Below are 196,127 nucleotides of genomic sequence, written 5' to 3'. Positions count from 1 at the left end.
ATCAATGAAAGTTCACTTTCTTCTGATGAGAGAGTGGCCGCTGTCTCATTCATTTGAGCGAGAACGTCAGGAGTGACTAAATGGATAACTCCTTCACCATTTTGTAAAAGGTTTGCGGCGGTATCTTTTAATTCGCCGTTTCTGCGGTTCACTGAGATCGAAACCAACGGGCGTTTGCTGGCTAGAACAGTAAAATAGCTGAAAGGAGCGGCATTGATCACATCGGTCTCACTATTTTTTGTAGTGATCCAGGCGATCGGACGAGGCGCGACAGTCCCAGTCAAAAATTTATAATTTTGTTTTTGAGTTAGTTGGTCAGCTTGATAATGAAACATTGTTTTCTCCTTTTAGTTTCTTATGATGATAAGAAAAGACTGGGTACAAGTCAAGTATCCTTGATGTCCCAGTCTTAAATTGTGATTATTGACGTTTTTTATTGGCGTCTGATGTGTCAAATGGGCGAACATAGTCTTCGATTTCTTGACGTTTTGGTTCTAAGAATGGAGGTAATGATAAGATTTCTCCAGCTGTTTCGTAAGTTTCATCTTCCAAGAATCCAGGACCGTCTGTTGCTAATTCGAATAATACATGCGGTGCTGCCATGAAGTATTCCGATGCGAAGTAGAAACGTTCTGTGAAACCGGAATTTGGAAATTGTAATTCATTGATGCGGTTGATCCACCATTCCAATGCTTCTTTGTCCGCAACTCGTAAAGCCAAGTGATGGACGTTACCAAAGCCTTCAACAGCTAATGGCAGGTCTTCACGATGTTCGATGATCAGGCTGGCTCCGTTTCCGCCTTCACCGATTTCAAATAGTGAGAAGTTGCCTTCTGTAGCGGTCAATTTGAAGCCTAAAACATTTACTAGGACTAATTGCATGTGTTCAAAGTTTTGAACAGTAACAAAGGTTGGTCCCAAGCCTAAGATAGAAAATTCTGTTGGTACATTTGAGTTTTTCCAAGGTGTTCCGCCGGCAACTCCGTGATTTTTTTCATCGGAGATCAATTGGTAGCGTTGGTTGTCAAAGTCTTCGAACTCTAAATATTTTTTGCCGAAACGTTCTTGAATTTCGCCGTGTTCAATGTTGTGTTCATTGAAACGAGTTACCCAGTATTCCAAAGCTGCGTCGTCTTTTACGCGGAATGAAGTACGTGAGATAGAGTTGGTTCCTTTTGTTCCTTTAGGGATCCCTGGGAAATCAAAGAAAGTCATATCAGTCCCAGCTGAACCTAAGTCATCTGTGAAATATAAATGATAAGTTTCGATATCATCTTGATTGACAGTTTTTTTGATTAAACGCAGTCCTAAAATATCAGTAAAGAAACGATAGATTTTTTCTGCACTAGATGTCATTGCTGTAACGTGGTGTAAACCTCTGATTTGTGTATCCATAGTTTTGGCCTCCAATAATTTTCACTGTTGTATTTACTAACTAAAAGTAAGTATAAAAGGGAATGATTTTTTTTGCAACGAATTTGTCTCGCACTTTTAGTGTATAGTAAAGAGAGGAAAGGAGACGTGTAAATGAAAGAGATTGTATTTTTTGATTTAGATGGAACATTGATCGATTCAAGTCGAGGAATCTATATGTCCATCAACTATGCGTTGGAGAAAATGGATTGGCCGACATTGACAGAAGAACAGTTGCGCACCTTTATCGGACCGCCGCTTCTGGATTCCTTTAAAAAGATCGGGATGACAAATGAGACAGCTGAATTGGGTGTGAAATACTACCGGGAATTATATGCACAAAAGGGGATGCATGAAGTCCATGTTTATGATGGGATCAGCGACACGCTGGCTGCTTTACACCAAACAAAGACCCTTTATTTAGCAACTTCCAAACCAGAAAAATTCGCGAAGGAAATCATTGAAAATCTTGGTTTTTCAAATTATTTTTCAGGGATCTACGGTGCTGATCTTGAAGGAAAACGGTCTGCAAAGTCCGATGTGCTGGCTTATGCGTTAACTGAAACGAATGCTGTCAAAGAAGAGGCAGTGATGATCGGTGACCGCCAGCATGACATGTTAGGCGCCAAAAACAATGGATTGACCAGTATTGGTGTGCTGTACGGTTTTGGCGACCGGGAAGAGTTGGAAATTGCCGGTGCGGATGCTATCATCCAACATCCGCGAGAACTATTGCCACTGCTGGATAAGGAATTTTAAGATCACAGCAATAAAAGACTGAAAAAGACTAGAAGAACAGTCGATCGAAACAAAAACTATCTGAATCGGCAAATAAAACCGTTTTGCCGCTGATTTGCTTCAGGGTGCTGCGGCACCGAGAAAGAAATCTTTGTATGTTCAGATAATCAGTAGTTTGACAGACATATCTTCTAGTCTTTTGATCAATTTGGTTCAACTTCAGAAAGCTGTTTACTAAAATGCCAAGTTTCGCCATTGTCAGAGGATTGGAACAGACAGGCGAACATTTTGCCGCGGTCGATATCACCGGTTTTCAATAAATAGAATTTCGCTTCTAAAAGAGTCTCGCTGACTTGAGTCACTTCATTTGGCGATTGAAAAAGATCAAGTCCGTTTGTTTCATAGTCTTCAGGAATCGAAACGACGGCTTCTTTAAAGGAACGTCCGCCATTGTCAGTGTAGAACAGTTGATCACGAGTCGCCGCGAATCCTAGCAGTTGAGTAACGAAGCTGACATTTTGGACGGGTTTTGAGATCGTGGTATAACCACTCTTGCTCCAAGTTTGGCCAAAGTCATTGGTAATATAGATCTCAAGATTTTCCGGGGACATGACGGTTTCTGCGGTGTAAACCAGCACGCCGCTGCCATCGGCAAAAAAGTTGGCTTTCCGATAACGGATTCGTTCCGCATTATCAGATACTAAAGACTTGCTCCATGTTTTTCCGTTGTCTTTTGAAATCAGCAGATATAAATGTTTTTCATCCTGAGAATAGATGAACCATGAAAAATCTTTGGAAAGATCGTAGCTCTTATCCATCCAATAACCTACTGGAATGGCGCCGCTGGTGAGAGTGTAATCTCCTGAACGCAGCCAGTCAGGTTTGAGGGGGACAAATGACCAGTTTTTTCCGCTATCTGTCGTCATATACAACTCATCAGAAGAGTCGAGATATAATTTAGTCGTTTGGGAAACAGTCATATCAGGTGTTTTTCCTTGTTGTTCCACTAAACCAGCAGAGGTTTGGTTTGAATCATGGTGGCTTGGCTTTTGCATCATGGAGGCGCCGTGCATGTGGCTGGTGGAAGGAGCGGTGAATTCTCCAGCAGTCGGTTCATGAAAAGCATAATGATAGACGCCAGTCATTCCCAAAAGCAAGATGATCGCAGATCCACCATACCAAATAAGCTGTTTGTTGAAAAAGTACTGCCGATTTGCCGGCAATTTTTCCGGTTCTTTTTGCAATAGGAAAATCTGACTGGTGGAGAAACCGGCAAAGCCCAGATGCTGTCCCAACATGATCGGATAGCCGTCAAGGGTTTCCAGCAGTTGGACAGTATCGGTTTTTTTCAATCGTAGTTTTGGTTTTTGTCCAGCCTTTTGTGCGAGATAATAATAAGTTTGATCTTGATAAATGGATGTATAAGCTAAAATAGCTGGGGCATTTTTTTCCAGCCAGTTCTCAAAACGATGGCGCAGATACCAGCTTCTTGCTATGGAAGAGATCAAACTGATCGTTATGAAAAGAAGACTTACACCGCCGATCAGTAATGCCAAATAGTAGAGGTGGGTCAAACGCTGCGAATAAAACAGGGACTGGATCTGGGGTTTCAAAAACCGATAAACTATCGTCGAGATCCCCAAAAACACGATACCGCACGTGAACAAAGCGGTTAGGTAGATTTTTATTTTTTTACGGGTATTTTGTTTATCCTGTGCAATGATCTGGTTCTTAGCAGACAACATTTCAATGATAAAAAGTTCTTGATTCATCGTTTTCCTTCTTGTAATAACAGATTTTTATTATCTATATTATGCAATAAACAATTCATTTTGAATAGCTGTCAAATGATTCTTACAATTCCTTTAATGATTCAAAGCAGCCGCAAAAGGAATACTTAGTTGGTAAGTTCATAAAAAAAGACTACCAAAACCGTTTATTAGAACAGTTTTGATAGCCTAGTGAAGCCACCTGCCGGGCTTGAACCGGCGACCCCCACCTTACCATGGTGGTGCTCTACCAGCTGAGCTAAGGCGGCGCGTTATTTAACACAAGATATAGAATACTGGATACAGCAGCGTTTGTCAATAAAAAATCAGCAGAATTTTGTTTGTTGCAAGATCGATGATAAAAAAATCGGAAGAGACACGTGAAGGAAAAGTTTTCAAAAATAATTTTTGAAAGGAATAAATAAAACGGTTGCGAAAAAATCATGAAGTTGCTATTATATAGGTACGATATTCCGGCATAGCTCAGTTGGTAGTAGCGCATGACTGTTAATCATGATGTCGTAGGTTCGAGTCCTACTGCCGGAGTCACAAAAAAGGATCACCTGATCAGGTGATCCTTTTTTTATGCTTAGAACTATTTCTATAAATAGGTGTCATTTTAATTCTTCATAGGCTTTTTTTGTCAGCTCAGGATTTTTATTGGTGTAATAATAATCCTGATTTTTTGTTTGGATATGAAGGATCGGCTTGGAATCATTGCTGACATAAAAATTAGCCCGTTTGCCATCAACTTGAAAATGCCCGACGGAATAATTTTCAGATTCATAGCCGTTTGTTCGTGCGACACTGCCTTCTATTTTATCGATCAGTTGGACCTTTTCGATTGCATCTTTTGGAATGACGGAAGTGGTCGCAAGGGGAGCCTTTAATTCGACTTGATCTTCTTTTACAGTAAATTGAAAAGGATCGGCAGTAAAATCATAAAGATAAGAAATCAGCAGTGTAACGATCACCACTCCTAAGAGCAGCACACCGATCGCACCGGTAATCACTTGTCCGACTCTTCGGCCTAAATTGACAGTCAGGTTCATCCCGATTCGATCCGGCAGAAAAATTCTAGTATCGTCAGGGTTGATGTAGACCCCATAACGCCAATAGTGATCTTCTCCCATATAGCGGTAATCAGAGGCCTGATTGATCAGACGATCTTGTTTTTTGCGTAGTTGCAGTAAGAACCAAATACTTCCAAAGGCGATCGCCAGCAATAAAAAGAGTAGACCGGTGATCCACAGTTTTCCTGCAGTTCCGCTGATGTCTAAGCTAAACAATGGCAAAAAAATCATTGGGATAATGATATAAGAACCGGCTGCTGAGAGCAGCGACCAGTAATATTTCGTCAAATCATTGTATTGCTGGTTGATCTGACGGTCACTTGTAACAGGACGCACTGGCAGACGGAAAATAAAATACCAAGAAATCACAAACAAAAGCCATACGATCCCGGCAGTCAAAAGCAAAGGCCAACTGTAAAGTTCACCGTTTCTGATCGCTAGGATACTTCCAAATAGAATCAGCAAAAATGAAGGAATGAACCAGTACCAAGAAACCATTTTTTTATTTTTGATTTGAATAAGTTGTGTATCAACAAGTACGGGTTCTACTGGGAGCAGCCATTGTTTTTCAATGATCAATCGGTGCATCTTCCGAATATACAGAATCTCGCAAATATAATACACTGAAAGAGAGAGAAATAAATTTAGCCAAAACAGCGTCATCATGAAAGCCTCGTATTTGGGAATGAGCATCAATAAACTGAAGAGACTTAATCCTGCGGCCAGCTGTAACAAGCGCTTTTTATATTCAGCGGCGATTTTCAGCACTTCTGGTTCTTTCAAGTGGTGAGGAGCGAATGTATTTTCTAATAAAACATTTTTGTTGGGGGTACCTGCTAAACGCATCGTAAGCGCTGTCGCGAAATTGACGATGATAATAACTGCAACAAACATTAAACGCAAATTACTCACTTCTTTCTTCGTATTCTTTGAGCTGGCGGCGGACATCTTCTAGTATCTGTTGCGGCTTTCGCTGATGCAATGCAGCTTGCGCCAACAGCAGTGTCAGCTGGTCTTGGTACTGTTTTTCTTCGGTTTCTGTGTATTTGTCCGGTAAGCGGACTGTCGTGCCGTGACGTCGATCGGTGACCAAGTAGCCCGCATCTTTTAATAAATTGTAGGCTTTTGAAATAGTCATCATGTTGACACCGAGTTCGTCAGCTAACTGACGGACAGAAGGAAGCTGTTCATCTTCTTTCAATTGACCTTTCGCGATACCGATGATGATCTGATTGCTTAGTTGCCGATAAATCGGTTCTTCTGAACGGCTGTCGATTTCTAGTAACACACGATCGCTCCTTTCTCCTCTTTGTATTATTAATTATAATACAACTAATACAAAAAGAAAAGCGATTTGTCAAGGTGAGCCCTTGTTATACTATTCGGCTGTATTTTCGTAATAGTTGATGGAAGAATTGTTGTTTAAGTTTCGTTTAATCTGATGGTGAAATGATTACTGTCGGAAGGGAGATATTGTTTTATGGAGAAATCTACAAGAGAATACTATTTTGACAATGCCAAATTCTTGTTGATGATCTTGGTTGTGTTCACCCATCTTTTACAGCCATTTATCGAGGATCATCCTTTTTATAATGAATTGTATTATTTCATCTTTACTTTTCACATGCCGGCGTTTATTTTGATTTCCGGATATTTTACTAAAAATTTTGATCGTCCAGGCAATATCAAGAAACTGATCAAAAAATTATTATTGCCTTATATTGTTTTTCAACTGGTTTATTCAGCCTATTATTCGCTGATCGGTTTGCAGGAAGAATTTTCTTGGGAACTGTTAGTGCCTCAGTGGTCATTATGGTTTTTGCTCAGTTTGTTTTTCTGGCAGCTATCCTTGTACTTTTTTAAATTGGTTCCGCCGGAAGTCGGGATCTCTATCAGCTTTGTCCTTAGTCTGATCAGCGGGTATCTGCCGTTTATCTCCCGTAATCTTACGATGCAGCGGACATTTGCGTTCTTGCCGTTTTTTGTGATCGGTTTTTATGTAACTAAGGATCAAATGAAGCAAGTTCAGGCTGGTCGTTATCGCTGGCTGGCGCTTTTAAGTATGGCGCTGATTTTTATTTTTATCCATAATATCGAGTATCTCAATAAATATATGGTGTTTGGTTCCAAGCCCTATGAAGAATTTTTGGCTTCACCGATCCTAGGCGGTGCGGTCCGGATGCTGATGCTGTCATTAGGGTTGATCGGAACGTACGGCATCTTAACGATCATCCCGCAAAAGCATTTCTTTTTTACAAAATGGGGAGCCAATACGTTGCTGGTTTACCTTTTGCAAGGATTTATCATCAAAGGACTGCGGGCGTTAGACATTCAAGAGTTGAAATTATCGATGTTGGGATTTGCAGCATTGATTTTGATCAGTCTTTTATTGACGATGTTTTTATCTTCTTCACGCTTGGCAGTGCTTTATCAGAAATTCCAGCTAGTAATCAATGCAGTAGTTGATCGTCTGTTTGCTTTTCGAACCAGCGATTGATAGGAGATTGGAGTGTTTGCTCTTATTGAATAATTTTCTGAATATTTCTGCAACTCTTGTTTTCTATATAAGGGAGGAGTAGAATAAGGGAGATTAGTAAGTGAGAGGATGGAAAATATGACTGAGATTTCAAAAGAAATGACTGCTTCATTTGCTGCTGAATTTGCGGCAAACCAAAAACACAATGCGTTGCAACGGGCTGTTGTGAAAAACGGGATCAAAGCTTCTGCTGAAACTATCGATACCCATGTCAACAATGTGCCGGTTTTTTCAGTGGATCTAGAAACGGGAAAAGTCGCTAACCAAAAACAATCAGGTCGTTGCTGGATGTTCGCGGCAATGAATACGTTCCGCCATAAAATATTGAACAATTTTCATTTGAAAGACTTTGAATTGTCTCAAAACTACACATTTTTCTGGGACAAATATGAAAAAGCCAATTATTTCTATGAAAATATTTTAGCGACTGCCAACGAACCATTGACTAGCCGTAAAGTTGCCTTCTTATTGCAAACACCACAACAAGATGGCGGACAATGGGACATGATGGTCTCGATCTTCCAAAAATACGGTGTCGTGCCAAAAACAGCGATGCCAGAAAGCAGCAATTCTTCTAATTCACGTGATCTAAACACGTTGTTGAATAAAAAATTGCGTAAAGACGCGGTTGCTTTACGAAAATTAGTAGCAGATGGCAAAGATTCAGAAGAAATCCAAAAAGCCAAAGCTGGTATGCTGCAAGATATCTATGACTTTTTAGCGATCTCTTTAGGAACACCGCCAGAAACCTTTGATTTTGAATATCGCGACGAAGAAAAAAATTATCATTTGGATCAACAACTAACACCCCAAACATTTTACGAAAAATATGTTGGTGTGGATCTAGACAACTATGTCAGCATCATCAATGCACCAACTGCCGATAAACCATTCAATAAATCTTATACAGTTGAGATGTTAGGAAATGTTGTTGGCGGCAAAGATGTCCGCTATTTGAACGTTGAAATGGAAACCTTCAAGAAATTGGCGATCGCTCAGTTGGAACAAGGAGAATCCGTCTGGTTTGGTTGTGATGTGGGTCAATCTTCAACTAGAGATTCCGGAATCATGTCATTAGATGCGTATGATTTGAATGATCTGTTCGATGTAGATTTCGATATGACGAAAGCGGAACGCTTGGATTACGGCGACAGCTTGATGACTCATGCGATGGTCTTGACGGGTGTCGATCTTGTTGACGGAAAATCAACAAAATGGAAAGTTGAAAACAGCTGGGGCGAAAAAGTCGGTTCTAACGGCTTCTTCGTAATGAGCGACGCTTGGATGGATGAATACACTTATCAAATCGTTGTCCGCAAAGATCTATTATCAGAGGAACAAAAAGCAGCTTTCGACGCAGAACCAACTGTTTTGGCCCCATGGGATCCAATGGGCGCGTTGGCGTAAAAAGCGGTACAGCTTTTGCGTATGACAAAGTCACAAATTAGTTAAAATATAAACAGCAGGCTTGTTCAGGACTCTTTTAGAGTTTTGATCAAGTCTGTTTTCGGTTCTTTACTTGATTTTAAGTCGCAAAATCAATTTTTTTTAAAGACTTTTGTTAAATGAAAACGGACGGCTTCGAAAGTTTCTGCTATACTTTTAGTGAAGATCATCGTATTTCGCAGTCATAAGAAAAAATTTTCAGGATGCGCCGTTGAAAAGAGGAAACGAGGTGGAAGGATATGGGTGTAGCAGATATTTTGTCTAAACTCAATTTAGGAGAAAAAGTACTGCCAGTAGCAGGCGGAGATGTGAATCAGACATTTCGTGTGGAAGACGGCGGAAAAAAATATTTTTTGAAGTATCATCCAGGCGTCGATCAGCATTTCTTTCAAGCTGAGATCCATGGCTTGCAGGAGTTGGCACCTTTTGTTCGTGTTCCACAGTTCATTGATTGCGGAGAGACAGAAGATGGCGCATACTTGCTTTTGGAATGGATCGAAAGCGGCACAGGAGATCAGCGTAAAATTGCGGAGGCATTAGCTCAGATCCATCGGCAAACTGCACCGGAATTCGGTTTTCATGAAGACAACTTTATCGGGATCTTGCCGCAAGTCAATGCGCAAACCAAAAGCTGGCCGAAATTTTATTTGACTTGTCGTTTAGATGTCCAGGTGGAATTGGCAAAACTCCATAATGTGTGGAACGCTGAAAGAGAAGAACATTTTCTGCGTTTAAAAGAAACAATTTGGCAGCAGTGGCAAGATCTGGAATTTACTCCCAGTCTTTTGCATGGAGACTTCTGGAGCGGCAATATCTATTTTTCTGAGCAAGGCGAACCAGTATTCGTAGATCCCGCTGTTTCTTATGGTCATCGGGAGATGGATATCGCTATGTCCCAGCTTTTCGGCGGATTTCGACCGGAGTTTTTGGAGGCGTATCACCAAGCATTTCCTTTGGAGAACGGTTGGCAGAAACGGATGCCGATCTATCAGCTTTACTATTTGCTGGTTCATCTGAATCAATTCGGCGAAGGCTACGGTGATCAAGTGGATCAATTATTAAAAGATTTTTAGGAGGCAGTTTTTTTGTCAGTATATACAATCGAACACGAAGTTGCTTATTATGAATGCGACATCAATCAAACAATGACTTTTCCGGCAATGATCGGAACAGCGATCAAAGCTTCAGAAGAACAAAGCGATCAATTAGGCCGAGGAACTGATTTTGTCCATCAGTTTGGTCTTACATGGGTGATTACGAACTACTTGATGAAAATCACGCGTCTGCCGCAAGTGGGTGAAAAAATTTCTATCAGTACGCAAGCGGTAGCCTACAATAAATATTTCTGCTATCGAAATTTTTGGTTTCGGGACGCAAAAGGAAATGAACTGCTTTCTGTAGAGACGGTCTTTGTTCTGATGGATATGACTAACCGGAAAATGAGCAGTGTCCCAGAAGAGATCATTGCGCCTTATGAAAGCGAGAAAATCAAACAAATCAAACGCTATCCTAAAATCGATAAAGTCGAATCTGGTCAACACTTGCAGTATCGTGTTCGTTTTTATGATATCGACAGCAACCAGCACGTCAACAATGCCATGTACTTTAACTGGATGATCGATGTACTGGGCTATGATTTCTTGACGGATCATGTGCCGGAAACTGTCAATGTCCGTTTTGACAAAGAAGTCGAGTACGGCAATATGATCGAAAGTCATTATGAGATAGTTGAAGGGGAAAAGGGGATCGAATCCCGCCATGAGATCCGCATGCAAGATCAGACCTATTGCCAAGCGGCGATCACTTGGCGTAAAAAATAAACCATAGCGACAGCTTCTATATTGTAAAACAGAGGCTGTCATTATGGTTTTTTATTAGTTTGGTATTAACCTAATACCCATTATTAATATTAATCAATTTAAAGAGATTTTAGCAGGAAGCAAATTTCTGATTGAACTTTCACTGTCTTCGATATAAAAAATTCTATATTACTTTAATACAGTAATATTTTTAAAGTTTCAGTTTATATTTAATTTTATTTTATAGGGTTTATTAAATGATTAATCTTTCGATAGGTAATGTAAATAATAATACTTAAATTCTTTATACTATTCCTGATTAATCCAGACTTCCATATTTTCAGATTCACGATTAGCCCAAGCGTAATAAGGTATTAGTTTGATTTTTGTCTTAATAAAAGTCGGAGCACTGTATTCACGGTATAGTGATTTATTTTCTTGTTCTTCTGGAAACTTAGCGTTTGCTTGGATGGTAACTAAACCGCCTAGTAATTGAGGATCAAAAGTAAATTGATATTCATTATCATTTGTTAGTGTATATTTCCAAACATCTAGATCTTGATCGATTTTCTCTACACAATAAACTATCGGACCACGCTGTACTGCTACTTTTCCAAAGTCATAGCTGACATTTTCATTTGCTTGATATTTTTTTACAGCCATATCTAAAACTAATTGAATATTAGTTATCCCTTGAGAGATAGACAGGTAGACAAATCCGTCTTCTAAAATTAATTCTTTTGTTTCACCGTTTATAATTAATTTGCCATTTTTTTGTGACCATTTTGGGATTCTAATTCCAATTAATTTGTCTAATGTTGAAGTGTTATTGATTGTGTAAGAGATAGTTCCTTCCCAAGGATAATTACTTTCTTGACAAACCTCAATTCCATTTGAGAATTTAGCTTTGTTAGAAATAAATTGATGAGATAAAATCACATCATCTTTGATAGTGTAAATATATTTATCAACTGAAGCTATCAGTCTAGCCACATTACTTGGACAACATGCACAACCAAACCACTCTGCACGTTGATTTAAAACATGATTGCGACTAGGGTTATTCTTTGAAGTTTCTTTGTCCGCTTGTAGTGGATTTACGTAGAAAAAGTGTGTTCCATCTAAAGAAATTCCACTAATAATTCCATTAAATAATTGTTTTTCTAAAACATCTGCATATTCACCCTTGGCTTCTAAATTCAACATTTCTTTAGCAAAAAAAGCCATTCCTACTGAGGCACAGGTTTCTCCATACATCGTATCATTTGGAAGATCATAATTACCAGTAAAGGATTCACCGATATTTGTTGATCCAATCCCTCCAGTAATATACATCTTTTGTTCAACAATGTTTTTCCATAGACGTTGACAAGATTCTAGTAAACTTCTATCGCCTGTCAAGCGTGCTACATAAGCCATTCCAGTACACAAATATACTACTCGTACTGCGTGGCCTTCAGCTGTTTCTTGTTCTCGAATCGGCTCAGCAGCTTGATAATAAGTTAAAGGAAAATTTCTCATACCATCAATTAAATCTCGAGTAAAGCCATCTTCACTAATCTGCCGATCAAAGAAATTATCTTGACCTCGCTCATTGATGTAGAATTCGGCTAATTCTAAATATTTGTGGTTTTGTGTTAATTCATATAAACGAGCCAGAGCTAATTCTATTTCTGGATGTCCATCGTATCCGGGAATTTGTTGATCACCATAACCAAAATTAATAGCCATGCAATCTGCCATTCGTGTAGCTATATCAAGTGCTTTATGGTTTTGTGTCACTTCATAATAAGCCACTGCCGCTTCAATATAATGCCCCATTGTATAAAGTTCGTGTGATTGTTTTAGACGAGCAAATTTACGATCTGGAGCTTCGATTTGGAAATAAGTAACCAGATATCCATCCTCTTCTTGGGCGTCAGCAATCAAGTCAATCAAAGAATCTGTAATTTTTCTTAATTCGTTATCGGGATGATATTTTAATGAATATGCCGCAGCTTCTAGCCATTTGTAAACATCGGTATCTTGAAAGGTATATCCATTATGTTTTCCCTTTTTTAACCCTGCTGCGATCTCCAAATTTTGAATAGCATGACTATGTTCTTGATGAGCATCATTTCCACCGGGTTCGTGGGTGATACTGATATCTGCTGAGTCATTCATGACTTCCCATTGATAGGGTAATACCTCTTTAACGATTAGTTCACGATATTTTTTCCAAAAAGTTGAAGTGATTTCAATTTTTTCTAGTTTGTTATTTGTTTTAGTCAACATAATTATTCTACCCCTTTTTCATGACGCAAAACCAAATCACGTCTCACATTCTCTTCATTTTTTTCAAATTTCTTATATAGCCACATTGGAATAATTGCTAATATAAAAATGAGTAGCGGCAACCAACAAAACGAAAATTGTATTGCTCTTAAGGCCGCTTCTGATTGAATTTGTTCTGGTTTGTATCCTGCTGCATTCATAATCATGGAAGGAAGAAAACCACCTAAACCAGCGCCCAATTTAATGCAAAATGAACTTCCAATCGCTGTTAAGAAACCACTTGCTCGAATTCCTGTTTTCCATTCACCAAAATCGACAGTATCACCTACCATCTCAAAGAATAGTGAACAGGCAATTCCGCTACCGATACAAGCAATACACCAAGAAACAATCATCATTGGCATATTATGACTGAATATTACTACTCCAAGTTGTCCAATTGAAGCAATCAAAAATCCAAGAACTGTACTTCCCCATTTTCTCAAATACTTGACTAGTAAAGGAATCATGGCCATACCAACTACTTGAATAATTGAAATACCGTTAAAAATAGAAACTAAGTTTTTATCTCCCATATTGTATTGGAAGAAAAAAATCAATGAAGAGTTTCTTGCAGTCAAACCTAGCCAGAACATTACATTTCCAATAATAATCAGTACCCATGGCCAGTTTCCTTTTGCCGCCTTGAAGCTTTCTTTTATTGAAATATTTACAGTATGTTCGATATGTTTTTCTCTCATATCAAAATATGCGATTAAGATTAACACACAGGCAATCACAGCATAAAATCCAACGGCCATTGACCAGCCTTTTTGTTCATTGCCTTGTCCAAAAAATGATACTAAAGGCAAAATAAAGGTGATTGCCAAGAAGTTTCCAATATTTCCGCCAATCATTCGAAATGTGTTAGCTAAAGTACGGTCCTCAGTATTAGAAGTTAAATTAGGCAAAACTGAAGTAATCGGTGTTGATACACCAGTATAGGCAATTCCTGCAATAATATACATAACAGCTGCATATATTATTTTTGCACTACCCGTTAGGTTGAAATTCGTAAATAATAACCATACACTCAATGTAAAAGGAATCGCCATTCTCAAAAACCAAATACGACTTTTTCCTTGATTACTTTTTGTATGATCAATGATCATTCCCCAAACTGGTGCATCCAATGCATCGATAAATCTAGCAAGTAACAGAATTGTTCCAGCCATAGAAACCGACAGTCCATATACATCTGTAAAATAATAGAGTGCATAGCTGCCAATAATACAATAGAGTAAGTTTCCTGCTAAATCGGTAAAACCATAAGTGACTTTTCTTCTCAATGGTAATTGATCTGTTTTGATATCGATTTTTTCTTTTTTATTACTTATAATGTCCATTTTTATTTCCTCCTTCAATTTATATAAAAAATATACAATTAAATAAGCTTTGCTGTAAGCGCATTCTATGTGTAAAAAGTGGATTTTTCCGTTGTTTATTTATTGTTTAGATTTTTTTTCGTAAAAAAAGTGGACTTTTTCGTTTTATTTATTCTTATAAAAAGAAAATTCGTTATAATTGAAAGGGCGGAGGGGATTTAGATGTTACGTATTGATTTGAATGAAGATATTGTCTATTTCAAGGCTGGAGAATTTACAGCTGATGTTGGTTGGATGCATAAGAAAATGTATCATGAAGATGATTTCGAGATTATATATTGTTTAGAAAACACTTTATCATTACTCGTTAATGAAAAGCCGATTTTATTGAAGAAGAACGATTGTTTAATTATTCCACCTCAGACTACTATTCAAGGTGCACAATTGTCCGCACAGCCAGTTCATTTTTACTGGATTCATTTTTTTGCAAAGTGGTGTCCTTTAAATGATGAAGCTGAATTACTTATCAAAACATTACGGAGTAGCTTTATACAACATTCAGTTAGTCCTGATTACCATTCAATTTGTTTTTTACCAAAAATTTTCTCGCCTAAGGAACCTAATTTCTTAATTATTTTAATTAATCAATTACTAAATGTTACGAATACTTACTATTATAGTTCTAAAATTTCAGATTTATTAGTTCAATCTATTTTAATAGAATTGTGTAACCAATATTTCATTGTGTCAACAGTTCAATCAACAGATGAACATGCTTCGAAAATTCATCAAATTGCCGATTGGATTCGAGCAAATATGAATGAGGAGTTAACGATCCAATCTGTGGCAGAAACTTTTGAGCTGTCACAAGACTATCTTTCACGACAATTTAAAAAAGAATTAGGACAAAACTTGAGAGATTACTTAATTAACTTAAAAATTTCAGTTGCAAAAGTATTACTAGTTCAAACCGTTTTACCAATTAAACTGGTTTCGGAATTATCCTATTATGCAGATGAAAAATATTTCATCCGTATATTCAGAAAAAAAACTGGATTAACTCCTAATAAATATCGCAATGCTTATTCCGGTACTCACTTGAACAATCCATATATTGACCCTAAATTACCAATACCTCAGCGAGTAGAGCAGTATTTAGATAATAACCAATAATGTAACATGCCAAAATTACGCACAGAGTCTTCTTTGGTAAGGAAAGGATCATTAGACATAGTAGCAAAGAAAGTGACATTCAATTATTTGAAATTTTGAGCGATATTTATTAATAAACTAAGATAAGTTCACTATTAATGAAGAACAAGAAAATGAAACGATATCTCTAAAAAATGTCAACTAGGAATTCTGTAAAATTTATATTGATAAAATTGATTTGTCAGTATACAACTATAATTTTGTTTATTCTATGAATTAAATAGCCATATACAAAAATATCGAAACATATATTGCAATCTGTTTCGATATTTTTGTATATGGCTATTAAACTATTTAGCAAAAAAATTTAGTTACATTCTATTCACTCATAAAATCGATCAATGCTTCTTGAGGAAGGTGACGATTTTGTGCGATCAAAAGCTTGATACGGGCTTTTTGTGAATTGATCCCGCTGCAAAAAATGATTCCCAGTTCCTGCAACTCTTTGCCGCCGCCTTCATAATCATAGACTGGTTCGGCGATTCCATTGAAGCATCTTGAAACTAAAACGATAGGGATATTTTTGTGAAGGAGCTTTTTCAATGGTGACAGAGTTTGAGGAGGCAGATTACCGGCGCCTAATGCTTCGATCACCAAGCCGTCGATCTTGTTTTTGGCCAGTGCTTCAAACAATTCTCCGTCCATCCCGGCGTAGGCTTTGACAATCGGGATGATCCCATCTACTGCGTCTACATCCCAATGAGTGGACGGCAGCAGTTCTTGTAAAAAAATGATCCGATTTTTTGTTACCAGCCCCACAGGACCTAATGTCGGCGTACGAAAAGTAGCGACATTTGTCGTATGGGTCTTCGTCACGTATCTTGCGGAATGGATCTCATCGTTCATGACTACCAGAACACCTTTGTCAGCCGCTTCCGGAGCCGCAGCTACTCGGATCGCACTTTCAAAATTATACAATCCATCGCTGCCGACTTCATTGCTGGAACGCATTGCTCCGGTGACCACGATAGGTAAGAGATTGCCGATCGTTGTGTCTAAGAAAAAAGCAGTCTCTTCCAACGTATCGGTACCGTGAGTAATCACCACAGCATCGATCCCGCTGAGTTTTGCCACTTGGATCCGTTCCTTTAGCTTCAGCATGTGGATCGGTTGGATGTGAGGACTGGGAAGATTGAAAATATCTTCTACGATCAGCGAAACTTCTTGGGGAAGAGTGATCTCCGCGTCCATCAAAGGATTTACGACATCCGGGCTGACCCCGCCAGTCAATGTATTTTCTTTCATAGCGATCGTACCGCCAGTATGTAAAACGAGTATTCGTGTCATTTTTTCACCTACATTCAAAAGTTTGCCGCTTTCTCTTAAATTATTGTATACTATCTTAACAAGAAAAAAAATAGGTGTGATGAAAGAACGATGATTCGAGTTGGTTTGACAAGATTTGATGAACATGAATATTTGACTGGCAAGAAAAAAAGCACATTGTTTGAGTATGCCAGTTATTTACCGGTGGTAGAATTGGATACCAGCTACTATTTTATTCCCAAAAAAAGCGTAGTGGAAAACTGGCTGACACAAGTGCCGGAGAATTTCCAATTTATCATGAAACTGCCCAGCGCGCTTACCAGCCAAGGGGAGTTGCCGGAAACGATGACCGAAAGCGAGTTAGCAACAGAATTTCTAACAAATCTGGCGCCAATGATCACTGCGGGACGACTGTTTTGTGCTTTGGCACAATTTCCGGCATCCTTTAAATGTACCAGAGAAAATGTCGATCATTTGCGGATGATCCGCCGATTGTTTCCTGAATTGCCGATTGCAGTAGAATTGCGGGATCATTCATGGTATGAACCTCGCTTTCTTGAGAAGACGCGGCAATTTATGGAAGAACAGCAGTTTTCACTGGCAGTTATCGATGAACCGAAAAAGCTTGCTACAACAGTTCCGTTAGACCCTTATGTTACCAATCAAAAATTTACATTGTGCCGATTCCATGGCCGCAATGATGCCGGCTGGATGGCAAAAGGACCAGATGCCAAAAGTAAACGAACACTTTACCGCTATTCCCAAAGTGAACTGGAAGAGCTTCGCCAAACGGTCAAGAAGGTCTCAGAGCATTCGGAGAATGTGGTAGTGATCTTCAATAACAACGCAGGCGGTGACGCTGCGGAAAACGCCACCCAGTTAACGACTATGCTGGGATTATCTTATCAAGGATTGAATCCTGGTCAATTGGATCTATTTTAAGGAGAACTATGATAAAAGCTATTTTTTTTGACATCGACGGCACACTGCTTTCCAGTAACGGCAAAGTCCTTGAAAGTACGAAAGAAGCGATCCGCCAAGCACGAGAAAAGGGAATCTATGTCGGGATCGCTACAGGAAGAAGCCCTGTACATCTTGATGAATTGCTGGATAATCTTGAATTGGATGTTTACGTGACTTACAACGGGCAGCTGGTTTATACAAAAAACGCGGTGATCTATGCTCAAACATTTGATGAGAAAACATTGAAGAAAATCGTTGACTTCGCAGATGATCAAAGTCGCCAAATCTTGTTTGGCGGACGCAACGAATTGGAAGGCAGCCGCACAATGATGCTGAGCCAATCGATCATCGTTAAAAAAATGATCCGTTTTTTGCCACGACGCTTTCCTGTCGCGGTCTTAAAAAAGACCCTCCAGAAATTAAGCTTTTACAAAAGTGACAATCATTACGAGCGGCTGGCGATCTTGCAACAGCCCATCTATCAATGTATGATGCTAAGCGTGGAGCGGGAAACTCCTAAATTAGCGGCGCAATTTCCTGCTTGTGACTTTCACCGTTCCAATCCCTATTCAGTGGATATCGTTCCTAAAGGCGGTTCAAAATTAAAGGGGATCTATGAATTTTTGGATCATCATGGTATCGCTGTCTCGGAAACGATGGCGTTTGGAGATCATATGAATGATATCGAAATGTTAAAAGGGATCGGTATCGGTATAGCAATGGGCAATGGTCAGCAAGCGGCCAAAGAAGCGGCTGCTTTTGTGACAGATACCAATAATAAGGACGGTATTGCCGCAGCATTGCGGCATTATCGAATCATCGACTAGGAGAGTAAACGTGAAACCATTTGAAATGACAGAAGAATTCCATCAAACTTTCGATCCCCGCAAACCGCAACAGCCAACTGCTTTTGATGTGATGGAAGCACGGCGGCGGGCAGGGTTTAAAATCGAAGAGTTGATAGAATTTTTATATGCTTCTAGCAAAGATACTGACGAATTCGCGGCATCGGTTGCTGATCTGCACCAGGCAATCGATCGGGCTCAAGCAAAAATCAACGGGAAAAAGGCACAGCATCATGATCCATTGGTGGATCAAGTGGATGCATTGACGGATCTGCTGTATTTGACGTACGGTTCTTTTTCTCTTTTAGGCGTCGATCCCGAACCGATCATGGCAATCGTCCATCAAGCGAATATGGCAAAATTATTTCCTGATGGCAAGCCTCATTACGATCCGATCACAAATAAAGTGTTGAAACCGGAAGATTGGGCGGAAAAACACGCACCGGAAGCAAAGATTCGGGAAGAGATCGCCCGACAATCAGAATAAAACAAAAAACCGACTCCTATCAATTATGATATGAGCCGGTCTTTTATTATATATAATAATTAATCAAAAAATGTATAGTACAATGCGCGGATCGCTGATTTTTCTTGTTCTTTATGGATACCAAACATAATGCTGACCTCAGAAGATCCTTGGTTGATCATTTCCAAGTTGATTTTTTTACGAGCCAATGCGGCGGTACTTTCAGCGGTGATCCCCACACGCTGTCTCATGCCTTCACCAACCACCATGATCATGGATAAATCGTGAGTGATCCGCAATTCATCGGGTTTGATCTCGTCGGCGATAGCTTGCAGCAGTTTCTCTTCAGTTTCAGGAGTCAGCTGATTAGCCCGCAAAACGATGGAGATATCATCGATTCCAGAAGGCATATGTTCATAACCTAAGCCGAATTCTTCAAAGATCGTCAAGATACGGCGGGTAAAACCCACCTCTCTGTTCATCAGATACTTGTTGATATAGATCATAGTGAATCCTTCGTCACTGGCGATCCCAATGACCGGTTTTTCATGTCTTTCCCGTGTATTGATGATTTTCGTACCGGGTGCTGTAGGATTATTGGTATTTTTTATCACGACCGGGATATGAGCGCGATAGGAAGGCATCAATGCTTCATCGTGAAAAACAGAAAATCCCGCATAAGCTAATTCCCGCATTTCACGGTACGTCAGCTCTTTAATGAGCTCTGGTTGATGGACATAACCTGGATGAGCGGAATAAATCCCGTCGACATCAGTGAAATTTTCATAGAGATCGGCTTTTACACCGGCAGCGACGATCGACCCTGTGATATCTGAGCCGCCTCGAGAAAAAGTACAGATTTTGCCGGCTTCGGTATAACCAAAGAATCCCGGAATCACCAGCACTTCTTGGCTTTGAGACCAGCGGCTGATCAAGTCGTAAGCATTGCGCAAAATCCTCGCATTGCCTGGTTCGTCAGAAACTAAGAGACCCAATTCTTTAGGATTGATGTAGCGGGCTGCGATGCCTTGAGTTTGCAAGATACCAGCGATCAGTTTCGCGTTATTGTCTTCACCGCTTGCCAAGATCGTATCATACAAATGGGGATTATCGACGACAGGCAATTCTTTAAATGAGTTCAAATTATATTGGATCGCGGTCAAGGTATCGTCGTTTACAGAGAATGCCTCGCCGATTTCTTGATAACGGGTAAAAATCTGTTGGATAATAGGATCAAGATCCCCAGCAGCTATTTTTGTTTGATAGAGTTGGATCAAAAGGTCAGTGACTTTTGTGTCTTTGGAATCACGCTTACCGGGAGCGGAAACCACGATAAATCTCCGCTGAGGATCTGCTTTGATGATCTCAACTACTTTTTTTACTTGTTGGCTGGATGCTAATGAACTCCCACCAAATTTTGCTACTTTCATGTCATCGCCTCGATTTTTTTATTTCATAATAGATTACAAAAAAATGAGAACAAAAGCAAGTGAAAATGGGAAATCAGAAAGGAATCTCGTATTTTTTCTGAGTTAAACGAGCAAAAAGGGTTTATTTTTTATACTTTTTCAACAAGAAAACCGCCGCGATCACTAAGAGCGCGCCTATTATAATAGAGCCACAAACCGGAAGAAACCATTCAGACTTCAGTCTCTCCTTTGGAAGTATCCATAACAGACATGTTCATTCTTCTTTCGTTTTTAGTTTCTTTTAAACTTTTTAGCAAAAGAAGCAGTCAAATCTCATAAAATTAGTAAAAGGAATAATACAGCGCTTTTTTGTCTGCTGGCTAGGGCAGTGTTATGTTCTGCCAGACGTTTTACAAAAATTTTTAGCAGTTGGTTAACGAAAATTTGTGTTTTGAAACAAATTAGGGAGAGAAAAAATCAAAAGTTTTTTTCGTTACTTAGTGATTGCCGCATAGGTTTATGATATAATCTAGCGTAGATGCCTTTTGTGTAAATAGGCGAAGAACAGCAGAAATCCAATAGATAAAGCGGGCTGAAAATGTCATTTTTCGGCTTCAAACATTGTATATTCGAAAGTGGAGGAACCTTAAATGGGAAGTAATGTTATCATCGGAATCGTAATTGCCATCATAATCGTAGCGGCAGTGCTCTACTCGATTAGTTTTTTCATGCGCAAGAAAAATGAAGAGCGTCTCAAAGCATTGGAAAAACGAAAGGAAGAATTGTTTGACCTGCCAGTTATCGAAGAAGTCGATGATGTAAAGAAGATGCACTTAGTCGGGCAAAGTCAAAATACTTTCCGAGAATGGAACCAAAAATGGACGGATATCTCCACCAGTGATTTCGCTGAACTGGAAAGCCAGATCTTCGAAGTTGAAAGCTTGAATGAAACATTCCGCTTCTTAAATGCTAAAAATGCCATCGCTGAAGCTGAGAGCACGATGGATCAAATGGAGAAAAAAGTCGAAGAGATCCGTGATGGGCTTAAAGAACTGCGGGAAAGTGAAGAACGTAATTCCCTGAAAGTCCAAAAAGCCTTGGATATGTACGAAGACTTGAAAAAAGAATTGCGGGAAAACGGGGATGCGTACGGACCTGCCTATTCTGAATTACAAAAACAAGTCAAAAACATCGAGATCGAATTTACCCAATTCGTAACACTGAATACATCCGGTGATCCAGTCGAAGCCAGTGAAGTTTTAGAAACTGCTGAAAAGCATACCTATGATTTGAATGCAGTGATGAAACGGATCCCATCAGCTTACGAAGAATTGAACAAAACTTTCCCAGATCAATTGAAAGAGATCCAAGACGGTTACAAACGTTTATTGGCAGATCATTATGTCTTTCCTGAAGAAAACTTCCAAGATGAGATCAATCGCGTGAAAAAACGTGTGGAAAACTCAATGAGCGATCTTGAGAAAACTGAAGTCGATGCGGTGGAAGTTGCCAACCGTGATACAGCAAGTGCGATCGATTCTCTGTATACAGTCATGGAACGAGAAATCAATGCCAAACAATATGTGGTGAAAAATCGCCAAGTCATTGCTGATTATATCCAGCACGCAACAAAAAATAACCGTCAATTGATGATCGAGTTGGATCATACCGCACAAAGCTACACATTGAATCAAAATGAATTAGGCCGTGTTCGCGGATTCCAAACAGAGATCAACGAGTTGGCACGACGAAACGATGAGATCGAACCACAAATGGATCATCATGAGATTCCATTCTCAGACGTACAAAGCTTCTACAAAGATTCCTATAAAATCTTGGACGATATCGAAAGCCAACAAGTAGAGATCGATGATTCGCTTCGTGATCTGCGCAAAGGCGAAAAGAAAGCCCAAGAAAAAGTAGAACAATACGAATTCAAACTGCGCAACTTGAAACGCTTCGTTGAGAAACAACGCTTACCGGGACTGCCTGGCGATTACTTGGAATTTTTCTTTGTCGCTACTGACCGTGTGGAAGAACTCAGCAAAGCATTGAATAAGATCCGGATCAACATGGAAGAAGTCAACAAACTGGTGGATATCTGTAATGATGATATCGAATTATTGGATGAAAAAACCCATGATCTAGTAGATGCGGCTGCTTTGACTGAACAAATGATGCAATACGCAAATCGTTACCGTCATTCACATCCTGAAATCAAAGCATCCATCGATAAAAGCCTGCAATTGTTTACCCGCGATTATCGTTATCAAGAAGCGTTGGATGAGATCGGCGCATCATTGGAACGAGTAGAGCCGGGGGCATTCAAACGGATCGAAAATTTCTATTTCAATAATCGTGATCTAGTCTAGCAAACAGCGTATAGCTGTATTCAAAAAGAGGAAACGTTTCGGCGTTTCCTCTTTTTATTTATGGTAAAATGACAGAAACACCATTAGTCATTGGAGTATTTAATAAGGAAAAGAGGGAAAACGATGTTAGATAAATCATTGCCTTATGCTGAGATCTGGATGACCCGTCCTTTGCAGGAAACGGTACCGGAAACATCATTAGCAGAAGGATTCCATTTTGAAACGTATCTGCCGCAAGCAGAAGAAGACTGGGCCGAGATCGAGACTTCCGTAGGAGAATTTAAAAACAAAGAAGAAGCATTGACCTATTTTCAAAAAGCATTTTCTCCTTATCCCGAGGAATTGACGGAACGAATGTTTTTCGTTGTCACAGATGAAGGGGAGCGGATCGCCACTTGCAGTGCATGGCAGAAACAAATTCTAGGAGAAAACTATCCTGTCTTTCATTGGCTTGCTGTTAAACCGGGATATCAAGGAAAAGGTATCGCTAAAGCATTGATCGCTAAGGTCCTACAGAAATTTCCTGATTTGAATAAAAACAGTCCGATCTATTTGCACACGCAAACTTGGAGCTATCCAGCCATAAAACTATATCGACGTTTTGGTTTTGATTTTATCTCAGAAAATATGGACGGCTCTCCCAATCCCGACTATGAAAAAGCAGTAAAAATCATTGAAGAATACAGCTGAAATGGCAACAGTACAGCTATAAAGAATCGCGTTCTGATGTATATCGATCTCGGGCGCGCTTTTTTTATGGCAAAGTTCTGAGAAACAAGCTCCTTGAAAGGAATGGATACAGCGTTTATAATAGGAAAGAATTTTTAGAAGAGAGGAATCCTGCATGATTTATTTTGATAACAGCGCAACAACGGCAATTTTTCCGCAAGCGTTGGACACTTATGTAAAAACCAGTCAACGGATCATCGGCAATCCGTCCAGTCTGCATGATTTGGGCAATCAAGCCGATCGCCTGCTGCAACAAGCGCGTAAACAAATCGCAGAACTTTTATCCGTCGAAAAAGATGAGATTTGGTTTACTTCTGGAGGAACAGAAGGCGACAACTGGGTCTTAAAAGGTACTGCTCTCCAGAAAAAAGATTTTGGACGACACATCATTATTTCCAGTATCGAACACCCGGCAGTTTCTGAAACTGCTGAACAATTGAAATCACTAGGGTTTGAAGTCAGTGTGGCACCAGTGACTAAAGAAGGTTTTGTCGATACTTCTGCGTTGGCAGAGCTGATCCGCAAAGATACGATCTTGGTCTCAGTCATGGCAGTAAACAATGAAGTGGGCTCGATTCAGCCGATTAAAGAAATCAGCAGGATCTTAGAAAATCATCCCAAGATCCATTTTCATGTAGATGCTGTGCAGGCGATCACTAAAGTTCCGCAAGAACAGTGGTTAACGGATCGTGTGGATTTCGCGACTTTTTCCGCCCATAAATTCCATGGTCCTCGCGGTGTCGGGTTTATTTATTGGCGCAAAGGCCGGAAATTAGCACCGTTATTGACGGGCGGCGGACAAGAACAAGAACATCGCAGCGGAACAGAGAATGTGCCGGCGATCGTCGCGATGGCTAAGGCGCTGCGTCTGGCGGTTGAGAAAAAACAAGCGCGCCCTGACCATGTTCAAACCCTCAAAAATTATCTAGCCTCTGCTTTAGCAGAATATGACAAGGTAACGATCTTCTCTCAAGAAGAAAACTTTGCTCCCCATATTTTGTGTTTTGGTCTAAAAGGAATCCGGGGAGAAGTAATGGTCCACGCCTTTGAAGAAAAACAGATCTACATATCCACTACCAGCGCCTGCTCCAGCCGCAAAAAAATGGCCAGCAGTACGCTGCATGCGATGAATGTACCGGCACAGTTGGCGACTTCTGCTGTACGGGTCAGTTTGGATGAAAGCAACACGATGGCTGAAGTAGAACAGTTCTTGATCGTCTTTCATCAGTTGTATCAAAAATTTTCAAAAATCAATTAAGGAGCTTACATTGTGAAATATACAGAAATAATGGTGCGTTACGGGGAATTGTCTACAAAAGGCAAAAACCGCAAAAGCTTCATCATACAGCTGGCGGAAAATGTCCGCAGAACATTGGCGGAGTTTCCTGAGGTGAAGATCCATGCAGACCGTGATCGGATGCATCTTTTGCTGAATGGTGCAGACAGTGAACAAATCATCCCTAAACTGCAAAAAGTTTTCGGGATCCAAAATTTTTCTCCAAGTATCCAAGTGGAAAAAAATGTGGAAGTCTTGAAAGCAGCCGTTCAATCAGTGATGAAAGAAATCTATACGGGAAAAGAAACCTTCAAAATCACTGCAAAACGCAGCGATCATGATTTTGAATTGGACAGCAATGAGCTGAATCAAACACTAGGAAACAGTGTCTTCGATCTTTTTCCTGATATTCAAGTCCAAATGAAAAAGCCAGATATCAATCTGCGGGTGGAGATCCGTCGTGACGGCGCTTATCTTTCTTATGAGACCATCAAAGGTGCCGGCGGACTGCCGGTGGGAACCAGCGGACGCGGCATGCTGATGCTTTCTGGCGGGATCGATTCGCCAGTGGCCGGATACCTTGCTATGAAGCGGGGGGTAGAAATCGAAGCCGTTCATTTCGCCAGCCCGCCTTATACTAGCGAGCAAGCCTTGAAAAAAGCCAAAGATCTGACGAGAAAATTGATGCCTTATGTAGGAAGCATCCAATTTATCGAAGTACCTTTTACTGAAGTCCAAGAAGAAATCAAACGCCATGTACCGCAAGGCTATTGGATGACATTGACACGGCGGATGATGCTGCGTTTGACAGACGCGATAAGAGAAATGCGCCATGGTCTAGTGATCATCAATGGTGAGTCGCTGGGACAGGTAGCTTCTCAAACATTACAAAGCATGGTGGCGATCAACGAAGTAACGACAACGCCGATCATCCGGCCGGTAGTGACGATGGATAAACTGGAGATCATTGAAATCGCCCAACAGATCGATACCTTTGAATTGGCAATCCAGCCTTTTGAAGACTGCTGTACGATTTTTGCGCCGCCACAGCCTAAAACACGTCCGCGGTTGGATAAAGTCCAACAATATGAAGAACGCTTGGATATCGAAGGGATGATGCAGCGGGCTTTAGAGAATCTGAAGATCGAAGAGATCCGGACAGAAAATAAAGCTGTATCGGAGTTTGATGATCTGCTATAACAAAAATTTCTGATAGTCAGGCTAGGACTATTCAATATCCATCAAAACAGTCGAAAGACCATGAAACATTCTCGATGCGTATGTGCAGTTAGAATTGTTTCTGTCTTTCGGCTGTTTTTTCACAGTTGTTTTTCCGTGCATTTTAATTATTCCAGGTATTTTGCTGAAACGCTTGCAGGAGACAAGTCCCCGTGCTAAACTTTAAATGTGAAATATTTAACAAAGGAGAACCAATATGGTGAAAAAAACAAAGTTAGAAGCGATCCCCAAAGCTACCGCCAAGCGATTGCCTCTATACCTTAGATATTTGAAAATGCTGCAAAACGCGGAGATCACCAGAATCAAGTCGAAAGGCTTCAGCGAGATCACACAAGTCCCTTCAGCGACGATCCGCAGAGATTTTTCTCATATCGGTGAATTAGGCCGCAGCGGCTATGGATATGACGTCGCGTACTTGATCGAAGTATTCAACCATATCTTAGATGCACAAGATGAAAAAAGGATCGCGCTGATCGGATTTGGAAATTTAGGCAAAGCATTAGCGAAGAATAATTTCCGCCGTAATGATAATTTGAATATCATCAGCGTCTTCGATAACGATCCGTCTATTATCGGCAAAGAGGTGGAAGGGCATTATGTCTATGATATCCAAGAGCTGTCAGATGTCGTGAAAGAAAATAAGATCACGGTTGCGATCTCTACTGTTCCCAGCCAATATTCGCAAAAAGCGGTGGATAAGATTGTGGCATCCGGTGTGACAGCTATCTTGAATTTTGCTCCGGATCGTGTTGAAGTGCCGGCCAATGTTCATGTCCAATATATCGACCTGACCACCGAACTCCAAACATTGATTTTTTTCGATCAAAACTATCGGCAAGCTAAAATCAGCATATAGGCAAGTTCTTTGTCCTTTGGAATGTTGTTGACTATACTAATAGAATATCCAAAGGAGGGAATTACTGAATTGAAAGTAACAAGAAAAGGTAATATTTATGATGTCCCTGGCGAACAATTGAAAGTCGGCGAAAAAGCACCTGATTTTGTGTTGAAAGATTTGCAAGACCAACAACATTCCTTGCAAGAGTTTTTAGGAAAACCAACGATTTTGAGTATCGTGCCTGATATCGATACGCGAGTATGTGCGCTGCAGACAAAACGGTTCAACCAAGAAGCCAGCCAAGTCAGCGGTCTTAATTTTGCGACGATCTCAAATAATACAAAAGAAGAACAGGCAAATTGGTGCGGTCAAGAAGGCATTGATATGCTGATGCTTCATGATCCTGAGAATTCTTTTGGAAAGATCTATAATATTTGGGTCCCTGATTTTGGTCATTTTGCTCGAACGATCTTTGTTTTAGATGCAGAAGGGATCATCCGCTACACTGAAATCGTACCAGATATTTCACAAGAACCTGACTATGAACAAGCGCTTGCGGCTGCTCGATCGTTAATCTGATTGACTTTCAAAAAACTTCATTGTAGAATAAGCCATGACGAAGATCAAGAGGAGTAGCTCTGCTGAACGTTTTAGAGAGAAAGTCAATTGCTGAAAGACTTTTACGAAAAGAGAGTGAAGGTAGCTTGGGAGTCTTTGATCTGAAGAGAATGTAGGATCGAACGCTTAGTGACCGTTAACTCACTCCAAGAGGTAGCAATCTGCTACAATTTAGGTGGTACCGCGTAATTTACGTCCTAAAAATGCATTCGCATTTTAGGGCGTTTTTATTTTATAAAAAATTTTTCGCCTAGATCATTGGTAAGCGGAAAAATATTATTCAGGAGGAATCGAAATGTCGGAGAATAATTTGTCAACCAAGTATAATCCCCAAGAAGTCGAAGCCGGCCGCTATCAGCATTGGCTGGAAGAAGACTTGTTCAAACCTAATGGCGATAAGAAAGCCAAACCATACTCAATCGTGATCCCGCCCCCAAATGTCACTGGGAAACTGCATTTAGGTCATGCATGGGATACGACATTACAAGACATGCTGATCCGTCAAAAACGGATGCAAGGCTATGATACATTATGGCTGCCAGGAATGGACCATGCCGGGATCGCGACTCAAGCAAAAGTCGAAGAAAAATTGCGGGAACAAGGAATTTCTCGTTATGACCTTGGTCGGGAAAAATTTGTCGATCAAGTGTGGGAATGGAAAGAAGAATACGCCGGCCATATCCGTGAACAATGGGCAAAATTAGGTCTTTCATTAGACTATTCTCGAGAACGTTTCACGCTGGATGACGGCTTGTCAAAAGCGGTCCGCAAAGTCTTTGTGACATTGTTTGAAAAAGGTTTGATCTACCGCGGCGAATACATCATCAACTGGGATCCGCAAGCCCGCACTGCGTTATCTGATATCGAAGTGATCCACAAAGATATCGAAGGTGCTTTTTACCACATGACCTATCAATTGGCAGACGGCTCCGGCGAAGTAGAGATCGCGACGACTCGTCCGGAAACCATGTTAGGAGATACCGCGGTCGCTGTGCATCCGGAAGATGATCGTTATAAACATCTGATCGGTAAAATGGTTATTTTGCCATTGGTCAATAAAGAGATTCCAGTCATCGCCGATGAATATGTTGATCGGGAATTTGGTACCGGTGTTGTGAAAATCACACCGGCTCATGACCCAAATGACTTTGAAGTAGGCAATCGTCATGACTTGCCGCGGGTCAATGTGATGAATGATGATGGTACGATGAATGATCTGGCTGGAAAATATGCGGGAATGGATCGTTTTGCCGCTCGCAAAGCGATTGTTAGCGACTTAAAAGAGTTGGGACGTTTGGTCAAGATCGAAACGATGGTCCACAGTGTTGGGCACTCGGAACGGACTGGTGTCGTAGTAGAACCGCGGTTATCTACGCAATGGTTTGTCAAAATGGCTCCATTGGCCAAACAATCTATCGACAATCAAGGTACTGACAATGCCGTAGAATTCTTCCCGCCACGCTTTGATCAAACCTTCTTGCGTTGGATGGAAAATGTCCACGATTGGGTAATTTCCCGTCAATTATGGTGGGGACATCAGATCCCAGCTTGGTATCACAAAGAAACCGGCGAAATGTATGTAGGTATGGAAGCACCGGAAGACAGCGAAAACTGGCAGCAAGATCCTGATGTGCTGGATACTTGGTTCAGTTCTGCTTTATGGCCATTTTCAACAATGGGCTGGCCGGATACCGACAGCGAAGATTTCAAACGCTATTTCCCAACCAGCACATTGGTGACCGGCTATGATATTATTTTCTTCTGGGTCAGCCGTATGATCTTCCAAAGTTTGGAATTTACCGGCGAACGGCCATTTGAAAATGTCTTGATCCATGGCCTGATCCGTGATGAACAAGGACGCAAAATGAGTAAATCCCTTGGTAACGGGATCGATCCGATGGAAGTCATCGAAAAATACGGTGCCGACGCATTGCGCTGGTTCTTGTCAAACGGTTCTGCTCCAGGACAAGACGTTCGTTTCAGCTATGAAAAAATGGATGCTGCTTGGAATTTCATCAATAAGATCTGGAACGCTTCCCGCTTTGTATTGATGAATGTGGAAGGTATGACCTATGACGATATCGATCTTTCCGGTGACAAAACAGTGGCAGATCGTTGGATCTTGACCCGCTTGAATGAAACTATCGAAAAAGTTACTGATCTGTTTGATCGTTTCGAATTTGGTGAAGCCGGCCGCCAACTGTACAACTTCATCTGGGATGATTTCTGTGACTGGTATATCGAAATGAGTAAAGAAGTCCTTTACGGGGACGACGAAGCAGCGAAAACGACGAATAAGAGCATCCTTGTCCATACATTGGATCAAATCTTGCGTCTGTTGCATCCAATCATGCCGTTTGTGACAGAAGAGATCTGGAGCAAGATCCCTCATGAAGGAAAATCTTTAGTAGTTGCTGAATATCCAGCAGTTCGTCCTGAATTTACTGACGAATCAGCGGCAAAAGGGATGGAAGTTCTGAAAGAATTGATCCGTTCTGTCCGCAATATTCGTTCAGAAGTGAATGCGCCGTTGTCAAAACAAATCACATTGTTGATCCAAACCAGTGATGCTGCCATCAACACCTTCTTGATCGAAAATAAAAACTATATCGAACGCTTCTGCAATCCGGAAGAATTAGTGATCGCTGAAGATCTGGAAGCACCGGAATTAGCGATGTCCGCTGTCTTGACCGGCGCAACCATCTATCTGCCATTAGCAGGGCTGATCGATATCAAAGAAGAGATCACTCGTTTGGAAAAAGAATTGGATAAATGGACCAAAGAAGTCAAACGGGTCCAAGGTAAATTGGCAAATGAACGTTTTGTTGCCAATGCACCGGAAGAAGTCGTTCAACAAGAACGAGAAAAAGAAAAAGGCTACCTTGAAAAACAACAAGCTGTCCAGGAACGTATCCAACAATTACGGACGATCAGCTAAATAGTAAGAAGTCAGTAAGACATTAATAAAGAGGTTATCAATAAAGCTATCGAACGTATTTCTGTTAAGATCGTTCCGAGCTTTATTGCTGCCTCTTTTTTTCTTTTTATAAAAGTTAATGAGCTGAGAGAAACGTTTTCCTAGCGCTTTTTCTGGTTTTGCACTGGAAGTTTGTTATAATTGACTTGTGTATAAATTACTGAATGAGGTGGGAAAATGGTCAAAACCGGAGAAGAAGCAATCGCTTGGATCCACGATCGATTAATGAATGGAACGCGTCCTGGCTTGGAGAGAGTCAATGCGCTGCTGGATCGTGTAGGACATCCTGAAAAAAAACTGACAGTGATCCATATTGCTGGTACCAACGGCAAAGGTTCGACCGTCAGTTATTTGCGGAGCATGTTAGAAGAAGCCGGTTTGACGGTAGGCACATTTACGTCTCCTTTTATCGTGAGTTTCAATGAGCGGATCCAAATCAATCGTCAGTTTATTTCTGATGAGGATCTGGTCTACTATGTAAATAAATATCAGCCTTTAGTGGAAGAAATCAATCAACAAGCGGGTTTAGGGGATATCACGGAATTTGAACTGATCACCGCTATAGGATTTGATTATTTTTATGAAAAAAAAGTTGATGTCGCAGTCATCGAAGTAGGGATCGGCGGTTTATGGGATTCTACTAATGTCGTTTCGCCTGTTTTAACAGGGATCACAACGATCGGTATGGATCACATGGATATGCTGGGAAATACGCTGGTAGAAATCGCCGCACAAAAAGCCGGGATCATCAAAGAGGGGATCCCCGTCGTTACTGGCAATATTCCAGAAGAAGCGTTGACAGTGATCGCAGAGAAGGCGCAAAAGGAACATGCACCGATCTACCGTTTGGGAGAAGACTATCATGTACAGTATCAACATGCCGACGAAGAATGGGGAGAGGTCTTTGATTATTCCAGCCAGCACGGAAAACGCAATGGCTTAAAGACCCCGCTTGTAGGTGTGCATCAACCAGAAAATGCTGGTTTAGCTATCCAATTGTTTGAACTCTTCTGCGAAATGAAACATCTTCCTCTGAAGAACAAAGAGATCGTCAATGGATTGAAAAATACGACTTGGCCGGCAAGAATGGAACGCTTGAGCAGTGAACCGCTGATCTTGCTGGATGGCGCTCATAATCCCCATGCTTTACGACGATTGGTCGATACTATCAAATCTGAATTTAAAGAGTATCATGTCAGCATTCTGTTTTCAGCGTTATCCACTAAAAGTGTAGAAGAAATGCTGGATATTTTATTGGAGATCCCTAAAGTCAGAATTTATTTGACGACATTCGATCATCCTAAGGCAATTGCCCTAAATGATAATTATGTCGTACCCGGCGATGAACGTGTCTCAATCGTATCATTGTGGCAGTTTGGTTTAGCAGAAATCTTGGAAAAAATGACCAATGAAGATTTATTGCTGATAACCGGTTCATTATATTTTGTTTCGGATGTACGTAATTTACTATTAGAAATGGGAGGCGCTGATGAATAAGTTAGCTGGAGTTATTTTTGATATGGACGGCCTGATTTTTGACACTGAAATGATTTACTATCAAGCAACACAAGTCATTGCTGATAAGATGAAGATTCCTTATGATAAAGAACTGTATTTGAAATTTTTAGGTGTTTCAGACGAAGAAGTCTGGGAAGGGTATCATCAGCTTTTTGATGAAAAGTTCGGTGATGAATATGTCCAAGCGTTTATCCAAAATTCTTATGATGAAGCTATCCGATTGTTTGAAGCCGGCCAAGCCAATCTAAAACCCGGCGTTCGTGAATTGCTTACAATACTGGATGAATCTGGACTGCCGCGTGTTGTCGCTTCCAGCAATCAACGAAAAGTGATCGACCGTCTGTTGGAAGTCTCTGATTTGACTCATGAATTTTCCGAGATCATTTCTTTTGAAGATGTTAAACGGGCGAAACCTGATCCGGAGATTTTCGAGATCGCTCATCAGCGTCTGCGTTCGCCAAAGGAAAATCTTGTGATCTTGGAAGATTCCCAAAATGGGATTTTAGCGGCGCATGCGGCGGGGATCCCGGTCATTATGGTGCCGGATCTGCTGCCGCCGGATGAACGCTTGAAGCAAAAAACACTGGCAGTCGCTGAAAGTCTGTTGGAAGTACCGTCATTTCTACAAAAATTTTATAAATAAAATCTGAACTCCTTTGCGTATCTGTTAAAAGAAAGCGTAAAGGAGTTTTATTATGGAAGCAAAACAGATGATACCGAAAAGCTCATTGCCGCGAGAACGTTTGTTAGAATATGGCGCAACGGCACTATCTGATCAAGAATTGTTAGCGATCATGTTGCGCACCGGCAGCAAATCTTATCATGTGTTGGATGTAGCGGGGCATATTTTATCAGAGTTTCCCAGTCTTTATGATCTGAAATCAGCCAGTTTGGACGAATTGATGCAGATTCGCGGTGTAGGAAGGATAAAAGCAGTTGAATTACAGGCGGCGATGGAGTTAGGCTTTCGGATCAACAAGGCACTGCAGCCAAAGCTTGGCAAGATCCAAACCAGCTTCGATCTGGCGCATCAGCTGATTGCTGAATTAAAAGATCATCAGCAGGAACATTTTATCTGTTTGTATTTAAATACTAAAAACGAGATCATCCATAAGCGGACGCTATTCAAGGGCTCACTGAATCAAAGCGTTGCTCATCCCCGGGAGATCTTTCGCGTGGCGGTAAGATACAGTGCGGCACGGATCATTGTTTGCCATAATCATCCCAGCGGCAATCCCAAGCCGTCAGACAATGATCTGAATTTTACTCAGCGTTTGAAGGAATGCGGCGAGATGATGGGAATCGAGCTTTTGGACCATATCATCACTGGACATGACAACTATATCAGTTTACGGGAGGAAGGTTTTCTCTGAAAGATGTAACAGCTTGCAAAAAATCAGCAGGAAGTGTAAAATATTTATGTAATTTTGTTTGGGAATAGAAGTTGGACACTAAGTTACACCTCTATCGTACGCGAGCAATGTTACAATCAATTAAAATGTGCTTTAGCACGAGGAGGTTTTTTATTATGGAAAACGGAACAGTGAAATGGTTTAACGCAGAAAAAGGCTTCGGATTCATCTCTCGCGAAGACGGCAGCGATGTATTCGTACATTTCTCAGCAATCCAAGGCGAAGGATTCAAAACATTAGAAGAAGGTCAAGCAGTGACTTTCGATGTTGAAGATTCAGATCGCGGACCACAAGCAACAAACGTTGAAAAAGTTTAATTGTTGTTAAAAAGCATGACCAGTGCCTCGCACTGAGTCATGCTTTTTTATTTCTTGATTTTAGAATTATGCAGTTGGTTTTTTGTAACTTTCTACGGCGGCTTTACCTAATGTAGCATACCAAAATGTTTCGAAATCCTCTTGACCATTGGATGATGGAAATTTTTTAAAATCCTTCAGCACGGCACTTTTGATTTCTTTTCGACAGCGTTCGTCCATCAGGAAAAAACGTTGGAACTCTTGTGGGGATCGTTTTGCGTATTGACAGATATTATCGGTCAAATGAGTAGAAGAAGTGGTCTCTGCTAATTTGACTTCTTCTTTTACCTTGGCAAGAATATACTCGCAGGCAGCTTCTTTAAAATCCAATAGGGTCTGAAATTCACGATAAATAGGCTGTGTTGAACAGGACATTTTTTTGGCGATATGACGAGCATGAAAATTTTCGAAACCTTGCTCTATGATCAATTGAAAAGCGCCTTGCAATAGGTGTTGGCGATAGATTTTCTTCGTGCGAACCATTTCAAGATCCTCCTGCAAATAAGATTATGTTATTATAATAACATAAAAAGTGATGGATGTTTTCAAAAATATAGTGAATTTAAAGCAAAATATTGAAAAAATAGAAGGATATGTGAATATAAAATTCGTTTTTTTAATCTGGCATGTTCTTATTGGCTGCCTAGCGCCGTTTGGAAATACCGGTCGAAAATACAAAAACGCCGACCCCGTAAGTTTTTTGCTTACAGGGTCGACGTTATTTTTTTATTGTTCGTCAGGGGACATGATCATGGAAAGGATCATTGGATGACGTTCGGTTTTTTCAAATAAGAAAGGCTGCAACGCAGAAGACATCGTTTCTCGCAATTTATGTTCATTGCAATTCGGTTGATTCAAGGCTTCCCGCAATGCTTTGAATAGGATCGATTGGCCTTCATTGATCATTGTACCGGATTCTCTCATATAAACGAATCCTCGTGAAAGGATATCAGGACCGGCAAGAATCTCTTTTTTCTCCATATCCACTGTCGCTACCGCTAAGACCAAACCTTCTTCTGAAAGAATGCGACGATCACGCAAGACGACATTTCCGATATCACCGATGCCGCTGCCGTCGACATAGACATCGTTGGCGTTGAAATGACCTGCTTGACGGGCGGTGTCGGCAGTTAATGCCAACATATCACCGTTGTCCATGATAAAGCAGTTTTCTTTCGGTACACCGGTATCTTGTGCCAGTTGTGTGTGGATCTTCAACATACGAAACTCGCCATGGACCGGCATAAAGAATTTAGGTTTCATCAAGCGCAGCATTAATTTTTGCTCTTCTTGTCCACCGTGTCCGGAAGTGTGGATATTATTCAATTTGCCGTGAATGACATCCGCGCCGGCTTCCAGCAGCAAGTTAATCAAATGATTGACACTGGTAGTATTCCCAGGGATCGGCGAGCTTGAAAAGATCACCGTATCATCTGGCTGGATCTGGATCTGACGGTGAGTTCCGTTGGCGATCCGACTCAAAGCTGCCATTGGTTCGCCTTGGGAACCGGTACAAAGGATCATCACTTCGTTAGCTGGCAAGCGGTTGATCTCGTGTGCTTCAACGAACGTACCATCTGGGACTTTGATGTAGCCTAAACGTTGACCGTTAGCGATGGCGTTTTCCATACTGCGTCCGAAAACCGCGATCTTGCGACCCGTTGCAACGGCTGCATCCGCCGCTTGCTGCAGACGAAAAATGTTGGAAGCAAAGCTGGCGAAGATGATCCGTCCTTCGATTTTTTCGAAGATACGCAAAATCGAAGCGCCAATCGTTTTTTCAGATTTAGTGAACGTTGGGATCTCAGCATTGGTACTGTCAGAAAGCAGGCATAAAACGCCTTCTTCACCGATTTTCGCCATTTTGTGCAAGTTTGCCGGTTCGCCCACAGGTGTAAAGTCATATTTGAAGTCTCCAGTGGCAACGATATTACCAGATGGCGTTTTTACGACTACGCCTAATGCATCAGGAATGCTGTGAGTGGTACGGAAAAAGCTCACAGATGTTTTACGAAAACGAATGATCGTGTCTTCGTGGATCTCATGTAATTCCGCATCCCGCAGTAAACCGTGTTCTTCTAATTTATTGGTGATCAATGCCAGAGCCAAGGGACCCGCATAAATCGGGATGTTCGCTTGACGCAATAAGTAAGGGATACCCCCGATATGGTCTTCGTGACCATGAGTGATAACCAAAGCTTTGACTTTCGCCAAGTTTTGTACGATATAGCTGTAATCAGGAATAACATAGTCGATTCCAAGCAACTCATCTTCTGGGAACTTGATCCCAGCATCAATGATAATGATCTCATCTTGGAATTGAACCCCATAACAGTTCTTCCCGATCTCTCCTAGACCACCGACGCCGAATACGCCGGTCTCATTGTTTTTAAGAGAAACTTTCATCTTAAAACTCCGTCAATTTGAAATCAGCATTTTCTTGTTCATACTCTAGATGACTTCCTTCTAGAGGTTGAATAAATTCGATATTATATGGGGTATTTTCTTCGACGCGTTGACGAGCAGTTACTTCGTCAGCAGCTTCGATATATAGAGAATGTGTTTCTTCTCTTTTTGGATTGCGTGTTTTTGTTTCTTGATAAAATACTTTGTAGATCATAAAATCTCTCCTTCTTCTATTTTGATAGATTTGTTTTTCCTTTAACGGCGGCACAACAAAATGCAAGGGAATCCCCTCGTTTTTCTTTCGATACCTTTTACAGACTAAGTCGTGAGTAAAAAGAGAAAGCCTCGTCTTTGCTTTCCGAATGTTTTGTAAGAATTCAACCGTTCGTTTGGTATGCCAGGATACCGCAATTACAATTATTTTATCATAAAAGACCACAGAAGTATAGAAACTGGGTTGTTTGCCAAAGAAAACGTAAAAGTATCCCAGTTTTCTATGTTCTTTTGGGTTCTCTTGATAAATTCCCTATGATATATTAGAAGAAATGCAGAAAATAAGGAGGTCTTTTTTTGAAATTAATGTGGCATTACACGATGAGATATAAGAAATTGCTGTTTTTTGATTTCATCTGTGTCTTTGGATTTATTTTAATCGAATTAGGTCTGCCGACGATCTTGGCACGAATGATCGATGTGGGCATCCGTAACAACGATACTGATTATATTCTGAAGATGGGGTTGCTGATGATCATTATCACGATCATAGGAATCATTATGAATATTTTATTAGGTTATTTTACTTCGCGGATCACGACGAATATCGTTGCCGACATCCGCGATGATTTATTTGAACGGGTACAAGCCTATTCACATCATGAGTACGAAAAAATCGGCGTTTCGTCATTGATCACTCGTGTCACCAATGACGCGTACCAGATCATGCTGTTTTTACAAAACATCTTGCGGACCGGCTTCATGACGCCGATGATGTTTGTGGTCAGCTTGTATATGGTCTTGCGCACAAGTCCAAGATTGGGGATGTACGTATTATTAGCGCTGCCGATTTTATTGATCTCTGTGGTGGCTATCGCGAAAATCTCTGATCCGTTATCTACCAAACAACAAAGCAATCTGGATAAAATCAACAGTATTTTGCGGGAAAATCTTTCTGGCTTGCGGGTGATCAGGGCGTTTGTTAATGAACGTTTTGAAGAAAAACGGTTTGCAAAAGTCAATGAAGCATATACCGGCAGTTCAAAAAGTTTGTTTAAACTGATGGCCGTTGCGCAACCGGGTTTCTTTTTCCTATTCAATATCGTAATGGTCTTGATCATTTGGCAAGGAAGTCTGCAGATCGATCAAGGGAACCTGTTTGTGGGAGATCTGATCGCTTTTATCGAATATATTTTCCATGCGCTGTTTTCATTTATGCTGTTTGCTTCTGTTTTTATGATGTATCCGCGGGCTGCCGTATCAGCACGGCGTATCCAAGAAGCGCTGGACGCAGCACCAAATATCATTGAAAAAGCTCAACCGATCACTGAAACAAGTCAAAAAGGGTATGTCGAATTCAAAAATGTGACCTTTGCTTATCCGGGACATGCAGAAAGTCCAGTGATCCGTAATGTCAGCTTTACTGCAAAACCTGGAGAAACAGTTGCTTTCATCGGCAGTACCGGCAGCGGAAAGTCGACGTTGATCCAACTGATCCCGCGTTTTTATGATGTCAGCGAAGGGGAAGTCTTAGTAGACGGTGTCGATGTTCGCGACTTTAGTTTATCAGCGTTGCGGCAAAAAATCGGCTATATCCCTCAAAAAGCGTTGCTGTTTACAGGCACGATCGCGGAAAATCTGCGGTACGGTAAAGAGGATGCAACCATGGAAGAAATGGAGCGGGCGGCAGAGATCGCACAGGCAGCTGATTTTATCTCCCGTACACCAGACGGCTATGATGCATTGCTTTCTGAAGGCGGAACGAATTTTTCTGGCGGACAAAAGCAGCGATTAGCGATTGCACGAGCAGTGATCCGTCAACCGGAGATCTATATCTTTGATGACAGTTTTTCGGCCCTTGATTATCAAACAGACGCGAAATTACGGGCACGCTTGAAAAAAGAAACGACAGAATCGACTGTCTTGATCGTGGCTCAACGTGTAGGGACCATCATGCACGCAGATAAGATCATTGTTTTAAATGAAGGAAATGTCGTGGGGATGGGCACCCATAAAGAACTGTTGGCTTCATGTCCAGTCTATTACGACATTGCCGCATCACAATTGTCAGAGGAGGAATTAGCGCGATGAAATCATTTTCTTCTTTGAAACGTTTGTCTCATTATATTAAACCTTATAAGCTGACATTTATCATGGTGATGGTTTTTACCGTCTTGACCGTTGTTTTCAATACGGCCATGCCTTATGTGGTAGGGTTGCCTACGACTGAGATCACCAAAAATGTCGCAGCGGGAGAGCCGCTGAATTTCGATTATATCTTCAAATGTTTGATCGCCGTGGCAGCGGTAGGGATCGGTTATTGTGCGACCCAGCTTTTGTCAGGGGTCTTGATTACGAACGTAGTGCAACAAGCAATGCGGGATCTGCGCCGAGATATCGATGAAAAAATCAATCGATTGCCAGTGGCTTATTTTGACCGCAATCAACAAGGAAATATCCTGTCTCGAGTGACAAATGACGTGGACGCAGTAAGCGGTGCGATGCAGCAAGCCCTGATCGGTGTGGTGAATGCCTTCTTGGCGATCATCATGTCAGTCAGCATGATGTTTTATATCAACACGATCATGGCGCTGGTTTCTATTATCATGATCCCGGCATCTCTGCTGATCTCTCGCGGCATCGTCAAGATCTCGCAAAAATACTTCCAAGGAATGCAGAATTCTTTAGGAGATCTAAACGGATATGTTCAAGAAAATATGACTGGTTTTAGCGTACTGAAAGTATACGGTCGGGAAAAACAAACCCTTGAAGGATTCAAAAAAGTCAATCATACATTGCAGCATTATGGTTTTCGGGCAGCTTTTATTTCCGGTCTAATGATGCCTCTTGTTCAGTTGACCGCTTATGCGACGTATATCGCAATGGCTGTTTTAGGTAGTTTCTACGTCGTGGGCGGTGTGATCGTAGTCGGTCAGCTGCAAGCATTTATCCAATATATTTGGCAAGTCAGTCAGCCGATGGGAAATATCACACAGCTTTCCTCTATTTTGCAAAGTGCTTCTGCATCAGCAAAACGGGTGTTTGAGATTTTGGATGAACCGGAAGAAGTTATCAATGAACAAGACGTCCAACTGCCAGAAGAGATCCGTGGTGAAGTGACTTTTGAACATGTCGGTTTCAGTTATGATCCTCGCAAGCCTCTGATTAAAGATCTGAATTTCACGGTCAAAGCAGGACAGACAGTAGCGATCGTCGGTCCGACCGGTGCAGGGAAGACGACATTGATCAATCTCCTGATGCGTTTTTATGACGTAAACGAAGGTGCCATCAAGATCGACGGTATTGATACGAAAAAAATGAGCCGCGGCGATGTCCGGTCACTTTTCGGTATGGTTCTGCAAGATGCATGGCTTTATGAAGGAACCATTAGTGATAATATCCGTTTTGGAAAACTAGATGCGACCGATTATGAAGTCGTAGACGCTGCGAAAACCGCCAATGTCGATCATTTTATCCGTACGATGCCGGATGGTTACGATATGGAGATCAATGCGGAAGGCGACAATGTTTCATTGGGGCAAAAACAATTGCTGACGATCGCACGAGCAGTCGTTTCCGATCCTAAAATCTTGATATTAGATGAAGCTACCAGCTCGGTGGACACCCGGTTAGAAGCTTTGATCCAAAAAGCGATGGATCGAGTGATGAAAGGACGGACCAGTTTTGTCATTGCTCACCGGCTTTCAACGATTCGCGATGCGGATTTGATCTTGGTAATGAAACAAGGGGCTATTTTGGAACAAGGAACCCATGAGAGTTTATTGGCTTCCGGCGGTTTTTATAGCCAATTGTATCAAAGTCAGTTCGCTGAAGAAGGGATCGAAGAAGAATTCGCAGAATAGCCGGCGTCCTGATAAAAAAATAAACAGATACTATCCGAACAATCGCTGTTCGCTATGCAAGAGCGGCGGCTATGTTCGGATAGTTTGCGTTAAAAGCACTTGAGGGAAAAAGACAATTAAATAGCGCTTTTTTATACTTTTGACTATACTTGATGTATAAAAAACGCGGAGCGGAGGAAGCATGATGGCAAGATTTATCGCAAAAAACGCGACGGTAGTAGGAAATGTAGAACTAGGGGATGAAGTGACCGTCTGGTTCAATAGCGTGATCCGCGGCGACAGCAACTGGATCAAAATCGGGGACCGCACGAATATCCAAGACGGAACGGTCATCCATGTCGATCATGATGCCCCTACCGATATAGCGGAAAACGTCACCGTAGGACATCAATGTATGCTCCATGGCTGTAAAATCGAAAAAGGCGCATTGATCGGCATGAGTTCGGTGATTTTGAATCATGCGGTCATTGGAGAAAACAGTCTGATCGGTGCCGGCTCATTAGTGACTCAAGGAACAGTTATTCCGCCGAATGTTTTGGCTTTTGGACGTCCTGCCAAGGTGATCCGTCCATTGACTGCCGAAGAAATCGAAAAAAACCGACAAAATATCACTCATTATTGTTCATTAGGACAAGAATATTTAGCAGGCAAGTATCAGGAAATCACAGAATAAAACTTATCAAAACATATCAAAGGAGTGTTGAAGATGAAACGATTTGCAATCAAAGAGTACGGCGCGGCAAGAGATGTGTTTGAAGAGATCCAAGCAGAAAGTCGCGAATTGACAGAAAATCATGTACGGGTCACGATTCAAGCATTTGCCATCAATCCTTATGATATCTCTGTCAGAAAAGGTGCCATGAAAGCTGTTCGTTCCCTGAAATTTCCTTACGTCTTAGGAAATGACGGTGCCGGGATCGTGACCGAAGTCGCAGAAGATGTCACCAATGTCCGAGCAGGCGATCGAGTGGTGGTCCATGCGGTGGGCGGTACATACGGCGAAGAGCTGGTTTTGCCCGCTCACAAAGTGGCAAAGCTTCCTGAAAAAATGACGTGGCAGCAAGCTGCCGGACTTGTGACTACTGGTATCACTGCATACAATATCCTCAATCATTTGCTTTCATTGAAACCCACAGATGTGGTGATGGTAGAAGGCGCTTCCGGCGGAGTGGGTTCGCTGTTGGTCCAACTATTGAAAGAAAAAGGCAACAAGGTATTAGCCAGCGCATCAAAACGCAATGAAGATTTGTTGCGAAAACTCGGTGTAGACGCTTTTGTGGCTTATGATCAAGAAGATCCCGGAGAAGTCTTCAAAAATCAAGCAGATGTAGTGATCGATGCAACAAAAGGTGCCCGGGGGATCGATGCAGGGGTAAAAATCATGAAAGAAAACGGGACATTCGTTGCGCTAAATACGTTACCGTCAGAAGAACAACGAATCAAAAAAGGCGATTATCTGCATTTTGGCCCGTCTAAAGATTATTCCGATCAAGAAGCCTTTGATGCTTTACTTACGATGTTTGAAAAAGATGCATTGGCTATTGAGATTGCCGAAGTTTTGCCATTTGAACTGGCCAGCGTCATTACCGCTCACGAAAGACTGGAAGGACATCCTCCTGCCGGCAAGATCATTATTGCACGAACAAACAATTGATAGAAGGATGAACAAAAAAAGTGCTCCTGCCCAAAACGGGCAGGAGCACTTTTTATTTCTCAGATAGTCAGCACGTTTGATTAGTTCAAACTGTTGCTTTCCATGATTTCATCGATCAAACCGTAATCTTTGGCTTGTTGCGCGGTCATGAAGTTGTCGCGGTCAGTATCTTTTTCGATAACTTCCAGTGGTTGACCAGTACGTTCTGATAAGATTCGGTTCAAACGGTCGCGGGTTTGTAAAATATGACGAGCAGCGATTTCGATTTCAGTCGCTTGTCCTTGCGCACCGCCAAGAGGTTGGTGGATCATGATTTCTGCGTTAGGCAATGCGAAACGTTTGCCTTTAGCACCGGCTGTCAATAAGAATGAGCCCATAGATGCGGCCATCCCTAAAACGATCGTTTGCACGTCTGCTTTAACGAAATTCATTGTATCAAAAATCGCTAGACCAGCAGTCACACTGCCGCCAGGTGAATTGATATACAAATAAATGTCTTTTTCAGAATCTTGGGCATCTAAAAATAAAAGCTGCGCAATGATCGAATTTGCTAAATCGTCTGTAACTTGTCCGCTGAGCATGATGATGCGGTCTTTCAATAGACGAGAATAGATATCATAGGCTCTTTCGCCGCGGGATGATTGTTCGATTACTGTAGGAATTAAGTTCATAATTCAAGTTCCTCCTTCAAGATGTCTTGCGAAATAAGTGTATCATAAATTAACTTGAACATCTAAAAGAAAGTATACACTCAAGGTCAATAAAGGTCAAATAGAAAACTTTGCTTTTTTGGTATCAAATCCAATCTTTAATATGATAAAATAAATAGCAGACTAAGGAGGGACATTATGATCGAAGTTGCAGTTGCCGGATTTATCGGTGTATTGATTGGTGCGCTGTTGGTAATGATCACGTTCAATTTGCGGATCCGCTATGATGAACGCAAAGATCAGCGCCGTCGCCAGTTAGAACATAAAGTAAAAGAAATCGAAACATTGATCCAATTGAATAAAAAAATCAATGAGATCCTTCAGAAACGGCCATCTTTAATGGAAGAATATGTCAGCTTTGACGGTTTTGATGATTGTTATATCACTATTGATGATTTCGCTTATCTACAATCGTTTGCTGCCCAGAACAATTTCTATCTGCCAAGTTATATCCTTGAAGAATTTTTCAAAAAGATCGCGCAGCGGAAAGTGATCTTGTCTCCCGATGAAACAATGAAGATCGGCGGGTATGCTTATAAGGGCGGTCGAGTTATCCTTGAACATTTTTCTGATGATTTGACTGAGCTGATCAATGAACGGAAAAATCAGCTGCAAAGCCTTTCAGGAGAAACATTGACTTATTTTTCTTAATCAAAAGACGGAATACAACGAAATCTTTTGGATTTGTTGTATTTTTTTGTGGGAAAGGAAGCATACTTTTCCCTTTTTTTCGTTACATGTTACAATAAATGCGATTGGAGTGAGGACTATGGTACAAATTGTGGCACATCGAGGCAGCAGCGGTAATCGGCCGGAAAATACGCTGCCGGCGTTTGCCGAGGCTGTTCGTGTCGGCGCGGATATTATCGAGTTGGATGTCCATCTTTCCAAAGATGGAGAGCTGATCGTGATGCATGATGAAGAAGTAGACCGCACCACCAACGGCAAAGGACTCATTCGCGAAAAAACATTAGAAGAGATCAAGCGGCTGAATGCAGGAAGCTGGTTCGATCCTAAATATAAAGCAACGAAAGTCCCAACATTGAGGGAAGTGCTGGATCTGTTATGGATGCGGAATTATCGAGGTGTTTTGACCATCGAGTTAAAGACGGATAATTATCATTATCCCGATATTGAAGAGAAGACATCCCGTCTGCTGCAAAGCCGGCAATGGTCATTTGAACACTGGTATTGCAGTTTCAATATCGATTCACTAGATATTATCCATAAATTAGAGCCGGATACGCAGTTGGATCTGATCATGAGTACTTCTGAAAAAAAACCTGCGTTGGCAGTAGAACGTGAGTACATTGAAGGGATTCATCCTAAATATGATTGGGTCGTAGAACATGCATCTGAACTTGCTGATTTTCCCTTGGCGATCCGTCCTTGGACCATCAACAGCGAGGCTAATATCATGAAATGTTTGGAGTTGGGCGTGAAAGGGATCATCACCAATTTTCCAGAAAAAGTGCAGGAATTACAGCTAAAATATCGCCGAGGAAGAAGCAAATGAATAAAGTATTAGTTATTGTTGGACCTACCGGTGTAGGCAAGACAGCATTGAGTATCGAGTTGGCGAAAAAATTTCAAGGTGAAGTTATCAGCGGTGATTCGATGCAGATCTATAAAGGACTGGATATCGGTACCGCAAAGATTCGTCCAGACGAGATGGCGGGAGTCCCACATCATTTGATCGATATTCGCGAGATGCAGGAACAATATTCCGTCGCCGAATTTCAAAAAGAGGCCCGAAAAAAAATTGCTGAGATCACAGCCCGCGGTCATCTGCCGATCGTAGTGGGGGGGACAGGACTGTATATCCAAGCACTTCTTTATGATTATCAGCTGGGCAGTGAAAAAGATGCCGAGAGTGTCGGTGATCTTGGTCTGCGGGAAAAATATACGTCTTTTGCAAAAGCTAATGGTAATCAGGCCCTGTGGAAACTTTTGCAGGAACGTGATCCGCAGGCGGCGGAGAAGATCCATTTTAATAATCAACGCAAAGTAGTCCGTGCGCTGGAAGTATTTGAGCTGACAGGGAAAAGTATTATGCAGCCGGAACAAACACCGCAAAAATTATTTGATTACTTTTTGATCGGTTTGACGACAGAACGAGAAACATTGTATCAAAGAATCAATCAACGAGTCGATATGATGATGGCAGAAGGGCTGGAACAAGAGGCCGAACAGTTGCGAGAGATCCCTTTTGCCCAAGCGGCAAGAGGCATCGGTTATAAAGAGTTTCTTCCTTATTTTGAAGGACAACAATCCCTGGAAGCAACGATTGAGGAAATCAAATTGCACTCCAGACGCTATGCGAAACGTCAGCTGACTTGGTTTCGTAATCGTATGGCGCCGTTATGGATCGATCTGATCAACCATCCTGAATCGATCGAAACACTAGAAGAATCTGTCAAAAAATGGCTGGAGGTGCCTTGATGGAACAAGAACGAGTCATTTTAGTTGGTGTAGAAACAGAAAAAACATGGAAAAAATTTGAAGAATCAATGAATGAGCTGAAGAGTCTGACGACGACAGCCAATGGTGAAGTCGTATTTTCATTAGTGCAAAAACGTCAGCAGGTAGATCGGCAAACATTGATCGGCAAGGGCAAGCTCAATGAATTGAAAAATCTCGCAGATGCTCATGAAGCGGATCTTGTGATTTTCAATCATGAATTGACACCGCGGCAAAGCCAATTGATCGGCGATGAGATTGGTATCCCTGTGATCGATCGGGTCCAATTGATCTTAGATATTTTCGCTTTGCGGGCACGATCCAAAGAAGGAAAATTGCAAGTAGAACTGGCGCAGTTGGAATATCTGCTACCTCGCTTAGTGGGACAAGGCAAAAACATGTCGCGACTAGGGGGCGGGATCGGAACCCGCGGACCAGGAGAAACAAAACTGGAAACAGATCGCCGACATATTCGTAATAAGATCACAGCAATCAAGCGGGAGCTGAAACATGTCGCGGCTCATCGAGAACGGACGCGTCAAAAACGGCAAGCCGGTCAAGTTTTTCAAATCGGGTTGATCGGTTATACCAATGCCGGCAAATCAACCATCTTGAATGTCATGACCAGTGCAGATACCTATGAGCAGGATCAACTGTTCGCGACTCTGGATCCATTGACGAAACGCTGGCGCTTGCCGGAAGGATTGGAAGTCACCCTGACAGATACGGTAGGATTTATCCAAGATTTACCGACACAACTGATCGATGCCTTTCATTCGACGTTAGAGGAAAGTCAGTCGATGGATCTTTTGCTGCATGTGGTTGATGCCAGTTCAGAAGATCACCAGCAACAAGAGCAGACTGTTTTGCAGCTGTTAAAAGATTTGAAGCTTGATCAGATCCCGATCTTGACGGTCTATAACAAAGCGGATCAAATCGATGAGGCGCATTTTGTGCCGACGCTGTTCCCTAATGTTTTGATCTCAGCTAAAAGCAGCCGCGGCAAAACTAAATTAACAGAAGCCGTCAAGCTGCAAATGATGGAAATCTTAACACCTTATACTGTTGCACTCGAACAGTCTGATGGGAAGACATTGCAGCGTTTGAAACGAGAGACCCTTGTCTTGCAAGATACATTTGATGAAGAACAACAAAAATATATAATAAAAGGTTTCGCTATGCCGGAATCATTTATTATAAGGAGTATGGATAATGAGTTGGACAGCTGAATTAGACGCTGAATTAGTAAAAAAAATCGCGATGGTCGACGAAAAAATCGATGGTCGTTTAAAAGAAATACGAGAAAATGCTTTAGAAAATCAGGCAAAAGTGTTGGCGGCGTTTCGCCATCAGCAAGTATCAGAGACTCACTTTTTGCCTTCCACCGGATACGGCAATGATGATTTGGGACGTGACGCATTGGAAGCCGTTTATGCGGAAACATTTGGCGGAGAAGCGGCATTGGTGCGTCCGCAAATCGTTTCAGGAACCCATGCCATCGCGACCGCTTTGTTTGGTATTTTGCGTCCTGGAGACGATTTGTTGTATATCACGGGGACCCCTTATGACACGCTGTTAGAAGTTATCGGCTTGTCAGGAAACGGGATCGGTTCTATGAAAGAATATCAAATCGGATACGATCAAGTAGATCTGCTGGCTGACGGGAATGTCGATTTTGACGGGATCGCTGAAAAAATCACGGAAAAAACGAAAGTCGTTGCGATCCAACGTTCAAGAGGATACGCATCTCGGCCTTCCTTTACGATCGAAAAGATCCAAGCGATGTGTTCGTTTGTGCATCAAATCGATCCTAACATCGTAATTTTTGTAGATAATTGTTACGGCGAATTTGCTGAAACCAAAGAGCCTATCCAAGTCGGTGCTGATTTGATGGCAGGATCACTGATCAAAAATCCCGGCGGCGGGATCGCCAAGACCGGCGGCTATCTTGTCGGAAGAAAAGATTTGATCGAAAAATGTTCCTACCGACTGACAACACCAGGAGTCGGTGCGGAAGGCGGCGCCATGTTAGGAAATGTCTACGATATGCTGCAAGGATTTTTCTTAGCACCCCATGTAGTGAGCCAAGCCATCCAAGGGGCGGTATTTACAGCCGCTCTGTTAGAAGAATATGGGATCGCTTCTTCACCGAAATGGGATGAACCGCGGACGGATCTGATCCAGTTGGTAGAACTGAAAGAGAAAGATGCCATGGTCACATTCGCTCAAGCGATCCAAAAGTTTTCTCCTGTCGATGCGTTCGTTGCTCCAGTGCCTTCTTATATGCCAGGGTATGAAGATGATATCATTATGGCGGCCGGTACCTTTGTCCAAGGCGCCAGCATCGAATTAAGCGCGGACGGTCCGTTGCGGGAGCCTTATTCTCTTTATGTACAAGGCGGTTTGACTTATGAACACGTCAAAATCGCAGTAGCCAATGCGGTGAACGCTGTCTATCATCAGTAATGAGATCATTATTTGGATTTTCAACGAGTCTTCTTAACGGAAGGCTCGTTTTTTTTGTGGTGCAATAGCGGATTTCAGGCGGCTTTTCGTGCTATGTCAGAAAATAAATTGCTTTCATGTTACTTTTTCTTACATAAAACTATTGACAGTATTTTTTAGTATTGGTATAGTTATGTCAAGTTCAAGAGGACGTCTTGTCTAGAGAGGAGAGAAACTATGCGGGAAAAAGAATTACGCCGCTCAATGTCCGTTTTTCCGATTGGTACGGTGATGAAGTTGACTGATTTGACTGCGCGCCAAATTCGTTATTATGAAGAGCAAGATTTGATACATCCGGAAAGAAGCGAGGGCAATCGCCGAATGTATTCATTGAATGATATCGATACGTTGTTGGAAATCAAGGATTATCTCTCTGAAGGGTTGAATATGGCGGGCATCAAACATGTTTATCAAATGAAGCAACAGGAAAAAGCTGAAGATGAACAAAAATCATTGACCGATGAAGATGTTCGACGGATCTTCTATGACGAGCTGCTTTCTCAGGGCGGATTGACACCGCCGAGTCCTTTCCAACAAAAAGGACCGCGGATGTAAAAAAAGGATTAACTGAAAAATGAGGGGAAGGGATACTATGCCAAAAACGCAAAACACAAAGGAAGATATCAAACGTATCGTAGAGGAGGAAAATGTCCGTTTTCTACGTCTAATGTTTACAGATATAATGGGAACGATCAAAAACGTGGAAGTACCGGTCAGCCAGTTGGATAAGGTTTTAGACAATAAAATGATGTTCGATGGATCGTCCATCGAAGGGTTTGTTCGAATCGAAGAGAGCGATATGTACCTGTTTCCTGACTTGACTACATGGATGATTTTCCCATGGGAAAGCGAGCATGGAAAAGTTGCCCGTTTGATCTGTGATATTTACAATCCAAATGGCGAACCATTTGCCGGCGACCCTCGCGGCAATTTGAAACGTGCATTGAGCGATATGGAAAAATTAGGTTTTACTTCCTTTAACCTTGGCCCAGAACCAGAATTTTTCTTATTTAAATTAGACGAAGACGGCGAGATCACAATGGACCTGAATGATAAAGGCGGTTATTTCGATTTTGCGCCAACTGATTTGGGTGAAAACTGCCGTCGCGACATCGTGTTAGAATTAGAAAAATTAGGTTTTGAAGTTGAAGCTTCCCACCATGAAGTAGCTCCCGGACAACATGAGATCGACTTTAAATATGCGGATGTCGTAGAAGCCTGTGACAACATTCAAACCTTTAAATTAGTCGTTAAGACGATTGCTCGCAAACACGGTCTGCATGCGACATTTATGCCAAAACCGTTGTTTGGTATCAACGGTTCAGGGATGCACTGCAACATGTCCTTATTTAAAGGGGATGAAAATGTCTTTTTTGATAAAGACGGTGAAATGCAGCTGAGTCAAACGGCTTATTATTTCTTAGGTGGTTTGATCGAACATGCTCGTGCTTATACTGCGGTCTGCAATCCGATCGTCAATTCATACAAACGGTTGGTTCCCGGCTATGAAGCACCTGTGTATGTCGCTTGGTCTGGCCGCAATCGTTCACCATTGATCCGTGTCCCAGAATCCCGCGGGTTGTCCACACGTTTGGAATTGCGTTCAGTAGACCCTTCCGCAAATCCCTATCTGGCAATGGCTGTCCTTTTACAAGCAGGGTTAGACGGTATCAAAAACAAGATCACACCGCCGCCAGCAGTTGATCGCAATATCTATGTTATGAACGAAGCAGAACGAGAAGCAGCTCAAATCAAAGATCTTCCTTCAACGATCCACAACGCTATCAAAGAATTGCGTAAAGATCCAGTGATGGTCGATGCGTTAGGCAAACATATTTACGCAAACTTTGTTGAAGCAAAACGTTTGGAATGGGCTTCCTTCCGTCAAACTGTTTCCGAATGGGAAAGAGAACAATATCTAGAACTTTATTAATAGAAGAAATGCCGCTTCGGATCTTGCTTCGAAGCGGTATTTTTACTTAGAGAACTGATTTTCCATGGGGGTTTGCAATGAATGAAAAAATCATGGTAACTTTATTGAAAATATTTTCTTGACTTTCTCCGCCGTAGATTGTAATATTCTGTTTGGGCACCCTTGAAGAAAGGGTCAAAAAGGTCTGATAATATGCTCCCTATTCATGTATGGATAGGGAGCTTCTTTATTTTTTTACAGAGCCTTTCCTGCGAAAAAATGTAGAAGGAGTTTTTCAATTTATGACAAAATATATTTTTGTAACAGGTGGCGTTGTTTCGTCGATCGGAAAAGGGATCGTGGCTGCTTCGTTAGGACGATTGCTGAAAAACCGCGGATTGAAAGTTACTATCCAAAAATTCGACCCTTACATTAATGTCGATCCAGGAACGATGAGTCCATATCAGCACGGTGAAGTTTTCGTCACAGACGACGGTGCTGAAACAGACTTGGACTTGGGACACTATGAACGTTTTATTGATATCAATTTGAACAAATATTCTAATGTCACTACCGGAAAAATTTATTCTGAAGTTTTGCGCAAAGAACGTAAAGGCGAATACCTTGGCGCGACAGTCCAAGTTATCCCTCATATCACAAACGAGATCAAGGAAAAGATCATGCGGGCAGCCAAGATGACTGATTCTGATATCATCATCACTGAAGTCGGCGGAACCGTCGGCGATATCGAATCATTGCCGTTTCTAGAAGCGTTGCGTCAAATGAAAGCTGATGTAGGTGCGGATAATGTGATGTACATTCACACAACACTGATTCCTTACTTGCGGGCAGCCGGCGAAATGAAAACTAAACCAACACAACACAGTGTAAAAGAATTGCGCAGTTTGGGTATCCAACCAAATATTTTGGTGGTTCGTACAGAATTGCCGGTTTCTCAAAGCATTAAAAACAAATTGGCACAATTTTGTGACGTAGCTCCTGAAGCCGTGATCGAATCTCGCGACGTGGAAACATTATATTCCATCCCATTAGCATTGCAAGCGCAAGGCATGGATCAAATCGTTTGTGATCATTTGAAATTGGATGTGCCGGAAGCCGACATGACAGAATGGCGAGCACTGGAAGAACGTGTATTGAACTTGAAGAAAAAAACACGGATCGCGTTAGTCGGCAAATATGTTGAATTGCCTGATGCTTATATCTCCGTTGTGGAAGCACTGAAACATTCCGGTTTTGCGTATAATTCCGATATCGAGATCGATTGGATCAAAGCACAAGAAGTAACTTCTGAAAACGTCCATGAATTGTTGAAAGACGCAGACGGCATCTTAGTTCCCGGCGGTTTTGGCGATCGCGGTGTGGAAGGCAAGATCGAAGCAATCAAATATGCTCGTGAAAATGATGTGCCTTTCTTAGGTATCTGTCTAGGGATGCAAATGGCTTGTGTCGAGTTCGGCCGCAATGTTGTAGGATTGAAAGACGCAAACTCAGCAGAAACAGATCCAAACACACCAAACAACATCATCGATCTGATGGCAGACCAAGAAAATGTCGAAAATCTTGGCGGAACATTACGTCTGGGCTTATACCCATGTAAATTGAAAAAAGGCACTAAAACGGCGGCTGCTTACGATAACGAAGAAGTTGTCCAAGAACGTCATCGCCATCGTTATGAATTCAACAACAGCTATCGTCAAATGTTTGAAGAACATGGATTGGTCTTCTCCGGTGTTTCTCCAGACAATCGTTTGGCAGAAATCGTTGAACTTCCTGACAAAAAATTCTTCGTGGGTTGTCAATTCCACCCAGAATTGATTTCACGTCCAAACCGTCCACAAAAGCTGATCAAAGCATTTGTCGGCGCAGCGTTGGCTGAAAGAGAAGCGGAATAAAAAAACAGGCGGCTCAAATCAGTTACCAGCTGTTTGAGTTGCCTGTATATTTTCATGAAATGCTGAGAAAATTTGTTATCTTAACCGTTAGTTATTTGATGCTTGGACTTGATGAAACGTAAATTGTTTCAGAAAATAAAGTGAAAACGATTGGTATTTTAAATTATCCAGCTTATTATTGAAAATCAAAATATATATTTTTAGTGGTAAATTCAGCAAATATTTGCTAAAATAAGAACGTTGGTTAAGCTTGCTTAACAAATAAAGTTTATTAAAAACTTAGGAGGAATTTTTTATGCCAGTAGTATCAGGAGCAGAATTCTTAAAAGCTGCACGTAAAGGCGGTTATGCAGTAGGTGGATTCAATACAAACAATTTAGAATGGACTCAAGCTATTTTAACAGCTGCTGAAGCTAAAAAAGCACCAGTTCTAATCCAAACTTCAATGGGCGCTGCTAAATACATGGGTGGTTACAAACTTGCAAAAGATCTTATCACTGATTTAGTAGAATCAATGAACATCACTGTACCAGTTGCTATCCACTTAGACCATGGGGATTACGAAGCAGCTCTAGAATGTATCGAAGTTGGCTATACTTCAGTTATGTTCGATGGTTCTCATTTACCATTTGAAGAAAACTTGAAATTGGCTAAAGACGTTGTTGAAAAAGCTCATGCAAAAGGCGTTTCTGTTGAATGTGAAGTTGGTTCAATCGGCGGAGAAGAAGACGGAATCATCGGTGCTGGCGAATTAGCTGACATTGAAGAATGTAAACAAATGGTTGCTACAGGTATCGACTACTTAGCATGTGGTATTGGTAACATCCACGGTGTTTATCCTGAAAACTGGACTGGTCTAGCATTTGACCACTTGCAAGCAATTGCAGAAGCTGTTGGCGAAGATGTGCCATTAGTATTACACGGCGGTTCAGGTATTCCTCAAGAACAAATCCAAAAAGCTATCTCAATGGGTATCTCAAAAGTTAACGTTAATACTGAATTCCAATTGTCATTTGCTAAAGCAACTCGTGAATATATCGAAGCTGGCAAAGACTTAGAAGGTAAAGGCTTTGACCCACGTAAATTGTTAGCACCAGGTAAAGCAGCAATCATCAAAGATGCTGAAGAACACATCGACTGGTTCGGTTCAGCTAACAAAGCGTAATTTGATCCCAAACTTTTGAACTTCAGATCATTTTGATCTGAAGTTTTTTTGTCTCTAAATGTAATCGCTTTTAAAAAATGTTGTTTTTACAGTGGAAGCAGTTTATCCTTAAATTAAGATGCAGTAGTTGTTCGACTCATTAACGAAATAACGGGAACTACTACTAAAAATTTTGATCAATAAGAGAATAGAGACTAGGAGGCTGTAAGAATGTATGTAGGATTTGATATTGGCGGTACAACCGTGAAATATGGTGTTTTGGATGAACTGGGTACCGTTTTGGAAAAAGGGAAAATACCTACCAATTACGATCTATCCGTGTTTTTGACGGAGCTTTTGGAGATCGTGGAAGATGCGCAACAGCGTTACGAAAAAATCGACGGTATCGGTATCAGCGCACCGGGTATCATCCAAAAAGATGGCTACATGCTTACGGCGGGTGCTATCAAATCTTTCTATGGTGCAAATATCAAAGTCGAATTGGAAAAATTGACTGGTCTGCCGGTTTCTATTGAAAATGATGCGAATGCGGCGGCGATTGCAGAACGCTGGATAGGAAATGCCCAAGGGATCGACAACTATTTATGCGTAGTTCTGGGCAGCGGAATCGGCGGTGGGATCGTGATCAATGGCGAGGTTTTTCGAGGTGCACATGGTATGGCAGGGGAATTTGGTTGGAGCATTATCGATCGTTTACCGGATACGGGAAACATCGAGGAAGTTTCTTGGAACAAACGTGCAGCAACAGTGGGCGGGCTTTGTTATCAATACAATCTGGCTCAATCAGCAGTTGATGAAACAGCGGACGATATTCTGGATGCTAGAGAGATCTTTCGCCGGGAAGCAGTTGGCGAAGAGTTAGCGATTAAGATCGTGGATCAGTTTTTAACCGATCTATCGGTAGGGATGTTGAATCTGATCAGCTGTTTTGATCCAGAGATTATTTTATTCGGTGGTGGGATCAGTGCGAATCAGGAGTTCAATCATCGTTTTCAAGTACGGTTAGCTGAGGTACTTGATAGACATCAGGCCATCTGCTACTTGAAAGATCAAACGATCGCGCCTGTTCTGCCGGCTAAACTGCAAAATGATGCCGGAATGATCGGTGCGGTCTATCAGATCCATCGGCAAGTCACAGCTAAACAATTGATTTGATTCTTATCTATTGGAAAAGGACTGTGATATAAATAATAATCAGACAAAAATATCCGAACGATCCTTAAATCGTTCGGATATTATGTGTTTGTTAATTTCTGTCCCAGCTTTTCCTAAAATCTATCTACTATAAATACGCAGCGTCTGTCTCAGGATCTTGGCTCGTTAAGATCTTAGGACCATCTTCTGTGATGGCGATAGTGTGTTCATATTGTGCACTCACACTATGATCAGCGGAAACGTAATATTCCCAATCTTCGTTTGGCACTTCTTTAGGAACAATCCGCCAAGTACCAAGGTTGACCATTGGCTCAATAGTGATGGTCATACCGGCTTTTAATCGCAGACCGCGACCGGCTACGCCGTAGTGAGGGACATCAGGTAATTCGTGCATCGTTGGTTGGATACCATGCCCAATCAATTCCCGCACGTTCCCAAAGCCGTTTTCTGTTTCCACATATTTTTGGATCGCGGCACCGATATCACCAATCCGATTACCGACAACAGCTTGTTCGATCCCTAAATAAAGGGCTTTGTGAGTAACATCCATCAATTTTTGCGCTTCTTCGCTGATTTTCCCCACAGCATATGTCCAGCAGGAATCGCTCATATAGCCTTTGTAATTGACGACAGTATCGACTTTTACGATATCGCCTTCTTTTAGGATCAGATTTTTCCGAGGGATCGCATGAGCGACTTCATCGTTGACACAAACACAAGTAGCGTACTTGTAACCTTCAAATCCGATTTGTTCTGGGATCGCGCCATGACTTTCGATGTAGTGCCGCCCGAATTCTTCGATCTCCCAGCTTGAAATTCCCGGTTTGATAATATCTCGTAATCCTTTGTGCATACCGGCCAAAATCGCGCCTGATTCCCGCATGCCTTCAATTTCACGTTTTGATTTGATAGTGATCATTTATTTACCTCCAACTGATTTTCCAATTAATCATACACCATTCTACCGGATTTCACACGTCTTCTCTTTTCATAATAAGTATTTGTTAAAAATTTTGACGTCAAAAGACAGAAGATTGGTTCTCCTTTTCTCTTCATTTACAGTATGTTAAAATTACTGAGATACATAGAAGCGTTAAAAGGAGAAACACATGAAGAAAATTATTATTCGCGGCGGCAAGCCGCTTAAAGGTGAAGTGACCGTCAGCGGTGCGAAGAACAGCGCGGTAGCACTGATCCCAGCAGCGATTTTAGCAAACTCGCCTGTAGTTTTAGAAGGCGTTCCTGATATCAAAGATGTTCATTCTTTGATCGAAATTTTGGAAATAATGGGTGTAAAAACTCATTTTGAGAATAATCAATTAGAGATCGATCCCCGAGAGATGGTTTCAATCCCGATGCCAAACGGTAAGATCAATAGCTTGCGTGCTTCGTATTACTTTATGGGAGCATTGTTAGGAAAATTCGGTGAAGCAGTGGTTGGTTTGCCGGGGGGCTGCTATTTAGGCCCGCGTCCTATTGATCTGCATATCAAAGGTTTCAAAGCATTAGGCGCAGAAGTCACTACTGAACACGGTGCGGTCTATCTGCGTACCGAAAAATTACAAGGGGAACGCATCTTTTTAGATATGGTCTCGATCGGTGCGACCATCAATGTGATGTTGGCGGCAGTCAGAGCAGAAGGCAAGACGATCATTGAAAATGCTGCTCGCGAACCAGAGATCATTGATGTGGCGACTTTACTGAACAACATGGGAGCTAAAATCCGCGGTGCCGGTACCAACGAGATCCGCATCGAAGGTGTCAAAGAACTCCACGGTTGCCGGCACTCGATCATTCCTGACCGTATCGAGGCAGGAACTTATCTTGCATTGGCCGCGGCAGTGGGTGAAGGCATCAAAGTCAACAACGTTATCTACGAACACTTGGAAAGCTACATTTCAAAGCTGGAAGAAATCGGTGTACCGATGGAAATCAGCGAAGATACTATCGAAGTCTTTCCTGTGAAGAAATTCAATCCCATCAGTGTCAAAACTTATCCATATCCAGGATTTGCTACCGATTTGCAACAGCCCATCACACCGCTTTTGTTGAAAGCCAGCGGTACTTCTGAAGTGATCGACACAATTTATGCACAACGGACCAATCACATCCCGGAACTTGTTCGGATGGGTGCCAAAGCACAAGTAGAAGGGGATGTGGTGATTATCCATGGGCCAAATAAACTTCATGGTGCAGAAGTAGCCGCTTCTGATCTTAGAGCCGGTGCATGTCTGGTGATCGCAGGACTGATGGCAGAAGGAACGACTACCATTACTAATGTAGATTACATTTTGCGAGGATACGACAACATTATTGAAAAATTGACTGCCTTAGGCGCAGATATCGAAATGAAGGAGTAAGCATGAGCGATTATTTAACAATGGCGGAACTGGAAAACAGTACGCTGAAAGAAATCTATACCTACGCGAAAGAATTTAAGATCCCTTATTACAGCCAAATGAATAAAAAAGAGCTTTCTTTAGCGGTCATTCGGGCGCAAGCGGAAAAACAAGGTTTCTTTTATATGGAAGGGATTTTGGATATCGTCGGTCAGGACGGCTACGGCTTTTTACGCCCTATCAACTACGGCCCCAGCGCAGAAGATATTTACATCTCTTCTTCCCAGATTCGCCGCTTTGGATTGCGAAATGGTGACAAGGTAGCCGGCAAAGCTCGTCCGCCAAAAGAATCCGAACGTTACTACGGATTGATGCACGTGGAAAGCGTCAATGGCAAAGACCCGGAAGAAGCAAAAGAACGTCCCCATTTTCCAGCGTTGACACCTCTTTATCCTGATCGCCAAGTAAAATTGGAAACTACGACCGGACGTTTGGCGACACGCATGATCGATATTTTTTCACCGGTTGGTTTTGGACAGCGGGGATTGATCGTCGCACCTCCAAAGGCTGGGAAAACCAGCGTATTGAAAGAGATCGCGAATGGAATCACGGATAATTTTCCCGATGTGGAATTGATCGTATTGCTGATCGATGAACGTCCGGAAGAAGTTACTGATTTGGAACGCAGTGTCAAAGGCGATGTAGTATCTTCTACATTTGATCTGCAGCCAAGCAACCATACTCGAGTGTCGGAGCTTGTGTTGGAACGGGCGATGCGCTTGGTAGAAGATAAACGGGACGTGGTGATCCTGATGGACAGTATCACTCGTTTGGCACGGGCCTATAATCTGGTCGTTCCGCCAAGCGGACGTACCTTGAGCGGCGGGATCGATCCTGCGGCGTTGTACAAACCGAAGAAATTCTTTGGAGCAGCCAGAAATATCGAAGAAGGCGGCAGCTTGACGATCTTAGCTACGGCATTGGTCGATACCGGCAGTCGGATGGACGATGTGATTTATGAAGAATTCAAAGGGACTGGGAATATGGAACTCCATCTATCCCGCGAATTGGCAGAACGCCGCATCTTCCCAGCTATCGACATCAAAAAATCCGGTACCCGCAAAGAAGAACTGCTGATGACATCAGAGCAGCTAGAAGAAACTTGGAAATTGCGCAACAACATGAGCGGCGATTCATTGGAATACACGGAACAATTCATCCAATTTTTGAAGAAGACGAAGGACAACACTCAGTTGTTTTCTGCTTTTCAAGAAGTCTCTTTCGGGAAAAAATCCCCAAAAAGAAATCTGAAAAGATAATTGCATCTTTATACCAAACATGATACTATGTTACTGTTGTAAATCGACAAATAACTCTGGTCCAGCAAATGAACCAGGGCAAAGGAGCGAAAAAACTATGAAACAAGATATCCATCCAAATTATCATCCAGTGGTATTTATGGATTCAACAACAGGCTTCAAATTCTTGTCAGGTTCAACAAAGAACTCACAAGAAACTGTTGAATGGGAAGATGGAAACACATATCCATTGATCCGTGTCGAAGTAACATCCGACTCACATCCATTCTATACTGGACGTCAAAAATTTACTCAAGCAGATGGCCGCGTGGACCGTTTCAACAAAAAATACGGTCTCAAAGACGCAAACGCTGCGGAATAATTCTGATTTTCAGAATAAACGAACCTTCTCGTCACTCGATGGGGAGGTTTTTTCGTGAAATAACACAAATAACTTCCGTATCCATAAATCCCTCCACAGCTTTTTTCTCAAAACATTTAACTTCCCTAAATAAAAAACTCCTTTAATTTGTTTCAATATACCTTTAGTTTGTTCCTATGAATCTGTTTATGAAAACGTTATCTTTTAATTGCTGATCAATGAATTCAAAAAACAGGTAGTATGTTGTTCTTATGACAGGTTTGTTGTTATCTTTCGCAATTATTTTTCTGTCTAATGATTTTCTCTGCTATAAAATGACAACGATTTCAAAAAACTGCGGCCTATTTGATAAAAGACAGATGTAGTCCTGTTAGTAGTCCATGGATCAGAGGATAGTTCTCAAAACAGAGCGAAAAACAGATCAAGGAGGAGAAAGATGAAACACATTCGTTTGAAAAGCGTGTCAGTCTTAGTGTTGTTAGCAGCGTTGACAGTTGGTGCGGCCGGGTGTCAAACCCAAACTCAGGGACAGGCAGCCAAAAATGAATCAAAAATCGTTTACTCGGAGACTGAGGAAGCCAAACTGGATCGGGGGATGGACAACCAGCCTCAAGCTTCTTATTGGTTCCCGGAGGATTTATTGAAATGGGATTTTGCTAAAGATCCTGACGCGAAATACAACGTCAGCACCACACCATTGGCGAAGCAGGTGGACAAAAAATCTTTAGCTAAAGTCAATGACACACAAGATCCTGATATGCAGGTAGTCGCATTGTCTATCATGAATGCCAGCACTAGCGGTAATGCTCCGCGGGGGATCAACACATTTGACAGCAATGTTTTCTCGTCTTGGCAATACATCGACAAGATGGTGTATTGGGGCGGTTCGTCTGGTGAAGGAATCATCGTACCGCCAAGTGCCGATGTGATCGATGCTGCCCACAAAAACGGTGTACCGATCTTAGGTACTATCTTCTTCCCGCAAACTGCTCATGGCGGTAAGATCGAATGGCTCTCACAATTCTTAGAAAAAGACAAAGACGGAAATTTCCCGATCGTAGATAAGCTGGTTGAAGTGGCAGATCAATACGGTTTTGATGGTTGGTTCATCAATCAAGAAACCGATAATGAAGTCACCAGCTTTGATGAAGCGGCGGAAAATAAAGGTGCTGCTAAAGAAGACAAAGCGACATCCGAGTTAAACAAAAAACATGCGGATCTAATGCAGGAACTGATCAAAGCATACAAAGCTAAAGTCGGCGATAAACAGGATCTGATGTGGTATGACTCCATGACCAAAGAAGGAAAAATGGACTGGCAAAATGCTTTGACAGATAAAAATGATGCCTTCTTGGTGGATGCTGATATGAATCCGGTAGCTGATAATATGTTCTTGAATTTTTGGTGGAATACTGATGAATTGGCAAAAGATAAGCTGTTGGAAAAATCAGCAGCTAAAGCCAAAGAGCTTGGGATCGATCCTTATGAACTTTTTGCTGGGATCGACGTACAGGCAAACGGTTTTATGACACCTACCCGTTGGAGCCTGTTCACTGACAAAAACAACAAACCATACACTTCTCTTGGATTGTACGTTCCTGATTGGACCTACTTTTCCGGAGGGACACCAGATGATATCCAAGAACGGGAAAATACATTCTGGGTCAATGGCCAAGCTGATCCGACTTTGAGTGTTCCAGTAAAAGACGGTGAATGGCCGGGAGTTTCTACCTATGCCGTGGAACAGACCGCAGTTACTGAAACTCCGTTTGTTACCAATTTCAATCTGGGGAATGGCTATAATTACTTCATCGATGGTAAAAAAGTTTCTGGATTGGACTGGAACAACCGCAGTCTGCAGGATATTCTACCGACTTATCGTTGGATCTTCCAACACGGAAAAGGCAATGATTTAAATGTTTCGATGGACTATACAGATGCTTTCCAAGGAGGTAATTCCTTGAAAATGCGAGGTACGATGAATGCGAAAGTTGCTAGTACTGTGAAATTATATGCCGCTGATCTGAAGCTTGATAAAGGAACAGTATTCACCACTACCGCTAAAGCTAGTGAGAAAACGGCATTGGATCTGATTCTGACATTTTCTGATGGTAAAGAAGAAACTTTCAAAGGAGACAAACAGGTAAAAAATGGCTGGACGACAGTCACTTATAATGTTTCCAAAGCTGCCGGTAAAGAAATCAAAGCTATCTCTTATAGCATAGAAAGTGCTAAGACCAGCGATGTTTATGAGCTGAATTTTGGACAGATCGCTGTTACTGGAAAAGAAAGCAAGAATGATCTTTCTGTAAAAAATGTCAAAATTGAGGATTCTCTTTTTGATGAAGAAGAAAGCAATTTTGCCGGTATCCGTCTGACTTGGGATGCGGTGAAAGATGATGACTTCTCACATTATGAAATCTATCGTATCAACAAGGACGACAGTCGTTCATTTGTTGGCGCAACTCCCGCCGCCAACCATTATATCAACGCACTGGAACGCAATGACGACACCAATAAAACAAACTTTGTTGTAGTGCCGGTAGATATCTGGGGCAACCGCGGCAAAGCTTCTGAAAAAATAACCTTGAAATGGCCAAACAACGCGATTCCAAAAGCGACTTTCAAAGCTTCTCGAACCTTGATCGCACCTGGGGACAGCGTGACATTTACCAATGCCTCTTCTAGCAATACAGATTCTGTGAAATGGGAATTTGAAGGCGGTAATATCGTTGATAGCACAGATGATGCGCCAGTCGTAACTTACGATAAAGCAGGAACTTATGCAGTAAAACTTACTGCTAAAAACAAAGCCGGCGAAACTCCGGTAGAAATCAAAGAGTTTATCACGGTTTCTGACGATGCAAAAGGTGATTTGGCATTATTATCATCAGGTGTGAAAACGGAGGCATCTGGTTTCACCAATGATAACGAAGCGCCACAGATGGCTGTGGATGGAAAACTAGATACCAAATGGTGTGCAACTGGTACGCCGCCACATGAAATCACTCTTGATCTGGGAGCGGTGAAAACTATCAGTGAAGTACATCTGGCTCACGCTGAAGCTGGTGGCGAAAGTCCAGATATGAACACTAAAGCTTATTCGATCTTAGTGAGCGAAGATGGAAAAGAATTTACTCAAGTTGCTCGCATCATCAACAATACTGCGTCTGAATCCGTGGATACTTTTTCGGCAGTCAAAGCTCGCTACGTGCGTTTGTCTTCAGACAAGCCGACTCAAGGTTCTGACACTGCAGTTCGAATCTATGAAATGGGTGTTTACGGATTGAAATAGTACTATCTTTTTTGTGAAAACGAATCACCCTTTAAAGATGTCTAAAACATCTATTTAACAGACTACATTTTCGGATGTGGTCTGTTTTTTACCAAATAATATTATAGTGCGTTGAAGATTGGAGGGACTAAAAATCTATAATAGGGCTGTATCTAATAAAAGCTGTAAGAGTGATTAATTTGAAATACGAAAAAAATGTTTATGGAGATACTGCGGAATCAGTAGGAGGAAATAATGGCAATCAATTTGTGGAAGCGATTCAAAAGGGAGCTGTCGATATATATCGGAATAGGAATTATTGTCTCATTTTTGAGCGCGGTCAATGTGTTTTACTTTCAAAAATTACTGGATACATTTGGCAAAAGAGTAGATATAAGGTTCATTTTCCTATATGGTTTAACGATCCTTCTAGTCCCAGTACTTGCCTATCTAGAGCAAAAACCGAAGACGAAATTGCAAAACGGTATCTATTTTTATTTAAAAGAAATGGCACTTGTTAAAATCAGTAAGATTTCCTATTCAGAATACTTGGAAATCGGCTCAGGATCTCTTCTCCAAAAGGTCGAATCCGGAGCAAATGCCGGTAGAAACATCCATCTGAATTTCTTTGGCAGGCTAATTCGAGAACTGATTCCGGAAACTATATTTAATCTATTCTTTATTGCAATCATTGACGTGAGATTGCTTCCGGCGATACTGATCGGTTATATCGTGGTATTTCTTGTAACAAAATATCTCCTGAAGATTTTACAATCCATCAAGGAAAGTTCTTTGATTTCTGAAGAAGTGATGAATAACCTTTTGATTCGCGGCATAACAGAAATGATAACGTTTAGGATCAACAAAAGATATCAAAAAGAAATCAGCAAGTATGCCCAAATGGCAGAATCGACAACGAATGATTTGACGAAACTGACGATGATCCATGAATTTTTCTTTGGCTTTTTTGCCTTTCTTGTCGCTGTTATCAAACTAATAATCATTGTATCGGCGGTTACGGGGATCATCAACACCAGCTTAGGAGGATTGGTTGCTTTAACGATTTATGTCGATAAAGTGTATACGCCGGTCGCGATATTCAATGTGATCTTTGTACAATATAATTTGGATAAAGTAGCCTATGATCGGTTGAAAAGTTTTTATAATGCGCCAAACGATGAAGGACTATTTACTGAAAGCAAATCCCTCCAACGAATCAGAGGTATCCAGATAGTCGATCTGGATCTATCTATCCATAATAAGCAAATTTTGAACAATTTTAACTTAGAACTTAATAGCGACATGGTCTATGGGATCGTTGGTGAAAGCGGAGCGGGAAAATCAACATTGATAAAAACGATCTTGGGTTTATTCAAACCTGCTAAAGGTGACGTATTGATCGATCACACGAAGCTTTCTACGTTCAACTTAGATGAGTATTATGATCATATTTTTTACTTGTCACAGGATGCACCTATCTTCCAAGGTTCTTTAAAAGAAAATATTGTTTTTGATAAAGAAGTCGCCGATATAGACATCATTGAAGTGTTAGAGAAATGCCAGCTGACCAAGTTTTATCGCTCTCTTGAAAATGGATTAGAGACACCAATCGGGGAGAAGGGGGCTAATATTTCTGGCGGTGAAAAACAGCGGATCGCGTTTGCACGGATGTTTTTCTCAGATGCCGAAGTAATCATCATAGATGAAGCGACGTCTGCTTTAGACGAAGCCACAGAGGAAAAGATTTTAACGGAAATCAAAAAAGAATTTAACGGTAAAATCGTTTTAATGATCACCCATCGACCTAAAAATTTAGAATTCGTGGATAAAGTGATCGAACTGAAAATCTAGAGTGAAAACGAATGGAAATTTACAAGCTATATAATAAGTAAAACTATAAAATATTTTTCCAAAGAATACTGATAATACATTAAAACCTTTGACACATAAGTCAAAGGTTTTTTTAGTAGTGTAAGAAGAAGGTGCTTCTCTGGATTTATCGCTAGAGAACGTTGCCTCAACTTTCCCTTCTGTCATCTTCTTTTTTACCACATCTATTCTCTTTTATCTTCCCGAGCCTTTCTTATCCGCTGCCGATATTCATTTGGCGTTATGTGTAGACGATGTTGAAAAAGTTTGAAAAGTGAAGGAACGCTCTTGTAACCAACCATTTCTGCGATCTCATTTATGGCCATATCGGATTCTTGCAAAAGCTTTTTTGCTTCAGACAGTCTTTTTTGATCCAGCATTTCTTGAAAAGTTATTCCGGTTTTGGCTTTCAACATGTTGCTAAGATAGTTTTTGTTGTACCCGAAATGGTCTGCTAAATCATACAAAGTGATAGAGGTGTAATGTTCATTGATATAGTGCAATATTTCGATGATCTCTGTCTGAGGGGTAAAGTCAGATGAAGAAGATAAAACCTCACTATTTGTCAATTCGATAAAAAGTGCTCCCAACAATAAATTTAGAGAGTTCTGGTAGTTCTCATCTTTACGAAAAAATTTTGTTGCCAAAATCGTTAAAAGGTTTCGAGCAAGGGAACCTTCAGAAAGATCAAAAATCAAAAAACGATTATGATTCTCGTTTTTCAATGCAGCTTGTGTGAAAAAATTTGTCACAGGGTTTTCAGATGTCACAAGATAATTCAAAAAAGATGTTCTGAGGGCAGTATCTTGAATCAAAAAGTTCAGTATCAGGTCTTTTTCGCCTACATAATCAATTTGTTGGATAACTTCTTTATCCATGAGAATCAGTTGATTTTCTTTGAGCAAAATCTGCTCACCATTAATTTTTTGCGATGAATTGCCTCGTAGAACATAATTCATTTCAATAAAACTGTGGGTATGTGCCGGTGTGTAGGAAAAACGATGATGTTTGTTTATGAAAATCGGCCCATCATCAAAAAACGTACTGCTAGGGATTTTTGGAATTACAGAGGAGTTATAATCTAGATTCATCTCATTGAAATTTTCTCCTGTTTTGCGCTGTAATGCTTCTACACGATCTATTTCATTTAGTAGTGCTATTAGCTCGTCATTCATTTTATCACCTTATAATTTAGTAGTGTTTATTTACTTATAAATAAAAAATCCCTTTAAGTCAATGTAAATATTATTTGTTAACTATATAAAACCTGTAGATTGGATAATGAATTAATGTCTTTTTGAAATTGTTGCTCAAGGTGAAAGCGTTTAATATTAGAGCATAGTTTAAGAGAGGATGAAAAGAGATGGTACAAAATGCAGAGAAATCTTTAGTAAAAAAATATTCCCCGTTAGCAACAGCAGCAGGTATTGGTTCCATGCTTGGTTCAGGATGTATCGTAGGATTGTCAGCAACTATTCCAGTTTGGCAAAAAGGATTGGATTTATCAGCAGGTCAGGTCGGTTTAGTATCTGGTGCGCTGACTTTTGCAATCGCTTTTGGTTCACTTTTTGCCGGTAATATTACAAAATTATTTGGTTTATTCCGGGCATTTAATTGGGTCAACCTGTTTTATGCTATCGGTGCAGCCATTTGTGTGTTCTCCGGCAACTTTATCGCTTTGCTGATAGGCGTGATTATAATGGGCGTTGCTTCAGGAGCTGATCTGCCAATCAGTCTGACAGTAGTTTCCCATGATGCACCAGATGAAAATACATCTGCGCGGTTGGTTTCTTCAACACAAATCTTTTGGCAAGTTGGTATTTTTATTTCTTATATCTGTTCATTTTTATTATCAGGTATCGAAGGTGTACTAGGTGCAAGAATCGTTTTTGCTATTTTATTGGTGTTTTCATTATTTACTTGGATCTGGCGGACGCTTTCTAAAACATTCCGTGCTTTTCACGAAGAAGGGAAGTTGCGTCAGGCGAATACAACATTGAATGAAGAAAATAAAAAATTCTCGGCAAAAGAAATATTCACTGGTTCAAATGCAAAAGTGTATCGTCATTTCTTTTTTGCAATTTTGATTTTCTATGTTTGCTGGAATCTGTTGGCAAATACTTGGGGACAATTCCAAACGTATGCGCTGACAAATGCAGGAGCATCTCAAATGCAGGCAACTGGTCTTGGAATCGTATTGAATATTATTTCTCTGATCACAACGATCGTATTTGCTTCAGTAGCGGGCAGCTCTTATCGAAATAAAGCATTTTTTGTAGGCGCGTTTGTTCAGTTTATGGCTATGATCGGAATGGCAGTCATCGGCGGGAATGCCGGGTTTATTGCATTGGCTGTTACCATCGCGTTTTATAATTTTGGAAATCCAATGGCCGGAGAAGCGATTTACAAAGTTTGGACACAAGAATCATTTCCATCAGAAGTACGCGCGTCATTACAAGGAATCATTAATGGTTTTTCACGTCTATGCTGCGGTCTCTTCGCTTTTGTTACACCATTTCTTGTTGCACCGGAGAATATCCACAAATCTATGTATGGATTTGCGGCCATCGTTTTGGCTGCTGCAGTAGCAGGGATCGTAATGATGAGATTACAGAAAAAAGCAGGGATCGCACAAGAAACAATGAATGAAAATGAAGAAATTACAGCGAAATAAGCAGTGATTGAAAGTGAGGAAATTAGAATGTTGAAAGAATCAGATTCAAGATGGTTATGGTATACAGGCGATTTTGAAATCAGACAGGGTCTTATGCAAAATTTTTCAAGAGAAGAAAGAAGCTATGATTGGCCTGCATACTGGAATATCGATGATTGTCATCGCAATGTTAAATTTAAACGAGATTATGTTTTAGACCAAGAAACAAGCTTTACTGTCTACGTTTCTGGTGTTGGATTTGTTGAAGTCAACGAGGTGAAATATCCTTTTGGTCAAGAAGTGACCTGTATGCCCGGAAAGAATAAAGTCAGAGTGAATGTTGGAAATGTCAGCGGTCTTCCAGCTGTCTATATTGACGGTGAAATAATCAAAAGTGATACCAGCTGGCTTTGCAGTAACTTTATTGATGAATTTCCAGCTGGGTGGAGTGAGCTTTACTATAAAAAAGAGCAAGATCCAAATGTTGTAGAATACGCAACAGAAATATGCAAACCTCTTTCAAAGAAAGATATTGATGGCGGTACACTGATCGATTATGGTCGCGCAGTATTTGGTCCATTACACATTGAAAAGCTTGATAGTGACAAACCGATCACTATTTGTTACGGAGAATCAGAAACGGAAGCAAGAGATATCGAACAATGCTATTACAAACAAGAAAACGTTACAAGCGAAACACCGATTCGCAAACGTGCTTTCCGCTATATTTTTATTCCTGATATTACCTCGGCATCAATTGAAATCAATGGGATCCATGAATTCATTCCTTTAGAAAATCGTGCAGTTTTTTCTTCTGATGATCCATTGATGAATAAGATTTGGGATATTTCTGTTGATACATTCACATTGTGCAGCGGGTTGTTTTTCATTGACGGTATCAAACGGGATCGTTGGATTTGGTCTGGGGATGCGTATCAAAGCTATTTCATCAATCAATATTTGTTTTTTGATGAAGATATCAACAAACGGACAATGTTGGCGCTAAGAGGACAAAACGAAATCAAGCAGCACATGAATACTATTGTGGACTATTCGATCCTTTGGGTCATTGCCGTTGAAAATCATTACATGATGACAGGGGACACCACATTTTTAGAACAAATTTATCCAAAAATGGAAACTATGATGCGCTATCTTTCTCAACAGACGGATGAACATGGATTTATCTATGGTCGTGAAAAAGACTGGATATTTATTGACTGGTCTGAAATGGATAAAGAAGGTACGCTGGCTGCGGAACAAATCTTATTATTGAAAGCCTATAAAGCGATGACTGTTTGCGGTTCGATCCTTAATAAAGAAATCGATCAATACGTTGCTTGTTACGAAATGTTGAAGAAAAATGTGATGGAATTCTTCTGGGATAAAGAAAAAGGAGCGTTCATTGATTCCTATGTTTCTGGAAAAAGACACGTGACACGTCACGCAAATATCTTTGCCGTTTTATTCGATTTCGTTGATGAAGAGCAGTCTCAAAGTATTTTAACGAATGTTTTACTCAATGATGATATCACTCAGATTACTACACCGTACTTTAAATTCTTTGAGCAAGATGCCTTATGCAAATTAGGAGAAACCAAACGTGTCCATGAAATAATCCGTGACTATTGGGGCGGAATGGTGGAACAAGACGCAGTCACTTTTTGGGAAGAATATATTCCTGAAGAAACAGGAAATGATGTCTATGAAATGTATGGGGATCCATTTGGAAAAAGTTTATGCCATGCGTGGGGAGCAAGTCCTATCTACTTGATAGGCAGATACTTTGCCGGTATCCAACCTATCAGACCTGGGTATGAAACATACTTAGTTGAACCGCAACTAGATTCTTTTGAGAAAATCTCTTGCACTTTCCCAATCAAAGATGGATCTGTGACTTTAGAAAAAAATCAGTCTATGTTAAAAGTTTATGCTACTAAATCAGGTGGAATCCTTCGAATCGATAATCAAGATATTCCAATTAGTAAAGATCAGGAGATGGTACTGGAACTAAAAGAAAAATCTCTTGTTTAATACGCCATAGAGAGGATGAAGAAAGTGGATAAAAAACAAGTAAAAATAAGTGAGAAAATCGGCTTTACTTTAACAAATTTAGGGAATATCCCTATCATGACACTGTTGAACACCTATTTACTGATATTTTACACTGATGTGGTAGGGATCTCTCCAGCTGTTGTGGGTGGACTGTTTTTAGCGTCTCGATTATTGGATGGCATCAGTGATCCCCTTTTAGGCTTTCTGATCGATCGTTTTCCCCATACAAAAATCGGCAAGTATAAGCCGGTTCTCATTTTAGGTGTGATTATTTGCTGCTTGAATTATTTACTGGTTTGGTTTGCACCGGTTATGTTTGAATCTCAAAAAATTGTTGCAATCAGTATTTCTTACATCCTTTTAGGTATCACATTTGATTTGATGGATATTCCTTTAAACAGTCTGATCCCAGTTTTGACGAAAAACGAGGAGGAGCGAAATACACTATCTTCTATCAAAGGGGTCTCATATACTGTGGGACCTACTTTATTAAATGTAGCGGCTCCTCTAGCTATCTCAGCTTTTTCGACACCTCTAAATGGGTATATATTGTTGATCAGCGGTGCAGTCCTCGTTGTTTTATTCTTCACGATTATAGGAGCTTTAATGTTGAAAGAACGTGTAAGTGAAGAAGAAGTAACCGAACATAGCGTAAAAGAAAAGTACACCATGAAAGAAGCAGTCCGGATTTTAAGAATCAAACCGGTGGTCACGCTCTTTTTATCCATGCTGTTCATTACAGCGGCGACAAACATTTTCAACGGATCATTGCTTTACTATTTGAGCTATATCGTTAATAATACTAGGCTGTTGAGCATTGCCAGTTTATTCGGCATGTTTGCTGCCTTGATAGCTGGAGCTGTAGTTTCTATTTTGACACAAAGGATCAATAAGAAGCAGTTGTATATTCTGGGTCTTTGTTTGGTCAGTGTTTGTATGGCGGGATTTCTGCTATTTGGAGAAACGACTTTATCATTTGTAGTATTGTATTGCGGCGTTCAGTTTTCATTAGGTTTAACGAATACACTTCAGTACAGTATTTCTGCTGATAATGTGGATATTATTCGAGAACAATTAGGTGTAGAAGCTACTGCGTTGGTTGCTTCGCTGACTTCATTGATCATGAAATTCGCAATGGCAGTCGGAGGTGCTATTCCAGGCTTCATTCTAAGCTATACAGGTTATATCGCTAATCAGGCTCAATCAATAGAAGCGGCAAATGGCATCATGTTAGTGACATTTGCTATCCCGTTAGTTTTGTATTTAGCCACAGTCATCATTTTCCGGAGTGGATTTAAGTTTAAAGTGGCGAAAAAACAACCTAAATTGACGAATAGTTGATGTAAAACTAAATATATAATTTATCTTCAGATTTAAATTAAACAATCAAGGAGCGCTTCGGCGTTCCTTTTTTAAATATGGTTTTTGGTCATAAAAAAGACTGCGATTAGCGGAATTTTTAGAAAAACAAATCATTAAACCCCCGCTACACTGCCTTTAGTAACATTTTTCTCTAGCTTTTTACCAATCAAACAGGTACATTATGAGTAGAAAAAAGCACTGCAAAGCGAGGATCGGAGATGGCGGAAATAGAAATAAGTGAAGTATTAAAAGAACGGCGTAAGAAAATGGGGCTGACGCAAGGTCAGGTTGCAGAGAGGATCTATGTCTCGCAAAAGTCTATCTCAAATTGGGAGAATGGGAAAAATTATCCTGATATCGAGAGTCTGATCCGCTTAGCTCATTTATATGAATTATCTTTAGATCAGTTATTGTTAGAAGGTTCGTCATTAGTGGAAGATATCAAGATCCAAGCGGAACAAAAGACAATGAAAAGAATGGCGCTGCCGTCTCTGATAGTCAATTTGTGTATAATCGTTTTGTTGGTTAGTCAAAAATGGTGGGGAGAGCTTTCCTTGCAAGCGACCATTATTTTGATAATCAGTATGTGTGGGAATTTTGTGCCGCTGTATTATTTTGAACGCAGGAGGATCCTGCTGGAAAAAGAATTGGACAGCAAGCCGAAACATAGCCATGCTGTTTTGTTGATCGTAGTGGTGGTTCTTTTTGCCGCAGCGGCAATTCTCGTGATTCCACAGTTTTTTTAACTGTAATGTAGTACAGGTTCTCAATCAGTGTTCACTACACTTAAAAAAAATCGTACAACGATGCCAAAAAAACAAAAAATAGACCAAGAGGAGAATCTGCTGTCAACATGGTTGATATACCTCTCCGCTTTTCTCATTTCTATTCAGACACGTGGAACGCATCGTACAAATATTGATCCGCCACCAGTAATGAAACGATCTCCTGTTGGTCAATCACCTCTACACCGTTTCGCACCAAAAATCCACAAAATTGCGGCAGATAAGCTCGAGGTGAAGAAGCTAAATCAAGCTTGATCGTTGTTTGGGAAAGAATGATCCGCAAGTAAAGAAAATCCGGATTGAAATCAAAAGGCGATAGACGCTCTTTTTTTGTATAGACGATCTCAATGGTTTTGATAGCTGAATAGGGAATCTGCTCGTGTCGTCCGGTCCTTTTGAGAAGTTCCAAACACTTTTTCAGCGAATTTTGGGAGTACTGGCAAATCTCAAGATAGTCTTTATGAATGACCCAATAATCAGTGAAAACAGTCGGAAAAACCATCAAGAGACCAACTAACAAAACCAACACTAATACACCAAAGGGCTGAACGCCGAAACCGGTGAGGAACAAACTGATAAATACCCAGATTACAAATAATAGGAGCCCTTTTTTTACTGTGAATTTTTTTCCTACTAAAAATGGTTTTCGGAAATAGGGGCTTCCTTGAATCAGCTCATCGATCGATACATCATAAAAATCAGAAAGCATAATCAAGTTATCGATCGACGGCATAGACTGTCCATTTTCCCATTTCGAAACAGCTTGGGTGGTGATGTTCAGTTTTTTGCTACTTCTTCTTGAGTAAGTCCGTTTTTGTTGCGATAAGTTTTTAAAATATCTTGAATCAGCATAGAAACCATCCTTTCTGCTTTCAGAATAGAAAAAGACGAGGAATTTTACAAACAACTTGTGGTTGAATAGGGGGAAAAGTCCATTTTTCTTATTTTATCCAATGTTTAACGTGACTTAGAAATATTTAAATCAAGTCAACATCTCTGCTAATCTCCAGCTGTTTCAGCTCAACCTCGTTTTCAACAAAAATAAACCCTCCTCCATCAAAAGGAAGAGGGTTCGTTTTTTATACCGCCTGTAACCCGAACAAGGAACGAGTCGCTTGATAGATGGAGCGGGCGGTTGAGGCGTGGTTCATGGTGTATAGGTGGATGCCGGCGACATCTTGTGTGACGAGGTCGATGATCTGGTCGATGGCGTAAGCAAGTCCGGCATCTCGTAATGCGACGGGGTTATGCTCGTATTTTTCCAAGATCGCAAGAAATTTTCGAGGCAGTTTGGCGTCGCTGGTTTTGATCAGCCGCAGTGCTTGATTACGATTAGTGATAGGCATGATCCCCGCAAGGATTGGTACATCGATATCGGCCAATGCACAATGTTCTTGGAAACGGTAGAAGATTTCATTATCGAAAAAGAGCTGTGTGATCAAGCGGTCGCATCCGGCATCGGTTTTTTTCTTCAGATTTTTGACATCCGTCACACGATTCAAAGAGTCAGGATGGATCTCGGGGTAGCAGGCGCCGCTGATTTCAAATTGAGGCGCTTGTTTTTTTATATACGTGATCAATTCGCTGGCGTAATGAAAATCGGTTTTGGGGGGATTGTCTGGAAAAATATCTCCTCGCAAAGCCAGCAATCGTTGCACACCAAGTTCTTGCAGCTTCTCCAAAATCGTGTGTACCTGTTGTTTTGACAAGTACGCCGCCGGAAGATGCGCGATGGTAGGGATCTGCAATTGATTGGTGATATATCCCGCTAATTTGATCGTGGTAGTCTCAATCGATTGCGGCTGATTGCTGCAGGTGACACTGATAAAAGAAGGGGATAGCCCCTGCAGTTCCGCCAGGGTCTCCACGATTTTTTCCGCGCCGGCTTGTGTGTTGGGTGGAAAGATCTCAAAGGAGAGGGAAGGAACTGCATCGTTTGAAGGAGAGCCCATATCAAATCTCCTCCCGGACGATTTTTGCCGCCGCTGTCAGATTTTGCAGACTATCGCGAGTTTCTGGGATGCCTCTTGTCTTTAATCCGCAGTCTGGGTTGATCCAAACTTTTTCTTTGGGGACTTTTGCCAAGATCGCACGGATCGTTTGTAAAATCTCTTCTGTTGAAGGAACCCGCGGCGAATGGATATCGTATACGCCGGGACCAACTTCAGTTTGGAACCGTTGAGCATTCAACTCATCTAAGATCGTAAGATTCGAGCGGGAAGCTTCAAATGAAATCACATCGGCATCCATTTGATCGATAGCGGAGATGATATCGGTAAATTCGCTATAACACATATGGGTATGGATCTGAATCGTCGGTTGGACGCGGCTGTGGACCAAACGAAAGGCTGGGATCGCCCAATCCAAGTATTCCGAGTACCAGTCGCTTTTTCGCAGCGGCAGTTTTTCTCGTAAAGCGGCTTCGTCGATCTGGATCACGCGGATACCGTTAGCTTCCAGATCCAATACTTCCTCTTGGATCGCCAACGCCAATTGCAAAGCTGATTCTTTCAGAGAAATATCTTCCCGAGGAAAAGACCAGTTCAAGATCGTTACCGGCCCTGTCAGCATACCTTTTACCACCTTGTCGGTTTGTTGCTGTGCATAGGTTGACCATTTCACCGTGATCGGTTTCTTGCGGGAAACATCACCCCAAATGATTGGCGGTTTCACACCGCGAGTCCCATAGGATTGTACCCAGCCGTTTTGACTGAAAAGATAGCCGGATAAATTTTGACCGAAATATTCCACCATGTCGTTTCGCTCAAACTCGCCGTGGACCAATACATCCAGCCCGATTTCTTCCTGCCATTGCAGCCAGTCGTTGATTTGTTGGGCAAGAAATTGGTCATATTCTTCGGCAGAGATCTCTTGACGCTTGAATTTTGCGCGGGTTTGTTTGACTTCTCGTGTTTGTGGGAAGGAACCGATCGTCGTTGTTGGCAATAATGGCAGATCAAATACCGTCCGTTGTAATTTTTCCCGGTCGGAGAATGCAGGTTTTCTCGTGAAATCTTGGGGAGCCAGATGCGCGATTTTTTCAGCTAATGCTTGGTTTTCTTCTGTCCGAGGTGAAGCAAAAAGTTGTTGATTTTCGATCAACGGTGTTTGCTGTCCTTCTTTCAAGATAACATTCAGTTCAGTCAGCTCCGTCAATTTTTCTTTAGCGAACGCGAAATGTTTCAAAATCTCCGGCGCAAATGTTTCATTTTCTGTTGTAAAAGGCACATGGAGCAAGGAACAAGAAGTAGAAAGCACGAGATTTTCCACAGGAAGTTTTTGTACAGCTTTCAACGTCTGTTCATAATGATTGCGCCAAATGTTTTTTCCGTTGACAATACCGGCAAACAGAGTTTTCTCAGCAGGGAAACCGCCGATTACTAATTCATAATTCTTAGGACCTTCCACAAAATCCAGACCGATTCCGTCAAAATCCAGTTGAACCAAATCAGTATAGACGTCACGAACATCGCCAAAATAAGTTTGAAGCAAGAGTTTCAGTCCGTTTTTTTGTTGAAGCAATGGGTGATAAAGCTGTTGGAACAATGCCCAATCTTGAGAAGAAAGATCCTTCACCAAAGCTGGTTCATCCAACTGCAGCCATTCAGCCCCCAATTCATTCAATGTCGCGAAAATTTCTTGATAAGCAGCTACGAGTTCAGCCGCAAAATCAGCCGGTTCGGTATCTTCAGCTAATTCACTGATCTGCAGTAGCGTGAATGGACCGAGTAGAACGGGACGTGTTTGGATGCCTAGTGTTTTGGCTTCTTGGAACTCGTCAAAGATTTTTGTTCCGACAACCTTGATATCAGCATCTTTTTCAAACTTTGGTACGATGTAGTGATAGTTGGTATTGAACCATTTTTTCATTGGCCGCGCTTTGATATCGCCTTTTTCTCCTTGATATCCTCGCGCCAAAGCAAAATATTTATCCAGTGGTGACAGGTCGATCGTTTGGATCTCTTTCGGCAAGATATTCAATAAAAAGGCTGTATCCAATGTCGTATCGTAAAAGGAAAAATCATTGCTGGGAATCTGGTCGATGCCGCTGTCTTTGACTAATTGCCAATGTTTTTTGCGCAAGTCTGCACCGACTGCGGCTAATTCGTTTTCTGTGATTTCTCCACGAAAATATTTTTCAGTTTGAAATTTCAATTCCCGGAATTCGCCGATCCGCGGGAAACCAATGATCGTTGTTGTCATAAAAAATCCTCCTTTTGTTGTTAGACAATAAGCTATCACGGTTTCTTTTTTTTGGATAACTGAAAAAAACAATCATTGGTTATAGTTTTTAACTATAACTTGGAGTAAACTATAAAAAATCAATGGAGGTCACCAATGCGTATTCAACAATTAGTTTATTTAGAAAAAATCGTCGCTCATGGGTCGATCAATGAAGCGGCGAAAGAACTGTTTTTGACTCAGCCCAGTCTGTCCAATGCCATCAAGGAACTGGAAAATGAGATGGGGATCCAACTGCTTTTGCGGAATAAGATGGGAGTGACGTTGACGGATGACGGTCGGGAATTTATGCTTTATGCCCGACAAATACTGGATCAAGTCAACCTGATGGAAGAAAAATACAAACAAAAGACACCGCGGAAACATGCTTTCTCAGTCTCCGCCCAGCATTATGCCTTCGTGGTCCACGCCTTTGTGGAATTGATCCGCAATGTCAACGCCGCGGAATATCAATTTACGTTAAGAGAAACAGAAACACAGAATATCTTGGAGGATGTCACCAGCTTCAAAAGCGAATTGGGGATCTTATATTTGAACAATTTCAATCGGCAGGTGATGCAAAAATTATTCAAAGAAAAAAATCTGGAATTTACGCCATTATTCACTGCATTGCCTCACGTCTTTGTCAGCCGCGAAAATCCATTGACCAAGAAAAGATCCGTCAAACTGGAAGACTTGACGGACTATCCTTATCTTTCTTATGAACAGGGAGATGTGAATTCTTTTTATTTCGCTGAAGAGATTCTCAGCACATTGGATCGCAAGATGAATATCAAGGTCAGCGATCGCGCCACGATTTTTAATCTGATGGTAGGGCTGAACGGCTATACGATCAGCTCCGGGATCATCAGCAGCGAATTGAACGATGATAAAATCGTCGCGATTCCCTTAGAGGTGGCGGATACTATCACTATCGGCTGGTTAAAGCAGCGTCAAGTTGAACTCAGCCCCATCGCTCAGGATTATTTGCAGCGGCTGAAGGAGCATATTCGCGGCTATGGGTTTACGATCGATTGATAAGGAGCGGTATACATCTATCAAGTTAATCCACGTTTGGATCTTAGATACTGATACGGTACAAGATGATCTCCTTGATGCGGTAAAATGATGTGTGCTCCACGTTTAACCATAATAAAATTGCCGAAACTTGCGCGGTGTCATCTGTTCGCTATGTTTAAATGCGGCAATGAAATAGCTGACATCGTTGAAGCCTACTTGTTCACTCACTTCTTGGATCGAAAGCAGAGGCTCATTGACTAATAATTCTTTCGCTTTTCGCAGTCGCAGCTCCAATAAATATTGATAAGGCGAGAGCTGATAACATTCTTTAAAGATCTTGGAAACATATTGAGGGCTGTAACCAACCAGTTTTGCCAGCTCTTCGTTTCGAATCGGTTTTGCATAATTTATATTCATGTACTGGATGAGGGGCTGGATTAATAAACGGCGTTGATTTTTACGAGGGTGAGTGACAGTAACTTCTTTGATCAGCATCAAAAAAGAATAGATCATTCCAGATGTTTTCAAAGAAGCCGCGGGGTCATCCGCATCGATTGCCGCTGCTAGATGTTCAATAAACTGATTCAGTTCCGGCAACGGTTTGTCGAGTACTAAATAATCAGCGATTCCTAAAAGCGCGAGTATTTCTGCGGCAAGGGCTCCACCAAAAGTAAAGTAGGCTGTGATCCACTGCTCCGACAGCTGCACATATTCGTGGGGAATATCGCGATTGATTAAGATACTTGTATTTTTTTCTAAAATAAATGTTTCTCCATTGATCGTGACACTCCCGGCACCTTCTTGTGTATGAAGCCAATGGATATAAGGATATCCTTGAGGTCTTTTGATAGGCTCCTGTTCCCAATGTGTCCCTACACTATCGATCACGAGAGGAAGTGTGGGATCTTTTCGGTTGAATACATAGCGCATATAAACACCTGCTTTTGTTTCATATTTTTATAGAATTGAAGAGAATCCTGTGATTATTTTAACACTTTCCCATGATAAAATGAAAGCGAAATCACAAATGCGCTGCTTCATCAAAAAATGGAACAGCGCTTACGAGGAGGAGTAAGAATGTCTTTTTTTAAAAATATGTTGTTCGGCGGCGACTACAATCCCGAACAATGGCCGGAAGAAGTTTGGGTAGAGGATATGCGGATTCTCAACTTAGCAAAGATCAATTCAGCAACAATCAATGTATTTTCATGGGCACAGCTGCAGCCTGATGAAATGACCTATGATTTTTCAACATTAGATAAAATCGTGACCATGCTAACCGAACATAACTATCAAATCGTCCTAGCTACTTCTACTGCTGCACTTCCTGCCTGGATGAGCCGTCGTTACCCTGACGTTAATCGAACGGATTTTGAAGGTCGCCCCCATAAATTCGGTCATCGTCACAACGCCTGTCCTAACAGTCCAACGTTTCGAAAATACAGTAAAAAATTAGCGGGAAAATTAGCAGAACGCTACGGCGGACTAGAAAATGTGGTTTGTTGGCACATCTCCAATGAATACGGGGGAGAATGTTACTGCGAAAATTGTGCTAAAGAATTTCAAGTATGGCTAAAGAAAAAGTATCATACTATCGAGGCATTGAATCGGGCGTGGAATATGACTTTTTGGGGACACACGCTTTCTTCATGGGAAGACGTTGTCGTGCCGAACGCGTTAGGAGATGCCATCGGACAAGAAAAAACAGCCTTTGCAGGAATCTCTATCGACTATCGCCGATTCATGTCAGATTCGCTATTGCGAAATTTCACGGATGAAAAAAGAGCGATTCGTTTTTATGATCCCGAAACACCGATCACAACAAATTTGATGGGAACCTATAAAGGGTTGGACTATTTCAAGTGGGCAAAAGAGATGGATATCGTTTCATGGGATAATTATCCAAGTTATGATACGCCTGTCAGTATGACCGCGATGTGCCATGATTTGATGCGGGGATTGAAAGACGGCCAATCCTTTATGCTGATGGAACAGACACCAAGTCAGCAAAATTGGCAGCCCTATAACTCATTGAAACGCCCTGGACAAATGAAAAATATGAGCTATCAAGCAGTTGCTCATGGAGCCGATACGGTTCAGTTCTTTCAACTGAGACGTTCAGTTGGGGCTTGCGAAAAATTTCATGGAGCGGTGATCGAACACGTAGGACACGAACATACTCGCGTCTTCCGAGAAACAGCGGAACTCGGCCGTGAATTAGAAAAGTTGGGGGATAAGTTACTAGACGCTATGACACCAGCCAAAGTCGGAATCATTTTTGATTGGGCGAATTATTGGGCGTTAGAATACACCAGCGGTCCGACTATCGAGTTGCGATACGTGGAACAAATCCATCATTACTATCAGGAATTGTTTGCGCGGAATATCGATGTGGATATGATTTCTCTGAACAGCAGCTTTGAGAAATATGATCTGGTGATCGCACCTTGCTTGTATATGATCAATCAAGAACAAGTGCAAAAAATCGACGCTTACGTTACCAAAGGCGGAAAATTTGTCACAACGATGATGAGCGGGTTAGTAGATGAGACAGATAATGTCCATCTAGGCGGGTATCCTGGTCCATTAAAGGAAACACTGGGAATCTGGGTCGAAGAATTTGATGCGTTGCCTCCTGAAAAAAGTTATCAGGTCGTTTTCCAAAATGGAACTACTTGCGATTGCCGGATGCTTTGCGATATTATTCATCCTGATACTGCTGATGTTCTGGCAACATACGGCAAAGGAGAATTTTATCAAGATACGCCGGTCATCACCACTCACCAAAGGGGCGAGGGAAAAGCTTATTATGTTGGAACAATGCTTTCAAGAGAAGGAATGCGTGAATTTTTTGATATCGTGCTGAATGATATGGCAATCCCCGCTTATTCATTACCAGAAGGAGTCGAATGGAAAACGCGGGTGAAAAAAGATCAAACCTATCATTTTCTATTGAATCATACTAACGAGACGATAGCGGTGACATTGCCAGTCGAAGGAGTAGATCTATTAACGGATCAATCATTGACGGGTACAGTAGAACTTGCGCCATTTGCCGTTAAAATCATCACACCAGAAGCAAAAAAGGGATAAAAAAATTCCATGGAAAGCAGGTATTTTTCAAAAAAATAAAATAAAGCAGTTGACATTTTCTGAAAAGTCCTGTAAATTAACGGCAATAAGAAAATAGTCCCGAAGAAAAGGAAAGTACGCTTGGACGCATCAAAGAGAGACGTTGGCTGGTGGAAAACGTCATGTCAGAAAAGTGGAAAAATGGCCTTGGAGGGCAGCATGTCGATAGGTAGGCAGGCTCGGAGCGTTTCACCGTTAAAAGAAACACCAATCTCTGCAAAGATGTTGGGCTGAGGGAAGAGAGATCTTCTAAACAAAAGGTGGTAACACGAGTATTCGTCCTTTTATCGGTTCGTCCGGTAAAAGGGCTTTTTTTATAATTTATGCACAACGAAATGATAAGTACAAAAAGAAACTTTTCAACAGAGAGCTTCGTTAGCTGAGAAGAAGCAAAAGGGCATTTTTGGAAAATGGTCATGGAGTGTATCATCCCGAGCAATAGTGAATATTGTAAGACGGTGACGGGGGCGCCCGATATCGCGCTAGAGTATGATCGTACTTGAAGAGGAGCTGTATGCGAGTACAGCTTAAAATGAGGTGGTAACACGCAAAAAAGCGTCCTCAAGTCAGTGAATCTGTCGCTGGCTTGAGGATGCTTTTTTTGTTAGTCGTAAGCATCTCAAAACGAAAAGTTGCCGCTAAAAAAACAATGGAGGAGAAAAAAATGATTGAATTAAAAGACATCACTGTCACCTTTCAGCCGTCACAGATCCAAGCGGTAAAAAAAGTGGATCTCACGATTGAACGAGGCGATATCTATGGAATCGTCGGATACTCAGGAGCAGGAAAAAGCACATTGGTCCGAGTGATCAATCTCTTGCAGCGGCCGACAGAAGGCAACGTTCTGATCGACGGCACAGATTTTACTAATCTTACAGCCAAACAGCTCCGTGACAAGCGGAAAAAGATCGGTATGATCTTTCAGCATTTCAATCTTATGAAGAGCCGCACGATTTTTGATAACGTTGATTTTCCCTTACGCTATTCTGGAAAATCGAAACAGGAACGTCATCAAAAAGTCACTGAGCTGTTGGAGCTGGTAGGACTGTCTGATAAAAAAGATGCCTATCCCAATCAATTATCCGGCGGTCAAAAACAGCGGGTTGCGATCGCCCGGGCTTTAGCGAATGACCCGGAGATCTTGCTGTGTGATGAAGCTACCAGCGCGTTGGATCCTAAAACGACTTTCCAAATCTTAGCCCTTTTAAAAGAGGTCAATCAGCGGCTGGGATTGACGATCGTTCTGATTACTCATGAGATGCAGGTAGTCAAAGAAATCTGTAATAAAGTCGCTGTGATGGAAAGCGGACAGATCATTGAACAAGGCAGCAGCGTTCAGATTTTCAGCCAGCCTCGCAATGAATTAACGAAAGAATTTATCCGGACCGCCACTCATATCGATCAAGCATTGGAAACGATCCTAACTAATCCGAAATTTGCTGACTTGAAGAGCAATGAATGGTTGGTAGAGCTGTCTTATGTAGGCGACCAGACCAGCGAACCGTTGATTGCACAGCTTTATAGCCGCTATCAAGTCACGACGAATATTTTATACGGCAATATCGAAATCTTGCAACAAATCCCGATCGGCAGTCTGATCGTCACATTAAGCGGCGAAAGCCGACAAAGACAGCAGGCACTTCATTATTTGAACACACAAGGTGTTTATACCAATATTTTAAAACGTCCTGAAAACATAGAACATCTTTTGGTTTCAGCGGAAGGAGGCAACTAAAATGAATGGATTTTTTGAACGTTTTTTCCCGAATGTCATCAGTATTCCTGATGAATTTATCGAAGCAACCAAACAAACATTATATATGACCTTTTGGACAGCATTAATCGCAGGTGTGTTAGGGATCTTGTTAGGCGTCGTTTTAGTTGTGACACGGCCGAAAGGTATTCTGCAACAGCGGATCGTTTACGAACTACTCGACAAATTGATCAATGTCGTCCGTTCGATTCCGTTTATCATTTTATTGTCGCTGTTGGCAATCACGACTCGTTTCATCGTAGGAACGACGATTGGGGAAAAGGCCGCGTTGGTTCCGCTGATCATCGGTGTGATTCCATTTTTTGCCCGTCAAATCGAAAATGCGCTGCTGGAAGTTGATCCAGGCGTCATCGAAGCGGCACAAGCGATGGGAACTTCGCCGATAGGAATTATTTTCCGGGTGTATTTAGTGGAAGGCCTGCCGGGCATCGTCCGAGTGTCTGCGGTGACTATCATCAATGTGATCGGCCTGACAACGATGGCGGGAGCAGTCGGTGCCGGAGGACTTGGTAATCTCGCCATTTCAAGAGGCTACAATCGATTCCAAACGGATGTCACGATCGTCGCTACATTACTAATCTTGCTGCTGGTATTTATCAGTCAGTTTATCAGCAATCTTCTTATCAAAAAAATCAGTCATTAATTGGAGGAAATCACATGAAAAAATATTTAAAAATCGCAGTTGCAGCAATCGCTTTTCTAGCATTGGCAGCAGGGTGCAGCAATCAAGGAAAAGCATCGGAAGCAAAAGAAACCACCGTCAAATTAGGTGTGATCGGTTCTGATACCGATGTCTGGGATGATGTGAAAGATCGCTTGAAAAACGAAGGGATCAACTTGGAATATGTGAAATTTACCGACTATAATCAGCCCAATGCCGCATTAGCGGACGGCTCCATTGATTTGAATTCTTTCCAACATCAATTTTTCTTAGATAATTACAACAAAGAACATGGTACAGATCTTGTTTCCATCGGGAATACCGTCAATGCGCCTTTAGGTATCTATTCTGAAAAGGTCAAAGATGTCAATGAGTTGAAAAAAGGCGCAAAAGTAGCGATTCCTAACGATGTGACAAATGGCGGTCGGGCATTATTGCTGCTGCAAACAGCTGGTCTGATCACGGTTGATCCTGCGAAAAAACAAACACCTACTGTCTCAGATATTACAGAAAATAAACTGGATTTGAAAATTTCTGAGTTGGATGCGTCACAGACTGCACGTGCTTTATCCGATGTAGACATTTCAGTGATCAACAGCGGGGTAGCGGTCGATGCCGGCTTTACACCAACAAAAGACGCGATTTTCTTAGAACCAGTCGATGATAACGCAAGACCTTACGTCAATATCATCGTAGCTCGCAAAGAAGACGCGGATAACAAAACCTATCAAAAAATCGTCGATGCTTATCAAACAAAAGAAACCGAAAAAGTGATCGAAGAAACATCCAAAGGCTCAAGCATCCCAGCATGGGAAACATTCGGTAAAAAATAGGAGGAACTTTTTATGACGACCACAACACTTGAAACAACTATCAAGGAATTTATCCAACAACGTTTGCCTGAATATCAAACATTGGCATTAGATATCCATGATCATCCTGAGGTCAGCAATTACGAATTTTATTCTTCCGACGCATTGATCCAGCAATTGGAAAAAGAAGGATTCTCCGTTGTGAAAGACGTTGCCGGTCATCGTACCGGATTTGACGCCCGTTATCGTTCTGAAAAATCTGGACCAACTTTAGCGTTTTTAGCTGAATTTGACGCATTGCCGGGAATCGGACATGCGTGCGGACATAATCTTTTCGGAACCTATTCGGTATTGGCTGCCAGCGCGTTGAAACAGGTTATTGATGAAGTCGGCGGAGAGATCCGGGTTTACGGTACACCGGGAGAAGAAGGCGGCGAGAACGGCTCGGCAAAAGGCAGCTTTGTCCGCGAAGGTTTTTTCACAGGCGTCGATGCGGCGCTATGTGTCCATCCTGCACATCGTTACAGCAAAACAACAAAATCATTGGCGAATGATCCAGTAGACATCAAATTCTATGGCAAAGCATCTCATGCTGCTGCGGCACCGGAAAAAGGGATCAATGCACTGGAAGCATTGATTCAAGTGTTCAATGGCATCAACGGGTTGCGTTTGCATCTGCCAAAAGATGTCAATATCCACGGAATCATCACAGATGGCGGTGTAGCGGCGAATGTCGTACCGGAATACGCGGCTGGACGTTTTTATCTGCGGGCAGCAAATCGGGCGACGTTAGATGAGGTCTACAAGAAAGTCGAAAATATCGTAAAAGGTGCCGCACTGGCTACAGGAACCTCCTATGAATTCGGCCTATTCCAAAACGCCGTCGATGATGTGATCGTCACACCGCTTTTCGATGAAGTATTTTTCAATCATGCGGCAGAAGCGGGTGTACCGACAGATGAGATCGACACAACAGAACGGGCTAGCTTAGGTTCTTCTGATGTTGGGAATGTCAGCCAAGTGATTCCTACGATCCAACCGACAGTTTCTATTTCTGACGAGTATATTGCCGGACATTCCGAAGAATTCAAAGCCGCAGCCCGCAGTAAAAAAGGATTGGCCTCTATTGCTATCGCCGCTGAACTTTTAGCTGATACTGCATTAGATTTGTTGCGGGACGAAGCACTGCTTGATGCTATAAAAGAGCAGCATAAAGAAAGTTTGGCAAAAGGAAATTAAAATAGGCTGCATAAACAACAAAGCACGCGTATCTCTCAACTGTTATCGTTTGGAGATACACGTGCTTTTTTTGTCATAATTTTTTTAGTTTAATTTTAATTTTTGGATATTTAAAAAATTTTGAGCGGAAACAGCGAAAGCGCCGTAAAGTGTCGCTTTGTCTTCCAAGAAAGTATTACGGATGACAACTTGTTTTGAAAAGCGACTCTTTAATTGCTCATTGACGAGATCCACCATTTGCGGGATACGCCGGTAAAGAGAACTGTTGATCACAACCACATCAGGATCATACATCATGATGATATTGTTGATCCCGATACTGAGGAGTTCAGCATTTTTTTTGATTGCCGCAAGGGCGTCCTTGTCGTTTTTTTCTACATACTGTAACAAGATTTCCGAATTGACATAATCCAGTCCTTTCAAAGCTCTAAATTCTTCGTATGTGACACGATTGGAGGCATACTGTTCTAAGCAGCCATGGTTACCGCATGGACAAGCTCTTCCGGAAGGGTACAGGATCGAATGACCGATTTCTCCCGCCCGACCATGCTTGCCGATCTGTAATCTTCCGCTTTCGACAATGCCTGCCCCGATCCCGCTGTGGATGCTGACACTGACAAGACTTTGATAACGAGAAGTAAAGGTATATTCGCCTAATGCCGCTAAATTTGCTTCATTATGGATAAAAACAGGGAAGTCGTATTTTTGCTGCAGACCTTCTAAAAAATCACTTTTATCTAAATCGTAATAAGGGGTAAAGAGAATCGATTCATGATCGACGATTCCGTGAATTCCAGCAGTCAAGCCTACGATTCCGTGAGGTGTAACAGGTTGTACCTCCATGAAACGATCAATGATCTGTTCCATCTCTGACAAGATAGTTGAGGCTTGGACTTGGATACGTCGTTTGGAAACCGTTTCTACAACCGTACCATCAATAAAAGCCAACAAAGCTTCGATATAGTTGTAACCCAGATCAAAAGCGATCACCAAAGAAGATTTCCGGTTGAAGGTCAATAAAATCGGTTTGCGTCCACCGGTATTTGACGCATCACCGACTCGTGTTTCAAAAATCAATTCATCTTCTAATAATTTTTTTGTGATAGCCGAAACTGAAGCTTTGTTCAGTCCGGTATATTGGGCTATCTCAGCTCTTGAAATTTCTTTTTCGGTAATGACTGTATTAAGAATATTTGTTTCGTTTTGTTCGCGTATAGTGTATTTAGTTGAAATCATATAAAACCTCCAATAGGAAATATAACAATAGACTTGGGTAATCACAGTTATGGAGTCCAATTATCTATAGTGTAAACGAAAGCAAAAATATATGAAAATATTTGAATAAATCTTTTGAAAGCGCTTGACAATGATAATTAAGTTTCGTATAGTCTATGTGTAAGTTAGTTTACCGTACTAACAAACTTTATGCAAGAAAATAGAATGGATAATGATTCTTCTGTAAAAGAATCATGTCTTATCAACAAAAATAGGGAGGAAACAAACATGAGTTATTTTCCAAATGTAGACACAATCCAATATGAAGGAGCCAAGACAGACAATCCATTTGCTTTTCGTCACTATAATCCTGATGAAGTCGTGATGGGCAAAACAATGAAAGAACATCTGCGTTTTGCAGTAGCATACTGGCATACAATGACTCAAGATGGTTCAGATCCATTCGGTAGTCCAGTCAACCAACGGACATGGTTTGGTGAAACTCCAATGGAAACAGCGAAAAATCGCGTGGATGCATTTTTCGAAATCTTGACAAAATTAGGCGTAGAATATTTCTGCTTCCATGATGTAGACGTAGCACCTGAAGGAGACTCTTTAGAAGAATTCTTCCAAAATCTGGATGAGATCACTGATTTGATCAAAGAAAAAATGGATGAAACTGGTATCAAATTACTATGGAATACAGCAAATATGTTTTCACATCCGCGTTTTGTACATGGCGCAGCTTCATCTAATAACGCAGATGTTTTTGCTTACGCGGCGGCACAAGTTAAAAAAGGACTCGACATCAGCAAAAAACTTGGCGGTGAAAATTATGTCTTCTGGGGCGGCCGTGAAGGTTACGAGTCATTATTGAATACCGATATGAAATTTGAACAGGACAATATCGCTCGTCTATTCAAAATGGCGATCGTTTATGGAGAAAAAATCGGTCACAAACCACAATTCTTGCTTGAACCAAAACCAAAAGAACCTTCAAAACATCAATATGATTTTGATGCAGCAACAACCATGGCATTTATTCAAAAATATGGTTTAGAAGGTGACTTCAAACTGAACTTGGAAGCCAACCACGCAACATTGGCTGGACATACTTTTGAACATGAATTGAATGTCGCACGTTGTTACGATGCATTAGGATCCATCGATGCCAACCAAGGAGATACCTTGTTAGGATGGGATACGGATGAGTTTCCAACAAATATCTATGATACAACATTAGCAATGTATGAAATCTTGGAAAACGGCGGGATCGCACCTGGCGGAATCAACTTCGACTCCAAAGTTCGTCGTTCCTCATTTGAAATGGAAGATTTATTCTTAGCACATATCGCAGGGATGGACACCTTCGCAAGAGGATTGAAGACAGCTGCAGCGTTGAAAGAAGATCGATTCTTCGATGATATCAAAGAAAAACGCTATGCCAGCTACAAAGAAGGAATCGGAGCAAAAATCGTTGCAGACGAAGAAAATCTTGAGACTTTGACAGAATACGCATTGGAACACGATGATATCACAAATGAATCCAACCATTTGGAATATGTGAAATCACGATTGAATGATTATTTGGTTTAAGAGAGGAGTATTCAATGATTACCAATCCAATTTTAACCGGGTTTAACCCAGATCCTAGTATTTGTAGAGTTGGTGAAGATTATTATATTGCAACATCAACTTTTGAGTGGTTTCCAGGGGTAATGATCTATCACTCTAAAGATTTAAAAAATTGGAAGTTAGTCAGCACGCCTGTCAATCGGATAAGTCAATTGAATATGCTGGGAAATCCAGACTCTGGAGGAGTCTGGGCTCCCGCCTTAAGTTATCATGACGGGAAATTTTGGCTGATTTATTCAGATGTCAAAGAGGTACAGGGGAATAATTGGAAAGATGTTTATAACTATTTAATTACTTGTGAAACAATTGATGGTGAATGGTCTGATCCAGTCTTCATGAATAGCTCAGGGTTTGATCCATCTTTATTTCATGATGATAATGGGAAAAAATACTTTGTGAATATGGTCTGGGACTACCGACCATATCATCATAGTTTTTATGGTATTGCTTTACAAGAATATGATCATGAGCAGAAAAAACTTATTGGTAAATCTGAGATTATTTTTAAGGGAACAGATAGAAAGCTGACAGAAGCACCACACCTTTATAAATTAAATGGTTATTACTATTTATTGACTGCTGAAGGTGGAACAAAATATGAACATGCATCAACAATTGCTCGTTCAAAAACAATTAATGGAGTATATGAAGTTCATCCAGATAATCCATTAATAAGTTCTTGGTCACATCCAGAAATAGAGTTGCAAAAAGCAGGTCATGGTTCTATCGTACACACTCATACAGATGAATGGTATTTTGTTCATTTGACTGGTCGACCTCTCAAAAGACCAGAAACACCTTTGTTAGAAAATCGTGGATATTGTCCATTAGGTCGCGAGACTGCTATTCAGAAAATGTATTGGGAAAATGATTGGCCTTATATCGAAGGCGGCAATTTTCCAAAGAAAGAAGTGGAATCACCAGCTATTGATGAAGTACCTTGGGAGAACGAACCAACTAAAATAGACTTTGACCAAGAAAAGTTACCTTTGAACTTTCAAACATTACGAATTCCTTTTACTGAAGAAATTGGAAGTTTGTCAGCGCGTAAGGGGTACTTAAGATTATATGGTAGAGAATCCTTCAACTCTTTATTTTATAAATCTCTAGTAGCTAGAAGGTGGCAGCACTTCACATTTGAAGCGATAACGAAAGTAGAATTTTCGCCTTCATCGTTTTTACAATTGGCAGGAATGACTAATTATTATAATACGAAGAATTGGTCTTCTATTCATATTACTTTCAATGAAGAAAAAGGTAAGATAATTGATGTTATGGATAGTGATAACGGCCGAATAACTATGCCTTTACTAGGTAATGAGGTTGTTATACCCGATAATGTTAGCGCTGTCTTTTTTAAAACGATTGTAAACCATAATCATTATCAATATGCTTATTCATTTGATGGTGAGCAGTGGACGTTAATAGAATATCTTTTTGATAGTTTGAAATTGTCAGATGATTATGTGGTAGAAACACAAGAAGGATTCTTTACTGGGGCTTTTGTTGGAATGTTTGCAATTGACACTACAGGTTCTAGATTATTTGCTGATTTTGATTTCTTCGAATATGAAGAGAAGTAGAGGGAGGATTTTTTCATGAAAAACTGGAAAAAATGGGGCGTTAGTCTTGGGATTCTTGCTACAAGTTTATTGGCTTTAACTGCGTGCGGATCTGGTGAAAGCAATAGTGGATCTGCGGGAGGAAGCGGTAAAAAAGAATTAGTCGTCTGGACATTTACAGATGAATTGTCAAAAATGATCAATGATTATTATAAACCTGCTCATGAAGATTTGGATTATGAGATCAAAGTCGTTGAAATTCCTTCAGATCAATTTGAAACCAAATTGGATCCTGTATTAGGAACAAAAGATGCACCTGATGTAATCGCTCTTGAATCTGCTTTTGTGAAAAAATATGTAGAATCTGGATTAATGGCTGATATTGGTGAACTTGGCTTAGATGAAGCATCTAAAGATACTTATCAATATGTAAAAGATGTTGGAACAGATAAGGATGGAGTATTACATGCTTTAGCTTGGCAAGGAGCCCCAGGTGGTTTCTATTACAGAGAATCAATGGCAAAAGATCTTTTAGGTTTAGAAGATGTTGATAAAGTACAAGAAGCGTTATCTGACTACAACAAATTTTATGAAGTTGCCAAAGAAGTGAAAGAAAAAAGCAATGGGGATGTTTATATGATTTCCAGTGTTCAAGATTTGGCAAAACCGTTTTTTGGACATCGGGACCATGGTTGGGTAGAAGATGAAAAACTTGTTATTGATGATAAGTTATATGAACTACTGGATATATCTAAGAAATTTGTCAGTGAAAAACTAACGCAGGACACAGAAGGTCAATCTGAAGCGTGGTTTGCAGGTATGAATGGTGATTCTATCTTTGGATACAGCTTGCCAACATGGGGACTTCATTATTGGTTGAAACCAAATGCCACTTCTGCGGATAATTCAAAGACAACAGAAGGAGACTGGCGCATGATTCAAGGACCTTCATCATGGTTCTGGGGAGGAACATGGGTAGGTGCGACAGAAACTTCAACTATGAAAGAAGAAGCTGCAGATTTAATTAGCTATATAACAACAGATGCTGAATTTTTGAAAAAATGGGCTGAGGATACTGGTGACTTTGTTTCTAATGAAAAAGTTGTTGATGAAATCAAAGACAATTATAGTGAAGAATTTTTAGGTGGACAAAATCACTACAACGAGTTTTCTGAAATGGTTGCAGATATTAATGCCAAAATATTAACTGAATATGATCAAACAATCGAACGTTTATTTATTGATAATTGTCTGACTCCTTATTCTAAAGGTGAAATGGATCAGGAACAGGCTATCCAAAGTTTCAAAGATGCAGTTCAAAATGCGTATCCTGATCTTCAAGTTGATTAATAAAGTAAGAAAAGGGTTGACGTATGTCAGCCCATTTCTTTTAAATGAGGGGGGAATTTTGTGAAAAAAAATAAAGGTAAGTTTGAAAAGTATAATCGCTACGGTTATCTATTTTTGGCGCCTTTTTTTATCGCATTTCTAATTTTTCAATTGTATCCAATCATTTATACAATATTTTTGAGTTTCACGGATTTAAAAGGTTGGAATCCAGTTGCTAATTTTATAGGCATTGACAATTATACAAATATTTTTCAAAATGCGATGTTTTTAAAATCCATTAGGAATACTTTTATTTTATGGATAGTCAATTTTATTCCACAGATAGGTCTTGCTTTACTTTTAGCTGCGTGGTTTACGAATATTAAATTGAGACTCAAGAATACAGGTTTTTTCAAAGTAGTATTTTATTTACCCAATATTATTACTGCTGCTTCTGTTGCTGTTTTATTCTATGCCCTTTTTAGTTTTCCAATGGGTCCAATGAATTTAGTGTTAACAGAGTTGGGTGTACTTGATGCACCATTTGACTTTTTTAGAAGTGTTACTGGAACACGTTTAATAGTATCATTTATTCAATTTTGGATGTGGTATGGTCAAACAACAATCGTATTAGTTTCAGGAATTTTGAGTATTGATAATTCATTATTTGAGTCAGCAATGGTAGATGGAGCAAGTGATAATCAAATATTCCGACAAATAACACTCCCTTTGCTGAAACCAATCTTGCTTTATACATTAGTTACCTCGCTGATTGGTGGATTACAAATGTTTGATATTCCATTCCTATTAACGAATGGAAATCCTGGAAATAGTGTAACGACGATTACAATGTTTATCTACAAGCAAGCATTTACGGGTAGTAGAAACTTCAATGTGGCAGCAACTGCCTCGGTTATTTTATTACTACTATCGATTGTTTTGAGTACACTACTATTTCGATTTTTCAAAGAAAACAGCAAAGTGAGGGGTAAATAATGGATAACTCATATAAAGCAAAACGAATACTTATTTACGTCTTTCTTATTTTCCTGACTATATTGAGTATCTTACCTTTTTGGGTAGTTCTTGTTAACTCTACTCGTTCTGCAGAACAAATTCAACAAGGATTATCTTTGTTACCTGGCGAAAACTTGAAATATAATTGGGAAGTTTTAATGAATAAAGGATTTGATGTATTTGGAGGTTTTAGAAATAGTTTCATTATTTCTGCCGGCTCAACAATACTAAATGTGTATTTTTCAGCATTAGCAGCATATGGAGTTATTGCATACCAATTCAAAGGAAGAAAAGTTCTTTTTGCGATCATATTAGGTCTGTTAATGATTCCTCAGCAAATCAGCATGATTGGTTTTTATCAATTTATGAGTAGACTTGGCTTGCTAAATAGTTTTATTCCATTGATTCTTCCATCTATTGCTGCTCCTACATCTGTTTTTTTCTTAAAACAGTATTTGGAGACTATTTATCATCCAGATTTAGCAGATTCAGCAAGGCTTGATGGAGCAGGTGAGATAAAAATTTTTCACAATATTATGTTGCCATTAATGAAACCTGGATTGGCTACCATGGCAATTTTTTCGTTTGTCACTTCATGGAATAACTTCCTGATGCCGTTGATTCTGATCAATGATTCTAGGAAATTTACACTGCCAATGTTGATTCAATTACTAAGAACGGATGTATATCGCACAGAATTTGGTAGTATGTATCTAGGAGTATCCTTAAGTATTATACCGCTGCTCTTAATCTATTTATTCTTATCTAAGTATATTGTAGGAGGAGTAACTGCGGGTGGAATCAAGGAATAATGAAGGAGGAGCACAATGTCATATGTTTTAGGAGTCGATCTTGGTACTAGTTCATTAAAGGGACTAGTGGTAGATCGTGAAGGGCAAGTCGTGGCGTCTGCATCTAAGGATTATCCTTTGCTGCACCCACAGACTGGATACAGCGAACAGGATCCACAGGAATGGCTAGATGCTTTTGTAGATGTAGTTCAACAATTGACAACAAAAGTAGCTGATTTTACTAAAGAATTAGAAGGAATCAGTTTTTCTGGGCAGATGCATAGCTTAGTTGTTTTAGATGAAAACGAGCAAGTGTTGCGCCCGGCAATTTTATGGAATGATGTTCGTACAACAAAGCAATGCCAAGAAATCATGGCGACATTTGGCGAAACATTGCTGTCTATTACAAAAAACCGAGCATTAGAGGGATTCACTTTACCCAAAATTTTGTGGATTCAAGAAAATGAACCGGCAGTCTGGCAACAAGTCCGGCACATGATGCTGCCGAAAGATTATCTGGGTTTCTGGTTATCCGGTACAATGCATATGGATTATTCAGATGCAGCCGGGACACTTTTATTGGATGAAGAAAAGAAAGAGTGGTCGGACTCAATTTTAGATCGTTTTGCTATCCCAAAAGCTTATTTGCCTGAATTGATCGATTCTACAGGAATGATTGGTACACTTCGTCAGGAGCTTACGGCACAATTCGGATTTGAAAAAGAGGTCCAATTATTTGCTGGTGGCGCTGATAATGCGTGTGCGGCGGCCGGAGCCGGTATTTTGGATGACAAAACAGCGATGGCAAGCATCGGGACATCAGGTGTCTTTTTATCGTTAGAAAATAGTGCAGAACAAGATTATCAAGGCAAACTGCATCTGTTCAATCACGTTGTAAAAGACCGTTTCTACTCAATGGGGGTTACATTAGCGGCGGGGCATAGTTTGAATTGGTTCAAGGAAACTTTTGCACCCCAGCAATCTTTTGACGAATTATTAGCGGAGATTCCTACTATTCCTGCCGGAGCAAACGGATTACTGTTCTCTCCATATATCGTAGGTGAACGGACACCCCATGTGGACAGTAAAATCCGTGGAAGCTTCATTGGTATGGATACGACCCATACATTGTCTCATTTTGCGCGGGCGGTATTAGAAGGAATCACTTTCTCCCTGAAAGATTCTCAAGTATTGATGGAGCAGGTAGCAGGCAAGTCTTTCAAAAAAGTCGTTTCTGTAGGCGGCGGCGCTAAAAATGCTGCTTGGCTGCAGATCCAAGCAGATATTTTTGATGCGGATATTTTGTGTTTGGAAGCAGAACAAGGACCAGGATTAGGAGCTGCCATGTTAGCGGCGGTAGGACTTGGCTGGTATGCTTCACTGCCTGAGTGCGCTGAAACTTTCGTGTCATATCTTCCAGCTGTACATCCAAACAAAGAAGCTGTAGAGCAATATCAAAAACTTTATGCTATCTATCGAGAAATCTATCCAGCTACAAAAGAGATCTGTCATCAACTGAATGAATATTAAAAGTTGGTCTTACATTCATTAGGATCGTGCTTTTGTAAAAAAAGTAAACACTTTTGAAGCAGTTCTTTAAAGACAGAAAATTTTTCCGATAGCTAAAGAATATGGAAAACACTAGAGATAGTCAGTTTAATAGATCAGATTTTTGTAAATCCGGTCTATTAAATCGGCTATCTCTGTTTTTGTATAAAAAAACAGCGGAAAACGGTGATTTACCACTTTTTCCGCTGATAGTATATAAGTAAAGATCTTAATCTAATCGATTGCTCTCAAAATCCCTTCCCAAAAACATCGATCAGCAAATGGCAGAGCATCAGATCATCCATATTTTTGACATCCAGTTTTGTGGCTTCCTGAAATTTTTCTAAGCGGTATAAAAGCGTGTTGCGATGCAAGAACAATTCTTTTGATGTTGAGCTGACATTTCCCTGATTGCGCCACAAGCTTTGGAGAATCGTGACGATTTCATTGTCAGCGAACCATTCTTGATATAACGAACGCAATAAAACATTATTCTTTATCGAATCTCCTACAAGATAATCGATCACTGATTGGGTAAAAGAAAATTCTTTTTGAGTGTTGGCAACTTCCAGCTGATTTTGGAAGATTAAGCGTTCTTGTTGGAAATTTTCATAAAATCGAGAAGGTTCGATATGGAATGCCCCTACAAAAATCTGCGAGTATACATCAAAGTCACTATCCAATGCTTGAAACAATCCAAAGATTTCTTCCGCGGAGTAAGTGATGTCTTTTTTTTCTTCGATAATAAAAGCCTGCTGCTCATCCAAAAAGAAAGAATCAAGAAGATCAGGAAACATGTCTTTGATCTCATGCTGCCATTCTTTTTTAAAAAAGCCGGGATTTGTTTTTAATTGCAGCTGGATGACTCGTATGCAAGGCGACGTATTGATCGGTTCGTTTTTAAAGAGGATACGATACCATTGATGTTCGATCACTGATTGGGAGATTTTTTTATTTGGCAATAATGTTATGAGAAGTTTTTCTTCACGATCACTCAATCCGTTGCGATCAATCAGTGCAACACCTTCATTAACAGGTATCGCGAGAAAATTTTTTTCATCATATGGCAAATGGCTGAGTTTACTGTCTGGATAGATTGATTGTAATGTTTGAAAATTCATCGTAACGCCTCATTTATTTGTGATACTTCTATTTTAGCAGTATCTATCGAAAAAAAGACAAAGAAAATCAAAAAAAATATATTTTATCAAGCGCTTTCGATAACTCTAGATTGTCAATTACTGGGATTCATGGTTCAATAATTATGTAAGCGTTATCTTAGGAGGCGTAGTGATGATCGTAAAGAACGAAGCAGCAGGAATTTTGCGAGCACAGGAAATCTTGAAACCTATCATGATTCATACACCGCTTGCACCTAGCAATATTTTATCTGCGGAGAAGCAAGGCGATATTTACTTAAAACTGGAAAATCTGCAACGGACGGGCTCTTTTAAAGCAAGAGGTGCCTATTACAAATTAGCTTCATTGACGGATCAAGAAAAACAGCGGGGCGTGATCGCCTGCTCAGCGGGAAACCATGCGCAAGGTGTAGCTTTAGCGGCAAAATTATTAGGGATCAACGCTCGTATTTTTATGCCTACACATGCCCCAAACGTCAAAATCGACGCGACAAGAAGCTATGGAGCAACTGTTGTTTTAGCCGGCGAGACTTTTGATGAAACAAAACAATATACTTTAGAAGCCGCTGCACTTTCAGGTGAGATTTTTATCTCCCCGTTTGATGATCTGAAGGTGATCGAAGGGCAAGGGACGATTGGTTTAGAGCTTTTAGAAGATTTATCTGAGATCGACAACGTCATTGTACCGATTGGCGGCGGTGGTTTGATTGCGGGGATCGCTGTAGCAATCAAGACCTTTCGGCCAGAGGTCAAAATCATTGGAGTGCAGACCTATCAGGTACATGGAATGGTTCGGTCCATCTGGCAGAAAAAGTTAGTAGCCAAACGGGACAGTGCCACGCTGGCTGATGGCTGCGATGTCGCTTTAGCAGGAGAGTTGACCTATCATTTATTGAAAAATCGGATCGATGAAACGGTTCTAGTAGAGGAAAAGATGATCGAAGAAGCGATCTGTTATTTAGCGCTGAAAGAAAAAGTTATCGCAGAAGGAGCAGGAGCGCTGAGTACAGCAGCGATCCTCAGCGGAACGATCGATCATTTGCTGAAAGGAAAAAAGACAGCCGCCATCGTTTCTGGCGGTAATATCGATTTCTCGCTCTTTAAAGAAATCATCTGACTCACTTAATACAATCCAAAACAATAAAATAACCCAACATTCGTGTGACCTGCAGGTGCTTGTGTTGAATTGCCGCAAGTATAAAGTCCAGCGAATGTTGGGTTATATATTATTCGAATTTGGTCAATACATTTTTTAAGAGGCTCTCTTAGCAGAATAACTTCTTAGAATCCACGTCCGCCGCCGCCGAAAGTTCCGCCGCCGCTGGAGTGGGTAGTACTGCCTCCGCTGCCGCCAAAACCGCCGCCGCTGTTATTGTTTCTAGGGATACGTCGAGTAGTCACAAAAGAATGGACCAGACGATTTTCTTTTTTCGTTAGTTGCAGATCAGCGTTTTCCTGATAAGGATATTTATAAACACCGCTTTTTAGTTGATATCTCGATTTCGTGATCAAGAAAAAAGCCAGACTTGCTACGAGAGCGGCAGCCGCAGCAATCACCGCTTCTAATGCTGTAATGGTTTTGTAGCGGGTGATCTTGCCGGTTTCTTCGTCCACGCGGTAGTGTCCGCCCGGCACACCATCTTCAACAAAGGCCGCTGTTTTTGAGAGGTAAGCATCTGCCGCTTCAAAATAAGCGGCACTGCCCATATAAGTTTCCACATCGTCTAAAATCTCATCGATTCGGCGATCCGTCAGATAATCGATCATGTTTCCGGAAGTGGAAAGATAGATTTGTCGTTGGTTCATATCTAACAATAAGACCGCACCGTTTTGGTCGTTGCCGACTTTGTCTCGTAAATAATTATCTGCAAAATCACGAGGATCTTCGGTGTTGTCGTCATTTGTCACGATCAAAATCTGTCCTTTGATCGTTTCACTGATTTCTGCTGCTTTGGTGTTCAGCTGGTCTTGTTGTTCAGCAGTAAATAATCCTGCATTATCTTCAACAAGATTTTCAGCAGCAAAAACAGAAGAGCCAACCAACGAAAGACTTCCTAAAAGTACCGCGAGAAAAACAAGTAATTTTTTCATATGAAATACCCCCCAAGTAAAAAGAGAAGTAAGACACCTAAAAAGATTCCTAGTGCGGTCAATCCTAATTTCTTATAACTGATAGGCAGGACTCCGCTGACTTTCCCGGTTTGACCGTTCATAGCGTAATAATAGGTCTTTTTATCAGAATCGTTGCTGCGGTAAGTTACCAGCCAAACCGGCAATAATAGGTATTGTTCTTCTTCTTTCGTCACATCGACGTTTTTTTGTCTGGGAACGAAAGTGGAGAAGCTGCCGACTGTTCCTCGCAAGAGATCTTCGCTGTAAGAATGCAGTTCTTTTTTGACGGTTTCCTGCATATCCGCATACTCGATATCGCGTTTTTCTGCTTGGAAGCCTGCCAGATATTGATTTTTAAACTCGACTGCTTTTTCTAGTGGGAAAGGTTGTACGCCAGTCACCATTTTTTGCTGTACATTTTTTGACAAGGCATTTTTCACTAGATTTTTGAATTTGATTTTTCCAGCCCGTTCAATCTCGTATTGCTTGGTCTCGGTATATTCGATATCACCGACGATCCAGACTCGCAAAGCCGTTCCGGTCCCGGTCAATTCGCCTTGGGTCTCGGCATCGACATCCCAATAAGGAAAATAAACACCGGTCAATTTTTCTACCTGTTCCTGACTAAAGAAATCTTTAGGAACAAAGGCTTTTTTTTGTGCCCATTCTAAAAATTTCGCGGTAGCTTCTTCTTTACCGATCGCAAAAGGCAGAACTTTGTTTGGCAGAAAATTACCGCTGAGGCGTCCCTGTAAAACGACCGGATTATGGCAGTAATAACAATAAGTCGCCGCAGTTGTCGCATCTGTCACGATCTCAGCACCGCAGTTAGGACATAGGAACAGATCCATTGAATCCGACATTCCTTCTGCATTTTCAGCTTCTCCAGCGGTGTCTGTGGGGTTGATCGTCTCTGTTTCGCTTGCAGATTCGGCCGTTGGTTCTTCAGCTGGAGTTTCTGATTCTGCCATTTGCGCTTGCTTTTGTTTTTCTTCAAATTCGCTTACTTCATCGACAGTGAAAATACTCAAACAATAGGGACAATGGAATTTTTGATCGTCTGGCTCAAATGTCAAGGCACCGCCGCAATTGGGGCATTTATGTGTTAGGACATCCATGATAGCCCTCCTTTTTAATTATCTAAAGGTATGCCCTTGAACGGTTTGCCGCAATTTGGACAGAATTTTGGAATCCCTTTTGAAAGATCGATGACTTCACCGCATTCGCTGCATTTCATTTTCAGCTCAGCCGCCGCTTTGGTTTCTGGTTTTGGTGTTCCGCAGTTGCTGCAGAATTTGCCGGTATTTTCCGTTCCGCATTGTGGGCAGGTCCAAGTATCTGAGGATGCTTGACCGCCTTGTTGATTCTGTTGGTTTTGCTGCATCTGCTGTTGATTGGCTTGAGATGCTTGGCTCAGATAGCCGCCGCCGGTATTCATGCCCATGCCCATACCGAAAAATCCGGTGGTGGCGCCGCCTTCGTTTTTGCCGGCAGCTTCCATTCCTCGAGCGATCGATCCTTGAACATAACCTTCTCGAACGCCTGCATCTCCCAACATCGCGCCTTGGTTGCGCATATTAATCAATTTCACTGAATCGTCCGTATAAGAAATGCTTGCGACAGCCACTGCTACGATCTCCATTCCGCGTAGCTCAGTCCAGCTGCTGTCAAGGACATCAGACATGTATTTGCTCAACTCCATGCTTTTTGACGGTACATAAGAGATCCGCTGACCGTCCGCAGACATTTGGTTGATAGAAGATTGCAAGGCTGTCAAAAACTCATTAAGATATTGTTCGTTGATATCGTCAATTTCGACTTGCGTTTGATTTTTCGGGATCGCGTTTGTGTAAAACAAAATCGGATCCGTGATTTTTATTGAATAGGTTCCATGCGCTCGTAAAAACAGCTCGGCATTATAAAAATTATCGAAATAATTCAGCGGTGAAGCAGTACCGAACTTGATTCCTTTAATTTCTTGAAGGTTGATATAGAACACTTGCTGTTTCTGAGGTGTAACGCCGCCGTATTTAAAACGGTCAAATGTTTCCTTGATAGCATCTTTCAATGAACCGTTGAACATAGAAGGTGCCAAGTTGTTTTTGACCGTGTAATAGCCTTCTTCGGCAGTATAATCGACAATTTTTCCGCCATCTACTAAAAGCATCATCATATTTGGATAAACATGAATCACAGAACCGTCTGTAATGACATCTTCTGTGCCTTTGCGATTTGATCCTCGTTTATCGTTTTGCCGGACTTTGACACCTTTTGTCATGACAGTGGAGCCGCCCATATCTGCTGGTTCGATGACCTCTAACCACTGGTCGGCAAGCCCGCCGCCAACAGTACTCGTTGCTGCTTTGATGATTCCCATAATGTAAATCCTCCTTTGAGTAAGATGAATAAAAATATTTCAAGTGTTTTATTTATTATACCATAGCTGCTGATTTCCAAGAAAATAGATGCTAGTCAAGCAGTGAATTATTAAAAGAGCGTAGGAAACCTAGTTTTTTATCGGGAAATTTCGTATAATAATAGATAGCGAATTTGAAAAAAGGTGAGGAAAAGGATGGCTTATCAAGCACTATATCGCGTATGGCGTTCGCAAAGATTCGATGATGTTGTCGGTCAAAAAGCGATTACCCAAACGCTGAAAAATGCAATCGTTCAAGAACAGATCTCTCATGCCTATTTGTTTACCGGGCCAAGAGGGACAGGGAAGACAAGTGCGGCCAAAATTTTTGCGAAGGCCATCAACTGTCCCAACAGCCATGATGGCGAGCCTTGTAATCACTGTGATATTTGCCGTTCCATCACAGCCGGTACGCAAGAAGATGTGATCGAGATCGATGCGGCCAGCAACAACGGCGTGGAAGAAATTCGTTTTATTCGTGATCGAGCCAACTACGCTCCTACGAATGCCAAATACAAAGTGTATATCATCGATGAAGTCCACATGCTTTCTACCGGTGCGTTCAACGCGCTTTTAAAAACGCTGGAAGAACCTAGAAAAAATGTGGTATTTATTTTGGCAACGACCGAACCTCATAAGATCCCGGCAACGATCATTTCTCGTACACAGCGCTTTGATTTCAAACGAATCGATACACAAGATATTGTTGGACATTTGATCCATGTGCTGAAAGAAAGCAATATTGATTTCGAGGAAGAAGCATTGTATGTGATCGCCCGTGCGGCAGAAGGCGGGATGCGGGACGCATTGAGTATTTTGGATCAGGCGATCTCTTTTAGTAATGAAAAAGTGACGTTGCAAGATGCGATGGAAGTCACAGGCAGTTTGACCTATGAGATGATGGATCAATTTATCCATTCATGTTATACATCTGATAGCGCACAAGCACTGACAGAATTGCAAGAGATGTTGGCATCAGGAAAAGAAGCGCGACGGTTACTGGAAAATCTATTAGTCTATTGTCGCGATCTGTTGATCTATCAACAGGCACCGAAACTATTGGATGAAAAATCCGGTCATCTGACAGATGCCTTCAAACAATTAGCCGCGGAAGTCTCAGCACCGATTATTTATCAGTGGATCAATATTTTGAATGAAACGCAAAATGAAGTCCGCTTTACGAATAGCCCGACCATTTATTTAGAAGTAGCAACGGTAAAATTAGCGAACACTTCACCAACAGCTCCCCAAACGGTAGAATCTGTCGCTGGACAGGCGCCTGCTCCTTACGATAACGGGGAGATCCGAGAGCTGAAAAAACAAATAGAGACGCTGCAAAAAGAGATCCAACAGTTGAAAACCAATCCAACTGTAAATCATAAAAATGAAACAGTATCTCCTGTTTCACAAACAAACCGCACTAAAGCGACTACTTATCGAGTACCGCGGGAGCAAGTGTTCACTGTGTTGCGGGAAGCTACCAAAGAAAATCTGATCAACGTCAAGAATGTTTGGGAAGATCTGTTGATGAGTCTTTCAGTCACACAACGGGCGGTCTTGCGATCCAGCGAGCCAAAAGCGGCAAGTCCCAACGGTTTAGTGATTGCTTTTGATTACGAGATCGTTTGTCAAAAAGCCGCGGGAGATCAGGAATTAGAGCTGGCGATCCATAACAATATCAGCCGTATGATCCCTGATTACGCGCCAAAGCCCATCTATATCACAGATGAAAGCTGGCCGCAGTTGCGGAGTGATTTTGTCAACGGTTCAGCAAAATCTGATGATGAAACAGAAGAACCAGCTCCCGAAAAAGAAGATGAGGAAGTTGTACTGAAAGCCCAAGAACTATTTGGCAATCTAGCACAAATCCAAAACGATTAAACTGCTGTCAAAGACAACAAGAAAATGATAAAATGCTAGAATAAAATTCTTACAATAATAGGAACAAGGATGCCAGTTCCACTTGCTAAGAAATAAGTTAGTGGAATGGTATACGGAGTGACAAACAGAAGGATTTTGAAAAAATCCTTACTATATTAGGAACGAGGAGTGATCTTCAATGATGCGTGGCATGGGAAATATGCAAGGTATGATGAAACAAGTACAAAAAATGCAAAAAGAAATGGTGAAGGCCCAAGAAGCCTTGAATGAACAAGAATTTATCGGAGAATCGACAAGCGGTTATGTGAAAGCGACCTTTACCGGTGACCGTAAAATGAAAGAAATCGCGATCGCACCAGAAATCGTTGATCCAGAAGATCCAGAAATGTTGCAAGATCTTGTGATCATGGCGGTTAATGATGCGTTAGCAAAAGTAGAAAAAGAAACGGAAAAAACTATGGGTAAATACACGAAAGGTTTACCTGGGTTTTAACCTATCGTTAGGAGTAATAGCTGATGCAATACCCAGAACCAATTGCAAAATTGATCGACAGCTATATGAAACTGCCGGGTATCGGTCAAAAGACTGCGACTCGGTTAGCTTTTTATACCATCGACATGAAAGATGAAGTCGTCAATGAATTTGCGAAATCGCTTTTGAGCGTGAAACGCGATCTGCATTTTTGCAGTATCTGCGGGAATATTACAGAAGATGACCCTTGCGAGATTTGTGCCAACCCTAATCGCGACCGCGGGACGATCTTAGTGGTGGAAGAACCAAAAGACGTGATGGCGCTAGAAAAAATGCGGGAATATCATGGTCTTTATCATGTGCTTCACGGTGTTTTGTCGCCGATGGAAGGAACCGGACCAGAAGATATCAATATCGCCTCTTTGATCCAACGGCTGCATGACGCGGAAGTAAAAGAAGTGATCATCGCTACTAATGCAACAACAGAAGGGGAAGCAACAGCAATGTATCTTTCTCGTTTGATCAAGCCAGCGGGCATCAAAGTGACACGGTTAGCTCATGGGCTTTCAGTGGGAAGCGACATTGAATATGCGGATGAAGTCACTTTGTTGAAGGCTGTCGAAGGTCGTCGCGAGCTTTAATAAATAAGTAATGAGAGTTTTCCGGTACAATAAGAATAACCGGGACAGATGGAGGAAAATGACGTGAATGGATTGTTTATCACGATTGAAGGACCCGATGGCGCAGGCAAAACCAGTGTATTGAATGAATTGTATCCACGGTTGCAACTATTAGCAAAACGCCCGATCGTAAAAACCCGGGAACCGGGTGGAGTAAAAATTTCAGAAAAGATCCGTAAGATTATCTTAGATCCGGCAAATGGGGAGATGGATGAACGGACAGAAGCATTATTGTATGCCGCTGCTCGTCGTCAACATTTAGTGGAAGTCATTCTTCCCGCTTTAGAACAAGGGAAAATCGTGATCTGTGATCGATTTGTTGACAGTTCTCTGGCATACCAAGGTGCTGGTCGGCGGATCGGGATTCCGGAAATCGAAAAAATCAATAATTTTGCAATCGAAGGCACAAAACCTGATTTTACGTTATACTTAGATGTAGATTCGGATACAGGCTTGCAACGGATCGCCCGTTCACGTCATGGCAAAGCGGATCGCTTGGAAACGGAAAGTTTAGAATTTCATCAGCGTGTACGTCACGCATATTTGAAATTAGCGGAAGAAGATCCGGTACGCATCCACAAAGTTGATGGACGAATGAGTCTGCAAGAAGTCGTGGAAGCGAGCTTTACAGCAATCACCGAAACCTATCCCGAATATTTCTAACTTATAGGAGGACAAGAAGATGAAACTAATTATGGCTATTGTTCAAGACAAGGACAGCAATCGTTTGGCAAATGAATTTATCGACGCGAATATTCGTGCGACGAAACTTTCTTCCACCGGCGGATTTTTAAAAGCCGGCAACAGCACCTTTATTATCGGGATCGATGATGAACGGGTAGAAGAAACATTAGAATTGATCAAAAAGACCTGCCAATCACGCAAACAGTACGTATCGACACCAATGTCTTTAGATATTTCATTAGACGGACAAGTTCCTTACCCTGTAGAAGTAGAAGTTGGCGGAGCAACTGTTTTTGTATTGCCAGTTGAAGGGTTTCATCAATATTAATAGGAGAAAATAATGGAAGAACGCGATTTTTTAGCTGAATATCAGCCGCTTGTTTTCTCGCAATTAAAAAAAAGTGTGAAGCATGGGCGTTTGGCTCATGCTTATCTTTTTGAAGGCGATCAGGGAACCGGTAAAGCGGCAATGAGCCGCTGGTTGGCTAAGCGCTTGTTTTGTACAGATCTGCAAGATGATGAGCCTTGTAATCGTTGCAACAATTGCCGTCGTATCGAGCAGGGAGAACATCCTGACGTTCAGATCATCCAACCGGAAGGACAAACGATCAAAGTCGATCAGATTCGGCAGCTGCAGGCGGAATTTTCAAAAAGCGGCTTTGAAAGCCGCCAACAAGTCTTTATTATTCAAGACGCTGATAAAATGAATGCTAGTGCCGCCAACAGCTTGTTGAAATTTTTAGAAGAGCCGCCTGGAAGCTTTTTGGCGCTTTTAGAGACAGACGCTTTGGGAAGGATCTTACCCACGATCCAATCCCGCTGTCAGATCATCCATTTTTTGCCATTGGCTCCTGAACATTTGATTGAAAAACTGGTAAAAGACGGAATCGGCAAAGAATCCGCCCAACTTCTGGCAAGTTTGACAAATGGTTATCAAAAAGCAGTTGAAATCTACCAAAATGAATGGTTTAATGGTGCTAAGGATACTGTTATGCAATGGTTTACTTATTTGGAAAAACGTGATCCACAAGCATTTATATATGTCCAAAAACGTATTTTACCTTTAGCAAAAGAAAAGGAACAACAGAGATTATTACTTCAGATGTTGTTATTTTATTATCGGATAAAACGTGATCGAAGCACAGAATCTGCAACAGAAAGTACACGTATTTTAGAATTACTGCTGCAAGCAGAACAGAAATTGACAGCGAATGTTTCGTTTCAAAATGTTGCAGAACAGCTTGCACTGCGAATCATTTATCAAAAATAGTTCCAGAAAGAGAGGAGGATGAAAGTGGTAGAAGTGGTGGGGGTCCGCTATCGAGAAGCGGGGCATATCTATTATTTTTCTCCCGGCAAGTCTGAATATACGTATAATGAAAAAGTTCTGGTTGAGTCGCAACAGGCGAAACAATTGGCTACTATTGCTGTCCCTAAAAAAGTGATGGACGCAGATGATCTTCCTGATGATCTGAAGCCTATTTTGTCAAAAGCGACCGCCAAAGATATAGAAAAAGATGTACAAAATCGCAGAGATGCAGAAAAAGCGCTAAAGATCGGCAAAAAGAAAGTTAGTGCCCATCGTTTAGAGATGAAATTGATCCATGTGGAATATACATTTGATCGCAGCAAGATGATCTTTTATTTCACGGCAGATGGACGGGTCGATTTTCGCGAACTGGTCAAAGATCTGGCCAGTGAATTCCGGACCCGCATCGAATTGCGGCAGATCGGTGTGCGTGATGAAGCAAAATTATTAGGCGGGATCGGTCCATGCGGGCGGCCATTATGCTGTTCGACATTTCTGGGCGATTTTATCCCGGTCTCTATCAAAATGGCAAAAGATCAAGGCCTGTCTTTGAATCCAACGAAAATTTCTGGTTTATGCGGACGCTTGATGTGCTGTCTGAAATATGAAAATGATTCTTATGAAGAAGCAAAAAAAGAATTGCCTGATTACGGCAAAGAGATCCTGACGCCAGAAGGCAAAGGAAAAGTGGTGGGGCTCAATCTTTTGAGCCGCGTGGTAAAGGTGCGCTTGCTTGGCAGAGAAACCCCAGTAGAATATGATTACGAAGAATTAAAAGATGTTGTTAAAGCAGGTGACAGCAATGACCATGGATAAACGCTCCCTTTACGACGGGCTGAACAAGCTCGAACTCGAATTAGAAAATTCTCTGAACCAATTGGGAGAAATGAAACTTGCATTGCAAGAGATCGTTGAAAAAAATACGACACTCGAGTTGGAGAACCAAAGGCTGAGAGATCATGTCCGTGAATTGAATCAAGTGGCGGAAGCTCCAGCAGAAAAAGTAAAACAAGAATTATCGAAATCGCGAATGAATTTAGAAAAAATCTATGAAGAAGGCTTCCACGTTTGTTATGATCTATACGGATCGCGACGGGAACATGATGAACCATGTGCTTTTTGTTTAGAAGTCATCTATCGCGAGAGCGGAAAATAGTTGAAAATAGTAAAAAAACTGTGACATAAGCCTACCATGCTAGAATACTGCCAAACTCTATATTGCTCTTACAGATATTTGATCACAGAGCTTGGTTCGTTGATGTAGCATTGACTTATGTTACAGTTTCTTTTTGTAGAGGAGTGGTGCTGCAAATGAAAAAACAGCGCAGTTTTAAAGACCAGCAGACGGGTATCTTGTATCTAGTTCCCACACCTATCGGTAATTTAGAAGATATGACTTTCCGCAGCGTGCGGACTTTAAAAGAAGTCGCTTGGATCGCTAGTGAGGATACTCGGAATACGCAAAAATTACTGAATCATTTTGAGATCGAGACCCCTCAAAAAAGCCTTCATGAACATAATTATCGTGAACGCATCCCGCAATTGTTGGAGCTATTAAAAAAAGGTGATTCCATCGCGCAAGTCAGTGATGCCGGGATGCCTTCCATCAGTGACCCGGGACACGAATTAGTGGTGGCTTGTATTGAAGAAGAGATCCCCGTCGTCTCCCTGCCAGGACCTACCGCGGGACTGACGGCATTGATCGCTTCGGGATTATCGCCGCAGCCGAATGTATTTTACGGTTTTCTTCCTCGAAAGAAAAAAGAACAGGTGCAGGCATTAGAGGCATTGAAAGCTGAAAAGAGTACCTTGATTTTTTATGAATCTCCTTATCGGATCGGAGGGACTGTCAAACAGATCGCTGATGTTTTTGGTTCGGAACGTCAAGCGGTGATCTGTCGCGAACTGACTAAGATCCACGAAGAATATTTGCGGGGAAGTTTGGCTGAACTGGCAGATTATTTGGAAGAAAACGAGATCAAAGGAGAATGCTGCTTATTGGTTTCTGGAAATGAAGGAGAGGAAACCGCCGCAGCTGTCGTCACAGATAAATCGTTGAAAGAGCAAGTAGAAGAATTGGTCCAAGAAGGCATGAAACCCAATGCGGCTATCAAAGAAGTAGCCCAACGCAATCAAGTGAAAAAACAGGTCGTCTACAAAGAATTTCATGGAATCGAATGAAACCAATTTGGATATCCTAGATCTCAGATAAAAAAGTTTCTTTGAAGCAGAGACCCTGAAAGAAGTTGCTTGGATAAATTCACTTGTACAAATAATAAATTAAAGAAGAAATGCGTTCCTGACAAAAGGAGCGTATTTTTTTGTGGAAAAATGTCTTAAAATGGGATAAATCTCTTAGTTTTCATAAAAAATGTCAGCAAAAATTGAATGGGAACGTTCGTTTGGTTATAATGAGGAAGAAAGGCGGTGGCGAGGATGTCGGAATTACAATTTCCGTTAAAAAACGATACTTCTAGAAAAATCATCCATATCGATATGGATGCGTTTTTTGCTTCGGTAGAAGAACGGGATAATCCTGAATTAGCAAAACATCCATTAGTGATCGCCCGCCATCCCAGCGATACAGGCGGGCGCGGGGTCGTGACCACCGCCAATTATCTCGCCCGTCAATATGGTATCCATTCAGCAATGAGCGCGCAAAAAGCCTATGAATTATGCCCGCAAGCGATTTTTGTGCCAGGAAATCATGAGAAGTATCGAGAAGTTTCCCAGCAAGTTCGTGAAGTCTTCCAGCGATACACCGATCTGATCGAACCGATGTCCATCGATGAAGCCTATTTGGATGTCACTGAAAACAAAGTCAACAGCCGGTCTGCCATCAAAGTCGCTCGTATGATCCAGCGGGATATTTGGCGGGAGACGCACTTAACTTGTTCGGCAGGCGTCAGCTACAATAAATTTTTAGCGAAGCTTGCGTCAGATTTTCAAAAACCGCGGGGATTGACAGTCGTTACACCAGAAGACGCGGTGGAATTTTTAAAAGAACTGCCTATTGAGAAGTTTCACGGTATTGGTAAGAAGACCGTACCGAAAATGCATGAACTGAATATTTTTACCGGCGCTGATCTCTATCAAAAAAGCGAGATGGAACTGATCCGGTATTTTGGGAAAATGGGGTATTCCTTGTATCGAAAAGTAAGAGGGATCCATGATTCTCCTGTCAAAGTGACACGGGAACGCAAATCGGTAGGGAAAGAGCATACATATGGTAATCCGCTGACTACAGAAGAAGAAGTCTTAACTCAGTTGCGGCAGCTTTCTGAAAAGGTCGATTTTTCCTTAAAACGGGTCCAAAAGCATGGGAAAACGATAGTCCTAAAAGTCCGCTATACAGATTATTCCACTATCACCAAACGTGTGACTTTACCGACATATGTTAGTAAAAAAGAAGCGATTTTTTCTCAAGCCAGTCTGATTTGGGAAGAGATTTTAGGACTAGAAAAGGGGATCCGACTGTTAGGGATCACGGTGACCAATTTGGATCCTGTGACTTATGAGAACATCCGGCTGCCGCTCTGGGGAGAAAGCGAGCAGGACTTTTAAATAAAAAGCCCACATCCGACAAGATGTTGTTAATATGTCGGATGCGGGGCTTTTTTAAATCAATTTACGACGATGAATCTGTTCATAGCTTTTTTCAGCGTCCGTGCATTTGTCCCAGATGACAGCTTTGCCGGCTTCTAAGGATTTAGGCACATCGATGATCCGCTGATTGCTGCTGCCGCGAAATTGCAGATTGAGATTGCGTTTGGACAATTCAAAGCGGCCATCAACTAGAATATCGATAGAAGAAAGCAGCGCCAATTTATCATCAGTCTCCTGCAATAATTCCTCAAAGGTATATCCTGACCAGCTCCAAATATCTTTAGTGTCTCCAAACTCCTGCCGTACTCGTTTGACGACTTGCAGGCAGACCGGCGTATTTAAGAAGGGTTCTCCGCCCAGCAATGTCAGACCTTGGACATAATCATGGCGCAGATCATCAATGATCTGGTCTTCCAATTCTTTGGTAAAGGGTACACCGTAGCGGAAATTTTGCACGGCTTTGTTGAAGCAGCCTTCGCAAGCGAAAAGACAGCCGCTGACATAAAGGCTGTTGCGGACACCTTCACCATCGACAAAGTTGAAAGCTTTATAATCAGCGATCCGATTTTGGCTATAATCGGAAGCTTGCCATTCTTTTGGTTTTGGATTATTCATAAAAAAACTTCCTTCTGTAAATCTGAATGTATTTCAAGACCAGGGAAGGCTATGACAGAGAAAAGTACGTTGTCACAGCCTCGATTTTGGTTGTTATTTCATATGTTTGACACGAGAAGAGATTTCTTTATGACGACCATGGACCATCGGACGAGCTTGAGGGTTGCCTAGGTAACCGCAAGTCCGTTTTACGACATCACAGGTTTTAGGATCGTGGTTGCCGCATTGCGGACATTCGAAACCGCGGGCAGTTGGATTGAAATCTCCTTCAAAGCCGCATTCATAACAATGATCGATCGGAGTATTCGTTCCCAGATAGCCGATCCGGTCATAGGAATAGTCCCAAACAGCTTCTAATGCTTTCGGATTTTGTTGAAGCATTGGATACTCGCAATAGTGGATGAAGCCGCCGGAACAATATTTCGGATAGTCTTTCTCGAAATCCAGTTTTTCAAATGGTGTTGGATTTTTTCGTACATCGTAATGGAAACTATTCGTGTAGTATTCCTTGTCTGTGATATTTTCGACGATCCCGAATTTTTCCGTGTCTAGACGGCAGAAACGGTCTGTCAAACTTTCACTTGGAGTAGAATAGACACTAAAATGATAGCCGTATTCGTTACCCCATGCGTCAGCATGCGCTTTTAGTTCTTTAAGGATCGATAGGGTGAAATCTTTTGCTTCAGGATCTTTTTCCCAGCTGCCGCCGTAAAAAGCAGAAGCAACTTCATACAAACCGATATAACCTAGTGAAACAGTCGCCCGTTTGTTTTTGAACAATTCATTGACCGCGTCTTTCCGGTTAAGGCGTTTGCCGAAAGCCCCATACATATAAAGGATGGGCGCGTTGGCAGGTGAAGCTTCCTTGCAACGTTCTACACGATAGACTAACGCGTCTTTAACGATGCCTAGGCGTTCTTCTAAAAGTTGCCAGAACTTGTCGCGATTCCCATGAGCTTCCATAGCGATACGAGGCAGATTCAATGTCACTACCCCTAAATTCATACGGCCAACATTGACTTCTTCGCCGTTTTCATCTTTCCAGCCTTGCAAGAAGGAACGGCAGCCCATTGGCACTTTGAAACTTCCAGTCAATTCAACAAGTTTGTCATAGTTCAAGATATCCGGATACATCCGTTTGGTGGCACATTCCAACGCCAACTGTTTGATATCGTAATTAGGATCTGCAGGAGCGGAATTTACCCCGCGTTTGATAGAAAAGATCAATTTAGGGAAGATCGCGGTCCGTTTTTCACTGCCTAATCCATTGATTCGGATCTGCAGGATCGCTTTTTGGATCTCCCGTTCGAACCAATTCGTTCCAAGACCAAAGCCTAAAGAAGTGAATGGTGTTTGTCCGTTGGAAGTAAACAGAGTGTTGATTTCATACTCTAGACTTTGCATGGCATCGTAAATGTCTTTGCGGGTTTTCTTTTTCGCGAATTCTTCCCGACGTTCAGGATTTTCGATCCATTCTTCAGCGTCATTCAAATGTTTTTGATAATTCAGCTTAGCAAACGGAGCCAGTAATTCATCTGTCCGATCGCAAGAACAGCCGCCATATTGGCTGGAAGCCACATTGGCGATGATTTGTGAGATCTGTGCGGTCGCAGTCTGGATCGACTTAGGCGATTCAACTTCCGCGTTACCGATCTTAAATCCATTATTCAGCATCCCTTTGAAATCGATCAGGCAACAGTTGGTCATCGGTGTGTATGGATGGTAATCCAAGTCATGATAATGGATATCGCCTTTTTGATGGGCATTGGCAACGTGAGGAGGCAGCATCTTCAATCCGATTGATTTGCCTACGATCCCAGCTGTCAGATCTCGTTGCGTATTGAAGACATCACTGTCTTTGTTGGCATTTTCGTTGACCACGGTCTGGTCTTTGTTGATCAGTTTTCCGATAGTGAAATTGATGTCTGTGGCTTTGCTGCGTTCAAAATCACGACGTGTTCGATAGTTGATATAATGTTCCGCTAACGCATATTCATTTTTTTCTAAAAGTGTGTGCTCAACGATATTTTGGATCTCATAAATCTTAACATCACTTGTGAAACGTTGTGCGATTTCTTGATCTACACGTTCAACGATCTCTAGGATACGCTCATGATCTAAAGGAGAAAGTTCTCCGCTGATTTGTTTTTTTGCTTTTACAAGAGCATCATAAATTTTCTGGTCATCGAAATCTACTAGTCGGCCATCGCGTTTTACGATCTTCATAGTGCTCAGTTGCGGATGAATAGTCGGATTCTCCGCTGTTTTGGTTATTTTCATCATTGCGCGTCACTCCTTGTAATTGCTTGTTCACTAATTATCATAATAGATGGAAATAAAACTTGCAACTATATGTAGTGGCGAAAAATGTTTCATAATGATACCAAACACAATATATTGTGTATAATTTCCGTTGAAAAATTATGAAAGCTGATAAAGATAGGCTTTTGCTGTTTATATTTTCACGGGAAAATGAATAAAAATTTTTCTATCAATTTTACTTATAGAAATTCGTGAAACCGATAAAAATATGCTACTATGCTACCATATAGAAAACTGAAAGGAGCCAACGATGAAAACTATTATCGATGTCCAACACTTGAGTAAAACTTACGGCAATCGTTTCAATCAAACCAAAGTATTGAAGGATCTGTCCTTTACAGTCGATAAAGGCGAATTTGTCGGGATCATGGGACCAAGCGGGGCCGGGAAGACGACACTGATGAACATTTTATCGTCGATCGCGTTACCGACTTTCGGTTCTATCCAAATCGCTGGTCAGGATATCACAAAAATGAACGAGGAAGAGCTGAGTGATTTTCGTCGGGAAAAAATCGGTTTTATTTTTCAAGAATTCAATCTGCTGGATACGTTGAATATTCGCGACAATATCCTTTTGCCATTAGCGATCGATCGCTTGCCGCTGTCAGAAATTGATCGCCGAGTAGAAAGTACCGCCGAATTGCTGGGACTTACAGCGATCTTGCAGCGTTATCCTGAAGAACTCTCAGTAGGACAGCGTCAGCGGGTGGCTGCTGCGCGAGCATTGGCTATGCAGCCGGAGATCATTTTCGCTGATGAACCCACCGGCTCTCTTGATTCGAAATCCGCCGGAGAACTGCTGAATTATTTGAGCGAGATCAATTTAAAGGAAGATGCGACGATCTTGATGGTGACCCATGATCCATATACCGCCAGTTATTGCAATCGGATCTTGTTTATCAAGGATGGTGTCTTTTTTGCCGAAGTAGTCAAACAAGGTTCGCGAAAAGAGTTCTTCGACAAAGTCATCAGTATGCAGGCGGCCATTGCTGGAGGAGGTCGAAGGGATGCTCTTTAGGCTGACATGGCGCAGCTTTTTAAAACAATATCGCAGTTACGCAATCCCTTTTTTATGTATGACGTTAGCGGTCATGAGCTTTTATTCTTTCAGCGCCATCACTTATGATCAACTGCTCATTGAACGCGCCAGCCAAGATATCCAGCTCGACAGTGTACTGAATATCGGCAGCTTTTTTGTCTTAGCGATCGTATTGTTTTTTATGTTGAGCGCTAATCGTTTTTTTATGGCGAAACGCAGAAAAGAGATCGCACTGTATCAGCTGTTCGGCTTGAAAAGAAGACGAATCATCGGCCGTTTTTTAGTGGAAACTTTTTTTCTGAACAGCGTGTCATTTATCAGCGGGATCGCTTTGGGGATCATCTTATCCAAACTTTTTTCTATGATTTTGAGTAAAGCCATGGCACTTGATGTGGAAAGCCGCTTTTTTATCGCCTTTCCAGCAGTGGTTTTGACAGCAAATGTCTTTTTCTTAGTCTATTTGATCCTTGCATTTCAAAACATCTGGATTCTTTCGCAAAAAAAATTGCTGGAATTGTTTGCAAAAGACGTCACGGTACCATTGACAAAAATACGGAGCGGGAAAAGAAACATTTTCTTTGGTATCTTGAGTTTTGTGCTGATCGGTACGGGCTACTTCCTTGCTAGTCAGATCCATGACATTTTGTTTGGTTATATCGGAAAAACCAAAGATTTTATGATTATCTTGTGGTTGCCGTTACTGATCTTTGTTCTTTGTGTCGCGGGTACGTATTTGTTTTACCGATTTTCCGTTACCCTTTTGGTCTATTTTTGGCGAAGACGGCCTAAAAGTTATCAGGGACTGACTTTATATATGCTGAACAACAGCTGTATTCAGATCTTGCGAAGTTGGCGGAGTTTGTCTTTGACTACGATCATTTCGGCGATCGCTATCACGATCGTGGGTATCTCGATCTCATTGATCACTGTAAATGCCCAAAATGTTCGCAACAGTCAACCAACGGATTTTCAAATCCGCAAAGAAGATCTTCCTCAATTAAAACAGCTGATCCAAGAAGAAGGAAGTAAGGTCATTCACGAGGTGACATTGGAGTATAAAGTAACGGGGACTTATTTTGGCTTGAAGTTGTTAAATACTGCGGAAAACAATCAAGAGCAGCTGATCAATTTGCTGACGATCGACAACTATAATCAATTTCGAAAAATCAAACCTGAACTTCCGCCGATCCAATTGGAATCTGCTCATGATACGATTCTTTTCGACACGACTTACAATGATTTTCGCGGCATAGCCAGTTTTGAGCATCAAATCACCTTGTCAAATGATGTCCAGTTGCAGATTCAGCGGATGTATCCGGATCATTTGGGAGAAAGTCTGCTCCGTTACAACAGTCCGGTATTAGTTGTAGACCAAGAAATTTTTGACAAAACAGCGGGCATTTCCTATCAAGTAGCGATGGTGGATGTCGATGCTTCGGCAGACCGGGAAAAATTAAGTAATGAGTTGAATCAGAAATTGCCGCTGCGTTGGCAAGACGAAGTATATTATGAGTATATGTATCAAAACGATGTCCTTACTGGGAAAATCCAGAAAGAAAAATTTGCGGAAGAAGGAGATTTTTTTGGGACTGGCAGCCGGATGAATCAAACCAGCCAGTATCCCGCATTGCGCCGCACCCGTCGTCAAGCAGGCGTATTTATTTATGTCGCACTGTTTGTCAGTATGATCGTCATGGTGGCCACTGCCAGTATTTTGATGCTTCATCAATTTTCTGAAGCGGAAAATGAATAAAGGTACTATCAACTTTTGAAAAAAATAGGGGTATCAAAGAAAGAAATCCGTAAATTGGTTTATCAGCAAAATGCTTGGTTCTTTGTTCCGCCAGTTATTTTAGGCACCAGTCATGCATTGTTCGTGATCTATGTGTTGAACCAGTTTATCATCAGTGATAATTATTGGCTGGCCTATTTGTTTTGCGGAATCATGGCAGTCGCTTATCTGATATTTTATATGATCACTGTCCGGATTTATTTACGGATCGTAGAGGACTAGAATAAAGAAGTTTCACTAAGTTTCGCAAATCGATGGAAAGAACAGTAGGTTTAGACATACTTGTATCAGAGCTGTGTCATAAGTTTTGAGCTGACATTTTCGACAGCTTCGACTTATACACAGCTCTTTTTTCTACTAGTTATTTTTTAAAGAGAAACCATACAAAAACACGTACAAAAATTGTGAAAAATGGTATAATTTTCATCAGAAACGGTAAGGGAGCGACTTTGATGTTAGAAAAAAACGAAGAACAGCTATTGATCGATTTGACTTCCGCACGAGGAGTGCCGGGAAATGAAGAAGAAGTCAGAGAAGTATTTAAGGAGTACGCAAAACCATTTGCTGAAGATATCATCTTTGATGGTCTTGGCAGTGTGATCGCAAAACACACCGGCGCAGGCGGCGGTCCTAAAATCTTTATTTCCGGTCATATGGATGAAGTAGGATTCATGGTAACTAAGATCACAGAAAAAGGTTTTATTGAATTTCAAACGCTTGGCGGCTGGTGGGGACAAGTCATGTTGGCGCAACAAGTCGAAATCAAAACCCAAGACGGAAAAACGATTCATGGTGTGATCGGTTCAAAACCGCCTCATGTATTAAGTGCAGAAGCACGAAAAAAACCGTATGATGTGAAAGACATGTTTATCGACATCGGTGCTGCAGGCGCGGAAGAAGCTAAAGGCTGGGGGATCCGACCTGGTGATATGATCACGCCGCATATCGAATACAAACGCTTGAACGGCGGTAAATTCTTATTAGCGAAAGCTTGGGATAATCGCATCGGTACGGCGGTTTCATTGCGTGTTTTAGAGACTTTGTCAAAAGAAAATCATCCAAACTGCTTGTTTGCCGGCAGTGATGTTATGGAAGAAGTCGGTCTTAGAGGCGCCCGTACCAGCACCCATCTAGTCAATCCAGATATTGCGATCGCTCTTGATACTGGGACCGCAGGAGATACACCGGGAATGACGCCTAAAGAAGCTGATTCAGAACTTGGAAAGGGTCCGCAAATCTTGATTTTTGATGCATCAATGATCCCTCATAAGAAATTATTGAACTTTGTAATCAATGTGGCGGAAGAAATGGAGATCCCATTCCAATATACTGTGATCACTGGCGGCGGGACTGACGCCGGACAAATGCATTTGACGCGAGATGGCGTGCCTTCATTGGCGATCACTGTGCCAGTCCGCTATTTGCATTCTCATACTTCAGTCATTCATGAAGATGATTATTTGAATACAGTAAAATTAGTAACTGAAGTGATTCGTCGACTTGATGATCAAAAAGTCAACGAAATCCGCAGTTATTAGGAGGAGTCTTATGCAAAAAACAAATGCACAATTACGAGCGCAAGCAAGAGGTGCGCTGGCCGGTCAATGGGGTACCAATGTACTGATCATCTTTCTTTCTGTTTTATTAGGAGGGATCATCTCAGGGATTTTTGGCGGGATGACTAATTTTGAAACAGGTAGTACGCAAGCCAGCATCCTTGAGTTTCTAGTAGATAATCTGCTGCTTTTCGCGTTTACGTATGCTACTTATTTTGTCGCGCTGTATGTGGTTCGCGGCGGCCGAGCAGAAGCGGGTCAGATTTTTGTGATCTTCAACAAAAAATATTACGTACCAATGATGATCATCAATTTTCTTAATAGTATTGCTGGTTATATTGTAGGGATCATTGTCTTTCTGCCATTAGCTGCGGTTATTGGCGGCGGTGTGTATCTGTCTTTGGTTATCAGTAATGGACAGAATTTTGGTGCGATCGCTGATAATGCCTTTAGCGGAGTGGCTATCGCGTTATTGATCTTGTTATTGATGCTGGTCTTTCTAGTCGCTGTCAGTATCGTCACTGGTGTCTTCCAGTTTGCTGCATGGACGAAGATGGATTTTCCAAACGTCAAAGTCGGCAATAGCCTGCGTTACGGTTGGAGCTTACTGAAAGGCCGTGTTGGGCGCTACATCATGCTCCAACTTTCATTTATCGGCTGGTACCTTTTAGGGATCCTGGCTTTTGGTGTCGGCGTCTTGTGGGCGATCGCGTATGCCAATGTCAGTGTGGCTGCTTTTTATGACGAAGCCCGCAAAGAAATCGGCGATCCGGTATAAAAAGTTCAGACTTATAAGAAGTAGATAAAAAACATCCGACACGGTATTTTCTGAGGATTGTCAAGTTGCCATCGCTTTCGCGTTGACAAGCTGATCAGAAAAAGCTGACGTTCGGATGTTTTTCTTTATGTCACAAAACTGTTTTTGTGCTAGCATAAAGAAAAAAGGAAGGTGTGTTTATTAATGAAATTAACGGTTTTAGGCTGTTTAGGCGCGTATCCTTACAAAGGACAGGGAACGACCGGCTATTTGTTAGAATCTGGCGGCTTTCATTTGTTGCTGGATGCGGGAAGTACGACATTGGTCCAATTAGAAAAGATCATTGACCCATTAAAACTTGATGCGGTGATCCTTTCCCATTACCATCATGACCATATCGCGGATCTTGGTGTACTGCAATATTATTGGCAACTGTATCCAACAACGGAAGAAAAGCCGTTGCTGCCGATTTATGGACATACATTGGATGAATTCCATTTTAATGATCTGACACTTCCGGGTGTGACGGAAGGACGACCATATTTTGAAACGAAACAGTTGGAATTGGGACCGTTTTCTGTTACATTTATGAAGACGATACATCCGGTTGTTTGCTACGCGATGCGTTTTGTTGAAAATAGTACAGGTAAAGTTTTTGTATTCACCGGCGACTCTGGATATTTAGAGGATTTTCAAGAATTTGCGAAAGACGCGGATCTGTTTTTAGCAGATACGTATTTATTTGCCGGCAACGAAAGACATAAAGCGCATTTTACTTCCAAAGAATCGGGAGAACTCGCCAAAAAAGCCAATACAAAAAAACTGGTGTTGACTCACTTGCCGCAACATGGAGATTTGCAAAAGTTAAAAGCGGAAGCGGAAGCCGCCGCTGATCATCAGCTGCCGGTGGAACTTGCTGAAGTGGGAAAAACATTCGAGATCTAGGAGGAAGAAACTGTGCTGTTTGTACCAAACGAAAACAATGACCCAAGAATCAACCTTGCCATCGAAGTCTTTTTATTGCAGGAGATGCAAGTGGATGAACCAATCCTTTTATTCTACATCAATGAACCATCCATCATCATTGGACGCAATCAAAACACCATTGAAGAGATCAACAAGGAGTACGTGGATGAAAAAGGAATCCATGTGATCCGTCGTTTCAGTGGCGGTGGCGCTGTTTACCATGATTTTGGTAATTTGAATTTCAGTTTTATCATGCCGGATGACGGGAATTCATTTCGGGATTTTGAAAAATTAACGAAACCTATCATTCAAGCGCTGCATGAAATGGGCGTAGAAGGCGCACAGCTGAAAGGCCGTAACGACCTAGTGATCGATGACATGAAGTTTTCCGGCAATGCGATGTACGCGACAAATGGACGGATGTTTGCCCACGGTACCATCATGTTCGACAGTGATATCAATGAAGTCGTGAAAGCATTGAAAGTCCGCAAAGACAAGATCGAGTCAAAAGGGATCAAGTCGATCCGTTCTCGGGTGACAAATATCAAACCATTTTTACCAAAAGACAAACAAGACATGACAACTGAAGAATTCCGTCAAGAAATTCTCTTGAAGATTTTCGGTGTCGATTCTGTGGACCAAGTGAAGACCTACGAACTGACGGATGAAGATTGGGTAAAAGTCGATCAAATATCAAATCAATATTATCGAAACTGGGACTGGAACTATGGAAAATCACCTGAATTTGAGATCGAACGCCGGAAACGATTCCCAATTGGTTCTATCGATGTTCGTTTAAATGTCGAAAACGGCAAAATTTCAGAAGCGAAAATTTTTGGCGATTTCTTTGGATTAGGGGATATCGCGGATGTGGAACAAGCTTTGATTGGTGTACGTTATGAAAAAAATGATCTAGCTGACGCCATCGCAAAAATCGATGTGAAAAAATACTTCGGGAATATCGAAGCAGAAGATTTGTTGGAATTGATCTACTGATCGGATATGAAAAAATGATTTATCAAAAACCCGTCATGCAAGACGTTGTACGCGTATCTTGCATGACGGGTTTTTGTGACGAGTATGAAAAAAATACCCGAAGATCAGCCGCGTATATTTTGAGAAATTTAGTCCTCAAGAGTTTGTGCTGACCTTTGGGTATTTACTTGTACTGAATTTTGCGGTGTTTCGTATCAGTGGAGCATCAGAGTATCTTAATTTTTAGTAAGCTCTGGCGATCCAAACCGTGTATTTTGCCGGTTTGCCGCTGACAATGTCCACGGATTTTTCCATTGGCGGTGCAAATGGGATATTGCGGGTCGTAAAGCCGGTTTCTTCTTTGATCTTGGCTTCGGTTTCTTCCGTACCATCCCAACCGATCAATACAAATCCGGTAACTTTGTCTTCTTCTTTGCAACGCTCGATGTGGGCTTTCAATTCATCCAACGTATCGATATCGAAATGCTCGTTTTCACGATTCCGTTCACGAGCGGCTTCTAGCAAACGTTTTGGCATTTCTGCCAATTGTGTTTTCACGAAGTCTGACAGGTCTTCGAATTTAACTGCTTCTTTTTCTGACAGATCGCGAGCTTTGACCATCACATGACCGTTTTCCAAGTCGCGAGGTCCGCACTCGATCCGCAAGCAGGCGCCTTTTAATTCCCATTCGTTGAATTTATAGCCAGGGGAATTGTCGGTGTCATCCAAGCGCACACGATAACCTGCTGCTTTGAATTCGGCAAACAGTGCTTTTAATTTTTCCAAGATGGCTGGATTTTTCTTCCAAGGACCTACTGGCATCAGAACGATTTGTGTTGGTGCGACAGTTGGTGGGAAGACCAGACCATTTTCATCACCATGAGTCATGATCAATGAACCCAACAAACGTGTCGATACACCCCATGAAGTCGTATGCACATGAGTGTGTTTGTTTTCTTTGGTCAAATAAGTGATATCAAAAGCTTCCGCAAATTTTGTACCGAGATAATGAGAAGTTCCGGCTTGGACTGCTTTGCCGTCTTTCATCATGGCTTCGATAGAGTAGGTATCTACCGCACCGGCAAAACGTTCAGAAGGTGTCTTTTGACCTTTGTAGACAGGGATCGCTAAGAATTCTTCACAAAGGCGGGCGTATTCATCCAAAATCTTCATGGTACGTTCGCGGGCTTGTTCTTCATTTTCGTGGGCAGTGTGGCCTTCTTGCCATAAAAATTCAGATGTTCGTAAAAATGGCAGAGTTTTCTTTTCCCAACGAAAAACGTTGGCCCATTGATTGATTTCATAAGGCAGATCACGGTAAGAATTGATCCAGTCAGAAAAAGCTGATCCAATCATTGTTTCTGAAGTAGGACGCAAAGCTAAAGGTTCTTCTAGTTTTTCATTACCGACTTCTGTGACCCAAGGTAGTTCTGGTGCGAATCCTTCGATATGATCAGCTTCTTTCATAAAGAAGCTTTGAGGGATCAGCATTGGGAAGTAGGCATTTCGGATCCCTTCACTGCGTAAAAATTTGTTGAATTCTTCTTGGATATGTTCCCAAAGTTCATAGCCGTCGGGACGGAAAATGATGGAACCTTTGACTGGCGAATAAGCCATCAATTCAGCTTTTTGGATCGTCTGTACATACCATTCTGTAAAATCATTTTTTTGTTCGTTGCTCATGTATGTTCCTCCTTTTAAAAATAAAAAAGCATTCCATCCTCAAAAAGGACGAAATGCTTGGATCTCGCGGTACCACCTTTGTTGACCAGCCTTGTGCCGGTCCAGCTCAAAAAGGATAAGGGCTTCAACCCAGCTGTTCAGCTTTATTGATCGGCAGGTTCATAATCGGAGCGGGTGTCAAACTCTCAGCAATTGTTTGACTCTCTTGGACCATCCTGATCATTACTTTTCCAATCTACCTTTCATAGTAAAAGGCAACTGAAAAAAATGCAAGTAAAATTTTTTGTTGAGGGCTAGGACTTTATTCAGAAGTGAGACGAATCTCAAGCCGATCGATTTTCTCATTTTGATATTTGTTCAATGATCCTGAGTATTTAGCAACGACTGATTCGATCATTAACAGATCGAAGGTTTCTTTTTCAGGAATATCAATAGTGATCCCTTTATCAAAGATATTTTCGTGATAATGAGCGGTATGCTCGCAATCAATTGACAAAGCATTCTCTTCATATTGAATCTTTAAAATGATCTTGCGTTTTTGCGGATCGTTGATGGCATACGTTTCCCGGAAGGCGTGCTCAAAAAGATGAACAAAAAGTTGTGTCAAATCTGCGTCAGATACTGCCAGCTTTTCAGGCAGGTTGACTTGGAAATCTGTAGTGATACTTTTTTGTTTTGCTAATTTTTTATAGCGGGCTAATAGCAGATTGGTTAGCGCGTGTTCGGAAAAAGTTTGCAATCCTTCGAAGGTTTGTGTATCTGCCAATAATTCATGGAGGTGTTTATCGACTTCATCATTTTTTTCTTCCAGATTCAGTTGCTGCAACGTTAGTAGGTTTTTTTTGAATTCAGTACGAAGTTTCTTTATTTCTTGTAAATGATTGATCAGGGTGTTGCGGTTTTCTTCCAGTAGTTCTGTCTTTACTTCTAGGAAATTTACCTGTTGTTTGCTTTTCTCAGTGGTACTGATAAATTCGATCACTGTATAGACTGTGATCACGATCATGATGACGATGAAGAACAAGCCAGCCCAATTGATAGTAGATTTGACGGAACCGACCACTGAACTGATATATAAGAAGCAATGGGCGATCGCGATCAAAACGATCCAAGGCGCACAGACTACAAAAAAACGGTTTTTGTGGGTTGCTTCGATAATACAGGCTAAAGAAGTCGCAAGAGTACCAAAGACGTTCAGTATGTCGATGATGGACATGAGTTCTGGCAAATCTCGGTTAGTAAATGTAGCAACGCCTAAGACTATAAAACTGATGCAAATCTGAGGAATGATCCACATAAGATAGTACCGCTTGGCGACGGTCATACGCAGGCAATAATATGAAACTAAAAACAGCGGGATGAAAGTAGCACAGACATTGGCAAGCGTTGAGTTGATAAGAGGACTAAAAAGCAGACCGCTGACGATATCGCCAGCTGCTGACTCTAACCCGACAGTGATGGAAAAACAACCGAATAAAAATAATTCCGGCTGAAGCTGTCTTTTTTTCCATAACCTGTGACCCACGTAAATCAAGATAGTGATTCCTAAAGTGACTGCTAAAATGAGGATCAAAATTTGTGTCAATGAAACGGAAAATACAAATGCCATTAAAGAATCCGCTTCACCAATAAAGACCCGCGGCGGCAGCCCGGCATATTGTTGATAAGGACTTGATATTTTGATCCGCAATGTTTTCCCGGCATATTCTTTTGGCATTTGCAGTTCTGTCAGGATCTTTCCGGGATTTTTGCCGTTTAATGAATGGGTGTCGCTTTCTGTGTGACTATAAACTTGTTCATCATCAAGATAAACAGCGATCCACTGATGATCTCCTTGAATCAAGAGTTCCGGATGAGCCGGCTTTTCTGTCATCTTCCGTTCCATCACCATGACTTCGTTAGATGCGACATTCGGCAAACGTTGCAGATACTTGCTTTTAAAAACGGTGTCTGGATCATCTTCTGAATAGTAGACCCATGTGTCGGATAACTCAGCCATCTGGGAATTAGAAAAAGGAGCGATAATCGCTCTGATATAAAAGGCAGTGACTAATAAAAAAACACCGATCGTCAAAAGATACGGAAGCCAAATCTGTAAATTTTTTCTCCTTTTATTCTCATTATTAATAGTATCCATAAAATAATAATCCTTTATTTTTTATTTTAGAGTATTGGAATTTTGTAAGTAAGTCAATAGGTTGTGATAACGTTTGTTTAGAAATTAGCGAACTTTTTAAATAACATGCGAAATTGTTGATAAATTAATTTATAAATTATATGATTAGAAAAAAAGAAGAGAATGATGAGCGGGGGTGGTTAGTTGAAACGGTTTAGTCGAATGGGGATCACGATTTCGATCGGATTGATTTTTTTTATGACGATTTCATTGGCAATCGTTTTGCTGCCCCATTTATTGGGTATGAGATTTGTGATCACACAAGATGATGCAATGGCGCCGTCATATCCTAATGGCAGTTTGATCTTTGTCAGAAGTGAAGATTCAGAAGAAATCTTGGTGGGAGATGTCATTACTTATTACGTTAATCAAGGAGAAAAAATCAAAACGAGGCGGGTTGTAGCAAAAGAAGGTGAGGAGATCTTTTATACGAAAGGTGATGCGTCGGAACAAATGGAGTTGGGGTTGGTGAGCAGCCGCAATTTGATTGGTCAACCAGTTTTGCATTTCCCTTATATTGGGCATTTCTTTTCAAGACGGGTAGTAAATATCGCAATTTTTGTTTTTTGGATCTTTGCCGGTTTTTTAACGTTCATTACTATTTGGATGATGGTGGAACAGTTTCCCTCAAAAGCCAGACGGACAAGAATCCGGTCAGATTCTTCGGAAAAGACATTCTGATTTGACTATCCCTAGACTCTGTATACAATGAAAGTATAGCTTTTTGTTGTCGAATTATCTGTATATGGTAGCGAATTGAAAAGTTATGGTTTATAATGGAGTCTTTCCAAGGTAGAAGGGATGTTAAAAAGATGGAAACGTATCGCGGTCTGCTAGTCAATACCCATGTGTTTCAAGAAAAACCCATGATGTTGACAGGGATTCAGTTGAAAACAGACGGCAAGATTGTGAATTGTATTATCAAAGATCGTTATCTTGCAAAGTATGTTTTACGCCTTCCTTTGAATAAATATATTCTGGAAGTAAGCGGGAAATGGAACAAACGCGAACAACTAGTGATCAAACATATGTCGATTAAAAATATCGATGAATATATCAAAATCGTAGGAACACCGGAATAATATGGTTATTCTGGACAAGCGGATTTGTTCATAGTATTGAAAACCCAAAAGCAGAAGGCTTTTGGGTTTTTTACTACTTACGATATAAAGAACATCCGATCAAATAAGTTCTTGTAGAGAAGTGACAGCGTGATCTAGAAGGAAAAATGAGGGAAACGGGGATCGAAGAATGTATTGGAAACGAAAAAGTCTTCCCCAATCTTTATATCAAATTCTTCCGCCACTAACTTTTCTATCTCGTTGCTGACGTAGACAGTATTGATCCGATAAAGCTTCGTGCCATAATTGATCCATTCAGCTGACTGCAATAAATCTCTGTGGCCGCGAATATCCGGTTTTGCGCTGCTGAACCCCACAAAATAATCGTGGATCAGCTTTCCATCAACAGTCAGTTTAAATTTATTTTCCGCTCGTTGAATCGGTGTGCCCAATTTTTCGTATAATTCCATTGGCGCTCTGCCCCAAATATCATCTAGGATCTCAGGTTCCTTTTTCTTCTTGAACATACTACTGCCACCTCGTTATCTTTGATAGATTTTATGAGCATATCTTATCCCTTTGTTGAAGCGTTTGCAAATGTTAATGGAGTGTTTTTTGAAAAAGTGAATTAGCAATGATTGACAACGGTATTTGGAGAGATTTTCCATGAAAAATGCTGAATATATCGTCTCAAAAAAGCACAGACTTTACATGCTGTGCTTTTCTTTATTCAGGTAAAAATTTATTCCTTTTTCTGTATCCTCAATATAGCTTTCGGAAGGGAGGTTTACTATCAATGAACTAAAATAGAAATCACCCACACAACTAGAGGCATGGAGGGATGCTAACCACACAAAGGCATGGGAAGAAGCGACTCCTAACAAATATAAAATAAATAAAGTGATAGTGATAAGTGCGAAAGGGGCTAATAGGATGATGAGAAATTTACCCTTAGAATAAAAAGAATTAGGGCTTGTTGCGTATGCTAGGCCGTTCTTAAAACCAAATTTGACTTTTCCTTCTGTATTAAATATTTTGAAGAAAAATCCATGAATCAACACGTGGATGACAAGTATCAGGATAAGAGAGAGACTACCCCAAAAGAGATTCGACAGACGAAGTTCCACTGTTTGAGGCGAATTGAATAATAATGTCACAAATGTAAATAGATTAAAAAATAGGATCAATAAAAAAATAGATGCTATGTTCAATTTTTTTATTTGTTTTTTATCATCGATTAAGTTGATGCTTTTCAGTAATCGCATAGGTTTTACCGCCTCCAAGGTATTCAGCAATATGTAACAGCATTATATCAGTTTTACAAAGAATAGATAACTAAATGTAAAAAAAAACCTAATGAAAAGCTCATGCGAAGCTTTTCATTAGGCACATCAATAATTATTTACGTCACAGGAGGGATTCGAACCCCCGACCGTCCGCTTAGAAGGCGGATGCTCTATCCAGCTGAGCTACTATGACAGTTTCAGCAACAAAACCAATTATAAAAAAGCCGACACGTAATGTCAATTGATTTTCGCTGTTTTGTGCGTTTTTTCTTTTATAAAGACCTTGCCGAGATTAGCGGAAGATCTTTATAAAAGTCAAACTATTTCTAAAATTTATTTATTCTTTAGAGTCGATCGACACGTTTTCCTTTTCTTTCGTGATCAGAATCAGGCCATCACCTAATGGCACTAAACTGGAAGAAAGATCAGGATGAGTCATGACCACGTCCAAAAACTGATTCAACTTGCGATGGATCGAACGGTTTTTTCGTGGGATCTCTTCGATTGGATCAAGGATCGTTCCTGCTTGGAACACATCGTCTACCATCAGGACACCACCTTTTTTCAAAAGCCGCAAACATTCCGGTAAAAACTCGATATATTTTGCTTTAGCACTGTCCATAAAAATAAAATCATATGGACCAGACAATTCAGGCAAAATATCGGAAGCTTGTCCTTCCAAAAGTGTCACTTTTTTTTCTAAACCCAACCGCTGATATGTTTTTTTTGCTTTTTCGATCATCACATCGAAGCGATCAATCGTAGTCACATGACCGTCTTCTGCAATAGAACATGCCATCAGACTTGAAGAAAAACCGATCGCAGCTCCGATCTCTAAGATATTTTTTGGTTTCAGCTGTCCCATCAAAAATTGGAGGAACACAACAGTTTCATGAGGGATGATCGGTACTCCCTCTTGATTGGCTTCAGCTTCGATTGCGCCTAATTCGCCGGGTAATTGTTTTTGTTTCGTACGCATAAAGTTTACAAGCTCTTCTTTAACGATCGGCCGATGCATCATTTCATTTTTCACAAGTTTCACCTCTTTGCCATTATAGCGGAGAGAAGGGAATAACCGCAATTCTTTTTCGTTGGTTTGACCAATCAACAGGTCAAATTTAGGACAACTGCAATTTAGAAAGAAGACAGAACCTTTCCGACATTTTGCCAATCTGCTTCAATGACCGGTTGCAGTTTGCGATTATAAAAAATCGCTGCCGGGTGATAAAGAGGGATGATCATATAGCTTTCTTCCGTCCAGATATAGGCATCGTGAGAAGCGTTTAACCGTTGGATCGGATGCTGGATGATTTGCCCGTGAAACGAAGTGATCGTATAGTCTTTGCCTAGCAAGCGCTGCAAACCGATGTTGCCGACTGTAGCGATCAAAGGAGTTGATACATTTTCGATCTCGTAATCTAAAATGGGCGCATGAGCAAAAATTTCCCGTGCAGTCGGAGTCCGATTCGGGGTCGTGATCTCTGTTTCGCCGGTTCGTTTGTTGATCCGTTCTTTAACAGAATACGGGCGGCTGCGGACAGCGCTGGTAATGTAGACATCTGAACGGGAAAGACCGACACTTTCCAAACAGTTCATTAGCTCAACCCCAGCTTGTCCGCTGAAAGGAATGAAATTTGTGACCTCTTTTCGCCCTGGAGCTTCACCGATGATCATCATTTTAGGGCGTGCAGGTCCTTGACCTGGGACAAATCCTTCTAATTTAAAGCCAATCGAACGTTGGCGGACTTCAGACACTAAAGATTCAGGATATTCCATATAGACATTCCTCGCTTTCTGTTTTTAGTATACGTGGTTCTTTTGCAAAATAAAAATGAAAACTACGCGAAATAAATTGACGTTGCTTTCATTTTCTGTTAAAGTATTCTTGTTGTAATTGTGGACTCCACAGCTACAACCGCTCAGAACAAGTTTTTAAGCACGCAAGTCACTTGGGATGGCGAGTCTAAGTATATTATAAGGAGGTGCTGTTAAGCATGTACGCAATTATCAAAACTGGCGGTAAACAAGTAAAAGTCGAAGTAGGCCAAGCAATCTACGTTGAAAAATTAGACGTTGAAGCAGGTGAAAAAGTTACTTTCGACGAAGTGATCCTAGTAGGCGGCGAAACAACGAAAGTTGGCGCGCCAACTGTAGCGGGAGCAACTGTTGAAGGAACTGTTGAAAAACACGGCAAACAAAAGAAAGTCGTTACTTTCAAATACAAACCTAAAAAACATTCTCACCGTAAACAAGGTCATCGTCAACCATATACAAAAGTGGTTATCGATGCTATCAATGCATAATTTTTGCGAAAGAGAAGGTCGCATAATATGATCAAAGGGACATTCAAACGAAATGACTCTGGTCAAATTGTTTCTTTTACATTGACTGGACATGCCGAAGCAGGACCTTATGGCAGCGACATCGTCTGTGCAGGCGTATCTGCATTAGCGATCAGCGCGATTAACGGTATCCATGCTTTAGCGGGAACTGAGCCGATTGTAGAAGCGAACGAAAGCGAAGGTGGATACCTTCGTATGGAAGTCGTTTCCGGATTAACTCAAGAGCAAACCAATATCGAACAGATCTTATTAGAGAATTTGTTATTGGGGCTGCAATCCATCAAGGAAGAAAATAGCGAATATATCGAAATAAAAACCATTAAAGACTAATAGGAGGTGCATCTCATGTTGATGAAAATGAATCTGCAATTCTTCGCCCACAAAAAAGGTGGCGGTTCTACTTCTAACGGCCGTGACTCAGAATCAAAACGTTTAGGAGCTAAACGTGCTGACGGTCAAACTGTTACTGGCGGATCAATCCTTTATCGCCAACGCGGTACTAAAATTTATCCAGGTGTGAACGTAGGCATCGGCGGCGATGACACATTATTTGCAAAAGTTGACGGCGTTGTTCGTTTCGAACGCAAAGGCCGCGACAAAAAACAAGTATCTGTCTACCCAGTAGCGCAAGAAGCTTAATAATCACAATAAACAGTAAGAAGCCTTATGGAAATAAGGCTTCTTTTTTTGCGGGTCAAACCGTCTTGCTTATCATTCTTTTTCTGGATTGTTATACTAAAATAATAACAAGAAACTTTAGGAGGAAGAAGGATGGCAAAAGCGTTATTGATCGTAAATCCGAGTTCTGGCGGAGAAAAAGCGAAAACTCATAAAGAAATGGTAATAAAAAAACTGGAAGAATTGTTTGATGAAGTCGAAATCACCTATACTGAAAAAGCCGGTGATGCAACTAATTTTGCGAAAAAAGCCGCAAAAGACGGTTTCGACAGTGTATTTGCGATGGGGGGAGATGGAACCGTCAATGAGGCGATCAATGGTTTGGCTGGTGAAGAAAACCCGCCAAAGTTTGGTTTCTTTCCGTTGGGGACCGTCAATGATCTTGCACGAGCGCTGGGAATTCCGTTAGATTTGGAAGAAGCTGTTGAATCTTTGTCATTGGATCGAACAAGAAAGATCGACATTGGCAAGATCAATGAGCACTACTTCATGAACGTTGTAGCAGTTGGGGTGATTCCGGAAGCTGTCAATCAGGTCACGCCTGAAGAAAAAACGAAATTCGGCAAGTTGGCTTATTTTATTTCTGGGTTCAAACAACTAGGTGACAATCATAGCCATACATTTCATTTGGAATTGGACGGAAAAAAGCAAACCATCGAAAGCAGTACGCTGATTATCGGTCTAACCAATTCTGTAGGGGGATTTGAACAACTTCTGCCGGAAGCTGAGGTAGATGACAATCTGCTGCATTTGATTTATCTGAAAGACAAAAACTTCTTGCAGACAGTCAAGGCTGTTCCTGATTTATTAAAGGGTATTTCAGAAACAAATGCGAATGTAGGATACCAAACTTTCACTGAAGGAAAGATCAGTGTTGCAGGCGAGGAGACAGTTCCTACAAATGTCGATGGTGATGAAGGTGAAGAATTACCGATTCATCTCACACTACTTCCTGCTCATTTGGAAGTTTTTTGCTAAAACAGCGCGGATTTTTTAGAAATCTCAAAAAATGCTACTCAAAGAATGATTCTTCTCGTAAAATAGAGAAAAATCAAAAGTATCAGTTAAAGAAGGAAGCATTTATGAAAATACGGACAGCGACAGTAAAAGATGCGGAAAAGTTATTAGCGATCTACACGCCTTATATAAAAGAAACGGCGATCACCTTTGAATATGAAGTGCCTAAGTTGGAAGAATTTCGAAAGCGGATCGAACAAACACTTGTGCGTTATCCTTATCTTGTAGCAGAAACGGGAGAAGGAACAGTCGTCGGTTATGCCTATGCTGGTCCTTATAAAACAAGGACTGCTTACGATTGGACAGCAGAAGTCACTGTCTATGTGGATCAATCTGTCCGTGCGATGGGAATTGGTACCCTGCTTTATCAAGCGCTAGAAGAATTGTTGACGAAACAAAATATCGTAAATGCTGCGGCTTGTATCACGGCAGGAAACGATCAGAGCGTAAGATTCCATGAAAAAAGAGACTATCAACTGGTAGCTCGCTTTCCTCATCTGGGTTTTAAGTTCGACAAGTGGTACGATATTTTGTGGCTTCAGAAAACTCTCGCAAAACCTCAAGAAAAACAAGCGGCTTTTATTCCTTTTTCAGAATTGAATGATTCTCTTAAATAAGGGTGAAAGTACAGGTAGACAGCAAGAAACGATAGTTGAACGCCGCAATGATTAAATAAGATGACAAAACCGATGATCACAAAATAGATTGTCGGTTTTGTCATCTTGTTGTTAATAGATAACTCAGATACAATACTTACTATTGCCAAAAATAGTATTTGATTTATCGGACGAAGAAGTCGTAAAATAAAAGTTCAGTCTGTTTTTGACGACTGGATACAGTTATCGTTTAGGAAATAGTTTAAATTATGTAAAAAATCTTTCATAAGATCCAAATTGTGATACACTCATGAATACTGTTTGTCTGATTGTGTAAATACTGTATGCTCAATCTGTCTTTTGAAGGACTTATATACGTCTAATTTGAAGATAGATTGCAAACTAAACGTATTATTTTGACTAGTAATAGAAATGATGTAAAATGATACACTAGATACACTTTGATGTTAGAAGGGCATTATAGAAGGGAGTAACTGTGGATGACGAAGAGAATCGAGCGGATCTATCAATATGTTGTACAACAGACAGGTTCTTTTTCTGAATTAGATCTTGACGCGAATCGCGGCGTTACGACAAAAGAAGTTGCTGAAGTTTTAGATATTCAACGGACGAACGCCAGTAAGGATCTGAACGAGCTTGTCAGACAACAGCGATTGAAAAAAATCGATGGTCGTCCGGTGCGCTATGTGAAACAAACAGCGATATATACTACCCCTGTAAAAAAACGAGTTCCTAGCTATAAAGAGAATCCGCAACCCAAAGAATCTTCTCATCAGTTTGCCAAACCGCCTATTAACGCCCAGGATATTTTTACGCGAATCGTTGGGGCGAACAGCAGTATGAAAAACGCGGTAGAGCAAGCCAAAGCTGCGATTTTATACCCGCCTAAAGGGTTGAACTGCTTGATTACAGGACCGACTGGATCAGGGAAGACGTATTTTGCTCATGTGATGTTCCAATTTGCTAAAAGCAATCATGTGGTTGATGAAGATAAAGACCTGATCGTTTTCAACTGTGCTGACTATGCCAACAATCCTGAGTTATTGATGAGTCATTTGTTTGGGTATGTCAAAGGTGCATTTACCGGTGCGGATCAAGAAAAAGTCGGTATCATCGATCAAGCTGACGGCAGTATGCTCTTTTTAGACGAGATCCATCGTTTGCCGCCTGAAGGACAAGAAATGATTTTTTATTTCATGGATCACGGTACTTACAGTCGTTTAGGAGAAACTGGGAAAAACCATCATGCGGATGTTCGGATCGTTGGTGCTACGACAGAAGATCCTAGTTCTTCTTTGTTGGCGACTTTTGTTCGACGAATCCCTATCAATATCCAATTGCCTTCTTTTGAACAACGGCCGGCTTCTGAAAAGATCGATCTGGTCAAGATCATGGTGGCGCAAGAAGCCAATCGTATCCAACGGAAAATTTCATTGACAGAAGATGTGATCAAGGTTTTGATCGGCAGTGTCAGTTACGGGAATATCGGCCAATTGAAATCGAATATCCAGCTAGTTTGCGCCCGTGGATTTCTTAATCATATGCAGCATGAAGAAATCGCTATTACGATGGCGGATCTGCCAGAAGGGATACGGTCGGGACTGTCCGTTTTGGCCAATCGTCGAGAAACATTGGCGGAGTTATCGAAAATCTTGGAACCTAAGATCGTTATCTCGCCTAACGAGAATTTTTTGGAGATTCAAACGGATTCTTACGAATTGCCGTATAACTTATACGATATTATCGGGGACAAAGCCGCTTTGCTGAAAGCCGATGGACTGGATCAAGAAGCGATCAATCATTTTATCTCCACCGATATCAATATCCATCTGAAATCATTTTATAAAGATCATGGGTTTTCTTTCAATGCTGAGAACAAATTATCTGAATTTGTCGACCAAAAGATCATTGATGCAACGAATCGAATTTATGGGGTGGTTCGTCGAGAGTTGGGCTACGAGTTCCAACAAAATTTTGTTTATGCGATGAGCTTACATATCAGTTCGTTTTTGAAAAAAATCAATGATGGCGAGGAACGTCATACTAATGACAATATTCGCCAAATGGTAGCAGGATTTCCTAAAGAGTTCAGTGTGGCGCAACAAATCCGTAATTATATCGGTGAAACATTCGAAGTCGCGATCCCTGAAAGCGAAGCGTATTATTTAGCGGTTCTGCTGATTTCTTTGCGAGCGCATCAGACTGAAGGAAAAATCGGTGTCGTAGTAGCTGCTCATGGACACAGCACTGCCAGCAGTATGGTTCAAGTCGTTCAGCAACTTCTGGAAGTCGACCAAGTTGCGGCTGTCGATATGCCGTTAGATATGTCGCCGAAAGTCGCATTAGATAAAATCAAATCGGCTGTCGTTCAAGTGAACGAAGATAGTGGAGTCATACTGCTGGTTGATATGGGTTCTTTGGCTACATTTAATGAAGAAATCATCCGGGAAACCGGAATCGAGGTGCGCACGATCGATATGGTGACGACAGCAATCGTGTTAGAAACGGTCCGTAAGGCTTCCGTCTTGGGAACGGATCTGGATAGTTTATATGAATCGTTAACGAAGTTCCAAGGATACGGTCATGTCCTGACAGACAAAAGAAAAGATCATCGTACGAAACAGGCGATCTTGGCGATTTGTGCATCAGGCGAAGGGACAGCGCAACGTATCAAGGAAATCATTCAACGTTCGCTATCCAAAAAGCAAGAACATTCATTGGATATTCTGCCTCTTTCAGTAGTGAATTTGAAAAGTGAACTACCAAAGATCCAAAAAGAGTATCAACTGATCGCGTCGACTGGAATCGTGGATCCGAAAATCAACGCACCGTTTATTCCTCTCGATCGATTTATCGAGCAAGATGTTGGGACGATCTTGGATCAGATTTTATTGGAAAAAGATAGCAGTTTTGACGGTGAAGAGCTCCAATTGGATGATAAGCAGGCAACAGAAGCTGCTATCCAGTTTATGCAGGAAAACTTTACCTATATCAATCCGCAAAAACTATTTCGTCCGATTTGGAATTTTGTCGAAGAGACCGTTAAAGATGCGGGGTTCAATGAAAATAAATACGGATTGGAAATCAATTTAGCGTTGCACACTGCAGGAATGATCGAGCGGGTGCTGCTTGAACAACCCCTGAGTGTGGAACAAAACGTTTTAGAAGAACTGTATCAAGATGAGTTTTATCAACGGCTTCATCTTCATGTCCAATCACTGGAACGCTTTTTGAGATTGGAGATTCCTTTAGAAGAGGAATACTATTTGATGGAAATTTTAAAAACCCATCATGCGAAACAACTATTATCTGAAGAAAAATAGATACGGATAAATAAATAATACACTGAAACAGCACACAAAGATACACTGTGTTATTTTAGTGTATTTTTTTATTTGCTGATAAATTAAGGAATTATTAAGTAGTGTATCGTTTTAAAAGTTGGCACGATACTTGCTTATATATAAATGATACGGGAGGTGAGTAACAAAGTAAATGACAAAGAATAAAATTGTCATTTACAGCAGTGTTGTTAAGTAGGAGGTTTTGTGATGGGCATCGATATACGTTTAGCGCGTATTGATGATCGCTTGATCCACGGTCAGGTAGCTACTGCTTGGTCCAAGCAGACTAAAATCAATCGTATCTTGGTTATTAGTGATGAGGTAGCAAAGGATCAATTAAGAAAATTTTTGCTGAGTGAAGCCGCACCCCCAGGAATCAAATCGAATGTGATCACAGTCGATAAAATGTCTGAGATTTACAATAACGATTTATTCAAGGATCAAAAAGTAATGCTTTTATTTACCAATCCTCAAGATGTCGTTCAATTAGTCAAAAGGGGCATCCAATTGACTTCCGTGAACATTGGCGGAATGAGTTATACAGATGGTAAACAAATGATTACTAATTTTATTTCGGTGGATGCGCAGGATATTTGTTCATTTAAATATCTGGCTGAGCAGAATATTGAATTAGAGATCCGCAAAGTACCAGCTGATCGAAAGGTCTACTTAAGCGAACTGTTGAAAAAGGAAAAGTTGTTGTAGTTGGGGAAAATAGCAGTGGCGCAAACAGCCATTATAATTGTTGTTATTATTTTTGCACGTTGCTATTGGAAAAAATAGACAAATAGGAGGTATAAAGATGGTAGGAATTATCCTAGCAAGTCACGGACAATTCGCTGAAGGCATCTTGCAATCCGGATCAATGATCTTTGGAGAACAAGAAAACGTAAAAGCTGTTACGTTGATGCCAAGTGAAGGTCCAGATGATTTGAAGGCAAAAATGGAAGAAGCAATCGCATCTTTCGAAAATCAAGACGAAGTATTATTCTTAGTCGATCTATGGGGCGGAACTCCGTTCAACCAAGCAAACAATTTGTTTGAACAGCACAAAGATACTTGGGCAATCGTTGCCGGCATGAACTTGCCAATGGTTATCGAAGCCTATGCATCTCGTTTTTCAATGGAATCTGCGCAAGAAATCGCTGCCCACATTCTTGAAACAGCAAAAGAAGGGGTACGAATCAAGCCAGAAGAGTTGGAACCTAAAACAGCGGCGCCAGCAGCTGCAGGAGAAGCACAACCTCAAGGTGCGATCCCACCAGGCACTGTCTTAGGTGACGGTAAATTGAAGATCGTTCTTGCACGGATCGATTCACGTTTGCTTCACGGACAAGTAGCGACAGCTTGGACAAAATCTGTTTTACCAAGCCGGATCATTGTTGTATCAGATGCTGTAGCAAAAGACGATCTGCGTAAAAAACTGATCGAACAAGCTGCTCCTCCAGGTGTAAAAGCCAATGTCGTGCCAATCAGCAAAATGATCGAAGTAGCTAAAGATCCGCGTTTCGGTAATACGAAAGCATTGCTGTTGTTTGAAAACCCTGAAGATATGTTGGCGGCTATCAACGGCGGCGTTGATATCAAAGAAGTCAATGTCGGTTCAATGGCGCACTCTGTCGGCAAAGTTGTTGTAAGCAAGGTGTTGTCAATGGGTAACGAAGATGTGAAAGCATTTGAAGAAATGAAAGATAAAGGCGTTTCGTTTGATGTACGTAAAGTGCCAAATGACTCTCGCGACAACATGGACGAAATTCTTAAAAAAGCAAAATCAGAGTTAGCGAAAGCTTAAGCGACACCATATATTTAAATCAAATAGGAGGTCTATTATGTCTATTATATCAATGATTTTAGTCGTTGTAGTTGCCTTTCTAGCAGGGATGGAAGGGATCTTAGACGAATTCCAATTCCATCAACCCCTAGTGGCATGTACATTGATCGGTTTAGTGACCGGTAATTTAGAAGCAGGTATCATCCTTGGTGGATCATTACAAATGATCGCATTAGGTTGGGCAAATATCGGAGCTGCCGTAGCACCAGATGCTGCGTTGGCATCTGTTGCATCAGCAATTATTTTAGTTTTAGGTGGACAAGGAAGAGAAGGCGTTTCTTCAGCGATCGCTCTTGCTATCCCATTGGCCGTTGCAGGTTTGTTCTTAACTATGATCGTACGTACAGTAGCTGTGCCAATCGTTCACATCATGGACGCAGCTGCAGAAGAAGGAAACTACCGTAAAGTAGAATTATGGCACATCATCGCTGTTTGTTTGCAAGGTGTTCGTATCGCCGTTCCAGCAGCAGCATTGCTATTCATTCCAGCTGATACAGTTCGTTCCGCATTGGAATCCATGCCTGCATGGTTAACAGACGGAATGGCAATCGGCGGGGGCATGGTCGTAGCCGTTGGTTATGCAATGGTTATCAACATGATGGCTACTAAAGAAGTATGGCCATTCTTCGTTATCGGTTTCGTAGTTGCCGCAATTTCACAATTAACATTGATCGCATTAGGTGCATTGGCTGTTGCCATCGCATTGATCTACTTGAACTTGACAAAAATGGGCGGTTCTTCAAATGGCGGCGGAGGCAGCAATACTGGTGACCCTCTAGGCGACATTTTGAATGACTACTAATCTTGAAGGAGGAGAAAATAATGGCAGAAAAAATCACTTTATCTAAAAAAGATCGTTTAGCCGTTGCATGGCGTTCTACCTTCATTCAAGGATCATGGAACTATGAACGGATGCAAAATGGTGGTTGGGCATTTTCATTGATCCCAGCAATCAAAAAATTATACAAAACAAAAGAAGAACGTTCCGCAGCGTTGAAACGCCACTTGGAATTCTTCAATACACACCCATACATTGCTTCACCAATCCTTGGGGTTACTTTAGCACTTGAAGAAGAACGTGCTAATGGTGCACCAGTTGATGATGTAGCGATCCAAGGGGTTAAAGTTGGGATGATGGGACCTTTGGCCGGTGTCGGTGACCCAGTTTTCTGGTTTACTGTTCGTCCAATGCTTGGAGCATTAGGTGCTTCTCTAGCGTTAGCCGGTAACATTTTAGGACCAATTATCTTCTTCGTAGCTTGGAATATCATCCGTTGGGCATTCATGTGGTACACTCAAGAATTTGGTTACAAAGCCGGTTCTAAAATCACAGATGACCTTTCTGGCGGTTTATTGCAAGATGTAACAAAAGGTGCATCCATTTTAGGGATGTTCGTGTTGGGTGCATTGGTTCAACGTTGGGTATCCATCAAATTTGCGCCAACAGTTTCAGAAGTGAAACTGGATCAAGGTGCTTATGTTGAATGGGACAAATTGGATCAAGGCAGCAAAGGATTGCAACAAGCGTTCCAAGAAGTTGCTTCTGGTAAAGCATTGTCTAATGTTAAAGTAACAACTTTACAAGACAACTTGGATCAATTGATCCCTGGATTAGCAGCTGTGCTGTTGACATTGTTATGTATGTGGCTTCTTAAGAAAAAAGTTTCTCCAATCATCATCATTCTTGGCTTATTCGTAGTCGGTGTGGTTGGACACGTAATCGGTTTGTTATAAAAATCGAAAGAATTCATTCAGGCTGGATCGCTGCGGGAAAACGTCAGCGATCCAGTCTTTCTTTTTGACAGAAAATCGTAAAAAGATTGGATTTATCGTATAATAGAAATGAAAATCAGGATGGAGGAGATAGGATGGTTCAATCACTCAATAAAACAGTGGATCTTACAATTGACGCTACGTCATTTATGGGAGTCAACGAATATGGTCAAATTATGATTGGTGATCAAGCTTTCGAATTTTACAATAGCCGTGATACTAGAAAGTATATCCAGATTCCCTGGGAAGAAGTCGATTACGTTATCGCATCGGTCATGTTCAAAGGAAAATGGATCCCGCGTTATGCGATACAAACGAAAAAAAGCGGAACGTATACCTTTGCTTCAAAAGAACCAAAAAAAGTATTGCGAGCGATTCGCGAGTATGTTGATCCAGATCGCATGGTGCGTTCTCTTGGGTTCTTCGATGTGATCAAACGCTCGATTCAAGCTCGCCGAAAAAAATAAAGGTACCGGCTTTCTCAGACAGAAAATAGAGAACTATTAAAAAAGGGAGGAATAGAGATGCACTTTTTATGGACATTGATCGTAGGCGCATTGATTGGAACGATCGCCGGAATGATTACTGGAGAGAAACGAGGTTGTTTGTTCGATATCATTGCAGGACTGGTAGGATCAATGATCGGACAGTCTCTGTTCAGCGAATGGGGACCGCAAGTAGCAGGTATGGCGCTTATACCTTCTATCCTTGGTGCTGTCATTTTTGTTGCAGTGATCTCCTTCTTTTTTGGCCGTTCTCATAAATAGATCGTTCTATCTTGGAAGTTTCTTAGGAAGCTTCTTTTTTAGATAGAAAAAGAATTTTTCCGCTTTTCTGAATATTTTGTTATACTGATAGAGAAACAAATAGAAAGAGGGAATCATCGAATGATGTTACGAGTTGAAAAATTGCGGGAAGCAATGAAAAAAGAAAACGTAGATGGTTTTTTAGTTACAAGTCCATACAATCTGCGCTATCTTACGAATTTCACAGGAACAACAGGGTTAGCAGTGATCACATTAGATAAAGCCTTTTTTGTCACTGACTTTCGGTATACAGAACAAGCCGCAGCGCAAGCGCAAGGTTATGAGATCGTGAAAAATACCGGACCGATCTTGGAAGAAGTCGCAACACTTTGCGCTAAAGAAGAAATCAACGCATTGGCGTTTGAAGAAAGCCATGTAAGTTTTGCCGAATATTCCGTATTGGAAGAAATCATTGAAGAAACAGATCTGATTCCGGTTTCCGGTTTGATCGAAAACCTGCGGGAAGTAAAAGACGAAGATGAGATCGCATTGATCCAACAAGCATGTCACATTGCAGATCAAGGCTTTGATCATATCTTGAAGATGATCCGTCCGGGAATGACAGAAATCGAAGTAGCCAATCAATTGGATTTCTTCATGCGTTCATTAGGAGCGACAAGTGTTTCTTTTGATACGATCGTTGCCAGCGGCTTGCGTTCAGCGATGCCTCACGGAGTTGCCAGCGACAAAGTGATCGAACAGGGAGATTTGATCACGCTAGATTTCGGCTGTTACTACAAAGGCTATGTTTCTGATATGACACGGACCTTTGCGGTGGGAGATCCTGGCGAAAAATTAAAAGAAATCTATCAAGTTGTTCTAGAAGCGCAATTGAAAGTGATCGAAGCGGCTAAACCAGGTATGTCAGGGATCCAATTGGATGCAGTAGCAAGAGATCATATCGCGGCTGCCGGTTACGGCGAAGCATTCGGTCATTCTACCGGTCATGGTATCGGTCTGGAGATCCATGAAGGTCCAAATGTTTCCTTCCGTGCGGAAAAACAATTTGTGCCAGGCAACGTGATCACCGATGAACCAGGTATTTATTTGCCAGGAATCGGCGGTGTCCGGATCGAAGACGATCTATTGATCACTTCAGAAGGAAACACTGTTTTGACTCATTCACCAAAAGAATTGATCATCTTATAAAAGATGAGCTGAAAGAAGCAGCCCTCGTTTTTTGAGGACTGCTTTTTGTTTTCTGAAAAATTTCAAAATATGTCGAACAGAAAAGGGAAGAAATGAAATTTTCTGAAACCTAAAACGGCGTATAATAAATCTATCGTAAGTAGATTAGAGGGAATGAAATGAAAATATTTAGTCAATTTGCCATTATATTATTTTTTTCAGTGTTAGGAGAAGGACTGCGAGTAGTACTGGATCTGCCGGTACCTGGCAGTATTTTAGGGATTTTATTATTGTTTCTGGCTTTTGAATTCAAAGTGATCAATGCCGAAAAAATCGCGCCTACCTGTAATTTTCTATTGAACAATTTGACGATCTTATTTGTTCCGGCGGGAGTAGGTTTGATGAAGTATTATGATGCCATCAAATTTACTTGGCCGATTTTATTAGGGATCGTCGGTGTCTGTGTCATAGCGACACTTGTGACGGTTGGAAAAACTACTGAATTGGTAGAAAAACTGCTGGAACGTCGTCAAGGGGTTGTTGTGGAAGAATTGGAAAAACTGGAAGAAACGTTAGAAGAATCATTAAAAGTAAAAGGCGGGGAATTGGAATGACAGCTGATTTTTTTCAAAACCCGTTAGTGGGACTGACACTAACGATCGTTGTATACTGTTTGATGGAATGGCTGTTGCGCTACGTCCGTATTCCTGTACTTAATCCATTGATTTTGACTGTGGTGTTCATTATCATTTTACTGAAAGTGACGGGTGTTTCTTATGATGACTATAACAAAGGCGCCGACTTTTTGACGATGATGATCACACCCGCGACAGTTGCCTTGGCATTGCCTCTGTATCAAAATCTGGATACGTTGAAGAAAAACAGTTTGCCGGTATTAGTAGCAACGGTCGTAGGGATCGTTACCAATGTGGTGTTGAGCATTGGGATCGGGCGGTTCTTTTCGTTGAAACAGAATATGATCCTTTCGCTGTTGCCAAAATCCGTTACTACAGCGATCTCATTAGATCTATCAAAACAAATGGGAGGCATTTCAGCGGTGACCCTGGCGATCGTAGTGTCTACGGGAATCTTAGGCGCATTGATCGGCAGTCATGTATTCAAACTGTTTCGTATAAAAAGCCCGGTAGCTCGCGGAATCGCATTGGGAAGCACCTCACACGCGATCGGGACGGGAAGAGCGATCGAATTAGGAGAAGTAGAAGGTATTTTATCCGGTCTGTGTATTTGCGTCAATGGAATCGCCACGGTGGTGCTTATGCCGTTTTTGTACAATATGATCAATGGTTTATTTTAAGAAAGTTTCCTTTTCGTCGAACATTTGCTAAAATGAGGCAGAGTTTGGCGAAGGGGTTTTTTTATGTATTTAGCAGCAAGCGCATTGCAAGAAATCGATTATGAATTAGTCAAAAAAGTCGCGATTTTGGAACTTTTTGCGGAAGAAAAATGGTTGACGGCAACCGAGATCGCACGACGGTTGCAGATGGACACGCGTAGTGTAGGAAGAATACGCCATGAATTGATGAAGGAATATCAGCGTTTTACCGGCTCGGATCTTCCGCTTTTTATCCGAGACAAACAAGGGTACCAAATGGTGATCGCGGAAAATGAATTGGAGCAGGAACAGTTTTTGATCCATTTGATTCGTCACACTCTCAGCATCCAAATGCTGGAAGAAATGATCGGTGAAACTGTCGATTCGCTGCATGGTTTCAGCAATGCTTTTTTTATCAGTGAAACAACGGCCCACCGCAAGCTGTCTGAGATCAAGGGACGATTGGCGCGTTCAGGGATCCAATTACGCCGAGGAAGTTATCGACTGGCAGGGGATGAAATGAACGTCCGGATGTATCTTTCTATTTATTATTGGCGGCTGTTTCGTGGAAAAATCTGGCCATTTCGGCAGATCGATCAGCAGATCGTTTCTCAAATCGCCGATGCGACTATGGCTTTTTTTGATGTGGATTTTCATGAAATGAAAAAACGCCGCTTGGAATATCTGATCGCTGCCAGTTTGCTGCGAGAGAGCCAGCATCACAAGATCACTGAAGCAACAGTGGCACCTTATTTAAAACAAAACGATTTGTTCGACTCTTTTTCTCGGGAAATCACGCCTATCCTGCCGGCTTATCACCAGACGGAAACGGCAGTAGGGTATCTATATCTCGCCTTATTGACAAGAGAAGAGTATTATCAACAGGCGGATAAAATGACAGCAATCAAAAAAAACTATCAACAGCAGGAAATTTTGTTCTATCAGCACTACCAGCAAATAACCAGGCAGTTGATCGAAAATTTGCAGACAGAAGACCGACCTCAAGGAAAACAGCTTTTGGATCAAGCACAAGGCTATTTATTGAGTGGTCATTTATTTGTTGAATTATTTCCCAAGCTTGAGCGAGGGATCAATGCTGATTCATTTTGGCGCCCGTCTCTTCAACGGCCAATGTTGCATCAATGGCTCAAAAAGCATTTTGATGAGATTAGAGAAAAGACTGGGGAAGAAAGTTTTTCCGAACACAGTCTGCTGTTTCACCGCTATATGACGATCCTCAAAGAATTGCCGGAATTTTCGCCCCATCTTCCTTGTATCCGAATCTTATTGCTGACAGATCTGCCTTTATTTGAAGAAGATGTCCTGATAAAAGATCTGACCCATTTTTTTAAACGCAATTATCGTTTGCTTTTTTTGCGGAAGCCTTCTGAAGCGTCTTATGATCTTTGTTTGACGACCAGCTATCTTTTGTGGCCGTTAGCATCGGGAATCCCCACGGTTTTGATCACTGAGGAGCTGAAAATGGAGGACTACATACAGCTGATGGAAGTCTTTGAAACGACTGTAAACCAAACAGAAGCGGAAAAATCGAAAGAATCGCTGAAAGGTAAAAGTTCCTTGAGACAAAACGGTTTTATATAGCGTATCCCATGAATTAATGATAAACTATTAACGAATATGTTTCTTAGAATTGTTTTGAGGAGAGTTCTCCTCGGGTTAAGAACATCAAGGAGGATAATAATGATTTCAGTAAATGACTTTAAAACAGGACTGACGATCGAAGTTGACGGCGGCATTTGGCGAGTTGTCGATTTCCAACACGTAAAACCAGGTAAAGGCGCGGCTTTTGTTCGTTCAAAACTAAAAAATCTGCGAACAGGTGCGGTTCAGGAAAAGACATTCCGCGCGGGTGAAAAGGTCGCTAAGGCACAAATCAATAACCGTAAAATGCAATACTTGTACGAAAGCGGCGGCAACCATGTCTTTATGGATCTGGAAACTTATGAACAAATCGAGATCCCAGAAGAACAAATCAAAGAAGAGTTGAAATATACTTTGGAAAATATGGAAGTCAACATCATTATGTACGGATCAGAGATCTTAGGTGTTGAACTGCCAAATACAGTTATCTTGGAAGTAGCAGAAACTGAACCAAATATCAAAGGCGATACTTCTTCTGGCGGATCAAAACCGGCAACAATGGAAACCGGTTTGACTGTCAATGTACCGTTTTTCGTCAACCAAGGAGATAAACTGATCATAAACACAACAGATGGTACGTATGTATCACGAGCATAAGAATGGAGGAAATCAACATGGCTGATGAAAAAAATCTAGTGTTGGATGCCAACCATGAATTAGGAGAAATCGTTATTGCACCGGAAGTGATCGAGGTCATTATCGGGATCGCAGCGTCAAAAGTCGAAGGAATCTACGGTATGCGAGGAACATTCGCCAATAATGTCACAGAATTATTAGGCCGTTCCGCCCACGGCAAAGGCGTTTACTTAACGATCGATGAAGCAGGGATCAAAGTTGATCTATATTGCTATATTAAATATGGTGTGTCAGTACCGAAAACGGCGATGGCAATCCAAGAGCGTGTCAAACAGCAAGTGCTGTTCATGACAGATGTCGAATTAGCGGAAGTCAATGTCCATGTAGTGGCAGTGGTTCCAGAAAAACTTGAACAACCAGATTTAGATGAATTATTTGAAAGTGAAGAGGAAGAAAATGAGTAAAGAAATATCCCGTCACGAGATTCGAAAAATGGCGCTGCAAGCTCTGTTTCCTCTGGATTTCAATCAAGACCTTTCGAAACAAGATGCGATTTTCCATGCGATCGAACTAGAACATCATGAAATCATTGATGAAGAGCAGGAAAACTTTGTGCCGGCTTACTTAGATCTATTAGTTGGCGGCGTCTGTGAGAAAAAAGCTGAATTAGATGAAATGATCCAACAACACTTGAAAAAAGGTTGGAGCATCCAACGTCTTTCTAAAATGGATGTAACGATTTTGCGAATCGCGATTTTTGAGATGCTTTATGTGGACGATGTGCCGAATAAAGTTGTCTTGAATGAAGCAATCGAACTTGCAAAAACTTTCAGTGACGATCAATCCCGTAAATTCGTTAATGGTGTGTTATCAACTATCAATAATGAGTTGACAGCGTGATCGGCATTCGTTTTTGGGATGCAGCCAGAATGGAACTTTCCATTCTGGTTTTTCTTTTGGTGTCTGGAAACGGCCGTACACTTTATAAAGCTATAGCGGCGGTGAAAGCCAAACATCCATGAAAAGAATTTCTTTTTTTCACTAAGAAAGCTTTCGCAAGAAATAATTGCTATGCTAGAATAGGAGCAAACAAGTAAGGGAGTCGATTCCATGGCACAACTGATCAAAGGAAAAGAATTAGCAGAAAGAATGCAGCTTGAACTTGCCGCGGAAGTAAAAGAGCTTGAAAAAGAACAAGTTCGTCCCGGATTGGTAGTTTTGCTGGTGGGGGAAGATCCAGCCAGTCAAACCTATGTAAAAAACAAAGAATTGGCTGCGCAACGGATCGGGATCCGTTCCAAAGTAGAACGATACCCTAGTGACATTTCCGAGGCAGCGTTATTAGCAGAAATCGAAAGATATAATCAAGATGAAGATTATCATGGTATTTTAGTGCAATTGCCATTGCCAAAACAAATAAATGAAGAAAAGATTTTGTTGGCTATCGATCCTAAGAAAGATGTAGATGGATTTCACCCAATGAATCTGGGAAAATTATTCGCCGGTTCACCAGAAATGATCCCTTGTACACCATTTGGCATCATGAAAATGTTTGAAGCCTATGATATCTCTTTAACTGGAAAACAGGCGTTAGTGATCGGCCGCAGTAATATCGTAGGCAAACCGATGGCGCATCTGCTTTTGGCGGAAAATGCCACGGTTACGATCGCCCATTCTCGCACAAAAAATTTAGCGGAATTAGCTAAACAAGCGGATATTTTAGTGGTTGCTATCGGCAGAGGACATTTTGTTACAAAAGAATTCATCAAAGAAGGCGCAGTTGTGATCGATGTAGGTATGAATCGTGATGAGAACGGCAAATTGATCGGAGACGTGAAATTTGACGAAGCAGAACCGCTTGCTTCTTATATCACACCAGTGCCTCGAGGCGTTGGTCCAATGACGATCACGATGCTGATGTACCAAACGATCCAAGCAGCGAAACGTAAGAAATCAGGTGAGTAGATGGAACAGCAGTACTTGACAGTCACTGCATTGACAAAATATTTGAAACGTAAATTTGACGCTGATCCTTATTTGGAACGGGTCTATTTGACTGGCGAGATCTCCAATTTTCGTTTGCGGCCTAACCATCAATATTTCAGTTTGAAAGACGATGGCGCCAAAATTTCTGCGGTAATGTTCAAAGGCGCTTTCGATAAAGTGCGCTTCAAACCTGAAGAAGGAATGAAGGTATTGGTGATTGGCCGTATTTCTTTATATGAAGCAAGCGGCAATTATCAAATCTATGTGGAACACATGGAACCTGACGGCATCGGTGCATTGTATCAAGCCTATGAACAATTAAAAGAAAAACTGGGAGCAGAAGGACTGTTTACTGCACCTAAGCAGCCCATTGTCCGTTTTCCTAAACGAATCGCGGTTTTGACAAGTCCCAGCGGTGCGGTGATCAGAGACATCATTACGACTGTCCGCCGTCGATATCCGATTGCCCAGATCGTATTGTTTCCAACGGTCGTCCAAGGTGATAAAGCGGCAGATGATGTCGTGAAAAATATCCAGAGAGTGGAAGCGCTGGGGAATTTCGATACGCTGATTTTAGGCCGCGGCGGCGGTTCGATCGAGGATCTGTGGCCTTTTAATGAAGAACGGGTGGCTCGTGCGATTTTTTCAGCGAAGACACCGATTATTTCTTCTGTCGGGCATGAAACAGATACTACTATCGCAGATCTTGTGGCTGATGTACGTGCGGCGACTCCCACTGCAGCGGCAGAGCTGGCGGTGCCGGTCTTATCAGAAGAAATCGTCAAAATTAGAGAACGGCGTGCCCGCTTAGAGCAAGCATTTATCTATCAACTACAGAAAAAAAATGAACGCTACCAGCGAGCGTTGAATTCTTATGTCTTCCGTCAGCCAGAACGGTTATACGATGCACAATCCATTAAATTAGATCAATTGAATCAGCGGTTGAAACAACAACTGCAACAACTGGTCTTTGAAAAAGAACGGCAAGCAACTCATACGATCCATCGTTTGCAGCAGGTGATTCCTTTGGCGAGAGTCAGAGAAGAACGGCAAAAAGCAGTATATCTGAGTGAACGCCTGCAAAAACAAAGCCGTCAGTTATTAGAAGACAAAACCCAGTCCTTACAACAACTGATCCAATCCTTGGATTTGCTGAGTCCGTTGAAAATCATGGGACGCGGCTACAGCTATACCACAAAAGAAGAGCGGGTCGTAAAATCCGTGACAGATCTGCGGGTAGGGGATGAACTGCAGGTCCATTATCAAGATGGTCAAGCAAAAGTCCACATCACCGATTTAGTAAAGGAGGAAAACCATGACTAATCCTACATTCGAAGAGTCATTGCAAGAATTAGAACAAATCGTAACAAAATTAGAACAAGGGGATGTCCCGTTAGAAGAAGCGCTGCAGTCTTTTCAAAAAGGCATGATTTTAAGCAAGCAGTGTCAGGATACATTGACAAAAGCAGAAAAAACTCTGACAAAAATGATGTCGGAAAACAACGAAGAAGTCCCATTTGAAGAGGCAGAAGAATGAGATCGTTAAGAGATATCCAACAGAGCCATCTGCCGCAAGTAGAAGCCGAGATGGTCCGTTTTATTACGGAGCATACCAGTCATGAAACTTTGAAGGAAAGTATGCTATATTCAATTCAAGCTGGCGGTAAGCGGCTGCGTCCGTTGATGTTGTTGGCAGCTGTCGCATCTTTTGGCAAAGAGATCACAGATGGCGCGTATCAAATAGCCGCCGCCTTAGAAATGGTCCATACCTACTCATTGATCCATGACGATCTGCCGGCAATGGACAACGATGACCTGCGGCGGGGCAAGCCTACCAATCATGTAGCGTTTGGCGAAGCAATGGCGATCTTGGCGGGTGATGGATTATTGACGGAAGCTTTTCATTTGATGAGTCTAGCGCAAGTTGATGCCAGTCCGAAAATATTGCTCCTGCAGCAATTTTCCAAATTAGCAGGCACCAGCGGAATGGTGGCGGGGCAGGCGGCTGATATCCAAGCAGAAGGGCAGCAGTTGAGTATCGATGAAATTGCCCAAATTCACCAGCATAAAACCGGTGATCTGATCGCTTTTGCTTTTGTCAGTGGAACGGTTCTAGCGGAACAGCCGGAAGAGGTCCTGCTGTCTGTCGAACGTTTTGCTAGACAATTAGGATTGGCTTTTCAAATTCGCGATGATCTGCTGGACGCGACAGCAACAACGGAAGAACTAGGGAAGAACACTCAGCGGGATCAAGAGCTGGCAAAAAGTACGTATCCTGCACTTTTGGGCATTGATGGTGCACGTCAGGCATTGACCCAGACTTTAGCAGCAGCCCAGCATGAAATCGATCAGCTGCAAACAGCTGTAGATTTTCATCCTCAACTATTTGCTGAGTTTATCGAAAAATTCCGTTTATAAAACAGAAAGAGGAAAAACATGAAAAAAGAACGCGTTGACGTTTTGGCGTATCAACAAGGACTATTTGAAACACGAGAACAGGCAAAACGAGGGGTCATGGCAGGATTAGTGTATACCGACAAAAATGAGCGGTTGGATAAACCGGGTGAAAAGATCTCTATCGAAACACCTCTGCAGATCAAAGGACAAAAACTCCCTTACGTTTCTCGCGGAGGATTAAAGCTGGAAAAAGCATTGAAGATCTTTGATTTTACTGTCCGTGATAAAGTCATTTTGGATATCGGGGCATCAACAGGCGGATTTACAGATGTTGCTTTGCAAAACGGGGCAAAGATGAGTTACGCATTGGATGTTGGGTATAACCAGCTTGCCTGGAAAATTCGTCAGGATGAACGGGTAATAGTAATGGAGCGGACGAATTTTCGCTATGCCAAGCCGGAAGACTTTCTTGAAGGAACGCCTGAAGTCGCAACCATCGACGTGTCATTCATTTCTTTAAAATTGATGTTGCCGCCTCTTCATAAGATTTTAGCGGATCAAGGGGATGTCATGGCGTTGATCAAACCGCAATTTGAAGCAGGAAAATCAGCGGTTGGCAAGCATGGTATCGTCCGAGATCCTAAAACCCATATCCAAGTTTTGGAAGAAATCCTATCGTTTGCTGCTAATGAAGGCTATGATGTGAAAAATTTGAGCTTTTCTCCTATCACAGGCGGAGAGGGCAATATCGAATTCATCGTTCATTTGAAGAAAGTACCTAAAACCGGTACAATCTCTGATGAAATCGATATACCAGCGCTAGTGGCAGAAGCCCATCAGCAGCTAGTAAAAGAATAACTATCAAAGGTGAAGACTGGGAGACTGCCGGCAAAGAACCAAGGTTGTCTGATTTTAAGATACGCATTTGTTCTATAAATCTGTAATTAAGCGACTGGAATCGGTTGGACAAATGAGTATGAATAGATAGGCCAACTTGTTCGTCGGTACTCAGTCTGGTTGCCTAGGCTCTTTTTTCTTTATTACCGAACGAAAACTATAGAAGGAGTACATAAGGATGAGAAAAAAAGATCGTCACCGTTTGATCACCCGCTTGCTGAGCGAAAGAAATATCCAAAAGCAGGAAGAATTCGTTGAATTGCTGAAAGAACGCGACATCCAAGTGACGCAAGCCACGATTTCCCGGGATATCAAAGAATTGAAACTGATCAAAGTCCCGTCTTCAGAAGGCGGCTATCGGTATAGTCTGCCGGCTGAAACAGCGGAAGATGTCGGCGCCAAATTGGAAAAGATTTTAAAGGATGCTTTCGTGGCTGTTGATCAGATGGAGAAGTTCGTGATCTTAAAAACATTGCCAGGGAATGCTTCAGCAGCAGCCAATCTGATCGATCGCCGTTTCAAAGAACAATTGTTTGCAACGTTGAACGATGATGACAATGTGTTGATGATCGCCCGGACAGAAGAAGATGCGGCAATGATCCGCCGCGAATTTTTGCAGTATTTATAATCTAGGAGGCCAGTGATGTTACTAGAGCTGACAATTAAAAATTTTGCGATCATTTCAGAATTACATCTGAATTTTCATAAAGGGATGACAGCATTGACCGGAGAGACTGGTGCCGGCAAGTCCATCATTATTGATGCGCTGGGACTGCTGGCAGGCGGCCGCGGTTCAAGCGATTATATCCGTCAAGGCAGCGAGAAATGTCTGTTGGAAGGGTTATTTGAAGTACCTCAACGGGAAGATTTTGCTTTACTGATTAATGAGCTGGGGATCGATACTGAGGAAGAACTGCTGATCGTTCAGCGAGATATGTCCATGAATGGGAAAAACATTTGCCGAGTAAACGGACGGACGATCACATTGGCGAATCTGCGGCGTGTGGGGGCCTTCTTAGTTGATATTCAAGGGCAAAATGAGCATCAAGAATTGTTACAGCCAGAACGTCATTTGTCATTCGTCGATGAGTTCGGTGATGAGAAATATAATGAGACATTAAAAGTCTATCAGCGGGAATATCATGAATACCGCAAGTTGGAACAGCAGATCCGCAAAATTCAGAACAATGAACAATCGTTTGTTCAGCGGATGGATATGCTGCGTTTTCAACAAGAAGAGATCCAGCAGGCACAGCTGCAGATCGGCGAAGAAGAGACCTTGTTGGAAGAGCGGGACAAATTAAGCAACTACCAAAAAATCGTTGACGCCTTTGCACAAAGCTATGCGGCCTTGGCAAGTGAAGGTTCCAATAGTTTGGATGGGGTAGGAATGGCGCTGAATGAGATCCAAGGCATCGCTCATTTGGATAAAGAATTTGAAACGATCGGTGAGAATGTCCAAACAGCCTATTATTTGTTGCAGGACGCGGCTGCAGAGATCTCGCGGCAAATTGACAATCTGGAGTTGGATGAAGAACGACTGGAAGTAGTGGAACAGCGTTTGGATCTGATCCGTCAGCTGAAACGCAAGTATGGTGATTCGATCCCGACGATTTTGGAATATACTGAAAAGATTTCCCAAGAATTAGCAGAAGCTGATTTTTCGGAAGAAAATCTGGAAAAAATGATTCAAACATTGTCTAAAAAAGAAACGCATGTCTGGCAGTTGGCAGAACAAATTCATCAACAACGTAAATTGATCGCTCACCGTTTGGAAAAAGAGGTTGTTCAAGAGTTAAAAGACCTTTATATGGAAAACAGCCAATTTGAAGTTGTATTCAAAGGGCAAGGAAAGACATTGAAAGAAACCGGTTTTGACGAAGTAGAATTTTTCCTGACCACCAATCCAGGAGAACCTTTAAAACCGCTTGTAAAGGTTGCTTCCGGCGGTGAATTATCAAGAATCCTGTTGGCTTTAAAAACGATCTTTTCAAAAACCCAAGGAATCACTAGTATCATTTTTGATGAGGTAGATACGGGCGTTAGCGGACGGGTGGCGCAAGCAATCGCGCAAAAAATCTCGAAGATCGCTCGAAATTCTCAAGTTTTGTGTATCACTCATTTGCCTCAGGTAGCGGCGATCGCTGATTATCAGTACTATATTGCAAAAAAAGTACAGGCAGGACGAACCTCCACGACAGTTCAACAATTGGCAGATACTGAACGTGTTCAAGAAATCGCCCGTATGCTTTCAGGAGCTGAGATCACAGAGTTGACGATCGAGCATGCTAGAGAACTGTTGCAGATGGCTAAAGAGCTTGATGTAAGTAAAACAAACAAATAATGAAAGTGCAGCAAATGACATTGATTTGAGCAGGAAACGTCAAACGATAAAATAAATCTTTATTCATATGTTGGCTGCGAGTTATTTTCAATCGGTACAGCTATTAATCAACAAGAAAAAGCCGAAAAATCGTGATTTTGAATCGACTCCCAATTTTTTGGGAGCCGGTCCAAATTTCCGATTTTTCGGCTTTTTTGTCGGTTTTGATACAGGATTTTCTGCGGAATGCTTAGATAACACTCAAGATAGCTGTTAGGAAAACAGAACCCAGTGTTAAGATCAGCATCGTCCAAATTACTACTTTAGTAACTTTAGAAAATGTACTCGTTGATTTTTTTTCGTTCATGAGACCCATCCTTTTTATCGTTGCTACCCAAAGTTTACATGGAAAGAATCGTTTCTTCAAGTGACAAACGAAAACTTTACAAAAGATTCTTTTTTCTTAAATAATAGATGGCTATATAACAAAAGACCAGTGTGCCGATAGCGATCAAAAAGAATGCGTCATCTCTGGAAGCGAAAGGCAATTTAACATTCATTCCATAAAAACCGCCGATGATCGTCGGGATCGTCAAGACGATCGTCAGCGAGGTCAAAATCTTCATCACGTTATTCAAGTTATTGGAGACGATCGCTGAAAAAATATCAGTCATCTGGTTGACCAGTTTCAAGTGGATTCGAGCAGAGATCATCGATTGTTCAGTTTCTACTAAAATATCATGAAGATGGTTCCGATAGGCATGGTTTTTTTGAAATTCCGGAGAAAGAGCAAGATTATTCAATGCTTGCAGATTCGCTTTTGTCGCTGCTTCAAAAAACACCAGACTTTTTTGGATGTCCATGATTTGATACAGATGTTTATTTTTGGTGGACACTTGGATTTGTCCTTCCAATTTTTCTACTTGGTCTTTGATCATCCGCAGATGGTCGTTATAGGAAAGTACCAAGCGCCATACGATCTGCCATATCAAATTGATGTAATTGCTCATGTCATTATTTGGCAAAGGCTGTTTGAGGACCTTGCTGAAAAATGTTGGATGACGGTTCGATACACTGATCAATTTGTTATCAGCGGTGATGATGAGGGATAAAGGAAACGTCTCAAATTGCAAGTAACCGCTGGGACTTGTGGAAACATAAGGAAATTGAAGCAATAATAAAATAGGACGTTTGAATTTCTCTTGTTCAAGTCCTTCAACACGAGAATTTTCAGCATCATCCAAAATAGCTGATAAATAGTCGATAGGTAGTTGATATTCTTCTGAAAGTGTGCTAATTTCTTGACTTGTTGGCTTCTCTACATGAAGCCATAAAAAATCAGCGGATTTATTTTCATGAGGCACCAGTATTTGGTCATCCACTGTATAATAATACTTCATTTGCTCACATCCTTATCAGTACTATTATAAAGGAAAATCCGAGAGAATTCTTTGAAAATGCTTTTTTATCTTGTGAAAGTTTTTCCTATCTGAATGAACTTTTAAAAGAACTGAAACATCTGTGTAAAGTAAATGAAGTATAGTTACACTAGTTAAGAAGAGGGGAACAATCTAATGGCAAGTTTTTCACCAGTTTTGATTTTTTGGTACTTATTTCCAATCATCGTTTTATTTGCAGCAACTTTTTTAGTTACTACATTTTCTTTACAAAAGCGCTTAAAAATCAAAGCGCCTGATATCAGTATTCCTTTTTTATTTTATGGTTTGCATCAATTGTCGATCAATACATTCAATATGTCGATCCTGCCGTATTTTTTGATCCCTATTTTCTTTTTAGGAATCTTAGTGGCGGTATTTCAAGCCTATTATTATGGAGAGATCTTATACTCCCGTTACCTGAAAATGTTCTGGCGACTGGTGTTTTTGATTTCGATTTTATTGTATGTCATTTTGATAGTGATGAATATTCTTCATTATCTATAAAAAAACTTTTAAATGTCTGCAAAAAAGATATCTTCCTTTTTAAAATCTTTGGTAAAAAATAGTCAAAAAACTTCACACAACATTTTCCAGAAAAGGTGGTGGAATGTGGGGGATTGTGGTAGACTGTGAATATCAGGTGGAGATCGGGGGATATTTGTCGATGTTTATGGGAGAATTCCAACATACGATAGATGCAAAAGGTCGACTAATCGTTCCATCCAAACTACGCGAAAAACTTGGTGAAAAGTTTGTAGTGACTAGAGGATTGGACGGTTGTTTGTTTGGCTACCCGTTACCTGAATGGAATAACTTAGAAGAAAAATTAAACGAGATGCCTCTAGCAAAAAAAGATGCCCGGACGTTTACCAGATACTTTTATTCTGCTGCGACAGAATGCGAGATCGACAAACAAGGACGCATCAATATCCCGGCTACCTTACGAAAACACGCAAACTTATCTAAAAATTGTGTGATCACAGGTGTAGCGAATCGAATCGAGATTTGGGACGAAGAACGCTGGAACGCATTTGCTGTTGAAGCAGAAGAAAACTTTGATGAGATCGCAGAGAACATGATCGACTTTGGATTATAAGATATAGGAAGAGGCAACTAGATGACCGCGGAATTTCAGCACTATACTGTCATGCTAAAAGAAACTGTAGACGGATTGAATATCCAACCTGAAGGAATCTACGTAGATTGTACTTTGGGCGGTGCTGGACACAGTGAGTATTTGCTGAGCCAGTTACAGTCCAAGGGCCATTTGTATGCATTCGACCAAGATCAAAAAGCAATCGATCATGCGAAAAAACGCTTAGCGCCTTATGTTGAAAAAGGGCAAGTTACTTTTATCAAAAGCAATTTTCGTTTTTTGCGGGAAAAACTTGAAGAGATCGGCGTTACGCATGTCGATGGGATTCTTTATGACCTAGGTGTCTCTTCACCACAATTAGATGAAGCACAAAGAGGGTTCAGTTACCATCAAGATGCGCCTTTGGATATGAGGATGGATCAAAGCGCTGCGTTTTCTGCATATAATGTCATCAATGAATATGATTATCATGAATTAGTTAAGATTTTTTACCGTTATGGTGAAGAAAAATTTTCAAAACAGATCGCTCGCGAAATCGAACGAGTTCGGAAAGAACATCCCATCGCAACGACCGGAGAATTAGTGGAGATCATTAAAACAGCTATCCCTGCTCCTGCAAGACGCAAGGGCGGACATCCGGCGAAACGGATCTTCCAAGCTGTCCGAATCGCTGTCAATGATGAACTGGGCGCGATCGAAGACTCATTAGAACAAGCCATCGCGTTATTGAATCCTAAAGGAAGAGTGAGTGTCATCACATTCCATTCCTTAGAAGATCGTATCGTAAAAACAATGTTCAAAGAGTACAGCAGCCCGAAAGATCTTCCACCGGGCTTGCCAGTCATCCCAGAAGAATATCAACCAGAATTAAAATTGATCACAAGAAAGCCGATGGTTGCTTCAGAAGCCGAGCTTGCTGAAAACAATCGTTCAAGAAGTGCAAAACTGCGGATCGCAGAGAAAGTGAGAAGGAAGGAGAGTTAAGATGGCGGAATTGAAAGCCCACGATTATGGTTACACAGAACCACTCATCGAAATACCGCAACAAGAAAAACCCACGCAACCGTCTACTGATCGCCCAGAGATCATCGTGGTACCTCAATCTCCAGCTCACAAACTTAAAAAAATCAGCAAGATCGAAAAGTTGATCGGTGTGTTCTTATTAGGAGCTATGATCGGACTTGCCGTTCTTACGATTTATGTGCGTACGGATATTAGTCAGCTTGAACATGATGTTTCATTGATCCAAGCAGAAACGACTCAAAAGAAAGAAGACTCGACACGTCTGGAGCAAGAAAAAAGCGAGCTTTCCAAGACAGATCGCATTAAAAAAATTGCCGAAGAAAAAGGCATGACAATCAATGATGATAACTTAAGGAAAGTGAAATAAATGAGTTTTAAACGAATCAAGAGCTATATCAAAAGTAAAAATTTAAATCCGATGAACAATCGCAAAAAAGTAGGTATTATTTTGTTTGCTACGAGTATTGGGTTGTTCTTTTTGTTTGCCGCCCGAATGTCTTACTTGGTGGTGGTAGGTAGAGTTGCCGGTACTTCATTAAAAGAAAAAACAGAAGCGCTATACCAAGGTTCCAGTGTAGTAAAAGCCCGCCGCGGAACGATTTATGACCGCAATGGCGTAGCAATTGCCGAAGACGCCACTTCTTATTCTGTCAAAGCGATTTTATCTAAGACCTATATGACAGGTACGAAAAAGCTTTATGCGCAAGAAAAGGATTTCGATAAATTAGCAGAGATCCTTCACAAAGAATTGGGCATGGATAAAGATTACGCGATCGATATGCTGGAAAAAGGCGCGAAAGCAGAGCAATACCAAGTGGAATTTGGTGAAAGAGGAAAAAACATCACACTTGAGAAAAAAGAAAAAATCGAAAAGGATCTGAAAGATCAAGACCTTGCCGGTTTATACTTTGATGAGCACCCTGCTCGTATCTATCCTAATGGCGTTTTTTCTTCTCATTTTATCGGTATCGCTGAACCAGTGGTAGATAAGAATGGCGTTGACAAAGGCTTGGAAGGAAAATTTGGTTTGGAAGCTGCCTATGATGATCTATTGAGCGGGACAGACGGCAAGATCGTATATCAGAAAGACAATTTCCAAAATCCATTGCCAGGAACAGTGGCGGAAGAAAAGAAGGCAAAAGACGGACAAGATATCTATACGACTCTTGACAGTCGTTTGCAGTCTTATCTTGAAACTTTGATGGATCAGTCCAACAAAGAATACAAACCAGAAAATATGACAGCTATGCTGATGAAGGCCGATACTGGAGAAATCATTGCGATGTCGCAACGACCAACCTTCAATCCTGAAACCAAAACAGAACTTTCTAAAAAAGGGTTTGAATGGCGCAATCTGCTGGTACAAGATCGTTATGAACCAGGTTCGACAATGAAGACGATGCTGACAGCCGCTGCTATCAACGAAGGGGTCTTCAATGAAAATGAGACCTTCGTATCAGGAAAGATCAAGGTCGCAGACACTACTATCAACGACCATGACTTTGGTGCAAAAGGTGTATTGACGATGCGCCAAGCATTGTCTTGGTCAAGTAATGTCGGAATGGTAAAACTGGAAGAGAAACTTGGTTGGAGTCGCTGGTCTCGTTATTTGCATCAATTTGGTTTCGGAAAAAGTACTTACTCCGGATTGCCTGACGAAAATACCGGGATCTTACCTGGCGATAACGTCGTCGACCAAGCAATGAGTTCATTTGGTCAAGCGATCGGTGTGACAAATTTCCAAATGATGCAGGCGTTCACGGCGATCGCCAATGATGGTGAGATGCTGAAACCACAATACATCAGTAAAATTGCTGATCCAGATACAGGCAAAGAGCGAGTCAATGAACCGGAAGTCGTCGGTCATCCGATTTCGGCAGAGGCTTCGGAAAAAGTCCGCGAGTATATGCGGGATGTCGTTGAAAGTGAAAATTACGGAAGTGCCTATAACCAATACAAAGTTCCTGGTTATAATATCGCCGCTAAGACAGGGACAGCGCAAGTCGTCGGCGAAAACGGCGGTTATCTGGAAGGTGCGACAGCGTATCTGTATTCGATCGTTGAGATGATCCCAGCGGAAAAACCAGAGTATATCTTGTATATGACGATGAAAACACCAGAAACTTGGGAACAAAAAGCCCTAGGGAATATCGGTAATCCTTTATTAAAACGTGCGATGGATCTTAAAGAAGCAGATGAAAATCAGCCTACAAAACATGATTCAGAAACGATTACAGTGGCCGATTATCGTAATCTCGATGTGGATACTGCCGCAGGCGACGCATCAAAAAGCGGATTGAATCCTGTGATCATCGGTGATGGGGATAAAGTAAAAGAACAATCGACGCCAAGTGGTTCAGAATTGATGTCTTCAGAACGACTGCTGTTGAAAACCACCGGCGATGAATTCGATATGCCGGATACCACCGGCTGGTCAAAATCGGATCTGATGAAATTAGGCGACCTGTTGGGGATCACGGTTGATTTTGAAGGAGAAGGCTATTGTGTGGCTCAAAGTATTGAACCATTTGAAAAAATAAAAGAGACAGATAAAGTAACATTTACGTTGCAGAATAATTGATTTGAGGAGAGAACAAGATGGAATGGACAGAAATGCTATTGCCGGTCGTAAGCAGCTTTGCGATGACTTTTGCGATGATGCCGCTGTTTATCGGTTATTTTAGAATGAAACAATTTGGACAAGAAATTAGAGATGAAGGTCCTAAGTGGCACAATGTCAAAGCAGGAACACCAACGATGGGCGGTGTCGTTTTCCTGATCGCCAGTATTTTAACTGGGATCTGGGTCGGAGCTTGGCAAAAAAGTTTGACACCAGCATTGTTCATTCTGCTGTTCATCCTTTTTCTATATGGTCTGCTAGGCTTTTTGGATGATTTTATCAAACTTTTCAAAAAGCGGAATATGGGTTTGACTTCATTGCAAAAATTGATCGGTCAAATCGTTGGAGCAGTAGTTTTCTACGGTGTTTATCTGATGGACGGCAACGCTAATACATTGAATCTTTTTGGCTATGATCTGAATCTGTCGATCATTTACGGCGTTTTTGTCGTCTTCTGGTTGGTGGGCTTCTCCAATGCTGTCAACTTAACAGACGGGATCGACGGTCTTGTGTCGGTTCTGGGGATCATCTCCTTTGCGACTTACGGAATCATCGCATGGAAACAAAATCAAATCGATGTGTTGATCATTTGTTTGAGTGTCATCGGCGGATTGATCGGCTTCTTCCCTTACAATAAAAAACCTGCTAAAATCTTTATGGGTGATGTAGGTTCATTGGCATTAGGCGGATTGCTGGCAGCAATTTCGATTCTTCTGCATCAAGAATGGACACTATTGCTGATAGGATTAGTCTATGTATGTGAAACCGCAAGCGTGATGCTGCAAGTGACATCCTTCAAGCTGACAGGCAAACGTATCTTTAAAATGTCACCGATCCACCATCATTTTGAAATGAGCGGCTGGTCTGAATGGCGAATCGATATCACTTTTTGGATCGTTGCGTTGATTTGCTCAATCGTTACTTTAGTGATCGTTCTGTAGGAGATGGAAAAAATGAAGAAAATCAAAGATTATGAAAATAAAAAAGTTCTTGTGCTGGGATTAGCAAAGAGTGGATTTAGTGCGGCCAAACTGTTACATGAGTTGGGCGCACTTGTTACCGTTAATGACGGAAAACCATTTGACGAAAATCCTGAGGCACAAGATCTTTTAGCATTAGGGGTCAAAGTGATCACCGGACAGCATCCTATCGAGCTGCTGGATGAAGGTTTTTCTTTGATCGTAAAAAATCCGGGAATTCCGTATTCTCAACCCCTTGTTCAAAAAGCGCTAGAAAAACAAATCCCGATCATAACCGAAGTAGAACTTGCGTATCAGATCGCGGAATGTCCGATCATCGGTATCACCGGTACTAACGGAAAAACAACTACCACGACAATGATCGAACGGGCACTGAATAACGGTTTGTCGAAAGGACGCGCCCACTTGTCAGGAAATATCGGTTTTCCTGCCAGTTCTGTTGCTGAAACAGCAAAGCGTGATGATATATTAGTTATGGAGCTTTCAAGCTTTCAATTAATGGGACTTAGAACGTTCCATCCTAAGATAGCAGTGATCACGAATATTTATGAAGCGCATTTGGATTATCATGGAACACGGGCAGAATATGTCCGAGCTAAATGGCATCTTCAAGAAAATATGACTGCTGAAGATCATTTGGTCTTGAATTGGGACCAAGAAGAACTTCGGAAGTTAAGTGCTCAGACGAAAGCAACAGTTGTTCCGTTTTCATCAAAAGAAGAAGTTGATGGAGCTTATCTTGCAGGAGATACACTGTATTTCCGCGGAGAAGCTATCATGAAAGCCAATCAGCTGGGAGTACCAGGCAAGCACAATATTGAAAATGCACTGGCTGCGATAGCTACAGCTAAGATCGAAGGGATCGCCTCAGAAGCTATTGCGCAAGCGTTGGCACAGTTTACCGGTGTACCTCACCGGACACAGTTCGTTGATGTGATCCAACAACGTCGTTTCTACAATGACTCTAAGGCAACCAATATTTTGGCGACAGAAATGGCGCTAGGCGGTTTCGACCATCAGAAATTGATTTTATTAGCTGGAGGTTTGGATCGGGGAAATTCATTTGATGATTTGATCCCATCGTTAAAAGGGCTTAAAGCTATACTGCTGTTTGGAGAAACGAAAAACAAACTAGCAGAAGCTGCCAAAAAAGCCGGGATCCCTGAGATCATCTTAACTGAAAACGTTGAGACAGCGGTTCCTCTTGCGTATGATCTAAGTGCAGAAGGAGATACGATCTTGTTATCGCCTGCAAATGCCAGCTGGGATCAATACCCAAACTTTGAAGTTCGCGGTGATCGATTTGTTGCTGCAGTAGAAACATTGAAAATCCAAAAAGAAATGAGCGAAACTGAGTGAAAGTTTTAGTAACTGGAGGCGGTACCGGCGGGCACATCTATCCGGCACTGGCTTTTGTCAAATATGTGAAATCACAGGACCCCTCCGCTGAATTTTTATACGTAGGCGGAAAAAGAGGGTTGGAAAATAAGATTCTGCCTAAAACCGATATTCCATTCAAAACATTAGAGATACAAGGATTCAAGCGCAAGCTTTCCTTTGACAATGTCAAAACGGTCCAACTTTTTATCAAAAGCATCCATCAAGCAAAAAAAATTCTGAAGGAATTCCAGCCAGATGTCGTGATTGGGACTGGCGGTTATGTTTCTGGTGCAGTTGTCTATGGGGCGGCCAAGTTGAAGATTCCTACGATCGTCCATGAACAAAACAGCGTGCCAGGTATCACAAATAAATTTTTGAGCCGGTACGTTGATCGGGTCGCGCTAGCTTTTCCTGACGCTGCCCAATTTTTCCCTGAAAGAAAAACAGTGCTCGTTGGTAATCCACGTGCCACAGAAGTCCGCGACGTTGCCAAAACGTCTATTCTGTCCGAATATCATTTAGATCCAGACAAAGAAACGGTCTTGATCTTTGGCGGCAGCCAAGGTGCATTAAAGTTGAATCGTGCGGTGGTCGACGCATTGCCCCGCTTTGCTGAAAAAAATTATCAAGTATTGTATGCTTCTGGTGAACGATATTTTGAAGAAATCAAAAAGAATCTTGATTTTTCTTTAGAAGAATTGACAAATATCAGTGTTCAACCCTATATTGATAAAATGGCGGAGGTCATGGCAAATTCCAGTCTGCTGATTGGGCGTGCCGGAGCAACCTCTATCGCTGAATTTACTGCACTGGGGCTTCCAGCAATCTTGATCCCAAGTCCTTACGTTACAAACGATCATCAAACGAAAAACGCGCAGAGTCTAGCAGATCACGGCGCTGTCAAAATGATCCGGGATGAAGAATTGACTGGAGATCTGCTGGTTGCCACGATTGATGAAATCATGGAAGATCAGCAACTACGAAGCAGCATGGCTGCGGCTTCCAAAGAACAAGGAATCCCTGATGCAGCTGAACGCTTATATGGTTTAGTAAAAGAAGTGATCTAAACGTCATAATTATTAAGGTGGTGATTATCATCAGTAAAAAAGAGAAGGAAGACAAGGCAAATGAAGCCGAAGAGCAGACCAGCGAAGAACAGCTGACGCCTTGGCAAAAAGCCAATCTGCAATATCTGAAAGAAAAAGGCGATGAGCCTACGTGGTCACCGGCAGTTATTGACGGCCAAGGGGAAGAACATGAAGAAAGCGAAGAACCTGCTGAAGCAGAACCGACGGAAACGAATGAACAGACAGAGGAAACGTCTGAAGAAGTTTCCGGTGAACCAGCCAACGGATCATTCGCTGATCGTTTGCCTAAATTGAAGATGCAGCGTGATTCGTTACTTTATCGCCGACTTACTTTTCTCATCATTTTGTTTTCCATCCCATTACTGTTTACGATCTACTATGTGTCGCCATTGAGTAAATTGGCAAAGGTCACTGTGACAGGAAATAGGAAATTGACAACAGAAGCGGTTCTGCAAGCAGCTGATTTCAAACTGCAGGACAATCTATGGAGCCAATTTTTTCATCGAGAAAAAAATCAAGAAAAATTGGAAAAAGCACAGCCGCGGATCAAACGTACACGCGTGGCGATCGAGAATTTCAATCAATTCCATTTAACAGTGACTGAGTATCGAGAAGTCGCAATGTTAGCGAAAGGAAACGAATACTCGCCGATTTTGGAAAACGGTCAGGTCATGGATGAAACGTTGAAAAAAGATGAACAGAATCTGCCTATTTTGGAAGATTTTAAATCAGAAAAGAAAATTTTAGCAGTCCTGCAGAACTATCAAAAACTGACACCAAAAATCCGCAGCGGCATCTCGCAGATCAAATATACACCGACGAAAAGCAATGATGAACTGTTGAAACTGTACATGAATGACGGCAATCAAGTAATCGTCAATATTTCGAATCTTACCCAACAGATGCGTTATTATCCCCAAGTTGCCAAGGATATGAAAGAAAAAGGAGTCGTCGATATGGAGGTAGGAATCTTCACCTATCCTTACCCGAAAGAAGACGAAGAGACGACTACAACGAGTACGGAAGAAAACACAGAAAACAATCAATAAAATTGGCTAAAATTTTCGGAGATTTTTTCTCTAACAGGTTTCTAAAAAGCGGTTTTTTATGGTAGAATTGGTAACAGTGAATAAATTATCTAAATGATATATAAATTACGAACAATATTTGTTCGCGGTATATGGAATAAAGTAGGAGGGAATCCCATTCATGGCAAAGACGGGAATGTATGTAGGTCTTGATATCGGTACTACTTCAGTAAAAGTAGTGGTTGCTGAATATGTGGACAGCCAAATGAATATCATTGGCGTAGGGAATGCTAAATCAGAAGGAATCAATCGCGGAATCATCGTTGATATCGAAAAAACGGTGCATGCGATTCAACGCGCAGTAAGACAAGCAGAAGAAAAAGCCGGTATCCAAATCCGCAGTGTGAGTGTTGGCGTGCCAGCAAATCTGTTAGAAGTCGAAAATTGCCAAGGAATGATCGCTGTTAACAGCGATTCAAAAGAAATTACCGATGAGGATGTACGCAATGTGGCATCCGCAGCACTCGTTCGTTCTACCCCTCCAGAAAGACAAATCATCGCGATTTTACCACAAGAATTCACCGTTGACGGCTTTGAAGGTATCAAAGATCCGCGGGGAATGATCGGTGTTCGTTTAGAAATGTTCGGTATGGTATACACAGGACCTAAAACAATTCTTCACAATATCCGTAAATGCGTGGAAAAAGCTGGACTTGTCGTAAATGAATTGGTGATCACACCTCTTGCGTTGACCGAAACGATCTTATCCGATGGTGAAAAAGACTTTGGAACGATCGTGATCGACATTGGCGGCGGACAAACAACGACTTCTGTGATGCATGACAAACAATTGAAATTTACTCATGTCAATCAAGAAGGCGGCGAATACGTAACAAAAGATATCTCTACGGTATTGAATACATCATTCAATAATGCAGAGGCATTAAAGATCAATTATGGCGATGCTTATCCTGAGCGTACTTCTGCCAGCGAAGAATTTCCAGTCGATGTGATCGGCAAATCCGAACCGGTGAAAATTGACGAACGCTATTTGTCAGAAGTAATCGAAGCACGGATGGAACAGATCTTCAACAAATCAAAAGAAGTTTTGGAAGAAATCGACGCTTTGAGCTTGCCAGGAGGGATCATCTTGACAGGTGGTGCTGCCAGTTTGCCAGGCGTGGTCGATTTAGCACAAGAAGTTTTCGGAGTAAACGTAAAACTGTATGTGCCTAATCACATGGGACTTCGTAATCCAGTGTTTACGAACGTTATCAGTATCGTTGACTATACAGCGAATTTAAGTGAAGTGTATCAATTAGCTAAAATCGCTGTTACTGGTGAAAAAGTCCAACCAGTCCAACAACAACCGGCTGCAGTACAGCAAGAAGTGAACTATGAAAATTATGATACGACTGAAGAAACTTACGAAGAAGAAGAAGATAAACCAAAAGAAAGCGTAACGGATAAGATAAAAGACTTCTTTTCCAATATTTTCGATTAATCAATCTCAGGAGGAGTAAACACTATGGAATTTTCAATTGATAATAACATCAATGACGGCGCTGTGATCAAAGTGATCGGTGTCGGCGGCGGCGGCGGAAATGCTGTCAACCGTATGATTGAAGAAAACGTAAAAGGCGTAGAATTCATTACTGCCAATACTGATGTCCAAGCATTAAAAAACTCAAAAGCAGAAACAGTTATCCAATTAGGCCCTAAATATACGCGTGGTTTGGGTGCCGGCTCTCAACCAGAAGTTGGCCAAAAAGCAGCTGAAGAAAGTGAAGAATCGATCCGTGAAGCCTTAGAAGGCGCGGACATGATCTTTATCACTGCCGGAATGGGCGGCGGTACCGGTACTGGTGCAGCACCGATCGTAGCGAAGATCTCAAAAGAAATCGGCGCATTGACAGTCGGTGTCGTGACTCGTCCATTTACATTTGAAGGACCAAAACGCGGACGTTTTGCCGCTGAAGGAATCGCAAAATTAAAAGAAAATGTCGATACATTATTGATCATTTCTAACAATCGCTTGTTGGAAGTCGTTGATAAGAAGACTCCTATGCTGGAAGCTTTCCGCGAAGCAGACAATGTGCTGCGTCAAGGTGTTCAAGGCATCTCTGATTTGATCACAGCACCAGGCTATGTGAACTTGGACTTTGCTGACGTGAAAACTGTTATGGAAAACCAAGGAACTGCATTGATGGGAATCGGTGTTGCCAGCGGTGAAGACCGTGTGATCGAAGCAACGAAAAAAGCTATTTCTTCTCCATTGTTGGAAACATCTATCGATGGCGCTGAACAAGTCTTGCTGAATATCACCGGCGGGTTGGATATGACATTATTTGAAGCACAAGATGCTTCTGATATCGTGGCAAATGCTGCGACAGGTGATGTGAACATCATCTTAGGTACTTCCATCAATGAAGAATTGGGCGATGAGATCCGTGTAACAGTCATCGCGACAGGGATCGATCCAACAAAAAAGGAGCCTAGATCCAACCGCACTTCTCGACAAACCCAACTTCATAATGTACCCCAAAAACCGGTTTTAGATATGGATCAAGCTAAACCATTGCAAGAAGAAGAAAATGGGTTCGGCGATTGGGACATCCGTAAAGAACAAAACGTTCGCCCAAAAGTGGATGACACACAATTTGATACGATCGAAAAGAAAGAATTCGATACATTCAATCGTGATGAAGTGAAATCAAATGACGACGATGAATTGAGCACACCGCCATTTTTCCGTCGCAAACGATAGGAGGCAGAGCACATGATTTCTGACAACTTGCGGGAGGTCCGACAAGAGATACAGAACTCATGTGCTCTTGTTGGTAGAAAAGAAGATTCGGTGACTTTGATCGCCGTGACTAAAACGGTTGACAGCGAAAAGACGAAACAGGTGGTCCAAGCTGGTATCTTGGATTGTGCCGAAAACCGTGCTGAAAAATTTTTAGAAAAAAAACAAGAACTGGCTGATTTTCCGCAGATTACATGGCATTTTATTGGTAATTTACAACGCAGAAAGGTAAAATTAGTTATAAATGAGATAGATTATTTCCATGCATTAGACAGTTTGAAGCTGGCTGCTGAGATCCAGAAAAGAGCAGAGCATGTTATCAAATGTTTTGTTGAAGTAAATGTTTCAGGTGAAGAAAGCAAGCAGGGGATCACACCTGCGGAACTTTCGGGATTTATCGAAGAATTGAAGGCGTTCGATCGTATACAAGTTGTTGGGTTAATGACGATGGCGCCGGCTGATTCAACAAAAGAACAACAACACGAGATTTTCCGAACCTTACGGCAACTTCAAGAAAAAGTCAGAGAATGCCATTTATCTTATGCACCTTGTACGGAATTAAGTATGGGGATGAGTAACGATTTTTCCGTTGCTATCCAAGAAGGCGCAACGTTCATACGGGTAGGAACAGCATTAGTTAAAGACATGTAAAAGGAGGAAATTAGATGTCGATTTTGAGTAAAGCAGCTAATTTTTTTGGGTTGGCTGATGAAGAATACGAGTTTGATGGTTATGCTACAACAGAACAGCCCGTTGTCCAACAAGCTGTTCTGCAAAAACAACCTGTGTCTGCCACGCCGCGTTATCAGGAAAAGGCTGAGACTGTAAAAAAAGAAGTACCGCGAACAGTCATCAGAAAACAAACACAACAAACAAAACCAGTACAGCAGACGCAATCAAAGCCTGTGGTACATGAAGAAAAGAAAGTTGTTTCATTGCATCAGCCGCAAGCCAATGTCCAAGCAACGCGACCAAGCAGAAAACAAAATGAAGTAAAACAAAGCCAAGCGGGTAAAATCACGATCATTGAACCGCGTGTCTATTCAGAAGCGATGAATATCGCTAAACACATTTTAAACAACGAATCTGTATTGGTAAATTTTCATCTTGTGGAGGAAGAACAAGCTAGACGTATCGTTGACTTCCTAACGGGAACAGTCTATGCGCAAGATGGTGATATCAAACGAGTGGGGGACGAAATCTTTTTATGTACGCCAAAGGGTGTTGAGATCGATGGAGCTGCCCAAAATCTAGTTGATACCAATCTTTTTGATTTGTAGAACCAAGGAGGAAGCAATTATTTATTTATTACTTTATTACTTTAGCAGAGCAATCTATCTATATACGATATTATTAGTGGTTTACGCGCTGCTCTCATGGTTTCCCGGCGGTTATCAATCGGCGATCGGTCGATTTTTAAGAAAAATCTGCGAACCATACCTAAGTCTATTTGATCGTTTGCCGCTGCATATTGGTCCGATTGATTTCACGATCGCAGTGGCTATTATTGTTTTGAACTTAGCGAGCGAAGCGTTGATCATGATCATAACAAGATTTTTAATTTGAATGTAAGGGGAGGATTTCTTTGGATACAAATGTTTATCAGCATTTTCGTACGGAAGAATACCCTTTTATTGACGCTGTTCAAGATTGGATTGAGCAAGTTCAAATGCAATATGCGCCGTATCTTACCGACTTTTTAGATCCGCGCCAAGCATATATTTTAGAAACATTTGTGCGGCAGACGGCTGATCTGAAATTTCAGTTTTACGGCGGATACCAACACGCCGAGCGACAACGCTGTTTGATTTTCCCCGATTACTATGAAGCAACGAGCAAGGATTTTGAGATCACACTTTTTGAGATCAATTATCCTACTAAATTTGCTACACTGAGTCATGGGAAAGTTTTAGGGACACTTGTGAGCACGGGGATCAAACGGGAGTTTTTTGGGGACATCATTTCTGATGGTGTCAATTGGCAAGTCTTTGTGGCTTCAGAGGTCAGCAGCTTTGTCCAATTACAAGTGACTAAAATCGGCAATGTCAGTGTTCGATTGGAAGAAAAAAGCTATACAGAGATTTTACTTCCAAAAGACAATTGGACAGAAGAACGGACGACTGTCAGTTCTTTGCGTTTGGATACAGTGATATCCAGTGTATATAATATTTCCCGGCAACGATCGAAACAGTTGATCGAAACCGGTAAAGTCAAAGTCAACTGGACAGAGGCAGCACGACCAGATTTTGTTCTGGATTTACTGGACATCGTTTCAGTAAGAGGATTTGGTCGTTTACAGATACAAGGGCTGGAAGGAACAACAAAAAAAGAAAAGATCAGGCTGTTACTTGGTGTATTACGTAAATAACGAATAAAGGTGGAATGAATTATGGCATTATCTCCATTAGACATCCAAAACAAGAGTTTTTCTGTAAAAATGAGAGGATATAATCAAGACGAGGTCGATGATTTCTTAGATATCGTTGTTCGCGATTACGAAGAATTGGTACAAAAAAATCGTGAGATGGAAAAAGCCCTTAAACATGCAGAAGAAAAATTGGAATACTTCAACGAGTTGAAAGATGCGTTGAATCAATCGATCATCGTTGCGCAAGATACTGCTGATAAAGTCAAAACAAGCGCAAGCAAAGAATCAGAAGTCATCGTGACATCTGCCCAAAATAAAGCAGATGAAATGATCGCCAACGCTGAAAAACAAGCACATCAATTAACATCTTCTGCACAACAACGGGCAAAAGAGATCTTAAATGACGCGACACAAAACGCGCGGCAATTAGCAACAGAAACCAATGATCTGAAGACCAAGACACGTGTCTTCCATCAAAACTTGGCATTGATGCTGCAATCACAATTAGAACAAGTCAAAAGTCCTGAGTGGGATGAGATCTTAAAACCATTTTCAAGCTATGTCCAAGATGGACATGAAGTTTTCAAAGAACTTGTAGCAAAAGAGCTTGACAACGAAAATGTTTCTGAAGTAAACTCAGAAGCAGAAACAAACAAAACTGACGGTGTTTCAGTTGTAGAATCAAGTGAAAAAATCATCGGTGTCCCTGAAAAGGAAGTCACCACTCTTGATGACGCAAAAGAACTTTTGAACAAAATCGAAGATAAAGACCAATAGATAGAACAGAAAAGCTAGTTGCATTTTGTCAGCGAACTGGAGATGGTGAGAGTCCAGCGAAACCCTGCAAGTAGAAAGATCCTCTATCGGTTTTGACTGCGAATCTTAGTAGCAGTCAACGGGTGATCTCGTTAGCGATCACAAGAGGAAATCTAGCGATAGGTTTTAAATTTTGGGTGGTAACACGACAAACGTTCGTCCCGGTTCAGGGATGAGCGTTTTTTTATTTTCTATAAGGATAACGAATGACAAGATATCCGTGTAAAGTTTTGTTAATTCACAAAAAAGGAGCGAGTCATAGATGAAAATCAAAGACACATTGCATTTAGGAAAAACCGCTTTTCCAATGCGGGGCAATCTGCCAAATCGCGAAGCAGAATGGCAAAAAGATTGGGAAGAACAAAAAATTTATGAGCGCCGCCAAAAATTGAATGAAGGAAAACCATCATTTGTCTTACATGATGGACCTCCATATGCAAATGGCAATATCCATTTAGGACACGCATTAAATAAAATCAGTAAAGACATCATTATCCGGTCCAAATCAATGTCCGGTTTCCGTGCCCCTTACGTTCCAGGATGGGATACACATGGACTGCCAATTGAACAGGTTTTGGCAAACAAAGGTGTAAAACGTAAAGAAATGTCAATGGCTGAATACTTGGAAAAATGTCGTGAATACGCGCTTTCCCAAGTAAATAAACAACGAGAAGATTTCAAACGTCTTGGCGTTGCCGGCGATTGGGAACATCCTTATGTCACTTTAGATCCTTCTTACGAAGCAGCACAAGTACGAGTATTTGGGAAGATGGCAGAAAAAGGATACATCTATAAAGGATTAAAACCAATTTATTGGTCACCATCAAGCGAGTCTTCATTAGCAGAAGCTGAGATCGAATATAAAGATGTCAAATCTCCATCGATTTATGTTGCTTTTAATGTAAAAGACGGCAAAGGAATCCTTGATGAAGATACCGCTTTTGTTATCTGGACAACGACACCTTGGACATTACCAGCAAACCAAGGGATCGCGGTAAATCCGAAATTCGCTTATGTACAAGTCGAAGCTGACGGCCGCAAATTTGTAGTGGCAAAAGATTTGATCGAAGCAGTCCAATCTGCACTTGGTTGGGAAAATGTAACAGTGCTAAAAGAATTTGCCGGACAAGAAATGGAATACATGACCGCACGTCATCCATTTTATGATCGCGAGTCATTAGTGATTTTAGGTGATCACGTTACTTTAGACGCCGGTACCGGATTAGTCCATACTGCTCCTGGACACGGGGAAGATGACTATATCGCTGGTAATAAATATAAATTGCCGGTTGTGTCACCGGTTGATTCAAAAGGTCTGTTTACAGAAGAAGCTCCTGGTTTTGAAGGCATCTTCTATGATAAAGCAAATCCAATGATCACTGATTTGTTAAAAGAAAAAGGCGCTTTGCTGAAATTGGACTTCTTTACCCATAGTTATCCTCATGACTGGCGGACGAAAAAACCGGTCATCTATCGGGCAACACCACAATGGTTTGCATCTATCGATAAATTCCGTCAAAACATTTTGGATGAAGTGGAAAAAGTGGATTGGGTCATTCCATGGGGCAAAACGCGTCTATACAACATGATCCGCGATCGCGGCGACTGGGTAATCTCCCGCCAACGGGCATGGGGCGTACCGCTTCCGATTTTCTATGCTGAAAACGGAGAAGAAATCATTACACCGGAAACCATCGAGCATGTAGCAAAATTATTTGCGGAACACGGATCGACTATCTGGTTTGAAAAAGAAGCAAAAGATCTTCTTCCAGAAGGATTTACTCATCCCGGCTCTCCAAACGGCGAATTTACAAAAGAAAAAGATATCATGGATGTTTGGTTTGATTCCGGTTCTTCACACGAAGCTGTTTTGCGTCAACGACCAGAATTATCATTCCCGGCTGATTTGTATCTAGAAGGTTCTGATCAATACCGCGGCTGGTTCAACTCAAGTATCACAACAAGTGTTGCGATCAATGGGGTAGCACCTTATAAAGCCGTCTTGTCTCAAGGATTTACATTAGACGGTGAAGGCCGAAAAATGAGTAAGTCATTAGGCAATACGATCGCTCCTGATAAAGTTATCAATCAAATGGGCGCGGATATCTTGCGCTTATGGGTAAGCAGTGTCGATTATGAAGCCGATGTTCGGGTTTCTATGGACATCTTGAAACAAGTCGCAGAAGTTTACCGCAAGATCAGAAACACGATGCGTTTCTTGTTGGCAAACACTACTGATTTTGAGCCAAGCAAAGATGCGGTAGCTTACGAAGATTTGCGTTCTGTCGATAAATATATGACTGTACGTTTGAATCAAGTCATCAAAGAAATCCGTGAAGAAGGATATGAAAAATACAACTTCTTGCACATCTACAAGACAGTAATGAACTTCTTGACGGTAGATTTGTCATCTTTCTATCTGGACTTTGCTAAAGATGTCGTTTATATCGAAGCAGAAGATGACGCACAACGCCGCTGCATGCAAACAGTCTTTTACCAAACAGCTGTCGCTTTGACGAAATTGTTGACACCGATCATCCCGCACACAGCAGAAGAAGTTTGGTCTTTCTTGAAGGAAGAAGAAGACTATGTCCAATTAGCTGAGTTTCCTGCTTATGAAGAATATCCAAATCAACAAGAATTGATGGATACTTGGACAGCCTTTATGACATTTAGAGATGATGTGTTGAAGGCATTGGAAAATGCACGGAACAAAAAACTGATCGGAAAATCATTGGAAGCCAAATTAACTGTCTATCCAAATGAACAAACTTCAGCTGTATTGCAAGCAGTCAATGCTGATCTTGCGCAATTGTTGATCGTGTCACCAGATTATTTTGAAGTTAAACCTGCTGGTACACAGGCTCCTGAAGAAGCGGATCAATTTGCAGATGTTGCGTTGTTAGTGGAAAAAGCTGACGGACATGTGTGTGATCGATGCCGTCAAGTCCGAAATGATGTAGGGGTAGATGAAAAACTGCCAACTCTTTGCGGACGCTGCGCGCATATCGTCGAAGAAAACTATTCAGATGCAGTCGCAGAAGGTTTCGAAGCATAATCACCAATAGCAATTGATTAGAAGAATGCCAGTTATACTAAAAAACGTCGAGGAATTTTCCTCGACGTTTTTGTGTTTATTTCAATAGTCCTCGTTCTCGGTACCAGTTATCCGGTTGCCAGATCCATTCAAAGCCATCTTTTTCTATTAGATCAAAAGCGGCTTGAGGTCCCATGGTTCCGGCAGCATAATTAGGAAAATCAGGATCGACTTTATCCCATGCGTGACGGATGACATCAACGATCCGCCAAGATTGAGCAACTTCATCCCAGTGAGTGAAGTTGGTGCTGTCGCCGTTCAAAGCATCGAAAATCAGCCGTTCATAAGCTTCCGGACTGTTTTCAACAGCTTCCGCACTGTTGCGATAATCCAATTTCACTGGCTGCGGATTGAAGCCTTGACCGATCTCTTTGCCGTTCAAGGACAAACTGAATCCTTCTGTCGGCTGGATATAGATCGTCAACACATTTTGCGGCAGTTTTTTATCTTTGCAAGGTTCGTCGATTCTTGCTTTAAAGAGATTGACAGGAACTTGTTTGAAGACGATATTGATCCGCGTGCCTTTTTCCGTCAAGCGTTTGCCGGTGCGTACATAAAAGGGAACACCAGACCAACGAAAATTATCGATCTTGAATTTGCCGGCAACGAATGTTTCAGTCGTAGAATCTTCACTGACATTTGGTTCTTGCTGATAAGCAGGGAAATCTTTATTATCCAATGTGCCTTTGTCATATTGGCCGCGAACAAAGTTTTCGTGAACTTCTTTTTCGGTATAGACGCGCACAGCGTTCAATGCTTTGATTTTTTCTGTGCGGATCTCGTGATCTGAAAAAGCAGCAGGGGGTTCCATCGCCAATAATGATAAGATTTGGAGAACGTGATTTTGAACCATGTCTTTTAATGCACCGCTTTTATCATAGTAACCGCCGCGTTCTTCAACACCGAGGTCTTCTGCCAAATTGATTTGAACGTTGTCGATATAGCGATTGTTCCACATCGATTCGAATATATTATTAGCAAAACGGATCGCTGAGATATTTTGGATCATCTCTTTGCCTAAATAATGATCGATCCGATAGATTTCTTTTTCAGAGAAGACAGCAGTGATCTCTTCGTTCAATTGTTTTGCTGTTTCGTAATCAGAGCCGAATGGTTTTTCGATGATCACGCGATGATAGCCGGTAGAATCCATCATACCTTGGCTCTTCAAATGTTGAACGATGACACCGAAAAAGTTCGGCGACATTGCTAAATAATAAAGGCGATTGCCGTTTAATTGATATTTTTCATCCAACTGATCAGTCAGTTTTTTTAAGGTCACATAATGCTCAGTATCTTGTACATCATGGGACTGATAATAAAAATGAGAAGCGAATTTTTCTGCTTCTTCTTCTGTAGGTTTCAAAGAAGCGACCGTTTCTTTCACGACTTCGCGATAATGTTCATCGCTCCATGGCCGACGTGCAGTACCGATGACTGCGAATTGTTCGTCGATGTCTCCTTTTCGGTATAAACGAAACAAGGAAGGGTACAATTTTCTTTGTGCAAGGTCGCCTGTTGCGCCAAAAATGGTGAACAAGACTTTTTTATTTTCCGTCATGGTTCATTCACTCCTTGATTAATTGATCGACAAAAATCGTGCTGGCAGCTTTGTAACTGACCGCTAAAGTTTTTTGCGGATTTTTGATGGTGATAGGTCCTTCATATGCTGCGATATCAATGATCTTGTATTCTTCGTGGATCTTCAAATCAATGGATACCAGATAATCCAGTAATTCTCGTTCATCCAAGACACGGGCGATCCGTACTGCTGTACCGACCGGATAATCGGTCAAGGTTTTTCGTTTCTCTTCGTGGATCGTCTCTGCATGTTTCGGTATCTTACCGCCATGAGGGCAGTATTCAGGATAGCCCAGATAGTGTTCCAAATGATCGGCCAGATGTTCCGATGTCACGTGTTCCAAAACTTCGGCGTCATCATGAACTTCATTCCAGGAATAATTCAGATGTTCTACTAAAAATACTTCCCAAAGCCGATGTTTGCGGACGAGTGTACTGGCTGACTCCAATCCTTTTTGTGTAAGCTGAACCCCTTGATATGGCGAATGCTCGACTAATTTTTCTTTGACTAGTTTAGAGATCATTTCGCTGACAGAAGCAGCGGAGACATCTAAGCCGGCCACGATTTGCTTATTGCTGATCTTGTTTCCATCGCCACCTAGTTCTAAAATTATTTTTAAATAATCTTCGCGATTTGGGGTCATTTATATTCATCCTTTCAGCCAACGATTACCTTAGTAAATTTTACCAAAAAAGCTGATTATTTACTATCTTTAGAAACTAAAAAAAATCGAAGCAGCGCCTCGATTTTTTTTTAGGTAACCTTTAAGCCCAATCGCCATTGCGGAAGATCGGTACGGTAGAACCATCTTCGCGAATACCATCGATATCCATTTGATCAGATCCCACCATGAAATCTACGTGAGTCTGACTGCGATTCAAACCAGCTTCTTTCAGCTCTTCTTCGTTCATCTCTGTTCCACCTTGGATACTGAATGCATACGCAGAACCCAGTGCCAAATGGTTAGAGGCGTTTTCGTCAAACAATGTATTGAAGAAAGTGATGCCGGATTGCGAGATCGGTGAAGGATCTGGAACTAATGCGACTTCCCCTAAACGTGTCGCTCCTTCATCAGTTTCTAACAGATTTTTCAGGACTTCTTGTCCTTGTTCTGCTGAAAAATCAACGACCTTGCCGTCTTTAAAGGTAAATTTCATACCGGAAATGATCGTCCCTGCATAGCTTAATGGTTTTGTACTGGAAATATATCCGTCAACCCGGCGGCTGTCAGGAGCAGTAAAGACTTCTTCCGTCGGCATATTTGCCATAAATTTCTCGTTGCGGGCGTTGTAACTGCCGGCACCTTCCCAAAGGTGATTTTTTGGAAGGCCGATGATGATATCCGTCCCAGGTGCAGTGTAGTGCAAAGCGGTGAACTGTTCTTTGTTTAGTTCATCGGCTTTTTTCTGTAATTTTTCGTCATGGGCTTTCCATGCGGCAACAGGATCGTTTTCATAGATCCGAGTGGTTTTAAAAATCTCATCCCATAATTTATCTTGTGCGTCTTCCGGAGAAAGATCAGGGAAGACTTTTTGTGCCCAATCTTGGCCAGCTGCTGCTACAACAGTCCAACTGACTTTATTGGCTTGGGTCGCTTTTCTAAGGTTCAATAACGCTTTGCCGCTAGCAGCTTGATAGGTCGCTACTCGTTGATGGTCGATACCGGCAAGGGCATCAGGATTTGAGGAAACAACACTGATCCGGCTGGCGCCTTTAGCGATCCAATCCTCAGTTTGATCTACTTTGTGTTGAGGGATCGTTTCTAGCCGATCATCTGCAGCGAATGCTAAAAATTCTCGTTGGACAAAGTCGTCAGTCCATTGCACGCTCACTTCCGCCGCGCCTAATTCATAGGCTTTTTTAGTGATCAAACGAGCAAGTTCTGCTTGATCCACGCTGATTTGGACAACGATAGTATGACCTTTTTGGACATTGACACCGATTTCAGTAATCAATCGAGCATAATTTTCTAAGTTTTCTTTAAAGTTTTTCAGGGTCATAATTTACCTCCTAGGTATGTATAAAATAAATTAGAGAACCAAAATTATGATAACACTCAAATTAAGATAACACAACCAAACTTTAATCTTGGCAAAATGAGTTAAAAAATATTTGTTTTTTTTATAGTACTTATTTTAATTGTCATTTTATCTAAAAAGTCCTTTTGTCATTGATAAAAAACATGTTACAATATTTTTATAAATTATGAAAGCGATGCACAAAAACATATAAGGAGATTAAAATATCATGGCAAGAAAGAAAATGATTACTAGAAACCAAATTTTAGATGCCGCATATGAAGTTGTAGCCTCTGGAGGCTTTTCACGTTTTACTGCTCGAAATATCGCCGCGCAAATGAATTGTTCCACGCAGCCGATTTATTTGGAGTTCCAGAATATGGAGGATTTGAAGGAAGCACTGATCGATCAGATATTGGATCATCTGGCAACAGATATTTTCCCAGTTAAACATACGGGACATACGGTCATCGACCTTGCATTGAATTACATAGGTTTTGCAACATCTAATCGCCGATTATACCGCGCATTGTATTTAGAAGAATATGGCGGCGGAGAGAAAATCCAGTCATTCTCATACGATTATTTTTCAAATGCTGTCAAAGAAGAAGAACAATATCAAAATTTATCGGCAGAAATGATCGAATCATTACATACAGGAACATGGATCATCGCAACAGGAATCGCTTCATTACAATCTTCAGGGATCATCCATCCATCTGAAGACCAAATCAAGCTGATGATCCAAGAAAGCATTGACAGTATCTTGAATCAAGAAAATATCGTTCAGTTGAGCTATTAAGTTGTGACAAGCTGCTGACAGCTGAAATAAAAAAACTAGGGACATCTCGATCAAACAGATCGTCCCTAGTTTTTATTAGTCATAGTGGAAATTCAATGGAAAAATCATTGAGCAGCTTCAACGATTTTTTTCGCAAAAGCTTCCAGGTTTTCGATATCTTCCTCTTCCGCGTTTAAGTCGACTTTGACACCTTCTGCACCTTTGACTGCGCCAGTCTTAGCGAACGCTGCGTCAAAGTCATCGACAGCTTTGCAGAAGTCGTCATAAAATGTATCGCCGGAACCGCAAACGCCATAGATTTTGCCGCTTAGATCAAGCTCTTGCAAGTCTTCGTAAAAGTCCATGATCTCATCAGGCAGATCGCCATCTCCATATGTATAAGATGCAACGATGCAGATATCCGCATCTTCAAATTCAGCAGCATCAACTTGTGTACATTCATTGATTTCAACGTCGATTTCTAAATTTTCCATCGCTTCAGCAACGATATCAGCGATTTCTTCAGTATTCCCAGTCATACTGGCATAAACGATTTTTGCTAAGGTCATGATGTTCCTCCTGTGATTTCTTCGCGTTTTTGTAAAATACTCCGATTAATTATAACAAAAGTCGGAGGGAAAGCAACCTTCTTCACAAAAGGAATCAAGCGGATTTGGCGAAAAAATCTTACTATGGTAAAATAAAAGCGATTTGAAAAGAGGAGACTATAGAATGATTACATTGAAATCACCAAGAGAAATTGAATTAATGAATGAGTCCGGAGCATTATTGGCAGACGTACATAAACAGTTGCGGACGTTTATCAAACCGGGCATCACTAGTTGGGACATTGAAGTTTTTGTCCGAGATTACATTGAAAGTCATGGCGGGATCGCAGCTCAAATTGGATTTGAAGGATATGAGTATGCTACTTGCTGCAGTATAAATAATGAAATCTGTCATGGATTTCCCCGCAAAAAACCGTTGGCAAACGGTGATTTGATCAAAGTGGATATGTGTATCGAACTCAAAGGAGCAGTTTCTGATTCATGCTGGGCTTATATCGTAGGGGATTCAACACCTGAGATCGATCATTTGATGGAAGTTACCCGCAAAGCTCTGTATCTGGGAATCGAGCAGGCAACTGTCGGCAATCGAATCGGTGATATCGGTCATGCGATCCAAACTTACGTTGAAGGGGAAGGTCTTTCCGTCGTTCGGGACTTTATCGGACATGGCGTAGGACCTACGATCCATGAAAGTCCGGCTGTTCCCCATTATGGTGAAGCAGGTAAAGGACTGCGCTTGAAAGAAGGCATGGTGATCACTATCGAGCCGATGGTCAACACCGGTACTTGGAAAATGAAAATGGATCCAAATGGCTGGACTGCTTACACATTAGATGGCGGGTTAAGCTGTCAATATGAACATACCATTGCTATCACAAAAGAAGGTCCTAAAATTTTGACATCTCAAGGCGAAGAAGGAACCTACTAATTACTAGAATGAAACGGAGGACGCAATGAATATTATCCGTAAAATAAAAGACAATCAAACGTTTATGCGTTTTTTCACCATCGCAAAACGACAGATATCAACTTCTGAGGTGGGGATTTCATCCATCGCTGTTGCATATTATTTATTGCTTTCTCTGTTTCCATTGATGATCGTAATCGGCAATCTGCTGCCTTTTTTGAACATCGATCCCGGAGAGGTTTTACCTTATGCCAAAGAATTGATTCCGGAACAGGTGTATCAGTTCATCGGTCCGGCTATAGAAGATCTTTTGACACAAAGTTCTGGCGGACTGCTTTCTATTTCAGCGTTAGTGACGATCTGGTCAGCCAGTCAAAGTGTCAACGCTCTGCAAAAAGCGCTGAACAAAGCGTACGGTGTAGATGATCGTAAGAATTTTATCGTGGTGCGTTTAGTATCGCTGATCACTATCATATTTTTTATGGGAGCGATCGTCGGCGTTGCACTGGTGTTAGGTTTTGGCAAGATCCTTTTAGACATTTTGCAGCCGGTTCTGCAGTTTCCAGACGCACTGATCGATACGTTCCAAACAGTCAAATGGCCGTTGACGATCGTTATCTTATTGATCGTTTTGACGATTATTTACTGGCTGGTACCTAATGCAAAAATAAAGCTTCGTTCAACACTTCCCGGATCGATTTTTGCTACTGTCGGTTGGATGCTGCTAGGACAATTATTCGGTCTTTACGCGAAATATTTTGCTTCTCGGATCAGCGGTTATCAAATTATCGGAAGTTTCATCGTCTTGATGATCTGGCTGAATTTCGCTGCTACGATCATTATTATCGGCGGAGTCATCAATGGGATCTTTGCAGAGATGAAGACCGGTAAGGAATTGACAGAACGAAAAGATCTGGTCGCGGAAATTTCCACGAAATTAGACGACAAAAACAAAGATCAAGATTAACTATCTAGAAAGTGAGCTAGTTCAATGGGATTTACATTTCGCTTTATTTTTAAATTAGTCACCACCATGCTGCTTTCTCTGATTTTAACGCCGCTAATCAAATTGTTGGCCTTTCAGATCGGAGCCGTCGATAAACCGGGAGCGCGGAGGATCAATACCAAAACAATGCCGACAGCCGGCGGTTTGAGTATCTTTCTTTCCTTTTGTATCGCATTGCTTTGGGAATATAACGACACACTGACATTTCATTATGTTTGGCCGATGCTTTTGGGCGGATTGATCGTGGTGATCACCGGTCTGCTGGATGATATTTTTGAGCTGAGCCCGATGCAAAAAACAATCGGATTGCTTATCGCGGCTTTGGAGATTTTTTTTATAGCCGATATTCGTATCAGCACATTCACACTGCCGTTTTTTGGTCGTTTCGATTTGGGTTGGCTAAGTCTGCCTGTCACAGTGCTTTGGATCTTAGCGATCACCAATGCGGTCAATTTGATCGATGGATTGGATGGATTGGCAGCTGGGGTGTCGATCATTGGTCTTTCCACCATCGGTTTGATCAGTTATTTCTTTTTACCGGAAAGAGGCGTTTTTCTGGCCATCGTGATTTTCTCTTTAGTCGCTGCCATTTTGGGCTTTTTCCCATATAATTTCCATCCCGCCACCATCTATCTGGGGGATACCGGCGCGCTGTTTTTAGGTTTTATGATCTCGATCTTGTCACTGCAAGGATTGAAAAACGCGACTTTTATCACGATCCTGACACCGATGTTTATTTTAGGTGTGCCGATCACAGATACGGTCTATGCGATCATTCGTCGCAAATTCAATAAACAGCCGATCTCTTCCGCGGATAAAATGCATCTGCACCATCGTTTACTGTCCTTGGGCTTTACTCATCGGGGTGCTGTTTTGACGATTTATGCGTTGGCATTGGTATTTTCTTTTATAGCACTGTTGATGAATTACGCAAGCAATTGGGCGATCGTCCTGCTTTTGATCAGTACGGCTTTTGGTGTGGAACTCTTCATCGAACTGATCGGTCTGGTAGGAGAAAATCGACAGCCATTGATGTGCACGTTGAAGTTCTTGGGAAATCGGCAGTTTCGCCAATCTGTTTTAGAAAAACAGCGTCATAAAAATAAAAATTCACAAAACGATGAAGATGACAACAATCAGGAATGATCAAGAAAGTCAGCAAAGCTGACTTTCTTTTTTTTGTCTGCGTGTTACAATAAAAAATGGTTTGTATATATTTTCACTAATTAGGAGGCAAAAGATGAAAAAGAGTATTGTTTTATTAGGGATGCTGGCATTGACCGCTTTTTTGGGTGCTTGCGGAAACAAATCGGAAGAAAGTACTGCAACAGAAGAAGTGAATACCATCAAGATAGGTGTCATGCCGTCTACCGATAATATCCCGCTGATCGTCGCTCATGAACAAGGATTTGATAAAAAACACGGAGTAGAGATCAAATTGGAAACCTTCAAGTCGGCAAAAGATCGTGATGCTGCTTTTCAAGCTGAAGAAGTCGATGGCATCAATTCAGATTTGGTGGCTTTCACGAATTATCTACAAGGAGGAATGAAGGTCAAGATCACCAGTTCCACGTATGGTCAATTTGATTTAGTGACAAATCAAAAGGACGCGGATTCTTTAAAAGATCTAAAAGGGGAACAAATCGTCATCATGAATAACCAAGGACCGGAATATTCCGTCGATCAAATGCTGAAAAACGTCGATATGACAAAAGACGATGTTCGGCTGATTGATGTTCCGCAAGTGCCTAGCCGTTTAGAATTGCTGAAAAACCATCAAGCTGCGGCGGCAATCTTACCGGAACCTTTCGTGACGATGGCAAAAGCGGAAGGAATGAAAGTTTTGGATTCTACGAGAAAGATCGGAATCAATCCGTTTATCCTTTGTTTTCCAGAAACAGTCATTTCAGAAAAAGCAGCGGCACTGCAAGGAATGTATGACGCATATAATGAAGCAGTCGATTGGCTGAAGTCTCACGACAAAGAAGAGTATATTCAACTGTTCATTGATAAGATCGGCTTTCCCGAAAAGCTGAAAGAACAAATCGAAGTGCCGGATTATCCTCATATCCAACAAGCAAGTAAAGAAGATATTCAAACAGTTTTTACTTGGGCACATGATAAAGGCTTGTTGGAAAAAAATTTGAGACCAGAAGATGTGTTGAGCGATGTCTACTTTAAATAAACAAAATAAACAGCTGCGTTTGGAAAATGTTTCATATAGGATCGACGATCAATGTATTTTAGAAGATGTGTCGTTTTCTTTTGAAGAAAGCAAAATCTATACCGTGATCGGTCCTTCTGGCGCTGGAAAAACAACGCTATTACGACTGCTTGCGGGTTTGATCACACCTTCTAGCGGTAAGATCACGTTGACTGATGAAATTTTTGTTCCAAGAAACCACACGATTGCGCTTATGCCGCAAAATTATGGTTTGCTGCCATGGCAAACTGCATGGAGTGCAGTTGCCGAAAGCGTGAAGATCAGTAAAAAAACAATGAAACAACAGGATATCCAACAATTATTTGTAGATATGGAAATCGATGGATTGCAAGATTACTATCCCAATCAAATGAGCGGCGGACAGCAGCAACGGGTCGCGATCGCGCGGGCGTTTGCTACAAAAGCTGATCTATTATTGATGGATGAACCCTTTTCCGCATTGGACGCTTTTACAAGAGAAAAAGTCCAGACACTTTTTTGGCGAAACTGGCAAAAGCATCCTGTTCGAACACTTTTTATCACTCATGATATTGATGAGGCTTTGCTTTTAGGACATGAGGTTATTGTCTTGAGCGCAAAGCCCGGCAGAATAAAAACAGTGGTTGCCAGTCCCTTCACAGAACAAGAACAAGGATCGTTGGATCAGCGGCGAGATTCTTTGGAACTTTTTCGATTGCATCAACAGCTTAGAAGGGAGCTTCAAGTATGAACAAGCGAAGACTAAAGCGCTGGGTCAATTTTCTGCTGGCAATTTTTCTTCTGCTGTTGTTTTGGCAACTGGCAAGTCTGGTTGTTCAGAAAGATCTGTTGCCTTCACCTTTTATTGTACTGAAAAATCTGCCCTTATTATTTTCGAAAGGGATCATAAAGCATTTGCAAGCCAGTTTCTTGAGAGTTCTGATGGGGATGATCTGTGCTGTGTTATTGGGTTTTGGGATAGGACTTATGATCGGGCGCATGGCGAAGTGGCGAGAGCTATTTGATCCACTGCTTTATTTGACCTATCCTATCCCTAAGATGGCATTGTTGCCCATCGTTATGCTGCTGGGCGGATTGGGTGATCTTTCTAAGATTTTGATGATCGTTTTGATCGTTGCGCCTCAAGTAGCCGTCGCGGTGCGGGATGGTGTAAGAGACATTCCAGAATATTATTACGATGTATATCGCTGTATCGGTGCTTCAAATTTGCAACAGTTTTTTAAAATCACTGTTCCAGCGAGTTTGCCGGCGATTTTTGGGGCTGTTAGAATCTCTCTGGGCACAGCGTTATCGATCCTGTTTTTTACAGAAAATTACGGTACTGAATACGGTATGGGCTATTTCATCATGGATTCTTGGACCCGTTTAGATTATCCGGCGATGTATGGCGGTATATTGATATTGAGTTGTTTAGGGTTGATTCTATTTCTTCTTTTGGATCAGTGTGCAGCATATATTCTTAAATGGCGTAAAAATCAGTAAAAATGAGAGGGCTTCCCATTGACACATGAAAGAGTACTCATGTATAATGATTACAAATGAAAGGTCGTTCATATGTTTTGCGAGAGGGGGAGAACTAATGGAAAAGAAATATTTGTTACAAGGACTGGATTGCGCAAACTGCGCGATGAAAATCGAGCAGGCGGTAAATAAATTGCCGGAAGTAAAACAAGCGTCGGTGGATTTCGCGACGACAAAAATGACGATTACCTGCGAAAAAGACGCGGAACAAAAAATCGAAACAGAAGCGGCAAAAGTGATCAAAAAAATGGAGCCGGATGTTCAGATGGTTCCACTGCAAAAGCAAGATCAAATCAAACCGAACGAGCAGTCAAAAAGGACATTGCTGCGAATCGGGGTGACCGGGTTATTGTTTGCCGGAGCGATGGTGTTGCCGTCAGGTGTCGGAAAGAGCATTTTATTTTTGCTGGCGTATCTTTTGATCGGCGGCGATATTGTTAAAAAAGCAGTCATGAATATACTGCATGGAGAGATCTTCGATGAAAACTTTCTGATGACTATCGCCACGATCGGTGCATTAGCGATCGGCGAATTTCCTGAGGCAGTAGCAGTGATGTGGTTGTATCAAATCGGTGAATATTTCCAAGAATATGCTGTGGGCCGTTCTCGTAAAAGCGTTGCGGCATTACTGGCTGTGAAACCGGATATGGCAAGGATCATAACCTCTCAAGGCGAACAAAAGGTGGCGCCGGAAGATGTTTTGCCTGGTGCACTGCTTTCGGTTTATCCTGGTGAAAAAATCCCGCTAGACGGTATCGTCAAAGAAGGAAGCGGGTATATCGATGTTTCTGTATTGACAGGTGAATCGATCCCGCGGTTTGTCAAAGAAGAAGAGATGGTACAAAGCGGTGCTATCAACCAAGAAGGACGTCTAGTGATCGAAGCTACTAAACCCTTTGGTGAATCTACTGTCAGCAGGATCCTTGATTTAGTTGAAAATGCCAGCAGTCAAAAAGCACCTGCGGAAAAATTCATCACTAAATTTGCCCGCTATTATACACCGGCTGTCGTTATTTTAGCGGTACTGCTAGTAGCCGTGCCGACTGTTTTCTTCCAACAAGATTTCCATGAATGGTTGTATCGCGGATTGACGTTTCTAGTCATTTCATGTCCTTGTGCATTAGTGATCTCTGTACCTTTAAGCTTTTTCGGCGGTATCGGCGGTGCCAGCAAAGCAGGGATCTTGGTCAAAGGCAGCAATTATTTAGAGATTTTAGCGAAAGTCGATACAGTTGTTTTTGATAAGACAGGAACGTTGACAGAGGGCAGATTTGCCGTTCAAACGATCGCGACCGATTTGCCGGAAGATGAGTTTTTGCGCTATGCAGCTGCAGCGGAACAATCTTCCAATCATCCAATCGCGCGCTCCATCACGGCATTTTATTCTCAAGAAGTACCGACTGCCAGCAATATCCGGGAGATCGCCGGTCATGGTATCCAAGCAGAAGTGGACGGCAAGCAGATTCTTGTGGGAAATAGAAAATTGTTTGAAGAATATGATCTGCCACCAGTCAATGAACCTGGAACAGTCATTTATGTAGCGGTCGATCATCGATTTGTCGGTTATTTGGTTATTGCTGACCAGATCAAAGAAGATGCCAAGCAAGCTGTCAGCGATTTGCAAAAGGCCGGCGTAAAAGAAATGGTGATGCTGACTGGAGACAATCAAACGATTGGAAATGATGTTGCTAAAAAATTAGGATTAACAAACGTTTTCAGTGAATTATTACCGGAAGACAAGGTTGAACACTTGAAAGCAATCATGGGCAAAACGACTGGAAAAACTGCTTTTGTCGGGGATGGTATTAATGATGCACCGGTATTGGCAACAGCTGATGTTGGCGTGGCGATGGGCGGTTTAGGAAGTGACGCAGCAATCGAAGCTGCTGATGTCGTGATCATGGATGACGCTTCGACAAAACTTGCTCAAGCCATTCGTTTGGCACGTAAAACATTGCGGATTGTCAAACAAAATATTATTTTCGCGCTGGCGGTGAAAGGAATCGTCTTGATCCTAGGAGCAGTCGGATTTGTATCGATGGGAGCGGCAGTCTTCGCCGATGTAGGTGTCACTTTGTTGGCGGTCTTGAATGCGATGCGCTGCTTAAAAGTGAAATACTAAAAACGATCCAAGTGATCCGTTTAACAGCTTTCCAGCAGCCTTTTCTTTTTAGTTGCTGAAAAAAACGCTTTGCGATAAGCTAATAGTAAAGCAAGGAGGCGTTGGAAATGAAAATCAAAGAGACGATCACAGAAGTTGCTGAAAAAGTTTATGATATCGTAAAAGCTGAGCGTTACAAAGTAGAAGTCGATGTCAAAAAAGCCCAAGTCAAAGTCAAAGAACAAAGACCTACACGCCACACAATCAAATGGCATGCAAAAAATCATTGATAATGATTTACAATAAGAAAACCTCTCAAAAGCGTTAGCTTAGTGAGAGGTTTTTTGTTTAGTCTTCGATCTGGATACCCAAAACAGTCAAATGTCCGTTGCTGACAAGTTTGATGACGAGGGGAGCTAATTGTTGCGGCGTGATCTCTGAATCGGTGGTCAGCCACCAGTGGAGTGTCCCAAAGAAAATCGACGTCATGTATTCGATAATGAAATCAAGGGGTACCTCTATATCATTTTCCGTGATCTTCAAACGAGTAAAGATATCTGCGTACTTTTCCGTCAAAATCTCAGCGATTTTTTTTCGCAAGGATTCATTGACTGCGCCATCCATGATCGTTAAATAAAAAGCGCGATTTTGCTTGATGGTAAGGTAAATATTCGTCAGTAAATATTCGATTTCCTTTAATCTGATGCGGTTGTTTTTGAGTAATTCATAGGAATCAAGGATCGAGGTGAATGCAGTGACCGCCTGAGTAAAAATCGTTTCGTAAAGGTCCGGCTTATCTTTGTAGTGGGCGTAAAAAGTAGCGCGGTTGATCATTGCTTCGTCTGCGATGTCTTGGATCGTCACCTGATCATACCCTTTTTCCTCCACCAATTTAATAAACGCATCCATGATCATTTTATTTGTCCGCTTTACGCGCAGATCGATTTTTCTAGCCATTGGAATTTCTCCTTTTTTGTCCGACAAAAAACATCCATTTGTTGTTTATCTCACAAACGTGGGAATATTGTAAGTTGTAAACATGATAGTTTATCTTTAAAATGTTGTTAACAGTATAACAAACACTTTGTAAGATAATCAACAAAGTGTTTGCTTTTTATGAAAAAGGGTGACCAATATGAATTTACGAGCAGGGATCGATGTCGGATCGACAACGGTTAAATTGGTGGTGCTGGACGCAGAAGATCAAATAATTTTTGCGAAATACGAGCGTCATAATGCAGATATCAAAAAAGCCGCTGTAAAAATTTTAAAAGAAGCGCAAGAAGTGGTCAAACAACCGCTAGCAGTTGCAATTACCGGATCAGGTGGAATCGGTTTGGCGGAAGTACTGGATGTCCCGTTTGTCCAAGAAGTGATCGCTTGTACGCGAACGGTGGAAGAAATCATACCAGAAACGGATTGTGTGATCGAGTTAGGCGGAGAAGACGCAAAGATCACGTTTTTTGAAGGATCGCTAGAACAAAGAATGAATGGCAGCTGCGCTGGAGGAACTGGTGCGTTTATCGATCAGATGGCTGTACTCTTGAAGACAGATGCAAACGGGCTCAATGAGCTGGCTAAAAATCATCAAACGATCTATCCTATTGCCTCTCGTTGCGGTGTTTTTGCCAAGACCGATGTTCAGCCGCTGATCAATGAAGGCGCGGCAAAAGAAGATATTGCAGCAAGTATTTTTCAGGCAGTTGTCAATCAAACGATCACCGGTTTAGCAGCAGGAAGAAAAATCAAAGGAAATGTCGCTTTTCTTGGCGGACCGCTGTTTTTTATGTCAGAATTGCGGAAACGCTTTATCGAAACGCTGGCGATCTTGCCGGAAAATGTGGTCTTTCCAGACAATCCACAACTGTTTGTAGCGATGGGGGCGGCCTTTTACGCTGAAGATGCAGCCACTGTCACGATCGATGAGCTGTTGGAAAAGTTGGCTATAAATACGCAGGAAAAGTTGAAATCCGATCATACATTGCCGCCGCTTTTTGCCGATGAACAGGAATTGGCCGCTTTTCGCGCGCGTCATGCTCAAGCGACTGTGAAAGAAAAACAGCTTACACAGCATCACGGTGTCGCGTTTTTAGGAATCGATGCCGGTTCCACAACCACAAAAGTCACACTGATCGACGAAGAAGGATGTATCTTATATTCCTACTACGGTAATAACGAAGGGCAACCATTAGAAACGACGATCGGTGTATTGAAAAAACTCTATCGCAAATTACCGAAAGACGTTTTTATCGGAAAAGCAGCCATCACCGGATACGGCGAACATTTGATCAAGAATGCGTTAAAAGTAGATATCGGGGAAGTAGAAACGATGGCTCATTACAAAGCAGCGGATCATTTTCAACCAGGTGTCGACTTCATTTTGGATATCGGCGGACAAGATATGAAGGCAATGACGATCAAAGACGGTGCGCTTTCGTCTATCCAATTGAACGAAGCCTGCTCTTCAGGGTGCGGTTCATTTATTGAAACCTTCGCTAAGTCGTTAGGCTATCAAGTCCAAGAATTTGCTCTTGCCGCACTGCAAGCAAAAGCACCAGTGGATCTGGGTTCTCGTTGTACTGTATTTATGAATTCGAAGGTCAAACAAGTCCAAAAAGAAGGTGCTTCGATCGGGGAAATCTCTGCGGGACTTTCCTATTCAGTGATCAAAAATGCTTTGTATAAAGTAATCAAAGTCAGACGCCCAGAAGAACTCGGTGAGAAGATCGTATGCCAAGGAGGAACGTTTTACAATGAGGCCGTTTTGCGGGCTTTTGAAGAAATCAGCGGTCGGCAAGTCGTGCGTCCGTCTATTTCGGGATTGATGGGTGCGTATGGTGCCGCATTGATTGCATTGGAAAATTATCAAATCGGCGAAGAAAGCAGTCTGTTATCGTTGGCTGAATTAGACCTGTTTGCCGCGGAAAAAGAATTTACCCATTGCGGTCGTTGTGAAAATAATTGTCTTTTGACAGTCACGATTTTTTCAGACGGTCGAAAATATATCACCGGTAATCGTTGCGAGCGTGGTGCTCAGATCAAAATCAAAAAAGAAGATCGAAAAATCAATTTGGTGGAATATAAATATCGCAAGCTTTTTGGCTATCGTCCCCTTCGAAAAAAAGACGCGATCCGCGGCGTGATCGGAATCCCCCGGGTGCTGAATATGTATGAAAATTATCCGTTGTGGCATACTTTTTTCACTGATTTGGGTTTTCGGGTGGAATTGTCTTCCCGCTCCAGCAAAGAGCTTTATGAAAAAGGTATCGAAACGATTCCTAGCGATACAGTCTGTTATCCCGCGAAACTTGCTCATGGACATATCCAAAACTTGATCGATCGAGGAATCCATCTGGTATTTTATCCCGGAGTAGTCTTTGAACAAAAAGAAAATCTCTACGCGGACAATCATTTCAACTGTCCCATCGTCCAAAGTTATCCCGATGTCATCCGCAACAATGTAGACGCGATTCGTGAAAAACGTGCGGACTATCGCAATCCGTATCTCAATCTGGCAAACGAAGCGGCAGTTTCCGAAGTGTTATACCAAACATTTCAAGATCTCGGAGTTTCCAAAGAAGAAGTCGATAAGGCGCTGCGTCATGGATATGAGGAATTGGCGTCTTTCAAGGAAGATATCCATCAAAAAGGCGAAGAAACACTGGCTTTACTGCAACAAACAAACCAACGGGGGATCGTTCTATCCGGTCGGCCGTATCATTTAGATCCTGAGATCAATCATGGTATTGCTGAGATCATTACTCAAGAAGGATTCCACGTCCTGACAGAAGACAGCATCTCGCATTTAGGTGATGTGGGGAATTTGCGAGTAGTCAATCAATGGGTCTATCATTCTCGATTATATGCGGCCGCGCGAGTAGCTGCTAAAACCAAAAATCTGGAACTGGTTCAATTAAATTCTTTTGGCTGTGGTTTAGATGCAGTAACTACCGATCAAGTCGAAGAAATCATGGATCAATACGGCAAAATCTATACCGTCTTGAAAATCGACGAAGGATCGAACATGGGTGCGATCCGGATCCGCTTGCGTTCTCTTAAAGCAGCTGTCAAAGAACGAGATAAGTCAGGACATCAACTGGGCAAAGTAATAGAAGAACCGGAAAAAATCATTTTCACTAAAGAAATGCGAAAAAAACATACACTGTTGTTGCCGATGCTCAGTCCGATCCATCAAAACGGTTTAGTAGACAGTGCGCTGAAAGCTTCAGGTTATAATGTTGTCTGTCTGCCGGCAGAAGATCGAAACGCTGTGGATGTCGGTTTGAAATTTGTAAATAATGATGCCTGTTATCCCGCGATCATTTCTATTGGACAATTGGTCCAAGCGCTTCAAAGCGGCGCTTACGACGTGAACAATACCAGTGTACTGATGACTCAAACAGGCGGGGGCTGTCGAGCTACCAATTATATCCCGCTGTTGCGCAAAGCGTTGAAAGATGCTGGATTTTCCAATGTGCCGGTGGTTTCTATCTCAATGGGAAATACCGGTGTCGAATCCAATCCGGGCTTTAAATTCACATTACCGTTACTTAAACGCTTGGCGATCGCTTTTTTATACGGTGATCTGTTCGAGCGGGTAGTTTATCGTACCCGACCCTATGAATTGAAAAAAGGACAAATCGACAGTCTGCATCAACAATGGCTGTCAAAAGTCGAGAAAAATGTTCGCAATGGTTCTTTTGCTTTATTCAATCATAATATGAAAAAAATCATCGCTGATTTTGATAATGTGCCGTTATCTTCTCAAGTCAAACCAAAAGTCGGCGTGGTGGGAGAGATCTTGGTGAAATATTCACCCATCGCTAATAACGATATCGTTCGTCTATTAGAGGCAGAAGGTGCCGAAGCGGTAGTTCCGGATATCGCCGGATTTCTAAGCTATTCTTTCTATAACCAAATCTGGAAATACGAAAACTTGGGAATGTCGAAAAAAAGCAAGATGCTGGCTGAATTTGCCATCAAAATGTTGGAACAAGTCGAAAAACCGATGGATAAAGCCTTGCGTGCGTCTAAACGATTCACAGGAATCCATTCGATTTACCAATTAGCAGAAGATGCCGAGCAAATCTTATCTATCGGGAATCATACCGGTGAAGGGTGGTTCTTGACAGGTGAGATGATCGATCTGCTAAAAAGCGGTGTCGACAATATCGTTTGTCTGCAACCATTTGGCTGTCTGCCTAATCATGTGGTGGGCAAAGGAATGATCAAAGAACTTCGCAGCCGGTTCCCGCAAGCAAATATCGCGGCAATCGATTATGATCCCGGTGTTTCATTAGTCAATCAATTAAATCGGATCCGTCTGATGATGGCCACTGCCAATAAGCATCTTAAAGAACCTGTCGCCAGCAAATAACCTATACCAAAAAGCATAAAATAATTTCTATGATTCAACGAAAAATGTATGGTGAGAAAACCATTCATCTGTTAACGCCAATAAATATAGGATATTTTCGGAATATTTTTCTATATCATAGAGGAAAAATAGTATGATTATTCTCTGTAAGGATCTTATTTTTCGTTTTTTTAGTTGCTAATTTAGGTATATACCAGTTATAATACTCGTTAAGAAGTAACGAGGAGGAATCGGTCATGTCTGAGAATTTGCCAGTATATATCCAAATCCATGATCAAATCAAAAGACAAATCGAAGAAGGTGTCTGGGGGATCGGTGATCGACTGCCTTCTGAAAGAGAGCTGGCGATCCAATTCGGTGTCAGTCGAATGACATTGCGGCAAGCTATTCAAACATTAGCAGACGAAGGAATCTTAGATCGTAAAATCGGATCCGGGACATATGTAGCCCGTCAAAAAGTCCAAGAAAAAATGTCGGGGACTACCAGCTTCACTGAGATCATGCTTTCACAAGGGAAAGAACCCTCTAGCAAAGTCGTGTCTTATTTTGTCACAGCACCCAGTTCATCGGAAATGGAAAAACTGCACTTAACAAGCGAGGATACGATTTTGCGGATGGAGCGGATCCGTTATGCCGATGATCTTCCGATTTGTTTTGAAGTGGCAAGCATCCCGGAAAAATTGATCCATGAATTCAGCAAGGCGGAAATCACTAAATCATTTTATAAAACATTAGAAGAAAAAGGTGCAAAAATCGGCGATGCCAATCAAACAGTTTCAGCGATGCTGGCATCGGAGCAGATCGCGGAATATTTGCAGATCAAACGCGGAGATGCGATCTTGCGGGTACGTCAAATTTCTTATCTGGAAGACGGTACACCTTTTGAATATGTACGGACACAATATGTCGGGAACCGCTTTGAATTTTATTTAGAAAGATAAAAAAAGACGCTATCTAAGCAGATCTGCCAACAGATTTTGCTTGTAGCGTCTTTTTTTAAATCAAGGTCTCTACGTAACTAACTGCGCCTTTTTCAAATTGAACGGCCCCGTTCAACAGATCAGTGACTTGATCGTAAAAGTGGGAAAGCTGTTTTTCATCGATCATACAGCTGACGATGACTTCAGTGGTGAAAGAGGTATCGGAAACCGTGATGGCTTGTTTTTCTAAAAAATTTTGCAGCTTGCCTAAAAGTGGATACGCAATCGTCACACGGACTTCTTGCTGCAATCTTCCATGCACGACACCGACTTCTTGCAGTCCATTGGAAACGGCGTGTGAATATGCGCGGATCAATCCGCCAGCCCCCAATTTGGTGCCGCCGAAGTAACGAGTGACCACTGCCGCGACATTGATCAGATTATTTTTTTTGAGTACCTCTAACATCGGGACACCGGCAGTTCCGCTGGGTTCGCCATCATCACTGCTGCGCTGGATCTCATTTTTTTCGCCGATCAGAAAAGCACTGCAATTATGGTTGGCTTTCCAATGCTCTTTTTTGATCGATTGGATGAATTCTTTTGCGTGTTCCTCTGATTCCACTCGTTTCAATGTACAGATAAAGCGGGATTTTTTGATCTCGATCTCCGCTTGACCGTCTTCTTTGATGGTAAAATATTCGTCTAACATGGCGGCCTCCTTTTACAATCAAGTATAGTCAATGGAAAAACAAGTTGCAACTGAACTAACGAAGGCAACTCAAGATAATAGTTGCTTAATTTTCAAAAAATGGCGATAATAAAAAAGAGGTGAGGTATATGGCAAAACGCAAGAAAAAATACGATGTGATCACCCATTATTTAAAGAATAATGGCGGTTCGCAAGTTACGTTGACGTTCACTCAATTCGATGAACTGCTGTTTCCTGCTAGCGGTCTGCCTCGCTCTGCCCGGACACAAACGGATTGGTGGGCCAATGACTATAAACACCCGGAACAAGGCGCTTATGCATGGCTCAATGCCGGTTATGAAGCAGTCCATATAAATCTAGAAAAAGAATTTGTTGTTTTTAATAAATTAGTCAAATCCAATTGGCTTCTGGATTGAAAGAAAGCGTTGACAAAACGGCGTGTTACTTTATAATAGAATCAGGAATAAAAATTATTCTTTAGCAATTCCAAAGGAGAGATAAATATGGCTAAAAAAACAATTATGTTAGTATGTTCAGCAGGGATGAGTACCAGCCTGTTAGTGACTAAAATGCAAAAAGCGGCAGAAGCTAAAGGATTAGATGCTGATATCTTCGCAGTATCTGCTTCAGACGCTGATAATAATCTTGCTCAAAAGGATGTAAACGTTTTACTTTTAGGACCTCAAGTGCGCTTTATGAAGGGCGACTTTGAAAAACGTCTGGCACCTAAAGGAATTCCGTTAGATGTCATCAACATGGCTGACTACGGCATGATGAACGGTGAAAAAGTCCTGCAACAAGCATTGACGCTGATGGGCGAATAATAATTATGTAAACAGGAAGACGGATGCTGATGATTTGGCGTCTGTCTTTTTTAGTTTTCTAAAAATTAACATGAGAGAAAATAGTTGTAAAATATTTAAAAATAAAAAGTCTGAAAATATATAAAATTACAAATAATTATATTGGAGGTGGGGAACATGTTTGAGAATTATCAAAAGAAAAGAAGTCAGAAAAAGGCAATCCGTCAGCAAGCACTCAGAAAAAAGAATTTTGATTTGCGACAAACAGAATTTTAAAACATCCATCAACTGATAAAATGACAATCAAAGGATGGAATTCTAGATTGTTTAACGGAGTGATAAAATGAAACGTGTGGTATATGGTAGTTTGTCAGTTTCTTTACTTCTTTTTCTTATTTTATATTTCGGAGGAACTTATATTGGTGTGGCACTTTTTTCTCGGCCTATATATGTTCTTCCTCCCAGTACGGAACGATTAGCTCGTGACGCATTTTATATCATGGACAAACATGGTATCTTTGCAAAGGAAAATAATTTTAAAAAAGATATCCCTGAGCTTATGGATGAAGTCAAAGGTGCAGAGAATTTTGAACAGATAATTCCCATCATTAATCAGGCGTCGAAACTGGCAGGCGGTGAGCATTCCAGTTATATAACTATCGATGAATCCTTTGGTAATAAATACTTCAACGAAAATTTGCAGACATTTCCTAAAGTCTCTAATGAAGACGGGATCGTCACTTTATCTCTTCCGCCTTTCAAGAGTAGTCAAGACAGCCACGCAGAAAAATATGTCTCGATGGCTTTAGCGGCTTTTGAAAATAGCAACATCAAAGGGATCATCCTCGATCTTCAAGGGAACACAGGTGGATCGATGGGCCCGATGCTTGCTGCTGTTTCAAGTCTGATAACTGATGGCAAAGTTTTTTCTTATGTTACTAATGAAGGAGAGTATCCTTACAATTTGCAGGACAAGGTATGGAGCTATCGAGGTAAAAAGATTTTTGAGACCCCCTCCGACCGAAAACTACAAGATGTCCCGGTGGGTGTTTTGATAAATGAGCAGACCGCTAGTGCGGCGGAAGCGACACTGATCGCTTTGAAAAGCAACCCTAATGTCAAAATATTCGGTAAGCCGACTGCCGGCCTTGCTTCAGGAGTTGCGATTTGGCCTTTGTATAAGGAACATGCGTTAGCAATAGCCGGAACAAAAACTCGGGATATACATGGGAATTTATACGGGGAAGACCCGATCCCTCCAGATCTAGTGACCGATGAGCCTGCTAAAGAGGCGCTTGCTTGGATAAAGACAAATTTTAAATAATGAGTAGATATTTAAAACTAGCAGTCGACCGTAGAAGACTTTACGGAAAAATTCCTTTTAAAATCCAAGATTGGAATGAAACCAAAGTAAACAGCAAGCAGTCAAAAAATCTTTTGGTGAAGTGAGGTTGCGAGAGTATTTTGTTGGAGGGTTCTGGCTGTTATTTTTGTTAGAAAAAAATTTTTTCTTTCCCAGAAATAATCTCGTGCTTTATCGCGTAATTATTTACGGGTGATGAAAATGAAGGAATACGTCGGAAGACAGCAGATCCTGCCGAAAACATTGGCGGATTCAGCAAAAGGTGTTGTTCGTGATGGAATGGTTGAAGGCAATCAACACATCCAATGCAATCGCTGCGGTGCCCGTTTTACCAAACAAACGGTCCAACTGCCTAATGGGAACTACTATTGTCCGGGATGTATTGGATTTGGCCGGATCACCAGTGAAGATTGTCTGGTGGCACCTCTTGTTTCTTTAAAAAGAGAAGCGGTCTGTTTTGCATGGGAAGGAGAATTGACTTATTATCAGCAGCGAACTGCTGAAAAGCTGGAGCGGCAATTTCAAGATCGGGGCAAGACACTGGTCTGGGCAGTTACTGGTTCAGGAAAAACAGAAATGCTGTTTCCTTTGATCTATCGTGCGTTGTCAGAGGGAGCGCGAGTGGCGCTTTCTTCACCTAGGATCGATGTTTGTCGAGAGTTGTTTCCCCGCTTGCAGGCGGTGTTTCCCAAAGAAGATATCCTGTTGTATCATGGCGGGGCTGAAGAAGATTATCGTGAAACAGCTTTTTTGATTTGTACTACACATCAATTACTGAACTTTTATCAATGTTTTGATTTGTTGATTATTGACGAGATCGATGCGTTTCCTTATGAAGGCGATGAGCGGCTGTATTTTGCCAGTAAGCAGGCAGTGAAATCAGATGGTTGTTTAGTTTATTTGACAGCCACACCTTCTCGACGATTATTGCAGGAGATCAAAGAAACCCATCAAATCGAAAAGATCCCAATGCGTTTTCATCAAAGACCGCTGATCCAGCCGCAATTGATATGGTTCAATCACTGGGAAAAATTACCAAGTTCTGTTTTTAAATTAAAAAAATTCCTGCACTATATCAGAATGCTGTTAAGAGATAATCGGGTCTTAGTATTTTGCCCAACGATTGTGTGGATGGAAGAGCTGGCAAAAAGTTTGAAAAAATATTTGCCGGATAAAGAAATCGAATGTGTTTCTTCGATTGACGAAAACCGTTTGGAGAAAGTTCAACAGATGCGTAACAAGCAGTATGATGTCTTGCTTTCAACCACGATTTTAGAACGAGGAGTGACATTTTCTAATATTTCTGTGATTGTGATAGGAGCCAATCATCCTGTATTCAGCAAATCAGCACTGGTCCAGATAGCAGGACGCGTTGATCGGAAAGGAGCTTTCAATCATGGGCAGGTTTTGTTTATGTATGATCAACAAACTCAAGCAATCAGAGATGCCTGCAAAGAGATCCGTGAAATGAATCGTTTAGCGAAAAAATGGTTGGAAACGATATGAGATGTACATGGTGCTGCCAGCCAATCATTCGTGATCTGACAATGACAGAGATTTTACTGCCATGGCTGATCAAGCCTGAATGTTGTCACAACTGTCGCCAGCGTCTGCAAAAGATTTCACCGGAAGATTGCTGCTCCACCTGCATGAATATAGAAAAAGATTGTCGAGATTGCGCCTATTGGAAAACCATCTATCCTGAGTATGATTTTGCCCACAAAGCCCTCTACCGGTATAACACGGGATTTCAAGAATGGCTTCACGCCTATAAATTCTTAGGGGATTATCGGCTAAGGGAAACTTTTGCCATTGAGATCAAAAATTATTTAAAAAAGTATTCGGATTTTTTGATTTGTGCTATTCCATTATCAGAAGAACGTTTGGCACAACGAGGCTTCAATCAAGCAGAAGAGCTGTTGAAAGCCGCGCATATACCATCTGTTACGCTATTAAAAAGAAAGATCGATTTGACACCGCAAGCTCATAAAAATCGTCGTGAACGTCTGGCGATGGAGCAGCCTTATGAATTGGAAGTGCCTGCTGACAAAATCAAAAATAAAAAAATATTATTGGTGGATGATGTGTATACAACAGGCAGAACACTTTTTCATGGTGCCGAGCTCTTGCTCGATGCCGGAGCACAGCAGGTTCGTACTTTTTCACTTGCGCGGTAAAATAACGTATTTTAGAAGTTGATGAATTTGTTAGCGTTTAAGTTTGCAAATAGATTAGAGTTCGATATAATAAAGGTAAGAAGAAGGACAAAGAGTGGTCCTTTCTCCTTCTTTTATTGGTAGACGAAAGGGGCAATTGTTATGTTTAGATACAATGTACGCGGCGAAAATATTGAAGTTACGGATGCGATTCGCGACTATGTCGAAAAAAAAGTTGGAAAACTAGAACGTTATTTTAATGACGCACCTGATGCAACAGCACATGTGAATTTGAAAGTTTATACTGAAAAAACAGCAAAAGTTGAAGTAACGATCCCGCTTCCATACTTAGTGTTGCGCGCGGAAGAAACTTCACCAGATCTTTATGCAAGTGTGGATTTAGTGGTTGATAAACTAGAACGTCAAATCCGCAAATTCAAAACGAAGATCAATCGCAAATCACGCGAAACAGCATTACCTGATGCGACTACAGCGGTTTTTAATGAAGAACCGGAAGAAGAAAATGGATCTGAATTAGACATCGTTCGCACCAAACGTCTTTCTCTAAAACCAATGGACAGTGAAGAAGCTGTATTGCAAATGAACATGTTAGGACATAATTTCTTCATTTTTGAAGATGCAGAAACAAATGGCACTAGCATCGTTTATCGTCGTAAAGACGGCAAATACGGTTTGATCGAAACTGACTGATAGTTTAGTATATGAATTTAAAAAGGGAGCCCTCAATTCTGAGAGCTCCTTTTTTTGTAGATAAGTAATAGTTGTTGCAGGATAAAAGAGTTTATTTACGTACATTTTTTAAAGCATTCGAATGCATACAAACATTAAAAGTTAATTTTTTTAAATGAAAAAATTCTTCTACTTTCTGGCTATTTCATTTGAATAAAACTAATGATAGAATAGGAAGGAGAGTTTCTTTGAGTACAGAGAAAAATGGAAATTAAAGGAGAGTCATATACTGATGGCCAATTTTTTAAAAAAACTGATCGAAAATGACAAAAAAGAATTAAAACGATTGTCAGCTATCGCGGATCGTATCGAAACATATGCAGATGACATGGCAAAATTAAGCGACGAAGAGTTGCGTGGGAAAACGGATGAATTCCGTGACCGCTATCAAAAAGGCGAAACATTGGACCAATTGCTTCCAGAAGCTTTTGCTGTCGTTCGTGAAGCCGCAAAACGTGTATTAGGACTGTATCCATACCATGTGCAATTGATGGGTGGTATCGTATTGCACGACGGAAATATCCCAGAAATGAGAACTGGTGAAGGGAAGACGTTGACTGCGACGATGCCGGTTTACTTGAACGCACTTTCCGGCGAAGGCGTCCACGTTGTTACCGTCAATGAATACTTGGCAACTCGTGACTCCACAGAAATGGGCGAGCTGTACAATTTCTTAGGATTGACAGTCGGATTGAACATCAATTCAAAATCCTCCGAAGAAAAACGCGCGGCTTACGCTTGCGATATTACCTACAGCACGAACAACGAATTAGGTTTTGACTATTTGCGGGACAACATGGTGGTGTATCGCAATCAAATGGTACAACGTCCATTGAACTATGCTATCGTCGATGAAGTAGACTCGATCTTGATCGATGAAGCTCGAACACCTTTGATTATTTCCGGACAAGCTGAAAAATCAACTGCTCTTTATACACGGACAGATAACTTTGTAAAACGTTTGAAAAACGAAGAAGATTACAAGATCGATATCCAGTCCAAAACGATTGGGTTAACAGAAAGCGGTATTGAAAAAGCCGAAGAAACTTTTGGATTGAAAAACTTGTATGATATCGAAAATACAGCATTGACTCACCACTTGGATCAAGCGCTGCGGGCCAACTACATCATGTTGCGGGATATCGATTATGTAGTGCAAGAAGGAAAAGTCTTGATCGTTGACCAATTTACTGGTCGGATCATGGACGGACGCCGTTATTCAGACGGATTGCACCAAGCCATCGAAGCCAAAGAAGGCGTTGAGATCGAAGACGAAACAAAAACAATGGCGACTATCACATTCCAAAACTACTTCCGGATGTACAAGAAATTATCCGGGATGACCGGTACCGCTAAAACAGAAGAAGAAGAATTCCGTGAAATCTACAATATGCAAGTTTTCCAAATCCCAACAAATAAACCGATTGCCCGGGATGACCGTGCTGATTTGTTGTATCCAACATTGGAAAGCAAGTTCCATGCTGTTGTTCAAGATATCAAAGAACGTTATCGTAAAGGTCAGCCAGTCTTGGTAGGTACTGTGGCGGTAGAAACTTCTGAATTATTGTCTAACATGCTGGATAAAGAAAAAGTACCTCATGAAGTATTGAACGCGAAAAATCACTTTAAAGAAGCGGAAATCATCCTGAATGCCGGACAAAAAGGCGCTGTAACGATCGCTACTAATATGGCCGGTCGGGGTACTGATATCAAATTAGGTTTAGGTGTCGCTGAATTAGGCGGCTTGGCAGTTATTGGTACTGAGCGCCATGAATCACGCCGTATCGATAATCAGTTGCGGGGACGTTCTGGACGTCAAGGAGACCCCGGTGTATCTCAATTTTATCTTTCATTGGAAGATGATTTGATGAAACGTTTTGGTTCCGAACGAATCAAAGCTTTCTTGGATCGTATGAAGATTGAAGACGCCGATGCCGTGATCCAAAGCAAGATGCTGACACGTCAAGTAGAATCCGCACAAAAACGCGTAGAAGGAAACAACTACGATACTCGGAAAAACGTTCTGCAATATGACGATGTTATGCGGGAACAACGGGAAGTTATTTACGGACAACGCCAAGAAGTCATCATGGAAGACAAAGACCTGTCACAAACCTTGATGAATATGGTGAAACGGACGATCAGTCGTGCGGTAGACAGCCATACGCAACTAGAAGAAAGCCAGTGGAATCTTGAAGGAATCGTTGATTTTGCCGGTAATACACTGGTTCATGAAGACGCGATCTCTGTTGATGATCTAAAAGGAAAAACACCGCAAGAAATCAAAGACTTTTTATTCCAAGAAGCACAACGGATTTTTGATGAAAAAGCCAATCAATTGAACAGTCCAGAACAATTGTTGGAATTTGAAAAAGTCGTGATCTTGCGTGTGGTAGATATGAAATGGACAGATCACATCGATGCGATGGATCAATTGCGTCAATCGATCGGTCTGCGGGCTTACGGACAAAACAATCCGTTGGTAGAATATCAAACAGAAGGCTACAACATGTTTGAGGATATGGTCGGAGCCATCGAATATGAAGTGACTCGTCTCTTCATGAAAGCAGAGATCCGCCAAAATGTACAACGGGAACAAGTTGCACAAGGCGAAGCTGAACAACAGCCGGAAGAAGCAGAACAAGCCGCTCAAAAACCAGTCCATGTGGAAAAAGTCGGTCGTAACGATCCATGTCCATGCGGCAGCGGCAAGAAATATAAGAACTGCCACGGCAAAAACGCCTGATCCAATGTATAAAATAATAGCGCGTCCTAACAGTCTTAGACTGGACGTATAAAAATGAAACAGGTATTGATCAAGAGGCTGGGATATCGCTCATTTGAGCAATGTTCCAGCCTGAATTGATTAAAAATAAGGAGGAATTTATTAGATGGAGTCAGCAGAAATCCGCAATAAATTGACAGAGATGCGAGAGAAAATCAACAGCTTTAGGGGGTCTCTTTGACTTAGATCAGTTAGAAGAAGACATCGCCGAAGCTGAAGCAAAAATGGCTGACCCAAGTTTTTGGGATGATCAAGAGACTGCTCAAAAAGTTATTAGCGAAAATAATATTCGTAAAGAAGCTTATGACCAGTTCCATCAGCTAGCTGATGAAGTAGATGAACTTTCGATCATGGAAGAAATGTTGGAAGAAGAACCGGATGCGGAGATGCAAAAGGAATTGTCGGAGCGGATCCAGCAATTAGATGAAGCAATGCAAAATTACGAATTGTCCATGTTATTGGATGGTCCTTACGATCACAATAACGCCATCATCGAACTGCATCCAGGCGCCGGCGGGACAGAATCGCAGGATTGGGGCAGTATGCTTTTACGAATGTATACCCGTTGGAGCGAGCAGCATAATTATCAAGTGGAAGTGCTGGATTATCAAGCCGGCGATGAAGCAGGGATCAAGAGCGTGACACTTTTGATCAAAGGCTACAACGCTTACGGTTATTTAAAATCAGAAAAAGGGGTCCATCGTCTTGTACGGATCTCGCCATTTGATTCGGCAAATCGCCGCCATACTTCTTTTTGTTCAGTGGATGTTATGCCTGAATTGGATGAAACGATCGATATCGAGATCAATCCAGATGATTTGAAGATCGATACCTATCGGGCAAGCGGTGCTGGCGGACAGCACATCAATAAAACCGAATCTGCGGTACGGATCACCCATTTACCAACCGGGACCGTCGTTGCCAGCCAAGCACAACGTTCTCAATTGAAAAACCGGGAACAAGCGATGGGCATGTTAAAAGCTAAACTATATCAGCTGGAAATTGAGAAAAAAGAACAAGAAGCGGCTGCACTTCGCGGAGAACAAATGGAGATCGGCTGGGGTTCTCAAATTCGATCATACGTCTTCCATCCTTATTCCATGGTGAAAGATCACCGTACCAATTACGAGACTGGGAATGTACAGGCAGTGATGGACGGCGAGCTGGATGGATTTATCGATGCTTACTTGAAAATGAAATTAAATCACGAATAAGCGTCAAGTTTCATTCAAATGAAATATAACTGTAAAGTTGTGAAAAAACGCTGAAATATTCTCGTGTTATAATACGTCAGTACTGAATAAAAGAAGATGGAGAGATAACCATGATTGAAATGAAGGATGTAATGAAAAAGTACTCAAACGGTACAACAGCCATCCGTAATATCACGATCAATATCGATCAAGGTGAGTTTGTCTATGTTGTAGGTCCTTCTGGGGCAGGTAAATCAACATTTATCAAACTGATGTATCGTGAAGAAAAAGCAACAAAAGGTACATTGAATGTTGCAGGTCATGACCTGTTGAAAATAAAAAATCGTGACGTTCCCCTCTTGCGTCGGGAAATCGGTATCGTCTTCCAAGACTACAAACTGCTTCCTAAAAAGACAGTTTATGAAAATGTTGCCTATGCGATGCAAGTTATCGGGCGCAAACCCCGTGATGTCAAAAAGCGCGTCATGGAAGTTTTGGATCTTGTCGGTTTGAAACACAAAGTACGGGTTTTTCCTAGCGAATTATCAGGTGGGGAACAACAGCGTGT

At 41.4% G+C, this 196,127-nt stretch carries 178 protein-coding genes, 3 tRNA genes and 3 other annotated features (2 of these 184 cut by a window edge); of the genes, 139 read left to right on the top strand and 42 right to left on the bottom strand.

All coding sequences use genetic code 11. From position 1 onward, the window contains the following. Together EFB00_RS03095 and EFB00_RS03090 are read right to left on the bottom strand one after the other, a co-directional pair. Positions 1-335, bottom strand: partial view of a flavin reductase family protein gene (locus EFB00_RS03095; RefSeq protein WP_122645469.1) — the 5' portion only. Its footprint begins 283 nt before the window's first position; 335 of the gene's 618 nt are visible here — the first part of the coding sequence; it begins with the start codon at positions 333-335; the stop codon falls past the left edge of the window. An 85-nt stretch (positions 336-420) separates the two neighbouring features. Further along, positions 421-1,395: a ring-cleaving dioxygenase gene (locus EFB00_RS03090; RefSeq protein WP_122645468.1), complete on the bottom strand. Its 975-nt coding sequence runs from the start codon at positions 1,393-1,395 to the stop codon at positions 421-423. Between the two features lie 132 nt (positions 1,396-1,527). Here EFB00_RS03090 and EFB00_RS03085 point away from each other — a divergent pair, with 132 nt between their 5' ends. Further along, positions 1,528-2,172 carry an HAD-IA family hydrolase gene (locus EFB00_RS03085; protein ID WP_122645467.1) on the top strand — a complete coding sequence of 215 codons (645 nt, stop codon included), beginning with the start codon at positions 1,528-1,530 and terminating at the stop codon, positions 2,170-2,172. A 182-nt stretch (positions 2,173-2,354) separates the two neighbouring features. Here the strand turns inward: EFB00_RS03085 and EFB00_RS03080 are convergent, their stop codons facing one another. Together EFB00_RS03080 and EFB00_RS03075 are read right to left on the bottom strand one after the other, a co-directional pair. After that, positions 2,355-3,923, bottom strand: a complete 1,569-nt coding sequence (locus EFB00_RS03080; protein WP_122645466.1) for a WD40/YVTN/BNR-like repeat-containing protein — start codon at positions 3,921-3,923, stop codon at positions 2,355-2,357. A gap of 193 nt (positions 3,924-4,116) precedes the next feature. Then, positions 4,117-4,189, bottom strand: a tRNA-Thr gene (locus EFB00_RS03075). Between the two features lie 203 nt (positions 4,190-4,392). Between EFB00_RS03075 and EFB00_RS03070 the strand changes: the two genes are divergently transcribed. After that, positions 4,393-4,466, top strand: a tRNA-Asn gene (locus EFB00_RS03070). Between the two features lie 68 nt (positions 4,467-4,534). On the opposite strand, the gene EFB00_RS03065 is transcribed toward EFB00_RS03070, so the two are convergent. Continuing rightward, the gene (locus EFB00_RS03065; RefSeq protein WP_241153441.1) at positions 4,535-5,887 is read right to left on the bottom strand and encodes a PH domain-containing protein; all 1,353 of its coding nucleotides are present in this window, start codon (positions 5,885-5,887) and stop codon (positions 4,535-4,537) included. 10 nt (positions 5,888-5,897) lie between these two features. Next, positions 5,898-6,281 (bottom strand): GntR family transcriptional regulator, encoded by a 384-nt coding sequence (locus EFB00_RS03060; RefSeq protein WP_122645464.1) that lies wholly within the window; start codon positions 6,279-6,281, stop codon positions 5,898-5,900. Positions 6,282-6,473: 192 nt separating this feature from the next. On the opposite strand from EFB00_RS03060, the gene EFB00_RS03055 reads away from it, so the two are divergent. The 4 genes from EFB00_RS03055 (at position 6,474) to EFB00_RS03040 (ending at position 10,795) form a co-directional block, all read left to right on the top strand. Beyond that, complete coding sequence (locus tag EFB00_RS03055) at positions 6,474-7,490, top strand: acyltransferase family protein (protein WP_122645463.1); 1,017 nt, start codon at positions 6,474-6,476, stop codon at positions 7,488-7,490. A 117-nt stretch (positions 7,491-7,607) separates the two neighbouring features. Beyond that, complete coding sequence (locus tag EFB00_RS03050) at positions 7,608-8,936, top strand: C1 family peptidase (protein ID WP_122647027.1); 1,329 nt, start codon at positions 7,608-7,610, stop codon at positions 8,934-8,936. Between the two features lie 278 nt (positions 8,937-9,214). Further along, positions 9,215-10,048, top strand: coding sequence for a fructosamine kinase family protein (locus EFB00_RS03045; protein WP_122645462.1), 834 nt, complete (start codon positions 9,215-9,217; stop codon positions 10,046-10,048). Positions 10,049-10,060: 12 nt separating this feature from the next. Further along, positions 10,061-10,795, top strand: coding sequence for an acyl-[acyl-carrier-protein] thioesterase (locus EFB00_RS03040; protein ID WP_122645461.1), 735 nt, complete (start codon positions 10,061-10,063; stop codon positions 10,793-10,795). A 288-nt stretch (positions 10,796-11,083) separates the two neighbouring features. Here the strand turns inward: EFB00_RS03040 and EFB00_RS03035 are convergent, their stop codons facing one another. Both EFB00_RS03035 and EFB00_RS03030 read right to left on the bottom strand, forming a co-directional pair. Next, positions 11,084-13,048 (bottom strand): glycoside hydrolase family 127 protein, encoded by a 1,965-nt coding sequence (locus tag EFB00_RS03035; RefSeq protein ID WP_122645460.1) that lies wholly within the window; start codon positions 13,046-13,048, stop codon positions 11,084-11,086. A 2-nt stretch (positions 13,049-13,050) separates the two neighbouring features. Further along, complete coding sequence (locus EFB00_RS03030) at positions 13,051-14,433, bottom strand: MFS transporter (protein WP_122645459.1); 1,383 nt, start codon at positions 14,431-14,433, stop codon at positions 13,051-13,053. Positions 14,434-14,634: 201 nt separating this feature from the next. On the opposite strand from EFB00_RS03030, the gene EFB00_RS03025 reads away from it, so the two are divergent. Continuing rightward, complete coding sequence (locus EFB00_RS03025) at positions 14,635-15,585, top strand: AraC family transcriptional regulator (protein WP_122645458.1); 951 nt, start codon at positions 14,635-14,637, stop codon at positions 15,583-15,585. 357 nt (positions 15,586-15,942) lie between these two features. Here the strand turns inward: EFB00_RS03025 and EFB00_RS03020 are convergent, their stop codons facing one another. Continuing rightward, the gene (locus EFB00_RS03020) at positions 15,943-16,911 is read right to left on the bottom strand and encodes an asparaginase (RefSeq protein WP_122645457.1); all 969 of its coding nucleotides are present in this window, start codon (positions 16,909-16,911) and stop codon (positions 15,943-15,945) included. A 90-nt stretch (positions 16,912-17,001) separates the two neighbouring features. On the opposite strand from EFB00_RS03020, the gene EFB00_RS03015 reads away from it, so the two are divergent. The 3 genes from EFB00_RS03015 to EFB00_RS03005 are packed head-to-tail and all read left to right on the top strand — an operon-like array spanning position 17,002 to position 19,185. Next, a complete protein-coding gene (locus EFB00_RS03015) occupies positions 17,002-17,832 on the top strand; it encodes a DUF72 domain-containing protein (RefSeq protein ID WP_122645456.1) in 831 nt (276 codons plus the stop codon). 8 nt (positions 17,833-17,840) lie between these two features. Continuing rightward, the gene (locus EFB00_RS03010; RefSeq protein WP_122645455.1) at positions 17,841-18,680 is read left to right on the top strand and encodes a Cof-type HAD-IIB family hydrolase; all 840 of its coding nucleotides are present in this window, start codon (positions 17,841-17,843) and stop codon (positions 18,678-18,680) included. Positions 18,681-18,705: 25 nt separating this feature from the next. Then, positions 18,706-19,185 (top strand): pyrophosphohydrolase domain-containing protein, encoded by a 480-nt coding sequence (locus EFB00_RS03005; RefSeq protein WP_164709480.1) that lies wholly within the window; start codon positions 18,706-18,708, stop codon positions 19,183-19,185. Positions 19,186-19,244: 59 nt separating this feature from the next. Here EFB00_RS03005 and EFB00_RS03000 read toward each other — a convergent pair whose 3' ends face one another. Beyond that, positions 19,245-20,594 (bottom strand): aspartate kinase, encoded by a 1,350-nt coding sequence (locus tag EFB00_RS03000; protein WP_122645453.1) that lies wholly within the window; start codon positions 20,592-20,594, stop codon positions 19,245-19,247. A 629-nt stretch (positions 20,595-21,223) separates the two neighbouring features. Between EFB00_RS03000 and ezrA the strand changes: the two genes are divergently transcribed. The 11 genes from ezrA to EFB00_RS02945 all read left to right on the top strand — a co-directional run bounded on the left by ezrA (position 21,224) and on the right by EFB00_RS02945 (position 33,869). Then, complete coding sequence (ezrA, locus tag EFB00_RS02995; RefSeq protein WP_122645452.1) at positions 21,224-22,945, top strand: septation ring formation regulator EzrA; 1,722 nt, start codon at positions 21,224-21,226, stop codon at positions 22,943-22,945. 123 nt (positions 22,946-23,068) lie between these two features. Beyond that, complete coding sequence (locus EFB00_RS02990; RefSeq protein WP_122645451.1) at positions 23,069-23,635, top strand: GNAT family N-acetyltransferase; 567 nt, start codon at positions 23,069-23,071, stop codon at positions 23,633-23,635. A gap of 154 nt (positions 23,636-23,789) precedes the next feature. Next, on the top strand, positions 23,790-24,932 hold the full coding sequence (locus EFB00_RS02985) for a cysteine desulfurase family protein (protein ID WP_122645450.1): 1,143 nt from the start codon (positions 23,790-23,792) through the stop codon (positions 24,930-24,932). 12 nt (positions 24,933-24,944) lie between these two features. Next, positions 24,945-26,150 carry a tRNA uracil 4-sulfurtransferase ThiI gene (gene thiI / locus EFB00_RS02980; protein WP_122645449.1) on the top strand — a complete coding sequence of 402 codons (1,206 nt, stop codon included), beginning with the start codon at positions 24,945-24,947 and terminating at the stop codon, positions 26,148-26,150. A 235-nt stretch (positions 26,151-26,385) separates the two neighbouring features. Then, positions 26,386-27,045: a redox-sensing transcriptional repressor Rex gene (locus EFB00_RS02975; RefSeq protein WP_122645448.1), complete on the top strand. Its 660-nt coding sequence runs from the start codon at positions 26,386-26,388 to the stop codon at positions 27,043-27,045. Positions 27,046-27,114: 69 nt separating this feature from the next. After that, a complete protein-coding gene (tpx, locus tag EFB00_RS02970; RefSeq protein WP_122645447.1) occupies positions 27,115-27,606 on the top strand; it encodes a thiol peroxidase in 492 nt (163 codons plus the stop codon). 31 nt (positions 27,607-27,637) lie between these two features. Beyond that, positions 27,638-27,848 (top strand) — a binding site (T-box leader). Between the two features lie 92 nt (positions 27,849-27,940). Beyond that, positions 27,941-30,583, top strand: coding sequence for a valine--tRNA ligase (locus EFB00_RS02965; protein WP_122645446.1), 2,643 nt, complete (start codon positions 27,941-27,943; stop codon positions 30,581-30,583). A 216-nt stretch (positions 30,584-30,799) separates the two neighbouring features. Beyond that, complete coding sequence (locus EFB00_RS02960; RefSeq protein ID WP_122645445.1) at positions 30,800-32,119, top strand: bifunctional folylpolyglutamate synthase/dihydrofolate synthase; 1,320 nt, start codon at positions 30,800-30,802, stop codon at positions 32,117-32,119. Next, positions 32,112-32,783: an HAD family hydrolase gene (locus tag EFB00_RS02955; protein ID WP_122645444.1), complete on the top strand. Its 672-nt coding sequence runs from the start codon at positions 32,112-32,114 to the stop codon at positions 32,781-32,783. Before EFB00_RS02960 ends, EFB00_RS02955 begins: the two co-directional genes overlap by 8 nt. A gap of 52 nt (positions 32,784-32,835) precedes the next feature. Beyond that, positions 32,836-33,513, top strand: coding sequence for a RadC family protein (gene radC, locus EFB00_RS02950; RefSeq protein ID WP_122645443.1), 678 nt, complete (start codon positions 32,836-32,838; stop codon positions 33,511-33,513). Between the two features lie 155 nt (positions 33,514-33,668). Further along, positions 33,669-33,869: a cold-shock protein gene (locus EFB00_RS02945; protein ID WP_122645442.1), complete on the top strand. Its 201-nt coding sequence runs from the start codon at positions 33,669-33,671 to the stop codon at positions 33,867-33,869. A 66-nt stretch (positions 33,870-33,935) separates the two neighbouring features. Here EFB00_RS02945 and EFB00_RS02940 read toward each other — a convergent pair whose 3' ends face one another. The 3 genes from EFB00_RS02940 to EFB00_RS02930 form a co-directional block, all read right to left on the bottom strand. Further along, positions 33,936-34,391 carry a TetR/AcrR family transcriptional regulator gene (locus EFB00_RS02940; protein WP_122645441.1) on the bottom strand — a complete coding sequence of 152 codons (456 nt, stop codon included), beginning with the start codon at positions 34,389-34,391 and terminating at the stop codon, positions 33,936-33,938. A 243-nt stretch (positions 34,392-34,634) separates the two neighbouring features. Continuing rightward, positions 34,635-36,314: a ribonuclease J1 gene (rnjA, locus tag EFB00_RS02935; RefSeq protein WP_122645440.1), complete on the bottom strand. Its 1,680-nt coding sequence runs from the start codon at positions 36,312-36,314 to the stop codon at positions 34,635-34,637. Between the two features lies 1 nt (position 36,315). Next, positions 36,316-36,528 (bottom strand): DNA-directed RNA polymerase subunit epsilon, encoded by a 213-nt coding sequence (locus tag EFB00_RS02930; RefSeq protein WP_122645439.1) that lies wholly within the window; start codon positions 36,526-36,528, stop codon positions 36,316-36,318. A gap of 356 nt (positions 36,529-36,884) precedes the next feature. Here EFB00_RS02930 and EFB00_RS02925 point away from each other — a divergent pair, with 356 nt between their 5' ends. The 4 genes from EFB00_RS02925 to EFB00_RS02910 all read left to right on the top strand — a co-directional run bounded on the left by EFB00_RS02925 (position 36,885) and on the right by EFB00_RS02910 (position 42,044). After that, positions 36,885-38,618 carry an ABC transporter ATP-binding protein gene (locus EFB00_RS02925; RefSeq protein ID WP_122645438.1) on the top strand — a complete coding sequence of 578 codons (1,734 nt, stop codon included), beginning with the start codon at positions 36,885-36,887 and terminating at the stop codon, positions 38,616-38,618. Further along, positions 38,615-40,390, top strand: coding sequence for an ABC transporter ATP-binding protein (locus tag EFB00_RS02920; protein ID WP_122645437.1), 1,776 nt, complete (start codon positions 38,615-38,617; stop codon positions 40,388-40,390). The genes EFB00_RS02925 and EFB00_RS02920 overlap by 4 nt, the downstream gene beginning before the upstream one ends. Positions 40,391-40,574: 184 nt before the next feature. Beyond that, positions 40,575-41,063 carry a gamma carbonic anhydrase family protein gene (locus EFB00_RS02915; RefSeq protein ID WP_122645436.1) on the top strand — a complete coding sequence of 163 codons (489 nt, stop codon included), beginning with the start codon at positions 40,575-40,577 and terminating at the stop codon, positions 41,061-41,063. A 33-nt stretch (positions 41,064-41,096) separates the two neighbouring features. After that, entirely contained in the window at positions 41,097-42,044 is a 948-nt protein-coding gene (locus EFB00_RS02910) for an NADP-dependent oxidoreductase (protein ID WP_122645435.1), read from the top strand. Positions 42,045-42,124: 80 nt separating this feature from the next. Here the strand turns inward: EFB00_RS02910 and clpP are convergent, their stop codons facing one another. Next, complete coding sequence (clpP, locus tag EFB00_RS02905; protein ID WP_122645434.1) at positions 42,125-42,715, bottom strand: ATP-dependent Clp endopeptidase proteolytic subunit ClpP; 591 nt, start codon at positions 42,713-42,715, stop codon at positions 42,125-42,127. Between the two features lie 180 nt (positions 42,716-42,895). Here clpP and EFB00_RS02900 point away from each other — a divergent pair, with 180 nt between their 5' ends. The 10 genes from EFB00_RS02900 to EFB00_RS02855 all read left to right on the top strand — a co-directional run bounded on the left by EFB00_RS02900 (position 42,896) and on the right by EFB00_RS02855 (position 53,864). Beyond that, a complete protein-coding gene (locus tag EFB00_RS02900) occupies positions 42,896-43,405 on the top strand; it encodes a hypothetical protein (protein WP_206423487.1) in 510 nt (169 codons plus the stop codon). A gap of 118 nt (positions 43,406-43,523) precedes the next feature. Next, positions 43,524-44,270 (top strand): glycerophosphodiester phosphodiesterase, encoded by a 747-nt coding sequence (locus EFB00_RS02895; RefSeq protein WP_122645432.1) that lies wholly within the window; start codon positions 43,524-43,526, stop codon positions 44,268-44,270. Continuing rightward, positions 44,267-45,196, top strand: a complete 930-nt coding sequence (gene miaA, locus EFB00_RS02890) for a tRNA (adenosine(37)-N6)-dimethylallyltransferase MiaA (RefSeq protein WP_122645431.1) — start codon at positions 44,267-44,269, stop codon at positions 45,194-45,196. Before EFB00_RS02895 ends, miaA begins: the two co-directional genes overlap by 4 nt. After that, positions 45,196-46,443 carry a GTPase HflX gene (gene hflX / locus EFB00_RS02885; RefSeq protein WP_122645430.1) on the top strand — a complete coding sequence of 416 codons (1,248 nt, stop codon included), beginning with the start codon at positions 45,196-45,198 and terminating at the stop codon, positions 46,441-46,443. Before miaA ends, hflX begins: the two co-directional genes overlap by 1 nt. Further along, a complete protein-coding gene (locus tag EFB00_RS02880; RefSeq protein WP_122645429.1) occupies positions 46,427-47,680 on the top strand; it encodes a methionine gamma-lyase family protein in 1,254 nt (417 codons plus the stop codon). The genes hflX and EFB00_RS02880 overlap by 17 nt, the downstream gene beginning before the upstream one ends. Before the next feature lie 216 nt (positions 47,681-47,896). Further along, complete coding sequence (locus EFB00_RS02875) at positions 47,897-48,274, top strand: MerR family transcriptional regulator (protein WP_122645428.1); 378 nt, start codon at positions 47,897-47,899, stop codon at positions 48,272-48,274. A 37-nt stretch (positions 48,275-48,311) separates the two neighbouring features. Next, entirely contained in the window at positions 48,312-49,652 is a 1,341-nt protein-coding gene (gene glnA / locus EFB00_RS02870; RefSeq protein WP_122645427.1) for a type I glutamate--ammonia ligase, read from the top strand. A gap of 281 nt (positions 49,653-49,933) precedes the next feature. After that, on the top strand, positions 49,934-51,544 hold the full coding sequence (locus tag EFB00_RS02865) for a CTP synthase (RefSeq protein ID WP_122645426.1): 1,611 nt from the start codon (positions 49,934-49,936) through the stop codon (positions 51,542-51,544). Between the two features lie 295 nt (positions 51,545-51,839). Continuing rightward, entirely contained in the window at positions 51,840-52,709 is an 870-nt protein-coding gene (locus EFB00_RS02860) for a class II fructose-bisphosphate aldolase (protein ID WP_122645425.1), read from the top strand. Positions 52,710-52,919: 210 nt separating this feature from the next. Then, positions 52,920-53,864, top strand: coding sequence for an ROK family protein (locus EFB00_RS02855; RefSeq protein ID WP_122645424.1), 945 nt, complete (start codon positions 52,920-52,922; stop codon positions 53,862-53,864). A gap of 127 nt (positions 53,865-53,991) precedes the next feature. On the opposite strand, the gene map (EFB00_RS02850) is transcribed toward EFB00_RS02855, so the two are convergent. Next, positions 53,992-54,783 (bottom strand): type I methionyl aminopeptidase, encoded by a 792-nt coding sequence (gene map, locus EFB00_RS02850; protein WP_122645423.1) that lies wholly within the window; start codon positions 54,781-54,783, stop codon positions 53,992-53,994. 190 nt (positions 54,784-54,973) lie between these two features. On the opposite strand from map (EFB00_RS02850), the gene EFB00_RS02845 reads away from it, so the two are divergent. From EFB00_RS02845 to EFB00_RS02825, 5 genes are all read left to right on the top strand, one after another. Next, a complete protein-coding gene (locus EFB00_RS02845; RefSeq protein WP_122645422.1) occupies positions 54,974-56,224 on the top strand; it encodes a UDP-N-acetylglucosamine 1-carboxyvinyltransferase in 1,251 nt (416 codons plus the stop codon). A gap of 2 nt (positions 56,225-56,226) precedes the next feature. After that, entirely contained in the window at positions 56,227-57,522 is a 1,296-nt protein-coding gene (gene rho, locus EFB00_RS02840; protein ID WP_122645421.1) for a transcription termination factor Rho, read from the top strand. A 97-nt stretch (positions 57,523-57,619) separates the two neighbouring features. Beyond that, the gene (locus EFB00_RS02835) at positions 57,620-57,883 is read left to right on the top strand and encodes a type B 50S ribosomal protein L31 (RefSeq protein ID WP_122645420.1); all 264 of its coding nucleotides are present in this window, start codon (positions 57,620-57,622) and stop codon (positions 57,881-57,883) included. Between the two features lie 436 nt (positions 57,884-58,319). Continuing rightward, positions 58,320-61,178 (top strand): endo-beta-N-acetylglucosaminidase, encoded by a 2,859-nt coding sequence (locus EFB00_RS02830; protein ID WP_122645419.1) that lies wholly within the window; start codon positions 58,320-58,322, stop codon positions 61,176-61,178. Between the two features lie 234 nt (positions 61,179-61,412). Further along, entirely contained in the window at positions 61,413-63,008 is a 1,596-nt protein-coding gene (locus tag EFB00_RS02825; protein ID WP_122645418.1) for an ATP-binding cassette domain-containing protein, read from the top strand. Positions 63,009-63,211: 203 nt separating this feature from the next. Here the strand turns inward: EFB00_RS02825 and EFB00_RS02815 are convergent, their stop codons facing one another. After that, positions 63,212-64,201, bottom strand: coding sequence for an AraC family transcriptional regulator (locus EFB00_RS02815; protein ID WP_122645416.1), 990 nt, complete (start codon positions 64,199-64,201; stop codon positions 63,212-63,214). A 188-nt stretch (positions 64,202-64,389) separates the two neighbouring features. On the opposite strand from EFB00_RS02815, the gene EFB00_RS02810 reads away from it, so the two are divergent. The 4 genes from EFB00_RS02810 (at position 64,390) to EFB00_RS02795 (ending at position 69,842) form a co-directional block, all read left to right on the top strand. Beyond that, complete coding sequence (locus EFB00_RS02810) at positions 64,390-65,700, top strand: MFS transporter (protein ID WP_122645415.1); 1,311 nt, start codon at positions 64,390-64,392, stop codon at positions 65,698-65,700. 27 nt (positions 65,701-65,727) lie between these two features. Next, positions 65,728-67,713 (top strand): alpha-L-rhamnosidase-related protein, encoded by a 1,986-nt coding sequence (locus tag EFB00_RS02805; protein WP_122645414.1) that lies wholly within the window; start codon positions 65,728-65,730, stop codon positions 67,711-67,713. A gap of 24 nt (positions 67,714-67,737) precedes the next feature. Next, a complete protein-coding gene (locus tag EFB00_RS02800; protein ID WP_241153392.1) occupies positions 67,738-69,075 on the top strand; it encodes an MFS transporter in 1,338 nt (445 codons plus the stop codon). Positions 69,076-69,314: 239 nt separating this feature from the next. Continuing rightward, positions 69,315-69,842, top strand: a complete 528-nt coding sequence (locus EFB00_RS02795) for a helix-turn-helix domain-containing protein (RefSeq protein ID WP_122645412.1) — start codon at positions 69,315-69,317, stop codon at positions 69,840-69,842. Positions 69,843-69,981: 139 nt separating this feature from the next. On the opposite strand, the gene EFB00_RS02790 is transcribed toward EFB00_RS02795, so the two are convergent. The 3 genes from EFB00_RS02790 to metE form a co-directional block, all read right to left on the bottom strand. Continuing rightward, the gene (locus EFB00_RS02790; protein ID WP_241153391.1) at positions 69,982-70,614 is read right to left on the bottom strand and encodes an XRE family transcriptional regulator; all 633 of its coding nucleotides are present in this window, start codon (positions 70,612-70,614) and stop codon (positions 69,982-69,984) included. Positions 70,615-70,960: 346 nt separating this feature from the next. Next, positions 70,961-71,833 (bottom strand): methylenetetrahydrofolate reductase [NAD(P)H], encoded by an 873-nt coding sequence (metF, locus tag EFB00_RS02785; RefSeq protein WP_122645411.1) that lies wholly within the window; start codon positions 71,831-71,833, stop codon positions 70,961-70,963. Between the two features lies 1 nt (position 71,834). After that, complete coding sequence (gene metE, locus EFB00_RS02780; RefSeq protein WP_122645410.1) at positions 71,835-74,084, bottom strand: 5-methyltetrahydropteroyltriglutamate--homocysteine S-methyltransferase; 2,250 nt, start codon at positions 74,082-74,084, stop codon at positions 71,835-71,837. 135 nt (positions 74,085-74,219) lie between these two features. Between metE and EFB00_RS02775 the strand changes: the two genes are divergently transcribed. Further along, the gene (locus tag EFB00_RS02775; RefSeq protein WP_122645409.1) at positions 74,220-75,140 is read left to right on the top strand and encodes a LysR family transcriptional regulator; all 921 of its coding nucleotides are present in this window, start codon (positions 74,220-74,222) and stop codon (positions 75,138-75,140) included. Between the two features lie 105 nt (positions 75,141-75,245). On the opposite strand, the gene EFB00_RS02770 is transcribed toward EFB00_RS02775, so the two are convergent. Then, positions 75,246-76,052, bottom strand: coding sequence for a helix-turn-helix domain-containing protein (locus EFB00_RS02770; RefSeq protein WP_122645408.1), 807 nt, complete (start codon positions 76,050-76,052; stop codon positions 75,246-75,248). Positions 76,053-76,199: 147 nt separating this feature from the next. Between EFB00_RS02770 and EFB00_RS02765 the strand changes: the two genes are divergently transcribed. The 5 genes from EFB00_RS02765 to EFB00_RS02745 all read left to right on the top strand — a co-directional run bounded on the left by EFB00_RS02765 (position 76,200) and on the right by EFB00_RS02745 (position 82,740). Beyond that, the gene (locus tag EFB00_RS02765; RefSeq protein WP_122645407.1) at positions 76,200-78,215 is read left to right on the top strand and encodes a beta-galactosidase; all 2,016 of its coding nucleotides are present in this window, start codon (positions 76,200-76,202) and stop codon (positions 78,213-78,215) included. Between the two features lie 93 nt (positions 78,216-78,308). After that, positions 78,309-78,541, top strand: a binding site (T-box leader). Positions 78,542-78,918: 377 nt separating this feature from the next. Next, on the top strand, positions 78,919-79,989 hold the full coding sequence (locus tag EFB00_RS02760; RefSeq protein ID WP_122647026.1) for a methionine ABC transporter ATP-binding protein: 1,071 nt from the start codon (positions 78,919-78,921) through the stop codon (positions 79,987-79,989). Between the two features lies 1 nt (position 79,990). Further along, the gene (locus tag EFB00_RS02755) at positions 79,991-80,671 is read left to right on the top strand and encodes a methionine ABC transporter permease (RefSeq protein ID WP_122645406.1); all 681 of its coding nucleotides are present in this window, start codon (positions 79,991-79,993) and stop codon (positions 80,669-80,671) included. A gap of 14 nt (positions 80,672-80,685) precedes the next feature. Next, complete coding sequence (locus EFB00_RS02750) at positions 80,686-81,522, top strand: MetQ/NlpA family ABC transporter substrate-binding protein (RefSeq protein WP_122645405.1); 837 nt, start codon at positions 80,686-80,688, stop codon at positions 81,520-81,522. A gap of 12 nt (positions 81,523-81,534) precedes the next feature. Next, positions 81,535-82,740 carry a M20 family metallopeptidase gene (locus EFB00_RS02745; protein WP_122645404.1) on the top strand — a complete coding sequence of 402 codons (1,206 nt, stop codon included), beginning with the start codon at positions 81,535-81,537 and terminating at the stop codon, positions 82,738-82,740. Positions 82,741-82,824: 84 nt separating this feature from the next. Here EFB00_RS02745 and EFB00_RS02740 read toward each other — a convergent pair whose 3' ends face one another. Further along, positions 82,825-83,976 carry an ROK family transcriptional regulator gene (locus EFB00_RS02740; RefSeq protein ID WP_122645403.1) on the bottom strand — a complete coding sequence of 384 codons (1,152 nt, stop codon included), beginning with the start codon at positions 83,974-83,976 and terminating at the stop codon, positions 82,825-82,827. A gap of 267 nt (positions 83,977-84,243) precedes the next feature. Here EFB00_RS02740 and xylA point away from each other — a divergent pair, with 267 nt between their 5' ends. Genes xylA through xylB form a run of 6 tightly spaced genes read left to right on the top strand, consistent with a single transcriptional unit; the run spans position 84,244 to position 91,819 of the window. Further along, positions 84,244-85,551 (top strand): xylose isomerase, encoded by a 1,308-nt coding sequence (xylA, locus tag EFB00_RS02735; RefSeq protein ID WP_122645402.1) that lies wholly within the window; start codon positions 84,244-84,246, stop codon positions 85,549-85,551. A gap of 14 nt (positions 85,552-85,565) precedes the next feature. Further along, positions 85,566-87,173 (top strand): glycoside hydrolase family 43 protein, encoded by a 1,608-nt coding sequence (locus EFB00_RS02730; protein WP_122645401.1) that lies wholly within the window; start codon positions 85,566-85,568, stop codon positions 87,171-87,173. 15 nt (positions 87,174-87,188) lie between these two features. Further along, positions 87,189-88,502 carry an ABC transporter substrate-binding protein gene (locus EFB00_RS02725; RefSeq protein WP_122645400.1) on the top strand — a complete coding sequence of 438 codons (1,314 nt, stop codon included), beginning with the start codon at positions 87,189-87,191 and terminating at the stop codon, positions 88,500-88,502. Positions 88,503-88,562: 60 nt separating this feature from the next. After that, entirely contained in the window at positions 88,563-89,477 is a 915-nt protein-coding gene (locus EFB00_RS02720) for a carbohydrate ABC transporter permease (protein ID WP_122645399.1), read from the top strand. Continuing rightward, the gene (locus EFB00_RS02715) at positions 89,477-90,310 is read left to right on the top strand and encodes a carbohydrate ABC transporter permease (RefSeq protein ID WP_122645398.1); all 834 of its coding nucleotides are present in this window, start codon (positions 89,477-89,479) and stop codon (positions 90,308-90,310) included. The genes EFB00_RS02720 and EFB00_RS02715 overlap by 1 nt, the downstream gene beginning before the upstream one ends. A gap of 15 nt (positions 90,311-90,325) precedes the next feature. After that, positions 90,326-91,819 (top strand): xylulokinase, encoded by a 1,494-nt coding sequence (gene xylB / locus EFB00_RS02710; RefSeq protein WP_122645397.1) that lies wholly within the window; start codon positions 90,326-90,328, stop codon positions 91,817-91,819. Between the two features lie 266 nt (positions 91,820-92,085). Here the strand turns inward: xylB and EFB00_RS02705 are convergent, their stop codons facing one another. Beyond that, on the bottom strand, positions 92,086-92,958 hold the full coding sequence (locus EFB00_RS02705) for a helix-turn-helix domain-containing protein (RefSeq protein WP_122645396.1): 873 nt from the start codon (positions 92,956-92,958) through the stop codon (positions 92,086-92,088). A 172-nt stretch (positions 92,959-93,130) separates the two neighbouring features. Here EFB00_RS02705 and EFB00_RS02700 point away from each other — a divergent pair, with 172 nt between their 5' ends. Then, positions 93,131-94,093, top strand: a complete 963-nt coding sequence (locus EFB00_RS02700) for a pyridoxal-phosphate dependent enzyme (protein WP_122645395.1) — start codon at positions 93,131-93,133, stop codon at positions 94,091-94,093. 164 nt (positions 94,094-94,257) lie between these two features. Here the strand turns inward: EFB00_RS02700 and EFB00_RS02695 are convergent, their stop codons facing one another. From EFB00_RS02695 to EFB00_RS02685, 3 genes are read right to left on the bottom strand one after another with little or no spacing between them, the layout of a single operon-like run. Beyond that, positions 94,258-95,067 (bottom strand): TPM domain-containing protein, encoded by an 810-nt coding sequence (locus EFB00_RS02695; protein WP_122645394.1) that lies wholly within the window; start codon positions 95,065-95,067, stop codon positions 94,258-94,260. Beyond that, positions 95,064-96,206 carry a TFIIB-type zinc ribbon-containing protein gene (locus tag EFB00_RS02690; protein ID WP_122645393.1) on the bottom strand — a complete coding sequence of 381 codons (1,143 nt, stop codon included), beginning with the start codon at positions 96,204-96,206 and terminating at the stop codon, positions 95,064-95,066. The genes EFB00_RS02695 and EFB00_RS02690 overlap by 4 nt, the downstream gene beginning before the upstream one ends. Before the next feature lie 14 nt (positions 96,207-96,220). Next, on the bottom strand, positions 96,221-97,465 hold the full coding sequence (locus EFB00_RS02685) for a DUF7130 family rubredoxin-like protein (protein ID WP_122645392.1): 1,245 nt from the start codon (positions 97,463-97,465) through the stop codon (positions 96,221-96,223). A 195-nt stretch (positions 97,466-97,660) separates the two neighbouring features. Between EFB00_RS02685 and dnaX the strand changes: the two genes are divergently transcribed. The 10 genes from dnaX to dinB all read left to right on the top strand — a co-directional run bounded on the left by dnaX (position 97,661) and on the right by dinB (position 106,094). Then, positions 97,661-99,385 carry a DNA polymerase III subunit gamma/tau gene (dnaX, locus tag EFB00_RS02680; protein ID WP_122645391.1) on the top strand — a complete coding sequence of 575 codons (1,725 nt, stop codon included), beginning with the start codon at positions 97,661-97,663 and terminating at the stop codon, positions 99,383-99,385. Between the two features lie 178 nt (positions 99,386-99,563). Continuing rightward, positions 99,564-99,878, top strand: coding sequence for a YbaB/EbfC family nucleoid-associated protein (locus EFB00_RS02675; RefSeq protein ID WP_122645390.1), 315 nt, complete (start codon positions 99,564-99,566; stop codon positions 99,876-99,878). 23 nt (positions 99,879-99,901) lie between these two features. Continuing rightward, positions 99,902-100,498, top strand: a complete 597-nt coding sequence (gene recR, locus EFB00_RS02670) for a recombination mediator RecR (RefSeq protein WP_122645389.1) — start codon at positions 99,902-99,904, stop codon at positions 100,496-100,498. A 63-nt stretch (positions 100,499-100,561) separates the two neighbouring features. Then, positions 100,562-101,200 carry a dTMP kinase gene (tmk, locus tag EFB00_RS02665; RefSeq protein ID WP_122645388.1) on the top strand — a complete coding sequence of 213 codons (639 nt, stop codon included), beginning with the start codon at positions 100,562-100,564 and terminating at the stop codon, positions 101,198-101,200. A 19-nt stretch (positions 101,201-101,219) separates the two neighbouring features. After that, positions 101,220-101,549, top strand: coding sequence for a cyclic-di-AMP receptor (locus tag EFB00_RS02660; RefSeq protein ID WP_122645387.1), 330 nt, complete (start codon positions 101,220-101,222; stop codon positions 101,547-101,549). 12 nt (positions 101,550-101,561) lie between these two features. Further along, positions 101,562-102,491: a DNA polymerase III subunit delta' gene (gene holB, locus EFB00_RS02655; protein ID WP_122645386.1), complete on the top strand. Its 930-nt coding sequence runs from the start codon at positions 101,562-101,564 to the stop codon at positions 102,489-102,491. 24 nt (positions 102,492-102,515) lie between these two features. Continuing rightward, the gene (locus EFB00_RS02650; protein WP_122645385.1) at positions 102,516-103,346 is read left to right on the top strand and encodes a PSP1 domain-containing protein; all 831 of its coding nucleotides are present in this window, start codon (positions 102,516-102,518) and stop codon (positions 103,344-103,346) included. Further along, positions 103,339-103,686 (top strand): DNA replication initiation control protein YabA, encoded by a 348-nt coding sequence (locus tag EFB00_RS02645; RefSeq protein ID WP_206423486.1) that lies wholly within the window; start codon positions 103,339-103,341, stop codon positions 103,684-103,686. Before EFB00_RS02650 ends, EFB00_RS02645 begins: the two co-directional genes overlap by 8 nt. A 155-nt stretch (positions 103,687-103,841) precedes the next feature. After that, a complete protein-coding gene (gene rsmI, locus EFB00_RS02640) occupies positions 103,842-104,711 on the top strand; it encodes a 16S rRNA (cytidine(1402)-2'-O)-methyltransferase (RefSeq protein WP_122645383.1) in 870 nt (289 codons plus the stop codon). A gap of 255 nt (positions 104,712-104,966) precedes the next feature. After that, entirely contained in the window at positions 104,967-106,094 is a 1,128-nt protein-coding gene (dinB, locus tag EFB00_RS02635; RefSeq protein ID WP_122645382.1) for a DNA polymerase IV, read from the top strand. A 54-nt stretch (positions 106,095-106,148) separates the two neighbouring features. Here the strand turns inward: dinB and nrdG are convergent, their stop codons facing one another. Continuing rightward, positions 106,149-106,751 carry an anaerobic ribonucleoside-triphosphate reductase activating protein gene (gene nrdG / locus EFB00_RS02630; protein WP_122645381.1) on the bottom strand — a complete coding sequence of 201 codons (603 nt, stop codon included), beginning with the start codon at positions 106,749-106,751 and terminating at the stop codon, positions 106,149-106,151. Positions 106,752-106,844: 93 nt separating this feature from the next. Beyond that, positions 106,845-109,034: an anaerobic ribonucleoside-triphosphate reductase gene (nrdD, locus tag EFB00_RS02625; RefSeq protein WP_122645380.1), complete on the bottom strand. Its 2,190-nt coding sequence runs from the start codon at positions 109,032-109,034 to the stop codon at positions 106,845-106,847. A 289-nt stretch (positions 109,035-109,323) separates the two neighbouring features. Between nrdD and EFB00_RS02620 the strand changes: the two genes are divergently transcribed. The 7 genes from EFB00_RS02620 to EFB00_RS02590 all read left to right on the top strand — a co-directional run bounded on the left by EFB00_RS02620 (position 109,324) and on the right by EFB00_RS02590 (position 116,179). Beyond that, positions 109,324-110,091: an ABC transporter ATP-binding protein gene (locus tag EFB00_RS02620; protein ID WP_122645379.1), complete on the top strand. Its 768-nt coding sequence runs from the start codon at positions 109,324-109,326 to the stop codon at positions 110,089-110,091. Next, a complete protein-coding gene (locus EFB00_RS02615) occupies positions 110,081-111,865 on the top strand; it encodes an ABC transporter permease (RefSeq protein ID WP_122645378.1) in 1,785 nt (594 codons plus the stop codon). The genes EFB00_RS02620 and EFB00_RS02615 overlap by 11 nt, the downstream gene beginning before the upstream one ends. 15 nt (positions 111,866-111,880) lie before the next feature. Then, positions 111,881-112,126 carry an FtsX-like permease family protein gene (locus EFB00_RS02610; protein WP_122645377.1) on the top strand — a complete coding sequence of 82 codons (246 nt, stop codon included), beginning with the start codon at positions 111,881-111,883 and terminating at the stop codon, positions 112,124-112,126. Positions 112,127-112,356: 230 nt separating this feature from the next. Next, positions 112,357-113,442: a M42 family metallopeptidase gene (locus EFB00_RS02605; RefSeq protein ID WP_122645376.1), complete on the top strand. Its 1,086-nt coding sequence runs from the start codon at positions 112,357-112,359 to the stop codon at positions 113,440-113,442. A gap of 10 nt (positions 113,443-113,452) precedes the next feature. Then, the gene (locus EFB00_RS02600) at positions 113,453-114,238 is read left to right on the top strand and encodes a DUF975 family protein (protein WP_164709415.1); all 786 of its coding nucleotides are present in this window, start codon (positions 113,453-113,455) and stop codon (positions 114,236-114,238) included. A gap of 183 nt (positions 114,239-114,421) precedes the next feature. After that, positions 114,422-115,162, top strand: a complete 741-nt coding sequence (locus EFB00_RS02595) for an MBL fold metallo-hydrolase (RefSeq protein ID WP_122645374.1) — start codon at positions 114,422-114,424, stop codon at positions 115,160-115,162. A 12-nt stretch (positions 115,163-115,174) separates the two neighbouring features. Further along, positions 115,175-116,179, top strand: coding sequence for a lipoate--protein ligase (locus EFB00_RS02590; protein WP_122645373.1), 1,005 nt, complete (start codon positions 115,175-115,177; stop codon positions 116,177-116,179). A gap of 222 nt (positions 116,180-116,401) precedes the next feature. Here EFB00_RS02590 and proS read toward each other — a convergent pair whose 3' ends face one another. Both proS and EFB00_RS02580 read right to left on the bottom strand, forming a co-directional pair. Beyond that, entirely contained in the window at positions 116,402-117,841 is a 1,440-nt protein-coding gene (gene proS / locus EFB00_RS02585; RefSeq protein WP_122645372.1) for a proline--tRNA ligase, read from the bottom strand. Positions 117,842-118,142: 301 nt separating this feature from the next. Continuing rightward, the gene (locus EFB00_RS02580; protein WP_122645371.1) at positions 118,143-119,978 is read right to left on the bottom strand and encodes an ATP-binding protein; all 1,836 of its coding nucleotides are present in this window, start codon (positions 119,976-119,978) and stop codon (positions 118,143-118,145) included. A 183-nt stretch (positions 119,979-120,161) separates the two neighbouring features. Here EFB00_RS02580 and EFB00_RS02575 point away from each other — a divergent pair, with 183 nt between their 5' ends. Next, positions 120,162-120,698 (top strand): signal peptidase I, encoded by a 537-nt coding sequence (locus EFB00_RS02575; RefSeq protein WP_241153390.1) that lies wholly within the window; start codon positions 120,162-120,164, stop codon positions 120,696-120,698. A 131-nt stretch (positions 120,699-120,829) separates the two neighbouring features. After that, positions 120,830-121,099, top strand: a complete 270-nt coding sequence (locus EFB00_RS02570; protein ID WP_122645369.1) for a hypothetical protein — start codon at positions 120,830-120,832, stop codon at positions 121,097-121,099. A gap of 134 nt (positions 121,100-121,233) precedes the next feature. Here the strand turns inward: EFB00_RS02570 and EFB00_RS02565 are convergent, their stop codons facing one another. From EFB00_RS02565 to EFB00_RS02545, 5 genes are all read right to left on the bottom strand, one after another. Beyond that, positions 121,234-121,605 carry a hypothetical protein gene (locus EFB00_RS02565; RefSeq protein ID WP_122645368.1) on the bottom strand — a complete coding sequence of 124 codons (372 nt, stop codon included), beginning with the start codon at positions 121,603-121,605 and terminating at the stop codon, positions 121,234-121,236. A gap of 180 nt (positions 121,606-121,785) precedes the next feature. Then, complete coding sequence (locus EFB00_RS02560; RefSeq protein WP_122645367.1) at positions 121,786-122,343, bottom strand: DUF3267 domain-containing protein; 558 nt, start codon at positions 122,341-122,343, stop codon at positions 121,786-121,788. 140 nt (positions 122,344-122,483) lie between these two features. Beyond that, positions 122,484-122,557: transfer RNA gene (locus tag EFB00_RS02555), tRNA-Arg, on the bottom strand. A gap of 144 nt (positions 122,558-122,701) precedes the next feature. Beyond that, entirely contained in the window at positions 122,702-123,397 is a 696-nt protein-coding gene (locus tag EFB00_RS02550; protein WP_122645366.1) for an O-methyltransferase, read from the bottom strand. 101 nt (positions 123,398-123,498) lie between these two features. Then, entirely contained in the window at positions 123,499-124,140 is a 642-nt protein-coding gene (locus tag EFB00_RS02545; RefSeq protein WP_122645365.1) for a uracil-DNA glycosylase, read from the bottom strand. A gap of 127 nt (positions 124,141-124,267) precedes the next feature. Continuing rightward, positions 124,268-124,339, top strand: a sequence feature (ribosomal protein L21 leader region). Between the two features lie 19 nt (positions 124,340-124,358). Here EFB00_RS02545 and rplU point away from each other — a divergent pair. The 26 genes from rplU to recN all read left to right on the top strand — a co-directional run bounded on the left by rplU (position 124,359) and on the right by recN (position 147,095). Then, entirely contained in the window at positions 124,359-124,667 is a 309-nt protein-coding gene (gene rplU, locus EFB00_RS02540; RefSeq protein WP_122645364.1) for a 50S ribosomal protein L21, read from the top strand. A 27-nt stretch (positions 124,668-124,694) separates the two neighbouring features. Next, on the top strand, positions 124,695-125,036 hold the full coding sequence (locus EFB00_RS02535) for a ribosomal-processing cysteine protease Prp (protein WP_122645363.1): 342 nt from the start codon (positions 124,695-124,697) through the stop codon (positions 125,034-125,036). Between the two features lie 15 nt (positions 125,037-125,051). After that, positions 125,052-125,345 (top strand): 50S ribosomal protein L27, encoded by a 294-nt coding sequence (gene rpmA, locus EFB00_RS02530; protein ID WP_048604848.1) that lies wholly within the window; start codon positions 125,052-125,054, stop codon positions 125,343-125,345. Between the two features lie 132 nt (positions 125,346-125,477). Further along, entirely contained in the window at positions 125,478-126,362 is an 885-nt protein-coding gene (locus tag EFB00_RS02525) for a diacylglycerol/lipid kinase family protein (RefSeq protein ID WP_122645362.1), read from the top strand. Between the two features lie 104 nt (positions 126,363-126,466). Continuing rightward, complete coding sequence (locus EFB00_RS02520; protein ID WP_122645361.1) at positions 126,467-127,018, top strand: GNAT family N-acetyltransferase; 552 nt, start codon at positions 126,467-126,469, stop codon at positions 127,016-127,018. 479 nt (positions 127,019-127,497) lie between these two features. After that, positions 127,498-130,341, top strand: a complete 2,844-nt coding sequence (locus EFB00_RS02515) for a sigma-54-dependent transcriptional regulator (protein WP_122645360.1) — start codon at positions 127,498-127,500, stop codon at positions 130,339-130,341. A 234-nt stretch (positions 130,342-130,575) separates the two neighbouring features. Beyond that, on the top strand, positions 130,576-131,067 hold the full coding sequence (locus tag EFB00_RS02510; protein ID WP_206423485.1) for a mannose/fructose/sorbose PTS transporter subunit IIB: 492 nt from the start codon (positions 130,576-130,578) through the stop codon (positions 131,065-131,067). Positions 131,068-131,164: 97 nt separating this feature from the next. Further along, positions 131,165-132,154: a mannose/fructose/sorbose PTS transporter subunit IIB gene (locus tag EFB00_RS02505; protein ID WP_122645358.1), complete on the top strand. Its 990-nt coding sequence runs from the start codon at positions 131,165-131,167 to the stop codon at positions 132,152-132,154. 37 nt (positions 132,155-132,191) lie between these two features. Next, positions 132,192-132,995, top strand: coding sequence for a PTS mannose/fructose/sorbose transporter subunit IIC (locus EFB00_RS02500; protein ID WP_122645357.1), 804 nt, complete (start codon positions 132,192-132,194; stop codon positions 132,993-132,995). 20 nt (positions 132,996-133,015) lie between these two features. After that, the gene (locus EFB00_RS02495) at positions 133,016-133,927 is read left to right on the top strand and encodes a PTS system mannose/fructose/sorbose family transporter subunit IID (RefSeq protein WP_122645356.1); all 912 of its coding nucleotides are present in this window, start codon (positions 133,016-133,018) and stop codon (positions 133,925-133,927) included. A 134-nt stretch (positions 133,928-134,061) separates the two neighbouring features. Further along, positions 134,062-134,433, top strand: coding sequence for a DUF956 family protein (locus EFB00_RS02490; protein ID WP_122645355.1), 372 nt, complete (start codon positions 134,062-134,064; stop codon positions 134,431-134,433). Between the two features lie 57 nt (positions 134,434-134,490). Next, positions 134,491-134,733, top strand: coding sequence for a GlsB/YeaQ/YmgE family stress response membrane protein (locus EFB00_RS02485; protein ID WP_122645354.1), 243 nt, complete (start codon positions 134,491-134,493; stop codon positions 134,731-134,733). Between the two features lie 120 nt (positions 134,734-134,853). Next, on the top strand, positions 134,854-135,921 hold the full coding sequence (locus EFB00_RS02480; RefSeq protein WP_206423456.1) for a M24 family metallopeptidase: 1,068 nt from the start codon (positions 134,854-134,856) through the stop codon (positions 135,919-135,921). Between the two features lie 158 nt (positions 135,922-136,079). Further along, positions 136,080-136,514: a CidA/LrgA family protein gene (locus EFB00_RS02475; RefSeq protein ID WP_122645353.1), complete on the top strand. Its 435-nt coding sequence runs from the start codon at positions 136,080-136,082 to the stop codon at positions 136,512-136,514. After that, the gene (locus EFB00_RS02470; protein ID WP_122645352.1) at positions 136,511-137,215 is read left to right on the top strand and encodes an LrgB family protein; all 705 of its coding nucleotides are present in this window, start codon (positions 136,511-136,513) and stop codon (positions 137,213-137,215) included. The genes EFB00_RS02475 and EFB00_RS02470 overlap by 4 nt, the downstream gene beginning before the upstream one ends. A 63-nt stretch (positions 137,216-137,278) precedes the next feature. Continuing rightward, positions 137,279-138,835: a helix-turn-helix domain-containing protein gene (locus EFB00_RS02465; RefSeq protein WP_122645351.1), complete on the top strand. Its 1,557-nt coding sequence runs from the start codon at positions 137,279-137,281 to the stop codon at positions 138,833-138,835. A gap of 99 nt (positions 138,836-138,934) precedes the next feature. Next, positions 138,935-139,492 (top strand): elongation factor P, encoded by a 558-nt coding sequence (gene efp / locus EFB00_RS02460; RefSeq protein WP_122645350.1) that lies wholly within the window; start codon positions 138,935-138,937, stop codon positions 139,490-139,492. Positions 139,493-139,509: 17 nt separating this feature from the next. Then, positions 139,510-139,935, top strand: coding sequence for an Asp23/Gls24 family envelope stress response protein (locus EFB00_RS02455; protein ID WP_122645349.1), 426 nt, complete (start codon positions 139,510-139,512; stop codon positions 139,933-139,935). Then, positions 139,928-140,371 carry a transcription antitermination factor NusB gene (nusB, locus tag EFB00_RS02450; protein WP_122645348.1) on the top strand — a complete coding sequence of 148 codons (444 nt, stop codon included), beginning with the start codon at positions 139,928-139,930 and terminating at the stop codon, positions 140,369-140,371. The genes EFB00_RS02455 and nusB overlap by 8 nt, the downstream gene beginning before the upstream one ends. 210 nt (positions 140,372-140,581) lie before the next feature. Further along, positions 140,582-141,436 (top strand): bifunctional methylenetetrahydrofolate dehydrogenase/methenyltetrahydrofolate cyclohydrolase, encoded by an 855-nt coding sequence (locus EFB00_RS02445; RefSeq protein WP_122645347.1) that lies wholly within the window; start codon positions 140,582-140,584, stop codon positions 141,434-141,436. Then, positions 141,437-142,780, top strand: coding sequence for an exodeoxyribonuclease VII large subunit (gene xseA / locus EFB00_RS02440; RefSeq protein WP_122645346.1), 1,344 nt, complete (start codon positions 141,437-141,439; stop codon positions 142,778-142,780). It begins immediately after the preceding gene. Continuing rightward, positions 142,773-142,994, top strand: coding sequence for an exodeoxyribonuclease VII small subunit (locus tag EFB00_RS02435; protein ID WP_122645345.1), 222 nt, complete (start codon positions 142,773-142,775; stop codon positions 142,992-142,994). The genes xseA and EFB00_RS02435 overlap by 8 nt, the downstream gene beginning before the upstream one ends. Then, positions 142,991-143,875, top strand: a complete 885-nt coding sequence (locus EFB00_RS02430; RefSeq protein WP_122645344.1) for a polyprenyl synthetase family protein — start codon at positions 142,991-142,993, stop codon at positions 143,873-143,875. The genes EFB00_RS02435 and EFB00_RS02430 overlap by 4 nt, the downstream gene beginning before the upstream one ends. Before the next feature lie 18 nt (positions 143,876-143,893). Then, on the top strand, positions 143,894-144,712 hold the full coding sequence (locus EFB00_RS02425; protein WP_122645343.1) for a TlyA family RNA methyltransferase: 819 nt from the start codon (positions 143,894-143,896) through the stop codon (positions 144,710-144,712). 217 nt (positions 144,713-144,929) lie between these two features. Continuing rightward, the gene (gene argR, locus EFB00_RS02420) at positions 144,930-145,379 is read left to right on the top strand and encodes an arginine repressor (protein ID WP_122645342.1); all 450 of its coding nucleotides are present in this window, start codon (positions 144,930-144,932) and stop codon (positions 145,377-145,379) included. Between the two features lie 15 nt (positions 145,380-145,394). Continuing rightward, a complete protein-coding gene (recN, locus tag EFB00_RS02415; protein WP_122645341.1) occupies positions 145,395-147,095 on the top strand; it encodes a DNA repair protein RecN in 1,701 nt (566 codons plus the stop codon). 229 nt (positions 147,096-147,324) lie between these two features. On the opposite strand, the gene EFB00_RS02410 is transcribed toward recN, so the two are convergent. After that, positions 147,325-147,441: a DUF4044 domain-containing protein gene (locus EFB00_RS02410; RefSeq protein WP_122645340.1), complete on the bottom strand. Its 117-nt coding sequence runs from the start codon at positions 147,439-147,441 to the stop codon at positions 147,325-147,327. 76 nt (positions 147,442-147,517) lie between these two features. Next, the gene (locus EFB00_RS02405; protein ID WP_122645339.1) at positions 147,518-148,474 is read right to left on the bottom strand and encodes a magnesium transporter CorA family protein; all 957 of its coding nucleotides are present in this window, start codon (positions 148,472-148,474) and stop codon (positions 147,518-147,520) included. Between the two features lie 174 nt (positions 148,475-148,648). On the opposite strand from EFB00_RS02405, the gene EFB00_RS02400 reads away from it, so the two are divergent. The 17 genes from EFB00_RS02400 (at position 148,649) to ileS (ending at position 166,776) form a co-directional block, all read left to right on the top strand. Beyond that, complete coding sequence (locus EFB00_RS02400; protein WP_122645338.1) at positions 148,649-149,017, top strand: DUF3397 domain-containing protein; 369 nt, start codon at positions 148,649-148,651, stop codon at positions 149,015-149,017. Positions 149,018-149,177: 160 nt separating this feature from the next. After that, positions 149,178-149,609 (top strand): division/cell wall cluster transcriptional repressor MraZ, encoded by a 432-nt coding sequence (gene mraZ, locus EFB00_RS02395; protein WP_122647024.1) that lies wholly within the window; start codon positions 149,178-149,180, stop codon positions 149,607-149,609. A 21-nt stretch (positions 149,610-149,630) separates the two neighbouring features. Beyond that, a complete protein-coding gene (rsmH, locus tag EFB00_RS02390) occupies positions 149,631-150,593 on the top strand; it encodes a 16S rRNA (cytosine(1402)-N(4))-methyltransferase RsmH (protein ID WP_122645337.1) in 963 nt (320 codons plus the stop codon). Position 150,594: 1 nt separating this feature from the next. Next, complete coding sequence (gene ftsL, locus EFB00_RS02385) at positions 150,595-150,999, top strand: cell division protein FtsL (RefSeq protein ID WP_122645336.1); 405 nt, start codon at positions 150,595-150,597, stop codon at positions 150,997-150,999. Then, complete coding sequence (locus EFB00_RS02380; RefSeq protein WP_122645335.1) at positions 151,000-153,213, top strand: penicillin-binding transpeptidase domain-containing protein; 2,214 nt, start codon at positions 151,000-151,002, stop codon at positions 153,211-153,213. 17 nt (positions 153,214-153,230) lie between these two features. Beyond that, positions 153,231-154,193 (top strand): phospho-N-acetylmuramoyl-pentapeptide-transferase, encoded by a 963-nt coding sequence (gene mraY / locus EFB00_RS02375; protein ID WP_122645334.1) that lies wholly within the window; start codon positions 153,231-153,233, stop codon positions 154,191-154,193. A gap of 12 nt (positions 154,194-154,205) precedes the next feature. Continuing rightward, complete coding sequence (gene murD, locus EFB00_RS02370) at positions 154,206-155,591, top strand: UDP-N-acetylmuramoyl-L-alanine--D-glutamate ligase (protein WP_122645333.1); 1,386 nt, start codon at positions 154,206-154,208, stop codon at positions 155,589-155,591. After that, positions 155,588-156,679 (top strand): undecaprenyldiphospho-muramoylpentapeptide beta-N-acetylglucosaminyltransferase, encoded by a 1,092-nt coding sequence (gene murG, locus EFB00_RS02365; RefSeq protein WP_122645332.1) that lies wholly within the window; start codon positions 155,588-155,590, stop codon positions 156,677-156,679. Before murD ends, murG begins: the two co-directional genes overlap by 4 nt. 20 nt (positions 156,680-156,699) lie before the next feature. After that, positions 156,700-157,749 (top strand): cell division protein FtsQ/DivIB, encoded by a 1,050-nt coding sequence (locus EFB00_RS02360; RefSeq protein WP_338133835.1) that lies wholly within the window; start codon positions 156,700-156,702, stop codon positions 157,747-157,749. 160 nt (positions 157,750-157,909) lie between these two features. Next, positions 157,910-159,232, top strand: coding sequence for a cell division protein FtsA (ftsA, locus tag EFB00_RS02355; protein ID WP_122645331.1), 1,323 nt, complete (start codon positions 157,910-157,912; stop codon positions 159,230-159,232). 24 nt (positions 159,233-159,256) lie between these two features. Further along, positions 159,257-160,495 (top strand): cell division protein FtsZ, encoded by a 1,239-nt coding sequence (gene ftsZ, locus EFB00_RS02350; protein WP_122645330.1) that lies wholly within the window; start codon positions 159,257-159,259, stop codon positions 160,493-160,495. A 12-nt stretch (positions 160,496-160,507) separates the two neighbouring features. Next, a complete protein-coding gene (locus EFB00_RS02345; protein WP_122645329.1) occupies positions 160,508-161,185 on the top strand; it encodes a YggS family pyridoxal phosphate-dependent enzyme in 678 nt (225 codons plus the stop codon). Positions 161,186-161,199: 14 nt separating this feature from the next. Then, positions 161,200-161,814, top strand: a complete 615-nt coding sequence (locus EFB00_RS02340) for a cell division protein SepF (RefSeq protein WP_122645328.1) — start codon at positions 161,200-161,202, stop codon at positions 161,812-161,814. After that, positions 161,807-162,100, top strand: coding sequence for a YggT family protein (locus EFB00_RS02335; protein WP_338133844.1), 294 nt, complete (start codon positions 161,807-161,809; stop codon positions 162,098-162,100). Before EFB00_RS02340 ends, EFB00_RS02335 begins: the two co-directional genes overlap by 8 nt. A 19-nt stretch (positions 162,101-162,119) precedes the next feature. Continuing rightward, positions 162,120-162,902: a YlmH family RNA-binding protein gene (locus tag EFB00_RS02330; protein WP_122645327.1), complete on the top strand. Its 783-nt coding sequence runs from the start codon at positions 162,120-162,122 to the stop codon at positions 162,900-162,902. A 21-nt stretch (positions 162,903-162,923) separates the two neighbouring features. Continuing rightward, positions 162,924-163,679: a DivIVA domain-containing protein gene (locus EFB00_RS02325; protein WP_122645326.1), complete on the top strand. Its 756-nt coding sequence runs from the start codon at positions 162,924-162,926 to the stop codon at positions 163,677-163,679. Between the two features lie 301 nt (positions 163,680-163,980). Continuing rightward, positions 163,981-166,776 carry an isoleucine--tRNA ligase gene (gene ileS / locus EFB00_RS02320; RefSeq protein WP_122645325.1) on the top strand — a complete coding sequence of 932 codons (2,796 nt, stop codon included), beginning with the start codon at positions 163,981-163,983 and terminating at the stop codon, positions 166,774-166,776. A gap of 76 nt (positions 166,777-166,852) precedes the next feature. On the opposite strand, the gene zwf is transcribed toward ileS, so the two are convergent. The 3 genes from zwf to EFB00_RS02305 form a co-directional block, all read right to left on the bottom strand. Beyond that, positions 166,853-168,376, bottom strand: coding sequence for a glucose-6-phosphate dehydrogenase (gene zwf, locus EFB00_RS02315; RefSeq protein ID WP_122645324.1), 1,524 nt, complete (start codon positions 168,374-168,376; stop codon positions 166,853-166,855). Positions 168,377-168,383: 7 nt separating this feature from the next. Next, on the bottom strand, positions 168,384-169,040 hold the full coding sequence (gene efaR / locus EFB00_RS02310; RefSeq protein WP_122645323.1) for a transcriptional regulator EfaR: 657 nt from the start codon (positions 169,038-169,040) through the stop codon (positions 168,384-168,386). 121 nt (positions 169,041-169,161) lie between these two features. After that, positions 169,162-170,397, bottom strand: coding sequence for an aminopeptidase (locus tag EFB00_RS02305; protein ID WP_122645322.1), 1,236 nt, complete (start codon positions 170,395-170,397; stop codon positions 169,162-169,164). A gap of 247 nt (positions 170,398-170,644) precedes the next feature. Between EFB00_RS02305 and EFB00_RS02300 the strand changes: the two genes are divergently transcribed. After that, positions 170,645-171,217, top strand: a complete 573-nt coding sequence (locus EFB00_RS02300; protein ID WP_122645321.1) for a TetR/AcrR family transcriptional regulator — start codon at positions 170,645-170,647, stop codon at positions 171,215-171,217. Between the two features lie 104 nt (positions 171,218-171,321). Here EFB00_RS02300 and EFB00_RS02295 read toward each other — a convergent pair whose 3' ends face one another. After that, positions 171,322-171,765: a flavodoxin gene (locus EFB00_RS02295; protein WP_122645320.1), complete on the bottom strand. Its 444-nt coding sequence runs from the start codon at positions 171,763-171,765 to the stop codon at positions 171,322-171,324. 163 nt (positions 171,766-171,928) lie between these two features. Between EFB00_RS02295 and map (EFB00_RS02290) the strand changes: the two genes are divergently transcribed. The 8 genes from map (EFB00_RS02290) to EFB00_RS13400 all read left to right on the top strand — a co-directional run bounded on the left by map (EFB00_RS02290) (position 171,929) and on the right by EFB00_RS13400 (position 179,793). Next, positions 171,929-172,693, top strand: coding sequence for a type I methionyl aminopeptidase (gene map, locus EFB00_RS02290; protein ID WP_122645319.1), 765 nt, complete (start codon positions 171,929-171,931; stop codon positions 172,691-172,693). A gap of 25 nt (positions 172,694-172,718) precedes the next feature. Continuing rightward, a complete protein-coding gene (locus tag EFB00_RS02285; RefSeq protein WP_122645318.1) occupies positions 172,719-173,639 on the top strand; it encodes a YihY/virulence factor BrkB family protein in 921 nt (306 codons plus the stop codon). Positions 173,640-173,663: 24 nt separating this feature from the next. Continuing rightward, entirely contained in the window at positions 173,664-174,824 is a 1,161-nt protein-coding gene (locus EFB00_RS02280) for a glycosyltransferase family 4 protein (protein ID WP_122645317.1), read from the top strand. A gap of 94 nt (positions 174,825-174,918) precedes the next feature. Then, positions 174,919-175,863: an ABC transporter substrate-binding protein gene (locus tag EFB00_RS02275; RefSeq protein WP_122645316.1), complete on the top strand. Its 945-nt coding sequence runs from the start codon at positions 174,919-174,921 to the stop codon at positions 175,861-175,863. Further along, positions 175,847-176,611, top strand: a complete 765-nt coding sequence (locus EFB00_RS02270; RefSeq protein ID WP_122645315.1) for an ABC transporter ATP-binding protein — start codon at positions 175,847-175,849, stop codon at positions 176,609-176,611. The genes EFB00_RS02275 and EFB00_RS02270 overlap by 17 nt, the downstream gene beginning before the upstream one ends. Further along, positions 176,608-177,363 carry an ABC transporter permease gene (locus tag EFB00_RS02265; protein WP_122645314.1) on the top strand — a complete coding sequence of 252 codons (756 nt, stop codon included), beginning with the start codon at positions 176,608-176,610 and terminating at the stop codon, positions 177,361-177,363. Before EFB00_RS02270 ends, EFB00_RS02265 begins: the two co-directional genes overlap by 4 nt. Positions 177,364-177,460: 97 nt before the next feature. After that, positions 177,461-179,524, top strand: a complete 2,064-nt coding sequence (locus EFB00_RS02260) for a heavy metal translocating P-type ATPase (protein WP_122645313.1) — start codon at positions 177,461-177,463, stop codon at positions 179,522-179,524. Positions 179,525-179,631: 107 nt separating this feature from the next. Beyond that, entirely contained in the window at positions 179,632-179,793 is a 162-nt protein-coding gene (locus tag EFB00_RS13400; protein ID WP_164709414.1) for a hypothetical protein, read from the top strand. A gap of 58 nt (positions 179,794-179,851) precedes the next feature. On the opposite strand, the gene EFB00_RS02255 is transcribed toward EFB00_RS13400, so the two are convergent. After that, a complete protein-coding gene (locus tag EFB00_RS02255) occupies positions 179,852-180,460 on the bottom strand; it encodes a TetR/AcrR family transcriptional regulator (protein ID WP_122645312.1) in 609 nt (202 codons plus the stop codon). Positions 180,461-180,638: 178 nt separating this feature from the next. Here EFB00_RS02255 and EFB00_RS02250 point away from each other — a divergent pair, with 178 nt between their 5' ends. Together EFB00_RS02250 and EFB00_RS02245 are read left to right on the top strand one after the other, a co-directional pair. Beyond that, positions 180,639-184,880, top strand: a complete 4,242-nt coding sequence (locus EFB00_RS02250) for a 2-hydroxyacyl-CoA dehydratase (protein WP_122645311.1) — start codon at positions 180,639-180,641, stop codon at positions 184,878-184,880. 236 nt (positions 184,881-185,116) lie between these two features. Then, positions 185,117-185,821 carry a GntR family transcriptional regulator gene (locus tag EFB00_RS02245; protein ID WP_122645310.1) on the top strand — a complete coding sequence of 235 codons (705 nt, stop codon included), beginning with the start codon at positions 185,117-185,119 and terminating at the stop codon, positions 185,819-185,821. A 55-nt stretch (positions 185,822-185,876) separates the two neighbouring features. Here the strand turns inward: EFB00_RS02245 and EFB00_RS02240 are convergent, their stop codons facing one another. After that, complete coding sequence (locus tag EFB00_RS02240) at positions 185,877-186,509, bottom strand: YigZ family protein (RefSeq protein ID WP_122645309.1); 633 nt, start codon at positions 186,507-186,509, stop codon at positions 185,877-185,879. A 128-nt stretch (positions 186,510-186,637) separates the two neighbouring features. On the opposite strand from EFB00_RS02240, the gene EFB00_RS02235 reads away from it, so the two are divergent. The 9 genes from EFB00_RS02235 to ftsE all read left to right on the top strand — a co-directional run. Further along, the gene (locus EFB00_RS02235) at positions 186,638-186,925 is read left to right on the top strand and encodes a DUF7662 domain-containing protein (RefSeq protein ID WP_122645308.1); all 288 of its coding nucleotides are present in this window, start codon (positions 186,638-186,640) and stop codon (positions 186,923-186,925) included. Between the two features lie 87 nt (positions 186,926-187,012). Further along, positions 187,013-187,333: a PTS sugar transporter subunit IIB gene (locus EFB00_RS02230; protein WP_122645307.1), complete on the top strand. Its 321-nt coding sequence runs from the start codon at positions 187,013-187,015 to the stop codon at positions 187,331-187,333. Between the two features lie 322 nt (positions 187,334-187,655). Continuing rightward, positions 187,656-188,636, top strand: a complete 981-nt coding sequence (locus tag EFB00_RS02225) for a S41 family peptidase (RefSeq protein WP_122645306.1) — start codon at positions 187,656-187,658, stop codon at positions 188,634-188,636. A 240-nt stretch (positions 188,637-188,876) separates the two neighbouring features. Continuing rightward, a complete protein-coding gene (locus EFB00_RS02220; RefSeq protein WP_122645305.1) occupies positions 188,877-190,181 on the top strand; it encodes an ATP-dependent helicase ComFA in 1,305 nt (434 codons plus the stop codon). Further along, positions 190,178-190,852: a ComF family protein gene (locus tag EFB00_RS02215; RefSeq protein ID WP_122647021.1), complete on the top strand. Its 675-nt coding sequence runs from the start codon at positions 190,178-190,180 to the stop codon at positions 190,850-190,852. The genes EFB00_RS02220 and EFB00_RS02215 overlap by 4 nt, the downstream gene beginning before the upstream one ends. A 141-nt stretch (positions 190,853-190,993) precedes the next feature. Then, positions 190,994-191,542 (top strand): ribosome hibernation-promoting factor, HPF/YfiA family, encoded by a 549-nt coding sequence (hpf, locus tag EFB00_RS02210; RefSeq protein ID WP_122645304.1) that lies wholly within the window; start codon positions 190,994-190,996, stop codon positions 191,540-191,542. Positions 191,543-191,813: 271 nt separating this feature from the next. Then, complete coding sequence (gene secA, locus EFB00_RS02205) at positions 191,814-194,327, top strand: preprotein translocase subunit SecA (RefSeq protein WP_122645303.1); 2,514 nt, start codon at positions 191,814-191,816, stop codon at positions 194,325-194,327. 145 nt (positions 194,328-194,472) lie between these two features. Continuing rightward, positions 194,473-195,580 (top strand): peptide chain release factor 2 gene (gene prfB, locus EFB00_RS02200; protein ID WP_122645302.1). Its coding sequence is split into 2 segments (ribosomal slippage): positions 194,473-194,544 and positions 194,546-195,580, totalling 1,107 coding nucleotides; the frame shifts between segments, so codons are not numbered across the junction. A 110-nt stretch (positions 195,581-195,690) separates the two neighbouring features. Beyond that, positions 195,691-196,127 carry the 5' portion of a cell division ATP-binding protein FtsE gene (gene ftsE / locus EFB00_RS02195; RefSeq protein ID WP_122645301.1) on the top strand. The gene runs 250 nt beyond the window's last position, so the window shows 437 of its 687 coding nt (coding positions 1-437); it begins with the start codon at positions 195,691-195,693; its stop codon lies beyond the right edge, outside the window.

Origin of the sequence: Enterococcus mediterraneensis (assembly GCF_900604485.1) — a bacterium.
GTDB lineage: Bacteria > Bacillota > Bacilli > Lactobacillales > Enterococcaceae > Enterococcus_C > Enterococcus_C mediterraneensis.
This window is presented reverse-complemented; position numbering and strand designations above follow the sequence as displayed.

What these genes read in the sequence shown, in the direction of transcription:
- EFB00_RS03090 (WP_122645468.1), bottom strand. Translation starts at nt 1,395, where the DNA reads ATGGATACACAAATCAGAGGTTTACACCACGTTACAGCAATGACATCT.
- EFB00_RS03085 (WP_122645467.1), top strand. Translation starts at nt 1,528, where the DNA reads ATGAAAGAGATTGTATTTTTTGATTTAGATGGAACATTGATCGATTCA.
- EFB00_RS03080 (WP_122645466.1), bottom strand. Translation starts at nt 3,923, where the DNA reads ATGAATCAAGAACTTTTTATCATTGAAATGTTGTCTGCTAAGAACCAG.
- EFB00_RS03065 (WP_241153441.1), bottom strand. Translation starts at nt 5,887, where the DNA reads ATGTTTGTTGCAGTTATTATCATCGTCAATTTCGCGACAGCGCTTACG.
- EFB00_RS03055 (WP_122645463.1), top strand. Translation starts at nt 6,474, where the DNA reads ATGGAGAAATCTACAAGAGAATACTATTTTGACAATGCCAAATTCTTG.
- EFB00_RS03050 (WP_122647027.1), top strand. Translation starts at nt 7,608, where the DNA reads ATGACTGAGATTTCAAAAGAAATGACTGCTTCATTTGCTGCTGAATTT.
- EFB00_RS03045 (WP_122645462.1), top strand. Translation starts at nt 9,215, where the DNA reads ATGGGTGTAGCAGATATTTTGTCTAAACTCAATTTAGGAGAAAAAGTA.
- EFB00_RS03035 (WP_122645460.1), bottom strand. Translation starts at nt 13,048, where the DNA reads ATGTTGACTAAAACAAATAACAAACTAGAAAAAATTGAAATCACTTCA.
- EFB00_RS03030 (WP_122645459.1), bottom strand. Translation starts at nt 14,433, where the DNA reads ATGGACATTATAAGTAATAAAAAAGAAAAAATCGATATCAAAACAGAT.
- EFB00_RS03025 (WP_122645458.1), top strand. Translation starts at nt 14,635, where the DNA reads ATGTTACGTATTGATTTGAATGAAGATATTGTCTATTTCAAGGCTGGA.
- EFB00_RS03020 (WP_122645457.1), bottom strand. Translation starts at nt 16,911, where the DNA reads ATGACACGAATACTCGTTTTACATACTGGCGGTACGATCGCTATGAAA.
- EFB00_RS03015 (WP_122645456.1), top strand. Translation starts at nt 17,002, where the DNA reads ATGATTCGAGTTGGTTTGACAAGATTTGATGAACATGAATATTTGACT.
- EFB00_RS03010 (WP_122645455.1), top strand. Translation starts at nt 17,841, where the DNA reads ATGATAAAAGCTATTTTTTTTGACATCGACGGCACACTGCTTTCCAGT.
- EFB00_RS03005 (WP_164709480.1), top strand. Translation starts at nt 18,706, where the DNA reads ATGACAGAAGAATTCCATCAAACTTTCGATCCCCGCAAACCGCAACAG.
- EFB00_RS03000 (WP_122645453.1), bottom strand. Translation starts at nt 20,594, where the DNA reads ATGAAAGTAGCAAAATTTGGTGGGAGTTCATTAGCATCCAGCCAACAA.
- ezrA (WP_122645452.1), top strand. Translation starts at nt 21,224, where the DNA reads ATGGGAAGTAATGTTATCATCGGAATCGTAATTGCCATCATAATCGTA.
- EFB00_RS02990 (WP_122645451.1), top strand. Translation starts at nt 23,069, where the DNA reads ATGTTAGATAAATCATTGCCTTATGCTGAGATCTGGATGACCCGTCCT.
- EFB00_RS02985 (WP_122645450.1), top strand. Translation starts at nt 23,790, where the DNA reads ATGATTTATTTTGATAACAGCGCAACAACGGCAATTTTTCCGCAAGCG.
- EFB00_RS02975 (WP_122645448.1), top strand. Translation starts at nt 26,386, where the DNA reads ATGGTGAAAAAAACAAAGTTAGAAGCGATCCCCAAAGCTACCGCCAAG.
- EFB00_RS02965 (WP_122645446.1), top strand. Translation starts at nt 27,941, where the DNA reads ATGTCGGAGAATAATTTGTCAACCAAGTATAATCCCCAAGAAGTCGAA.
- EFB00_RS02960 (WP_122645445.1), top strand. Translation starts at nt 30,800, where the DNA reads ATGGTCAAAACCGGAGAAGAAGCAATCGCTTGGATCCACGATCGATTA.
- EFB00_RS02955 (WP_122645444.1), top strand. Translation starts at nt 32,112, where the DNA reads ATGAATAAGTTAGCTGGAGTTATTTTTGATATGGACGGCCTGATTTTT.
- radC (WP_122645443.1), top strand. Translation starts at nt 32,836, where the DNA reads ATGGAAGCAAAACAGATGATACCGAAAAGCTCATTGCCGCGAGAACGT.
- EFB00_RS02945 (WP_122645442.1), top strand. Translation starts at nt 33,669, where the DNA reads ATGGAAAACGGAACAGTGAAATGGTTTAACGCAGAAAAAGGCTTCGGA.
- EFB00_RS02940 (WP_122645441.1), bottom strand. Translation starts at nt 34,391, where the DNA reads ATGGTTCGCACGAAGAAAATCTATCGCCAACACCTATTGCAAGGCGCT.
- rnjA (WP_122645440.1), bottom strand. Translation starts at nt 36,314, where the DNA reads ATGAAAGTTTCTCTTAAAAACAATGAGACCGGCGTATTCGGCGTCGGT.
- EFB00_RS02930 (WP_122645439.1), bottom strand. Translation starts at nt 36,528, where the DNA reads ATGATCTACAAAGTATTTTATCAAGAAACAAAAACACGCAATCCAAAA.
- EFB00_RS02920 (WP_122645437.1), top strand. Translation starts at nt 38,615, where the DNA reads ATGAAATCATTTTCTTCTTTGAAACGTTTGTCTCATTATATTAAACCT.
- EFB00_RS02915 (WP_122645436.1), top strand. Translation starts at nt 40,575, where the DNA reads ATGGCAAGATTTATCGCAAAAAACGCGACGGTAGTAGGAAATGTAGAA.
- EFB00_RS02910 (WP_122645435.1), top strand. Translation starts at nt 41,097, where the DNA reads ATGAAACGATTTGCAATCAAAGAGTACGGCGCGGCAAGAGATGTGTTT.
- clpP (WP_122645434.1), bottom strand. Translation starts at nt 42,715, where the DNA reads ATGAACTTAATTCCTACAGTAATCGAACAATCATCCCGCGGCGAAAGA.
- EFB00_RS02895 (WP_122645432.1), top strand. Translation starts at nt 43,524, where the DNA reads ATGGTACAAATTGTGGCACATCGAGGCAGCAGCGGTAATCGGCCGGAA.
- miaA (WP_122645431.1), top strand. Translation starts at nt 44,267, where the DNA reads ATGAATAAAGTATTAGTTATTGTTGGACCTACCGGTGTAGGCAAGACA.
- hflX (WP_122645430.1), top strand. Translation starts at nt 45,196, where the DNA reads ATGGAACAAGAACGAGTCATTTTAGTTGGTGTAGAAACAGAAAAAACA.
- EFB00_RS02880 (WP_122645429.1), top strand. Translation starts at nt 46,427, where the DNA reads ATGAGTTGGACAGCTGAATTAGACGCTGAATTAGTAAAAAAAATCGCG.
- EFB00_RS02875 (WP_122645428.1), top strand. Translation starts at nt 47,897, where the DNA reads ATGCGGGAAAAAGAATTACGCCGCTCAATGTCCGTTTTTCCGATTGGT.
- glnA (WP_122645427.1), top strand. Translation starts at nt 48,312, where the DNA reads ATGCCAAAAACGCAAAACACAAAGGAAGATATCAAACGTATCGTAGAG.
- EFB00_RS02865 (WP_122645426.1), top strand. Translation starts at nt 49,934, where the DNA reads ATGACAAAATATATTTTTGTAACAGGTGGCGTTGTTTCGTCGATCGGA.
- EFB00_RS02860 (WP_122645425.1), top strand. Translation starts at nt 51,840, where the DNA reads ATGCCAGTAGTATCAGGAGCAGAATTCTTAAAAGCTGCACGTAAAGGC.
- EFB00_RS02855 (WP_122645424.1), top strand. Translation starts at nt 52,920, where the DNA reads ATGTATGTAGGATTTGATATTGGCGGTACAACCGTGAAATATGGTGTT.
- map (WP_122645423.1), bottom strand. Translation starts at nt 54,783, where the DNA reads ATGATCACTATCAAATCAAAACGTGAAATTGAAGGCATGCGGGAATCA.
- EFB00_RS02845 (WP_122645422.1), top strand. Translation starts at nt 54,974, where the DNA reads ATGAAGAAAATTATTATTCGCGGCGGCAAGCCGCTTAAAGGTGAAGTG.
- rho (WP_122645421.1), top strand. Translation starts at nt 56,227, where the DNA reads ATGAGCGATTATTTAACAATGGCGGAACTGGAAAACAGTACGCTGAAA.
- EFB00_RS02835 (WP_122645420.1), top strand. Translation starts at nt 57,620, where the DNA reads ATGAAACAAGATATCCATCCAAATTATCATCCAGTGGTATTTATGGAT.
- EFB00_RS02830 (WP_122645419.1), top strand. Translation starts at nt 58,320, where the DNA reads ATGAAACACATTCGTTTGAAAAGCGTGTCAGTCTTAGTGTTGTTAGCA.
- EFB00_RS02825 (WP_122645418.1), top strand. Translation starts at nt 61,413, where the DNA reads ATGGCAATCAATTTGTGGAAGCGATTCAAAAGGGAGCTGTCGATATAT.
- EFB00_RS02815 (WP_122645416.1), bottom strand. Translation starts at nt 64,201, where the DNA reads ATGAATGACGAGCTAATAGCACTACTAAATGAAATAGATCGTGTAGAA.
- EFB00_RS02810 (WP_122645415.1), top strand. Translation starts at nt 64,390, where the DNA reads ATGGTACAAAATGCAGAGAAATCTTTAGTAAAAAAATATTCCCCGTTA.
- EFB00_RS02805 (WP_122645414.1), top strand. Translation starts at nt 65,728, where the DNA reads ATGTTGAAAGAATCAGATTCAAGATGGTTATGGTATACAGGCGATTTT.
- EFB00_RS02795 (WP_122645412.1), top strand. Translation starts at nt 69,315, where the DNA reads ATGGCGGAAATAGAAATAAGTGAAGTATTAAAAGAACGGCGTAAGAAA.
- EFB00_RS02790 (WP_241153391.1), bottom strand. Translation starts at nt 70,614, where the DNA reads ATGCCGTCGATCGATAACTTGATTATGCTTTCTGATTTTTATGATGTA.
- metF (WP_122645411.1), bottom strand. Translation starts at nt 71,833, where the DNA reads ATGGGCTCTCCTTCAAACGATGCAGTTCCTTCCCTCTCCTTTGAGATC.
- metE (WP_122645410.1), bottom strand. Translation starts at nt 74,084, where the DNA reads ATGACAACAACGATCATTGGTTTCCCGCGGATCGGCGAATTCCGGGAA.
- EFB00_RS02775 (WP_122645409.1), top strand. Translation starts at nt 74,220, where the DNA reads ATGCGTATTCAACAATTAGTTTATTTAGAAAAAATCGTCGCTCATGGG.
- EFB00_RS02770 (WP_122645408.1), bottom strand. Translation starts at nt 76,052, where the DNA reads ATGCGCTATGTATTCAACCGAAAAGATCCCACACTTCCTCTCGTGATC.
- EFB00_RS02765 (WP_122645407.1), top strand. Translation starts at nt 76,200, where the DNA reads ATGTCTTTTTTTAAAAATATGTTGTTCGGCGGCGACTACAATCCCGAA.
- EFB00_RS02760 (WP_122647026.1), top strand. Translation starts at nt 78,919, where the DNA reads ATGATTGAATTAAAAGACATCACTGTCACCTTTCAGCCGTCACAGATC.
- EFB00_RS02755 (WP_122645406.1), top strand. Translation starts at nt 79,991, where the DNA reads ATGAATGGATTTTTTGAACGTTTTTTCCCGAATGTCATCAGTATTCCT.
- EFB00_RS02750 (WP_122645405.1), top strand. Translation starts at nt 80,686, where the DNA reads ATGAAAAAATATTTAAAAATCGCAGTTGCAGCAATCGCTTTTCTAGCA.
- EFB00_RS02745 (WP_122645404.1), top strand. Translation starts at nt 81,535, where the DNA reads ATGACGACCACAACACTTGAAACAACTATCAAGGAATTTATCCAACAA.
- EFB00_RS02740 (WP_122645403.1), bottom strand. Translation starts at nt 83,976, where the DNA reads ATGATTTCAACTAAATACACTATACGCGAACAAAACGAAACAAATATT.
- xylA (WP_122645402.1), top strand. Translation starts at nt 84,244, where the DNA reads ATGAGTTATTTTCCAAATGTAGACACAATCCAATATGAAGGAGCCAAG.
- EFB00_RS02730 (WP_122645401.1), top strand. Translation starts at nt 85,566, where the DNA reads ATGATTACCAATCCAATTTTAACCGGGTTTAACCCAGATCCTAGTATT.
- EFB00_RS02725 (WP_122645400.1), top strand. Translation starts at nt 87,189, where the DNA reads ATGAAAAACTGGAAAAAATGGGGCGTTAGTCTTGGGATTCTTGCTACA.
- EFB00_RS02715 (WP_122645398.1), top strand. Translation starts at nt 89,477, where the DNA reads ATGGATAACTCATATAAAGCAAAACGAATACTTATTTACGTCTTTCTT.
- xylB (WP_122645397.1), top strand. Translation starts at nt 90,326, where the DNA reads ATGTCATATGTTTTAGGAGTCGATCTTGGTACTAGTTCATTAAAGGGA.
- EFB00_RS02705 (WP_122645396.1), bottom strand. Translation starts at nt 92,958, where the DNA reads ATGAATTTTCAAACATTACAATCAATCTATCCAGACAGTAAACTCAGC.
- EFB00_RS02700 (WP_122645395.1), top strand. Translation starts at nt 93,131, where the DNA reads ATGATCGTAAAGAACGAAGCAGCAGGAATTTTGCGAGCACAGGAAATC.
- EFB00_RS02695 (WP_122645394.1), bottom strand. Translation starts at nt 95,067, where the DNA reads ATGAAAAAATTACTTGTTTTTCTCGCGGTACTTTTAGGAAGTCTTTCG.
- EFB00_RS02690 (WP_122645393.1), bottom strand. Translation starts at nt 96,206, where the DNA reads ATGGATGTCCTAACACATAAATGCCCCAATTGCGGCGGTGCCTTGACA.
- EFB00_RS02685 (WP_122645392.1), bottom strand. Translation starts at nt 97,465, where the DNA reads ATGGGAATCATCAAAGCAGCAACGAGTACTGTTGGCGGCGGGCTTGCC.
- dnaX (WP_122645391.1), top strand. Translation starts at nt 97,661, where the DNA reads ATGGCTTATCAAGCACTATATCGCGTATGGCGTTCGCAAAGATTCGAT.
- EFB00_RS02675 (WP_122645390.1), top strand. Translation starts at nt 99,564, where the DNA reads ATGATGCGTGGCATGGGAAATATGCAAGGTATGATGAAACAAGTACAA.
- recR (WP_122645389.1), top strand. Translation starts at nt 99,902, where the DNA reads ATGCAATACCCAGAACCAATTGCAAAATTGATCGACAGCTATATGAAA.
- EFB00_RS02660 (WP_122645387.1), top strand. Translation starts at nt 101,220, where the DNA reads ATGAAACTAATTATGGCTATTGTTCAAGACAAGGACAGCAATCGTTTG.
- holB (WP_122645386.1), top strand. Translation starts at nt 101,562, where the DNA reads ATGGAAGAACGCGATTTTTTAGCTGAATATCAGCCGCTTGTTTTCTCG.
- EFB00_RS02645 (WP_206423486.1), top strand. Translation starts at nt 103,339, where the DNA reads ATGGATAAACGCTCCCTTTACGACGGGCTGAACAAGCTCGAACTCGAA.
- rsmI (WP_122645383.1), top strand. Translation starts at nt 103,842, where the DNA reads ATGAAAAAACAGCGCAGTTTTAAAGACCAGCAGACGGGTATCTTGTAT.
- dinB (WP_122645382.1), top strand. Translation starts at nt 104,967, where the DNA reads ATGTCGGAATTACAATTTCCGTTAAAAAACGATACTTCTAGAAAAATC.
- nrdG (WP_122645381.1), bottom strand. Translation starts at nt 106,751, where the DNA reads ATGAATAATCCAAAACCAAAAGAATGGCAAGCTTCCGATTATAGCCAA.
- nrdD (WP_122645380.1), bottom strand. Translation starts at nt 109,034, where the DNA reads ATGATGAAAATAACCAAAACAGCGGAGAATCCGACTATTCATCCGCAA.
- EFB00_RS02620 (WP_122645379.1), top strand. Translation starts at nt 109,324, where the DNA reads ATGAAAACTATTATCGATGTCCAACACTTGAGTAAAACTTACGGCAAT.
- EFB00_RS02615 (WP_122645378.1), top strand. Translation starts at nt 110,081, where the DNA reads ATGCTCTTTAGGCTGACATGGCGCAGCTTTTTAAAACAATATCGCAGT.
- EFB00_RS02605 (WP_122645376.1), top strand. Translation starts at nt 112,357, where the DNA reads ATGTTAGAAAAAAACGAAGAACAGCTATTGATCGATTTGACTTCCGCA.
- EFB00_RS02600 (WP_164709415.1), top strand. Translation starts at nt 113,453, where the DNA reads ATGCAAAAAACAAATGCACAATTACGAGCGCAAGCAAGAGGTGCGCTG.
- EFB00_RS02595 (WP_122645374.1), top strand. Translation starts at nt 114,422, where the DNA reads ATGAAATTAACGGTTTTAGGCTGTTTAGGCGCGTATCCTTACAAAGGA.
- proS (WP_122645372.1), bottom strand. Translation starts at nt 117,841, where the DNA reads ATGAGCAACGAACAAAAAAATGATTTTACAGAATGGTATGTACAGACG.
- EFB00_RS02580 (WP_122645371.1), bottom strand. Translation starts at nt 119,978, where the DNA reads ATGGATACTATTAATAATGAGAATAAAAGGAGAAAAAATTTACAGATT.
- EFB00_RS02570 (WP_122645369.1), top strand. Translation starts at nt 120,830, where the DNA reads ATGGAAACGTATCGCGGTCTGCTAGTCAATACCCATGTGTTTCAAGAA.
- EFB00_RS02565 (WP_122645368.1), bottom strand. Translation starts at nt 121,605, where the DNA reads ATGTTCAAGAAGAAAAAGGAACCTGAGATCCTAGATGATATTTGGGGC.
- EFB00_RS02560 (WP_122645367.1), bottom strand. Translation starts at nt 122,343, where the DNA reads ATGCGATTACTGAAAAGCATCAACTTAATCGATGATAAAAAACAAATA.
- EFB00_RS02545 (WP_122645365.1), bottom strand. Translation starts at nt 124,140, where the DNA reads ATGGAATATCCTGAATCTTTAGTGTCTGAAGTCCGCCAACGTTCGATT.
- rplU (WP_122645364.1), top strand. Translation starts at nt 124,359, where the DNA reads ATGTACGCAATTATCAAAACTGGCGGTAAACAAGTAAAAGTCGAAGTA.
- EFB00_RS02535 (WP_122645363.1), top strand. Translation starts at nt 124,695, where the DNA reads ATGATCAAAGGGACATTCAAACGAAATGACTCTGGTCAAATTGTTTCT.
- rpmA (WP_048604848.1), top strand. Translation starts at nt 125,052, where the DNA reads ATGTTGATGAAAATGAATCTGCAATTCTTCGCCCACAAAAAAGGTGGC.
- EFB00_RS02525 (WP_122645362.1), top strand. Translation starts at nt 125,478, where the DNA reads ATGGCAAAAGCGTTATTGATCGTAAATCCGAGTTCTGGCGGAGAAAAA.
- EFB00_RS02520 (WP_122645361.1), top strand. Translation starts at nt 126,467, where the DNA reads ATGAAAATACGGACAGCGACAGTAAAAGATGCGGAAAAGTTATTAGCG.
- EFB00_RS02515 (WP_122645360.1), top strand. Translation starts at nt 127,498, where the DNA reads ATGACGAAGAGAATCGAGCGGATCTATCAATATGTTGTACAACAGACA.
- EFB00_RS02505 (WP_122645358.1), top strand. Translation starts at nt 131,165, where the DNA reads ATGGTAGGAATTATCCTAGCAAGTCACGGACAATTCGCTGAAGGCATC.
- EFB00_RS02500 (WP_122645357.1), top strand. Translation starts at nt 132,192, where the DNA reads ATGTCTATTATATCAATGATTTTAGTCGTTGTAGTTGCCTTTCTAGCA.
- EFB00_RS02495 (WP_122645356.1), top strand. Translation starts at nt 133,016, where the DNA reads ATGGCAGAAAAAATCACTTTATCTAAAAAAGATCGTTTAGCCGTTGCA.
- EFB00_RS02490 (WP_122645355.1), top strand. Translation starts at nt 134,062, where the DNA reads ATGGTTCAATCACTCAATAAAACAGTGGATCTTACAATTGACGCTACG.
- EFB00_RS02485 (WP_122645354.1), top strand. Translation starts at nt 134,491, where the DNA reads ATGCACTTTTTATGGACATTGATCGTAGGCGCATTGATTGGAACGATC.
- EFB00_RS02480 (WP_206423456.1), top strand. Translation starts at nt 134,854, where the DNA reads ATGATGTTACGAGTTGAAAAATTGCGGGAAGCAATGAAAAAAGAAAAC.
- EFB00_RS02475 (WP_122645353.1), top strand. Translation starts at nt 136,080, where the DNA reads ATGAAAATATTTAGTCAATTTGCCATTATATTATTTTTTTCAGTGTTA.
- EFB00_RS02470 (WP_122645352.1), top strand. Translation starts at nt 136,511, where the DNA reads ATGACAGCTGATTTTTTTCAAAACCCGTTAGTGGGACTGACACTAACG.
- EFB00_RS02465 (WP_122645351.1), top strand. Translation starts at nt 137,279, where the DNA reads ATGTATTTAGCAGCAAGCGCATTGCAAGAAATCGATTATGAATTAGTC.
- efp (WP_122645350.1), top strand. Translation starts at nt 138,935, where the DNA reads ATGATTTCAGTAAATGACTTTAAAACAGGACTGACGATCGAAGTTGAC.
- EFB00_RS02455 (WP_122645349.1), top strand. Translation starts at nt 139,510, where the DNA reads ATGGCTGATGAAAAAAATCTAGTGTTGGATGCCAACCATGAATTAGGA.
- nusB (WP_122645348.1), top strand. Translation starts at nt 139,928, where the DNA reads ATGAGTAAAGAAATATCCCGTCACGAGATTCGAAAAATGGCGCTGCAA.
- EFB00_RS02445 (WP_122645347.1), top strand. Translation starts at nt 140,582, where the DNA reads ATGGCACAACTGATCAAAGGAAAAGAATTAGCAGAAAGAATGCAGCTT.
- xseA (WP_122645346.1), top strand. Translation starts at nt 141,437, where the DNA reads ATGGAACAGCAGTACTTGACAGTCACTGCATTGACAAAATATTTGAAA.
- EFB00_RS02435 (WP_122645345.1), top strand. Translation starts at nt 142,773, where the DNA reads ATGACTAATCCTACATTCGAAGAGTCATTGCAAGAATTAGAACAAATC.
- EFB00_RS02430 (WP_122645344.1), top strand. Translation starts at nt 142,991, where the DNA reads ATGAGATCGTTAAGAGATATCCAACAGAGCCATCTGCCGCAAGTAGAA.
- EFB00_RS02425 (WP_122645343.1), top strand. Translation starts at nt 143,894, where the DNA reads ATGAAAAAAGAACGCGTTGACGTTTTGGCGTATCAACAAGGACTATTT.
- argR (WP_122645342.1), top strand. Translation starts at nt 144,930, where the DNA reads ATGAGAAAAAAAGATCGTCACCGTTTGATCACCCGCTTGCTGAGCGAA.
- recN (WP_122645341.1), top strand. Translation starts at nt 145,395, where the DNA reads ATGTTACTAGAGCTGACAATTAAAAATTTTGCGATCATTTCAGAATTA.
- EFB00_RS02410 (WP_122645340.1), bottom strand. Translation starts at nt 147,441, where the DNA reads ATGAACGAAAAAAAATCAACGAGTACATTTTCTAAAGTTACTAAAGTA.
- EFB00_RS02405 (WP_122645339.1), bottom strand. Translation starts at nt 148,474, where the DNA reads ATGAAGTATTATTATACAGTGGATGACCAAATACTGGTGCCTCATGAA.
- EFB00_RS02400 (WP_122645338.1), top strand. Translation starts at nt 148,649, where the DNA reads ATGGCAAGTTTTTCACCAGTTTTGATTTTTTGGTACTTATTTCCAATC.
- mraZ (WP_122647024.1), top strand. Translation starts at nt 149,178, where the DNA reads ATGTTTATGGGAGAATTCCAACATACGATAGATGCAAAAGGTCGACTA.
- rsmH (WP_122645337.1), top strand. Translation starts at nt 149,631, where the DNA reads ATGACCGCGGAATTTCAGCACTATACTGTCATGCTAAAAGAAACTGTA.
- ftsL (WP_122645336.1), top strand. Translation starts at nt 150,595, where the DNA reads ATGGCGGAATTGAAAGCCCACGATTATGGTTACACAGAACCACTCATC.
- EFB00_RS02380 (WP_122645335.1), top strand. Translation starts at nt 151,000, where the DNA reads ATGAGTTTTAAACGAATCAAGAGCTATATCAAAAGTAAAAATTTAAAT.
- mraY (WP_122645334.1), top strand. Translation starts at nt 153,231, where the DNA reads ATGGAATGGACAGAAATGCTATTGCCGGTCGTAAGCAGCTTTGCGATG.
- murD (WP_122645333.1), top strand. Translation starts at nt 154,206, where the DNA reads ATGAAGAAAATCAAAGATTATGAAAATAAAAAAGTTCTTGTGCTGGGA.
- ftsA (WP_122645331.1), top strand. Translation starts at nt 157,910, where the DNA reads ATGGCAAAGACGGGAATGTATGTAGGTCTTGATATCGGTACTACTTCA.
- ftsZ (WP_122645330.1), top strand. Translation starts at nt 159,257, where the DNA reads ATGGAATTTTCAATTGATAATAACATCAATGACGGCGCTGTGATCAAA.
- EFB00_RS02345 (WP_122645329.1), top strand. Translation starts at nt 160,508, where the DNA reads ATGATTTCTGACAACTTGCGGGAGGTCCGACAAGAGATACAGAACTCA.
- EFB00_RS02340 (WP_122645328.1), top strand. Translation starts at nt 161,200, where the DNA reads ATGTCGATTTTGAGTAAAGCAGCTAATTTTTTTGGGTTGGCTGATGAA.
- EFB00_RS02325 (WP_122645326.1), top strand. Translation starts at nt 162,924, where the DNA reads ATGGCATTATCTCCATTAGACATCCAAAACAAGAGTTTTTCTGTAAAA.
- ileS (WP_122645325.1), top strand. Translation starts at nt 163,981, where the DNA reads ATGAAAATCAAAGACACATTGCATTTAGGAAAAACCGCTTTTCCAATG.
- zwf (WP_122645324.1), bottom strand. Translation starts at nt 168,376, where the DNA reads ATGACGGAAAATAAAAAAGTCTTGTTCACCATTTTTGGCGCAACAGGC.
- efaR (WP_122645323.1), bottom strand. Translation starts at nt 169,040, where the DNA reads ATGACCCCAAATCGCGAAGATTATTTAAAAATAATTTTAGAACTAGGT.
- EFB00_RS02305 (WP_122645322.1), bottom strand. Translation starts at nt 170,397, where the DNA reads ATGACCCTGAAAAACTTTAAAGAAAACTTAGAAAATTATGCTCGATTG.
- EFB00_RS02300 (WP_122645321.1), top strand. Translation starts at nt 170,645, where the DNA reads ATGGCAAGAAAGAAAATGATTACTAGAAACCAAATTTTAGATGCCGCA.
- EFB00_RS02295 (WP_122645320.1), bottom strand. Translation starts at nt 171,765, where the DNA reads ATGACCTTAGCAAAAATCGTTTATGCCAGTATGACTGGGAATACTGAA.
- map (WP_122645319.1), top strand. Translation starts at nt 171,929, where the DNA reads ATGATTACATTGAAATCACCAAGAGAAATTGAATTAATGAATGAGTCC.
- EFB00_RS02285 (WP_122645318.1), top strand. Translation starts at nt 172,719, where the DNA reads ATGAATATTATCCGTAAAATAAAAGACAATCAAACGTTTATGCGTTTT.
- EFB00_RS02280 (WP_122645317.1), top strand. Translation starts at nt 173,664, where the DNA reads ATGGGATTTACATTTCGCTTTATTTTTAAATTAGTCACCACCATGCTG.
- EFB00_RS02275 (WP_122645316.1), top strand. Translation starts at nt 174,919, where the DNA reads ATGAAAAAGAGTATTGTTTTATTAGGGATGCTGGCATTGACCGCTTTT.
- EFB00_RS02270 (WP_122645315.1), top strand. Translation starts at nt 175,847, where the DNA reads ATGTCTACTTTAAATAAACAAAATAAACAGCTGCGTTTGGAAAATGTT.
- EFB00_RS02265 (WP_122645314.1), top strand. Translation starts at nt 176,608, where the DNA reads ATGAACAAGCGAAGACTAAAGCGCTGGGTCAATTTTCTGCTGGCAATT.
- EFB00_RS02260 (WP_122645313.1), top strand. Translation starts at nt 177,461, where the DNA reads ATGGAAAAGAAATATTTGTTACAAGGACTGGATTGCGCAAACTGCGCG.
- EFB00_RS13400 (WP_164709414.1), top strand. Translation starts at nt 179,632, where the DNA reads ATGAAAATCAAAGAGACGATCACAGAAGTTGCTGAAAAAGTTTATGAT.
- EFB00_RS02255 (WP_122645312.1), bottom strand. Translation starts at nt 180,460, where the DNA reads ATGGCTAGAAAAATCGATCTGCGCGTAAAGCGGACAAATAAAATGATC.
- EFB00_RS02250 (WP_122645311.1), top strand. Translation starts at nt 180,639, where the DNA reads ATGAATTTACGAGCAGGGATCGATGTCGGATCGACAACGGTTAAATTG.
- EFB00_RS02245 (WP_122645310.1), top strand. Translation starts at nt 185,117, where the DNA reads ATGTCTGAGAATTTGCCAGTATATATCCAAATCCATGATCAAATCAAA.
- EFB00_RS02240 (WP_122645309.1), bottom strand. Translation starts at nt 186,509, where the DNA reads ATGTTAGACGAATATTTTACCATCAAAGAAGACGGTCAAGCGGAGATC.
- EFB00_RS02235 (WP_122645308.1), top strand. Translation starts at nt 186,638, where the DNA reads ATGGCAAAACGCAAGAAAAAATACGATGTGATCACCCATTATTTAAAG.
- EFB00_RS02230 (WP_122645307.1), top strand. Translation starts at nt 187,013, where the DNA reads ATGGCTAAAAAAACAATTATGTTAGTATGTTCAGCAGGGATGAGTACC.
- EFB00_RS02225 (WP_122645306.1), top strand. Translation starts at nt 187,656, where the DNA reads ATGAAACGTGTGGTATATGGTAGTTTGTCAGTTTCTTTACTTCTTTTT.
- EFB00_RS02220 (WP_122645305.1), top strand. Translation starts at nt 188,877, where the DNA reads ATGAAGGAATACGTCGGAAGACAGCAGATCCTGCCGAAAACATTGGCG.
- EFB00_RS02215 (WP_122647021.1), top strand. Translation starts at nt 190,178, where the DNA reads ATGAGATGTACATGGTGCTGCCAGCCAATCATTCGTGATCTGACAATG.
- hpf (WP_122645304.1), top strand. Translation starts at nt 190,994, where the DNA reads ATGTTTAGATACAATGTACGCGGCGAAAATATTGAAGTTACGGATGCG.
- secA (WP_122645303.1), top strand. Translation starts at nt 191,814, where the DNA reads ATGGCCAATTTTTTAAAAAAACTGATCGAAAATGACAAAAAAGAATTA.